Origin of the sequence: Vibrio sp. SBT000027 (assembly GCF_963894355.1) — a bacterium.
In the GTDB taxonomy this organism is placed as follows: domain Bacteria; phylum Pseudomonadota; class Gammaproteobacteria; order Enterobacterales; family Vibrionaceae; genus Vibrio; species Vibrio splendidus.
This window is the reverse complement of the sequence record NZ_CAWQGD010000004.1, coordinates 2,883,450-3,114,135: the sequence shown is the minus strand read 5'-3', so window position 1 is coordinate 3,114,135 and position 230,686 is coordinate 2,883,450. Positions and strand designations below refer to the sequence as shown.

The following is a 230,686-nucleotide window of genomic DNA, read 5'->3' as shown; positions in this document are numbered from 1 at the left end:
AAACTTTTTGGGTGTATTGCAGAATAAACGCCTAATGGAATCGACAGACAAACAATAATCAGAGAAGCACCGAACACAAGTTCAAGCGTCGCGACCAATTTGTCTAAAATTACGTCCACAGCAGGGCGTTTAAAGAAATATGAAGTACCAAGATCACCTTGTAGGGCTGCGCCTATAAAGCGAGTATATTTTGTAACGAAGGGATCATTTAAGCCGAGTTCATCGCGTAGCGCTTGACGCTCCGCCTCTGAAACAGATTGACCGACTAACTCACGTAACGGGTCGCCCAGGTTATCCTGAATGGCAAACGCCACCAAACTGATCACAAACATCACTATCAGTGCCTGAAACAGGCGCTTGACCAGAAACGTAACCATTCCTTGCCCCTTATCTATCCATGACTGTCTAATCGAAATCCGCGACTAGACAACAAAAAATTCAGTCTTAAAAAAGGTATTTAGCCAGACTGAAGGAAGACCAAATACCGAAACTTAAATCTATATCTTAATAATATTGAGAGCCTGAAAGCTTCAGGCTCTCGATTCTAGCAAGCTAGATTATTTTACAACTAGGTCGCCGAAGTAAGGCATAACCATTGGGTTTACTACGTCTGCTGCACCTACGTTAGATTTCGCGCCCCACGCTTCACTTTGCCAGTGTAGAGGTACGAATACTGCGTCGTTGTAAAGTGTTGCTTCAACGCCTTTCAGCATCTTAGAACGCTTAACAGGGTCAGTTTCAGTGTTAGAAGCTTCTACAATCGCATCCATTTCTGGGTTTGAGTAACCAGAACAGTTGTATTGACCACGGCCAGTCTCTTCGTTACGAGTCATTGTTAGGAACTCGTTGAAGTTAGCTGAATCTTCTGTATCTGAGTGCCAGCCGATCATCATCATGTCTGCTGAACATAGGTCAAACTCAGGCCAGTACTGTGCTTTAGGCATCGTCTTAAGATCAACTTTGATACCAATCTTAGACAGCATTGCCGCAGACGCTTGCGCTACTTTTGCATCGTTCACGTAACGGTTGTTAGGCGCTGCCATAGTTAGTGTAAAGCCATCTTCGTAGCCCGCTTCTTTCATCAGCTCTTTCGCTTTTTTCAGATCGTAACGAGGAACTAGATCTTCGTTGTGACCCGCGTAGCCTGTTGGGCTTTGCTGACCAGCAGCTGTCGCGAAACCTTTCATGATTTTCTTAACAATACCTTCATTGTTAATCGCATGAACGATTGCTTGACGAACGCGCACATCTTTCAATGCTTCGTTGCTGTTTTGGTTCATTTGGAACGTAATGATACGAGTACCAGGTAGCGTTACTAGATCGATGTTCTTAGCGTTTTTAACACGCTTGTGATCGTTTGGTGCTACAGGGTGAATCATGTCCACGTCACCAGAAAGAAGTGCTGCTACACGCGTTGCATCTTCTTTGATTGGCACAAGAGTTAGCTTGTCTACGTTGCCTTCAGTTTCTGTGTCCCAGTAATCGTTGAAACGCTCGAACGTTACTTTAACGCCTTGCTCACGTTGAGTTACGATGAATGGGCCAGTACCTGAAACGTTAGTCGAAGCGAACGAGTTACCGTGCTTAACTAGCTCAGATTTATCATTACCTTCCGCTGTTTGACCAGAGTAGAACTTGCTGTCCATTGGGAAGATGTAAGTTGCTGTTTGTAGTACTAGTGGGTAAGCCGCTTTTGATATTAGCTCAACTGTGTAGTCATCCACTTTTACCATTTTTTCGTATGGCGTGAAGATAGACTTAAAGTCTGGAGAAGCTTGTAGACGTTCAAAAGTCCACACAACATCATCAGCAGTCAGTTCGTTACCAGAGTGGAATTTCACACCTTTACGTAGATTAAAACGGAAAGTCGTATCATCAACACGCTCCCAGCTAGATGCTAGGCGGCCTTCAAAATCCATCTCTTGAGTGAAACGTACTAGAGGGTCAAACACCATGTGAGACATTTGCAGTGTGCCACCAGACAGCTGCTCGTGCGGGTCAAGTGATACCGGGTCAGCTGCGTAGCCAACGGTAATATCTGCTGCTGCTGCACTAAAGCTTAGGCCAGCTGCCATTAAAGCTACTGCTAATTTGCTTTTCATGGTTTTCATTGCATAACTCCTTCATGCGGGAATCCAGATCCCTAGTTGTTGTATTTGCGTCTGTTTATTGTTTTTAGCAAGCCAAACTCCAGCCTGCTGATTTTTATATCGCGGCTTTTGCCACTGCTTTTTCTTCTCTTAAACCCGTAAATTCAGGCATTAAAGAAATTAGGTGTTTGCTGTATTCATGCTGAGGCGATTGGAACAGCTGCTCGGTTGGCGCTACTTCCAATAGTTCTCCCATTTGCATCACACCAACACGATCACACATTTGACGAATAACCGGTAAATCGTGACTGATGAACAGCATGGTTAGGTTGAGCTCGTCTTGTAAGTCTTTTAATAGATTAAGAATCTGAGCCTGTACCGACACATCCAAAGCCGACGTAGGTTCATCACAAATCAGAAGACGTGGGCGAGTTGCCAAGGCGCGAGCGATAGAAATACGCTGACGTTGGCCACCTGAGAATTCGTGTGGGTATTTAACTCCAGCCATCTTGCCTAAACCAACGTGCTCTAGCAGGTCGTGCACGATCTGACGAGTTTCATTCTCGTTGCGCGTAAGCTTATGGAATCGGATAGGTTCAGCAATGATGTCGAAGATCTTCATTCGGGGGTTCATTGATGTGTATGGGTTTTGGAACACCATCTGCATTTGGCGACGCATTGGGCGACGCTCTTTCTCAGACTTAAGCCCAGTAAGGTCAATACCTTCAAAGGTCACTTTGCCTGAGTTGGGTGCGTACAAGCCAGCAATCACACGAGCAATCGTTGATTTACCCGAACCAGATTCACCCACAAGACCAAAAGTTTCACCTTCGTGTACTTCAAAGCTCACATTGTTTGACGCCTGAACGTACTCACGACGACTCTCAAAGAAAGAATCCTTAGTGGTAAAGCGTAAGTTGACGTTTTCAACATTCAACAACGGGCCAGTGTAATCACGATGATCTTGGCTTTGACCTAACCAGTGGTTTTTCACATCAAGTGGTTCCATCTCGTGCGCTTCTTCGATGTAGCTCACAAGAGGGAAACGATCGAGTTTACGATCTGAACGCGGAACCGCTGAGATAAGACTGTGCGTGTAAGGGTGTTCAGGAGTACCAAGGACTTTCGCCGTCGGGCCAAACTCAACTAAATCACCACGGTACATAACCGCTACGCGATCGGTAACGTTAGATACCACACCCATGTCGTGGGTTACCAACATACAACCTACGTTCTTCTTAATACATAGATCGCGAATTAAACCCAAAATCTGGTCTTGGATAGACACATCCAGTGCGGTTGTTGGTTCATCTGCGATGATTAAGTCAGGTTCACCTGCCAATGCGATCGCGATAACAACACGCTGACGCATACCGCCAGAGAATTGGTGTGGGTACTGCTTTAAACGGTTTTCTGGTTGCGGAATACCAACTTGGTTCATCAAGTCTAATGAGCGTTGGTAAGCTTCTTGATCCGAAACCTTCATGTTGGCATGAATCGTTTCTTTTAACTGCTGCTCTACTGTGAATAGAGGGTTAAGAGAAGTCATTGGGTCTTGAAAGATAAAACCAATCTTTGAGCCTCGAACAGAACGCATCTGTTCAGGAGATAGGCCAGAGACTTTTTCGCCATCCAAAAATACCTCACCGCTAGCAATGCGACCAGGAGGGCTCAGTAGATCGATCACAGCATTGCCTACTGTTGATTTACCTGCACCAGACTCCCCTACAACGCCAACAATCTCACCACGTTCAATGTTGAACGAAAGCGATTTTACTGCTGCGTGAACTCCATGACGAGATGGGTATTCGATACGAAGATTTTTTACTTCTAAAAGTGACATTACCAGACCTCTACTGCTTTGGCAGCTCTCTGCCCTGTCTGCAAAATTGAATCCATTCTTACCAGAATATTGTTCTGATATTTTATACGGTTGACAATTTGGCAAATAATTCACAGAAAAGCAACAAAAATAGGATAAAAAGTCGACATTAAACGCTTAACAAGCAAAAGCACCACATAACTATTCACCCAGAGAGCATATAGTAATAAAAATCAACATTCTATTGTCGATAATAAATACTCACAAATCCCTTACTACCACTTACTTGTAGAGTTAAAACTATGGTTAAAAGCAGATCTCACTACCAGTCACTAAAAACAAATAATTATTCCAAAAAACAATTAACACTATAGAAACAAACGCTAACTTTTGTCATTTAAGCAAACAAAACAACCAGATAGAAGCATATTAACCATATATATTACCCCCAACATCATTTCAACGAATACCAACCAGTGAAACGAAAGACTTACTAAAATGGAGACGATTTTGAGCGACTTGATGTAAAGAAAACTGTCAAATACAGGCCTTAGAGAACATATTTAGCGTCAAATTTCACTTTTCATAGAAATCTTTAGACCAAACCTATTAATTTGTCGAATGATTGGCGGTGAATTTTATATAAAATTAGATATCGATCAGCTCATTTAATAAAACCGACACCTCTAGAAAGGCGCGATAATCTAGAAAAAAGGTAAGAGTTCTCCTGATACAAAGGATGGATTTTAAGAAGGCCACATCAAGCAAGACATTGAAATATTTAGGGTATCAGTATTAAAAATCAAGAATAACTTCAACGACAGATGTCAAAAATCTCAACCTTTCGACTGAAGCCTCTATTGTGGTAAATAAAGAGAGATTCGGCACGGAAGCGCTTCCTGTGGCCTGACGAACCACCGGGCTGGCGATTCAAGTCGCAGCTCTCTGAACCCAAACCACCTAAACTCCAAACGTAAAAAGCCCCAGTCCTTTCGACTGAGGCTTCGGCTTCTTAATATAGTCGGTTAAGAGAGGCGCGGCAGGGCTCCCTGCGGACTGGCGATCCAGTCCACGAGCTTCTGGCCCCAACTATCTAAAATTCCAGATGTAAAAAAGCTCCGTCATTTCTGACGCGGACGGCTAGTTGAGGCATCTTAAGTGATCGGTGAAGAGGGATTTGATGCGACTGGGCTTCCAGCCCCCGAATACACCATTATCTTTTCTCCAGATAGAAAAAAAGCTCATCATTTCTGATGAGCTTTCTTAAGGTGGTCGGTGAAGAGGGATTCGAACCCCCGACCCTCTGGTCCCAAACCAGATGCGCTACCAAGCTGCGCTATTCACCGAGACGTTTTGTTTGATTGCTCAAACTGGGAACTTCAAAGAAGCTACCAAAATTAATGGGGTGGCTAACGAGATTCGAACTCGCGACCACCGGAATCACAATCCAGGGCTCTACCAACTGAGCTATAGCCACCACTAATTTTTTATATAACCGCTTAAAAGCGATTATTGAAATAGTGGTCGGTGAAGAGGGATTCGAACCCCCGACCCTCTGGTCCCAAACCAGATGCGCTACCAAGCTGCGCTATTCACCGACTAATTTTGTATCGACTCTTGGGAATAATGAATCAACACTGGAAGCCGAAGCTACCGATATTTTGTAAAGAAAGAATGGGGTGGCTAACGAGATTCGAACTCGCGACCACCGGAATCACAATCCAGGGCTCTACCAACTGAGCTATAGCCACCATTATTTCTTTTTTGCCAATTTCTCACTTACCGAAGTAAGAGACCGGATGGCGCGCCTGAAAGGATTCGAACCTTCGGCCTTTGGCTCCGGAGGCCAACGCTCTATCCAGCTGAGCTACAGGCGCATGCCCTGTCGGCGGAGTGGAATAATACGTATATCACCCAATGCCGTCTAGTACTTTTTTAACTTTTTTTTCTGTTTGGTCTCTTTTTCGACAGTTAATATGTGATAAACCCCTTATTTGAGTACTACAACCCGCCACAGCTTATAAGTTGTTGTTTATTGCAACAACTTATCGGGATATAATCACCCATTATTTACATTGGTTTAACAGTTGCTCTTTGCTGGTGAAGCCAAAACACCCTCCAACACTATAAATTGGTAAGCACGTACTTACCTTGGGAATGTAAAGTGAGTTTAATGGATATGTCTCGTCGAATTTTAAGCGTTGTCATCGCAGTTTTAACCTTTTCAACTGGCGCAATGGCTTCAGGCCTTAGCGAAGCAGAGCAAGATGCAATTGCTGAACGCATCAAACCAGTTGGTCAAGTTTACCTAGTCGGCAGCGAACCAGTAGTCGCAGAACCAACAGGCCCTCGTGATGGCGCAACAGTTTACGGTACCTTTTGTATCGCTTGTCACGCATCTGGCGTAAGTGGCGCACCTAAAACAGGTGATGCTGGTGATTGGGGGCCTCGTATAGCTCAAGGTCGCGATATCCTAGCTAACCACGCAATCAACGGCTTTAATGCAATGCCAGCGAAAGGTTCATGTATGGACTGTTCAGACGACGAAATCAAAGATGCTATCGAGCACATGATTGCTGGTCTGTAATTTACCGATCTGTAATTAAAAATGCCAGATTCAAAAAAGGTGACCCTATGGTCACCTTTTTATTTGTCTCTATTTAATACTTTCAGAACCAGACGCTACTTTTTGTTGAACATCGCACGAATATTAGCAATGTGTGCCTGTCCTTTTTCCATTCTTTCTTCAGCGGATTGTGGTTTCTTAACGCTTTCCCACTCCACATCATCATGCGGCAACTCGTCAAGGAAGCGGCTTTGTGTTGGCTTAATCAATTCACCATACTGACGACGTTCACGACACTTAGTAAAAGTCAGCTCTTTCTGCGCTCGCGTAATCCCTACATACATAAGACGACGCTCTTCTTCTACATTACCTTCATCAACACTGGTTTGGTGTGGCAAGATGCCCTCTTCGGCCCCCATCAAGAATACATACGGAAACTCTAAGCCTTTCGAAGCGTGCAATGTCATTAGTTGAACTTGGTCTGCATCGTCATTATCTTCCCCGCGCTCCATCATGTCGCGTAAAGTTAAACGTTGAACAACCTCTCGTAGCGTCTTCTCTTCTTTATCATAGTTGTCACCTTCGAGGTCGGCCACAATCCAGCTATAGAGATCAGACACGTTTTTCATTCGCATTTCAGCGGCTTTCGGGCTTGGAGAGGTTTCGTAGAGCCAATCTTCGTAATTAATGTCACGAACCAAAGAGCGAACCGCCTCAACTGTATTACCACGCTCTGCATTATCCGAGATACGAACAATCCAATCGCTGAAACGACGCAGGTTTTCCAAACCACGGCCCGTCAGCGTTTGCTCTAAGCCCATTTCGAAGCTGGCTTCAAACAGGCTTTTACCGCGCATGTTGGCGTAGCTGCCTAATTTTTCAAGCGTAACTGGGCCGATCTCACGACGTGGTGTGTTTACAATACGCAGGAAGGCGTTGTCATCATCAGGGTTCACCAACACACGTAGGTAAGCCATGATGTCTTTAATTTCTGCTCTGGCGAAAAAGGATGTACCGCCTGAGATTTTGTAAGGCACACGGTTCTGCATCAAAGCTTTTTCAATCAAGCGAGATTGGTGGTTACCGCGGTAAAGCACTGCGTAATCTTTGTATTCTGTGCGATTCAAAAATTTGTGGGCGATGATCTCACCGGTAATACGCTCTGCTTCATGCTCTTCATTCTTAGCATTTAATACCTTGAGCTTTTCACCATCCGGGATCTCAGAGAACAGTGACTTCTCATAGACGTGCGGATTGTTGGCGATCAAGATGTTCGCTGCTCGCAAAATTCGACTGGTCGAGCGGTAGTTTTGCTCTAGTTTGATCAAACGTAGGTTCGGGTAATCCTCACCTAGCAGAACCAAGTTTTGTGGTTTTGCGCCACGCCATGAGTAAATAGATTGGTCATCATCACCTACGACCGTCAAACGACCACGTTCCCCTACCAGTAAACGAACCAACTCATATTGGCTAGTGTTGGTATCTTGATATTCATCGACCAGCAAATAACGAATACGAGACTGCCAGCGTTCACGCACTTCTTGATTGGTTTTCAGTAGCAATACTGGCATTGCAATCAGATCATCAAAATCGAGTGCGTTATAGGCCTTCATCTGTTTCTGATACATCTCAAAACAGAATGCAAACAACTGCTCTTGTTCACCTTGAGCTCTTGCTTTCGCCTGATCTGGCGTCAGCATGTCATTCTTCCAATTTGAGATGGTACTCATCAAAGAACGCAGCAGATCCTTATCACCATCGATCTGTGTTTCGGTTAGTTCTTTAAGTAGAGCTAACTGGTCTTGGTCATCAAATAACGAGAAGCCCGCTTTCAAACCCAGCGCTTTGTATTCTCGGCGAATGATAGTTAAACCCATGGTATGGAACGTTGAAACGATCAGACCTTTAGATTCACCTTTACCCAGAGTTTGTCCTACACGCTCTTTCATCTCACGTGCCGCTTTATTGGTAAAGGTTACCGCTGCAATATTACGAGCCTTGTAGCCACACTCTTGAACCAAGTAAGCAATCTTGTTGGTGATAACACGTGTTTTACCCGATCCAGCGCCCGCTAATACTAAGCAGGGACCAGAAACATACTTCACGGCTTCATCTTGTCTTGGGTTCAGTCTCATTTGGTTCTCAATTTGGTCTAGAGGGGCGAATTCAATTGCGCGCCTATAATAATGCTGCAACACCACGAATGCTACGTTCTCTTATACAAGATTTTTACGCGACTTGTGTAAAACTTTGTTGCACATGTGTATGGTTCTTGGGCTATAATGAATGAACGTTCATTCACTGGTGATGGAATAATGACAACTCATGCACCTCAGGATAAACGCCAACAAATACTTTCTGCCGCTGAAAAGCTCATTGCGGAGGTCGGCTTTCAAGGCCTTTCAATGCAAAAATTAGCCAAAGAGGCGGGAGTTGCTGCAGGCACTATCTACCGCTACTTCGATGATAAAGACCACTTGATAGATGATGTTCGAGTGCTCGTGACTCAACGAGTAGCAGATGCTGTTCAAGAAGGGGTTGATGATTCGGATCCAATTAAGCAACGCTACCGTACTATGTGGTTGAACATATGGAACTTAGCGGGAACGAACTTAGCCGCGATAAAAAATCGGGTTCAATATGACTCACTGCCCATCACAAATAGCCTAAACTTCAGGGAACTAGAACGTAAAATGTTTGCCCAAGTTGAGCTGCTATTTAATGAGGGTAAAGAGCAAGGACTGTTTAAACCACTTGATAATGAAGTATTAAGCGGCTTGAGCTTAGCGGCTAGTGTATCTCTAGCGCGAAAGCATTCTTTAGGATTTTACCAACTCGACGAGGCAGAACTAGAATCTGCAATAGAAGCCAGTTGGGATGCAATAATTAAACACTAGATCGGAGTTTTGACCATAATGAAAAAGTGGACTTTCTTCATGTTACTCATCGCTGTACTTCTTTTCGGCAGCGTTATTGGGTTCAACATGTTCAAACAACAAAAAATTGCTGAGTATATGGCCAACCGCCCTGAACCAGAGTTTCCAGTAACGGTTACTGAAGTTCAGCCGATCGACTGGGTTCCAGTAATTGAAGCTATCGGCTTCATCGAACCTAACCAAGGTGTCACGCTAGCGAATGAAACCAGCGGTGTTATTGACCAAATCTCTTTTGGTTCTGGTACTGATGTTAAAAATGACCAACTTCTTGTTCGTCTTGATTCTGGCGTAGAAAAGGCAAATCTAAAGAGTTCTGAAGCTCGCCTGCCTGCGGCAAAAGCAAAATACAAACGCTACCAAGGCCTGTATAAAAAAGGTTCTATTTCAAAAGAAGCATACGATGAAGCAGAAGCAAACTACTACTCTCTATCTGCTGATATTGAAAGCCTAAAAGCATCTATCGAACGCCGTGAAATTCGTGCTCCTTTCGATGGCAAAGTGGGTATTCGTAACGTGTACCTTGGTCAATACCTGCAATCAGGTACAGATATCGTTCGTTTAGAAGATACCAGCGTGATGCGCCTACGCTTTACGGTATCTCAAACAGATATCTCTCGTATCAATGTTGGTCAGGCTATCGACATCTTTGTTGATGCTTACCCAGAGAAACCGTTTGAAGGCTCTATCAGTGCCATTGAACCCGCAGTAAGTATCCAAAGTGGTCTTATTCAAGTTCAAGCAGACATTCCAAACAATGATGGCAAGCTTCGTAGCGGCATGTTTGCGCGTGCTAACATCATTCTGCCTAAGCTAGAGAACCAAGTAACGTTGCCTCAAACAGCGATTACTTTCACTCTATATGGTGACAATGTTTACATCCTGACGGAAGAAGACGGCGTTCAACGTGTTGCTCAACATGTTGTAAAAGTAGGTGAGCGTACCGCTGAGATTGCACACATCCTTGAAGGCGTTAAAGCCGGCGATACGGTTGTAACTTCTGGCCAAGTACGTCTAAGTAACGGTGCCAAAGTTAAGGTTGTTGAAAGTGATGCAATCACTCCACCATCTGAAACACCTAAGCTGTAACTGGAGGCACAATGCGCTTTACTGATGTTTTTATTAAACGTCCAGTTCTAGCGGTATCCATCAGCTTTTTGATTGCTCTGCTTGGCTTACAAGCAATCTTCAAAATGCAGGTGCGTGAATACCCTGAAATGACGAATACCGTAGTAACCGTGACCACGAGTTACTACGGTGCAAGTGCCGATCTTATCCAAGGCTTTATCACCCAGCCCCTCGAACAAGCTGTGGCTCAAGCGGATAATATCGACTATATGACTTCTTCTTCTGTACTTGGTAGTTCTACGATTACCGTAAACATGAAGTTGAACACCGACCCGAATGCGGCGTTGTCAGACATACTGGCCAAGACAAACTCGGTACGGTCTCAGCTCCCTAAAGAAGCCGAAGATCCAACCGTAACCATGTCGACCGGTTCAACGACCGCGGTACTTTATATTGGTTTTACCAGTGATGAACTCGTATCAAGCCAAATTACCGATTATCTAGAGCGTGTAATCAACCCGCAGCTATTTACGGTAAATGGTGTATCTAAAGTCGACCTATATGGTGGTATGAAATACGCACTGCGCGTATGGCTAGATCCGTCAAAAATGGCAGCTGTTAACCTCACCGCTACTGATGTTATGTCGGTATTGGATGCCAACAACTACCAATCAGCGACAGGTCAAGCTACTGGCGAATTCGTTCTTTATAACGGCAGTGCCGATACGCAAGTATCAAACACTGAAGAGCTAGAGAACTTAGTCGTTAAAAGTGGTGAGGGTGAAATTATTCGCCTGTCTGACATCGCTAAGGTTTCTTTAGAAAAAAGCCACGATATTTACCGAGCGAGTGCAAACGGTAAGGAAGCGGTTGTTGCAGCAATTAACGCGGCACCAAGTGCGAACCCTATCAACATTGCCGCTGATGTCCTTGAGCTTCTACCTCAATTAGAGAAGAACCTTCCAAGTAACATCTCGATGAATATCATGTATGACTCGACTATTGCGATTAATGAATCCATTCAAGAGGTTATTAAAACCATTCTTGAAGCGGCATTAATTGTACTCGTCGTAATTACTTTGTTCTTAGGTTCATTCCGTGCGGTTCTTATCCCGATCGTTACTATCCCACTGTCTCTAATTGGTGTGGCTATGGTAATGCAAGCGATGGGCTTCTCTTGGAACCTAATGACGCTACTGGCAATGGTATTGGCTATCGGCTTAGTAGTTGATGATGCCATCGTTGTATTGGAAAACGTCGACCGGCATATAAAATTAGGGGAGTCTCCTTTCCGAGCTGCCATCATCGGTACTCGTGAAATTGCAGTACCCGTTATCGCAATGACATTAACGCTAGGTGCAGTATATGCTCCTATCGCAATGATGGGTGGTATCACAGGCTCGTTGTTTAAAGAGTTTGCACTAACCCTTGCTGGTGCTGTTTTTGTATCGGGTATTGTGGCGTTAACGTTATCGCCAATGATGTGTTCAAAAATGCTCAAAGCTCACGCCGAGCCAAGCAAGTTTGAGCAGAAAGTACATAGCGTACTAGACGGCATGACCAATCGCTACGAGCGTATGCTTGGCGCGGTAATGCAGCATCGTCCAGTCTTCATTGGCTTCGCTATCATCGTATTTGCAAGTTTGCCACTGTTATTCAAGTTCATCCCTAGTGAGTTAGCGCCTTCAGAAGATAAAGGTGTAATCATGCTTATGGGTACAGCACCTTCGAATGCGAACTTGGACTACATGCAAAACACCATGAATGACGTAAACAGCCTTCTGTCTGATCAGCCAGAAGTAGCGTATGCGCAGGTGTTTACAGGTGTTCCTAATGCAAACCAAGCTTTTGGTATCGCATCAATGGTTCCATGGAGTGAGCGTGAAGCAAGCCAGTCTGAAGTAGCAAACCGTGTTGGTAACTTGGTGAAAGATGTTCCTGGTATGGCCGTAACAGCCTTCCAAATGCCAGAACTTCCAGGTGCAGGTTCAGGCCTTCCTGTTCAGTTTGTTATTACAACACCGAACAGCTTCGAGAGCCTATTCCAAATTACGACAGAGATCTTAGCCGAAGTATCGACAAACCCGCTGTTCGTTTATTCAGATCTTGATTTGAATTACGACTCAGCAACGATGAAGATCCATATCGACAAAGACAAAGCGGGTGCTTACGGCGTGACGATGCAAGATATCGGTATCACTCTAGGTACTATGATGTCTGATGGTTACGTAAACCGTATCGACTTGAATGGTCGTTCTTACGAGGTTATCCCTCAAGTTGAACGTAAGTTCCGTCTAAACCCTGAATCGATGAACAACTACTATGTTCGTGGCGCAGATGGTAAAGCAATTCCTCTAGGCAGTTTAATCACGATTGATGTTGTGGCTGAGCCTCGCTCTCTTCCTCACTTCAACCAATTGAACTCGGCTACGATTGGTGCGGTACCGGCTCCAGGCGCTGCAATGGGTGATGCAATTGCGTGGTTTGAAGACACAGCTGCCAATAAGCTTCCAAGTGGCTATAACCATGACTACATGGGTGAAGCACGCCAATACGTAACAGAAGGTAGCGCACTTTACGCGACCTTTGGTTTAGCGTTGGCTATCATCTTCTTGGTATTGGCGATTCAGTTTGAATCTCTAAAAGATCCACTGGTTATCATGGTATCTGTACCACTGGCGATTTGTGGTGCCCTAATAGCTCTGGCTTGGGGTGCGGCAACGATGAACATCTACTCGCAAGTTGGTTTGATCACCTTGGTCGGCCTGATTACCAAGCACGGTATCTTGATCTGTGAGGTAGCGAAAGAAGAACAGCTACACAATCACAAGACTCGTATTGAAGCGGTAATGGAAGCGGCGAAGGTTCGTCTTCGTCCAATCCTGATGACAACGGCTGCGATGATCGCGGGTCTAATCCCACTGATGTACGCAAGTGGTGCGGGTGCGGCTCAGCGTTTCAGTATTGGTATCGTAATCGTTGCAGGTCTAGCGATTGGTACTATCTTCACACTATTTGTACTGCCAGTGATTTACAGCTACTTGGCTGAAAAACACAAACCTCTACCTGTATTTGTTGAAGACAAAGACCTAGAAAAGCTAGCTCGCGTCGATGAAGCAAAAGCAGCGCACAGAGAATTAGCTGATAATAAGTAATCACTAAGTCGTAATAACAATAAAAAGGCTACTTCGGTGGCCTTTTTTTGTACGCCATAGGCGACATCTCAAGTGTGATTAAATAGAATAGTGATAAATATTCAGGAGTTTTAATTGATATGTTTGATCCAAAAAAACTAGAGCAGATTGCTAAGCAGATCCACGATTCTATGCCTCAACCAGTAAAAGAGCTTGGTTCAGACGTAGATCAAAAAGTTCGTCAGGTTATCCAAGGCCAACTAAACAAGCTAGACGTTGTAAGCCGTGAAGAATTTGATGTTCAAACACAAGTACTACTGCGCACTCGCCAAAAGCTGACTGAAATGGAACAAAAGCTAACGGACTTAGAAGCAAAGATTGCCGACAAGTAAGCGTAAAGCAAGAAAACTGAAAGTCGACGAAGACTGATCAAACAATGTTCATTTGATTGATTTTTAAGACTTTGTTACTAAAAGCAAAAAGGCTTGGTCAACGGCGACCAAGCCTTTTCATTAGATGTTGTGTTGCTTATTTATAACTCCAACCTGTAAGGAGTTAGTGATACTGCTTCGCTTTTTCTGCAAATTTATCAGTATCTAAGCGACTAATTAACCGCCTACAGCGATACGCTTCATGTCGCTCATGTAGCTACGTAGCTCTTCACCAATGTACTCTACAGGGTGGTTACGGATAGCTTCGTTTACTTCAATTAGCTTAGCGTTATCAACTTGGTTAGATGTTTCACCTAGACCGCGGCCGATTACGTCAGTTGCTACTGAAGGCATGAACTTCTCACGTAGTAGCGGTGTGGCTACGTTAGCGAATAGGTAGTTACCGTACTCAGCAGTATCTGAGATTACAACGTTCATTTCGTAAAGACGCTTACGAGCAACTGTGTTTGCGATTAGTGGAAGCTCATGTAGAGATTCGTAGTAAGCAGACTCATCGATGATACCAGATGCAGTCATAGCTTCGAATGCTAGCTCAACACCGGCACGAACCATAGCAACCATTAGGATACCGTTATCGAAGTACTCTTGCTCTGAGATTTCTACGTCAGAAGTTGGGTAGTTTTCGAATGCAGTTGCACCTGTCTCTTCACGCCAGCCTAGTAGGTTCACGTCATCGTTCGCCCAGTCAGCCATCATAGTGCTAGAGAAGTGACCAGAGATGATGTCATCCATGTGCTTGTTGTAAAGCGGACGCATTAGGTCTTTAAGCTCTTCAGAAAGCTCAAACGCTTTAACTTTAGCTGGGTTAGATAGACGGTCCATCATGTGAGTTACGCCACCGAACTTAAGTGCTTCAGTAATCGTTTCCCAACCGTATTGTAGAAGTTTACCTGCGTAGCCAGGTTCGATGCCATCAGCAATCATCTTCTCGTAAGATACGATAGAGCCGGCTTGTAGCATGCCACATAGAATTGTTTGCTCACCCATAAGGTCAGATTTAACTTCCGCTACGAATGAAGACTCTAGGCAACCTGCACGGTGACCACCAGTACCTGCAGCCCAAGCTTTAGCGATATCCCAGCCTTCGCCTTTAGGGTCATTTTCTGGGTGAACAGCGATCAGTGTTGGAACACCGAAGCCACGCTTGTACTCTTCGCGAACTTCAGAACCTGGACACTTAGGTGCAACCATTACTACAGTAAGGTCAGCACGTAATTGCATGCCTTCTTCAACAACGTTAAAGCCGTGAGAGTAACCAAGAGCAGCGCCTTGCTTCATTAGAGGCATTACTGTTTCAACAACGTTTGTATGTTGCTTGTCTGGAGTAAGGTTGATAACTAGATCTGCTTGAGGGATTAGCGTTTCGTAGCTACCCACAACAAAGCCGTTTTCATCAGCGTTTTTGAATGATTGACGCTTTTCATCAATTGCCGCTTGGCGTAGAGCGTAAGATACGTCTAAGCCAGAATCACGCATGTTCAGACCTTGGTTTAGGCCTTGAGCACCACAACCAACAATTACGATTTTCTTACCTTCAAGATATTCAGCTTCTGTCGTGAATTCTTCACGATCCATGAAACGGCAACGACCTAATTGGTCTAGTTGTTCACGAAGGTTTAATGTATTGAAATAGTTAGCCATTCTAGGGCACTCCTTTAAAAATAAGTCCGTAAGGTCGATATCTCTCTATCGAATGACTTCATACTAAAACAGACACTCCGTTGCTGAAAGTGATATATTCACAATTAGTTATTGCAATAAATGCAACATGGAAACGATCGCAAAACATGAACATAAAATCTCTACAATTATTTATACATTTATGTGACAGCAAGAGTTTCAGCAAAACCGCTGCTGCTATGCACGTCAGTCCTTCAGCACTTAGTCGTCAAGTACAAAAGCTTGAAGAAGAAACGGGGCAAGAATTGCTTATCAGAGATAACCGCAGTGTTGATCTCACTCCAGCAGGAAAGCACCTATTGCCAGTAGCATTAAGCATCGTTGGAGAGTGGCAGCAATACAATCTTCACCTGAAAGGTGGTGAGCAAGAACTTAAAGGTGAAATTCGCATATTTTGCTCGGTAACGGCTAGTTACAGCCACCTACCTGAGCTCATAACCGAATTCAGAGCTATTCATCCGTACATTGAATTTAAGCTCTCTACAGGCGATCCGGCTCAATCCATCGACAAGATTTTAAATGATGAAGCAGATATTGCTATCTCAGCGAAGCCAGACATTCTTCCCTCAAGATTAGAGTTCGAAACCATCAGCGATATACCACTGTCAGTCATCATCCCATCCGGTGTGAGTAGTTTTAGCCAGCAGCTGCAATCAGATAAACCAAACTGGAACGAAGTACCTTTTATCATCCCAGAAGCAGGTACTGCACGAGAACGTGCGAACGCATGGTTCAAAAAGATGAAGATAAAACCCAATATTTACGCTCAGGTATCTGGTCATGAAGCGATCGTAAGTATGGTTGCTCTTGGTTGTGGGGTTGGTATCGCGCCAGACGTTGTAATCAACAACAGTCCTGTGAGAGATAAAGTCGACCGCTTAAAAATAGAGCCAATCAAGCCGTTTGAATTGGGAGTGTGCTGTAAGCGATCGCAGTTAGAAAATCCATTAATTAGAGCATTTTGGCAGGTAGCTGAAGGTAAATACCTCCAAGACTAGTTATCTATAAGTGATAACAAGCCGGTGTGGAGTCACAGATAAAGAGCACGTTAGTGCTCTTTTTTGTTTTTCTACACAGATATGAAAAAAGCCCGCTGATTTCTCAGCGGGCTTTTCAATGGTGGTGGAGGGATAGGGATTTGAACCCTAGAACCGCTATTAACGGTTGCCGGTTTTCAAGACCGGTGCTTTCGACCACTCAGCCATCCCTCCAACAAATTGTCATCAACAGATTAGTACACTGTAGATGTTGTTACATGTATACACAGGTAACGATATTTAAAGCCTGGCGATGTCCTACTCTCACATGGGGAAACCCCACACTACCATCGGCGCTATTGTGTTTCACTTCTGAGTTCGGCATGGAATCAGGTGGGTCCACAATGCTATGGTCGCCAAGCAAATTTTAAAATTCGGAAAGCTTATCTAAAAGTTATTTCTCTTCAAACTCATTCAAGCGTTTGGTATTTCTATTGAGTCCACAAAACCCCTTGGGTGTTGTATGGTTAAGCCTCACGGGCAATTAGTACAGGTTAGCTCAATGCCTCGCAGCACTTACACACCCTGCCTATCAACGTCGTAGTCTACGACAACCCTTTAGGACACTTATAGTGCCAGGGAAAACTCATCTCAAGGCTCGCTTCCCGCTTAGATGCTTTCAGCGGTTATCGATTCCGAACTTAGCTACCGGGCAATGCCATTGGCATGACAACCCGAACACCAGAGGTTCGTCCACTCCGGTCCTCTCGTACTAGGAGCAGCCCCTTTCAATTTTCCAACGCCCACGGCAGATAGGGACCGAACTGTCTCACGACGTTCTAAACCCAGCTCGCGTACCACTTTAAATGGCGAACAGCCATACCCTTGGGACCGACTTCAGCCCCAGGATGTGATGAGCCGACATCGAGGTGCCAAACACCGCCGTCGATATGAACTCTTGGGCGGTATCAGCCTGTTATCCCCGGAGTACCTTTTATCCGTTGAGCGATGGCCCTTCCATTCAGAACCACCGGATCACTATGACCTGCTTTCGCACCTGCTCGAATTGTCATTCTCGCAGTCAAGCGGGCTTATGCCATTGCACTAACCACACGATGTCCAACCGTGTTTAGCCCACCTTCGTGCTCCTCCGTTACTCTTTGGGAGGAGACCGCCCCAGTCAAACTACCCACCAGGCACTGTCCGTAATCCCGATTCAGGGACCGACGTTAGAACATCAAAACTACAAGGGTGGTATTTCAAGGACGACTCCATCACATCTAGCGACGCGGTTTCATAGTCTCCCACCTATCCTACACATGTAGGTTCAATGTTCAGTGCCAAGCTGTAGTAAAGGTTCACGGGGTCTTTCCGTCTAGCCGCGGGTACACTGCATCTTCACAGCGATTTCAATTTCACTGAGTCTCGGGTGGAGACAGCGTGGCCATCATTACGCCATTCGTGCAGGTCGGAACTTACCCGACAAGGAATTTCGCTACCTTAGGACCGTTATAGTTACGGCCGCCGTTTACCGGGGCTTCGATCAAGAGCTTCGTCCGAAGACTAACCCCATCAATTAACCTTCCGGCACCGGGCAGGCGTCACACCGTATACGTCATCTTACGATTTTGCACAGTGCTGTGTTTTTAATAAACAGTTGCAGCCACCTGGTATCTGCGACTCTCGTCTGCTCCATCCGCAAGGGACTTCACTGATAAGAGCGTACCTTCTCCCGAAGTTACGGTACCATTTTGCCTAGTTCCTTCACCCGAGTTCTCTCAAGCGCCTTGGTATTCTCTACCCGACCACCTGTGTCGGTTTGGGGTACGATTCCTTACAATCTGAAGCTTAGAGGCTTTTCCTGGAAGCATGGCATCAATGACTTCACTACCGTAGTAGCTCGACATCGTATCTCAGCGTTAATGAAAGTCCGGATTTACCTAAACTTTCCGCCTACGTACTTGAACCTGGACAACCGTCGCCAGGCCCACCTAGCCTTCTCCGTCCCCCCATCGCAATTGTAAGAAGTACGGGAATATTAACCCGTTTCCCATCGACTACGCCTTTCGGCCTCGCCTTAGGAGTCGACTTACCCTGCCCCGATTAACGTTGGACAGGAACCCTTGGTCTTCCGGCGAGGGAGTTTTTCACTCCCTTTATCGTTACTCATGTCAGCATTCGCACTTCTGATACCTCCAGCAGCCCTTACAGACCACCTTCAACGGCTTACAGAACGCTCCCCTACCCCACATACCCTAAGGTACGTAGCCGCAGCTTCGGTGTATAGCTTAGCCCCGTTACATCTTCCGCGCAGGCCGACTCGACCAGTGAGCTATTACGCTTTCTTTAAATGATGGCTGCTTCTAAGCCAACATCCTGGCTGTCTGAGCCTTCCCACATCGTTTCCCACTTAGCTATACTTTGGGACCTTAGCTGGCGGTCTGGGTTGTTTCCCTCTCCACGACGGACGTTAGCACCCGCCGTGTGTCTCCCGGATAGTACTTACTGGTATTCGGAGTTTGCAAAGGGTTGGTAAGTCGGGATGACCCCCTAGCCTTAACAGTGCTCTACCCCCAGTAGTATTCGTCCGAGGCGCTACCTAAATAGCTTTCGGGGAGAACCAGCTATCTCCAGGTTTGATTGGCCTTTCACCCCTAGCCACAAGTCATCCGCTAATTTTTCAACATTAGTCGGTTCGGTCCTCCAGTTGATGTTACTCAACCTTCAACCTGCCCATGGCTAGATCACCTGGTTTCGGGTCTAATCCTAGCAACTGTACGCCCAGTTAAGACTCGGTTTCCCTACGGCTCCCCTAAACGGTTAACCTTGCTACTAAAATTAAGTCGCTGACCCATTATACAAAAGGTACGCAGTCACACCACGAAGGTGCTCCTACTGCTTGTACGTACACGGTTTCAGGTTCTATTTCACTCCCCTCACAGGGGTTCTTTTCGCCTTTCCCTCACGGTACTGGTTCACTATCGGTCAGTCAGTAGTATTTAGCCTTGGAGGATGGTCCCCCCATATTCAGACAGGATATCACGTGTCCCGCCCTACTCGTTTTCACTGATTATGAGATGTCGATTACGGGGCTATCACCCTTTATTGCGGCACTTTCCAGAGCCTTCATCTGTCTCATTAAAAGCTTAAGGGCTAATCCAATTTCGCTCGCCGCTACTTTCGGAATCTCGGTTGATTTCTCTTCCTCGGGGTACTTAGATGTTTCAGTTCCCCCGGTTTGCCTCCTGTTGCTATGTATTCACAACAGGATACTTGCTTATGCAAGTGGGTTTCCCCATTCAGGAATCCCAGACTCAAAAGGTTATTACTACCTAATCTGGGCTTATCGCAAGTTATTACGCCTTTCATCGCCTCTGACTGCCAAGGCATCCACCGTGTACGCTTAGTCACTTAACCATACAACCCGAAAGGGTCTTAGCGTATGGCAACTAACCAAGGTTTTTGGTTGTCATCAAGAAGGGTTAATTCTTGATGACTGTTTGCCGGACTCAATTGTGAATCAATGTAAACATTGATTCGAATACAAGACACTTGAATGTGTTTGTTGTGTTTATCTAATGAAAGATAAACATTGAGAACTTTTAAATTTGATTGAATTACTCGTAAGTAAATCAATCAGTCAGCTTTCCAAATTGTTAAAGAGCAAGAGTTTTTCAAGTTTTAAACTTTCAAAACCATTTTTAAATACTCTCTTACGAGAATGCTTAAAGATGGTGGGCGATACCGGGCTCGAACCAGTGACCCCCTGCTTGTAAGGCAGGTGCTCTCCCAACTGAGCTAATCGCCCATGATAGTTTTAATTCCTTCATGGAGAAAGAATGGTGGAGCTATGCGGGATCGAACCGCAGACCTCCTGCGTGCAAGGCAGGCGCTCTCCCAGCTGAGCTATAGCCCCATATTTTTATTTCCTTGGGAGGAAATGGTGGGTCGTGCAGGATTCGAACCTGCGACCAATTGATTAAAAGTCAACTGCTCTACCAACTGAGCTAACGACCCAATGGTATCCCGTAGGGGAGTCGAACCCCTGTTACCGCCGTGAAAGGGCGGTGTCCTAGGCCTCTAGACGAACGGGACACTGCTAATTCATCTCCACTTTAAAAAGTAGAAACAAACTTCGAAGAACGTGGGAGTTCTTCATCTCTTTGCTTTTCTAAACCTAATCAATCTGTGTGGACACTCATCGTGACTATCTTCGTATAAGGAGGTGATCCAGCCCCAGGTTCCCCTAGGGCTACCTTGTTACGACTTCACCCCAGTCATGAACCACAAAGTGGTGAGCGTCCTCCCCGAAAGGTTAAACTACCCACTTCTTTTGCAGCCCACTCCCATGGTGTGACGGGCGGTGTGTACAAGGCCCGGGAACGTATTCACCGTGACATTCTGATTCACGATTACTAGCGATTCCGACTTCATGGAGTCGAGTTGCAGACTCCAATCCGGACTACGACGCACTTTTTGGGATTCGCTCACTATCGCTAGCTTGCTGCCCTCTGTATGCGCCATTGTAGCACGTGTGTAGCCCTACTCGTAAGGGCCATGATGACTTGACGTCGTCCCCACCTTCCTCCGGTTTATCACCGGCAGTCTCCCTGGAGTTCCCGACATTACTCGCTGGCAAACAAGGATAAGGGTTGCGCTCGTTGCGGGACTTAACCCAACATTTCACAACACGAGCTGACGACAGCCATGCAGCACCTGTCTCAGAGTTCCCGAAGGCACACCTGCGTCTCCGCTGGCTTCTCTGGATGTCAAGAGTAGGTAAGGTTCTTCGCGTTGCATCGAATTAAACCACATGCTCCACCGCTTGTGCGGGCCCCCGTCAATTCATTTGAGTTTTAATCTTGCGACCGTACTCCCCAGGCGGTCTACTTAACGCGTTAGCTCCGAAAGCCACGGCTCAAGGCCACAACCTCCAAGTAGACATCGTTTACGGCGTGGACTACCAGGGTATCTAATCCTGTTTGCTCCCCACGCTTTCGCATCTGAGTGTCAGTGTCTGTCCAGGGGGCCGCCTTCGCCACTGGTATTCCTTCAGATCTCTACGCATTTCACCGCTACACCTGAAATTCTACCCCCCTCTACAGCACTCTAGTTCACCAGTTTCAAATGCAGTTCCGAGGTTGAGCCCCGGGCTTTCACATCTGACTTAATGAACCACCTGCATGCGCTTTACGCCCAGTAATTCCGATTAACGCTCGCACCCTCCGTATTACCGCGGCTGCTGGCACGGAGTTAGCCGGTGCTTCTTCTGTTGCTAACGTCAAGAGATAACGCTATTAACGTTACCCCCTTCCTCACAACTGAAAGTACTTTACAACCCGAAGGCCTTCTTCATACACGCGGCATGGCTGCATCAGGCTTTCGCCCATTGTGCAATATTCCCCACTGCTGCCTCCCGTAGGAGTCTGGACCGTGTCTCAGTTCCAGTGTGGCTGATCATCCTCTCAGACCAGCTAGGGATCGTCGCCTTGGTGAGCCATTACCTCACCAACTAGCTAATCCCACCTAGGCATATCTTGACGCGAGAGGTCCGAAGATCCCCCTCTTTGGCCCGTAGGCATTATGCGGTATTAGCCATCGTTTCCAATGGTTATCCCCCACATCAAGGCAATTTCCTAGGCATTACTCACCCGTCCGCCGCTCGACGCCCATTAACGCACCCGAAGGATTGTTAGTGTCGTTTCCGCTCGACTTGCATGTGTTAGGCCTGCCGCCAGCGTTCAATCTGAGCCATGATCAAACTCTTCAATTTAAGATTTTGTGACTCAACGAATACTGACTTCAAAACTATTCTTTATAAATAAAGAGTGTAATTTTAAAGCTATTACCATTCCAACAGAATGGTAATGAATTGACTGTGCAAAATTAAGTAAACTTAATTTTGTATTGGTCACTCAGTTCATTGAAATCAAGTTTGTTACCGAAGTAACTGCCATTCCTAAGAATGACGTTTTGATATTCATCAACGAGTGCCCACACAGATTGATAGGTTTAAATTGTTAAAGAGCTTTTCCTTTTTGATCTTCGCTCAAATCGGACGGCCATTTTAGCGATTTAAGTTTTAGTGTCAACCACTATTTTCAAAACTTTTTTCAAGCGCTTAGCTTGGCTAATTTGACCTGCTGATTCGTTTTGGTTTCTTACGAAGCCTTCCCGTTTCAACGAGGTCGCATTATAGAGATTTCGATCACACTGGCAAGCCCTTTTTGAAGTTTTTCTCGTTTTTTTATTCGTTCGATTAAAAAGAGCACAAAACGCCTCAAAAGTAGGCTTTTCTCTTACATCTCTTGCAATTTCTTAGAGAATAAAGAGACTTTTTCCCAGTTCGTATACTCAACTTCCTTGGTTGTGTCCGTTTCTCCGCCTGTCATATTCATAATGAAGCGAATCATGGTTTTATCGAACCAGTTATAACGAGGGTAATAGAGAGCACCCGCGAATACACCGATTAGAGTCGGCTGCCATGGTGACTTAAGAAGAAACTTCTTAATATAGGCACTACCTTCAGGGGTGTCTTTACCTTGGTCTTCTTTACGAGCCGTTAAGTTAACGCAGAAGAAGGCAACCTTATTGGATTGCAACTGAGTAAGGTTGGCATCAATGAACTTATATAGCTTCTTATTAAGGTGGCCGTAACGAATAGATGCACCAATCAACACTCTGTCGTATTGAGCAAAGTCGACATTACTAATAGTGTGCAGATCTTGAAGCTCACATTCGAACTCATTCATTTCTTCTTTTATATAGTTCAAGATCTTCTTGGTTTGCCCTTCACGGCTTGAATACAAAAATAGAGCTTTTGCCACAATGTTGTCCTTAGCTACGCCAAAACGTAGGGGTCAATAAAATTAATAAGGTGAATATCTCTAAACGACCAAACAGCATAGATACGATCAACACCCATTTGGCCTTATCATTCACATCGCCGAAGTGCATTGCCACTTCACCTAAGCCCGGGCCAAGGTTGTTCAATGTTGCCGCTACGGCAGAGAAAGCACTCAGCTCATCCATCCCAGTAGCAATAAGAGCCAACATACAAACCACAAAAACCAATGCGTATGCAGAGAAGAAGCCCCAAACCGCATCAACAACACGTTGTGGTAACGCAGAGCCGCCAACCTTGATGGTATAGACAGCACGCGGATGGACAAGGCGCTTCATTTCACGAGCACCTTGCAAAGTAAGCAATAAGATTCGAATGACTTTCATACCACCGCCCGTTGAACCTGCACAGCCACCTATAAAAGAAGAGAACAGAAGCAGCACAGGTAAGAATAACGGCCACTCAGAAAAACCAGTGGTAGTGAAGCCTGCGGTCGTCGATATAGATACCGTTTGGAACAAGGCTTGATCAAAGGCATCGTAATACGAGTCATAAGAGTGGTGATTAAGCAGTAATAAGAAACAAACTAAGAACAAAACCGCTTGAATAAAGATAAAGGCGCGGAATTCAGGATCTTTCCAATAATACTTAGGATGCACCCCCCCCGAAGCAAATGCAGCAAAGTGAAGCGAATAGTTACACGCAGAGATAAGAAGGAACACGACCGTAATCATGTTGATAGCCGGACTGTTGAAATAGCCCATACTCGCATCGTGAGTCGAGAAGCCACCAATCGCAATAGTAGAGAAGCTATGACTGATAGCATCAAAGAAGCTCATGCCTGCAAGCCAAAACGCCACCGCACAAGCAATCGTTAGACTCAGATAGATGTACCAAAGCGCTTTTGCCGTTTCAGCAATACGCGGAGTCATCTTACTGTCTTTTACTGGACCCGGGATTTCTGCACGATATAGCTGCATACCACCTATGCCCAGAACAGGAAGGATGGCTACCGCTAATACGATGATACCCATACCACCAAACCATTGCAGGAATTGGCGATAAAACAGAATCGCCTTAGGCAGATCATCGAGGCCGACAATAACGGTCGCGCCCGTGGTTGTTAATGCAGAGAAGGATTCGAAGAAAGCATCGGTTACCGACACATTGGGGTTATCGGCGATCAAAAACGGCAGCGCACCAGCACTACCGATTACCGTCCAGAATAAAACAACAATCAAGAAGCCATCACGCGCTTTCAATTCATGCTTATAACGTCGGTTTGGAAACCAGCAGGTCGCTCCACAGAATAAGAGAACAAAAAAGGTCGTCACAAATGGCACACCCGCACCATCTCGATAGATCAGAGCGACGAGCGCAGGTGCGAGCATTGATACACTAAAAAGTGCTAATAATAATCCGACGATTCGAATAATTGAGCGAAATTGCATGAGCTATTGAACGAAGCGAAATGCTTCACACTTCCTAGTTGTCTTTGACTTTCGTTACCAGTGCCTTAGCACCGCTTTTATTGATCATGGTTTGGGTAAACGAATCTACCTGAAGGAGCTCTATTTCAATAATAAGCTCAACTTGAACACCATAATCCGCTTGGACTTCAACAGCCTGATGCTGAGCCATGATGGATTGTGCAATCGGCACAAAGCCATAGTCTAACTCTAGCCGTAATTTTGTGGTTATTTTTTTCTCGATAGTTTGAAGCAGCTTGAGAGCTTGTTGTACTCCACCACCATAAGCCTTAACTAAACCACCAGTACCGAGCTTGATTCCGCCTGAATATCGAGTGACTACAGCCGTTAACTCGCCAACACCTGAACCAGACAGTTGCGCCAAGATAGGCTTTCCAGCAGTACCCGAGGGTTCGCCATCATCACTAAAGCCCCACTTCATCGAGTCTTCAGGTCGCCCTGCAGCAAAGCCCCAACAGTTATGTCGCGCTGAAGAATGCTCTTTTTTTACCTGTTCAACGAACTGCTTAGCAGCTTCTACACTTGGAGTATGAGCAAGATGAGTAATAAAAACGCTCTTTTTTATCTCTTCTTCAAATAAAGCCGACGCTGACGGTATTAAATAGGGCTGTTCATTCATATCGTTAACTTAATTATTAAGAGCGGCGAAGTGTATCACGCGTGAATAATAAGGGTTAGAGGATCTGTGCTGTCGCACAATGTTAAACAATTGTTTAAAAAATGTATTGAAATTAATCAAGCAGAGGTACAGACTAGAATAACTGGTCTTACCAGGTGCTCTACAATAATAGAAAGATAACAAGATTCTCTCAAACAATCGTGGATTGTATGTCATGGAGATAGACAATGATTTACCAAGCTAACACCCTACAGGTAAAGGAATTACAAGATGGTATTGCGGAATTAAACTTCTGTGCACCGGCATCTGTAAACAAACTCGACCTTGCAACTTTAGAATCACTAGATAAAGCGTTAGATGCCCTTAATGCTCACGCAGGATTACGTGGTTTAATCTTAACTTCAAACAAAGACGCGTTCATTGTGGGCGCAGACATCACTGAATTTCTTGGCCTATTTGCTAAGCCAGAAGCAGAACTTGATGAATGGTTAAGATTCGCTAATTCAATCTTCAGCAAGCTCGAAGACCTTCCTGTCCCAACTCTTTCAATGATGCGTGGCCATGCCCTTGGCGGCGGCTGTGAATGTGTACTCGCTACCGATTTCCGTATCGGTGACAAGACCACCAGCATAGGTCTACCAGAAACCAAACTTGGCATCATGCCTGGTTTTGGTGGTTGTGTGCGCCTACCTCGTGTTATCGGTGCTGACAGCGCGATGGAAATTATCACTCAAGGCAAAGCATGCCGTGCAGATGAAGCGCTTAAAGTTGGCTTGTTAGATGCGATTGTTGAAACAGACCAACTACTAGAATCAGCGATCAACACGGTTTCTTTGGCAGCCAATGAGAAACTTGATTGGCAGCTACGCCGCAAACAAAAAACGTCAGCGCTTTCACTAAGCAAACTAGAAGCGATGATGAGCTTTACCATGGCTAAGGGCTTAGTGGCTCAAAAAGCAGGGCCTCACTACCCAGCTCCGATTACTTCTGTGATTGCAATTGAAGAAGCAGCGCGCAGCGATCGCAATGCGGCGTTAGACATCGAACGCAAACACTTCGTTAAGCTAGCAAAATCTGAAGAAGCAAAAGCCCTTGTCGGTTTATTCTTGAATGACCAATACATTAAAGGCTTAGCAAAACAAGCTGGTAAGTCTGCGAATAAAGCAACTGAACGCGCAGCAGTACTTGGCGCTGGCATCATGGGTGGCGGAATTGCTTACCAGTCAGCGTTAAAGGGCGTGCCAGTGATGATGAAAGACATCGCACAAGCGTCTCTTGATCTTGGTATGAACGAGGCTTCTAAGCTGTTGAATAAACGCTTATCACGCGGTCGCCTAGATGGATTCAAGATGGCAGGAATTCTGTCTTCTATTACTCCAAGTCTACACTATGCAGGTGTTGAGCAATCAGATGTGATTGTGGAAGCAGTTGTAGAGAATCCTAAAGTAAAAGCAGCGGTACTGAGCGAAGTGGAAGGTTTGGTTGGTGAAGACACGGTTCTAACATCAAACACCTCAACGATTCCAATCAACCTGTTAGCGAAATCTTTGAAGCGCCCAGAAAACTTCTGTGGCATGCACTTCTTTAACCCAGTGCACCGCATGCCTTTGGTTGAGATCATCCGTGGCGAGCATACTTCAGAAGAAACCATTAATCGCGTGGTTGCTTACGCAGCGAAGATGGGTAAATCACCTATCGTTGTTAACGACTGCCCAGGCTTCTTCGTTAACCGTGTACTTTTCCCTTACTTTGGCGGTTTCAGCATGTTGCTACGTGACGGTGCTGACTTCACGAAGATCGATAAAGTGATGGAACGTAAATTCGGTTGGCCAATGGGCCCAGCATACTTGCTAGACGTTGTGGGCCTAGATACAGCACACCACGCACAAGCAGTAATGGCGCAAGGTTTCCCTGAGCGTATGGGTAAAGAAGAGCGTGATGCGATTGACGCGCTTTATGTCGCTGAAAAATACGGCCAGAAGAACGGCAGCGGTTTCTACACGTACAGCGTAGACAAACGCGGTCGTCCGAAGAAAACTTTCTCTGAAGACATTCTTCCTATCTTGGCTGACGTATGCCAACAGCCACAAGACTTTGATGACCAGACAATTATCCAACGTGTGATGATTCCTATGATCAACGAAGTGGTGCTTTGTTTAGAAGAAGGCATCATCGCGACACCGCAAGAAGCGGATATGGCACTGGTTTATGGTTTAGGCTTCCCTCCATTCAGAGGCGGCGTATTCCGCTACTTAGACAGTGTGGGTATTGGTAACTTCGTTGAAATGGCGAAGAGCTACCAAGACTTAGGTGCAATGTACCAAGTTCCTCAACTATTGCTTGATATGGCAGCGAAGGGCGAAAGCTTTTACGACGGTCAACAAGCCAGTTCTCTGTAACCCACATTTGGAAAAGGAATAGCAAAATGAAAAATGTAGTTGTTGTTGATTGCCTTCGTACCCCAATGGGACGTTCCAAAGGTGGAGCTTTCCGTCACACTCGTGCTGAAGATCTGTCTGCACATTTGATGAAAGGCATTTTAGAGCGCAACCCAGAAGTAAACCCTGTCGAGATTGAAGACATTTACTGGGGTTGTGTACAACAAACGCTAGAGCAAGGCTTCAACGTTGCACGTAACGCTGCTTTGCTTGCTGGTCTACCGATTGAGATTGGTGCGGTGACGGTCAACCGTTTATGTGGTTCATCTATGCAAGCTCTGCATGATGCAACCCGCTCTATCATGGTTGGCGATGCTGAAATCTGCCTGATAGGTGGTGTCGAACACATGGGCCACGTACCAATGAACCATGGTGTTGATTTTCACCCTGGCATGTCAAAACACGTAGCGAAAGCGGCCGGTATGATGGGCCTAACCGCTGAGATGCTAGGTAAAATGCACGGTATTAGCCGTGAAGACCAAGATGCATTCGCAGCACGCTCACACGCTCGAGCTCAAGCAGCAACAGTTGAAGGTCGTTTCAAAAACGAAATCCTGCCAACAGAAGCTCACGCAGCAGACGGTTCACTGTTCACTCTGGATTACGATGAAGTCATTCGCCCAGAAACTACGGTTGAAGGCTTATCTCAGCTTCGCCCGGTATTTGACCCAGCAAACGGTACGGTAACAGCAGGTACTTCATCAGCACTGTCTGATGGTGCCTCTGCAATGCTGATCATGAGCGAAGAGAAAGCCAACGCACTTGGCCTGAAGATTCGCGCTCGCGTGAAGTCGATGGCTATCGCTGGCTGCGATCCTTCAATCATGGGTTACGGCCCAGTACCAGCGACGAAAAAAGCACTTAAACGTGCAGGCCTAACCATCGAAGATATGGGTGTGATTGAGCTAAACGAAGCGTTTGCTGCTCAATCTCTTCCATGTGCGAAAGACCTAGGTCTACTGGATGTAGTTGACGAGAAAGTAAACCTTAACGGCGGTGCGATTGCTCTTGGCCACCCACTAGGCTGTTCTGGTTCTCGTATCTCGACGACGCTAATCAACCTAATGGAAGCACAAGACGTGAAATACGGCTTGGCGACCATGTGTATTGGTTTAGGCCAAGGTATTGCAACGGTATTTGAACGCCCATAGCGATCACTGGTTGTAATACTTGTAGGGTAATCTTTTGTGCAGCTATATTTATATAGCTGCACTTTTTATTACTTGGCATCCAACAATGCATCGATTGCGTTCAGCGAACTTAGCGAGAGAAAAAGCACCACTCACATCTATGCACAAAACGCATAGATTCAATGTTGATGTTTCATTATTTTTTCTTCGATGATTCAACTAAAGTTACTTCAGTTTCCTAATATTCCTCCCACGGAGCAGATCATGTTTAAAGCACTTGTACTAAACCAAGAAGACAAAAAAACTATCGCATCAGTTTCTCAAATTGATGAGTCTCAATTACCAGAAGGTAACGTGAAAGTTGATGTGAGCTACTCTTCTTTGAACTACAAAGATGGTTTGGCGATAACAGGTAAAGGGCGCATTGTTCGTAACTTCCCTATGGTTCCTGGTATCGACCTTTCAGGTGTGGTTTCACAATCTGATGACCCGCGCTACAAAGCAGGCGACGAAGTTGTTCTAACTGGTTGGGGTGTGGGTGAAGGTCACTGGGGTGGCATGGCTGAGAAAGCGAGCCTAAACGGTGATTGGTTAGTGCCAATGCCAGCGGGTCTAGACGCTAAGAAAGTCATGGCGATCGGTACAGCAGGTTTCACAGCAATGCTTTGTGTGCAAGCTATCGTAGATGCAGGCATCAAACCAGAAGACGGTGAAATCTTAGTCACTGGCGCAAGTGGCGGTGTAGGCAGCGTGTCTATTACGCTACTTAACCAACTGGGTTACAAAGTGGCTGCGGTTACTGGTCGTGCTTCTGCAAACGGTGAACTACTTAAATCACTAGGTGCGACACGCATTGTAGAGCGTGCTGAACTTGAAGAACCAGCTAAGCCACTAGAAAAACAACTGTGGGCTGGTGCTATCGATACGGTAGGCAGCAAAGTACTTGCGAAAGTATTGGCACAAATTGATTACAACGGCGCGGTTGCAATGTGTGGTCTAGCAGGCGGTTTTGACTTACCAACCACAGTAATGCCATTCATTCTGCGTAACGTTCGCCTACAAGGTGTGGACTCGGTAATGTGCCCTCGTGAAAAACGTATTAAAGCGTGGGAACAACTTGCTGAGCTGCTACCTGAGTCTTTCTACGGCCAAGCGACTAAAGAAGTGTCTTTAGATGGCGCTATTCAAGCAGCAGAAGACATCACTAACGGTCAAATCACTGGTCGCGTAGTTATAAAGCTTTAGTAATCAACTAAAGCTCAAATATCTCAGAACAACAAAGGGCTGATTACTATCAGCCCTTTTGCATTTTTGTCATTAGAATCAAGTGAACCAAAGCTAAGACCTCAGTTAACCCAAACCTACATCCGCAATCCGTTTTTGAATCAGCTCACCACACTCTTCTTTTACCACTCTTCTTAACCATTGTTGCGAGGCAGAAGAATCGCAGCGCGAGTGCCAGATCAGTGAGTAATCAAACGGCATAAACTCAAATGGTAATGGCTTAACAACCAAGTCATAGCGCTCTGCCACCAAATAAGCCAAATCAGCAGGCACAGTAATCACCAACGGCATTCTATCGACAATCGCCAATGCGGCTTCAAGGTGATAAGCACGCAACACCATTTTTCGAGGCTGTTGATTGGCTAACGCGTTGTCTAATAAAGCCTTAACACCATCACTGATCGCAATCATCGCGTGCGGGAGTGATACATAGTCTTCAAGGCTTAAAGGCTGATCCGCCAATGGGTGGTTTTTAGATAACAGACACGACACACCGACCGGCCCCAATACCTCTTGATGAAGTGGTGCAACGCTGCCGCTCGGGCGACAGATCGCCATATCAACACGTTCGGTACTGAGCTGTTTAAACAAATGCTCATGCTGCAGCGGTGCAAACTCCAAAGAGATGTTCGGCGCTTGCTCATAAATCTTAGGCAATGCATAAGGCAAGATGGTTTGCATCGCATAGTCAGTAGTCGCAATCAGAAAGCGTTCACTGCAATAGTAAGGATCGAAATCACTCGGGCTCAGCAGTTGGCGGAATGACTCTAAAGGCTGATCAATACGCTGACTGATTTCGAGTGCTTTTTTGGTGGGAATAAGGTGCTGACCTTGGCGTGTAAACAGCGGATCGTTAAGTAGTTCTCTTAAGCGCCCTAACACGCGACTGGTTGCCGATTGACTTAAGTTAAGACGAAGCGCAGCCTGGCTAACACTGCCCTCTTCAATCAATACTTTTAAGGCGACCAATAAATTTAGGTCTCTACGATAGATGTCTTCTAATTCCACGCCACTTACCTAGTTGTATAGAACTGTCATTAGTTACTAAGTTGTTTATAGCATGCTTTAGATAAAAAAAATCCCGCAATTATGCGGGGAAGCCCAAGAAAATCTGGGGATAGTGTCGGAATGTTGTCGTATCGGAATTTGCTTGTTGTATTCGGGTTAGTGCTCTTGCTCTTCGGCTATACCTTGCCAACGGCGCATCTCTACCCAAATACCAATAATCGTTGCTACTATGCCAAAGATAGGCATCAGTGAGGTCTCTGTAGATGAGCGTAAAACTAACGCACAGAAAGAAATAAAACAGAGAACTGAATAAATTGTTAATCTATCTAATCCTGTCAACATCGCCACTCCTTAGCTAGTTGCCTTTGTTTCAAGTTGTTATCAACTTGTTAACTAAGTTATAGGAAATGATTCTGTTTGCCAAGCACTTATTGCATATTTTTTCTGCAGACGTATTATTCACTCGTTAGATAGAAATAGAGATAGAGATAGAGATACAAACCATGACATTCAAACCTGAACTGGCAACCCATACTTTAGAAGCTGAAGGCCTACGTTGCCCGGAACCAGTAATGATGGTCAGGAAGACAATTAGAAACATGCAGGATGGCGATGTGTTACTGGTAAAAGCTGACGATCCTTCGACAACTCGAGATATCCCGAGCTTTTGTCGATTCATGGATCACCAGTTGGTAGGTCAAGCGACAGAAACGTTGCCTTACCAGTATTTGATCAGAAAAGGATTGGAGGCATAACGCCCCACCGAGCATCAAGCATCAAAAAAGCCGCTCGTACCTTATGTTCTTCAACAGAACTCAGAGTACGAGCGGCTTTTTGTTTATTCGTTTCTAGATTTATTTTGCAGATGCTCAAGCTGATGCTGAATTTCTCGGATATCTTTGCGCATAGGAATAATATGCGCCACTCGAATCCAGGCCTCTACCGCAAGCCCAGTCATGATCATCGAACCAGCCACCATTGGTAGCCACATGTCCGTCAACACCATGCCTAATAGTGTAAGTGCAAGACCAAAGGTAAATAGATAACTTTGGCTTTGTGGAGTAATACCCATATAACGCGTCAACATAATCATGCCCTCGTGTTCTTAACTCACAAGATTAAAATATCATGACAAGTATGACAGTTATATGTCCATTCGCTCGATAAACCCGACAATACTGTAAGAGTATGACCTACAACACATTACTCCACTGGTTGAGTATAATAAGACTCAATACCACCGCTTAATAGAAAGCCGCTGCGATAGCCAAACCCACGAATAACAAGGCGGTGATCTTGCGAATCAGATCAAGAGGCATCTTATCTGCCGATAACTTACCAATGATCACCACTGGCACATTCGCCAGCAACATACCGATGGTAGTACCCAGAATCACCCACGTTAATGCATCAGAATATTGAGCCCCTAGAATGGAGGTCGCAATCTGAGTCTTATCGCCAATCTCAGCAATAAAGAAAGCGATAAAACTGGCAACAAATGGGCCTCGATTCGAGATCTGCTCATCGTCATCCAACTTATCCGGAATCAGAATCCAGCCCGCCATCGCAATGAAACTGACCACCAGCACCCATTTTAAGATTTCAGGAGATAAGTAATCTGCGATAACGACACCGAGCCATGCAGCAAGAGCATGATTGGCAATGGTGGCAAAGAAGATAGCCGCGATGATAGGTATCGGCTTGCGATATCGACTGGCTAATAAAAGGGATAGCAACTGAGTCTTATCACCGATCTCGGCTAAGGCGACAGTTGTAATTGAAATTGCTAAAACGCTCACGACATGCTCATTTGGGACGGAGATTATTATATTTAACCAAAGACAAACCTCGCGCCCCATCCCGGTTCACGATGCTTGTCTAAGGTCTTGCTAAGCGCCACCAAGGTGGTGGTTGCCTCGAACGCCATGATGATTTTGCATCAATTATGTTGACGGACGAACTCATTCAATAGGATATGAATAAGTAAGCTACTCCCCAAAGACCGCGAGATTTTAATCACCCACGCTTTCAAACACAAGTGTCAAAGTTATCAAAATATCCACTTGTGCCGAAAAACAAACATTAAAGGCAAAAAAATCCACTAAACGACATTTTAGACCACTAATTAAACAAGATTACCCCTACTCGCTTTACCAATATCTCGGTATACTCAGAGGTTATTTTTCTCATTCATTTAAAAGAATCGCGCGAACCTGACTATGCAAAAATACGATATCAAAACCTTCCAGGGAATGATCCTCGCGCTGCAGGATTACTGGGCACAAAACGGTTGTACCATTGTTCAACCACTAGATATGGAAGTAGGTGCTGGCACCTCTCACCCAATGACATGTCTACGTGCACTTGGCCCAGAGCCAATGTCTACGGCATACGTTCAACCTTCTCGTCGTCCGACCGATGGTCGTTACGGTGAAAACCCGAACCGCCTGCAGCACTACTATCAATTCCAAGTAGCTCTAAAACCTTCTCCAGATAACATCCAGGAGTTGTACTTAGGCTCGCTTGAAGTTCTTGGTGTCGACCCGCTTGTTCACGATATTCGCTTCGTAGAAGACAACTGGGAAAACCCAACGCTAGGCGCATGGGGTCTTGGTTGGGAAGTATGGCTAAACGGTATGGAAGTGACTCAATTTACTTACTTCCAACAAGTTGGCGGCCTTGAGTGTAAGCCTGTAACGGGTGAGATCACTTACGGTATCGAGCGTCTAGCAATGTACATCCAGGAAGTAGACTCTGTTTACGACCTTGTATGGAACGTAGCACCAGACGGTTCTAACGTAACGTACGGTGACATCTTCCACCAAAACGAAGTTGAGCAATCTACATACAACTTCGAGCACGCAGACGTAGATTTCCTATTCACTTTCTTCGACCAGTGCGAAAAAGAGTGTAAAGAGCTACTTGAGCTTGAGAAGCCACTGCCGCTTCCAGCTTACGAGCGCATTCTAAAAGCAGGTCACGCATTCAACATCCTTGATGCGCGTAAAGCTATCTCTGTAACAGAGCGTCAACGTTACATCCTTCGTATCCGCAACCTGACTAAAGCTGTTGCAGAGGCGTACTACGCGTCACGTGAAGCGCTTGGCTTCCCAATGTGTAAGAAGGATAAATAATCATGGCGAAGAATTTTCTAATTGAACTGGGTACGGAAGAGCTTCCACCAACGGCACTTCGTTCTCTAGCAGAAGCCTTTGCTTCTAACTTTGAAGCGGGCCTTAAAGCGGCTGAGCTTTCTCACGAAGGCATTAAGTGGTACGCAGCACCTCGTCGTCTAGCACTTAAAGTGACGGCACTGGCTGAAGGCCAAGCAGACAAAGTCGTTGAGAAGCGTGGTCCTGCAATTTCTGTCGCATTCGATGCTGAAGGCAACGCGACTAAAGCTGCACAAGGTTGGGCTCGTGGTAACGGTATTACCGTTGAGCAAGCTGACCGTCTGAAAACAGACAAAGGTGAGTGGCTTCTTTTCAAACAAGAAGTGGCTGGCAAACCAGTTCAAGAATTGGTAATGGACATCGCTGCGAAAGCACTGGCTGGCCTACCAATTCCTAAAGCAATGCGCTGGGGTAACTCAGACATTCAATTTATCCGTCCAGTGAAAACACTGACAGTACTACTAGGTGATGAGCTTGTTGAAGGCAAAATCCTAGGCGTAGCTTCTGCTCGTACTATCCGTGGCCACCGTTTCATGGGCGAACAAGAGTTCACAATCGACTCTGCTGACCAATACCCTGCGATCTTAGAAGAGCGCGGTAAAGTAATGGCAGATTACGATGCGCGTAAAGCGATCATCCTTGCTGATGCTAAAAAAGCAGCAGACGCGGTTGGCGGTATTGCTGACCTAGAAGATGACCTTGTTGAAGAAGTTGCCTCTTTGGTTGAATGGCCAGTGGTGCTTACTGCTAAGTTTGAGCAAGAGTTCCTAAAAGTGCCTTCTGAAGCTTTGGTTTACACCATGAAAGGCGACCAGAAGTACTTCCCTGTTTATTCGCATGAGATTGGTGACGCTGAAAGAAGCCTTCTACCAAACTTCATCTTCGTATCGAACATCGAGTCTAAAGAGCCTCGTCACGTTATCGAAGGTAACGAGAAGGTTGTACGTCCACGTCTTGCTGATGCTGAGTTCTTCTTCAACACTGACCGTAAGCGTCCGCTTATCGACCGTCTTGCTGAACTAGACCAAGCTATCTTCCAGAAGCAATTAGGTACTATCAAAGACAAAACAGACCGCATCACAGAACTTGCTGGCTACATTGCTGAGCAAATCGATGCTGACGTTGAAAAGTCTAAGCGCGCAGGCCTACTGGCTAAGTGTGACCTAATGACATCTATGGTATTCGAATTTACGGATACTCAAGGTGTGATGGGCATGCACTACGCGACTCACGATGGTGAAGACGAGCAAGTAGCACTGGCACTTTACGAGCAATACATGCCTCGTTTCGCGGGTGACACACTGCCAAGCACTGGTATTTCATCAGCAGTAGCAATGGCAGACAAGCTAGACACTATCGTAGGTATCTTCGGTATTGGCCAAGCTCCAAAAGGTTCTGACCCATTCGCTCTACGTCGTGCATCACTAGGTGTGCTACGTATCATCGTTGAAAACGGCTACAACCTAGACCTAACTGACCTTATCGGTAAAGCGAAAGAGCTACTAGGCGACAAGCTAACTAACGAAAACGTAGAAGCTGACGTTATCGACTTCATGCTAGGTCGTTTCCGCGCATGGTACCAAGATGCTGGTTTCAGTGTTGATATCATCCAAGCGGTACTAGCACGTCGTCCAACCAAGCCAGCTGACTTTGACCAACGTGTTAAAGCGGTTTCTCACTTCCGTGAACTGGAAGCAGCAGAAGCACTAGCAGCAGCGAACAAGCGTGTAGGCAACATCCTTGCGAAATTCGATGGCGAGCTACCTGCTGAAATCGATCTAGCGCTTCTTCAAGAAGACGCAGAGAAAGCGCTAGCTGAAAACGTTGAAGTAATGACAGAAGCACTGGAACCAGCATTCGCGACAGGCAACTACCAAGAAGCCCTAAGCAAACTTGCTGACCTACGTGAACCAGTAGATGCATTCTTCGATAACGTGATGGTTATGGCTGATGACGAAGCGCTTAAGAAAAACCGTCTAACGCTACTGAACAACCTACGTAACCTGTTCCTACAGATTGCTGACATCTCTCTACTGCAAAAATAAGCACGAGTGAGACAGTTGCTCTAAGTCATACTCTGAGTAACTAACGGTAAACACCCAAAGGGAAGCGAAAGCTTCCCTTTTTGTTTTTGTGAACCAAGCATTTGTTTGTAGGCGTATTATTGATTAACTGAATGAAACAGCACTCAGACTGTAGAGGGCATTGTTTGCTATAAATAACCTGTTTATTCAGGGGAAGGGAACAATGAAAAAAACAGTACTCGCGCTTTCAATGCTCGCACTCAGCGCATGCAGCCAAACCAGTGACAATAACCTATTACTGACAATTGATAACGACACTGTCGTATTTGAATCATCAGGTAAAGGCACCGTAATTGCAGAACAGGAACTCGCCAAAGGTAGCTATACCTTCTCTATCAGCGACGCTCAAAAGACCTGTGGTACTAACTATGCTTTGGCTGAAGAGAGTCGCATCAAATTCAATAAACCCCTTCGTCTAGACGACTGTGCCGAGAATTCTGAAATCGCCATCAAGGTCTTTCGCGCTAACACCTACCAGTTTACGCTCAACCCACAGACCAATGAACTCACGGTTCAGGTAAAGCCAAAGCAGCAACAAGTTCAAAGCTTTGCATGCCCAGTACCTAGTGACCAGCCAACCACCATCAACGTTGCTCAAACCTTTGATGATGGCACCTTGGTAAGAGACGCCCTTTCAGGAAAACAAGTCACAGTTACCAACGGCAGCGTCACCATGCAGCCAGCAGAAAATAGCCAAGGCGTTCTGCTACTCGAGAAAGTAGAACCAGAAACCAAAGCCGATTTTAGTTGGGACAACGCCACGGTTTACTTCGTGATGACAGACCGCTTCCACAATGGCAACCCTGATAACGACAACAGTTACAATCGTAGCCAAGATGGACAAGATGAAATAGCCACCTTCCACGGTGGTGACTTAGCCGGGTTAACCGAAAAACTCGACTACATAGAATCACTCGGTGCCAATGCCATCTGGATTACCTCTCCACTAGAGCAGATCCATGGCTGGGTTGGCGGCGGTGATCGCGGTGACTTCAAACACTACGGCTACCACGGTTACTACCATCAAGATTGGACCAAGCTCGATGACAACATGGGTACCGAAGACGAGCTGAAAACCTTCATCGATACCGCGCACAGCAAAGGCATTCGTGTTGTTTGGGACGTGGTGATGAACCACACTGGCTATGCGACACTTGCCGACATGCAAGAGTTCGACTTCGGCAAACTCAACCTTACTGATGAACAAGCTAAACAAACCCTCGGCGAAAACTGGACAGATTGGCAACCAGAAGCAGGCCAGAACTGGCACTACTTCAATAACTACATATCTTACAGTGACAAAGAAGCGTGGGAAAAGTGGTGGGGTAAAGCTTGGTTACGCAGCGACATTGGTGCTTATGACTCTCCGGGTTACAACAACCTCAACATGTCTTTGGCGCATCTACCCGATTTCAAAACAGAATCGACAGAGACAACTGGGCTACCGAACTTCTATCGCAACAAGTCCACCAGCGCTACAGATGAACTCCAAACTCCTCGTGAACACCTCATAACTTGGTTGTCTGACTGGGTACGTGAATATGGCGTTGATGGTTTTAGGGTCGATACCGCCAAGCACGTTGAGTTAGATGCGTGGGCAGAGCTTAAAGAGAGCACTAACCAAGCGCTTGCAGAATGGAAGCAAAACAACCCAGACAAAGCGTTGGATGACCTACCATTCTGGATGACGGGTGAAGTATGGGCACACAGCGTGGTGAAATCAGACTATTTCGCTAACGGGTTTGATTCGATCATCAACTTTGAATTCCAGAGTGATATCGCACCCAAAGCACTTAAGTGTCTATCCGATCTCGATGCTGACTACCTTCGCTACGCAGACAAGATCAACAGTGACACCGAATTCAACGTATTGAGTTACCTATCGTCTCACGACACCTCGCTATTCTGGACACAACACGGCAGTGACTTTGCAAAACAAACCAAAGCTGCAAACGCGTTGATGCTGGCTCCCGGTGCAGTACAGATCTATTACGGTGATGAAATCGCGCGTGATTTCGGCCCAACAGGCTCCGACCCAATGCAAGGCACTCGCTCTGACATGCCTTGGGATCAAATCACAGGTGAACGAGCAGAGTTGCTGGATCACTGGCGAGCGCTTGGCCAATTCCGCCAACGCCATCCAGCGGTAGCCCAAGGTAAGCACATCATCCGTAACAGCAAGGGCTACTATGCGTTCGAACGCCAATACCAAGATGACAAGGTATTAGTCGTTTATACCGGCTCGAAGTAAACGCTGATTGAAATAACCCGCACAAATTAAAAGGAGAAGCTTAGGCTTCTCCTTTTTTGATCACGAAACACTCGTTCAATAAGAAAGCAGACACTCATTAGTTAAACTTTATAGAAGTTTTTTTCACGTTAGAGCATTTGGCGCTATGCGTCGCAAAAACATTGCGGTATGTTCAAGGAACACACTGATGGTAGACATAAGGTCTGCCTTAATGACACATAACAAGCAATCACAATGAATTAGGTAAAATAAGTAATGCAGTTCTCTAAGTTTGGTGAAAAATTTAATCGATACTCTGGAATCACTCGTTTAATGGATGATTTGAATGATGGCCTGCGCACTCCTGGTGCAATCATGCTCGGAGGTGGCAACCCAGCCGCTATCCCAGCCATGCTCGATTACTTTAACCAAGCCAGTGCCGACATGCTCGCCAGTGGAGAACTCATCGCCGCCCTCGCCAACTACGATGGTCCGCAAGGCAAAGACAGCTTCATTAAGTCGTTAGCGGCGATGCTGAAAGAAACTTATGGTTGGGACATTAGCGAGAAGAACATCAGCCTGACCAACGGCAGTCAAAGTGGCTTCTTTTACCTATTTAATCTTTTAGCAGGCCAACAGCCAGACGGATCACACAAGAAAATCTTGTTGCCGATCGCTCCGGAATACATCGGCTACGGCGATGCTGGCATTGATGACGATATTTTTATCTCTTACCACCCAGAGATCGAACTGCTAGAAAACCGCCAGTTTAAATACCACGTTGATTTTGAACAGCTCAAGGTTGATGACTCGGTTGCCGCTATCTGTGCTTCTCGCCCAACCAACCCAACAGGTAACGTACTGACCGACGAAGAAGTACGTAAGCTGGATAAACTGGCGCGTGAAAACAACATCCCGCTGCTGATCGACAATGCTTACGGCCTGCCGTTTCCAAACATCATCTTTGAAGATGTCGAGCCGTTCTGGAATGAAAATACCATTCTGTGCATGAGCTTATCTAAGCTTGGTTTACCTGGGGTACGTTGCGGTATCGTAATTGCGAGCGAAGAAGTAACACAAGCGCTAACCAACATGAATGGCATTATCAGCCTAGCACCCAATAGTGTTGGTCCTGCGATTGCTAACCACATGATTGAAAAAGGCGATTTACTGCGCTTAAGCAGCGAGGTAATCAAACCTTTCTATAAAGATAAATCTCTACGTGCAGTTGAGCTTTTACAAGAAGCGATCGATGACCCTCGCTTCCGTATCCACAAGCCTGAAGGCGCGATTTTCTTATGGCTATGGTTTGATGAACTGCCGATTACCACCATGGAGCTGTACGACCGCCTCAAAGCTCGTGGCGTATTGATTGTTCCGGGTGAATACTTCTTTATCGGCCAAGAAGACGAGTGGGATCATGCCCATCAATGTCTACGCATGAACTACGTGCAAGATGATGAGGCGATGCAGAAAGGCATTTCAATCATTGCTGAAGAAGTAAAAAAGGCTTACTCAGAACAGTAATAAAACCTTTTAGGTTACTGTAACCCAAATACAAAAAGAGCACCGACCTTCTTCAAGGTACTGGTGCTCTTTCACTTCAACTTCCCGATAATGTTTGTCACTTGAATACCCTAAATAATTGGGGGTTCAGCTAGGCGACTAGAAAATTCAGCCCTATGAGCATAGGGAACCTATGTAATTAGGGGGAATTTACGACGTCAACAACGCTGTAGCTTCAAGTATGACGGGTATTAGCCTTCTAGTAGGCTATTACCGTTGATAGCAATCTTACGCGGTTGCATCGCTTCTGGGATTTCGCGTTCTAGGTCGATGTGAAGAAGACCATTTTCCATGCTTGCGCCCACCACTTTTACGTAGTCAGCCAGTTGGAATTTACGTTCGAAATCGCGCTCTGCAATACCTTGATATACGAAGGTTTTCTCGGCTTCTGCTTTACGCTCACCTTTCACAATTAGCATGTTCTCTTTTTGAGTAAGATCTAATTGGTCATCTGCAAAACCAGCGACTGCCATAGTAATACGGTAGTTATTCTCGTCTTTTTGCTCGATGTTATACGGAGGGTAACCGCCAGAAGCATTTTTTGATGTGTTCGCTTCCATCATATTGAATAGACGATCGAAGCCGATTGCGTTGCGGTAAAGTGGAGTGAAATCTACAGTTCTCATAATGCTATCCTTTTAGTAAGCAATAGTCTTAGCTGTGATTTTTACTGAGATCGAACCTGTGAGTGATTCAGTAAACAGCTAAGGGATTCAGTTCGCATTCCTCGGGTTTCACCTCGTTTGGCGACAACGCTGGGACATGACAATGAATCAATTTTTAAATTGTGTGCTGCCAAAGTTATCCTCTATTGAGCGATACTCTAGCAACGATTATGAAGGTTCTGTTTCTTCTCTTGTAGAGCAAGACAGTCATCCTCTTCACAACTAGATATGTGGATTGAGCAAAATAGTTTCAAGGGATTATTTTCAATTATTTTTCCAATCCAATATTTTTCAATCACTTAAAAACAAAAAAGACCGTCATTTCTGACAGTCTTTTCAATAAGATATTGAGTTTTTTGAGACGAAGCTATTTCGTTTTAGTTCAAGGAAGAGGCGCGGAGCATACGAATGTATGTGAGCACCTCTGACACAGAAATTAAGCGAAAGAGCGAAGTATCAAAGATACTAAACGTCTAGGTTAGCTACTTTAAGTGCGTTCTCTTCGATGAAGTTACGACGAGGTTCAACTTGGTCACCCATTAACGTCGTAAACAACAGATCAGCACCAACAGCATCTTCAATCGTCACTTGCATCATACGACGAGTTTCAGGATCCATTGTTGTTTCCCAAAGCTGATCAGGGTTCATCTCACCTAGACCTTTGTATCGTTGTAGGCTCAGGCCACGACGAGACTCTTTCACTAACCAGTTCAGAGCTTCAACAAAGCTAGAAACCGCTTGAGTACGCTCACCACGCTTGATGTAAGCGCCTTCTTCAATCAAGCCGTCAAGCGCTTCAGAAAGGTCTGCTAGCTTACCAAACTCTTTCGAGTTGATAAGGTCAATGCTGAGTACATGTTCGTGAGTAACACCGTGTGTACGCACTACAATCTTAGGAACGCTTAAACCTAGCTCTTCGTGTTTTTCAACTTCAAGAGAATATTGGCTCGCACCCGCTTCTTTGCCGTTTAGCTGCTCTACAAGCTGCTTACCCCAAGCTTCAACTGCCGCTTCATCATGACACTGCTCAGCGGTTAGGCGAGGTACATAAATCAGTTCGTGAATCAGTGCTCGTGGGTAACGACGGCTCATACGATCAACCAGCTTAATACCCGCATTGTATTGATGAACAAGCTTCTCTAAGCCTTCACCAGTAAACGCAGGTGCTTCAGGGTTTACGTGCAATTCTGCATTATCTAAAGCCAAAGATACTTGATACTGGTTCATCGCATCTTCATCTTTGATGTACTGCTCTTGCTTACCCTTCTTCACTTTGTAAAGCGGTGGCTGAGCAATGTAGATGTAACCACGTTCAATCAGTTCAGGCATTTGACGGTAGAAGAACGTCAGTAGCAGAGTACGGATGTGAGAACCATCGACATCGGCATCGGTCATGATGATGATGTTGTGGTAGCGCAGTTTATCTGGGTTGTATTCGTCACGACCAATACCACAACCAAGTGCTGTGATGAGCGTTGCGACTTCTTGAGAAGACAGCATTTTATCGAAACGTGCTTTCTCTACGTTAAGGATTTTACCTTTAAGCGGTAGGATTGCTTGGTTCTTACGGTTACGCCCCTGCTTAGCTGATCCGCCAGCAGAGTCTCCTTCCACAATATATAGTTCAGACAGTGCAGGATCTTTTTCCTGACAGTCAGCTAGTTTACCTGGAAGACCCGCTAAATCTAATGCGCCTTTACGACGTGTCATCTCACGAGCTTTACGCGCCGCATCACGAGCACGTGCTGCATCGATAATTTTAGAACAAACGATTTTCGCTTCACCTGGGTTCTCAATTAGGAACTCAGACAGTTTCTCACCCATCGTAGACTCAACGGCAGACTTCACTTCTGAAGAAACCAGCTTGTCTTTAGTTTGGCTTGAGAATTTAGGATCTGGCACTTTCACCGAAACAATCGCTGTCAAACCTTCACGAGCATCATCACCTGATGTTGAAGTCTTCGCTTTCTTCGAGAAGCCTTCTTTGTCCATGAAGCTGTTCAATGTACGTGTTAGTGCACCACGGAAACCCGCTAAGTGAGCACCACCATCACGTTGAGGGATGTTGTTGGTGAAGCAATAAATATTTTCTTGGTAACCATCATTCCATTGCATCGCAACTTCAACGGTAATACCGTCTTCACGCTCATGATCGAAATGGAATATTTTCTGGATAATTGGTGTTTTATTGGTGTTTAAGTGCTCAACAAACGCTTGGATACCGCCTTCGTATTCGAAGTGATCCATTTTGTCTTCTTCGCGCTTATCAATTAGCTTAATTGATACACCTGAGTTCAAGAATGATAGCTCGCGTAGACGCTTAGCTAAAATATCGTAATGGAACTCGATGTTATTGAAGGTTTCTTCACTCGGCCAGAAACGAATCTCTGTACCTGTTTTGTCCGTGTCACCCACAACCGCTAGTGGCGCTTGAGGCTCACCGTGACAGTATGTTTGAGTGTGGATTTTGCCACCGCGATGGATAGTAAGAGTAACTTGCTTAGAAAGTGCGTTAACTACTGAAACACCAACACCGTGCAGACCACCAGATACTTTGTACGAGTTATCATCGAACTTACCACCAGCGTGAAGAACCGTCATGATTACTTCTGCTGCTGATACTTTTTCTTCTGGGTGCAATTCAGTTGGAATACCACGGCCGTCATCGCTTACTGACACAGAACTATCTTCATGGATAGTTACGATGATGTCATTACAGTGACCAGCGAGTGCTTCATCAATAGAGTTATCTACCACCTCAAAAACCATGTGGTGCAGACCGGTACCATCATCCGTGTCGCCAATGTACATTCCAGGACGCTTACGTACCGCATCCAGACCCTTCAGTACTTTAATACTCGATGAATCGTAATTATCTGACATAGTTACTCTCTGACTAATTATCCTTGCTCTATTTTGCCATGTTCCACATGAAACATCCTGCTATTTTCGTCATGCATATCTGCAATCTGATCAGCGGTAATAGAGCTTACAAAAACTTGAGCCTGGGTCGCCTTTAAACACTCGGCAAGACGTGCTCGGCGTTGGCTATCTAATTCGGAAGCAAAGTCATCTATCAAGTAGATGCACTGCTTACCTGTCATTTGAGTGAGATGTTGCCCTTGTGCTACTCGTAGCGCGCACACCATCAACTTCAATTGACCTCGTGACAAGACATCCTCCACTGGAGTGCCGTTCACTTTTATCTTTAGATCCGCTTTGTTTGGCCCACTAAAGGTGTAACCAAGCTGCTGATCCCTTTCAAAATTCTTTTCTAATATCTCAGCGTATGGGGTGTCTTTATCCCAGCCTCGATAGTAGTTAATCTTTATCTCAAACTCAGGTAAGAAGGTTGCGCAGATTTCTTCGGCGACTTCTTTAAGCTGTTCAACGTAAGTGGCACGCCACTGGCTGATGCTTTCAGCTAAACGGGCCAATTCTTGATCCCAATAGCTCAGTTCTCGATAGTTCGTCGCCGTTTTCAATAATGCATTACGCTGTTTATTGAGGCGCTTTACCCTGCCCCAAGCATCATAAAAACCCGACTCACTATGGAAGACTCCCCAATCAATGAATGCGCGACGATGCTTAGGTCCATCGGTTAGTAAATCAAACCCTTCGGGGTGAATCAACTGCAAAGGTAAGACTTGAGCTAACTGAGCCAATTTTTGCCCAGTTTGACCGCTTATTTTAACCTCTGTGGTGCCATCGCGCTGCTTATTAATGCCAATTGGCAGCTCAAATTGATCCGAGGTCAAAAAACGGCCATGGACAAACAGTTCGCTACACTCATTTTGAATGATACGACCGGTTAAGGAGCTTTTGAACGAGCGACCATGTCCGAGCAGATACACCGCTTCAAGGACACTGGTTTTGCCGCTTCCGTTAGCCCCTATAAGAAAGTTAAAGCCTGATGACGGTTGAATGTCACAGGCTTCAATATTTCTAAACTGCTTTACGATTAAGCGCGATAAAGGCATAACGTCTTCATATTAATCTTCAATCACGGCTCGATAGACAAACGTTGTTGATAAGCAAACATAATGTATAAATAAACACAGTTACAAACGAATCGGCATGACAACGTACATCGCGCTGTCATCTTGTGCGTTTTCAATCAAGGCACTCGCATTCGCGTCTGACATTGAGATTCGAACCTGCTCACAACGCAGTGTGTTCAATACATCCAATACGTAGCTTACGTTGAAGCCAATCTCTAGCGCGTCACCGTCGAAGGTGACGTCTAGTACTTCTTCCGCTTCTTCTTGTTCTGGGTTGTTCGCTGTAATACGCATCTCGGTATCGACAAGATTAACGCGAACACCACGGAATTTTTCATTCGACAGAATCGCAGCACGAGAAAACGCTGAACGTAACTCATCGCAGCCAGCTTCTAATGTCTTAGTGGTATTTTGTGGCATTACGCGGCGATAATCCGGGAAACGACCATCAACAAGCTTAGAAGTGAAGACATAGTTGTTCACTTCAGCACGCACGTTAGAGTTACCAATCTGCAGCGTTACTGGCTGTTCAGGAGCATCCAGTAGCTTGACCAACTCTTGCACACCTTTACGAGGAACAATGATCTGCTTCTGAGCAAAATCAGCACCCAGTTGCGCTTGAGATACCGCCATACGGTGACCATCAGTTGCAACACTACGTAAGATAGAACCTTCAATCTCAAACAACATACCGTTGAGGTAGTAACGAACGTCTTGGTTCGCCATTGAGAATTGTGTTTTCTCGATAAGACCGCGCAATTCAGCTTGTGTCACTGACACTTCAACTTCACTGCTCCAATCTTCAATATTTGGAAAATCTGCCGCAGGTAATGTTGCCAATGAGAAACGGCTACGACCAGAACGAACCTGAACACGGTCACCATCCAATACCACAGTGATCACTGAGCTATCTGGCAAACCGCGACAGATATCTAGGAACTTACGTGAAGGTACGGTAATACTGCCCGCTTCGAAATCACCTTCAAGCGTTACACGGCTGATCAATTCAACTTCTAGATCCGTCGCTGTCATCGACAACACGTTATCTTCTACTTTAATCAGTAGGTTTCCTAGAATTGGAAGCGTTGGCCTGCCACCGAGTGCGCCAGATACTTGTTGTAATGGCTTTATCAGGTGACTACGTTCAATGGTAAATTTCATATCTTGCTCTTACGGTCTAAATGGCACTGCGTAATAGTACGTGGCCAAGATTCTGCTTATTAAGGTTAAGAATACTGTGTATTAAGAAGAAAGGGTACGAATCAAGTTCGAATAATCTTCTTTAATGTCGTGGCTCTCTTCACGCAGCTGAGCAATCTTACGACAAGCGTGCAGCACGGTCGTGTGGTCACGGCCACCGAATGCATCACCAATCTCAGGCAAGCTGTGGTTAGTCAGCTCTTTAGCCAATGCCATCGCCAGTTGGCGTGGACGAGCAACAGAACGAGAACGACGTTTAGATAATAGATCAGCAACTTTGATTTTGTAGTATTCAGCGACTGTCTTTTGAATGTTATCAATGGTGACCAGTTTTTCTTGCAGGGCAAGTAGGTCACGCAGTGCTTCACGCACAAAATCGATCGTAATCGGACGGCCAGTGAAGTTTGCATTCGCAATAACACGGTTCAATGCGCCTTCAAGCTCACGAACGTTAGAGCGTAAACGCTTAGCAATAAAGAATGCCACTTCATCCGCAAGATGAATTTGGTGGTCTTCTGCTTTCTTCATCAAGATCGCCACACGAGTCTCAAGCTCAGGTGGCTCAATCGCAACCGTCAAACCCCAACCGAAGCGGGATTTAAGACGATCCTCTACCCCGTTGATCTCTTTTGGATAACGGTCAGACGTTAGGATGATCTGTTGATTGCCTTCAAGCAGTGCATTAAAGGTATGGAAGAACTCTTCTTGAGAGCGCTCTTTATTAGCAAAGAATTGGATATCATCGATAAGCAATGCATCAACACTACGGTAGTAGCGCTTAAATTCTTCAATCGCATTGTTTTGGAGCGCTTTCACCATGTCTTGAACAAAGCGCTCTGAGTGCATGTAAACCACTTTAGCATTCGGCTTATTATCAACAATGGCGTTGCCCACTGCATGCAACAAGTGCGTTTTACCTAAACCAGTACCACCATACAAAAACAACGGGTTATAAGCGGTTCCTGGGTTATCAGAAACCTGACGTGCCGCAGCCAAACCCAGTTGGTTCGACTTACCTTCAACAAAGTTATTGAACTTATGTTTTGGGTTCACGTTTGAACGGTGATTAAGATCAACCGCTACAGGTTCTTCATCACGCCAGATATTGTGTACTGGTTTACGTGCTTGTAGCTGCGCAGGTGCAGACGACTCAGCGGCTACATCAGCAGCGGTACGTGTACGAGCAGGGGCGATAGCCTCAGACCTTGGAGCAATGACTCGTTTACTTCCAATCTCAAAATGAAGATGTGGGATATCATTACCACAATATTCTTGTAGCAAACGGTTAATGCTATTTAGGTACTTATCGCGCACCCAATCGAGTACAAATCGGTTTGGTGCAAATAGAGTTAGAGTATTACCATTGAGCTCCGCTTGTAACGGACGTACCCACATACTGAATTCTGTAGCTGGTAACTCTTCTTGAAGCTGTTGCAAGCATTGCAACCAAAGCGAAGATGACACGGTGCCCCACTCTATTTAAGTTATATGAAATGACCGCTAATTTTACCTGTTGATAAGTCAGATCACCAGCAATTGATCACAGATCCAGTGAATAAGATCCAAGTTATTCACAATAAATAGTGCAAAACTGGCTGGATCCACACATCTTGCCCCTACTTTACTCACACAACGATCCACTTATGCCCGGATCCTTGCTAGTTATCCCCAAATCGAGAATACGATCTGGTTATGGTTAATAACATCTGGTTATTTATTCTATTGAGCAATTTCCCAGTAACATCCAACCCTATAAATATAAGGAGTTACCAAATGAATAACTGGATTAAGGCTGCAATTGCGGCTATCGCACTCTCTGCTGCTACTGTTCAAGCCGCGACTGAAGTTAAAGTCGGCATGTCTGGTCGCTACTTCCCATTTACGTTCGTTAAACAAGACCAACTACAAGGTTTTGAAGTGGATTTATGGGATGAGATCGGTAAACGTAACGATTACAAGGTTGAATACGTAACGGCAAACTTCTCTGGTCTGTTTGGTCTTCTTGAAACGGGTCGAATCGATACCATTTCAAACCAAATTACAATAACGGATGCACGTAAAGCGAAATACCTATTCGCAGACCCTTACGTAGTAGACGGCGCACAAATTACCGTTCGTAAAGGTAATGACAGCATTAAAGGCATCGAAGACCTAGATGGTAAGACGGTTGCAGTAAACCTTGGCTCAAACTTTGAGCAACTGCTGCGCAGCTACGACAAAGATGGCAAAATCAATGTCAAAACCTACGATACCGGTATTGAACATGATGTCGCTCTTGGTCGTGCCGACGCATTCGTAATGGATCGCCTATCAGCACTAGAGCTTATCAAGAAGACTGGTCTACCATTACAGCTAGCAGGACAACCATTCGAGACAATCGAAAATGCTTGGCCTTTCGTTAACAACGACAACGGTCAAAAACTGCAAGCAGAAGTAAACGAAGCATTAGCAGCAATGCGCGCAGATGGTACGCTAGAAAGTATCTCTCAGAAGTGGTTTGGTGCGGACATTACTCAGAAGTAACGACTCACTTTCCCATTTGAGGCCCACTGCTTTACACAGCGGTGGGCTTTTTGCTTTTGTGCACTGATTAAAAAGCCTGATATAACAGTATTTCCAAACAATACTTCCAATAAAAATATGAGATAGATTATGGGATTTGACTTTAATTACATGCTAGGTCTGTTGCCAATACTGCTGAAGTATTTAGGCACCACTATGGAGATGGCAATCTGGGGCTTATTTTTCGCCCTAATTCTATCTTTGATACTGGCGAACATTCGTGTATTCAAAATCCCAGTACTCGACCAGCTTAGCCAGCTGTATATTAGCTTCTTCCGAGGCACGCCACTGCTGGTGCAACTGTTCCTTCTATACTATGGCCTACCACAAGTGTTTCCGTGGATGGTTGGACTTGATGCGTTTGGCGCCGCGGTTATCGGCTTAACCTTACACTTTGCTGCTTACATGGCTGAAAGTATTCGTGCCGCGATTATCGGTATCGATCGTAGCCAAATGGAAGCAAGCCTGTCAGTCGGTATGACAACCAGCCAAGCCATGCGTCGAGTGATCTTGCCGCAAGCGACACGTGTAGCACTGCCTTCTTTGATGAACTATTTCATCGACATGATTAAGTCGACTTCACTTGCATTCACCCTAGGTGTAGCCGAAATCATGGCTAAAGCTCAGATGGAAGCTTCTTCAAGTTTCCGCTTCTTCGAGGCTTTCTTAGCAGTCGCGCTGATTTACTGGGGCGTGGTGGTTATCCTCACTCGTATTCAAATTTGGGCCGAAGTGAAACTGAATAAGGCGTATGTACGATGATCAAATTACAAAATATCCACAAGCAGTTTGGTGACACCGAAGTATTGAAAGGGATCGACCTCGAAATCAAGCAAGGTGAGATAATTGTCATCATAGGTTCAAGTGGTACGGGTAAGTCTACCCTGCTGCGTTGTGTGAATTTTCTAGAGCAAGCCGATCAAGGTACGATTTCGATTGATGATATCAAGGTTGATACTCAGAAACACACTAAAGCAGAGGTGCTTGCACTGCGCCGTAAGACCGGTTTTGTGTTCCAAAACTATGCACTGTTCGCTCACCAAACGGCAAGGCAGAATATTGCGGAAGGTTTGATTACCGTTCGTGGTTGGAAAAAGCAGCAAGCTCATGAAAAAGCACAACAAATACTCGATGATATTGGCCTAGGAGAGAAAACAGATAGCTATCCAGCAGCGCTCTCTGGTGGCCAGCAGCAACGTGTTGGTATTGGCCGTGCGATGGCTCTACAACCAGAGCTTTTATTGTTTGATGAGCCTACTTCAGCGCTCGATCCTGAGTGGGTTGGCGAAGTGCTTAACTTAATGAAAAAACTGGCAAATCAGCATCAAACCATGCTGGTGGTTACGCACGAAATGCAGTTCGCTAAAGAGGTCGCAGACCGAGTGATCTTCATGGCTGATGGTCACATTGTCGAACAGGGATCTCCACAGGATATTTTTGGTAATCCACAGGATCCTAAATTAAAGAAATTCTTAAATAAGGTCGGGATCGAATAAGGATCCTTGTGATTTTAGTTATTCTACGTATAATCCCCCGACCGGAATTTTAGTTAACCCAATCATTGACACTTTTTGTGACAGTGATTACAATTCCGCCTCTTTGTTGAGAGGCGTCGGTTTTCCTTTCTTATATAAAGAAGAGAAAAAATGCCCACGCCGGGTTTAACAAAAACCTAAAACTACTGATCAGTAAGGTAATTACAATGAAACGCACTTTTCAACCTACAGTTCTAAAGCGTAAGCGTACTCACGGTTTCCGTGCTCGCATGGCTACTAAGAACGGTCGCGCAACAATCAATGCACGTCGTGCAAAAGGCCGTAAGCGTCTTTCTAAGTAATCTTTGATTATTTTGAATAAGCTAGCCTTCGGTCGGGAGTTACGCTTGTTAACTCCCGAACATTATCAGAATGTCTTCAAGCAAGCTCATCGAGCAGGCTCCCCTCATTTCACCATCATTGCCCGAAATAACTCTCTTTCAAATCCTCGCCTTGGATTAGCTGTTCCGAAAAAGCAGATTAAAACCGCCGTGGGTCGTAACCGATTCAAGCGTCTTACTCGTGAAAGCTTTCGTAACACTCAACACAAACTTCCTAACAAAGATTTTGTTGTAATCGCTAAGAAGAGCGCGCAAGATTTAAGCAATGAAGAAATGTTCAAGCTACTCGACAAATTATGGCTTCGCCTGTCTCGCCCTTCGCGTGGATAGCGCTAATACCCATCTATTTTTATAGATGGTTTATTAGTCCACTCATCGGCCCACGCTGCCGATTTACTCCAACCTGCTCTTTATATGCGATAGAAGCGTTGAAAGCTCACGGTTTTGTAAAAGGGTGTTGGTTATCAGGCAAACGTCTATTAAAATGCCATCCTTTGAACGAAGGGGGCTTTGACCCCGTTCCACCAGTCCAAAAACAAGACAGAGATAAATAACGATGGATTCTCAACGTAATATCCTGTTAATCGCATTGGCTTTGGTTTCTTTCCTACTGTTCCAACAATGGAACGTAGCTCAGAACCCAGCTCCACAAGCGATTGAGCAGGCACAATCTGGCAGCACCCTACCAGCGCCATCTTATGCAGATGACTTAGACCCAGCTCCGGGCCAACAAGTCGCTTCTGCAAAAACTATCACAGTAACAACTGATGTACTGACTCTGTCAATTGATACGGTTGGTGGTGATGTCGTTCAAGCAAACCTAAATGATTACTCTGCTGAGTTTGATTCTGAAGATACATTTGTTCTTCTTAAGAACGAACCTGGTCACCAATTTATCGCACAAAGCGGTCTAGTTGGCCCTCAAGGTATCGATTTAAGCAGCACTAACCGCCCTAGCTACACGGTTTCAGCAGACAGCTTCACGCTTGCTGATGGTCAGGATGAACTACGCATCCCGATGACTTACCAAGCGAACGGCCTTGATTACACGAAAACATTCGTCCTTAAGCGTGGCAGCTACGCAATGGATGTTGAATACGATGTAGTCAACAACTCTGGTACTAACGCGACATTCGGCATGTACGCTCACCTACGTCAAAACGTTATGGATGACGGCGGTAGCTTAACAATGCCAACTTACCGTGGTGGTGCTTACTCTACGGAAGATACGCGTTACAAAAAATACAGCTTCGACGACATGCAAGATCGCAACCTGTCTCTTAACCTAGCCAATGGTCAAGGTTGGGCAGCGATGATTCAGCACTACTTTGCAAGTGCTTGGATCCCACGCGACGAAGCAGGCAGCAACCTTTACACTCGTGTCATTGGTAACCTTGGCGACATCGGTGTTCGCATGCCGAACAAAACCATCGCTACTGGCGATGAAGCAAGCTTTAAAGCAACGCTTTGGGTTGGTCCTAAACTTCAAGACCAAATGGCTGCTGTAGCACCAAACCTAGACCTAGTAGTTGACTACGGTTGGTTATGGTTCATTGCTAAACCACTTCATACTCTGCTTTCGTTCATTCAAGGCATCGTTGTGAACTGGGGTCTAGCAATCATCTGTCTAACGTTTATCGTTCGTGGTGCTATGTACCCACTAACGAAAGCTCAGTACACGTCTATGGCGAAAATGCGTATGCTTCAGCCTAAGCTGACTGCAATGCGTGAGCGTATTGGCGACGACCGTCAACGCATGAGCCAAGAAATGATGGAGCTGTACAAGAAAGAGAAAGTAAACCCACTTGGTGGCTGTTTACCTATCATCTTGCAAATGCCTATCTTCATTTCGCTATACTGGGCACTAATGGAGTCTGTTGAACTGCGTCACTCACCGTTCTTCGGTTGGATTACTGACCTTTCAGCACAAGACCCATACTACATCTTGCCACTTCTGATGGGTGCTTCAATGTTCCTAATCCAGAAGATGAGCCCGACAACTGTAACGGATCCAATGCAGCAGAAGATCATGACCTTTATGCCGGTTATGTTTACATTCTTCTTCCTGTTCTTCCCTTCAGGTCTGGTTCTTTACTGGCTAGTATCGAACATCGTAACTCTGATTCAGCAAACGCTTATCTACCGCGCGCTGGAAAAGAAAGGCTTACATTCTAAGTAAGTTCGATAATAGAAAGAGATAAAGAAAGGCGACCAAAAGGTCGCCTTTTTGTTTTTAGCTGATTACAATTCAGCTAATTGATTAATCGTGAACGCCCCTTTTTGGCTCTCACATGCTAGCAGGCACAACTATGACTACAGATACGATTGTTGCTCAAGCGACCGCGCCCGGCCGTGGTGGCGTCGGTATTATCCGCGTTTCCGGCCCATTGGCGACTCAGGTTGCCCTAGAAGTAACAGGAAAAACACTCAAGCCTCGCTACGCTGAGTACCTACCGTTTAAATCTGACGATGGCATCGAACTCGACCAAGGCATCGCGCTTTACTTCCCTAACCCGCACTCGTTTACCGGCGAAGACGTATTAGAGTTGCAAGGCCACGGCGGCCCAGTGGTTATGGACATGTTAATCAAACGCATCCTAGCCATTTCAGGCGTGCGTGCAGCGCGTCCAGGTGAGTTTTCAGAACGTGCCTTCTTGAACGATAAGATGGATTTAACTCAAGCCGAAGCGATTGCTGACCTCATTGATGCCAGCTCAGAAGAAGCGGCTAAATCGGCGCTTCAATCGCTACAAGGCGAATTCTCTAAACGCATTAATACGCTTGTAGATTCTCTGATTTACTTAAGAATATACGTTGAAGCAGCGATCGATTTCCCAGAAGAAGAAATTGATTTTCTTGCTGACGGTAAAGTCAGTACTGACTTACAGGCTATCATCGATAACCTCGAAGCTGTACGCCAAGAAGCGAATCAAGGTGCCATCATGCGTGAAGGCATGAAGGTCGTGATTGCAGGTCGCCCAAATGCCGGTAAATCGAGCCTATTGAATGCGCTGTCTGGCAAAGAATCTGCGATTGTGACCGATATTGCCGGCACCACACGTGATGTATTGCGTGAACATATCCATATTGACGGTATGCCACTGCACATTATCGATACCGCAGGCCTGCGTGATGCCTCTGATGAAGTAGAAAAAATCGGTATTGAACGCGCTTGGGAAGAAATTGCTCAGGCAGACCGAGTTTTATTTATGGTTGATGGCACGACAACAGACGCAACAGACCCGAAAGATATCTGGCCAGATTTCGTTGATCGTTTACCAGACAACATCGGAATGACGGTAATTCGTAATAAAGCGGATCAAACCAGTGAAGAGTTAGGCATTTGTCATGTTAACGATCCAACCCTGATTCGCTTATCAGCCAAAACAGGCCAAGGTGTCGACGCTCTGCGTAGCCACCTCAAGGATTGCATGGGCTTTGCTGGTGGTCATGAAGGTGGCTTTATGGCGCGCCGCCGCCACTTGGATGCACTAGAACGCGCATCGGAACACCTTGATATTGGGCAACAGCAGCTTGAAGGCTACATGGCCGGAGAGATATTAGCGGAAGAGCTTCGTATCACCCAACAGCACCTCAATGAGATCACAGGCGAGTTCAGTTCCGATGATCTTTTAGGTCGAATCTTCTCTTCATTCTGTATCGGTAAATAACCATAAAGGCTGGCTTACGCTGGCCTTTTCTTTTGTAAGGACAGCTTAATGATCCACATTATTACAGGCAGCACCTTAGGTGGCGCTGAATACGTTGGCGATCACCTTAACGATCTTCTAGAGGCTCAAGGGCACGAGATAGAACTTCATAATCAGCCTGAATACAATAATATTCCTCAGCAAGGTACTTGGTTAGTGGTGACATCAACACATGGTGCGGGTGATTTTCCCGATAATATACAACCGTTGATCAACGCATTGACCCAAGAGTCTCCAGATTTAAGTGCTCTTCGTTATGCTGTTATCGCACTTGGTGATTCAAGTTACGATACCTTCTGTTCTGCGGGAAAATCAGTCCACAGCCAACTGAAAAAACTCGGTGCACAGCCTATTTCAGACTGCTTTACCATCGATGTATTGGAAACTCCGGTACCTGAGGATGCAGCTGAAGAGTGGTTTAACGATCATAGTGACCAGTTCTAGTCCCTCAATTTCCCCAAAAAGCGGCTTATGCCGCTTTTTTTGTCTCTGAATATCGTGATTGTGAATAACTTTTTTGAAAAAAATTCGAAAATTAAAGCAAAAACCTCAATTTTCTCTGTGGATAAGATCATACATATACGGTGATTAACCTATAGTTATCCAAATAACAACTTTCTAGCCAATTCTCCCCTGTGAATAAGTAGCCATTTTGATCCCAGCTAATCCTCATCATGATCAAAGTTAGATCACATACTTTGATCCAAAAAAGATCCATGATCTTGTTGATCATTTTTGACTTATCCACAGACACCCTCGATCCTAATAATAGATATAATAAAAGATCTCTATAAAGATCTTATCTATATTAATTAAAAACAGCTTTATCGAAAAATCCCAAAAACGTTTTCTCAAGCTATGAAAACAGGTAGAATATCGCTCCTTTTTATCAATCTAGAAAACGTTTGAATACCCGAGGTCGGTTCATGCTTTATCACGAAAAATTTGACGTCATCGTTGTTGGTGGTGGCCATGCAGGAACGGAAGCCGCACTCGCATCTGCACGTACTGGTCAAAGTACGTTACTACTCACTCATAATATCGATACGTTGGGACAAATGTCTTGCAACCCTGCTATTGGCGGGATCGGTAAGGGCCACTTGGTAAAAGAGGTCGATGCAATGGGTGGATTAATGGCGCAAGCTATTGATCATGCAGGTATTCAGTTCAGAACGTTAAACGCATCAAAAGGTCCTGCGGTACGTGCAACTCGTGCACAAGCTGACCGCGCGCTTTACAAAGCCTTTGTTCGAAATGTTCTTGAAAACACGCCAAACCTAACTCTGTTTCAACAATCGGTTGATGACTTGATCGTTGAACAGGATCAAGTGGTGGGTGTTGTTACACAGATGGGCCTTAAGTTCCGCGCTAACGCTGTGGTACTGACGGTCGGTACATTTCTAGGTGGAAAGATCCATATTGGTATGGAAAGTTCTTCAGGTGGTCGTGCTGGTGATCCACCATCGATCGCACTGGCTGACCGTCTTCGTGATCTTCCATTCCGAGTTGATCGCCTGAAAACGGGTACACCTCCTCGTATCGATGCACGTAGCGTTGATTTTTCTGAGTTAGAGGTTCAGCACGGTGATAACCCAACACCTGTATTCTCGTTCATGGGTAACCGAGCTCAACAGCCTCGCCAAATTCCATGCTACATCACGCACACTAACGAAAATACGCATGACGTTATTCGTGCCAATCTCGATCGCAGCCCAATGTACGCGGGCGTGATTGAAGGTATTGGCCCGCGTTACTGTCCATCGATTGAAGACAAAGTGATGCGTTTTGCTGACAAGAACAGTCACCAGATTTTCATTGAACCTGAAGGTCTAACGACACATGAGCTATACCCTAATGGTATCTCGACAAGTCTGCCATTTGATGTTCAGGTAAAAATCGTTCACTCAATGAAAGGTTTTGAAAATGCTCATATCGTCCGCCCAGGCTATGCGATCGAGTATGATTTCTTTGATCCTCGTGACCTTAAGCTGACTTACGAAACTAAGTTTATTAAGGGTCTATTCTTTGCCGGTCAAATCAACGGTACCACTGGCTACGAAGAAGCGGCAGCACAAGGCTTGATGGCCGGTCTGAATGCAAGTTTGTTCACACAAGGCAAAGAAGGCTGGAGCCCGCGTCGTGACCAAGCTTACATGGGCGTTCTTATTGATGATCTATCGACGATGGGTACCAAAGAACCTTACCGTATGTTCACGTCTCGTGCGGAATACCGTTTGTTACTTCGTGAAGACAACGCTGATATCCGCTTGACTGAGAAGTCGCGTGAACTTGGCTTGGTGGATGATGCTCGTTGGGCTCGATTCAACGAGAAAGTCGAAAACATGGAGAAGGAACGTCAACGTCTAAAAGAAACGTGGATTAATCCAAAATCTGAAGATGTTGATCAACTGAACCAAATTCTTAAAACACCTATGTCTCGTGAAGCAAGCGGTGAAGATCTTCTTCGTCGCCCTGAAATGACTTATTCACAGCTAACGGCATTGGATCGTTTTGGCCCGGCATTAGAAGATCAACAAGCATCTGAGCAAGTTGAGATCCAAGTGAAGTACGATGGTTATATCCAGCGTCAACAAGACGAAATTGAAAAATCACTGCGTCATGAAAATACCAAACTGCCTGCTGATATCGATTACAGCAAGGTGAAAGGACTTTCTAACGAAGTGGTTCTTAAACTAACGACTGCTAAGCCTGACTCAATTGGTATTGCTTCTCGAATTTCAGGTATTACGCCTGCAGCAATCTCAATTCTGTTGGTTTATTTGAAAAAACACGGCCTGCTGAAAAAAGGTGAGGAAGCATAATGAGCGCATTACGCGAAAAACTGGATCACCTGATTGGCCAGACTGAACTTGAAGTATCTGAAAAGCAACGTGGCCAATTGGTTGGCTACGTTGAGTTACTGAACAAATGGAACAAGGCTTACAACCTAACGTCAGTTCGTGACCCGCAAGAAATGATGGTGAAACATATCTTAGATAGCATCATTGTTAGCACTCACTTACAAGGCAAGCGCTTTATTGATGTAGGAACAGGCCCTGGTCTTCCTGGGATTCCGCTCTCAATCATGAACCCTGACTGCGAGTTTTACTTGCTCGATAGCCTAGGTAAGCGTATTCGTTTTATTAAACAAGTGATTCATGAATTAGGCATCGACAACGTGGTACCAGTTCAAAGTCGTGTTGAAGAATTTCAACCCGAAGAAAAGTTTGATGCCGTGCTCAGTCGCGCATTTGCGTCAATGACAGACATGGTAGAGTGGTGTCACCATTTACCTAAAGAGCAATCCGGTGTATTTTTGGCTCTTAAGGGACAACATCCTAGAGACGAAATCGACCTGTTACCTGAATGGTGTTCAGTGACAGACATTAAAGCTTTGCAAGTGCCAGAGCTTGATGGAGAGCGTCATCTAGTTACTTTATCGCGTCAGGGATAATCAGCGAGGCCATAGTGGGTAAAATCGTAGCAATTGCCAACCAGAAGGGCGGCGTAGGAAAAACAACAACTTGCATTAATTTGGCAGCATCAATGGCGGCAACAAAACGCAAGATATTGGTTGTTGACCTCGATCCTCAAGGTAATGCCACTATGGCGAGCGGTGTCGACAAGTATCAAGTTGAAGCAACTGCTTACGATTTGCTGGTTGAAGACACCCCATTTGATGAGGTAGTTTGCCGAAGTACATCTGGCAACTATGACCTCATCGCCGCAAACGGTGATGTGACTGCGGCAGAAATCAAGTTAATGGAAGTATTTGCTCGTGAAGTTCGTTTAAAAAACGCACTCGAATCCATTCGCGACAACTATGATTTCATCTTTATTGATTGCCCACCTTCATTAAACCTTCTTACAATCAACGCGATGGCTGCGGCCGATTCCGTATTGGTTCCTATGCAATGTGAATATTTTGCTTTGGAAGGTTTGACTGCGTTGATGGATACCATCAGTAAGCTGGCTGCGGTAGTAAACGAGAACCTGAAGATCGAAGGTCTTCTTCGTACAATGTATGATCCTCGTAACCGCTTATCGAATGAAGTCTCTGATCAACTCAAAAAACACTTCGGTAGCAAAGTTTACCGAACTGTGATCCCTCGAAATGTACGTTTGGCAGAAGCGCCGAGTCATGGCAAGCCAGCAATGTACTACGACAAATATTCCGCAGGTGCTAAGGCATATCTTGCTCTTGCAGGCGAAATGTTGCGTCGTGAAGAAGTCCCAGTATAGGTCTAACCAAAGGAATTCGCTCAATGTCTAAGCGTGGTTTAGGAAAAGGGTTAGATGCATTGCTTGCAACTAGCTCATTGGCTCGTGAAAAACAACAAGTTGCTTCTCATAGTCAGGCTTTGTCTGCAGAAGGCGAGTTCACAGAGATTGCTATTGGTAGCTTGAAGCCAGGTGTATATCAACCGCGTAAGGATATGGCGCCAGAAGCGCTAGAAGAGCTGGCCGCATCTATTCAATCTCAAGGTATTATTCAACCTATTGTCGTGCGTCCTTTAGCGTATGGTCAATATGAGATTATCGCTGGTGAGCGCCGTTGGAGAGCTGCGCGTCAAGCTGGCTTAAAACAGGTGCCGTGCTTGGTCAAGAAGGTTGAAGACAAAGCTGCGATTGCGATGGCATTGATTGAAAACATTCAGCGTGAAGACTTGAATGTTATCGAAGAAGCACAAGCGCTAGAGCGCTTACAGAACGAATTCGAGCTGACACATCAACAAGTCGCTGAAGTGATCGGTAAATCGAGAGCAACGGTTAGTAACTTATTACGTCTAAATCAGCTAGAAAATGAAGTAAAAGGTTTAGTTTCCAATAAACAACTGGAAATGGGTCATGCTCGAGCATTGCTTGCGCTTGAAGGCGATACCCAGATTGAAGCAGCAAACACTGCGGCAACCAAAAAAATGACCGTGCGTCAAACTGAGCAGCTTGTCAAAAAGTGCTTAAAACCAGACGTTGAACCAGGATCGAAGCCTGAAGACACAGAAGCTATCGAACTTTCACGAAGACTCACGGAAAAATTGCAAGCAAACGTTTCAGTTACTCGTTCTGTTAGCGGTAAGTCAAAAGTGACAATTACTCTTGATGAGCCTCACAAATTAGAGCAACTTATTGCTAAACTAGAGTACTAAATGAGATAATTGATTTAGGTCAATTATGTAATAAACAAGTAATTTCGTACAAAAGTTGTCGGTTTGTATGCAAAAATGTAAATGATTGCTGCATTGTGATTGCAATCAATTTGGCTGAACGTATAATTTTCGCCAATTTCTCAGCACGCTTTGAAGCGAGTGGTAAAGTGGGCTTAAAGAGGAACGAATACATGGTAGCGGCGTTAGCAAGACCAGGACGAGTGCTTGCAAAGCAAATGTTATTGATCGAGCTTAGCGCGGTTATATTAGTGGCGATAGGGTTAGGTTTAGCTGTTAATCCTGATTGGGGTTTTGCTGCATTAATCGGTGGCGGTATTTTTGTCATCGCGAATGTAGTTTTTTGTGTGTGTGCTTTCCTATTTTGTGGAGCTCGCGCAACTAAGTTAGTTGCGGCGTCGTTCTATGCTGGTGAAGTGCTCAAAATCTTAATCACAGTTTTACTATTCTCTATTGTCTACATGTATATGCAGGTGGAATTAATTCCCCTCAAACTGACCTATTTACTGGTTCTAGGTATTAATATCTTTGCGCCAGTGCTTTTCATTAACAATAAAAAATAGGATGAGTTATGGCTGCGCCAACAGCATCCGGATACATTGAACACCATTTACAAAACCTTTCTTTAGCTAAGTTTGGTCTTGTAGAGGAGACAAGTTTCTGGAACGTACATATAGACAGTCTGTTTTTTTCTGTGCTGACAGGGGTGTTATTCCTTTGGGTTTTTCGCTCAGTCGCTAAGAAAGCAACAGTAGGTGTACCTGGTAAGCTTCAGTGTTTTGTTGAAATGGTAGTGGAATTCGTTGGCGACAACGTTAAAGAAACTTTCCATGGCCGCAATCCTCTGGTAGCTCCATTAGCACTGACTATATTCTGCTGGATTATCATTATGAACTTGATGGACTTAGTGCCTATCGATTTCTTACCATATCCTGCAGAGCATTGGCTAGGTATCCCTTACTTGAAAGTGGTTCCTACAGCTGATGTAAATATAACAATGGCAATGGCTTTAGGTGTTTTTGCTCTGATGATCTACTACAGCATCAAAGTGAAAGGCTTGGGCGGATTTGCTAAAGAATTGGCACTGCATCCATTTAATCACCCAATCATGATTCCATTTAACTTGGTGCTTGAGGTAATTTCGTTATTAGCGAAGCCACTATCTCTAGGTATGCGTTTATTTGGTAATATGTTTGCGGGTGAGGTGGTGTTTATTCTTATCGCGGCAATGCTACCGTGGTACTTACAATGGGTAGGTGCACTACCTTGGGCTATCTTCCATATCTTGGTTATTTTGATTCAAGCGTTTGTTTTCATGATGTTGACAATCGTTTACCTATCAATGGCCCATGAAGATAGTGATCACTAAAAAAATTTTTAAGCTTTATTCTAACTATTAATGTTAATCGGAGAACGTAAATGGAAACTGTACTAAGTTTTTCAGCAATCGCTGTTGCTATCATTGTTGGTCTTTGTGCCGTAGGTACTGCAATTGGTTTTGCTATTCTTGGTGGTAAATTCCTAGAAGGCGCTGCGCGTCAACCTGAAATGGCTCCAATGCTACAAGTTAAGATGTTCATCATCGCTGGTCTACTGGATGCTGTTCCAATGATCGGTATCGTAATCGCACTACTATTCACGTTTGCTAACCCATTTGTAAGTCAGCTAGCAGGCTAATTAACTCTCAATAGTTAATTAAATTTTTGTAGTTGATTCTTAACGAGGAGTAGCTGTTGTGAATATGAACGCAACTCTGTTAGGTCAAGCAATTGCTTTTTCGCTGTTTGTTTGGTTCTGCATGAAATATGTATGGCCACCAATTATGCAAGCAATTGAAGAACGTCAGAAAAAAATTGCTGACGGTCTTGTAGCCGCTGAACGCGCTGCTAAAGACTTGAACCTGGCACAAGCCAACGCTTCTGAGCAAATGAAGGAAGCGAAGCGCACTGCAACTGAGGTTATTGATCAGGCAAACAAACGTAAAGCTCAGATTATTGATCAAGCGCGCGAAGAGGCTCAGGCAGAACGCCAGAAGATCTTAACGCAAGCTGAAGCTGAAATTGAAGCTGAACGCACACGTGCCCGTGATGACCTGCGCAAACAAGTCGCAACTCTGGCTATAGCTGGTGCTGAGAAAATCCTTGAGCGTACTATCGATAAAGATGTACACAATGATCTTCTTAACAACATTACTGCAAAACTTTAAAGCAAGGGGCTGTATATGTCTGATTTGACTACAATCGCACGCCCCTATGCTAAAGCAGCGTTTGACTTTGCGGTAGATAAAGGTGAGCTAGACCAATGGGGTCAAATGCTTACTTTTGCTGCCGAAGTGGCACAAAATGATGATGTTCATAATTTATTAAGCAGTTCTATGACTGCTGAAAAGTTAGCTGAAGTATTCATTGTAATTTGTGGCGAACAATTTGATGAATTCGGTCAGAACTTAATTAAAGTGATGGCAGAGAATGGTCGTTTAATGGCCTTTCCTGATGTTTGCAAACAGTTCTTATTGCTTAAAAAAGAGCATGAGAAAGAAATCGACGTTGAAGTAACTTCAGCCGTTGAGCTTTCTGAAGAACAACGTTCAAGCATCATCAGCAAATTGGAACTGCGCCTAGCGCGCAAAGTTCAGCTGAATTGCAGTATAGATGAGACTCTACTTAGTGGAGTTATTATTCGAGCCGGAGACCTAGTCATCGATAACTCAGCGCGCAGTCGTTTAGACCGCCTGAGCGATGCATTGCAGTCTTAATGGGGATTGGAGCATGCAACTTAATTCCACTGAAATTAGCGATCTAATTAAACAACGTATTGAATCTTTCGACGTTGTTAGTGAAGCTCGCAATGAAGGTACTATCGTTTCTGTAAGCGATGGCATCCTTAGCATCCACGGCCTAGCGGACGTGATGCAAGGTGAAATGATCGAACTACCGGGTGGCCGTTACGCGCTAGCACTAAACTTGAACCGTGATTCGGTTGGTGCAGTTGTAATGGGCCCGTATGCTGACCTACAGGAAGGCATGAAAGTTACAGGTACTGGTCGTATTCTTGAAGTACCAGTAGGTCCTGAAATGCTTGGTCGTGTTGTAAACACGCTAGGTGAGCCAATTGATGGTAAAGGTCCTATCGAAGCGAAACTAACTTCGCCTGTAGAAATTATCGCACCAGGCGTAATCGACCGTAAATCGGTAGATCAACCTGTTCAAACTGGTTACAAGTCAGTTGACTCAATGATCCCTATCGGTCGTGGTCAACGTGAACTAGTAATCGGTGACCGTCAGACTGGTAAAACAGCAATGGCGATCGATGCGATTATCAACCAGAAAGACTCTGGTATTTTCTCTATCTACGTAGCTATCGGCCAAAAAGCGTCGACTATTGCTAACGTAGTTCGCAAACTAGAAGAGCACGGCGCACTGGCTAACACTGTTGTTGTTGTTGCATCGGCTTCTGAATCTGCAGCGCTGCAATACCTTGCACCGTATGCTGGTTGTGCGATGGGTGAATACTTCCGTGATCGCGGCGAAGATGCACTGATTGTTTATGATGATCTATCTAAGCAAGCGGTGGCTTACCGTCAAATTTCACTACTACTTAAGCGTCCACCTGGCCGTGAAGCGTTCCCTGGTGATGTTTTCTACCTTCACTCTCGTCTACTAGAGCGTGCTGCTCGTGTAAGCGAAGCATACGTAGAAAAGTTCACTAACGGTGAAGTGACAGGCAAGACTGGTTCTTTAACTGCTCTACCTATCATCGAAACGCAAGCTGGTGACGTATCTGCATTCGTACCAACGAACGTAATCTCGATTACTGATGGTCAGATCTTCCTACAAACTGAACTATTCAACGCGGGCGTACGTCCAGCTGTTGACCCTGGTATCTCAGTTTCTCGTGTAGGTGGTTCGGCGCAGACTAAAATCATCAAGAAGCTATCTGGCGGTATCCGTACTGCTCTAGCTCAATACCGTGAACTTGCAGCATTTGCACAGTTCTCATCGGATCTTGATGAAGCGACCAAAAAGCAACTAGACCACGGTCAAAAAGTTACAGAACTGATGAAGCAGAAACAATATGCTCCTATGTCTGTATTTGACCAAGCTCTAGTAATCTTCGCTGCAGAGCGTGGATATCTTCAAGACGTAGAGCTGTCTAAAGTTCTAGATTTTGAAGCTGCTTTACTGTCGTTTGCTCGCGGTCAATACGCTGATCTAGCAACACAGATCGACGCAACGGGTGCTTTCAACAAAGAAATCGAAGCTGAGCTGAAGAAGCTTGTTGACGATTTCAAGGCAACCCAGACCTGGTAATTGGTAGGTGGTCTTAGGGCCACCTCATACCATTAACGGAGAGTAACGATGGCCGGCGCAAAAGAGATACGTAATAAAATCGGTAGTGTTAAAAGCACACAGAAGATTACGAAAGCAATGGAAATGGTAGCAGCTTCGAAAATGCGTCGTTCTCAAGACGCAATGGAAGCTACTCGTCCATATGCAGAAACAATGCGTAAAGTGATCGGTCATTTGGCTAATGGTAGCCTCGAGTATAAGCATCCTTATCTTGAGGAACGTGAAGCCAAACGTGTTGGTTACATCATCGTTTCTACAGACCGTGGTCTTTGTGGTGGTTTGAACATTAACTTGTTCAAAAAAGCTATGAACGACATGAAAGATTGGTCTGAGAAAGGTGCTGATGTAGAGCTTGCAATTGTAGGTTCTAAAGCAACAGCATTTTTCAATAACAGCGGCGCGAAAGTAGCAGCTCAAGTTTCTGGTCTGGGTGATCGCCCAAGCCTTGAAGACTTGATTGGCTCTGTAAGCGTTATGCTGAAGAAATATGATGAAGGTGAATTGGATCGCCTGTTCGTAGTGTTTAACAGATTTGAAAACACTATGGTTCAAGAACCAACGATCGATCAATTACTTCCTTTGCCTAAATCAGACAGCGAAGAAATGAAACGCAGTCATTCTTGGGACTACATTTATGAGCCCGAGCCAAAACCACTACTAGATGCACTATTAGTTCGCTATGTCGAATCTCAAGTGTATCAAGGTGTGGTCGAGAATCTTGCTTGTGAGCAAGCAGCTCGAATGATTGCAATGAAATCAGCAACAGATAACGCTGGTGACATTATTGATGACTTAGAACTTGTGTATAACAAAGCCCGTCAATCGGCGATTACACAAGAACTTTCTGAGATCGTTTCAGGCGCAGCTGCGGTTTAAGCTTAGGTAAAACTAAATAGTTAGAGGATTAACGATGGCTACAGGTAAGATCGTACAGATCATTGGTGCGGTAGTCGACGTAGAGTTCCCACAGGGCGAAGTACCTCGTGTATACGATGCTCTGAATGTTAATGAAGTGAAAGAGCGTCTAGTTCTTGAAGTTCAGCAACAACTTGGCGGTGGCGTAGTACGCGCAATCGTAATGGGTAGCTCTGATGGTTTACGTCGTGGTTTGACAGTTGAAAATACTGGCGCTCCAATCTCGGTACCAGTAGGTACTAAGACACTTGGTCGTATCATGAACGTCCTAGGTGACGCAATTGATGAGTGTGGTGAAATCGGTGCTGAAGAGCATTACGCAATTCACCGTGAAGCTCCAAGCTACGAAGAGCAGTCTAATGAGACTTCTCTTCTAGAAACTGGTGTTAAAGTAATCGACTTGATTTGTCCATTCGCTAAGGGTGGTAAAATCGGTCTATTCGGTGGTGCTGGTGTAGGTAAGACCGTTAACATGATGGAACTTATCAACAACATCGCACTTCAACACTCAGGCCTATCTGTATTTGCAGGTGTAGGTGAGCGTACTCGTGAAGGTAACGATTTCTACTTTGAGATGCAGGAAGCAGGTGTTGTAAACATCGAAAACCCTGAAGAATCAAAAGTAGCGATGGTTTACGGTCAGATGAACGAGCCACCAGGTAACCGTCTACGTGTTGCACTGACTGGTCTAACAATGGCTGAGCGCTTCCGTGACGAAGGTCGTGACGTTCTACTGTTTGTTGATAACATCTACCGTTACACACTAGCAGGTACTGAAGTATCAGCACTTCTAGGTCGTATGCCTTCTGCGGTAGGTTACCAACCTACACTAGCTGAAGAAATGGGTGTTCTGCAAGAGCGTATCACGTCAACTAAAGCTGGTTCTATCACGTCTGTACAGGCGGTATATGTACCTGCGGATGACTTGACTGACCCGTCTCCAGCAACAACGTTCGCTCACTTAGATGCAACGGTAGTACTTAACCGTAATATCGCATCTATGGGTCTATACCCAGCGATCGACCCGCTAGATTCTACTTCACGTCAACTGGATCCATTGGTAGTTGGACAAGAGCACTACGACATCGCTCGTGGCGTTCAGTCTACTCTTCAGCGCTATAAAGAGCTGAAAGATATCATTGCTATCCTAGGTATGGACGAGCTATCTGAAGAAGATAAGCAAGTTGTATCTCGTGCTCGTAAGATTGAGAAGTTCCTAACTCAGCCTTACCACGTAGCGGAAGTATTTACAGGTGACCCAGGCGTTTACGTTCCTCTTAAAGAGACTCTACGTGGCTTCCAAGGTCTTCTATCTGGTGAATACGATGACATTCCAGAGCAAGCGTTCATGTACTGTGGTGCAATTGACGAAGCTATTGAGAATGCTAAGAAGCTATAAGGCTAACTAGGAGGCGATATGGCAGCAATAACCTTTCACCTAGACGTTGTAAGTGCAGAGAAACAAATTTTCTCAGGCCTTGTTGAGACGTTTCAGGTGACCGGTAGTGAGGGTGAGCTTGGTATTTTCCATGGTCACACTCCACTGCTGACCGCTATCAAGCCTGGTATGGTGCGTATTGTTAAGCAGCACGGCCACGAAGAAATTATTTATGTTTCTGGTGGTATGGTAGAAGTTCAACCTGGTACAGCGACTGTACTGGCTGATACGGCTATCCGTGGTGAAGAACTAGACGCAGCAAAGGCGGAAGAAGCTAAACGCAAGGCTGTGGAGAATATCCAAAATCAGCATGGCGATATAGACTTCGCACAAGCGGCCGGTGAACTGGCTAAAGCCATTGCTCAGTTACGAGTTATCGAACTGACAAAACAGCGTCGTTAATCTTTTATAAGATTACTGACTCTGAGATAAAGGCGACCTAAGGGTCGCCTTTTTGCATTTTTGGATTCTCAAAAATGCTTTTTTTACGTATAACTACTGGTTAAATGGTTATTGCGATTTAATTTTTTTGCCAAAAACGGTTACAATATCGGCTTAATAAAAATAATGTTGGATAGGTTTACAATGAAGTTTAGCGCGGTAATTCTCGCAGCGGGTAAAGGCACTCGCATGTATTCAAACACACCAAAGGTTCTGCACACGCTTGCGGGTAAGCCGATGGTTAAACATGTTATTGATACTTGTAACGGCTTAGGCGCTCAAAACATCAACTTGGTTTACGGTCACGGTGGTGATCAGATGAAGGCTACTTTAGCTGAAGAATCGGTAAACTGGGCACTGCAAGCTGAGCAGTTGGGTACTGGCCACGCTGTGGATCAGGCATCTGCACATTTCGCTGATGATGAAAAAGTACTGGTGCTATACGGTGATGTTCCATTGATTTCACCTCAAACCATTGAAAACCTATTAGACGCTCAACCAAACGGTGGCATCGCGCTACTTACGGTCGTGTTAGACAACCCAATGGGCTACGGTCGTATTATTCGTCGTAATGGCCCTGTTGTGGCTATCGTTGAGCAGAAAGATGCAACGGATGAGCAGAAGCTTATCAAAGAGATCAACACTGGCGTTATGGTTGCGACTGGTGGCGATCTGAAGCGTTGGTTGTCTGGCTTAAGCAACGATAACGCACAAGGTGAATACTACCTGACTGACGTTATTGCAGCGGCTCACGATGAAGGTCGTGCTGTAGAAGCTGTACACCCAGTAAGCCCTATTGAAGTTGAAGGCGTGAACGACCGCTCTCAACTGGCTCGTTTAGAACGCGCTTATCAAGCTGAGCAAGCCGACAAACTATTGAAGCAAGGCGTTATGCTACGTGACCCAAGCCGCTTTGATCTACGCGGTGAATTGCAGTGCGGTATGGATGTTGAGATTGATACTAACGTTATCATCGAAGGCAGCGTAAGCATTGGCGACAACGTGGTTATCGGTACCGGTTGTGTATTGAAAGACTGTGAGATCGATGACAACACCATCGTGCGTCCATACAGTGTAATTGAAGGTGCAACGGTCGGTGAAGACTGTACGGTTGGTCCTTTCACTCGTCTACGTCCTGGTGCTGACATGCGTAATAACTCGCACGTTGGTAACTTCGTTGAAGTGAAGAACACTCGCCTTGGTGAGGGCTCTAAAGCGAATCACCTAACGTACTTAGGCGATGCTGAAATTGGTCAGCGCGTAAACGTGGGTGCAGGTGCTATCACTTGTAACTATGATGGCGCAAACAAGTTTAAGACCATCATCGGCGATGACGTATTCGTTGGCTCAGATAGTCAATTAATTGCTCCAGTTACTATTGGTAATGGCGCTACCGTTGGTGCTGGCTCTACAGTAACTCGTGATGTTGCTGAAAATGAGTTAGTTATCAGTCGTGCTAAAGAACGTAAGATTGCTGATTGGAAACGTCCAACTAAGAAGTAAGTACTAACGTCCAAAAGATATTCTGATACAAGCCAGTAGCAATGCTACTCGCTGCTTTCTAAATAACTTTAGATATAAAAAAAGAGCGAGATTACTCGCTCTTTTTTTGTTTTCGTTAAACGAGAAACTAGTCTTGCTTATCGTCAGCAACCACTCGAGAGTTATCCGGTGTTGCGAAGTGTTCAGAAAGCTCTTTGTTCGAAATAATATAGCCAACCCACAATGCACCTAAACAAATCACTACCGCTATTCCTGTTGCGCTTAGTGCTTGGCTTGCCATTGCTGCAACCAATGCACTTGCTAGGCCACTAATACTGATTTGCAGGCTGTTTTGTAAGCCAGCCGCTGTCGCAGGGCTCTGTTTCGCGCTTGATAGAGCACGGTTTACTACGATTGGGTAAAGTGCGCCATTCGCTACGGCAATTAGACAGAAAGGTGCGAGTAGAGGCCAGATTGAAGTCAGTTCCCATTGTGATGCAATGAAAATCAGTAATGCGGCAACACTAAACAAACCAATAAGATTTCTTAGTACGACACCATCGCCATACTTCTTCACTGCCTGCTTACCGAAGTAACCACCCGCCATGAATGCAATTGTCTGTGGAATAAAGCTCAAGCCGATGTCTTTTGCTTCATAACCCAGTTGAGCCATGATCTCTGGCATACCGGTTAGGTAAGCGAAGAACGCTGCTGACGCTGAAGCAAACATCAACACATTACCCATGTAAGGCTTTGAATGAAGCAGTGCTTTGATATCGGTTTTGATCGACGTTTGTTTTACTTCTGGCGCTTCTTTTGGTTGAGCCATGGTCGTTGCGATCAACAATGCGCCCATTAGCGTCAGTGTGACAAAGATACTGTGCCAACCAAAGCTGTCTGCTAGCAACACACCCAGTTGCGGTGCTAATGCTGGAGATAACGCTACTAGAGGCATGATAGTAGCAAAAATTTGCTGGCTGCTGCTTTGAGAGTAACGCTTAATAACCATTGCTTGCCAGATTACCGCAGGCGCACACACACCGATCGCTTGAATGAAGCGCAGCGTTAGTAGGTGCCATACTTCGGTACTGAATGCTAAGCCGAATGAAGCTGCAGTAAAGATAACAAGACCAACCGCTAGTGTATTACGGTGACCATACTTGTCACTCGCCAGACCCCAAAGAAGCTGACCCATTGCCATACCACCAAGGAATACCGTTAGAGACAGAGCAATTTGCTCAGGGCCGGTTGCAAAATCGACTTCCATTGCCTTAAATGCAGGAAGGTACATATCGGTCGCAATAAAGCCAAGCATGGAAAGAACTGCAAGGTAGACCAATTGAAATTTAGAAATATTCATAATATGCCATTAAACTAAAGGTAGTGATGTTTTTATCATCAAAAAAATTGTTAGATACTTAGGAGTAGAAGCCCCTGTTTATTTATGCTGACATTCTATTTTTCATAGCTGATAGAATAAAACGCTAAAATATGTAGTTATCAATCAAAAAATTTGAAGGCTTATGTTCTCTAAATCCTCGTTAGAAATGCTTGATACCGTTGCTCGCTTGGGCAGCTTTACTGCGGCTGCAGAGCAATTGCACAAAGTACCATCGGCGATCAGCTATGGGGTTAGGCAGGTAGAGCAAGAGCTTGATGTTCTACTTTTCAGACGCTTACCAAGAAAAGTAGAGCTGACGCCTGCTGGGGAGTTGTTTATTGAAGAGGCTCGTCAACTGCTGAGACAGATGGAAGAACTCAGTGCGCAAACTCGCCGAGCTGCGCGTGGTTGGAAGAAAACCTTACGTCTAACCCTTGATAACGTGGTTAAGCTCGACAAGATGAAGCCGATGATTGAAGAGTTTTATCAAACCTTTGAGTTCGCTGAGCTGCAGATCAACATGGAAGTGTTTAATGGTTCTTGGGAAGCTATTGCACAGGGCAGGGCCGATGTCGTCATTGGCGCCACTTCAGCGATTCCGGTTGGCGGTGATTTTGAAGTAAAGGATATGGGGCGGTTAGATTGGGCATTCGTCATGTCACCCAGTCATCCTTGTGTGCGAGAACAAAACCTCAATGAAGCCTTTGTCAGTCAATATCCAGCGATCTGTTTGGATGATACTTCTAGCGTATTGCCTAAGCGCCATACTGGGCACTATGCGAGTCAGAGACGTCTTCTATTACCGAATTGGTACAGTGCGATAGAGTGCCTCAAGAATGGTGTTGGGGTGGGTTACATGCCAAGGCATATTGCCGCGCCTATTATCGAACAAGGCTTGCTGGTGGAAAAAATATTACCAGAGCCTAGCCCACAGAGTCACTGTTGTTTGGTTTGGAGAAAAGATGACAACCATAAATTGATCGAATGGATGGTCAAATATCTAGGATCAAGTGAACAGCTGCACCAAGATTGGTTGGATCATCGTAAAGCACTTTAATGATCTATTTAAAATAGGATCGTGTGAGGTTTTACCTGAAAGCGTTCAAATAAAAAGAGCGAGTAAATACTCGCTCTTTTGGTTCGATAGCTTAACTCTTAAGACAAGAAAAACTTGTAGGAAGGGTTATCGGTTTCATCTTTACATTGGTAGCCAAGTTCTTCTAAGTGTGTAGAGAACTGAGCTAAATCATCATCACCGAGTTCGAAGCCACACAGCACTCGACCGTAATCGGCACCATGGTTACGATAGTTGAACAGGCTGATATTCCAGTGAGTCCCTAAGGTATCAAGGAATTTAATCAATGCACCTGGGTATTCAGGAAACTCAAAGCTGTAAAGACGTTCTTTCAATGGCTTCGATGGTTTACCGCCAATCATGTAACGAATGTGCAGCTTTGCCATCTCGTCATCAGACAAGTCGACAACCGCGTAGTCACCCTCACGTAAGTCATTGATGATGTGTTCGAGTTCTTCTTGTCCACCTTGTAGACGTACACCAACGAAGATATTCGCCAGGCTTTCGTCGTTGTGGCGGTAGTTAAACTCAGTTACCGCTCGACCACCAATAATGTTACAGAACTCTAGGAACGCGCCTTGTCGCTCTGGAATAGTCACCGCAAGTAGACCTTCTCGTTTCTCACCCAATTCACAACGCTCAGAGACATAACGCAGACCGTGGAAGTTGGTGTTCGCACCAGAAAGTACCGTTGCTAGTTGCTTATTTTGCAGTTGGTTTTGTTCTGCAAACTTCTTAAGGCCAGCCAGAGCAAGCGCTCCTGAAGGCTCAGCAATCGCACGGGTGTCTTCAAAGATGTCCTTTACCGCAGAGCAGATTTCATCGCTAGAGACGGTAATATGACCATCAATGTACTGTTGGCAAAGACGGAAGGTTTCTTCACCAATGCGTTTAACCGCAACACCATCAGCAAACATGCTGACCTGATCCAGTACCACTGGTTCACCCGCATCCAGTGCTGCTTTCAAGCAAGCCGAGTCTTCAGGCTCTACCGCAATCACTTTAATCTCTGGCATCAGTTGTTTGATAAGCACTGCAACACCAGCGGCTAAGCCACCACCACCTACCGGCACAAAGATATAATCCATGTGGCCGTTTTGCTGCAGCATCTCCATACCCATAGTGCCTTGCCCAGCAATCACGAGTGGGTGATCGAAAGGAGGAACAAAGGTGAAGCCATGTTCAGCCGACAGACGTTCCGCTTCCGCTTTCGCTTCATCGAAATTACTGCCGTGCAGAACCACTTTTCCACCAAATCCGCGTACTGCATCGACCTTGATATCCGGTGTCGTTTTCGGCATCACGATTGTCGTTTGAATACCTAACTTAGAGCCAGATAACGCCATACCTTGTGCGTGATTCCCTGCGGATGCTGCGATAACACCGGCTGCTTTCTGTTGTTCAGAAAGGCTTGAAACCATGTTGTAAGCACCGCGCAGCTTAAACGAGTGTACCGGCTGACGGTCTTCTCGTTTTAGCTGAACCTGATTACCGATACGAGCGCTTAAGCGTGGCATATCTTGCAGAGGTGTCACGATTGCCGCTTCGTAAACCGGTGCTCTCAGGATCTGGCGCAGATAATCTGCGCCACTTTGTTTTTTGGGACTGGAGGTGTCATCACTCATAGTTAGCCCTCAAGCTTAGACTTATCACGCACAGCGCCTTTGTCGGCACTGGTCGCCATGCTTGCGTAAGCTTTCAGTGCGAAAGACACTTCACGTTGACGGTTTTCTGGTTTCCAGCCTAGAGCATCTTGCTTAACACGACGCGCTTCTAGTTCTGCTTCAGGAACATCAAGCGTGATTGAGCGGCTAGGGATATCGATAGTGATGATATCGCCTGTGTTCACTAGACCAATTACGCCGCCGCTTGCTGCTTCTGGAGAAGCGTGACCGATAGAAAGACCTGATGTACCACCAGAGAAACGACCATCGGTTAGAAGAGCACAAGACTTGCCTAGACCCATCGATTTTAGGTAAGTCGTTGGGTAGAGCATTTCTTGCATACCCGGGCCGCCTTTAGGACCTTCGTAACGAATGACAACCACTTCGCCTGCTTTTACTTTACCCGCTAAGATGCCTTCTACTGCCGTATCTTGGCTTTCGAATACGATTGCAGGGCCTTGGAATTTAAGGTTTTCTTCATCAACACCCGCAGTCTTAACGATACAACCATCAACGGCGATATTACCTGAAAGTACCGCTAGGCCACCTTCTTGGCTGAACGCGTTTTCTTTGGTACGAATACAACCTTCTTTGCGGTCGTCATCTAGACGATCCCAACGGCAATCTTGTGAGAAAGCTTTGGTGGTACGGATGCCCGCAGGACCTGCACGGAAGAACTTAAGCACGGCTTCGTCTTCTGTTTGCATGATGTCGTATTGAGCGAGCTGCTCTTGCATGCTTAGGCCAAGTACGGTGCGAGTTTGATTATTCAGTAGGCCAGCACGATCAAGCTCACCTAGGATAGCCATTACGCCACCAGCACGGTGAACATCTTCCATGTGGTATTTCGGTGTTGAAGGAGCAACCTTACATAGGTGTGGAACACGGCGAGACATCTCATCGATATCATCCATATCAAAATCAATGTCACCTTCTTGAGCTGCGGCTAAAAGGTGAAGTACTGTGTTACTTGAGCCACCCATTGCGATATCAAGCGCCATCGCATTATCAAAGGCTGCGCGATTTGCGATGTTGCGAGGCAGTGCTGACTCGTCATCTTGCTCGTAGTAACGCTTAGTTAGATCAACGATGCGTTTACCGGCGTTGATGAATAGCTCTTCACGGTCTGCGTGCGTCGCCAACATTGAACCGTTACCCGGCTGAGATAGGCCAAGTGCTTCTGTTAGACAGTTCATTGAGTTTGCTGTGAACATACCTGAACATGAACCACAGGTTGGACATGCAGAACGTTCTACTTGCTCACTTTGCTCGTCTGAAATCGTTGGATCGGCGCCTTGAATCATCGCATCAACAAGGTCGAGCTTGATTATTTGATCTGAAAGCTTGGTTTTACCTGCTTCCATTGGACCGCCAGATACGAAGATCACTGGGATGTTGAGGCGCATTGCTGCCATCATCATTCCCGGAGTGATTTTGTCACAGTTTGAGATACACACCATTGCATCCGCACAGTGTGCATTGACCATGTATTCTACTGAGTCTGCGATAAGCTCACGTGATGGCAGTGAGTACAGCATGCCGCCGTGACCCATTGCGATACCATCATCGACCGCGATGGTGTTGAATTCTTTTGCGATACCACCCGCTTTCTCGATTTCACCCGCAACCAGCTGACCCATATCTTTAAGGTGAACGTGGCCTGGAACAAATTGAGTGAAAGAGTTTACAACCGCGATGATCGGCTTACCGAAGTCATCATCTTTAACGCCAGTTGCACGCCATAAAGCGCGCGCACCAGCCATGTTGCGTCCGTGGGTTGTCGTTGCTGAACGATAGATTGGCATTGTTTAAATCCTTATAAAATATTTGGCTGTTGCTTACTTATTTGTTTGTGTTTGGCTTTCTGACGCATGGTTTGCTGGATAAACGTAGTCTAACCAGCCCCATTTATCTTCAGTGGTTCCATTGAATAAACCAAAGTAAGCTGCTTGAACTTTTTCAGTGATAGGACCGCGTTTGCCTTCACCTACTGTAATTTTGTCTACACTGCGAACCGGAACGATCTCTGCAGCTGTGCCTGTCATGAATACTTCATCGGCAAGGTATAGCGCTTCACGAGCAATGTTCTCTTCACGGATTTCGTAACCCATGTCTTTTGCTAGTGTCATGATTGAATCACGGGTGATGCCCGGTAGAATCGCGCTGGTTGCTGGTGGCGTTGATAACACACCATTACGAATCACAAAGATGTTCTCGCCAGCACCTTCTGAAAGGTAACCATCGACGCTCAGTGCGATACCTTCATCGTAACCATGACGACGAGCTTCACCACCAACCAGTAATGAAGATAGGTAGTTACCACCGGCTTTCGCAGCGGTAGGGATAGTATTTGGCGCGGCACGATTCCAGCTTGAAATCATCGCATCTACACCATTCTCTAGCGCTTCTTCACCTAGGTAAGAACCCCAAGGGAACGCAGCGATGATCAGATCCATCTCAGTATTTTCTGGCGGACACACACCCAAACCAACATTACCGACAAAGCCCAGTGGGCGTATGTACGCAGACTGTAGCTTATTTTGGCGTAGCGTTTCGCGAGTCGCTTCCATAATTTCTTCCTCAGTAAAAGGAATAGGGAAGCGGTAGATTTTCGCTGAGTCTTTTAGGCGTCTTGCATGCTCTGGGTGACGGAAGATTACCGGCCCTTTTGGCGTGTTGTAACAACGAACGCCTTCAAACACAGAAGTACCGTAGTGCATTGCGTGAGTCAGGACGTGAACGTTCGCCTCTGCCCAAGGAACCATTTCACCGTTAAACCAAATATAGTCTGCTGTTTTAGCTGTCATGTTTGCGGTTCCTTATGCGTTTATCTTTTGCTGTAAGTTGTTGTTTGGCAATTCATTACGACTGATAGAGATAACGTCAACGGAACGTACATCCCACAGCTTTTCGATTTGATTCACCAAAAAAGAGATCGGACGGTCACTGTCGACAATGATCTCTACACTCGCCACTTTGCTTTCGTGGTTTTGAGTGCCCGCAACTTGCTTAACAATGAAGCCACGGTGACGGATAACACGAAGAACACGCTCTAGTAGTACTGGCTTATCATCGGCTTTGATGTCTAATAGGTATCTTTTCATGTTATGTGTTCTCCAACATCTCACTGTTTGAAGCACCTGGCGGTACTAGTGGCCATACGTTTTCTTCTTCATCGATAAGGACGTGAAGTAGGTAAGCAGTTTTGCTTTCTAGCATCTCTTTCAATGCTGGCTCTACTTCTTCTTTACGCGTGATGGTTTTGCCCGGGATATCAAATGCTTTCGCGAGCATGACGAAGTCAGGATTGTCATCCAAGATGGTTTCACTGTGTCGGCCATCAAAGAACAGAGATTGCCATTGGCGAACCATGCCCAAGCGAGAGTTATTCAGAAGCACCATCTTCACTGGGATCTGACGACGCTTTAGCGTGCCAAGCTCTTGTATGTTCATCATGAATGAACCATCACCAGAGATAAGAATCGATTGGTCATCAGGACGGCCAACCGATGCACCCATAGCGGCTGGTAAACCAAAGCCCATAGTGCCTAAACCGGCTGAGGTGATGAAGTTTTGTGGATCGCGAGGCTGAATGTGCTGAGCGGCCCACATCTGATGTTGGCCAACATCCGTCGAAATGATAGAGCTTGCTGGCATCATGTCTGATAGCTGCTTTAGCAGTAGTGGAGCAAAGATCAGATCACCTGGGTGGTCATAGCGCCACTTGAATGAGCTACGAAGGCCTTCTGAGTGGTGAACCCAAGATGAGATGTCTTGGCTCAGTTCTAGTTGAGGCAGGATCTTGTTGATGTCACCGCGAATTGGCGCATCAGCAAGGCGCAGTTTACTGAACTCTGCCGCATCGATATCGATATGGATAACTTTTGCGTGAGGAGCAAAAGTATCAAGCTTGCCTGTTACTCGGTCATCAAAACGAGCACCGACAACAATCAATAGGTCACTTTCTTGAACCACTAGGTTAGCGGCTTTAGTGCCGTGCATACCAAGCATGCCAAGGTAGTGCGGGTCGTCACGTTCGATAGTGCCTAAGCCTTTCAGTGTGCTTACGGCCGGCATTGGGTTAAGGCGTAAAAACTCGCGAACTGCATCGGTTGCTTTCGCCAGTTGAACGCCACCACCTACGTATAAAACAGGACGAGTCGCTTGAGACAAGAAGTACTGAGCTTGTTCAATAGCATCCGTTGTCACAACAGGAATGGCTGGTGGTGTAAATTCAGGAAGAATTTTTACAGGGGATTCGGCTAGTTGAACATCTTTAGCGATATCGACAATAACCGGACCAGGACGCCCTGCTTTTGCAACGATAAATGCTTCAGCCAATGTTGGCGCAAGATCTTCAATATCGGTAACGAGGTAGCTGTGTTTAGTACATGACAGAGACATACCAATCACATCCATTTCTTGGAATGCATCGGTACCAATGTGGGAGCTAGCAACTTGACCTGTGATAGCGACGAGTGGGATGGAGTCCATAAAGGCATCAGCAAGACCTGTTACTAGGTTAGTCGCGCCTGGGCCCGAGGTTGCCATACAAACAGCCACGTCTTGTGTTGCACGCGCCATACCAATGGCAGCCATTGCAGCACCTTGTTCATGGCGACAAAGGATGTGTTCAACACCGCCATCATAAAGTGCATCATAGATTGGCATGATGGCACCACCTGGGTAACCAAATACGGTCTCAATGCCTTGTTGCTTGAGTGCGGATACGACTAGTTCTGCGCCTTTCATCGTAATCCCTCCGTATTACCTTTATTTTGGTCATTGTTTCCGTTGTCTTTGCACATCTTGTGCTCCCATTCTTCCTGTAAATCGGCAAGGCCGAAAATAATAAAAATTATAAAAATCGAATCGCTAAATTAGAAAAAACCCCCGGACTTTTCAGTGCGGGGGTTTTTTCTAATTCGTGGTTACTTTCTTCCCACTCGCCCCCGCGCAGTCTTAATAATGACTACGATAATCAGGTTAATCAGTGCGTAAATGCGAGCGTTAAAAATCATAATATTCGAGTTTTCTCGTTTATTGTCTTCAGTAAAAGTCTACATCTCTAGTGTTATCACACAAATCTGCAGTATGACAAGGAAAATGTCATTCTTTTTTCACATTAAAACACCATTCCACCAAGCTATATAACAACCTTATCGCTTTGGTGAGCAACGAATACCCAGAGTGAATACTTTTAAATCAAAGACAAAGGAAAGTTATGGGACTCGCGATAATTCACAGCCGGGCTAGTGTGGGAGTAGAGGCACCAGAAGTGACCGTTGAAGTGCATATAAGCAACGGTATGCCTGGGTTTACATTGGTGGGGCTACCTGAAACGACGGTCAAGGAATCTAAAGATCGAGTCAGGAGTGCCATCATCAATTCTCGCTTTGAATTTCCATCAAAAAGGATCACGGTTAACCTCGCGCCTGCTGATTTACCCAAGGAGGGAGGCCGTTTTGATCTGCCAATCGCGCTTGGAATCTTGGTGGCGTCAGATCAGCTTCCGACATCAAAAATAGCTCAACATGAATTTATCGGTGAGTTGGCATTGTCAGGAGAGTTGCGCTCGGTAAAGGGCGTTCTGCCTGCGACGTTAGCCGCCGATAGTGTCGAGCGATGCTTAGTGGTTCCACACCACAATGGTGATCAGGCAGCCTTAGTCGGCAAAGGGGCTCATAAATCAGCGCAAACCTTGCTAGAGGTTTGTGCGGATATGTGTGGCCAGGCTCAGCTTGGTTTATATCGAACCGAGCATCATCATGTCGATGTGTCTGATAATCGTGACTTACAAGATATTATTGGCCAGCAGCAAGGTAAGCGAGCATTGGAGATCGCTGCAGCGGGCAACCATAACCTGCTTTTTCTCGGCCCGCCCGGAACTGGAAAAACCATGTTGGCTTCTCGATTGCGCGATTTGTTACCTGAGATGAGTGACGACGAGGCGATGGAAACTGCTTCGGTGGCTTCTTTAACGCAACAAGAGATTAATCAATACAACTGGAAACAACGACCTTTCCGTTCCCCACACCATTCGAGTTCGATGGCAGCATTGGTCGGTGGTGGCTCGATACCTCGCCCCGGTGAGATATCTTTGGCGCATAATGGCTTATTGTTTCTTGACGAGATGCCAGAGTTTGAGCGTAAGGTGCTTGATTCATTGCGAGAGCCGCTAGAGTCGGGTGAAATCATTATCTCCCGTGTCGCGGGTAAGACTCGCTTTCCTGCTCGCTTTCAATTAGTCGGTGCACTTAACCCAAGCCCAACAGGTTATTACGAGGGCAATCAAGCTCGAGCGAACCCGCAAATTATCCTGCGTTACCTCAACCGCTTATCTGGGCCATTGTTAGATAGATTCGATATGTCATTGGAGATCCCTCTATTGCCTAAAGGGATGTTAGCCGAAGGCGGTGATCGTGGAGAAACCACTCAAGTCGTGAAGCAACGAGTTAAACAAGCGCGTCAGTTGATGTTATCTCGAAACCATAAGTCGAATGCACTGTTAGGTAGCCGAGAAATTGAAAAGTATTGCCCATTGCGACGCGAAGATGCGGAGTTTCTCGAGACCGCACTGCATCGATTAGGTCTGTCGATTCGTGCTTATCATCGAATCATTAAGGTGGCACGAACCATTGCCGACTTAGAGGGTAACGAGCAGATTGAAAAGAAGCACTTATCAGAGGCACTTGGCTACCGAGCGATGGATCGACTGTTGAAACAACTCACGGCTCAAGCGGTGTAGTCATGCCAATCGTAGTAAACAACGGGTCATTTATTTACTACGATTGGTATAAAAACAAGAAAGCCTGCTTGTTACGCAGGCTTTCGTTGTTATGAACCAATTGTTATGAACTAATGGTTATGAGCGAGTAGTGATGCCTAACTAGAACTTGTAGTTCAGACCTACTGAGACGATGTATTGAGACTCATCGTAGAAGGTAATGTTTGAATCGCTGGTGCCGTAGCCCGCCAGTGAAACAAACGACCAGTTGTCCCAGTTCATGAATTGCTCATATTCATACGCGGCAAACAGGTTGATGTTGTCATCACTGCGTTTCTTATCGTAGATGGAGTTACTTGCATCGTAAGAGCGTTGGTTGTAACCCGCTGTTAGTGCGTACTGGTGACGGCCTATGCCACCAAACAAACTCACTTCACCACCAAACTGGTCGTAAGACTCAGCGTTACCGTCGGCATCTCTGGTTTGATAAATGATCGATGGGATAAGCATCATGGTGCGGCTCAATGGAACGCGGTATTGGCCTTTCAGGTAGAGAGTATTCGCATCTCGTTTGAGTTCTTGTTCTTGAATCTCATCATTGTCGACATCTTTAGTAGCGTAAGCCATATCTAGAGAGAATGCAGAACCTGCGATGCTACTTAATTTCAAACGAAAGGCGTTGCCGGTTTCATCGGTTTTGCTTCGAGCAATACCTTCTGCGTATGGATTCGCCCAAGTCTCACCTGACATGATGGTTGGCAGCAATGACGCGTCGATGGTCATGCCTGACTCTAGTTGGTATTTATAGCCAACCTCCAGTACAACAGTACCGGTTGCCACATCATCACGAGCGGTACCTGTGTACACCTGATGATTTAGCTTTTCACCAAAGGTGTAAGCGACACTGCCTAAAGGTGCGACAAGAAATGAGCTCTCAGATGAGGCTTTCTGTGTATTGGACGAAATGGTGCTATCAGCATCGGTATTAAAGTTTGAGGTGGAAGAGGCAACCCCGGTATTGATAGATATTTCACCACTGAAACCTTGTTCGTCTGCAAGCTTGGCAAAAGCGGGAGAGGCTGCAACGCTCAATGCGAGAAGAGTTATTTTTATTTTCATTCAAGGGCTCCTTGCCCACCGGTTCTTAGGACGGGTTATTAATAGCAGTAAAGCTTTAAATTTCCAGGTTAATTATTTATCAATGATGATTTTTGAACAAGCAAAAAAAAGGAAGCCGAAGCTTCCTTTAATCATTCTCTTATTTCTTTAATAAGAAGTTAACCAGCTCGAAGTACTCATCAAGAGAGTTAATGCCTTGAGCGTCAATCAGGTAGCGGTTGTTAACCACAACCGCTGGTACACCTGACAAGCCGCTATCTTTGAATGCTTTGTCGAAACGACGAACCATAGAATCTACTGCAAAGCCGTTGTATGCCGCATCGAATTTCTTAGCATCAACGCCTTCATCTAGGAAGATTTGACGCAGTTCTGCTTCATCGCGTGGTGGCTTGTTCATGGTGTGGATGCGGTTAAACATCACTGGCACCATTTTATCTTCAACTTTCAGTGCAATCATGGTCGCGTAAGCTTTGCTCATTGGCAGACCCATGTTGCCACCCATGAATGAAACATGGTTCTTCTGTAGCTTAGCGTCTTTAGGTAGCTGTTGTTTTAGCTGCTGGATGATTGGCTCAAAGCTATTACAGTGTGGGCAGTAAAAAGAGAAGAACTCTGTCACCATTGGTTTTTTTGATGCTTCTAGATCGAGAACTTTGTAGTGTTCACCTTCGTTAAATTTCGCAGCGTGAGCTGAAAGGCTCAACATGATCAATGAGAAAAATGCGAATAGCTTTTTCATTTATCCAATCTCCATTATGTTTGAATTTTTATCTAGTTGTATGTTGCGATTGCTGTTACCACTGAGGCATTAACGAAAGTGGTGGCTCTTGCAGGGTAGCAATTTGCTCTTTACAAGCAAGTACTTGTTGCTCCCAATATTTCGGGTCATTAAACCATGGGAAGGCCAAAGGAAACGCCGGATCGTGCCATCGTTTCGCTAACCACGCCATGTAATGCACCATACGTAGACCGCGCAGAGGTTCGATTAGTTTCAGTTGCGCGGTATTAAAATCGCAAAACTCTTGATAACTCTCTAGCAGAATATCCAGTTGCATCATTTTATCTTGGCGTTCGCCGTTAAGCAGCATCCACAGATCTTGAACAGCAGGACCATTACGCGCGTCATCAAGATCGACGAACATTGGCCCGTCGCGCCACAATATATTGCCCGGGTGGCAGTCGCCATGGAGACGAATGTTGTCAATGTTACTTGGCCACTGGCTCTCTAGCTCTTTGATCAGAAGGTCGACGTCATTGAAGAACGCGTTCTCTAGGTGAGTTGGGATAAACTGAGAGTTCTCTAGAATCTTACGTGGCTGATAAAGGTATTCATCTAAGCTGATGGTCGGGCGATGCTGAAATGTTCTTCCAGCACTGGCTTTATGAATACGACCAAGGAAGCGTCCAACGCCTTCCAATTGATCTAGATTGTCGACTTCATATTGTCTGCCACCGACGCTTTCAAACAGTGCAAATAGATAGCCTTGATATTCATGCAAGGTTGCGCCGTTGATTCGCATAGGTGGAGCAACCGGTAACTCTTGTTCGATCAGCTCTAACGCGAAGTCGTGCTCTTCTTGGATCTGTGCGGTGTTCCAACGCTGCGGACGATAAAACTTAACGACGTAGCGTTTACGGTCTTCATCGGTGAATTGATACACCCGGTTTTCGTAGCTGTTGAGAGCGAGAAGCCCGGATTCAGCACGAACTCCAATGCTCTCCAGTGCGTACCACATGAAGTCAGGAGTCAGGTTATCAAAGTTAAAGGCTTGCATCGTCATAGAATAAAAAAGGCTCATTACTGAGCCTTTTTCCATTTATTGGGGTGTTATACCAAGCACTAAGGTGGCTGGTATCAGAGCTTCTTGATAAAGCGGCTTTCGACTTCCATCGTAAACTCTTCATTATCCGAGAGTATAAACTGAATTGTCGAAACTGGTGAGCTCAGTTTTTCTGGATCGACGCCTAAGCTGATAGGAAGGTTTAAAACCTCACCTGGGTCTACGGTAATCGTTTGTTTACCGTACCAGATAGAATCGGGTAGCCCGCTGACATCAAGCTTGTACTCTTGCTCTTGCTGAGTTTTGTTGATTACTTTCAAGTTGTAAGTATTTTCGACAAGCCCTTGGCTATTGATTCTAAATAGCTGGTTTCTATCTCGCAGAACACTTAAGCCTGCAGGATCAACACTCGCTATCTGTGCGAAGAACAAACCCAGCATGACGATCAATATAGCGCCATAACCGAGCAGCTTCGGACGCATCACCTTGGTTGTGTGACCATCGAGCCTGTGTTCGGTGGTGTAGTTGACTAGGCCTTTGTCATAACCCATACGTTCCATGGTGTTGTCGCAGGCATCAATACACGCGCCACAGTTAATACACTCGTATTGTAGGCCGTCACGGATATCGATACCCGTTGGGCACACTTGAACACATAAATTACAGTCAATACAGTCGCCTAGACCAAGTTCTTTTGGATCGGCTTTACGAGAGCGAGGGCCGCGGCTTTCACCTCGTTCAGTGTCGTAACCCACGATGAAGGTATCTTTATCGAACATTGCAGATTGGAAACGCGCGTAAGGACACATGTGCAGACAAACAATAGAACGCATCCATCCCGCATTCGCATAAGTACACCCAGCAAAGAACAATACCCAAAACACCGGCCAGAAAGTCGAGTTAAAGGTAAAGAAGCCAACCACCAGCTCTTTGATTGGGATGAAGTAACCGACAAAGGTTAAGCCCGTCGCAATCGCAATCGCCCACCACACGATGTGCTTGATGGTTTTTCTGAGAATTAAATTGCTTGTCAGTTTGCCCGAGTCTTGTTTTCTTCGCTTGTTGGCAGCACCTTCCAGTTTCTCTTCGAACCAGATGTACATGAAGGTCCAGACGGTTTGTGGGCATAAATAACCACACCAGACTCGCCCTAAGAAGGTGGTTATGAAGAATAAGCCAAACGCAGCAATCATAAATAGGATGGCAAGTAGGGTCAGATCTTGTGGGTATAGCGTGGTGCCAAAGAAGTTGAACTGCTGGCTACCGATATCGAGCAAGATCGCTTGTCGTTCACCAAATGGAATCCATGGGATAAGCGCAAAAAGTAAAAGTAAGAACCAACCGCCGTAACGACGAAGTTGTTGGAATTTACCTTTGCTTTCTCGAACATAGATTCGGTTACTTGGGTTAAATCGATCTCCATTACCTTTATGTGTTTTTGGGTTAAAGGTTTTAGGAGTCACATCTTTGATGTCGATTTTATCCTGACTCATGGACTATCCTTTTTGTGGCTTGTTTGCCCGGTTAAGTCGGGCATGACGACATTACTTGAAAGTATGGTTTAGAGAACCTGTAGAAATTGAGCTTGGTGCATTTGTTGGTATCGCACTCACTCTTATTATTTTAGAAGATTCTTATGGATGGCGATTATAACGACAATCTTGTTCTCATTTCTTTAACGCTATCAACCTTTAACAACAAAAGTCATAACAGTTGTGACGAAAAAATAGCGAACAGAAACAAAAAAGCGACCGAGTGGTCGCTTTTCGAAATTGATTGTTTTATCTATACGGCAATTGAGTTCTAACCAAATAGGCGATTAAAGAAGGCCACGCGCTTTTAGAATTGCCGTTTTGAAATCATCTTCTTGGTCTTTTTTAAGACCTGGGATCATTTCATCTTTTTCGCTGTTACGCATTTTTAGATGGTAGATAAGAACATCGTCAGTCAGCTCTTCTAGCTTGCCTTGGTAGCCTGCTTCGTTTGATAGCTTAATGATGAACTCTAATAGGTTAAGCTCTTGATCTTTCTGCCACTCTGGCTCCATCAGTTCAAGCAGTTCCTCAATGCGGTGACACTTCATACTTTACTTCTCCACAAATTTTATAATGATTTGTGGTTAAGGTATCAAATCGGGTAGGGAATACCAATGTGTAAAGGCATTTCAAGATGGGACCGGGCAAGAAAAAAGCGCAGTAAAAACTGCGCTTTTCGTTAAGCGGCTTTAATTACTTTTGTTGCAGTCGGTGCTAATAAAGCAGTCTTCTGAACGAGAGTCATTGTAGGAGCCAATTTCTTAGCCGTTGGAGCAGCAACAAAGCCACTACGACGACGCATCGCACTACGGTTGGTGTGCGAGAACCTGACAGCTGTTGGGCGCATTAATTTACCTAACGGTCAGGCATATCCATTGCCAATCTAATGGCCTGACTTATCATGAGCTTCGCTTCAATTACTTGAAGAGTCACTCGTCTGGCTTTCGCCAATCCGAAAAATAAATCAGGATAATGATATGCATGCATATCAAGGCTTAGATTATCACTATCTAAGTTATCGATCGACGCCTGAGTGATAATTAAACGATATTAGAGCTAAAATAGTGTGAGCAGTATATTTGAGTTTGAACCTCTTTCAGGCTTAAGATGATGCTTTAAAGGAGGTGCATATGTCGTTCTTAAAGAAAACGTTAGCTAGTTTTGGTATTGGATCTGCCAAAGTGGATTCTGTATTGCAACAGGAAGTGCTTTACCCAGGCAAGAAGGCGAGCATTATTGTGCATGTCTATGGTGGCGCTCAGCCACAAGAAATTGACAACATCGATCTCAACTTGTGCTGTCGTTACGTCAAAGAAGTCACCATGAACTCGCAAAGGCAAGAGGGCGGTCATAAACGCCGAATGCACCAGACGTACTCGTTGGCTAAATGGAGCCTGCCGTATGCCTTTGTGATTCAGCCGGGAGAAACCCGTGACTTTGAATGTGAGTTTGATGTACCGCTGAATACACCAGTCACGATTGGTGATTCAAAGGTGTGGCTGGAAACCGGGTTGGATATTGCGATGGCGATTGACCCATCGGATAAAGACACCTTAACGGTTCGTCCTGATGCACTCCTCGACGGCATCTTTAACGAGCTTGAAGCTCAAGGACTGCGGATACGCCAAGTGGAATGTGAAGCGGTGGATGGCTTTGAACTGCCGTTTGTCCAAGAGTTTGAGTTTGTGCCGACTACTGGCCCTTATCATGGTCGCTGGCGTGAGCTTGAGGTTGTTGCTCATCGTGGTGAGACCGAACTTAAGTTGTGGTTTGAGATAGACCGCAATCGCGATGGTGCCAAAGGTATGTTGGCGAGTTTGCTGGGAATTGGTCAGCTACAGCGCCAATTGAGTGTCCCGCTTGATACCTCACCAGAAGACGCCGGTAAGATGGTGGTCGAGTATTTAGAAAACGCGTCTTAGCTGAATCACACATTTTATAAGTCATTTTGTCATAAAAATTTAAGCTTACACGTGTAAGCTTAATGTGTAATACTGGGTCAATCGAACATTTACTCTAGTAGGATACCCATGTCTGCATCATCAGCCAGCGAATACAGTGACATCGAAGAGCGCGCTAATGCGATAACCCATGGTTTGGGCGTCGTACTTGGCGTAGTGGGCCTGATCCTGTTACTGATTCGTGCGTTTGATTACCAAGCCGACATGCTTACTGTTGCCAGTATGGCGGTGTATGGCAGCAGTATTATTCTGCTCTTTCTTGCGTCCACGTTGTACCACTCGATCACCACTGAGAAAACCAAGCGCTTACTCAAAACGCTCGATCACTGTGCGATTTATTTGCTGATCGCGGGCAGTTACACGCCGTTTCTTTTGGTGGGCTTAAGAACCCCATTAGCGATGGGCTTGATGGCGGTGATCTGGGGGATTGCGCTGGTGGGCATCATCATGAAGATTGCCTTTGTTTACCGATTCAAGCGCTTATCGCTGTTCATTTACTTAGCGATGGGTTGGCTATCTTTGATTGTTGTTTATCAATTAGCGATGAACATCGATATAGGTGGTTTGGTGTTACTGGCGGTTGGCGGGGTGATTTACTCGCTGGGTGTGATTTTCTATGTGGCAAAACGCATCCCTTATAACCATGCCATCTGGCACTTGTTTGTGTTGGCGGGCTGCGCTTGCCATTTCTTCGCTATCTACCTGTTCGTGACACCGGTTTAGCGGGCAACGACTTCGATAATCTCGGCTTTAATCTGATATTCAGGGTGCTCTGCTAGGTCGAGTTCTATCAACTTACCTTCTTCAGCTGTCTTTGGTCGCAGGTAAGTGTCGGCCATTCGTTTGATTGATTTCCAGACTGCGACTTCTTGTTGTGCCAGTAACTCACCTTCTGCGGTAAATACGCTGATGTTAAGTGATACCAAAATGACAGCTTGAGTGCCTTGGTTGGTGATGGCTGTCGGAATGATAAGCTCACCACCTTCATAGCGGCTCGCGCCTAATACGACATCCACTCCTGATTGAGACAGTTGCAAGCTTGGCTTTTTACTATTAACCACAATCGTAGTACCACGCGTACTCGTTGCAACTGGGACAGCGACTACGGGTACTGCTGCGACTGACGCCGTCGCTACCGCTGAAGTTATCTCTGTCGTTGTTGTTTCTTCTGTTTTCTTTTCTGCCATATACTGCCAAGTAAAATCGTCTTTTAGTAACACTTGCTTGCCATCAGGCAATGTGACCATTTGATCAGCAAAGGCAGAACTTACGAATACTGAGTTTGCGAGCAATACGCCAGCGAGAAGTACGTATGATTTCATCTGTGTTTCCTTGATTTTTTTGCTTGGTTAGCGTCGCCAAAAGGCTGGGAAAAATAGAACAATGAGCGTCAGTATCTCGAGTCGTCCCATTAGCATTCCTAAACTTAGCAACCATTTAGCGGCGTCTGGCAGTGGAGCAAAGTTCCCGGTTGGACCGATCACACTACCCATGCCTGGGCCCACGTTGGCAACGGCTGTGATAGCGCCAGATATACTGGTTACAGGATCAAGCCCCATCGCGCTCAAGCCGCCTGCAATTAAGATAATCGTGATAAAGAACATCAAACCAAATGCCACGAGTGAACGCACAATATCGTCATTCACAGGTCGCTGATTGTAACGTTGAACAAACACGCCTGATGGGTGAATTAGCTTCATCATTTGTTTGTGGAGCATGGTCATCGCAATCTGGAAACGGAAGATTTTAATACCGCCAGAGGTTGAACCCGAGCAAGCGCCCGCCATCATTAGGAATGCAAACAAGGTGGTTGGCAGTGCACCCCAGGCGGTGAAGTCTTCTAAGCCAAAACCAGTTGTGGTGACGACTGACACAATGTTGAACATCGAAACACGCATCGCATCCATAACAGTGTAGCCATCTCTAACCACCAACCATGTTGATATTACGGCGCTGGTGAACAAGAACAGGTACGTGAAACCTCTTACTTGCGCGTCTTTGTAGAGGATCGAGAGTTTTCGGCCTCGCAGTGCGCTAACAAACAGTAAGAACGGCAGTCCACCAAGGAACATGAACAGTGTTCCCACCCAGTGAGCACTGTTAGAGAAGTGGTTCATCGAGCCATCTGAGGTTGAGTAACCCCCCGTCGACAGTGTTGTGAACGCATGATTGATCGCGTCAAAGATGCCCATGCCTGCAAGCAAATAGCTAATGATGCATAAACCAGTCAGAACCAGATAAACCGCTACGATGTTCTTCGCGACGGTTTTTGCTCGTGGGCTGCTTTTATCTGACCAATCGGATGATTCGGTTTGGAACAGGCGCATACCACCAACGTTGAGCATTGGTAGAACTGCTACCGCCATAACGATAAAGCCGATGCCGCCTAACCATTGCAGTATAGAACGCCACAACAGAATGCTTGGTGCCATGCTGTCTAAGCCGCTTAATACGGTTGAGCCTGTCGTGGTGATACCTGACATGGTTTCGAAGTAGGCGTCCGTAAAGCTGATGTGGTTAATGAAGACAAAGGGCAGGGCGGCAAAGGCGCTGGCAATTGTCCAAACCAAAGAGGTGATAAGGAACATGTCCCGCACCCCAAGTCGGAACTTAGCGGAGCGGCCCAAGCTCAAGCAGATGAACGCCACAATGTGCGTGATCACTACCGATTGACCAAACTCGAGGAAGCCACCGGTGCCAGTAAAAAAGGCAACCAATGTGGGGATGTACATGAAAAGGGCGAGTTTTGATAACACTAACCCTATCACTAATAATATCGGACGAAAGTTGACCATAGCTTAATAGACCATAGCTTTAATTGATTACAGCTTTGTGCCGGAGCGCCGTTCTCACAAAAGAAAGTTGCGAGAAGAAGCTCACGAGAACAAGGCTATAAGAAGAACGGGCTCGGTTGGAATAGAGACTCAACATCCGGTACGTATTTCTTGTCCACTAGGAACATCACTACGTGGTCATCCTGTTCGATTACGGTTCTATCGTGCGCGATAAGCACCTCTTCTCCGCGAACAATCGCACCAATAGTGGTGCCCGGTGGCAGTTTGATGTCGCCAATAGCTCGGCCAACGACTTTAGATGTGGTCTCGTCACCGTGAGCAATGGCTTCAATCGCCTCAGCAGCACCGCGACGTAGAGAGGATACGTTAACAATATCAGCACGACGAACGTGAGTAAGCAGCGCAGAAATCGTCGCTTGCTGTGGAGATATCGCAATATCAATCACGCCACCCTGAACAAGGTCGACATAAGCGCCACGCTGAATCAGCACCATTACTTTCTTGGCACCCATTCGCTTCGCCAGCATCGCTGACATGATGTTGGTTTCATCTTCATTGGTTAGAGCGATGAACACATCCACCTGATCGATATTCTCTTCGGTCAGCAGTTCTTGGTCGGCTGCGTCACCACAGAATACGATGGTGTTTTCTAATTCTTCAGATAGCTTCTCGGCGCGAGTGTAGCTGCGCTCGATAAGTTTAATGCTATAGCTTTGCTCAAGGCGTTTTGCCAAGCTTGCACCAATGTTACCACCGCCAACAATCATGATGCGACGATACGGCTTCTCTAAGCGCTGAAGCTCACTCATCACTGAGCGGATATGGTTACTCGCAGCCACAAAGAAAACCTCATCATCGGCTTCAATGATGGTAGTGCCTTGTGGGCGAATAGGGCGACCTTGACGGAAGATAGCGGCAACACGAGTATCAATGTGCGGCATGTGCTCACGCAAAGCAGACAGTGCGTTACCGACCAGTGGGCCACCGTAGTAGGCTTTTACCGCGACTAGGCTAACCTTCTGTTCAGCAAAGCTCACAACCTGCAATGCACCAGGGTATTGAATCAGGCGCTCGATGTAGCTGGTGACGAGTTCTTCTGGGGCAATTAAATGATCAACCGGAATCGCCCCTGATTTGAAGAGTGCTTCTTTCTCTTCTAGGTATTGAGGAGAACGAATACGAGCAATACGGTTTGGCGTGTTAAACAGAGAGAAGGCAACCTGACATGCGGCCATGTTGGTTTCATCCATGTTGGTTACGGCAACCAACATGTCGGCATCTTGCGCGCCCGCTTCACGTAGTGTGTTCGGGTGGCTGGCATAACCGTTTACAACCCTAAGGTCGTATTTGTCCTGAAGTTCACGAAGTCGGTCGGCATTACGGTCGACGATCGTGATGTCATTGTTTTCACCTACTAGGTTTTCAGCAAGGGTACCGCCAACTTGTCCAGCACCTAGAATAATGATCTTCATAGCCTTTCTCTTATTTTTGCCGTTGTAATTCTAGTGATCTCATTTTGCTTTGATAATGCACTAGAAAGAAACAGCGGCTAAGAAATAAATTCTTAGCCGCTGTTAGTTGTTATGCCTGTTTTACTAGAACTGCGTAGTAGAAGCCATCCATATCTTCTTCACCAGGCAGTATTTGACGACCCGGTTTTTCGATATCAGACCCAACCAGCGTTGCGTTCTCGGTACGCTCTAAGAAGGCTTTCACTTGCAGCACGTTTTCTTGCGGCGTGATAGAACATGTCGCATAAACCATGGTGCCGCCTTCTTTTAGCTGGCGCCACATTGCATCCAAGATCTCACTTTGCAGCTCTGCTAGTGCATCAATATCAGATGCACGGCGTAGCCACTTAATGTCAGGGTGACGGCGGATTACACCCGTCGCTGAACATGGAGCATCAAGTAGGATGCGGTCAAACTGACTGCCCGTCCACCACTCTTCAGGGTAGCGAGCATCACCACAGATTACGTCGGCACGTAGTTGTAGGCGTTCAAGGTTATCGTAAACGCGGTCTAGGCGTTTAATATCACTGTCGATTGCAACCACTTCAGTGTCTTGAGTATGTTCAAGAATGTGTGCAGTTTTACCACCAGGTGCTGCGCAGCAATCTAGAATTAGCTCACCATCTTTTGGTGTTAGGAAATCAACGGAAAGCTGAGCTGCAGCATCTTGCACCGATACCCAGCCTCTGTCGAAGCCAGGAAGCAAAGTAACGTCACAAGGTGAGGCTAATTTTATGGCATCAGCTGCTTCAGGGTGCAGTGTGTATTCAATGTTTTCGTTTTTAAGCAGTTCAACATACTCGTCACGAGTGTGGTGTTGGCGGTTTACGCGCAGCCACATTGGTGCCTTGTTATTGTTTGCTTCAACCAATTGCTCCCACTGATCTGGGTAGCTCTCTTGAAGCATTTTTAGAATCCAGCTTGGATGGCTGTATTTGCCAGCATTGTGGCTAACGGCTTTCTCGTCTAGTTCTTCTTGATCGCGCAGATAGCTGCGAAGTACGGCATTGATCAAACCACTGAGGCTTGGGCCACGCAGTGTTTTGGTTGCTTCAACTGTTTCAGCAACGGCGGCATGCGAAGGAATTCGCATAAAGCCCAACTGATAAATGCCTACTAGGATCAGGTGATGGAAGACGCGCTTTTTACCTTTAAGCGAGTTTTCCATCAGTTCGTTAGCGATTGACTCTAAGCGAGGCAGGTAACGAAGTGCGCCGTAGCAAATCTCTTGCAGTAGAGCATGGTCTCGCGGACGGATCGTTTTTTGAGCCGCAGGGAGAGCGTGTGAAAGAGAGTGGCCTTTATCGACAACTTGGAATAGGACATTTGCAGCAGCAGCGCGAACATTCATGAGGGGTACCGAATATTTATTTGAATACATGAGGGCATCTCTGCCCTCGTAAAGGTTTTCTAAACTGTGTTTTTACAAGCTACACATTTTTAAGTGCATATTGAGTAGCTTTAAAGCGGTTAAGAAAGTTGAGTACCAACTTCAAACCAGCTTGCACGTGAGTTCAAGATGTCTTGAACTGACATGGCTTTTTTACCTGGAACTTGCAGTTGTTCCAAAACCAGTACTTTGTCGCCAGTCGCAACATAAATACCCGTTTTATCTGCTTTGATGATTGAACCAGCTGGCGCAGACGTTGATTCTTGATCAACACGTGTCTGCCAAACTTTAATGCTTTTTTCATCATTCGAGCTGCTATCAACAACCGCAAAGTGGCTCATTGGCCATGGGTTGAAAGCGCGCACACAACGTTCGATGTGTTCTGCACTGTCATTCCAGTCAATCTTCGCTTCGTCTTTGCTCAGCTTCTTCGCGTAGTTAGCAAGTTCGTCGTCTTGCTTCTCAGCAACGGCTTTACCAGAAGCGATGTCAGCTAAACACTCAACAAGCGCATCAGGACCAAGGCCTGCCAACTTCTCGTACATTGACGCGCTGGTGTCTGTTGCTTCGATTGGTAGCGTCGCGATACTTAACATATCACCGGTATCTAGGCCGATATCCATCTGCATGATCGTTACGCCAGTCTCTTTATCGCCCGCCCAGATAGAGCGTTGGATCGGAGCAGCACCACGCCAGCGTGGCAGGATTGAACCATGCACGTTGATACAACCCAAGCGAGGCGTATCTAATACAGCTTGTGGAAGAAGCAAGCCGTAAGCGACAACAACCATGATGTCAGCATTCAAATCTGCTAGCTCTTGCTTAGCTTCATCTGACTTGAAGTTTTCTGGTTGGTAAACCGGAATATTGTTTTCAAGTGCGATGTTTTTTACTGGGCTCGCAGTCAGTTTTTTACCGCGGCCTGCTGGACGATCTGGCTGTGTGTAAACAGCAATAACTTCATGCTCCGAAGACAACAACGCCGCCAAATGACGGGCGGCGAAATCCGGAGTACCTGCGAAGACAATTCTTAAAGATTGACTCAAGGTAGACTTCCTTCTTAATTTAGTAATAGCAGCGGTTATTAACCTTGTTTCTCGTTGAAACGTTTAATCTTCGCTAGCTTATCTTGAATACGTTTGCGCTTTAGTGGCGATAGGTAATCAACAAACAACTTGCCTTCTAGGTGGTCAAGTTCGTGCTGAACACAGATAGCCAGAAGGTCGTCAGCGTCGAATGTGAATTCGTTGCCTTCACGGTCTAATGCTTTAACCGTTACTTCTGCAGCGCGAGGGACTAGAGCTCGAGCGCCTGGTACAGATAGACAGCCTTCTTCGATACCATCTTCGCCACGTTTGTCGGTAATTTCAGGGTTGATCAGAACCATAGGCTCGTCACGTGTTTCTGAAATGTCGATAACAACGATGCGCTGGTGGAAATCTACTTGCGTTGCCGCAAGGCCGATACCTTCTTCGTCGTACATGGTTTCAATCATGTCATCAACGAACTTTTGAATCTCTGGGGTAACTTCTTTTACCGGTTTCGCCACGGTACGTAGACGATCATCTGGTAATGTTAATACTTGTAATACAGACATATACACTCGAAATATTGAACTGTGCCGAAACAGCTTAAACCTTGTTGGCTCAATTCTAGACATTTTAGAGGTCAAATGACAGCATCCTGAAGTTAATTCTCTAATCAGATGTCATATATTCAGACCAAGGAACCTAGGTCATGCGTCATTTTTCTCCCACTTTTTCTCTTATTTGTGCCTCGCTTTCGTTCGCCGTTATGGCTGAAAATAGTGAGCAACCTTTAACCATTAAACAAGGCGCACCCGAGGCGTATGTGGTGGTTAAGGGGGATACCTTATGGGATATTTCCGCGATGTATCTCGATAGCCCTTGGTTGTGGCCAAGGCTATGGCAGGTAAACCCTGAAATAGAAAACCCTCACCTTATTTACCCTGGAGATAAATTGTCTCTAGTTTGGATTAATGGCGAGCCTGTGTTGAGCCTCAAACCCGTAATAAAGCTAAGCCCTAAGATTCGTGTATCAGAGAAGAAAGCAGTACCTACCGTGAATGAGGGGCTTGTTCTACCGTATCTACAATCTGACCGCTTGGTTGAGCAGCAAGATATCCAGTCAGCGCAACGAGTGTTAGGGACCAGTGATGGCAAACGCTTCTTATCGGGTGAAGACCGATTGTTTATTTCGGGAAACCAGCAGCATCAAAAATGGGGTATCTACCGTGCCGTCGAGACTTATCAAAGGCAACAACCTCAAGCGAGTATTACCTCTTTGCGTTTGGTCGCCACGGCGCGCTTGAAAGAGGTGGATGCTGAGTTCAGTAGTTTACAGATAGAGACTCAACTGCAAGAGGTGTTACTTAATGACCTCGTGTTACCTGAACTTGGCGTTGATCAGGTGAAGCTCTCAACCACATTTTATCCAGCGCCTAGTGCTGCGGGGCAGTTTGCTAATATCTTGGGTTCATTAGATGGCAGCCAATACAGTGCAAAGAATCAAGTGATCGTTATTAATAAAGGCTCACAGGACAATCTTCGCCAAGGCTCTATGTTTACGCTCAGTGAAAGCGGCGCTGTGGTGTTTGGTAAGCAAGGTGAATACAGCTACAAAGAGTCTGCGGCGAGCGATAAGGTGCAGCTGCCAAGTACCTCACTTGGTAGTTTGATGGTCATTCGTCCTTATGAGTATTTTAGCTTGGCCTTGATCACTCAGAGCTCTAAGCCTGTAAGTAATGACATTTTGGCGGTATCGCCTTTGGACCTTGCTTTGACGGAAGAGCTTAAGGGCACCGAGTGAATGAGCAACAACTGAGCGCTTGGCTAACTCTAAGTTTTGTACCGCAATTGGGTGGCAAGCGACTTTCTCGACTGCTGAGCATTGATTCTCCTTTTAATATTGTTGGCTACTCAAGCCAGCAACTGCAAGCGATTGGCTTGTCAGCTAAGCAAATCTCCTATTTAAGAGAGCAAGCCCCAAGAGAAGTGGAGGCTTGCCTAGAGTGGCAAGCAAGACAACCCAACCATCACATCATTACCCCGAATTGCTCGCATTATCCCAAACTGCTGAATGAGACCGCCTCCGCGCCAAGCGTGCTTTTCGTTAAAGGTCACGTTGAAAAACTGATTGAGCCTCAAATCGCTATGGTCGGCAGTCGTAATGCCAGTCTCGAAGGGTTGCAAACCGCGAAGTCCTTCGCCAAAGAGTTCGTCCAAAACGGTTTGATTGTCACCAGTGGCTTAGCGCTCGGTATCGATGGCTATGCTCATGATGGTGCTCTAGATAAAGGAGGGGAAACTTTTGCTGTATTGGGTTCTGGATTGGATTCCATTTATCCTGCGCGACACAGAAATTTAGCCGATAGGATCTGTGAAAATGGTGCGTTGATTTCAGAGTTTCGCCCAAGTGCCAAACCACGACCTGAACATTTCCCTCGCCGTAACCGTATTATAAGTGGGTTATCGCTCGGAACCTTGGTGGTTGAAGCGGCTGAGAAGAGTGGTTCTTTGATTACAGCTCGCTATGCCATGGAGCAAGGCCGAGAGGTGTTTGCGCTTCCTGGCTCTATTCATAACCCAACCAGTCGAGGAGGTAATAGCTTAATCAAAGCTGGAGCATGCTTGGTACAGAGTGCACAAGATGTTCTGATTGAAATAAAGAGTCTGTTAGACTGGTCTATCGATCAGCAACCCAGCTTGTTCGAACCTACGCCCAGTATGGGGGAAAATGAACAATTGCCATTTCCACAGCTGTTAGCTAACGTAGGGTTAGAGGCGACACCCGTTGATATTTTGGCACAGAGAACCCATATACCTGTGCATGAGGTCATGATGCAGCTTTTAGAGCTTGAGCTCTCAGGGCATGTTGTTGCAGTTTCCGGTGGCTATATTCGAAAGGGGAGAGGCTAAGCTATGATGATGGACATACTGATGTACTTGTTTGAAACCTACATCCATAGCGATTCTGAATTGCAGGTGGATCAAGATGAGCTGGAAGATGAGCTTCTTCGAGCAGGGTTTCACCAAGATGATATTTATAAGGCCCTCCATTGGTTAGAAGATCTTGCGGCATTGCAAGATACTGAGAATCAAGCGGCGATTACTATGTGTTCCAATACCTCGATGCGTATTTATACCAGTCGAGAGATTTCACGTATTAATATGGAGTGCCGAGGTTTCTTATTGTTCCTTGAACAGATCAATGTACTCACGACAGAGATTCGTGAAATGGTGATTGATCGTGTGATGGGGCTTGAGACGAGCGAATTTGAATTGGATGATCTGAAATGGATTATCTTAATGGTGCTATTTAATGTGCCGGGTAATGAAAGTGCTTACACGCAAATGGAAGAGCTGTTGTACACCAAAGAGCAAGGTATCTTGCATTAATACAGGCTTGTCATGAGTAGTAAGATTGATAATCAGCTTTTTTCAGCACATGAACATGCATTAGAGCATGAACCATGTCCACAGTGTGGTGGAGAGCTTCAGCTTCGCCATGGTAAGCACGGCCCATTTTTAGGCTGTAAGCAGTATCCTAGCTGTGATTACATCAAGCCTCTGCATCAGAACGATGGCCACGTAGTGAAAGAGCTGGGTGTACCGTGCCCTAAATGCCAAAACGAATTGGTATTAAGGCAAGGTCGCTTTGGTATGTTCATTGGTTGTAGCAGCTACCCAACGTGTAATCACATCGAATCTTTGGACCAACCAAAAGAACAACCTGAAGAGCAGCCACTTGTTGCTTGTCCTGAGTGTGGCAGAGGCCATTTGGTTGAGCGTAAATCTCGCTATGGCAAAACCTTCTATGCGTGTGATAACTACCCTAAGTGTAAGTTCGCCGTTAATCAGCCACCTGTTATAGGTCGTTGTGAACAGTGCCAATTCCCGCTGCTACTGGAGAAGAAAACGGCCAGTGGTACTAAGAAGCAATGTGCTGATCGCAAGTGTCATCACATTCAATCTCAATAACCTGATGTTATAGACAAAAAAACGGCGCCCAATGAGCGCCGTTTCTATATCCAATAAACTTTTTATATCAATAAACCAATGTAGGCTTACTTCATCTGCTCAGCAAACTCATGCACAGCAGGGTAGGCTTGCTTATCAAGAATATCAGCCAATGAGCACAACGCTCTTTGCAGCTCTGCGTTGTAGTCAGCGCTCACGTTAATGTGACCCATCTTACGACCTGCACGCTTCTCTTTGCCATACCAATGAACATGACAGCCACCTTGAGCCAGAATAGCCTCAGGTAGGGTATCTTCACCAAGAATATTGATCATTGCGGTTGGGCGAATCAGTTTAGTACTGCCTAGTGGCATACCGCACACAGCACGTAGGTGGTTCTCAAACTGACAAGTTTCAGCGCCTTGCTGTGTCCAGTGGCCAGAGTTATGAACACGTGGTGCAATTTCGTTAACCAGCAGTGAACCTTTAACATCAAAGAACTCTAACGCTAGCACGCCAACGTAATCCAAACGTTCTGCAACAGCGGTGAACATGGTTTTCGCTTGCTCTTGCAGTTCAATGTCATCAATCGCTGTCGATAAGCTCAACACGCCGTCGGTGTGAACATTTTCAGCCAGTGGGTACACTTGAATCTCGCCATTAGCGCCACGAGCACCAACCAGTGATACTTCGCGATCAAACGGAACGAACTCTTCAGCCACAATGGCTTGGTTGTCTGTTGCGGCGATGCACTCGGCCATTTCTGCCCAAGTCGCGTCAACATTGTCTAATGTTTTTAAGCGCCATTGACCTTTGCCATCGTAGCCGCCAAGTGTGCTCTTCAATACCATTGGTAAGCCAACGTGAGCGATCGCAGCGTCAAAGTCTTCGCGAGAGTTAATCTCGTAGTACTTAGCATTTTTCACGCTTGCTTCGTCTAACAGGGCTTTTTCAAGGCGACGGTCACCGCCAGCTTTGATTGCTTCTGTTGTCGGTAAGAACTTACCGCTGCGCTCACATACCTCAAGAACATCGTGAGGGATATGTTCGAATTCAGCAGTAATGACGTCCGCACGCTCAATCGCATTGTCTAAGCCGTTGCCTAGAATCGCTTGCGTTAATGGGTGAACAATATTTTTGCTGCCAACATCAAAAGCAGAAATTTCAATATTCAGCGGCGCCCCAGCTAGGGACATCATGCGAGCAAGTTGGCCCGCGCCTAACACAAGAACATGCATGGGAATTAGTCCTCAGCAGGGTTTGGATTTGCCAGAACCGTTTCTGTTTGCTCAGAGCGGAACGCTTCTACTTTTGCCATCACTTCTTCATTGTGAGTACCAATGATTTGGGCTGCTAGGATACCAGCATTGGCAGCGCCAGCTTCACCGATAGCCAAAGTACCTACCGCAATGCCTTTTGGCATCTGTACGATAGAAAGCAGAGAATCCATGCCCTTGAGTGCTTTAGACTGAACAGGAACACCTAAAACAGGTACGCTTGTGAAAGCTGCAGCCATGCCCGGAAGATGCGCTGCACCGCCAGCACCAGCAATAATCACTTTAATACCGCGCTCTTTCGCACTGGTTGCGTAATCTGCAAGCAACTGAGGTGTGCGGTGAGCAGAAACCACTTTTGTTTCGTACGCCACGCCAAACTGATCCAACATTTCTGCAGCTAGCTTCATTGTTGGCCAATCAGATTTAGAACCCATGATAATACCGACAGTCATCTCAAACTCCTTCAGGTACGATTTAATTAGTGATTAGATATTTTGCGCGCATTATACGGGTAAAATTGCTTAAGGAAAACGTTTGCGTCAGTCTAAGTTGTTAATTGATACATTTTATAAACAAATAGCTTTAGTCACAGTGAATGATAATTTGTACACTTAGCGAGTTCGATAACAGAATTAATGAGGCAACCCTTGGATAACTTTCAACATACTTTGCAGGCATTACAACAAGGTGAAGTCATTGCTTACCCGACTGAAGGCGTTTTTGGGGTCGGTTGTGATCCCGATAATCCACAAGCCATTAAGAAATTGCTCGATTTAAAACAGCGGCCGATGGATAAAGGGTTGATCCTAATTGCCGCGAGTTACGAGCAGTTGCTGCCCTATATTGATGAAAGCCAGTTGACGGAAGCGCAGTTAGCGACCGTAAAAGCAACATGGCCAGGACCTGTGACTTGGATAATGCCAACCAGCAGTAAAGTAACGGACTGGGTCAGTGGCCAATTTGAATCCATCGCGGTGCGAGTGACTGATCACCCTTTAGTTCAAAGAATGTGTAATGAATTCGGTAAGCCGTTAACCTCGACCAGTGCTAACCTGACAGGTGAACCGCCTTGTATGACGACTGAAGAAGTTCAACAGCAACTGGGTCAACATTTGGTGGCTATTTTAGAAGGTCAAACGGGTGGCCGTGAGAAGCCAAGCGAAATTAGAGATGCAAAAACGTCGAAAATATTAAGACAGGGTTAAACCCTGCAGAGGAAGAAAGATGTCAGCAATTGATAAAGAAGCAGTAAAACAGTTTTTACTGAGCCTACAAGATTCGATTTGCCAACAGCTTGAGCAAGCTGATGGTGCAGCATTGTTTGAAGAAGATGCATGGCAGCGTGAGCCTGGCGAACGCCTCGGTGGCGGTGGCCGCACTCGCGTGATGACCAATGGTGCTCTATTTGAACAAGGTGGAGTTAACTTCTCTCATGTAGCGGGTAAAGCTATGCCTGCCTCTGCAACCGCTCATCGTCCTGAATTAGCCGGACGTAAGTTTGAAGCGATGGGCGTTTCATTAGTGATCCACCCTAAAAACCCATATATCCCAACCTCACACGCCAACGTTCGATTCTTTATTGCGGAAAAAGAGGGGGAAGATCCTATCTGGTGGTTCGGTGGTGGTTTTGATTTAACGCCATTTTATCCTTTCGATGAAGACTGCCAATCTTGGCATCAAACTGCTAAAGATCTTTGTGCGCCGTTTGGTGATGATGTTTATCAAGAACATAAAGAGTGGTGTGATAAATACTTCTACCTGCCTCACCGAGACGAAACACGCGGTGTGGGTGGTCTGTTCTTTGATGATCTTAATGAGTGGGGTTTCGATAAGAGCTTTGCTTATATGCAGGCTGTCGGTGAAGGCTTTGCAGCCGCCTATCTACCCATTGTAGAACGACGTAAAGAGACGTCTTACGGCGAGCGCGAGCGTGACTTCCAACTTTATCGTCGTGGTCGCTATGTTGAATTTAACCTAGTTTACGACCGTGGCACCTTATTTGGTCTGCAAAGCGGTGGGCGCACAGAGTCTATATTGATGTCGATGCCGCCATTGGCTCGCTGGGAATATCGCTACGAACCACAAGCGGGTTCACCAGAAGCTCTGCTTTATAGCGACTACCTAAAGCCTCGAGTTTGGTAGTTCTTCCTTCCTTATAGGGATAGTGATAGGGTCATCTATATAGATGACCCTTTTTTATTTCTGTTAGGTAAGGATATGACACAGCAAGTAGATCGTTATGCCGTTTTCGGTAACCCTATTGGGCAAAGCAAATCGCCATTCATTCATACATTATTTGCTCGCCAAACCAGCCAACAACTTACCTATACAGCACTCCAGCCAGAACAAGGTGAATTCATCACTGCTGCCAAAGCTTTTTTTAGTGAAGGTGGTAGAGGGTGTAATGTCACAGCGCCATTTAAAGAAGATGCTTATCAGTTCGCTAATCGCCTGACTGAAAGAGCTGAACTAGCAGGTGCCGTAAACACACTTAAGAAGCTCGATGATGGAGAAATCATTGGTGATAACACCGATGGCGAGGGTTTAGTTCAAGACCTGCTTCAACATCAAGTTGCGTTAAAAGGAGCTCGCGTTCTTCTTCTTGGCGCTGGTGGTGCTGCGAGAGGAGTGATTCAACCTCTTCTCGACCAAAACCCACAACAGCTGGTGGTCGCTAATCGAACCAGCTCCAAGGCTGAACTTCTGGCTGAGATGTTTTCTTCACATGGAAACATCAAAGGAATGGGGCTAAGTGATGTTAATGAAGGCTTTGATGTCATTATTAACTCTACTTCGTCTGGTCTAAGCGGGCAGCTTCCTGAAGTGTCTGATGCTATTTTCAATTCTAATAGCGCCGTTTATGACATGGTTTACGGATCTGGAACGACAGTATTTAATCAATGGGCGTTAGATAATGGTGTTCACGCTGCTTATGATGGTTTAGGCATGCTGGTGGGTCAGGCTGCAGAGAGCTTTATGCTATGGCGTGGTCTTCGTCCGGGAACTAAGCAGATCTTAAGAGAATTGCGTAGAAATCTAGAGATGTAACAAGGTATTTATAAAAAATGAATCAATCGATCCTATTTCCGGATATCCAAGATTGGGATGAAGAGAGTCAATCTATCACTTTCCCAGCACAGCAGTCGGGTGCATTGCTTGAATGTGTCATGTCTATTGAAGAATTATCCCGATTGGCAGGCAAAGAGATAGAAGAAGGCGATCAAGCTTTAGTTATCTTTTCAGAGTTACGTTTTGATATTGAAGAGCTAGCGGAAGAGTTAATAGAAGAAGAGGAGTATGACTCCTCTAATCGGATTCAGATCAAAGCGCTTTAAACTGGAAGCACAGAGTCTAGATAGTCGTTTTTATTCTGAACATAGTTGTCAGCTGACTTCTGTAAAAAGGCACGCTCCTTATCATTTAATGGGCGTGCTTGTTTTACCGGGCTTCCTACATATAGATAACCGCTCTCAAGTACCTTATTAGGCGGCACTAAGCTACCAGCACCAATCATCACATCTTCTTTAATAACCACGCCATCCAACACGATAGCTCCCATACCAACAAGTACACGATCTTCAATCGTGCAGCCATGCAGCATTACTTTATGGCCGATAGTGACATCATTACCTATTAATAGCGGGTAACCCTCAGGGTTTTCTGCATTCTTATGGGTGACGTGCAAAACGCTGCCGTCTTGGATATTCGTTCTATCTCCAATATGAATGTGGTTCACATCTCCTCGAGCTGCAACCAAAGGCCACACGCTAGAGTCGTCACCGATTTTGATATCCCCAACCAGTACCGAACTTGTATCTATATAGACACCTTGTCCAATCTGAGGGGATATTCCTTTATAACTGCGCATTGAACTCATAAATCCTCCTTTATATAGGCACCTTAAGCCCTTAATTAAGGGGAATACTAGTGAAAACGGAGTGTTTTGAACAAAAAACGCTCGAACAATCAAAAAAGTAAGAAAAACTTAAAAAAGGGCTTGCCAGTGTGATCGAAATCTCTATAATGCGACCTCGTTGAAACGGGAAGGCTTCATAAGAAACCAAAACGAATCAGCAGGTCAAATTAGCCAAGCTAAGCGCTTGAAAAAAGTTTTGAAAATAGTGGTTGACACTAAAACTTAAATCGCTAAAATGGCCGTCCGATTTGAGCGAAGCTCAAAAAGGAAAAGCTCTTTAACAATTTAAACCTATCAATCTGTGTGGGCACTCGTTGATGAATATCAAAACGTTATTACTTAGGTAGTAACAGTTACTTCGGTAACAAACTTGATTTCAATGAACTGAGTGACCAATACAAAATTAAGTTTACTTAATTTTGGCACAGTCAATTCATTACCATTCTGTTGGAATGGTAATAGCTTTAAAATTACACTCTTTATTTATAAAGAATAGTTTTGAAGTCAGTATTCGTTGAGTCACAAAATCTTAAATTGAAGAGTTTGATCATGGCTCAGATTGAACGCTGGCGGCAGGCCTAACACATGCAAGTCGAGCGGAAACGACACTAACAATCCTTCGGGTGCGTTAATGGGCGTCGAGCGGCGGACGGGTGAGTAATGCCTAGGAAATTGCCTTGATGTGGGGGATAACCATTGGAAACGATGGCTAATACCGCATAATGTCTACGGGCCAAAGAGGGGGATCTTCGGACCTCTCGCGTCAAGATATGCCTAGGTGGGATTAGCTAGTTGGTGAGGTAATGGCTCACCAAGGCGACGATCCCTAGCTGGTCTGAGAGGATGATCAGCCACACTGGAACTGAGACACGGTCCAGACTCCTACGGGAGGCAGCAGTGGGGAATATTGCACAATGGGCGAAAGCCTGATGCAGCCATGCCGCGTGTATGAAGAAGGCCTTCGGGTTGTAAAGTACTTTCAGTTGTGAGGAAGGGTGTGTAGTTAATAGCTGCACATCTTGACGTTAGCAACAGAAGAAGCACCGGCTAACTCCGTGCCAGCAGCCGCGGTAATACGGAGGGTGCGAGCGTTAATCGGAATTACTGGGCGTAAAGCGCATGCAGGTGGTTCATTAAGTCAGATGTGAAAGCCCGGGGCTCAACCTCGGAACTGCATTTGAAACTGGTGAACTAGAGTGCTGTAGAGGGGGGTAGAATTTCAGGTGTAGCGGTGAAATGCGTAGAGATCTGAAGGAATACCAGTGGCGAAGGCGGCCCCCTGGACAGACACTGACACTCAGATGCGAAAGCGTGGGGAGCAAACAGGATTAGATACCCTGGTAGTCCACGCCGTAAACGATGTCTACTTGGAGGTTGTGGCCTTGAGCCGTGGCTTTCGGAGCTAACGCGTTAAGTAGACCGCCTGGGGAGTACGGTCGCAAGATTAAAACTCAAATGAATTGACGGGGGCCCGCACAAGCGGTGGAGCATGTGGTTTAATTCGATGCAACGCGAAGAACCTTACCTACTCTTGACATCCAGAGAAGCCAGCGGAGACGCAGGTGTACCTTCGGGAACTCTGAGACAGGTGCTGCATGGCTGTCGTCAGCTCGTGTTGTGAAATGTTGGGTTAAGTCCCGCAACGAGCGCAACCCTTATCCTTGTTTGCCAGCGAGTAATGTCGGGAACTCCAGGGAGACTGCCGGTGATAAACCGGAGGAAGGTGGGGACGACGTCAAGTCATCATGGCCCTTACGAGTAGGGCTACACACGTGCTACAATGGCGCATACAGAGGGCAGCAAGCTAGCGATAGTGAGCGAATCCCAAAAAGTGCGTCGTAGTCCGGATTGGAGTCTGCAACTCGACTCCATGAAGTCGGAATCGCTAGTAATCGTGAATCAGAATGTCACGGTGAATACGTTCCCGGGCCTTGTACACACCGCCCGTCACACCATGGGAGTGGGCTGCAAAAGAAGTGGGTAGTTTAACCTTTCGAGGAGGACGCTCACCACTTTGTGGTTCATGACTGGGGTGAAGTCGTAACAAGGTAGCCCTAGGGGAACCTGGGGCTGGATCACCTCCTTATACGAAGATACCACGATGAGTGTCCACACAGATTGATTAGGTTTAGAAAAGCAAAGAGATGAAGAACTCCCAAGTTCTTCGAAGTTTGTTTCTACTTTTTAAAGTGGAGATAAATTGCAGTGTCCCGTTCGTCTAGAGGCCTAGGACACCGCCCTTTCACGGCGGTAACAGGGGTTCGACTCCCCTACGGGATACCATTGGGTCGTTAGCTCAGTTGGTAGAGCAGTTGACTTTTAATCAATTGGTCGCAGGTTCGAATCCTGCACGACCCACCATTCTTTCTCCGCGAAGGAATTAAAACTATCGTGGGCGATTAGCTCAGTTGGGAGAGCACCTGCCTTACAAGCAGGGGGTCACTGGTTCGAGCCCGGTATCGCCCACCATTCTCTAAAAATTCTTGGTTATCTTCATATCCAAACCACTTCTTTTGTCGTTGGTTGGTATGTTTGACCCTGAGAGTCTTTAGAAAATGTGAATTTTAGAACGCTGGTTCTTAAAGTCTCATGCTCTTTAACAATTTGGAAAGCTGACTGATTGATTACTTACGAGTAATTCAATCAAATTTAAAAGTTCTCAATGTTTATCTTTCATTAGATGAACACAACAAACACATTCAAGTGTCTTGTATTCGAATCAAACTTTAGTTTGATTCACAATTGAGTCCGGCAAACAGTCATCAAGAATTAACCCTTCTTGATGACAACCAAAAACCTTGGTTAGTTGCCATACGCTTATTTGTCTTCACTTTTTAAAGTGAAAGCAAATAGAAACCCTTTCGGGTTGTATGGTTAAGTGACTAAGCGTACACGGTGGATGCCTTGGCAGTCAGAGGCGATGAAAGGCGTAATAACTTGCGATAAGCCCAGATTAGGTAGTAATAACCTTTTGAGTCTGGGATTCCTGAATGGGGAAACCCACTTGCATAAGCAAGTATCCTGTTGTGAATACATAGCAACAGGAGGCAAACCGGGGGAACTGAAACATCTAAGTACCCCGAGGAAGAGAAATCAACCGAGATTCCGAAAGTAGCGGCGAGCGAAATTGGATTAGCCCTTAAGCTTTTAATGAGACAGACGAAGGCTCTGGAAAGTGCCGCAGTAAAGGGTGATAGCCCCGTAGTCGACATCTCATAATCAGTGAAAACGAGTAGGGCGGGACACGTGATATCCTGTCTGAATATGGGGGGACCATCCTCCAAGGCTAAATACTACTGACTGACCGATAGTGAACCAGTACCGTGAGGGAAAGGCGAAAAGAACCCCTGTGAGGGGAGTGAAATAGAACCTGAAACCGTGTACGTACAAGCAGTAGGAGCACCTTCGTGGTGTGACTGCGTACCTTTTGTATAATGGGTCAGCGACTTAATTTTAGTAGCAAGGTTAACCGTTTAGGGGAGCCGTAGGGAAACCGAGTCTTAACTGGGCGTACAGTTGCTAGGATTAGACCCGAAACCAGGTGATCTAGCCATGGGCAGGTTGAAGGTTGAGTAACATCAACTGGAGGACCGAACCGACTAATGTTGAAAAATTAGCGGATGACTTGTGGCTAGGGGTGAAAGGCCAATCAAACCTGGAGATAGCTGGTTCTCCCCGAAAGCTATTTAGGTAGCGCCTCGGACGAATACTACTGGGGGTAGAGCACTGTTAAGGCTAGGGGGTCATCCCGACTTACCAACCCTTTGCAAACTCCGAATACCAGTAAGTACTATCCGGGAGACACACGGCGGGTGCTAACGTCCGTCGTGGAGAGGGAAACAACCCAGACCGCCAGCTAAGGTCCCAAAGTATAGCTAAGTGGGAAACGATGTGGGAAGGCTCAGACAGCCAGGATGTTGGCTTAGAAGCAGCCATCATTTAAAGAAAGCGTAATAGCTCACTGGTCGAGTCGGCCTGCGCGGAAGATGTAACGGGGCTAAGCTATACACCGAAGCTGCGGCTACGTACCTTAGGGTATGTGGGGTAGGGGAGCGTTCTGTAAGCCGTTGAAGGTGGTCTGTAAGGGCTGCTGGAGGTATCAGAAGTGCGAATGCTGACATGAGTAACGATAAAGGGAGTGAAAAACTCCCTCGCCGGAAGACCAAGGGTTCCTGTCCAACGTTAATCGGGGCAGGGTAAGTCGACTCCTAAGGCGAGGCCGAAAGGCGTAGTCGATGGGAAACGGGTTAATATTCCCGTACTTCTTACAATTGCGATGGGGGGACGGAGAAGGCTAGGTGGGCCTGGCGACGGTTGTCCAGGTTCAAGTACGTAGGCGGAAAGTTTAGGTAAATCCGGACTTTCTTAACGCTGAGATACGATGTCGAGCTACTACGGTAGTGAAGTCATTGATGCCATGCTTCCAGGAAAAGCCTCTAAGCTTCAGATTGTAAGGAATCGTACCCCAAACCGACACAGGTGGTCGGGTAGAGAATACCAAGGCGCTTGAGAGAACTCGGGTGAAGGAACTAGGCAAAATGGTACCGTAACTTCGGGAGAAGGTACGCTCTTATCAGTGAAGTCCCTTGCGGATGGAGCAGACGAGAGTCGCAGATACCAGGTGGCTGCAACTGTTTATTAAAAACACAGCACTGTGCAAAATCGTAAGATGACGTATACGGTGTGACGCCTGCCCGGTGCCGGAAGGTTAATTGATGGGGTTAGACTTCGGTCGAAGCTCTTGATCGAAGCCCCGGTAAACGGCGGCCGTAACTATAACGGTCCTAAGGTAGCGAAATTCCTTGTCGGGTAAGTTCCGACCTGCACGAATGGCGTAATGATGGCCACGCTGTCTCCACCCGAGACTCAGTGAAATTGAAATCGCTGTGAAGATGCAGTGTACCCGCGGCTAGACGGAAAGACCCCGTGAACCTTTACTACAGCTTGGCACTGAACATTGAACCTACATGTGTAGGATAGGTGGGAGACTATGAAATTGCGTCGCTAGATGTGATGGAGTCGTCCTTGAAATACCACCCTTGTAGTTTTGATGTTCTAACGTTGGTCCCTGAATCGGGATTACGGACAGTGCCTGGTGGGTAGTTTGACTGGGGCGGTCTCCTCCCAAAGAGTAACGGAGGAGCACGAAGGTGGGCTAAACACGGTTGGACATCGTGTGGTTAGTGCAATGGCATAAGCCCGCTTGACTGCGAGAATGACAATTCGAGCAGGTGCGAAAGCAGGTCATAGTGATCCGGTGGTTCTGAATGGAAGGGCCATCGCTCAACGGATAAAAGGTACTCCGGGGATAACAGGCTGATACCGCCCAAGAGTTCATATCGACGGCGGTGTTTGGCACCTCGATGTCGGCTCATCACATCCTGGGGCTGAAGTCGGTCCCAAGGGTATGGCTGTTCGCCATTTAAAGTGGTACGCGAGCTGGGTTTAGAACGTCGTGAGACAGTTCGGTCCCTATCTGCCGTGGGCGTTGGAAAATTGAAAGGGGCTGCTCCTAGTACGAGAGGACCGGAGTGGACGAACCTCTGGTGTTCGGGTTGTCATGCCAATGGCATTGCCCGGTAGCTAAGTTCGGAATCGATAACCGCTGAAAGCATCTAAGCGGGAAGCGAGCCTTGAGATGAGTTTTCCCTGGCACTATAAGTGTCCTAAAGGGTTGTCGTAGACTACGACGTTGATAGGCAGGGTGTGTAAGTGCTGCGAGGCATTGAGCTAACCTGTACTAATTGCCCGTGAGGCTTAACCATACAACACCCAAGGGGTTTTGTGGACTCAATAGAAATACCAAACGCTTGAATGAGTTTGAAGAGAAATAACTTTTAGATAAGCTTTCCGAATTTTAAAATTTGCTTGGCGACCATAGCATTGTGGACCCACCTGATTCCATGCCGAACTCAGAAGTGAAACACAATAGCGCCGATGGTAGTGTGGGGTTTCCCCATGTGAGAGTAGGACATCGCCAGGCTTTAAATTAAATCTTTGGGTTGACCGACCTGGAGATATGGACGCTCACTTAGTGAGTTGACCACTGCGGAGTGGTAGTTCAGTTGGTTAGAATACCGGCCTGTCACGCCGGGGGTCGCGGGTTCGAGTCCCGTCCACTCCGCCACTTATTCGATAACCTCGCCTAGTGCGAGGTTTTTTCGAATCTGAAGTAATAAAAAGTTTTAGGGGTGTAGCTCCAATTGGCAGAGCAGCGGATTCCAAATCCGCGTGTTGGGAGTTCGAATCTCTCCACCCCTGCCATATTTAAGGCTCTAGCAGAAATGCTAGAGCCTTTTTGCTTTCTGAATCTAATATACGCCATTAGCAAAGCAGCGGACTCTCCGACTTACCAAAATAGCGCGTGTTGGGAGTCGAAACCTCCACCCTGCCATATCAATGCCTCAGCAGAAGTTCTGTTTTTTTACTTTATATTTGTTCGATTTTTAGTCGATAATTCCTGCTTTTAATAAAACCTAGCCTTAAAAGTGTAAGTGCTTACTTATCCCAGCCTCTTTTATAAACAATCAACAGCACAATCCACACTTCTTTATGAGAATTGTTCTCAATAATTTGTTACATTTTGGTCGTTATTACTAAAAGGCAACAAATATGGATATCTCCCGTCGTAAGTTTATTCAATCATCTCTCGCTATATCAGCACTCACTGTTCTACCCGCTTGCTCAATTAACCGGTCAGTTGATGAGCAAGGAAAGTATGTTTATGACTTAACGGCAGAACCTTCAACAGCTGAGTTGGTGGCGGGATTTAATACCAATGTTTTAGCCTTTAATGGGCAGATCCCTGCTCCGACGATTCGATGTCGGCAGGGTGAAAAGGTCACGATCCGCTTTACGAATAAGCTATCAGAGCCGACGACTATCCATTGGCATGGCTTAAGAATTCCTATCGAAATGGACGGTGTTCCCTTCTTAAGTCAGCCACCGATCATGCCAGGTGAAACATTCATTTATGAGTTTACGCCGCCAGATGCTGGCACATTTTGGTATCACCCACATATGAATAGCGTTAAACAACTTGGTATGGGTTTGGTTGGGCTAATTATCGTAGAAGAAAGCACTCCCGTGCAGTTTGATGAAGAGCATGCACTGATGCTTAAGCATTGGCACATCGATAAACAGGGTCAATGGAAAGACTTAATGATTCCACGACTAAGTGCTCGTATGGGTACTCCAGGAGAGTGGAGTAGCGTCAATGGTGTTCATGAACCTGTATACCAATTAAAGCAGCACGCAACGACTCGACTGCGTATCGCGAATGTCGATAATACGATCACTTATCCTATTGCTGTCGAAGGGGCTGAGGCATGGGTGATTGCCATTGATGGTAATCCTGTAAAGACGCCATATAAACTGACTCAACATAAAATCGGCCCAGGGATGCGCGTGGATATTGGACTGATAGCGCCCAAAGTAGGCGAGCGAGTTAATGTTCTTCAAATGAAGGGCCGCTTTCCTTTCTCTTTATGTGAGTTCGAGGTAGTCGATTCCCCCCTTACTCAAGGGCGTTTATTGCCATTGTTGCCTCTTAACCCTGTACCTAATCTAGATCTTGCTAATGCTGAAGAGATCGATTTTGTGTTCGAGTGGGAAGGTGCGGTATCACCAGTTTCTAAAGATGGGAAGTCGATGCCTAAGTTTTGGCTTACTAATAAAAGAGCATGGGAAGGAATGAGCAAAGACAATATTCCTGAACCGTTGACGACTTTAGAGTTAGGTAAGACTTACATATTCGATCTAAAGAACGTCACCCAATACCATCACCCGATCCATATTCACGGTCATACATTCACTGTATTGGAACTTGATGGGAAGAAAGTTGAAGAGCCTTTCCATACCGATACAGTGTTACTTGGAAAAAACGGCCGAGCTAAAGCTGCATTTGTTGCAGATAACCCTGGCCGCTGGATGTACCACTGTCATGTTATAGAACACATGAAAACGGGTTTAATGGGATACATTGAAGTTAAGTGACACCTGTAACGTTTAATATTTGCGCATGCATTCTTAGTTCTACCCTCGCTTTTATCGGCGTTAAAGCTAGAATATAGGGATTATTGTTTGGGAGGATTCATGGGTCAGTTATCTATTCTAGGTTTTATCGCCATCGGTGGCGCGTTTGGTGCTTGTTCACGTTACTTGATTTCAGAGTTATGCGTTGTGATGTTAGGACGTGGTTTTCCTTACGGTACGTTGACCGTTAACGTGATTGGCTCTTTGATTATGGGATTGCTCATCGCCGCGTTTGAAAACGAGATGGTCGCGACGGAACCGTGGAGACAAATTATCGGTCTTGGTTTCCTAGGAGCACTGACTACATTTTCTACGTTTTCTATGGATAACGTACTTCTTATGCAGCAGGGCGCTTTCTTTAAGATGGGACTCAATGTGCTACTCAACGTGGTACTCAGTATTTCAGCCGCATGGATCGGCTTCCAACTTTTGATAAAGTCTTAAAACTTTCTTACGATTTGTTAACAACTCGGCTTGGTTTATCCAAGCCGTTTTTATATACTCGATCGAACTTGTCGGAGTGCCATATGGCTGAGACCGTTAACTCGGGATCCGTTGAACCTGATCAGGCTAATACCTGCGAAGGGAACAAGAGTAGATATCTAACTAGAATCCTTCTAGAGATCTATCTCCAGATCACAACTGTATTTCTTACCGTGATCCCTCTTGTAGCATCTAATCCGTCAAGCATTTTTATCCCTATAAATAATGGCTAAAAGCCAAGGAAAAATGCTATGTCGACTCGTAAACAAGCAAGACTGGAAGCGAAGAATTTCATTGATTCTTTATCCGTACAACCCTATCCAAACTCAAAGAAAGCTTACATCCAAGGATCTCGAGAGGACATTCAAGTCCCTGTCCGAGAAATATCACTCGCTGATAGCCTTGTTGGTGGTAGCAAAAAAGAGCCTGTATTCGAACCTAATGTACCCATTCAAGTTTACGATACCTCAGGTGTTTACACAGACCCTACACATCAAATAGACCTGTATAGCGGTCTTCCTAAGTTGCGAGAGCAATGGATTGAAGAGCGTGGTGATACGGAACTGTTAGACGACGTAAGCTCTGTTTACACCAAAGAACGTTTAGAAGATGAAACTCTAGACGACCTTCGCTACGGCAACCTGCCTAGAATTCGTCGCGCGACAGACAACCAATGTGTTACTCAGCTGCACTATGCTCGTCAGGGTATTATCACACCTGAAATGGAGTACATTGCCATACGTGAGAACATGGGACGTCAGAAGTTCGCTGATGAGCAGCTTAACCATCAACACCCTGGGCATAACTTTGGTGCAAACCTGCCGAAAGAAATTACTCCTGAGTTCGTGCGTAAAGAGGTTGCTGAAGGTCGAGCTATTATCCCTTCAAACATTAACCACCCAGAATCAGAACCGATGATTATTGGTCGAAACTTCTTAGTGAAAGTGAACGCTAATATCGGTAACTCTTCAGTAAGCTCTTCGATTGAAGAAGAAGTTGAAAAGCTAGTATGGTCGACTCGCTGGGGTGGCGATACCGTGATGGACCTTTCTACTGGTCGTAATATTCACGAGACTCGCGAATGGATCCTACGTAATAGCCCAGTACCAATTGGTACGGTTCCTATGTATCAAGCGCTTGAAAAAGTGAATGGCGTTGCCGAAGACCTTAACTGGGAAGTGATGCGCGATACCTTGATTGAACAAGCTGAGCAGGGTGTTGATTACTTCACTATTCATGCTGGCTTGTTGCTTCGCTACGTTCCGATGACGGCTAAGCGTGTGACTGGCATTGTTTCTCGTGGTGGTTCTATTATCGCGAAATGGTGTCTTGCTCATCATCAAGAAAGCTTCCTTTATACCCACTTCCGTGAGATCTGTGAGATCTGTGCGAAGTACGATGTTGCTCTGTCATTAGGTGACGGTTTACGCCCGGGCTCAATTGCGGATGCCAATGATGAGGCTCAATTCTCGGAGTTACGTACTCTAGGTGAATTGACTAAAGTGGCTTGGGAATACGACGTTCAGGTGATCATTGAAGGCCCTGGACATGTGCCAATGCACCTGATTAAAGAGAATATGGACGAGCAGTTAGAACACTGCCATGAAGCGCCGTTCTATACTTTAGGCCCATTGACGACAGATATTGCCCCTGGTTACGACCATATTACCTCTGGTATTGGCGCGGCCATGATTGGTTGGTACGGCTGTGCGATGCTGTGTTATGTAACCCCTAAAGAGCACCTAGGCTTACCAAATAAAGAAGATGTGAAGACTGGCTTGATTACTTACAAGCTAGCAGCGCACGCAGCGGACCTCGCTAAAGGACATCCGGGCGCACAAATCCGAGATAATGCATTATCAAAGGCACGTTTTGAATTCCGTTGGGAAGACCAATTCAATCTAGCTTTAGACCCTGAAACAGCGCGTTCTTTCCATGATGAAACTCTGCCACAAGAGTCGGGCAAGGTTGCTCACTTCTGCTCAATGTGTGGACCTAAATTCTGCTCGATGAAGATTTCTCAAGAAGTTCGAGAGTATGCGAAAGACACCGAACAAGTAGCCGCGGATCAGGCTATCGAGATTAAGATGCTAGATAACCCGTTGGAAGGGATGCGTCAAAAATCACAAGAGTTCCGTGATACTGGCTCTGAACTTTACCACCCTGCAGTCGGCGCAAAAGAAGCTCAACTAGAGGAATAATGACAGTGAAGATTCTCATCCCATCTCAAAATATTGAGTTAACGGGAGAGGTGCAGAACTGTCTATTGGTTGCTAAGCGACAAGGCTTAGCTACTGATGCGGTTGAGTTGGGTGTAAGCCCAACTCAATACTTCTCTATCGTTGATTCTCAGCAGGCGTTATCTATTGGCTTCGCTCATGATGTTGATTCATTGGCAGAGTGTAAGTTAGCGGAACTGAACCATGTTGTTGATTACAGTAATTCAGTCGCGTTAACTGATGTTTGTGATGCCTTTACAGAAACTCCGAATATCATCTATATCGGTGTCTTAGATGACTCAGCTGCATTGGATATCTGGTCACAGCTAGATTCTAATCGTGCTATCAAGAGTGAAACCCCAGCTCATCAGGAGTTAGATAGTCGTGGCCACTTTGCTTGGTTACTTACTTTGTTGGCGTTGGAGTTCCCATTAGAAGATGCACTGGTTTTAGCTCGCGCAGCATCTAATGTTTCACGTGGAACATGGCCAGCAAGCTACCAAAACTTTCCTATTCCCATTCTGGAAGATGAACGACTGGATATTAGTGTTGGTTGGGCGCACCAAGGAACCTCACTTTCGTTCCCTGAACTGAGTAAGAGTAGCCTAGGACTATACCCAGTGGTTGATGATGTTGAGTGGATCGAAAGATTGCTCAAGCTTGGAATCAACACTGTCCAACTACGTATTAAGAACCCACAGCAAACGGACTTAGAACTACAAGTCGCACGATCTATCGAACTTGGTCGTGAGTATAACGCTCAAGTTTTTATCAATGATTACTGGCAGCTTGCACTCAAGCATGATGCTTTTGGTGTTCATTTGGGGCAAGAGGATATTGAAGAATCTAACCTCTCAAAGTTGAGCTTTGCGGGTATAAAGATTGGGTTATCGACTCATGGCTATTACGAGTTGCTACGCATTGTTCAAATCAACCCAAGCTATATTGCGCTCGGCCACATCTTCCCAACAACAACTAAACAGATGCCATCAAAGCCTCAGGGTCTAGTTCGTTTATCTCTGTATCAACAGCTGATTGATACTATCCCATACACAGAACAACTCATCGGTTATCCGACGGTTGCTATTGGTGGTATTGACCAATCGACAGCTGAGCAGGTGTGGGATTGTGGGGTGTCGAGTTTGGCGGTTGTTCGTGCCATTACATTAGCGGAAGATCCCAAAAAGGTGATCGAGTTTTTTGAAAAACTGATGACGCCTAAACCTTCAAATATTGGTGAAGAGGTTGCGCAGGAGCCTAGCTATGCTGAGTGATTTTGAGTTTATTCGTTACCAACGACAAATTGCATTACCTGAAGTCGGTGAGCAAGGGCAACGAAACCTATTAAACAGCCATGTGCTAGTGATTGGTTGTGGTGGCTTAGGCAATGCTGCCGCTCTTTACCTTGTGGCTTCGGGTGTCGGAAAGCTCGTGTTGGTGGATGATGACTGTGTGGATTCGTCTAACCTGCAACGACAGGTCGCGTTCAAAGAAAATCAGTTAGGTTCGCCTAAAGTCGAAGCTCTGAAGCAACAACTGAACGAGCTCAATAGTCGCAGCCAAGTTAGAACCATCAATCAGCGAATGAGTGGCAGTCAGCTTGAACTTGAAGTGATGCTCGCTGATTTGGTGTTGGATTGTACTGACAACTTTGAGTCACGCCAGCAGGTTAACCAAGCGTGTTTCGGCAGCAATACACCTTTGATTTCTGGATCTGCAATCGGTTGGAAAGGCCAGTTTATTGTATTTGATTATCAGAATCAGAAAGGGTGCTATCACTGTTTGTTCCCGTTCAGTCATCATCCACAAACGACTCGTTGTAGTGATAGCGGCATCACAGGCCCGGTTGTTGGCACCATAGGTAACCTTCAAGCTTTGGCTGCTATTCAACGCTTAACTCGTGGTGAGTTTCAGGTCGCAACACACCAGCTCAAACTGTTCGATGGCCAAACGATGAATTGGCAAAACCTTATGGTCACTCAAGATAGTGAATGTCCCGTGTGCAGTGCGTCTGCAGTTAAGCATTTAGAAGAAGAAATCCAATGAGTCATATAACGATCTCTATAAACGAGCAACCAGAACAGGTCGCGCACTTGTCGTCTCTAGCGGACATTATCCACGCTTTATCACTACCTGATCTGGGTTGTGTATTTGCTATCAATAATGCGGTTGTCCCGCGTAGCCAGTGGCAACAAACTGTCGTCAATGAAGGCGATGCTATTTCCCTTTTCCAAGCTATTGCAGGAGGCTAACCATGTTAACTATCGCTGATAAAACGTTTCAATCACGACTCTTCACTGGAACCGGGAAGTTCGCAAACAAGCATTTGATGGCGAGTGCTATTGAAGCTTCAGGTTCGCAACTGGCAACCATGGCGTTGAAGAGAGTCGATATTCGCTCTGAGCAAGACGACATTTTACAACCCATCATTGATGCTGGCGTGAACTTGCTACCGAATACCTCTGGGGCGAAGAATGCAAAAGATGCCGTCTTTGCTGCGCATTTGGCTCGTGAAGCACTAGGTACAAACTGGCTTAAACTGGAAATTCATCCAGATCCAAAGTACTTAATGCCGGACCCAATTGAGACGCTTAAAGCTGCTGAGCAACTGGTTAAAGATGGTTTTGTTGTGTTGCCTTACTGCCATGCCGATCCAGTATTGTGTAAACGCTTGGAAGAGGTGGGTTGTGCTGCAGTTATGCCGCTGGGCGCACCTATTGGTTCAAATAAGGGTATTGCGTCTGCAGACTTCTTAGAGATTATTATCGACCAAGCGAATGTCCCTGTGATTGTTGATGCGGGCATAGGCGCGCCATCACATGCTGCTCGTGCAATGGAAATGGGCGCAGACGCTGTGTTAGTGAATACGGCGATTGCGGCTTCTCAACAACCCGTTGATATGGCGATTGCCTTTAAGCTGGCAGTTGAAGCGGGTCGTATGGCTTACCTTGCTGGGCTTGCAGGAAAAGTATCTCACGCGGTTGCTTCGAGCCCGTTAACTTCATTTCTAGACGAGTAGTGTCCCTATGACGTTTGTTGATCGATTTAAACAGCTCAACTGGGATGACATTGGTATGTCTATCTTCAGTAAAACGGCAGCGGATGTTGAACGTGCTCTGAGTAAACCCAAACGTGACTTAGAAGACTTTAAGGCTCTGATCTCTCCGGCGGCAGAACCTTACTTAGAGCAGATGGCACAACAGTCGTTGGCGCTAACTCGTAAGCGATTTGGCAATACAATGTCGCTTTACATTCCTTTGTACCTCTCGAATCTATGCGCTAATGCGTGCACGTATTGTGGCTTCTCAATGGAGAACCGTATCAAACGTCGCACGCTTACTTTGGATGAAATTGATGCCGAAAGTGCGGCTATCAAAAAGATGAAGTTCGATAGCGTTTTGTTAGTCACCGGTGAACATGAAACTAAGGTCGGGATGAATTACTTTCGACAGGTGTTGCCGAATATCAAAAAGCAATTCAACTACCTTGCGATGGAAGTGCAGCCGCTTGAACAACATGATTACGCAGAGCTTAAAACTCTCGGCCTAGATGCTGTTATGGTTTACCAAGAGACTTATCAGCCAAGAACTTACGCTGAGCATCATCTACGTGGCAATAAAATGGATTTTGAATACCGTCTTGAAACCCCAGATCGCTTGGCAAAAGCGGGGATCGATAAGATAGGTATTGGTGCCTTGATTGGTTTGGAAGATTGGCGAACCGACTGCTTTTTTGTTGCTGCCCACTTAGATTACTTAGAGCGTACTTATTGGCAAACACGTTACTCGATTTCATTCCCACGTCTTCGTCCGTGTGAGGGTGGAGACTCTAGTGGAGGATTACAGCCTAAATCAGTCATGAACGATAAACAATTGGTTCAGCTTATCTGTGCATATCGACTCTTGAATTCTGAGGTCGAGTTATCCCTTTCTACTCGTGAATCGGCAACCTTCCGCGATAACGTGTTGCCTTTGGGTATCACCAGTATGTCGGCTGCGTCAAAAACGCAACCCGGTGGCTATGCTTCTGGTGAAGAAGAGCTCGAACAATTTGAGATAAGCGACGAGAGAAGTGCTGCTGATGTTGAGTCAATGATTCGTCAGCGAGGTTTCGATCCAGTGTGGCGAGACTGGCACAGTGCCTATTCTGGCTAATCAACATATTGGTTGATGTTCCACGTGAAACATCGATGTAATGATACAGGCAAATAAAAACGGCTACCTTTGGGTAGCCGTTTTTCTATTTGCTATTTAACTTATTAACCTAGCAAGCTCGTTTTGGTTCAGTTATCTGTCGAGCAAGGCATTAAGCGTGAGCAAGTGGTGTTGTTGATTGGCGTAGCCATTCCAGCGTATCACCTTCAACTAATGGGCTAACGTCGTTCCATACCTTCTGATGGTAGTCGTTCAGCCACGCCAGTTCAGGTCGTGTTAGCAAATCAACATTGATGTTGCGCTTATCGATAGGGCAACGTGTTAGCGACTCAAAGGTTAGTACTGAGAAATCACCTTGAGTTGGCAGTTCAACCACGAGCTCTAGGTTTTCGATTCGGATACCAAATTCATCAGCACGGTAGTAACCCGGCTCGTTCGATAACACCATACCTTCAACTAGAGGTACGTCGATCAGCTTCTTAGAGATGCTTTGTGGGCCTTCATGAACACTTAGGAAATGACCAACACCGTGACCAGTACCGTGGTCGTAGTCGAAGCCTTCAGCCCATAAGTGTTGGCGAGCTAGGATATCAAGTTGGAAACCACGAGTACCCTGTGGGAAACGTGCACGCGCGATACCGATATGACCTTTAAGTGCTAGCGTGAACTGCTGGATCATTTCGTCGCTTGGCTGACCAATTGCGATAGTGCGAGTGATGTCCGTTGTGCCGTCTAGATACTGGCCACCTGAATCGACTAGGTACAGAGTATTCATCTCCAACTGACCTGGTTCAGGTTGGTTCTCGTGGTTGTAGTGACACATTGCTGCGTTGCCGCCTGCTGCTGAAATCGTGTCAAAACTTAGGTCCATCAGCGTTGGGTCTTGCTCGCGGAATGATTGTACTTTGTCTGCTAGCACAGCTTCGTTGTGCAGATTACCTTGCGCGACTTCTGCATCAATCCAAGATAGGAACTTCGCCATCGCAACACCATCACGAATGTGACACGTTTTCATGCCGGCAATTTCAGTTTCATTCTTTGCTGCCTTTGGCATTAGGCATGGATCTGCTGCTTCAATGATATGAGCACCAGAGTTTTGTAGCACCAGCGTGTACCAAGCATTGCTCGTGCCTGAATCGACAGATACATTTTTGCCTTCCAAAGATTGAAGGCGTGCTTCTAGCTCTGATGGGTGAGATACACGAATACCATTGCCAACGTGTGCTTCAAAGCCAGTAGGAATACGAGCAGGGTCTAGGAAGAAATCTACGCTTTCATCTGCGTGAATGATCGCGTTGGATAACACAACAGGTAGGCGAGATACGTCCAAACCACGAATGTTAAGCAACCAACATATTGAGTCAAGCTCGGTCAGGATAGCGGCGTCTGCACCTTTTGCTTTTAGTAAGCCAGCAATCTCAGCGCGCTTACTCTCGCTTGACTGACCAACGGCGTCTGTTGCCATTAAGCGCACATCAGATACCACAGGCTCAGGGCGATCAGACCAAAGCTCATCAATTGGGTTTGCTGAGAGCGTTGTTAGCTCAACTTTCTCTGCTAGTTTTGCTTGTGCGCCTTTCAACCACGCCGCGGTGTGCATGCGTGGGTCGAATGCAACCTTACTACCTTGTGACAATGAATTGATGATCCAATCTAAAGCCGGTTCTTCAATAAGGTGGCGATACTCAAATAACTCTGCTGGTACTTGCTTACGAACCTGAACGGTGTAGCGACCATCAACAAAAATAGCAGCAGTTTCACGAGTGATAACAGCGGCACCTGCAGAGCCAGTGAAACCTGTTAACCAGTGAAGTCGCTCGTTATGAGCGGGAACGTATTCACCTAGATATTCGTCTTCGTGTGGAATGATAACGGCATCTAGGTTGTTTGTTTCAAGCCAAGCTCGAACCGCAGCAACGCGTTCAGCAGTGATATTGTGCATCTGTGTTTATCCTTATTGTTAGGGTCCTTGTTAACACTCACAGTCGATATACATGCGAGGGGACTTATTAGGTCAATAAGCTAGCGCTTTTGTTCGTTTGCTGCAAACGCTGTACGCCATTTTTATCTAAGGTGCAGAGTTTTTTCTTTGATGATATCTCGTAGCCAAGTTAACGCTGGGTCATTTTCTCTGTCACGATGCCAAAACAAAGTGTATGCCATCGGCGGGAATTCCATTGGTAAAGGAACAACCACTAAGTCGAGTTGTTTAGCGACGAGGTAAGTAAAGTGGCTTGGTGCGGTAAACACAAAGTCGGTGTAAGTACACAGGCTTGCAGCGCTATTGAAGTCTGGTACAGAAATAGCGATATCACGTTGGTGACCAAGGTCGGCAAGTTTGTAGTCGAGTAGCCATCGATCGTTCCCATCACATCTTACTTGTACATGACGCTGCGCAAGGTAGGTTCCCAAATCCCATTTACCACTTAGAGCAGGGTGGTTACGCCTTAACACACACATCTGTGCATCACGGTAGATCTCTTGTTCGCAGATATCGTCTGGCGGCAGCATAGTTAAGCGCGCGTCGTTGATGTCGATGTCTTTGCCTGTGAGTCCGATATCTAACTCACCAAGCTGTAGCTTCTTAAAGGTTTGTTCGGTCCACGCGTGGGTGTTGATATTGACCTTAGGGGCTTGTCGAAATATCGCCGGTAAGAAGTGAGGAAGAATCAGCGGGTAAACACTCTCAACGGCAGCAATGTGAAAGCTGTGGTCGCTATTGTTGGGAATGAATGTCTCAGGCTGAGTGAGAACATCAAGTTGGTTGATCAACGTTTCTAACCGAGGCTTAAGGAAAACAGCTTTCGGTGTTGGACGTAGGCCATGAGCACTTCGTGTGAAAAGGGGGTCATTAAATTGTTCACGAAGCTTGGCTAGCGACTTACTCACCGCTGACTGGCTCAAGCATAATCGATGTGCGGTGCGAGTGACACTCAGCTCTTCCATCAGCACCTGCAAGCAAACCAATAGATTGAGGTCGAGGCGTGATAGTTTCTCGATATTCATGTGAGTTTCCTATTTGGAATAATGCTAATGAGTATATGCCATTTTTGTTCATATCTTTAGTTGGTTATTATGCACCTAAATTAACTCATTCGGAGAATCTTGTGCCTTCTAACGCGCTTCCAACCCCTAGTAAACTGCAGGTTGCTTTATTGGCAATGCTGGTTCTATTTAGCCCTTTGGCTATAGATATTTATCTTCCAGCTCTGCCACAAATTTCAACAGCGTTTCACGTGGAACACGCACTAGCACAAGATACGATTACTTGGTTTTTATTCGCCATGGGTGTCGGGCAATTATTTGCAGGCCCTTTGGCTGATAAGTTAGGACGTCGAACCGTTGCATTGGGAGGTGTTAGTATCTATGCATTGAGTGCTTGCTTGGCGTGGGCAGCTCAATCGATTGATATGATGCTAATAGCTCGGCTGCTACAAGGCTTAGGAGCTTGTGCGACTTCTGTAGCAGCCTTTGCGACGGTTCGCGATCTATTTGGCCCTGAGAAGAGTGGCCGTATGATCAGTTACCTCAATGGTGCCATTTGCTTTATTCCTGCACTAGCACCGATTCTGGGTGCTTGGTTAACTCAACAGTTTGGCTGGCGCTCGAACTTTAGCTTTATGGCTGTGTTCGCTGTCGTGGTTGGCACCATTCTGTTTTTCCAAATGAAAGAGTCTAACCCAGCGACAGAAAAGGTCGCGGTGTTCAAACTTGAGCGTTACTGGTCGGTATTGAAAACACCATCATTCATCTTCCATGCGACATTGTGCTTGATGGCGATGGCGGTCATTCTTGCTTACGTTACTTCTGCGCCTGTTGTGTTGATGGAAAACCTAGGTTTGACGATGAACGAATTTACCTTCTGGTTTGGTATTAACGCGGTTATCAACATCACGGCTGCATTCACGGCACCGAAGTTCATGGACCGTTTTGGCACCTACAAAGCATTGGTTGTCGGTATTTCAACGCTTGGCTTAGCGGGTGTGGTTATGTTGGTGCTTGCTGAGCATGCTAGCGCGATCGCATTCATGCTGCCGATTTTCCTATCTTCAGTTGGCTTCGCTTGGATTCTTGGTGCCGCAGCCGGTAAGGCACTTGAACCTTTTGGTGACCGTGCGGGTACCGCAGCTGCGTTGCTTGGCTTGTTCCAAATGAGCGGTTCTGGACTGCTTGTTGGTACGATGCAACGTCTTGATTTAACGTCTCAAGTGATGATTGCGCTGCAAATGTTCCTTATTGTTCCTGCATTGTTGGTGCTTGCGAGCAAAGCGGGTAAGTCATGGCACACGACGTTTGCTAAGGCATAAGTCTCAAGGGTGACAAAATATACAAATGGCGGTTTGCGAAACGTTAAAACATGGTATATTTGTCACTCATTGAAACGTTAGTCCCCAACGGAAAATACTGTAATGTCATTAACAACCTACGAAATGGCGCGCATCTTAGAACAAATGGAAGATGCACCTGAAAAGGTCATGTTTGGTAAATTGCTTAAAGAGCTAGGAAACCAAAGTGAAGAGCGTATTCGCAGTGCGGCAAAACAAGTTCCAATTGATACTTTGCGAGATATCATTTACCAATTTCAACGCGTGGTTGAATCTCGTAAAGGTGAACAAGTTCAGCTACTAGCAAAAGAGCTAGCCGAGCAAGGTATCTCTGCTGAAGAGCTACAAGCTTTTCTAAACAAGTAGTTTATTCCAGATAAAAAGAAACCACTCAATTGAGTGGTTTTTTGCGTTTTGGACCTATGTAAATTTAGAGACCATGGAAAAGAGGTTTAGTTTTTGAACTGCGCTTTTAAGATTCTATCAAGTGAAAATGGTCCAGCTCCCCATACCACGACGATAAGAATCATTAATCCCCAAAGCTGATGATCATAGAAGCCTTGTGCCCACAATACAGGGTATGACACGACGGCCATGATATTGAAAACGAACAGCACTGCAGCCATTGGTCGGGTTAACAAGCCAAGCGCTAAGAATACCGGCAGAATCAATTCAGCTGCGGTACCCATGTAAGCGGCCAACTCCCAAGGCAAAAGAGGCACTTGGTATTCCAATTCAAACAAGTAAAGGGTGCTATCCCAAGTGGCTATTTTGGTGAGTCCTGAATTAAAGAAGACCCATGCCACCCATAGGCGACAAAACAGAAGTAGTACGGGAACAAAAAGTGCCTGTGATTTCTCAATCAAACTGTCGTATTGAGCCATCATGTTCGTGACTGTGTTGTTATCCATATTATGTCTCCAATTCGGCATTGATTGAAAAGCCTGAGATGACGTTCAGTGCCATGACAGTATTCAGATGTTGTAGTAGTAAAGGGTCTATCGCTGAGAGCGTTTGACCCGATTGAAATTCGGTTAATAGTTGGTGGCTTTCTTGCGTCAAACGATGGCTCTCAATCTGTGAATTTTCCGCCCGGATTAACACCCCAAATTCAGGTTGGTTGATGTCTAACCCATCGAGTTGTTGCTGATAGATAGCCTGCTCAAGCGCGATAATCGTATAGCTAGAATTAATTAGCGTTATTGAATCTTTGAGATGAAAGACTAAAGCGCCTTGTTGTTCTTGCGGTACATCAGCTAAACGAGAAAGAGGACGTTGGTCGACATGTGATTCTGAAACGCATCTCACCAAGCTATCTTTTTGCCATTCATACAAAGCCACTTCAGCGAGATAAGGTGCAGCCTCGATAACCGCAGGAAAGGCTTGGATAGTTTGTTCAAAGTGTTCACCGTAACCACTGACATCACCAGAGGTTGATGGATAACTTAAGACATGTTGACGAGCCATTTGTTGGAAGCACTCTTCACCAACCAGCATTTCAGTGAGTGGGTAGGTTGCTGCCAGTACTTCGCTCAAGCTAATCACAAAGTTGTTGCGGTAAATCTGGATGCGTTGCTCATCAGTAAAATGGTCGCTCACTATGTCGCAGTGCTCACCATTGTTTTGATAGCGTAGGGCGTTAGCAAACTCCGATTGCACATTAGTTAAAGAGTGGCTCATGATGCGCGACTCCTCTGGTTGAACTTGTCGTGTTGATACAAGATATCGCTGGCTTTGGTTGCTTCAGTCAATAAAATTTGTGGCTCTGGGATATCTAAATCCCACTCAATCAAGGTATGGCGCAACCCATGTTGTGCTATCCAGTCAGTGTAGAGTTTCCACACTTCGTCACAGACAGGTTTACTGTGGGTGTCTATCCAGATCTCACCTTGTTCGAGTTTCTTTTTGGTAAAACCTGCCAAGTGAATCTCTTCCACTTTGTCTGCAGGAATTCCGCTTAAGTACTTTTCACAGCTGAAACCATGATTAAAAGATGAGACAAAAATATTATTGAAATCGAGTAAGAGGCGACATTCGGTGCGCTTCTGTACCTCGGCCAAAAATTCCCACTCTGGGATGGTTGAATGCTTGAAGGCAAGGTAACTCGATGGGTTCTCAATCAGCATAGGGCGTTGCAGGCCGTCTTGAACCTCGATGACATTGCGGCAGAAGACTTCTAACGCCTCTTCGGTATAAGGCAGCGGTAACAAGTCATTGAAGTAATGACCGCCGGTCTGACTCCAGCTTAGATGATCAGAAACCAAGAAGGGCTCGATATCATCAATCAGGTCTTTTAACTGCATCAGATGATGTTGATTGATGCGCTCAACAGAACCTAGCGACAATCCAACGCCGTGACAACTTATGTTGTGTGCGTGGCGAATCTCTCTCAGTTGTTGACGTTGCGGTGATTGAGCTAAAAAGTAGTTCTCGCTGTGCACCTCTAACCAACTCACTAAAGCTGGGTTTTGGCTAAAGAAGTCCAAGTGCGGTGTTCTAAGGCCAACCCCTGCGTTGGGATGAAGAGTTTGAGTCACAACGATTCTCCTAATAGGAAGTGGAGGTGAGCTGAATGTCAGCTCACCATACTAAGCAGCTCAATTATGATGATTGAGTGTTACCACCTGATAATTTGCCACACAGTCCTTTAGGAACGACCACGAATGCATCGGATTGGTTGTCTTCTTTGGCTGTACCCGCACATGAACTTGTTTTGGTTGCACAATCATTTTGGCCAGCTTTTGCAACGCCGTAGCATTTCTCTTTTGCTGCTGCTTCCGCAGGTGCTGATGTAAGAACTGCACCGCCGAACGCTAGTACACTTGTGATTGCAGCTGTAACAGCAAGATTAGAATTTTTCATAGTCATTCCCTCTAGGACTTAATAGTATTTTTATATCGCAGGTTAATAAGTTGTTAACTTGCTTACTAAAAAGGATAGGAAGAACTCGGAAATAATTTCACTGCATTATAAAAAATATCAATATTAATGATGTATTAGCTATTAAGTTGCTGATTATATGATGTTATTTTTTGATTGTTTTTTCTTCTTATTATCCTAAACGCAGCCTAGTGTTTAGGTTATAATCAGCTTTTATGTATAAATACCCAGTAGTGAGCATATCCAATGATAGATCCTTCGCTTTTACTCGATGGCCTAAACGATAAACAACGTGAGGCGGTCGCAGCACCTTTAGAAAACCTACTTATTCTGGCAGGTGCTGGCAGTGGTAAAACGCGAGTGTTGGTGCATCGCATCGCTTGGCTGCAAAGCGTAGAGCAAGCATCGCCGTTCTCTATCATGTCGGTTACCTTCACCAACAAAGCGGCAGCAGAGATGCGTGGTCGTATTGAAGAGTTGATGATGGGTAGCTCGTCGGGTATGTGGAACGGTACCTTCCACGGTATTTGTCACCGCATCCTTCGTGCTCACTACCTAGATGCAAAACTGCCAGAAGATTTCCAGATCATTGATTCAGATGATCAGATTCGTTTGCTACGTCGTTTAATCAAGGCGCAAAACCTTGATGAAAAGCAGTGGCCTGCAAAACAAGCTTCTTGGTGGATCAATGGCAAGAAAGACGAGGGATTACGCCCAAATCACATCGACGCCTACCATGATCCAATAACTCAAACGTGGTTAAAGATCTATTCTGCTTACCAAGAAGCATGTGACCGTGCTGGCTTGGTCGACTTTGCGGAAATCTTGTTGAGATCGCATGAACTATTGCGCGATAAGAAACACATCCGAGAGCACTACCAAGCTCGCTTCAAGCATATCCTTGTCGACGAATTTCAAGATACCAACAACATCCAATACGCTTGGTTACGTATGATGGCGGGCCCGGATTGTCGCGTGATGATCGTGGGTGATGATGACCAATCTATCTATGGCTGGCGTGGTGCCAAGATTGAAAATATTCAGAAGTTCTTGGATGAATTCCCAGGAGCTTCAACGGTTCGACTCGAACAAAACTACCGTTCAACCAAAACCATTCTGCAGGCGTCGAACGAGCTTATCTCGAACAACACTGAGCGTATGGGTAAAGAGCTGTGGACCGATGGCAACGATGGCGAGCCAATCTCAGTTTACTCGGCTTATAACGAGTTAGATGAAGCGCGTTTCACGGTCAGCAAAATCAAAGAGTGGCAAGAGAAAGGCGGTGCGCTAGAAGATACCGCGATGCTTTATCGTAACAATGCCCAATCTCGTGTGCTTGAAGAAGCTTTGATTCAAGGTGGTCTACCTTACCGAATCTATGGCGGCATGCGATTCTTCGAGCGTCAAGAAATCAGAGATGCCTTGAGCTACCTGCGCTTAATGAGTAACCGCAGCAATGATGCGGCATTCGAACGTGTCGTCAATACGCCAACGCGTGGTTTGGGTGATAAAACGTTAGAAACGATTCGTCTTGCGGCGCGTGACCGTGGTGCAACCATGTGGCAAGCCAGTATTGCTCTGATAGAAGAGCAAGTGCTTCCAGGCCGTGCTGCGGGTGCATTGAGCCGCTTTATCGAGCTTATCAATGCGCTTGAAGATGACACCATAGAACTGAGGCTTCATGAGCAAACCGACCACGTGATCAAATCGTCGGGCTTGTTTGCGATGTACGAGCAAGAGAAGGGCGAGAAGTCGAAGGCACGTATTGAGAACTTGGAAGAATTAGTAACGGCAACGCGTCAGTTTGAAAAACCAGAAGAAGCGGATGAAATGAGCATGCTAACAGCATTCTTAACTCATGCGGCTTTGGAAGCGGGTGAAGGCCAAGCTGATGAGTTTGATGATGCGGTTCAGTTAATGACTTTGCACAGCGCCAAAGGCCTAGAGTTCCCAATGGTATTCATGGTTGGCGTTGAAGAAGGTATGTTCCCAAGTCAGATGTCTGCCGAAGAAGCGGGGCGTTTAGAAGAAGAGCGTCGTCTGTGTTACGTAGGCATGACTCGTGCGATGGAGAAGCTTTACATCACTTACGCTGAGATGCGTCGTTTGTACGGTCAGGACAAGTACCACAAACCGTCACGCTTTATTCGTGAACTACCAGAGACCTGTCTGGATGAGGTTCGTATGAAAGCGCAAGTGAGCCGTCCTGCAAGCAGTGGCCGCTTTAGCCAAACCGCCGTGAAAGAGAACTTTAACGAAACAGGTTTTAGTTTGGGTTCTCGCGTTAAGCACCCTAAGTTTGGTGAAGGCACTATCATCAACTTCGAGGGAAGTGGCCCGCAGAGTCGAGTTCAAGTCGCGTTTAACGGTGAAGGCATCAAGTGGTTAGTAACGGCTTATGCTCGTTTAGAACAGTTGTAATCTGCTACTTCAGCATGTAGAAAACAGTTCGATATCTGAAACTATTCAGCATTGAAAAGTAATCCGTATAAAAAACAGAAAGAGCAGCCAATGGCTGCTCTTTTTTTATTGCTCGATACCGACCTAAATTAGGTTAATACGAGCTGAAGACATTGTTGCCTCAAAGTGAGACTTACAGTGCTGCAAGTGCCGCTTCGTAGTTTGGTTCTTCAGTGATCTCTGCAACTAACTCGCTGTGTGTTACCACACCTTTTTCATCAACAACGACAACTGCACGTGTTGTTAGGCTTGCTAGTGGGCCTTCAGCAATCGCCACGCCGTAGTCTGATGCGAATGCAGGAGAACGGAAAGTTGAAGCGTGTTGAACGCCTTCAATGCCTTCTAGTTCGCAGAAACGGCCAGCGGCAAACGGTAGGTCAGCCGAAATACAAACAACAACCGTGTTCTCAAGTTCTGCTGCTTTTGCGTTGAACGTACGTACGCTCGTTGCACAAGTTGCTGTGTCGATGCTTGGGAAGATGTTTAGAACCACTTTCTTGCCTTCAAGAGAAGCAAGAGTCAGTTCAGAAAGGTCGCCTGCAGTCAGTGCAAAGCTTGGTGCTTGTTCGCCAGTTTGTGGGAATGTGCCTGTTAGTGGTACAGCAGCGCCTTTGAAGGTAACGTGTGACATGAATTTGTCCTTAGTTTAATTATGGTTATGAAACTAGTTGAGCCTAGTAAGACTTACGTTACTCGGAAGTGGTTAAGAAGTGAATGCTTTAAATGTCAGAATTGTAATTAAAGGTCTTTGATTTATTTGTTTGAGAGAAGAATAAGTGAAACGACAGATAAAGAAAAACCCCGAGAGCTTGCGCTCATCGGGGTCTATAGTCTTACTCGCAGCAATCCGGCTACTAAGTGTGCTCCATGCATCAAATCCATGATAGTGTGCTGTTATCCTTCAGCGTATTCCTTTCGTCGCCTTCCTAGCGGTGTCCTTGATCTTATCCTGATCTGCCAACAATCCTCGTTAGCGCGCGTCACTTGTTCCTTGAGCGGTGTCCTTTCATCATCCTGATGTTCAGTCCTTTCCTCGTCCAGAGGTGTCCATTGTCTTTCCTTAGTAGCAACCATCCTAGTTACTATTGCGTCCATTCAATGTCCATTTCGCTATCCATGCCGATTATTCATCCTGAGTAATCGAATCTTCATCCTGAAGATAACCAAGTCCTTGGCGTTTCCTGTTCCGTGTCAGCATCCTTCCGACTCCATTCATATTACCGATTCCTTATTTATCAGCAATGGTGCATAAGCGAATTTCTATATAATTATTTGAATGATAAATATACATATCGTTTTATTTCAATTGGTTAGGGAATCTAGGTGACCAATTTCGTCATCAAATATCGATATTTACTCACTGCCTTGTGAGAGATCTCGCACAAGGCAGCGAGTAAAAAGGGAGGATTATTCCCTACTGACCAATGGCTGCACCTTCACGACGAGGGTCTGCAGCGCCTTCTAAACCATCTTTTGTGATGCGAATCGCGTGTAAACCAGAGTTAAGATCGCGAACGTTGACCTCAAATCCCATCTTTTCTAGCTCAGGTTTGAAGTTTTCCGCTGATGTTCCTTTTTCCAAATCTAAGGTACCGAAGCGGTTTAGGAAGTGCGGTTGATTGATGGCTTGCTGAATATCCATGTCCCATTGGGTATGGGCAATAATGGCTTGTGCCACATAACCTATGATACGGCTGCCTCCCGGAGAGCCAATTGCCATGTAAGGTTTATCGTCTTGCATGATGATGGTCGGTGCCATTGAAGAGCGCGGACGCTTACCCGGTTCAAGTCGGTTGGCGATAGGCTTACCATCGTTATGGGTCTTGAATGAGAAATCCGTCAGTTCGTTGTTGAGTAGGAAGCCTCTTACCATCAAGCGTGAGCCAAAGGCATTCTCAATGGTGGCGGTCATCGACACGACATTGCCATCGCTATCGACAATATTGAAGTGGCTGGTGGACGGTAATTCAATAGAAACATCTTGGCTTCTCTGCATGGCGTGATCCCACGGCGGTGTGCCTGAAGATGCGCTTGCCAATGCCTTACCTGCGGTAATTAACTGAGCACGTTCCTGCAAATAGTCAGTATTCACTAACCCTTGGGTAGGCATTGGCACATAATCTTGATCCGCCATGTACATACCACGGTCTGCAAAGGCTAGGCGAGAAGCATCTGCTAACACTTGCCAAGATTTAGCGTCGTTTGGTCCCCATGATTTAAGATCAAACTGCTCGGTCATCGCTAAGATCTGCCCAACCGTTAATGCACCTGAACTTGGTGGACCCATTCCGCACACTTGGTAGCTTTCATAAGCAGAACAAACCGGCTCGCGCTGCTTAATCGAATAAGCGTCGAAGTCTTTCTGTGCTAATACGCCCGGGTTACCTTTCGCTGTTTGCACGGTATTGATGATGTCGGTAGAAATCTCACCTTGGTAAAAGGCCTTAGCACCGTTCTTAGAAATAGCGTTTAACGTTGCCGCGTACTCTGGGTTCTTAAGTTGCGTGCCAGCTGTTTTCGGGCTGCCATCGGCATTGAAGAAGTAGGCTTTGGTAGTGGCAAAGCGGCTTAGTCGCTGTTGGTCATTTTCAATCAAGGTGGCTAAACGTGGACTAATAGTAAAACCTTCTTCAGCCAGCTGAGCAATAGGCTTAATCAGTGATGCCCATTCGAGCTTGCCGTACTTCTGGTGAGTGTCCCACAGTAATTGCACCGTGCCTGGCGTGCCAACAGAACGACCGCCAACCACGGCATCATAGAATTTAAGCGGTTGGCCGTTTTCGTCTTGGAATAGACGTGGTGTGGCATCAAGTGGTGCAGTTTCACGGCCATCGTAGGTTTTGAGTTGCTTGTCCTTGCCATCAAAATAAACAAGGAACGCGCCGCCACCAATACCTGAAGACTGAGGTTCCACTAAGCCAAGCATAAGCTGCACAGCAACCATGGCGTCAATCGCGTTACCACCACGAGCAAGTACATCAGCACCGGCTTGTGTGGCAAGAGGGTTGGCCGCGGTGACCATCCAATCGTTGGCTTTAATGAGCTGTTTGGTTTCTAAACCACTACTTTGTTCGGGTGCGACGGAATCGGCAGCTTGATTTGCCCAACTGACGTGAGAGGCAAAAAGTAGGGTAGAAGTGGCGAGGGTTGTTAGTTTTATTTTCCACTGCATGATCTTCTCCTTTTAATATGCAGAGCTAGATTGGCAGTGGAAAGATGAGATAGCCAGAGTGTTGTTAACGAATTGTAATCTTGATTCGAATTTAAGCGATTAAACCGGACAGCGACTGCCAAAGAATACTCACGCCAATAAGGCTGAATACCACGCCACATAAGCCATCGATGTATACCGTTGCTTCGCTGAGTTTCTTTTGCAATGCTTTAGTCGAAAGCATCCAAGCCAGTAGTGAGAACCAAAACAGAGACAGACCAAATAGGATGATAAGCGCAAAGCCTTTACCTGACAGAGACATGTCGGCAGGCACTAGGCTCGACATTAAACTAATAAAGAACACCAAAGCCTTTGGGTTGAGAATATTGGTCGCAAACCCTTTCGAAAATGCCTGACGCTTATTGGTCAGAATCAGATCGTTGGAATTGACGGTATCGTCGTCATCGTCGTGGTTCTGAATGATTTGCCAGGTTGCTTTAAGTGCTCCGTAACCTAAGTACAGTAAGTAGCTACCGCCGGCTAGTTGGATAATGGCAAACAATGTGGGTTGCTGGTGGACTAGGTAACTGATTCCCGTCAGGCTCAGTAATGAGTGCAGTAAGATCCCGCAAGATAAACCAAGCGCAATGTACAAGCCTGTCTGGCGTCCGTGACGCGTCGCATTTTGCACGACTAACGCAAAATCAGGGCCGGGGCTCATCAAAGCGATGAAGTGGATAGAGGCTAGGGTGATCAGTATGGTGACTTCGTTCATCGTCAGTTCTCAATAACGTTGCCGCTATTTTTAAATAAGTAATCGTATTGAGCGTAGCTTACCGTGATTTGAAATCGAGCAATTGTAAATTATCAACACTTAGTTGATTTGTGAGGGTGGTACACCGAACGTGGTTTTGAAAGCCTTAGAGAAGTGTGCTTGGTCATAGAAGCCTACTTGGTGCGCGACCTTGGTACCACATATCCCAGACTTAATCAGACGCATGCTCTGTTCCATACGTAAACGGCTCAGCCATGCATAAGGCGTAATGCCCATTCTGTTTTTAAAATGGCGTTGGAATTGAGTCGTGGTTAAACCACACAACTCAGACAATTGTTCTAATCGCACTGGTTGATCCAAGTTCGCCATCAAGTAGTCTTTTAGCGTATCAATCGATTGATTACCCAGTTTGATGTCACTCTTCGATCCAAATTTCGCATAACGATCGACAATCGTCGAGAACCCTTCGAAAGGTAAACAATCTTGAGCGAGCTGGCTGATGTTTTGATGGATTAATAGGCCGTGTAAGTTGCGTAATTGTGAAAATGCAGCTTGATCGGAGAGGATCAACTCAGAAAAGCCTAATGTGTGACCATTCTTCTTGGGATCGGCAAGATCTTGAAACCATTGGGGAGAAACTGCAAACACACTGACTTGATAACCCGAATCGAGTTTGGAGTGCCCATCATGCAGCTCATCGGGTGGCATGATAACAACTTGGCCAGCACCAACATTATGGCTCGTCCCTTTATAGACGAATTTCTGTTGTCCTTGGGTAATTAAACCAATGTGAAAGTCCAAATGATAGTGGCGCTGGAAAGCAAACTCTTGGTATTGAGCTTGGATCAGGCTGATATCTTCTGTTGGGGTAGAGTAATAGTGGACTTTATCCATGGTACAAAAAAGCTTGGTCAAATAGTCATCAATTCAACCAAGCTTATCTTCGTATTAAGGTATTGTCTTGTAAAAAACGATCAGTGTTACTGCTTAGCGCGTTTGTTCTTTCTGTTGTTACGCAGACCGTCAAAGCTGAATATCACCAACGCTCCCCAAATAAAGGCGAAGGTAATCGCTTTGTCACTGGTAAACGCTTCGCCATAAATCAGCACCGCTAGCAAGAACATTAAGCTTGGTCCAATGTACTGGAAGAAGCCGAGGGTCGATAGCTTCAAGCGTGTTGCAGCGCCAGTAAAGCACAGCAGTGGAATGGTGGTAATAACACCAGCCGCAACCAATAATAGATTGAGTTGCATCGGGTTCATTGAGAAGTCCGAGGTTGGGCTATCAGCAATAAACAGTAGGTACGTTGCTGCGAGAGGCAACATAACCAGAGTCTCAATGAACAAACCTGTTTGCGCTTCTAAGCTCACCTTTTTACGCAGTAAGCCATAAAAACCGAAGCTAAAGGCTAGGGCAATGGCGACGATCGGCACTGAACCGAAGGCAATTAATTGGATTAATACGCCAATCGCAGCAAGAGCCACTGCAAACCATTGCAGCTTACGTAAGCGTTCGCCGAGGAAGAGCATCCCGAGCAACACGTTAATCAGTGGGTTGATGTAATACCCCAAGCTGGCATCAAGCATGTGATTGGAATTCACCGCCCAAATAAAAATAAGCCAGTTAGCGCCCACCAAAATAGACGTCGCCACCAAATAGAGCATTTTTGGTTTCGAGGTCAGGATGTCGCGGACTTTACGCCAGCTGCGGCCAATGTGCAGTAAGAAAGCGAGTAGGAAAAAGGACCATACTACACGGTGGCTAAGGATCTCTAACGGGGATACGTCACTTAAAGATTTGAAATATATAGGGGCGATCCCCCACATGGTGTAGGCGCCGACGGCAAGCAAAACTCCCTGGCGCGTACGTTGTTGTTCTTCCTGTGTCATGCATCTTTCTCTAGCACTGAGTGCTTATTAATAAGATTTATAAGAGAGTTGGTCAGTATAGGAGCGATAACCCTTTTCACCTAACAATTTGCGGTTTAATTCGCCAGCGTTCCCCTCTACAATGTGCGACTTGCTTGCCGAAGATGCTTGCTGATTTCATACCTCGATTAGGAACCATAATGACCGCCACTCTGATTGCTGAGCAAATACCAACTCCCGCGAATGATGCGCAAACCATCTTGCAAGATGTGTTCGGCTATCAAAGCTTTCGCGATGGTCAGCAAGAGGTCATTGATTTGGCCGTTGAGGGCAAAGACAGCTTGGTGATTATGCCAACCGGTGGCGGTAAATCTCTGTGTTACCAAATCCCGGCTTTGGTTCGTGAAGGGCTGACTCTGGTTATCTCACCGCTGATTTCGTTGATGAAAGACCAGGTTGATCAGTTGAAAGCCAACGGTGTCGCGGCAGAGTGCATTAACTCGTCGATGCCGCGAGAGAACCTGATTTCGGTCTTTAATCGTATGAACTCAGGTCAGTTGAAAATGGTGTATGTCTCGCCAGAGCGCGTGTTGATGCGTGACTTTATCGAGCGTCTACAAGGCTTACCGCTTTCGATGATTGCGGTCGATGAAGCGCACTGTATCTCTCAGTGGGGACACGATTTCCGCCCTGAATATGCATCATTAGGCCAGCTTAAACAGTATTTTCCGGATGTGCCTTATATGGCGCTAACGGCAACCGCTGATGATGCAACGCGCAAAGATATTATCTCGCGTTTGCAGTTGGTGGATCCGCATACGCATTTAGGTAGCTTCGATCGCCCTAATATTCGTTACAACTTGGTTGAGAAGCATAAGCCCGTGTCACAGGTGGTTCGCTACCTAGAAACACAGAAAGGCAATTGCGGCATCATCTACTGTGGTAGTCGCAAGAAAGTGGAGATGGTGACCGAGAAGCTGTGCAATAACGGTATTCGCGCTGCGGGTTACCATGCTGGCATGGATACCGACGAACGTGCTTACGTTCAAGAAGCTTTCCAACGTGATGATATTCAGATCGTGGTAGCGACTGTGGCCTTCGGTATGGGTATCAATAAACCCAACGTGCGCTTTGTGGTGCACTTTGATATTCCACGCAATATCGAATCTTACTATCAAGAGACTGGCCGTGCGGGTCGTGATGGCTTGCCTGCTGAAGCAATGATGCTGTTTGACCCGGCTGATATGGGTTGGCTGCGTCGCATGCTGGATGAGAAAGAAGAAGGCCCACAGAAACAAGTCGAGATGCACAAGCTGAACGCGATGAGTGCCTTTGCCGAAGCGCAAACCTGTCGTCGTCAGGTTCTATTGAACTATTTTGGCGAATATCGCGAGAAGCAATGTGGCAACTGCGATATCTGCCTCGATCCACCTAAGCATTTTGATGCGACTAAAGAAGCGCAGAAGGCATTGTCTTGTGTGTACCGTGTCAATCAGTCGTTTGGTATGGGCTACGTGGTCGAAGTTATGCGTGGCATGCAGAACATCCGTGTCCGTGATAATGGCCACGATAAATTGTCTACTTACGGTATTGGCCGCGACCATAGTCATGATTACTGGATCAGTATCTTCCGTCAGTTGATTCACAAAGGCTTGCTGTTCCAGAACATTACTCGTAACTCGACATTACAGTTAACAGAAGAAGCCCGCCCGTTACTGCGTGGTGAGATGTCTTTGGAGTTGGCTGTTCCTCGTTTAGATACCGCGGTGCGTAATGCGAAGTCCGACAAGCTGAGCAGTAAGAACTACGATAAGAAGCTGTTTGCGAAACTGCGTAAGCTGCGTAAGTCGATTGCTGATGAAGATGGCTTACCACCTTATGTGGTATTCAGTGATGCGACGCTGATTGATATGGCTGAAATCCTACCCACATCTTATGGTGAGATGCTGGCAGTGAATGGTGTCGGTCAACGCAAACTCGATAAGTACGCTGATCCATTCTTAGATTTGATTCAAGAACACATCACCACACACGGCTAATTGGCTGATTGCTAGTTTTCAGAAGCGTTTAGCTTATAAGAACGGTTAGTTTATAGAAAAAGAATAAGGTTAATAGGGACATGACAACACAAACAGAATTTGGCTTAAGAGAGTATTTGGCTGAGGAAGGGCGTTTATTGATTACGTCTCCGAGTTTTGATTTTGATTCTTACGAAGTGTTAGGTGAAAAGCTAGTGGCGTTACTGTCAGCGTCTATAGTTGAAAAACAATGGGACGCCGATATGCACTCTTGGTTGATTGATTTTGAAGATTGTCGAATGTTTTTAAAGTCTGAGCATTACAGCGAATCAATTTGGTTTGAGTCGCTAAACGCGGAAGAAAGCCGAGAAGAGTTTGATTATCTCGCGACGCTTTTCAAGCGCGGTTTCTAACTTTTGGCATGGTTTCTAACTTCAAGCGTGGTTTCTAACGTTTAGCATCGCTTCTAAAAACATAGCTTTAAAAAACAGAGCTTCTAGCGTCGTTCACCAATAAAAGTGAGGATAAACGTTTGCGTTTGTTCTCACCATTGCAGCCAAAATTGATTAATGTATAATCGCCCGCCGCTCAGCAGAGCAATTTATAGAAACATTTTTAATTCACATTATTGGTAAGAGCTTTCTTAGTTTATTCGAAGAAATGACTCGATTTGGGTTCCCTCACCCCCAAACCAAACTAAAAAGGTACAGCATGAGTAACTTTACCCCTGCGCAACAGCGCAAAGCCCTAGCACTATTAGTTTTGTTCCATTTGGTGATTATTGCGTCAAGCAACTATTTGGTTCAGCTACCTTTTACCGTCTTCGGTATGCACACCACTTGGGGTGCTTTCACTTTCCCGTTTATCTTCCTAGCGACCGATCTCACAGTACGCATTTTTGGCGCGCAGCTTGCTCGTAAAATTATTTTCTTAGTGATGTTGCCTGCACTGGCCGTTTCTTATTTATTGTCTGTGGTGTTCTTTGAAGGTTCATTCCAAGGCTTTAGCCAACTAGGCGAGTTCAACCTGTTTGTTGCACGCATCGCAGCGGCAAGCTTCATGGCTTATTTGCTCGGTCAGATCTTGGATGTGCATGTGTTCAACCGCTTACGCCAAATGAAGCAATGGTGGGTTGCGCCAACGTGTTCGACACTTTTTGGTAATGCCATTGATACCATCGCGTTCTTTGCGATTGCCTTCTACCAAAGCCCAGATCCATTCATGGCTGAGCACTGGACTGAGATTGCGTTGGTTGATTACGGATTCAAACTCATCATTAGCTTAGGTTTGTTCGTGCCGATGTACGGTGTGCTTCTTAATTACGTGGTTAAGAAGTTAACCGCAGTGAACCCTGATTTTAAAGCGACAGGTGTTAACGCTTAAGTTTGAGATTTGTAACACAAAGCATTAATGCAGCGATAAGAAAAAGCCCAAGTTAGGCTACTAACTTGGGCTTTTTTAATTTCTAGCGTCAGATACTAATATCAGAGGCATTCAATATTCAATGGCCAGCCAATATCGGTTTGTCTATTCGACTCGATCTCTAGCTCAGCAGCGGTCAGCGGGTTGTCTGCTAGCCATTGCTTAGAAAGCGTTAAGGTCAGGTTGTTACCATCGGTTGCAAGCTTAAACTCAGGCTCTAGCGCTGGATTGCGACGGTGGGTCAGCAAAATAGCTAAACGCAGAATTCGTAAAATACGCTTGCTGCTGGTGCCTGAGATTGCATGTTGCTCTGGCAATGAGGTTAACTGTTCACGGTAGCGACGTGTTAACTCACCCAAGTAGTGCTTTTGCGCTCGAGTAAAGCCTGGCAGGTCTAAGTTCTGCAGTAGGTAAGCGCTGTGCTCGCCGCCTTTTTTGAAATCGATGGTTAAACCAATCTCATGAAGCTTAGCTGCGGTTTGCAATAGCACGCCAGCTTGAGGTTCTGAAACCCACTCTTCGGCGCCCGCTTGCTCTAACAGAGTTTGTGCGACGACAGCAACTTGTTCACCGTAGCTTACGTCCATTTGGTAGCGTGATTGCACGCTCTTGACGGTACGCGCACGAATATCTTCTTGGCGAAGTTCATCCACCATCTCGTAGGCTAGGCCTTCACGGAGTGCACCGCCTGCGAGTGTCATTGAATCAATTTCAAGTAGCTCAAAAATAGCGATAAGAATAGAAAGGCCACTTGGGAACACTAATGCACGCTCTAGGGTCAATCCTTCTATTTCTAGCTCTTCCAAGCGCTCGGTAATCATAGCTTGTTTCTGTAGACGCTTAAGTTTGGCATGAGTAATGACTTCATCCATGCCTTGCGCCAACATGATTTCTTGCAGTGCTTGAACGGTACCACTGGCACCAACACACACATCCCATCCGATATCAGTGTAGCTATCTAGAATAGGAGCCAACGTAGACTTAGCCGCTTCAATGGCATTGTTAAAGTTGGTTGCGGTTAATTGGCGATCTTTAAAGTGACGCTCAAGCCAGGTAACACAGCCCATCTTCAGGCTAGTTAGTGCTTTCGCTGAGAAGCCTTCACCTATGATCATTTCGGTGCTTGCGCCACCAATATCAACCACTAGTCGGCGGCCACTGCCACCAGAAGTGTGTGCTACGCCTTTGTAAATAGTCGCAGCTTCTTCTTCACCAGAGATAACATTGATGTCGTAACCAAGAATCTGGTTCGCTTTCTCTAGAAATATATCCACATTGATAGCGGTACGTAGGGTCGCTGTACCCACAATGCGGATATTTTCTTTCGGAATATCTTGCAGTCGCTCTGCAAAGAGACTCAAACAGTCCCAACCGCGCTGCATAGCTTCTGTACTAAGCGCATTATTTTCATTTAAGCCTGCTGCTAAACGCACTTTACGCTTAATCTTAGCCATGGTTTGTACGCTGCCATCGATGTGACGCACAACGAGCATATGAAAACTGTTCGACCCGAGGTCGATTGCAGCATAAAGCGGGGGTGACACTGTTTGACTCATAAGCGACTAAGCTTCCTTGTTATGACGCGGTTGGCGTGGGCGACGGTTCTGGTTTGGTTTACGGTTACCGTTGCGTGGGCCATTGTTGTTTGAGCGGCGTTGTTGCGGGTTACGTGTACGTAAGCGCATCGGTGCTGGCAGATCTTCTAGTAGTGCAGAAGCATCGTAGTCAGACATTGGGATAGCATGCTCAATGTATTCTTCGATTGGTGGCAAGTTGATTGCGTAATCTTCACAAGCAAAGCTGATCGAGTGACCGCTTTCACCAGCACGACCTGTACGACCGATACGGTGAACGTAATCTTCGCAATCATCAGGTAGGTCGAAGTTGAATACGTGTGTTACTTGAGGAATGTGTAGGCCACGAGCTGCAACATCAGTTGCGACAAGAAGGTCAACATCACCTTTGGTGAACTGCTCAAGAATTTTTTCACGTTTCTTCTGAGGAACATCGCCAGTTAGCAGGCCTACACGGTGACCATCGGCAGCCAAGTGGCCCCAAACTGATTCACATTTGTGCTTCGTATTAGCGAAGATGATTGCGCGATCTGGCCATTCTTCTTCGATTAACGTTTGCAGAAGAGCCATCTTATGTTCGTTAGAAGGGTAGAACAGCTCTTCTTGAATGCGGTGACCTGTTTTACGCTCAGGCTCAACAACCACGTGCTCTGGGTTGTGCATGTGCTCGAACGCTAGCTCTTGTACGCGGTAAGAAAGCGTCGCAGAGAACAGCATGTTCAGGCGATCTTTTGGCTCAGGCATACGGCGGAACAAGAAGCGGATGTCTTTGATGAAACCAAGATCGAACATGCGATCAGCTTCGTCAAGAACAACAGCTTGAATGTGGTTAAGGTTAAATACCTTCTGCTTGTAGAAATCGATGATACGGCCAGTAGTACCAATTAAGATATCTGCGCCTTCTTCGATTTTACCTAGCTGCTTGTCGTAGCTTTCGCCACCGTAAGCGAGTGCTGCTTTGATACCCGTGCTTTCAACCAGAGAGTCAGCATCGTTGTAGATCTGAATCGCGAGTTCACGCGTTGGTGCCATAATAATTGCACGTGGCTGGTTAGGCTTACGCCCTTCATGCTCAGGTGTTTTTAGCAGGTGGTTAAAAGTAGCAGTTAGAAACGCAAGCGTTTTACCAGTACCCGTTTGGGCCTGGCCTGCAATGTCTTGGCCGGTGAGCAGTACCGGGAGCGCCAAGGCTTGGATAGGGGTACAATAATCGAACCCTTTTTTCTCCAATCCTTCAATGACTTGAGGAAGTAAATCCAAGTCGGCGAACTTTTGCTCTGTGATATGCGTCTTTTTCATTGCTATAGAATATCAGCTTAAGCTTGCAATACGAAAGTAAATACATTCCAATAGGGCATCTATTTACTGGTTATCATCCAACCAGTTCTAAAAAATACATTGGAGTGGAAGATGAGTGATAAGATTTTGCAGCTAACTGATGACGGTTTTGATAACGATGTAATCAATGCTGCAGGCCCTGTTCTTGTTGATTTTTGGGCAGAATGGTGTGGTCCATGTAAAATGATTGCGCCGATTCTTGATGAAATCGCAAACGAGTACGAAGGCAAGCTCACAATCGGTAAATTAAATATCGACCAAAATGCTGGAACTCCACCAAAATTTGGTATTCGTGGCATTCCAACGCTGCTTCTTTTCAAAGATGGCGGCGTAGCAGCAACTAAAGTTGGTGCATTGTCTAAAACTCAACTTAAAGAGTTCCTAGACGCTAACCTTTAACTAGGTGAGCCTTTGAAAAGAAACCGCGCAGTTAACAAATGCGCGGTTTTGTTTTTTCTAAGCTATGGACTAGTCTTAGTTTTAGTGCTAATTTATCGCACGTTAATTGAACGAATTTCTCTTCTTGGTCGATCCTGTGACCAACTCCTTCTTAACTTAAGAAAACAGATCCTATTTTGACTAAACAAACTTCCACCACTATGAATCTTACTGAACTGAAGAACAGACCTGTGTCTGAACTTGTTAAACTTAGCGAAAGCCTAGGTCTTGAAAATCAAGCTCGCCTAAGAAAACAAGACATTATCTTCTCCATCCTTAAAGCGCATGCAAAAAGTGGTGAAGACATCTTTGGTGATGGTGTTCTAGAAATTCTTCAAGACGGTTTTGGTTTCCTGCGTAGCGGCGACAGTTCGTACCTTGCTGGGCCAGATGATATTTACGTATCACCAAGCCAGATTCGTCGTTTTAACCTTCGCACCGGTGACTCGATTGGCGGTAAAATCCGTCCACCTAAAGATGGCGAACGTTACTTTGCACTGCTTAAAGTAAACACGGTTAACTACGACAAGCCAGACAACGCTCGTAACAAAATCCTTTTTGAAAACCTGACTCCTCTTCACGCCAACGAACGTATGGTGATGGAAGCGGGTAATGGTGCGACTGAAGATATCACAGCTCGAATTCTTGACCTTGCTTCACCTATAGGTAAAGGCCAGCGTGGTCTGATTGTTGCTCCGCCTAAAGCAGGTAAAACAATGCTTCTGCAAAATATTGCACAAAGCATTGCACGCAACCATCCTGAGTGTGAACTAATGGTTCTACTTATCGATGAGCGTCCAGAAGAAGTAACAGAAATGCAGCGCCTAGTTAAAGGCGAAGTAATCGCATCGACTTTCGATGAGCCAGCATCTCGCCACGTACAAGTAGCAGAAATGGTAATCGAGAAGGCGAAGCGTCTTGTTGAACACAAAAAAGACGTGGTTATCCTACTGGACTCAATCACTCGTCTAGCTCGTGCTTACAACACTGTGATTCCTTCATCAGGTAAAGTTCTTACTGGTGGTGTTGATGCGAATGCTCTACATCGTCCAAAGCGTTTCTTCGGTGCGGCACGTAACGTAGAAGAAGGTGGTAGCTTAACTATCATCGCAACAGCACTGGTTGATACTGGTTCTAAGATGGATGAAGTAATCTACGAAGAATTTAAAGGTACAGGTAACATGGAACTGCACCTTAACCGTAAGATTGCTGAAAAACGTGTATTCCCAGCGATTGATTTCAACCGCTCTGGTACTCGTCGTGAAGAGCTTCTTACTAAGAGCGATGAATTACAGAAGATGTGGATCCTGCGTAAGATTGTTCACCCTATGGGCGAAACTGATGCAATGGAATTCCTTATCGACAAGTTAGCAATGACTAAAACGAACGATGAGTTCTTTGACGCAATGCGTCGTCAGTAGTCTTGATTAGCTGATAGTTATTAAAAAGCGCTGCCTTCGGGTGGCGCTTTTTATTTGCATTTTATAGCGACAGCTTGCAGAATGAGCAAAAGTGTTAAAAGGAAGTTAAAATGCAACATGGACTGTTGTCATCATTACTCCTGTCTACTTCACTGTTACTTTCCCCGGTCGGTATGAGCTATGCCACCGAGATGTCTCCAATTACAGTAGAGTCTTGGCTTGAGAATGATCAAGTAAAACTGAAAACTGCTGAATTACTCGAATTTGTCGTACGTGACGAAGTCAATTCTCTGCGCTTCGCGCTTGAGCGTCTGACATTTCCCCAACAAGAAGTGGCTCGTTACCAACTCTTGAAGAAGCTCGAACAGCAAAAAATTGTCCTCACCCCCAAGATGTCTATCTTCATTGAGCAGCAACTCGCTATCACGCCAACTTACCAAGTTTTAGAGCGTGGAGATGGTTATGAGTTTACGGTACCTGCCTTTAATTACCCTTCGATTGCCAACCGGCTCATCAAACAGTGGCGCCAAGACCAGAAGACGCTGGTGTTTGTGTTAGATGCAGAGAAACAAGAACTCGACCTAAAAGAGTGGTTATCTGGATCTGAGCATCAAGTTCAAACACGAGAAGCATTGTTAATCAGAGAGCTAGACAGTTTGTCTCCTGAAGCGGTTGATTATCTGACTAAGCAACTCACGGCCTCCTCGATTGTTAGCTGGCTACCTTCTACTGAGGTGGTGGTTCGATTAGCGCAAGTGAGCGAAGACCCAGAGGTCTACAAGATTCTATGGCGAATGAAGGCCGATTATCATAGCCAAGCTGAGCTAGTCCGCCTTGCTGAAACCAAACAAGCGTTCGCACTTGAACAAGTAATGGCTGCGACTAAGAACCCTCGTTTGAAAGATGAAGCGATTACTTTGCTTACCAAGGTTAACCCGCTATCAGAAGAGGTGAAGGAGTTTCTTGTCTCTAGGATGGCGATTGCCGATGAAGCGCCATTAGTCGCCCGTGAATTAGCCAAACAAGGTCATACGCGATGGTTGCAAGATCTTGTAAATGATAACCCTCAGGTGAAGAGCTCTTTGATCGAGCAAGCATTACCGTAAAGTGGATTTTGCCTCTCAATAACCACACTAAAAAGGGGGATCTCAGCGTCACCCTTTTTGATATACTGAGCGCAGAATAATCAGCATGTAGAAGTCCTATGAGTTTTAAAGATTTACGTGATTTTATCGACCATCTTGAAAGTATTGGTCAGTTGAAACGCATTTCTCACCCAGTCGATCCAGACTATGAAATGACCGAGATTAGCGACCGTACTCTACGTGCTGGTGGCCCGGCTCTTTTGTTTGAAAATCCAATAGGTTATGACATGCCTGTTTTAACCAATCTATTTGGTACACCTAATCGTGTGGCTATTGGTATGGGTCGTCAGGAAGTGAAAGAACTGCGTGAAGTGGGTAAGTTGTTAGCTTACCTAAAGGAACCTGAGCCACCTAAAGGCTTTAAAGACGCTCTCGATAAACTGCCGGTGTTTAAGCAAGTCTTAAATATGCCAGCTAAACGTCTTCGTAAAGCGGCATGCCAACAAGTGATATGGCAGGGTGATGACGTCGACCTAGATAAAATCCCCGTGATGAGCTGTTGGGCCGACGATGTCGCGCCATTGCTAACATGGGGATTAACGGTTACTCGCGGTCCTAATAAGAAACGCCAAAACTTAGGCATCTATCGCCAGCAAAAGATCGGCAAGAATAAAGTCATTATGCGTTGGTTAGCCCACCGTGGTGGAGCGCTTGATCTGCGTGATTGGATGGAAACAAACCCAGGCAAACCATTCCCAGTCTCTGTAGCGTTTGGAGCAGATCCTGCCACCATTCTTGGTGCGGTTACGCCAGTGCCGGATACTTTATCGGAATACGCATTTGCAGGTTTACTACGCGGTAGTAAAACTGAGGTTGTTAAATCAATCAGCAATGATTTAGACGTTCCTGCAAGTGCGGAAATCGTGATGGAAGGTTACATCGACCCGAATGAGTTCGCGGACGAAGGGCCTTACGGAGATCATACTGGTTACTACAACGAGAAAGAAAAGCACCATGTGTTCACTATTACTCATGTAACCATGCGCGAAAACCCTATCTATCACAGCACCTATACTGGCCGTCCACCTGATGAGCCTGCGGTATTGGGTGTTGCGTTAAATGAAGTGTTTGTTCCTATTCTTCAAAAGCAGTTCCCAGAGATTGAAGATTTCTATCTACCGCCTGAAGGTTGTTCATACCGAATGGCAGTAGTAACCATGAAGAAGCAATACCCAGGTCACGCTAAGCGAGTGATGATGGGTGTATGGTCTTTCTTACGCCAATTCATGTACACCAAGTTTGTATTGGTGTGCGATGAAGATGTGAATGCACGAGACTGGTCTCAAGTGACCGCTGCTATGTGTGAACATATGGATCCGTCACGCGATAGCTTGATGATAGAGCACACGCCGATCGATTCATTGGATTTTGCATCACCTGTGGTTGGGTTAGGTTCTAAGATGGGCCTAGACATCACTAAGAAGTGGGATGCCGAGTTAACACTATCGCCAGATGTCGAATCAGCACCTGTAAATAGTGAACATATAGAGGGCAGCTTAGCTGAGTTAACCAAGACTCAACCTGAAATTATTGATATTCACCTGCAAAACGATAATGCCAACATGGTTGTGGTGTCTATTGATAAGCAAGCTGCAGGTAATGGTAAGAAAATCATGGAAGCGGTTTGGTCTCAATTTGATGAGAACAAGTTTGTTATCGTGTGTGACGGCGATGTCAACGTGAGTGATTGGAATGACATTATTTGGGCGGTGACCACAAGAATGGATCCGGCCAGAGATACGTTGTTCCTACAGAATGAAACAGGACACTCAAAAATGGGTCTAGATGCGACCAATAAGTGGGAAGGCGAATGCCTGCGTGAGTGGGGTGTTCCAATCACAAAAGATCCTGATGTTGTTAAAAAGATTGATAGCATCTGGGAACAGCTAGGAATTTCATGAGCTACCAAGTAGTCTTATACCCAGAAAACATCAGTTTTATTGTAGAAAAAGGGCAAACGGTCTTGGATGCTGCGCTCAACAGCGATATCTATTTCCCAAACCGTTGCCAAGTTGGTGCATGCGCGATGTGCATGTGCAAAAAATTAGAAGGGCAAGTGAGTTACCACCTTGAACCCATGCTCACAGAGAAAGAGCAGCTACAAGGTTGGATTTTTGCTTGCCAAGCATTTGCAGAAAGTAATTTAGTTCTAACCTTTGCCGATTAAGGGTTAGTAAGAGGAAGAACATGACTATTAAATGTAAAGTGAAGTCTATCGAGCCTTTGGCTTGTAATACTTACCAAATCCTACTTCACCCAGAAACACCGGTCGCTTTTAAAGCGGGCCAATATCTGATGGTTGAAATGGGCGAGAAAGATAAGCGTCCATTTTCGATTGCAAGCAGCCCTTGTCGCCATGAAGGCGAGCTTGAGTTACACATTGGTGCAGCTGAGCACAATGCTTACGCTTCAGAAGTCGTTGAGGCAATGAAGAAAGCGCAAGCTGAAGATGGCGATATAGCTATTGATGCTCCGCACGGTGATGCGTGGGTTAAAGAAGAAAGCGATCGTCCTCTGTTACTAATTGCTGGTGGTACTGGCTTTAGCTACGTGCGCTCTATTCTCGATCACTGCATCGCGCAGAACAGTAAAAAAGAGATTCATCTATACTGGGGTGCAAAAGATGAGTGTCAGCTGTATGCGAAAGAAGAGCTTGTCGACATTGCAGCAAAACACAGCAATGTGCATTTTGTACCAGTAGTAGAAGAAGCACCTGAAGTTTGGAACGGCCAAACGGGTAATGTATTAGAAGCAATCACGCAAAGTTTCGAATCATTAGCTGATTTCGATATCTACATTGCGGGTCGTTTCGAAATGGCAGGCGCTGCAAGAGACATGTTTACTCAGAATAAAGAAGCAAAGCGTGACCATATGTACGCAGATGCTTACGCATTTATCTAAGAATTCTTTTGGGTTTTGAGCGAAAAGAGAGCAGAAATGTTCTCTTTTTTCTGTTTAGGTGAACTATTAGGCAGTTAACCCCTATTTATTCATTTTTTATGAAAAAGTAGTTGCTAAGCTGAGTGGGTTCCCTATAATGCGACACCACTGAGACGGCAGACGCCACAAGGCTTCAGCAACAATCAGTTAGACGGAAAGCGACAAAAAATTAATTTTCAAAAAGTGTTTGACACTGAATGTTAATTCGCTAGAATGGCCGTCCACTTAGAGAGGCTCCTTACTTAAAAGGAACGCTCAACAAGTGAAGCTCTTTAACAATTTAAACCTATCAATCTGTGTGGGCACTCGTTGATGAATATCAAAACGTTATTGGTTCTTTTTCGAAAGAGCGTAATAACAGTTACTTCGGTAACAAATTGATTTCAATGAACTGAGTGACCAATACGAATAATTACTTTCTTTATAGAGAGGGGTTATTTGGCACAGTCAATTCATTACCATTCTGTTGGAATGGTAATAGCTTTAGAATTACATGTTTCTGTTCTTTTTCGAAAGGGCGGTAAATATTAGTTTTGAAGTCAGTATTCGTTGAGTCACAAAATCTTAAATTGAAGAGTTTGATCATGGCTCAGATTGAACGCTGGCGGCAGGCCTAACACATGCAAGTCGAGCGGAAACGACACTAACAATCCTTCGGGTGCGTTAATGGGCGTCGAGCGGCGGACGGGTGAGTAATGCCTAGGAAATTGCCTTGATGTGGGGGATAACCATTGGAAACGATGGCTAATACCGCATAATGCCTACGGGCCAAAGAGGGGGACCTTCGGGCCTCTCGCGTCAAGATATGCCTAGGTGGGATTAGCTAGTTGGTGAGGTAATGGCTCACCAAGGCGACGATCCCTAGCTGGTCTGAGAGGATGATCAGCCACACTGGAACTGAGACACGGTCCAGACTCCTACGGGAGGCAGCAGTGGGGAATATTGCACAATGGGCGAAAGCCTGATGCAGCCATGCCGCGTGTATGAAGAAGGCCTTCGGGTTGTAAAGTACTTTCAGTTGTGAGGAAGGGGGTAACGTTAATAGCGTTATCTCTTGACGTTAGCAACAGAAGAAGCACCGGCTAACTCCGTGCCAGCAGCCGCGGTAATACGGAGGGTGCGAGCGTTAATCGGAATTACTGGGCGTAAAGCGCATGCAGGTGGTTCATTAAGTCAGATGTGAAAGCCCGGGGCTCAACCTCGGAACTGCATTTGAAACTGGTGAACTAGAGTGCTGTAGAGGGGGGTAGAATTTCAGGTGTAGCGGTGAAATGCGTAGAGATCTGAAGGAATACCAGTGGCGAAGGCGGCCCCCTGGACAGACACTGACACTCAGATGCGAAAGCGTGGGGAGCAAACAGGATTAGATACCCTGGTAGTCCACGCCGTAAACGATGTCTACTTGGAGGTTGTGGCCTTGAGCCGTGGCTTTCGGAGCTAACGCGTTAAGTAGACCGCCTGGGGAGTACGGTCGCAAGATTAAAACTCAAATGAATTGACGGGGGCCCGCACAAGCGGTGGAGCATGTGGTTTAATTCGATGCAACGCGAAGAACCTTACCTACTCTTGACATCCAGAGAAGCCAGTGGAGACACAGGTGTGCCTTCGGGAACTCTGAGACAGGTGCTGCATGGCTGTCGTCAGCTCGTGTTGTGAAATGTTGGGTTAAGTCCCGCAACGAGCGCAACCCTTATCCTTGTTTGCCAGCGAGTAATGTCGGGAACTCCAGGGAGACTGCCGGTGATAAACCGGAGGAAGGTGGGGACGACGTCAAGTCATCATGGCCCTTACGAGTAGGGCTACACACGTGCTACAATGGCGCATACAGAGGGCAGCAAGCTAGCGATAGTGAGCGAATCCCAAAAAGTGCGTCGTAGTCCGGATTGGAGTCTGCAACTCGACTCCATGAAGTCGGAATCGCTAGTAATCGTGAATCAGAATGTCACGGTGAATACGTTCCCGGGCCTTGTACACACCGCCCGTCACACCATGGGAGTGGGCTGCAAAAGAAGTGGGTAGTTTAACCTTTCGGGGAGGACGCTCACCACTTTGTGGTTCATGACTGGGGTGAAGTCGTAACAAGGTAGCCCTAGGGGAACCTGGGGCTGGATCACCTCCTTATACGAAGATACTTACGATGAGTGTCCACACAGATTGATGGTTTAGATTTAGTTAAAGCCAGAGCTTTAATTAATAACGTAAGTTATTGATTAAAGCTTTTTGCTTTATGCTCTTTAACAATTTGGAAAGCTGACTGATTGATTACTTACGAGTAATTCAATCAAATTTAAAAGTTCTCAATGTTTATCTTTCATTAGATAAACACAACAAACACATTCAAGTGTCTTGTATTCGAATCAAAGTTTAGTTTGATTCACAATTGAGTCCGGCAAACAGTCATCAAGAATTAACCCTTCTTGATGACAACCAAAAACCTTGGTTAGTTGCCATACGCTAAGACCCTTTCGGGTTGTATGGTTAAGTGACTAAGCGTACACGGTGGATGCCTTGGCAGTCAGAGGCGATGAAAGGCGTAATAACTTGCGATAAGCCCAGATTAGGTAGTAATAACCTTTTGAGTCTGGGATTCCTGAATGGGGAAACCCACTTGCATAAGCAAGTATCCTGTTGTGAATACATAGCAACAGGAGGCAAACCGGGGGAACTGAAACATCTAAGTACCCCGAGGAAGAGAAATCAACCGAGATTCCGAAAGTAGCGGCGAGCGAAATTGGATTAGCCCTTAAGCTTTTAATGATGCAGGTGAAGAGTCTGGAAAGTCTCGCAATAAAGGGTGATAGCCCCGTAACCGACACATCATAATCAGTGAAAACGAGTAGGGCGGGACACGTGATATCCTGTCTGAATATGGGGGGACCATCCTCCAAGGCTAAATACTACTGACTGACCGATAGTGAACCAGTACCGTGAGGGAAAGGCGAAAAGAACCCCTGTGAGGGGAGTGAAATAGAACCTGAAACCGTGTACGTACAAGCAGTAGGAGCACCTTCGTGGTGTGACTGCGTACCTTTTGTATAATGGGTCAGCGACTTAATTTTAGTAGCAAGGTTAACCGTTTAGGGGAGCCGTAGGGAAACCGAGTCTTAACTGGGCGTACAGTTGCTAGGATTAGACCCGAAACCAGGTGATCTAGCCATGGGCAGGTTGAAGGTTGAGTAACATCAACTGGAGGACCGAACCGACTAATGTTGAAAAATTAGCGGATGACTTGTGGCTAGGGGTGAAAGGCCAATCAAACCTGGAGATAGCTGGTTCTCCCCGAAAGCTATTTAGGTAGCGCCTCGGACGAATACTACTGGGGGTAGAGCACTGTTAAGGCTAGGGGGTCATCCCGACTTACCAACCCTTTGCAAACTCCGAATACCAGTAAGTACTATCCGGGAGACACACGGCGGGTGCTAACGTCCGTCGTGGAGAGGGAAACAACCCAGACCGCCAGCTAAGGTCCCAAAGTATAGCTAAGTGGGAAACGATGTGGGAAGGCTCAGACAGCCAGGATGTTGGCTTAGAAGCAGCCATCATTTAAAGAAAGCGTAATAGCTCACTGGTCGAGTCGGCCTGCGCGGAAGATGTAACGGGGCTAAGCTATACACCGAAGCTGCGGCTACGTACCTTAGGGTATGTGGGGTAGGGGAGCGTTCTGTAAGCCGTTGAAGGTGGTCTGTAAGGGCTGCTGGAGGTATCAGAAGTGCGAATGCTGACATGAGTAACGATAAAGGGAGTGAAAAACTCCCTCGCCGGAAGACCAAGGGTTCCTGTCCAACGTTAATCGGGGCAGGGTAAGTCGACTCCTAAGGCGAGGCCGAAAGGCGTAGTCGATGGGAAACGGGTTAATATTCCCGTACTTCTTACAATTGCGATGGGGGGACGGAGAAGGCTAGGTGGGCCTGGCGACGGTTGTCCAGGTTCAAGTACGTAGGCGGAAAGTTTAGGTAAATCCGGACTTTCTTAACGCTGAGATACGATGTCGAGCTACTACGGTAGTGAAGTCATTGATGCCATGCTTCCAGGAAAAGCCTCTAAGCTTCAGATTGTAAGGAATCGTACCCCAAACCGACACAGGTGGTCGGGTAGAGAATACCAAGGCGCTTGAGAGAACTCGGGTGAAGGAACTAGGCAAAATGGTACCGTAACTTCGGGAGAAGGTACGCTCTTATCAGTGAAGTCCCTTGCGGATGGAGCAGACGAGAGTCGCAGATACCAGGTGGCTGCAACTGTTTATTAAAAACACAGCACTGTGCAAAATCGTAAGATGACGTATACGGTGTGACGCCTGCCCGGTGCCGGAAGGTTAATTGATGGGGTTAGACTTCGGTCGAAGCTCTTGATCGAAGCCCCGGTAAACGGCGGCCGTAACTATAACGGTCCTAAGGTAGCGAAATTCCTTGTCGGGTAAGTTCCGACCTGCACGAATGGCGTAATGATGGCCACGCTGTCTCCACCCGAGACTCAGTGAAATTGAAATCGCTGTGAAGATGCAGTGTACCCGCGGCTAGACGGAAAGACCCCGTGAACCTTTACTACAGCTTGGCACTGAACATTGAACCTACATGTGTAGGATAGGTGGGAGACTATGAAATTGCGTCGCTAGATGTGATGGAGTCGTCCTTGAAATACCACCCTTGTAGTTTTGATGTTCTAACGTTGGTCCCTGAATCGGGATTACGGACAGTGCCTGGTGGGTAGTTTGACTGGGGCGGTCTCCTCCCAAAGAGTAACGGAGGAGCACGAAGGTGGGCTAAACACGGTTGGACATCGTGTGGTTAGTGCAATGGCATAAGCCCGCTTGACTGCGAGAATGACAATTCGAGCAGGTGCGAAAGCAGGTCATAGTGATCCGGTGGTTCTGAATGGAAGGGCCATCGCTCAACGGATAAAAGGTACTCCGGGGATAACAGGCTGATACCGCCCAAGAGTTCATATCGACGGCGGTGTTTGGCACCTCGATGTCGGCTCATCACATCCTGGGGCTGAAGTCGGTCCCAAGGGTATGGCTGTTCGCCATTTAAAGTGGTACGCGAGCTGGGTTTAGAACGTCGTGAGACAGTTCGGTCCCTATCTGCCGTGGGCGTTGGAAAATTGAAAGGGGCTGCTCCTAGTACGAGAGGACCGGAGTGGACGAACCTCTGGTGTTCGGGTTGTCATGCCAATGGCATTGCCCGGTAGCTAAGTTCGGAATCGATAACCGCTGAAAGCATCTAAGCGGGAAGCGAGCCTTGAGATGAGTTTTCCCTGGCACTATAAGTGTCCTAAAGGGTTGTCGTAGACTACGACGTTGATAGGCAGGGTGTGTAAGTGCTGCGAGGCATTGAGCTAACCTGTACTAATTGCCCGTGAGGCTTAACCATACAACACCCAAGGGGTTTTGTGGACTCAGATGTACCAGACCTTGAATGAGTTTGAAGAGAAATAACTTTTAAATCAGTTTTCCGAATTTTAAAATTTGCTTGGCGACCATAGCATTGTGGACCCACCTGATTCCATGCCGAACTCAGAAGTGAAACACAATAGCGCCGATGGTAGTGTGGGGTTTCCCCATGTGAGAGTAGGACATCGCCAGGCTTTAATTTCGACTTTGTCTATTTAATAGACAAGTCACCATAGAGTTCTAAGTTTTCTTAGAGTTTTATGTTGACTTTCAAAGTGGAAAGCGTATTATACGCGTCCTGCTTAAGTGCTAAGGCACTGAAAGCGTTCTCTTTTTAGAGAACACGCTCTTTAACAATTTAAACCTATCAATCTGTGTGGGCACTCGTTGATGAATATCAAAACGTTTTATCGTTAGATAAAACAGATTCTTCGGAATCAAAATTGATTTCAATGAACTGAGTGACCAATACAAAATTAAGTTTACTTAATTTTGGCACAGTCAATTCATTACCATTCTGTTGGAATGGTAATAGCTTTAGAATTACATGTTCATGTTTACATGAATATTAGTTTTGAAGTCAGTATTCGTTGAGTCACAAAATCTTAAATTGAAGAGTTTGATCATGGCTCAGATTGAACGCTGGCGGCAGGCCTAACACATGCAAGTCGAGCGGAAACGACACTAACAATCCTTCGGGTACGTTAATGGGCGTCGAGCGGCGGACGGGTGAGTAATGCCTAGGAAATTGCCTTGATGTGGGGGATAACCATTGGAAACGATGGCTAATACCGCATAATGCCTACGGGCCAAAGAGGGGGATCTTCGGACCTCTCGCGTCAAGATATGCCTAGGTGGGATTAGCTAGTTGGTGAGGTAATGGCTCACCAAGGCGACGATCCCTAGCTGGTCTGAGAGGATGATCAGCCACACTGGAACTGAGACACGGTCCAGACTCCTACGGGAGGCAGCAGTGGGGAATATTGCACAATGGGCGAAAGCCTGATGCAGCCATGCCGCGTGTATGAAGAAGGCCTTCGGGTTGTAAAGTACTTTCAGTTGTGAGGAAGGGGGTAACGTTAATAGCGTTATCTCTTGACGTTAGCAACAGAAGAAGCACCGGCTAACTCCGTGCCAGCAGCCGCGGTAATACGGAGGGTGCGAGCGTTAATCGGAATTACTGGGCGTAAAGCGCATGCAGGTGGTTCATTAAGTCAGATGTGAAAGCCCGGGGCTCAACCTCGGAACTGCATTTGAAACTGGTGAACTAGAGTGCTGTAGAGGGGGGTAGAATTTCAGGTGTAGCGGTGAAATGCGTAGAGATCTGAAGGAATACCAGTGGCGAAGGCGGCCCCCTGGACAGACACTGACACTCAGATGCGAAAGCGTGGGGAGCAAACAGGATTAGATACCCTGGTAGTCCACGCCGTAAACGATGTCTACTTGGAGGTTGTGGCCTTGAGCCGTGGCTTTCGGAGCTAACGCGTTAAGTAGACCGCCTGGGGAGTACGGTCGCAAGATTAAAACTCAAATGAATTGACGGGGGCCCGCACAAGCGGTGGAGCATGTGGTTTAATTCGATGCAACGCGAAGAACCTTACCTACTCTTGACATCCAGAGAAGCCAGCGGAGACGCAGGTGTGCCTTCGGGAACTCTGAGACAGGTGCTGCATGGCTGTCGTCAGCTCGTGTTGTGAAATGTTGGGTTAAGTCCCGCAACGAGCGCAACCCTTATCCTTGTTTGCCAGCGAGTAATGTCGGGAACTCCAGGGAGACTGCCGGTGATAAACCGGAGGAAGGTGGGGACGACGTCAAGTCATCATGGCCCTTACGAGTAGGGCTACACACGTGCTACAATGGCGCATACAGAGGGCAGCAAGCTAGCGATAGTGAGCGAATCCCAAAAAGTGCGTCGTAGTCCGGATTGGAGTCTGCAACTCGACTCCATGAAGTCGGAATCGCTAGTAATCGTGAATCAGAATGTCACGGTGAATACGTTCCCGGGCCTTGTACACACCGCCCGTCACACCATGGGAGTGGGCTGCAAAAGAAGTGGGTAGTTTAACCTTTCGGGGAGGACGCTCACCACTTTGTGGTTCATGACTGGGGTGAAGTCGTAACAAGGTAGCCCTAGGGGAACCTGGGGCTGGATCACCTCCTTATACGAAGATATCACGATGAGTGTCCACACAGATTGATTAGGTTTAGAAAGTAAAAGAGACGATATTGGGTCTGTAGCTCAGCTGGTTAGAGCGCTCGCCTGATAAGCGGGAGGTCGGTGGTTCGAGTCCACTCAGACCCACCAATATCGACTAGATACAAAGATGGGGCTATAGCTCAGCTGGGAGAGCGCCTGCCTTGCACGCAGGAGGTCTGCGGTTCGATCCCGCATAGCTCCACCATCTTTAAGTGTTTTTATCTGAAAATATTTAAAAATGGTTCATTAGTTTGAATCAAGCTCTTTAACAATTTGGAAAGCTGACTGATTGATTACTTACGAGTAATTCAATCAAATTTAAAAGTTCTCAATGTTTATCTTTCATTAGATAAACACAACAAACACATTCAAGTGTCTTGTATTCGAATCAAACTTTAGTTTGATTCACAATTGAGTCCGGCAAACAGTCATCAAGAATTAACCCTTCTTGATGACAACCAAAAACCTTGGTTAGTTGCCATACGCTAAGACCCTTTCGGGTTGTATGGTTAAGTGACTAAGCGTACACGGTGGATGCCTTGGCAGTCAGAGGCGATGAAAGGCGTAATAACTTGCGATAAGCCCAGATTAGGTAGTAATAACCTTTTGAGTCTGGGATTCCTGAATGGGGAAACCCACTTGCATAAGCAAGTATCCTGTTGTGAATACATAGCAACAGGAGGCAAACCGGGGGAACTGAAACATCTAAGTACCCCGAGGAAGAGAAATCAACCGAGATTCCGAAAGTAGCGGCGAGCGAAATTGGATTAGCCCTTAAGCTTTTAATGAGACAGATGAAGGCTCTGGAAAGTGCCGCAATAAAGGGTGATAGCCCCGTAATCGACATCTCATAATCAGTGAAAACGAGTAGGGCGGGACACGTGATATCCTGTCTGAATATGGGGGGACCATCCTCCAAGGCTAAATACTACTGACTGACCGATAGTGAACCAGTACCGTGAGGGAAAGGCGAAAAGAACCCCTGTGAGGGGAGTGAAATAGAACCTGAAACCGTGTACGTACAAGCAGTAGGAGCACCTTCGTGGTGTGACTGCGTACCTTTTGTATAATGGGTCAGCGACTTAATTTTAGTAGCAAGGTTAACCGTTTAGGGGAGCCGTAGGGAAACCGAGTCTTAACTGGGCGTACAGTTGCTAGGATTAGACCCGAAACCAGGTGATCTAGCCATGGGCAGGTTGAAGGTTGAGTAACATCAACTGGAGGACCGAACCGACTAATGTTGAAAAATTAGCGGATGACTTGTGGCTAGGGGTGAAAGGCCAATCAAACCTGGAGATAGCTGGTTCTCCCCGAAAGCTATTTAGGTAGCGCCTCGGACGAATACTACTGGGGGTAGAGCACTGTTAAGGCTAGGGGGTCATCCCGACTTACCAACCCTTTGCAAACTCCGAATACCAGTAAGTACTATCCGGGAGACACACGGCGGGTGCTAACGTCCGTCGTGGAGAGGGAAACAACCCAGACCGCCAGCTAAGGTCCCAAAGTATAGCTAAGTGGGAAACGATGTGGGAAGGCTCAGACAGCCAGGATGTTGGCTTAGAAGCAGCCATCATTTAAAGAAAGCGTAATAGCTCACTGGTCGAGTCGGCCTGCGCGGAAGATGTAACGGGGCTAAGCTATACACCGAAGCTGCGGCTACGTACCTTAGGGTATGTGGGGTAGGGGAGCGTTCTGTAAGCCGTTGAAGGTGGTCTGTAAGGGCTGCTGGAGGTATCAGAAGTGCGAATGCTGACATGAGTAACGATAAAGGGAGTGAAAAACTCCCTCGCCGGAAGACCAAGGGTTCCTGTCCAACGTTAATCGGGGCAGGGTAAGTCGACTCCTAAGGCGAGGCCGAAAGGCGTAGTCGATGGGAAACGGGTTAATATTCCCGTACTTCTTACAATTGCGATGGGGGGACGGAGAAGGCTAGGTGGGCCTGGCGACGGTTGTCCAGGTTCAAGTATGTAGGCGGAAAGTTTAGGTAAATCCGGACTTTCCTAACGCTGAGATACGATGTCGAGCTACTACGGTAGTGAAGTCATTGATGCCATGCTTCCAGGAAAAGCCTCTAAGCTTCAGATTGTAAGGAATCGTACCCCAAACCGACACAGGTGGTCGGGTAGAGAATACCAAGGCGCTTGAGAGAACTCGGGTGAAGGAACTAGGCAAAATGGTACCGTAACTTCGGGAGAAGGTACGCTCTTATCAGTGAAGTCCCTTGCGGATGGAGCAGACGAGAGTCGCAGATACCAGGTGGCTGCAACTGTTTATTAAAAACACAGCACTGTGCAAAATCGTAAGATGACGTATACGGTGTGACGCCTGCCCGGTGCCGGAAGGTTAATTGATGGGGTTAGTCTTCGGACGAAGCTCTTGATCGAAGCCCCGGTAAACGGCGGCCGTAACTATAACGGTCCTAAGGTAGCGAAATTCCTTGTCGGGTAAGTTCCGACCTGCACGAATGGCGTAATGATGGCCACGCTGTCTCCACCCGAGACTCAGTGAAATTGAAATCGCTGTGAAGATGCAGTGTACCCGCGGCTAGACGGAAAGACCCCGTGAACCTTTACTACAGCTTGGCACTGAACATTGAACCTACATGTGTAGGATAGGTGGGAGACTATGAAATTGCGTCGCTAGATGTGATGGAGTCGTCCTTGAAATACCACCCTTGTAGTTTTGATGTTCTAACGTTGGTCCCTGAATCGGGATTACGGACAGTGCCTGGTGGGTAGTTTGACTGGGGCGGTCTCCTCCCAAAGAGTAACGGAGGAGCACGAAGGTGGGCTAAACACGGTTGGACATCGTGTGGTTAGTGCAATGGCATAAGCCCGCTTGACTGCGAGAATGACAATTCGAGCAGGTGCGAAAGCAGGTCATAGTGATCCGGTGGTTCTGAATGGAAGGGCCATCGCTCAACGGATAAAAGGTACTCCGGGGATAACAGGCTGATACCGCCCAAGAGTTCATATCGACGGCGGTGTTTGGCACCTCGATGTCGGCTCATCACATCCTGGGGCTGAAGTCGGTCCCAAGGGTATGGCTGTTCGCCATTTAAAGTGGTACGCGAGCTGGGTTTAGAACGTCGTGAGACAGTTCGGTCCCTATCTGCCGTGGGCGTTGGAAAATTGAAAGGGGCTGCTCCTAGTACGAGAGGACCGGAGTGGACGAACCTCTGGTGTTCGGGTTGTCATGCCAATGGCATTGCCCGGTAGCTAAGTTCGGAATCGATAACCGCTGAAAGCATCTAAGCGGGAAGCGAGCCTTGAGATGAGTTTTCCCTGGCACTATAAGTGTCCTAAAGGGTTGTCGTAGACTACGACGTTGATAGGCAGGGTGTGTAAGTGCTGCGAGGCATTGAGCTAACCTGTACTAATTGCCCGTGAGGCTTAACCATACAACACCCAAGGGGTTTTGTGGACTCAGATGTACCAGACCTTGAATGCGTTTGAAGAGAAATACTTTTAAAGTTCTATTAAATAGAGAAGCAGCTTTCCGAATTTTAAAATTTGCTTGGCGACCATAGCATTGTGGACCCACCTGATTCCATGCCGAACTCAGAAGTGAAACACAATAGCGCCGATGGTAGTGTGGGGCTTCCCCATGTGAGAGTAGGACATCGCCAGGCTTTAAATTAAATCTTTAGGTTGACCAACCTGGAGATATGGACGCTCACTTAGTGAGTTGACCACTGCGGAGTGGTAGTTCAGTTGGTTAGAATACCGGCCTGTCACGCCGGGGGTCGCGGGTTCGAGTCCCGTCCACTCCGCCATTTATTCGATAACCTCGCCTAGTGCGAGGTTTTTTCGAATCTGAAGTATTAAAAAGTTTTAGGGGTGTAGCTCCAATTGGCAGAGCAGCGGATTCCAAATCCGCGTGTTGGGAGTTCGAATCTCTCCACCCCTGCCATATTTAAGGCTCTAGCAGAAATGCTAGGGCCTTTTTACTTTCTGAATCATACGCCATTAGTAAAGCTGCGGATTCCCCCTACTTACCAAAACAGCGCGTGCTGGGATTTCGAATCTCTCCACCCCTGCAATATCAAAGCCTCAGCAGGAATGCTGGGGCTTTTTTACGTCTATTGCTCTTTCAAATCGAGTGTTGGGAGTTTTGTCAAAGCCCGGTCGAATCACAGGAGTGCCGGCGCAGTGTATCCCTACCATATTCAAGGCTCTAGACAGCGTGCGCCAGAAAAAATGCTAGAAGTATCAGGTTACTCCTATCCACTAGAACCTCTTGAATATTTACTTGCTTCAACCTTGCTGTATTTAAAAACTTAGTTGGAAACTAAAGCTTTCTGTTCAACACTTGTCTAGCTCCGGAGCTCTTTGCTAATAACTAAAGCTATGATTGTTAGACCTGAATCTCAGTATTGTTGTTTCCAGATAAAAGGCTGCGCTTTTTGATTCAATTTATACAATTGAGGAGCGATATTGTGACTAGACTCGTTAGTGTTATAGAAGAATGAGATCTTTATATGGTGCCAGTTCCGGAGAGAGTGCTGGTTTAGATCGCTGTTCATCAAATGTCGAGATACGATCGATGTGTTACATATACCTTTCAGCTAGATTTTCAGTGAGGAAATCGGCGAATCTGATTTTCATCAGGTATAAAAAAGGCCACCTAAATTAGGCAGCCTAGTTTGATATTTTGAGATGTTAATCCAATTCTTTCTCAGCTTGTTTCGCTTTCTCTATCATTGGAGTAATTGTTGAACCTTGGACTAAGATTGAGAACACAACAACAGCGTATGTCATGACAAGGATAATCTCTTTAACATCTATTGCCTTGTCTTCAATAACCCAGATACCTGAAGGAATTGAAAGTGCCATGGCTAGAGCTAGTCCACCACGCAAACCACCCCAAGTTAAGATCTTGATTGACCAAGGGTTGTAAGTTCTAAAGCGTTTGAATCCGATATAAGACAAGAAAACACTTAGGTAGCGTGCGCTTAGCACTAGAGGTACTGCGAACGCCATTAAGATCCAGTCTTCTTGGTGGAATTTGAATAACAACATCGACATACCGATCAATAAGAACAATACGCCATTTAAGAATTCATCTATCAATTCCCAGAAGTGGTCTAGGTGATCCTCACTCTCTTTCGAGAATCCAATAAAGCGCGTCCAGTTACCAATCATGATACCTGATACCACCATTGCTAACGGTCCTGATACATGTAGGACTTCAGCAAAGGCATAACCAGCTGTAGGAATACCTATGGTTAATAGCAACTCCATCGAGTGGTCATCGGTGTTGCTGATTAGGTAATGGAATATTAAACCTAGAACAAAGCCATACACGATACCACCGATAGCCTCTTGGACGAATAACATGGTCACGCTACCTACAGTCGGTGCTTCTGTACCGAACGCAATGGTAAATAGGGTAACGAAGATCACTAGGCCAAAACCATCGTTGAATAGAGACTCTCCCTCGATTTGAGTAGAGATTCGTCTGGGAGCATCGAGCTTCTTCACTATTGCTAATACAGCGATTGGATCGGTTGGAGAGATTAGAGAACCAAAAAGCAAGCAATAAATTAGGTCAAATTGAATACCGATAAACTGACAGAACCCATACAGCACAAAACCAATAAAGAATGTCGAAAACAGTGTAGCGCCAAGAGCGAGTACTGTTATTTCCCATTTCTGATCTTTTAGATTAGGTAACTTAATCCCCAAACCACCTGCAAAGAGTAAGAATCCCAGTATTCCTTTCAGGAGGAAATCTTCAAAGTTGATACTGGCAACGGTTTCTGAGGCGATGTCAGCCAATTGGAACCAATTGTTTTGTCCCGCAATGATAATTAATAGAGATAACATCATTGAGCCAGCTGTAATGGCGATGGTTGTCTGCATTTTACCAATTTTGGTATTCACGAAAGCAATAAGCATGGCAGCTGCGGACAAGAAGCATAAGGTGTAATAGACCGACATTGGTATCCCAACATGTAACAAAGTATGAATATGAATTTTCGTTGTCTCATGCTCAAATAGCAAACATTTTTTTGTCATGACTTGGTAATCAATTTCATCTTTTAGACGTCTAGACTCCTTTTTAATGTGTGGTAGGATGGAGAGATAATTAAAGGAATGAGGTTGTACCGTGGGAAGTAATGTAAGGCAAAAGATTGACGCTCTGTTGAAGCAACGAATTTTACTGATTGATGGTGGCATGGGTACCATGATTCAGGATTATAAATTGGAAGAGCAAGACTATCGTGGTGAGCGCTTTGCTGATTGGCATAGTGATTTAAAAGGTAACAACGACCTTTTGGTTCTTACACAACCTAAGCTTATCAAAGATATCCATATGGAGTATTTGGAAGCCGGTGCTGATATCCTCGAGACCAATACCTTTAACTCTACAACCATCGCTATGGCCGACTACGATATGGAAAGCCTTAGCGAAGAAATTAACTTTACAGCTGCAAAATTAGCTCGTGAAGCGGCAGACGAATGGACGGCAAAGACCCCAGACAAACCCCGTTTCGTGGCGGGTGTGTTAGGTCCAACTAACCGAACTTGTTCTATCTCTCCAGACGTTAATGATCCGGGCTATCGTAATGTTAGCTTTGATGAGCTTGTTCAAGCTTACTCCGAATCGACACGAGCACTTATCAAAGGCGGCTCAGATCTTATTCTTATCGAAACTATCTTCGATACGTTAAATGCAAAAGCATGTTCTTTTGCGGTTGAATCTGTTTTTGAAGAAGTGGGTATTACTCTTCCAGTTATGATCTCCGGTACCATTACTGATGCATCAGGTCGTACGCTTTCAGGGCAAACAACAGAAGCCTTCTACAATGCCCTTCGTCATGTTAAACCTATCTCATTTGGATTGAACTGTGCATTAGGCCCTGACGAACTGCGAGAGTACGTTGGTGAGATGTCTCGTATCTCAGAATGTAACGTTTCTGCTCACCCTAACGCGGGTTTACCTAATGCATTCGGTGAGTATGACCTTTCTCCTGAAGATATGGCTGAACACGTTAAGGAATGGGCCGAGAGTGGCTTCTTGAACCTAATTGGTGGTTGTTGTGGTACAACCCCAGAACATATACGTCACATGGCTGAGGCCGTTGAAGGCGTAACTCCACGTCAATTACCTGATTTGCCTGTGTCTTGCCGTTTATCTGGCTTAGAACCATTAACGATTGCCAAAGAGTCTCTATTTGTAAACGTCGGTGAGCGTACTAACGTTACCGGCTCTGCTCGATTTAAGCGATTGATTAAAGAAGAGCTTTACGACGAAGCCTTGAGTGTTGCTCGAGAGCAAGTTGAGAACGGCGCTCAGATCATCGATATCAACATGGATGAAGGGATGCTAGACGCTGAGGCGTGTATGGTTAAATTCCTTAATCTATGTGCGTCTGAGCCAGAGATCTCGAAAGTACCAGTCATGGTCGACTCTTCAAAATGGGAAGTTATCGAAGCGGGCCTGAAATGTATTCAGGGTAAAGGCATCGTTAACTCTATCTCATTGAAGGAAGGGAAAGAAAAGTTTGTCGAGCAAGCTAAACTGGTTCGTCGTTATGGCGCAGCTGTCATTGTGATGGCGTTCGATGAACTAGGACAGGCTGATACTCGAGAGCGTAAAGTCGAGATTTGTACTAATGCCTACAATATTCTTGTTGATGAAGTCGGTTTCCCGCCAGAAGATATTATTTTTGACCCAAACATTTTCGCAGTGGCTACTGGTATTGATGAGCATAACAACTATGCGGTCGATTTCATTGAAGCAGTAGGGGACATCAAACGCGATCTTCCGCATGCGATGATCTCGGGTGGTGTGTCGAATGTTTCATTCTCGTTCCGCGGTAATAACTACGTTCGTGAGGCTATCCACGCAGTATTCCTATATCACTGTTTTAAAAACGGTATGGATATGGGTATCGTAAATGCAGGGCAATTAGAGATTTACGATAATGTGCCTGAGGATTTACGTGAAGCCGTTGAAGATGTGGTTCTAAACCGCCGAGACGACTCAACAGAGCGATTACTCGATATCGCGACTGAGTATCTAGAGCGTGCAGTGGGGAAAGTTGAAGATAAATCGGCTTTAGAGTGGCGTACCTGGCCAGTAGAAAAGCGCTTAGAACACTCTTTAGTGAAAGGTATTACCGACTTTATTGTTGAAGATACCGAAGAAGCTCGTGTTAATGCCTCTCGCCCTATCGAGGTGATTGAAGGTCCATTAATGGATGGCATGAACGTGGTTGGTGATCTCTTCGGTGAAGGTAAGATGTTCCTTCCTCAAGTGGTGAAATCTGCCCGTGTTATGAAGCAAGCGGTAGCCCATCTAGAACCATTTATTAATGCAACCAAAGACGTTGGTGCAACTAACGGAAAAATCTTACTGGCGACCGTAAAAGGCGATGTTCACGATATTGGTAAAAACATTGTTGGCGTTGTCTTGCAGTGTAATAACTACGAAATTATCGATCTGGGCGTGATGGTTTCATGTGAAAAAATCCTTAAGGTCGCTAAAGAAGAGAACGTCGATATCATTGGTCTTTCGGGTTTGATCACTCCTTCATTGGATGAGATGGTTCATGTGGCTAAAGAGATGGAGAGACAAGGCTTTAAACTGCCTCTTCTGATTGGCGGAGCAACCACATCTAAAGCGCATACAGCCGTTAAGATTGAGCAGAACTACTCTGAACCTGTGGTCTACGTAAACAATGCCTCACGTGCTGTTGGTGTGTGTACTTCTCTACTCTCTAACGAACTGAAGCCTGCATTTGTTGAGAAGTTGGATATTGATTACGATCGCGTTCGCGATCAACACAACCGCAAAAAGCCGCGCACTAAGCCAGTCTCGCTAGAGAGAGCGCGTGCCAATAAAGTTGCTATCGATTGGAATGCGTATACTCCCCCTGCACCCGCTAAACCGGGAGTACACATCTTCAAGGACTTTGATGTGGCTACTTTACGTCAGTACATCGACTGGACTCCGTTCTTTATGACGTGGTCTTTGGTTGGTAAGTACCCGGCAATTTTTGATCATGAAGAAGTAGGCGAAGAGGCGAAGCGCTTATTTAAAGACGCCAATGATTTATTAGATCGAGTAGAAAGAGAGAAATTGCTTGAAGCTCGTGGTATGTGCGCTATGTTCCCAGCGAACAGTGTTGGTGATGATATTGAAGTGTATACCGATGAATCTCGTACCGAGGTACTAAAGGTTCTGCACAACCTTCGTCAGCAAACCGAAAAGCCAAAAGGATTTAACTACTGTTTGTCAGATTACATTGCGCCAAAAGACAGCGGTAAAGCGGATTGGATTGGTGGTTTTGCAGTAACGGGTGGTATTGGTGAGCGAGAGCTAGCTGATGATTACAAAGCGAAAGGCGACGACTATAACGCGATCATGATTCAGGCGGTTGCAGACCGATTGGCTGAAGCGTTCGCTGAATACTTGCATAAAGAAGTGAGAAAGGACATTTGGGGCTACTCACCTGATGAGAATTTGTCTAACGACGATTTGATTCGAGAGAAGTACCAAGGTATTCGTCCAGCCCCGGGTTACCCTGCTTGCCCAGAGCATACAGAGAAAGGCACGTTGTGGGAGTTGATGGACGTTGAAAAAGCAATCGACATGTCGCTAACCACGAGTTACGCAATGTGGCCAGGTGCCTCAGTGTCTGGTATGTATTTCTCACATCCTGATGCTCGATACTTTGCTATTGCACAGATTCAACAGGATCAAGTGGATAGCTATGCCGACCGTAAAGGTTGGGACATGTTGGAAGCCGAGAAGTGGTTAGGTCCAAACATTAACTAGTTTGGGTCTATGAAGAGCTTGGATTCGTAAAGTAAAAAAGAGAAAGGGTTGCTTAATAGCAACCCTTTTTGTATCTGTCGTTTGGTGATTTTAAACTAATTGAGCAACCATCGTTTATTCAAACAGCTCTTGATGCAGCTTTTGAATCGCCAACTTAGACACAGATTCATCTAGCAAGAAGCATAGGTTGTGTGGGCTTGCTCCGTAACAAATCATACGTAGGTTGAAATCTTCTAGAGTGCCGAAGACCTGCTTTGCATAGCCTTTGCTTTCACTCATGTTGTTACCAATAAGAGCAACAAGGCACAGGTCGTGTTCAATATCCACAGAACACAGCTCTTCAAGCTCAATTCGAGCGGCTTCTGGTAGCTGAGGTGCACCACCCGATGTATCTGTTTGATCGAGAGTGAGTGAGACACTGATCTCTGAGGTAGTGATAAGATCGACAGAGATCTTATGCTTAGCGAGGATCTCGAACACTTTTGCGAGGAAGCCATAAGCATGGAACATATTGGCGCTGCGTAGCGTAACCATGGTTTGATTGCAGCGTAGGGCAAGCGCTCTGAACAGAGGGGAGCTTTCAACTTGTTGACGAATCCATGTGCCACCGAGCTCTGGTGCTTTTGATGAGCCGACAAATACCGGAATTTGATGGCGTAGTGCCGGGACTAGAGTCGATGGGTGTAAGATCTTCGCGCCAAAGTTTGCCATTTCCGATGCTTCGCTGAAGCTGATCTCTGGGATAGGAGATGCTTTCGATGCGATACGTGGATCCGTGGTGTAGATGCCCGGAACATCAGTCCAGATTTCTAAACCAATCGCTTGTACAGATTCTGCAATCAGTGCCGCTGAGTAATCACTACCACCACGACCTAACGTTGTGGTGTTACCTTCGCTATCGGCGCCGATAAAGCCTTGGGTAACGACAACTTGCTGCTGGCAGAGTGGAATCAATTTCTGTTGTGCTAAAGTTGCAATATCTTTTAACTGTGGTTCTGCTTTGCCGAAGTCACCATTGGTGCGCATCACTTCTCTGATATCAAAACGGACAGCGGGTGTGCCACGCTCGCGAATGATTTGAGCGAGGATATGTGTCGACATCAGTTCGCCACATGCCACTAGGTGATCGGTGAGTTTAGTACTGGCTTGGAATGATGCCGCTTCGGCTGCACTCGCAATGTCATCGAGAATACAGTGCACATCTTTTTCAATGCTAATTGGGTCAGCTAGCTGATCAAGAATCGCGTTATGAATGTCAGTCAATTGCGTCAATAATTCCTGACGACGAGTTTTGTCTTGGACACCATTCGCTAGTTCAACCAGCAAGTTGGTGACGCCTGAGCACGCGCTGCTCACAACCAGTTTCGTATTCGAGTTATTTTCAATAATGGCAGCACAACGGCTCATTGCTTCAAAGTTGGCAACACTTGTTCCACCAAACTTAGCGACATTAAAAGAACCAGCTACATTAGATGCACTCACGATATATCTCCCACGACTTCCTAAAATAAAATTACGGTTGGGTAATCCAACGTCCGATGTTTTTCGAAGAGAGTATTTAGAGCAAAAAGAGAGGAATTATTAGAATAGTAACCTCAGAAGCTCTTCACCATATAGAAATGGCGACAGTTGCCGGGATTCAGCCCGCTCAACCGATAATAAAGGTCCTGCATCCTTTTATTATCTCGGCACTGCTCCCCCTTGATGCTTTGTATTGGAAATGCGGTTCCACAAAACATCTGCCTGGGCAGTGCTCCTCTTCTGCTAGATAGCCATTTCATTGAACGTGTTTGCGGTAACAATGTCAATCCGTAACTGGAGATATTTAAAAAATAATTTTAACAATTATGTGACACTGGTGTGACCTCAATACTTTTAGCTAATTGATGACGGTATCGATTTGCTTTAGGGTGGATTGTTCACAACATTAACGTAAGGGATGTACATGTCTAATTTAACACTCACTACTGCTATCGAGAGCTTTTATCCGCCACACCGAACGTTAATGGGGCCGGGGCCTTCAGACATTTCTCCTCAAGTTTTACAGGCCTTGAGCCGTCCAACTATTGGTCACCTCGACCCGTTATTTATCGCGATGATGGATGAACTGAAACAACTTCTTAAGTATGCATTCCAAACTGAAAATGAGTTTACGATTGCTGTTTCTGCGCCTGGCAGTGCAGGTATGGAAACCTGTTTTGTTAACTTGATTGAGCCCGGTGAGAAGGTAATTGTTTGTCGCAATGGCGTTTTTGGTGAGCGTATGCGAGAGAATGTTGTGCGCTGTGGTGGTGAAGCGATCCTTGTAGATGATGAGTGGGGCAAGCCCGTTTCCGTTGAAAAGGTCGAAAAGGCATTGGCAGAAAACCCTGATGCAGTTGCTGTCGCATTTGTGCATGCAGAGACGTCTACTGGAGCGTTGTCGGATGCTCAAGCGATTTCAGCAGTCGCTCGTCAGTTTGATGCGTTGTCGATTGTGGATGCGGTGACGTCATTAGGTGGTGTGCCATTGTTGGTTGATGAATGGCAACTCGATGCGGTGTATTCAGGTAGTCAAAAGTGTCTATCTTGCGTTCCTGGCCTGTCTCCAGTGACTTTCTCTCAACGTGCGGTTGAGAAGATGAAGGCGCGTCAAACTCCGGTACAAAGCTGGTTCCTAGATCAAAGCTTAGTACTGGGTTACTGGAGTGGAGAAGGCAAGCGTAGCTACCACCATACGGCACCCGTGAATAGCCTGTATGCTCTGCATGAGTCGTTGGTTTTATTGAAAAATGAAGGCCTGGATAATGCGTGGTCACGTCACCATGCGATGCACCAAGAGCTTAAAGAAGGCGTAGAAGCACTAGGATTAAAGTTTGTGGTTGATGAAGAGAGTCGTCTTCCGCAGCTCAATGCGCTTTATTTCCCTGAAGGAATCGATGAAGCCAAAATCAGAACACAACTTCTAGAAGAATATAACCTTGAAATTGGCGCGGGACTTGGTTCTTTGGCGGGCAAGGCTTGGCGTATTGGTTTAATGGGTTATGGCGCTCGAAAAGAGAATGTCGCTTTGTGCTTAAAAGCGTTGCAAGACGTTTTAAAATAGCGGTAATAAACTCAAGTTCAAAAGAAAAGCGCACGAGAGATCGTGCGCTTTTTTGTGTCTAGACTAAACGTCAATATGGTGAATTAACTCTAGATTCCGTGGCGTCATTTAGCAGAAGAAATGTTGTTTTCAGCTTCCGATATTTTCTTATATTGAACCTTGGAAAAGTCTCTATTTGGGAACAAGAAGCTCGCTTCACTACGAATTTGTTCGGCTTTACTGTGATCGCCTAATCCTTGATACGCTAGAATCAGGTTGCTGTAGAAAGCAGGCCTTGGCTTACGTTTTATGATCTCTAACGACCAATCTATATAAGGTTGGATCAAGCTAGGATCAGCTTTGTAGAGGCCGATATTTAGATAGGTGCTGTATACGTCCCAATCATAGCGATCTTTCCAGACTACAGGGTTCGTTACCTGCTTAAGAATATCCGGGTTTTTGGGTTTAGAAAGTTCAAATTGAGTCAGGACATAATTGGTATGCAGCGCGCTCAACATATAGAAACTCACCAAGATCGGAACCACCAAGCTAGACACTCTAAACAGGGTTTTACTAACGATACTAAACGGCTGTTGATAGTGACGAGAAGCTCGTTGATCGACCCAGTAAATCAAGATGATGAATGTTATCCAGTGAATCGCTGAGTGGTAAAAAGGGTACTCGAGCTGAGAATGTAAGAGTATCGGTATAAATAGCGCGAGTAGTGCTAGACGTGTTCCCTTCGCTGAGCTTGTTATGCGTGACATCACCAACACTGCAGCAAGCAAGATACCGATGATTGGTACTATTCCACCTTCAACCCCCCAAAACAGGAACTCATTGTGTGGGTGATCCATTGAAGGAAGGCCGGGATGATAATTTGGGTTGAGTTGATGTTGGCGAGCTGTGTATAGCGTGTACTCGGATTCGAACTTCCCGTAGCCATACCCTGTAAATGGCTTTTCGATCACCATATCGAGCGCTTGTGGAAAAGTATAAGCTCGTGGGCTTTCTAAGTTAGCCCTTTTACTTGCGAGGCTATCAGTTGTACTGAGGCTGATTACCGAAAAAGCGACCACGATACCGACGAGCACTGATGCGCACCATCCGTAGAAGCGTTTCTTGGTCGAGAACTTGTATAGATAAGGCAGAATGCAGACAAACCCAATGACGGCAGCCAACCATCCGGTACGTGATGCAATGATGATCAGCAAAGGTACGGTTAAGGTCGGGGTTAGGTATAGTAAGAATGACTCGCTAATTTTGTGATTATATTTAGCGGGCTGTCTCGCTAAAAGATACGCTGAAAGCACAAAACCAGTAGCTAAAAAGCTAGCCATTACATTAGGTTGTTGGAATATCCCATAAGGTCGATTAGCCGCAGTGTTGTAACCAAATAGATTGCCGGGTTCCAGTAAGAAATATTGCACGTAACCAAAGAGTGCTTGTATAACCACAGCAAGCACAATGAACCACAACATGCGTTGCTTGTGTTTATTGCTGAACTTAAATTGCTGAAGTACGACGAATAAAGCGAAGCCCGCCCACAATCCCAGTAGTCGACCAGATGCGGCTTGAGGAAAGGCGTTACTGTAGAGCGTGGGTAGCGTAAGTATCACGCAACTGATCAGCAAGCCAACGGTTAACTTGGAATATTTAAGTACTCGGTTAGTCGCGAGTTGGTAGAAGCCAATTGCTAACGTAAAGCTAAGAGCTAACCAGGTGGTTGGGTTAAACGATAACGCAAGGCCTGAGCCTCCAGGATTCGGCATGAAAAAATGCATGGCTAACAAGAATACAACAGCTAAAGAAGCCAGAAATGCTTTATTGAGTGGTAGCTGAGTTACCTGATTTTCTAGTTGGGTACCGCTAGTGTGTATTGTTGCCATAAATCCCTAACCTTATAAAAACAGAGCTTGTTCCTTCTGAAACAAGCTCTGTTACTTTAACATTTTTCTGTCTGCTCGCAGGGCGCTATTTTACACCTACTTCAAATTTAACATAGGCTTAAGGAAGCGAGCAGTGTGCGAACCTTCGACTAACGCCACATCTTCAGGTGTACCTTCTGCAACAATCTCACCACCCCCTTGACCACCTTCTGGACCAAGGTCTAAGATCCAGTCTGCTGTTTTGACGACATCGAGGTTGTGCTCAATCACGACAACCGTATTACCGTGATCACGCAGCCTATGTAATACCGTCAATAGCTGCTGGATATCGTGGAAATGAAGACCTGTTGTTGGTTCATCAAGAATGTATAAGGTTTTTCCCGTGTCTCGTTTAGACAATTCACGCGCTAATTTGACGCGTTGCGCTTCACCACCAGATAAGGTCGTCGCTGCTTGTCCGAGGCGAATGTAGGAAAGGCCAACATCCATCAATGTTTGCAGCTTACGAGCGATAACAGGAACAGGGTTGAAGTATTCTCGAGCATCTTCCACTGTCATCTCTAGAACTTCGTCAATGGTTTTGCCTTTGTAGCGAACTTCTAAAGTTTCACGGTTATAACGCTTACCTTTACACACATCACACGGCACATACACATCTGGCAAGAAGTGCATCTCTACTTTGATGACACCGTCTCCCTGACACGCTTCACAGCGACCACCACGAACGTTAAAACTGAATCGACCTGGCTTGTAGCCACGAGATCGTGATTCTTGGGTACCGGCAAATAACTCTCGAATTGGCGTGAAAATACCAGTGTAGGTTGCAGGGTTTGATCTTGGTGTGCGACCGATAGGGCTTTGGTCAATATCGATCACTTTGTCGAAATGCTCTAAGCCTTTTATCTTTTTGTGCTTTGCCGGAACGGCAGTTGTTGCACCGTTTAATTGAGTGTGGGCAACTTTAAAGAAGGTGTCATTGATTAGTGTAGATTTACCTGACCCCGATACCCCCGTAATACAGCTGAACAAGCCTACAGGGATCGTCGCAGTGACATTCTTTAGGTTGTTCCCCATTGCGCCAACGATCTCGACGACCTTTTTCTTGTCGATAGGCGTTCTTTGTTTTGGTATCGCAATTTCTTTGGCGCCGCTCAGGTATTGCCCGGTTAAAGAATTCGGGTTTTCGATGATGTCTTGCATGGTACCTTCTGCGACCACGTGTCCACCATGCACACCCGCACCTGGGCCGATATCGATAACATGGTCAGCACAACGGATTGCGTCTTCATCATGTTCAACAACAAGCACGGTATTTCCTAGATCTCTGAGGTGAACCAAAGTTTGCAGTAGACGTTCATTATCGCGCTGGTGGAGGCCAATTGATGGCTCATCGAGTACATACATAACACCCACTAAACCAGCACCAATTTGACTTGCTAGACGAATCCTTTGCGCTTCACCACCAGACAGCGTTTCTGCACTGCGTGATAGGTTCAGGTAATTCAAACCAACGTTCACCAAGAAATGCAGACGATCATTGATCTCTTTCATTACTTTATCAGCGATCTGACCACGCTGACCATTGAGCGATAAGTTTTGGAAAAACTCTAGTGCATCAGCAATGCTGAGCTGAACGATTTCTGGCAGTGTGGTATCGCCAATGAAGACATTTCGAGCTTCTAATCTTAAGCGCGTACCATCACAGCTAGAACATGATTTCGTTGATATGTACTTGGCAAGATCTTCACGCACCGCGCTAGACTCAGTGTCGCGGTAACGGCGTTCCAGCGTATTTAAAATACCTTCAAATGGGTGACGCTTGACTCGGATATCACCACGATCATTGATGTATTTGAATTCAACTTCAGTACGCCCTGAGCCTTTAAGAATGATCTCTTGAGTCTTTTTAGGCAGAGAGTTGAATGGCACATACAGATCAAAGCCATAATGGTCTGATAGCGACGTTAGCATCTGAAAATAGTAATAATTCTTCTGATCCCAGCCTTTTATTGCACCTTCTGCAATGCTTAGGTTCTCATCTAAAATCACTCGACTTGGATCAAAATATTGTTGAACACCAAGTCCATCACACGTACCACATGCACCTGCAGGATTGTTGAATGAGAATAGGCGCGGCTCAAGCTCTTGCATGCTGTAGCCACACTTTGGACAAGCAAAGTTAGCTGAGAACACGATCTCTTCTTGTTCTTTATCATCCATCCAACCGACAACAGCGATACCACCAGATAGCTCTAATGTGGTCTCGAACGATTCGGCTAAACGTTGTTGAAGATCAGGACGAACCTTGAATCTGTCTACCACAACTTCAATGGTGTGCTTCTTGTGCAGTTCCAATGTGGGTGGATCGGACAAATCACAAGTCTCGCCATCAATACGAGCTCGGATAAAGCCTTGTGCGGCTAGGTTTTCCAGTGTCTTTACATGCTCACCTTTACGTTCTTTGACGATCGGTGCCATCAGCATCATCTTTGAGCCTTCAGGCAGTTCTAATACCTTGTCGACCATTTGGCTGATGGTTTGCGCCGCGAGGGGGATATTGTGATCAGGGCAGCGTGGCTCGCCGACTCGCGCGTAAAGTAGTCTTAGGTAATCATAGACTTCAGTGATGGTACCGACGGTTGAACGAGGGTTATGAGAGGTCGATTTTTGTTCTATCGAGATGGCTGGAGATAAACCTTCGATGTGGTCGACATCGGGTTTTTCCATAAGAGATAGAAATTGACGGGCGTAGGCCGACAAAGACTCAACATAACGACGTTGACCTTCCGCATAGAGAGTATCAAACGCAAGTGACGACTTTCCTGAACCTGATAAACCAGTGATAACCGTCAGCTTATCACGGGGTATGGTTAGGTTAATGTCTTTGAGGTTATGCGTACGAGCGCCTCTAATTTCTATTTTATCCATCTCAATAGACCATGTAATTTTAAGTGGCTAAAGTATTACATAGAGTGAGATTTGTGCAAAGTTTTACTGGATAAAAAAACAGTAAACAAAAAAGGGCGACTCTTTTGAGTCACCCTTGGAATCATTTAATGTGCTGTTAACTAACCGCTAATTGCTGTTAACTCAATAGCTAAATAGCTAAATAGCTCAATAGTTAAGCCGATCAATAGCTAAATAGCGAGTAAGCCAAAATTAGCGATTAAGCTTCTTTTGTTGTTGAGTGCTTACCTAGCTCGATTTGTTGCTGGTCTTTTTTGTATAGGTTTTCAAAGCAGTAATTTGTTGCTTCGATGTAGCCTTCAACACTACCGCAGTCAAAACGTTGACCTTTAAATTTGTAAGCCAATACACAACCTGCTTTTGCTTGTTTTAGCAATGCATCAGTGATTTGGATTTCGCCGCCTTTGCCTGGTTCAGTCTGCTCGATAAGCTCAAAGATATCTGGAGTCAGAATGTAACGGCCAATGATTGCTAGGTTGCTTGGCGCAGTGCCTGGTTCTGGCTTTTCTACCATGTCATCAACACGGAAAAGATCATCTTTAATCATTTCGCCAGAGATAACACCGTATTTGTGAGTCTCTTCCTCTGGAACTTCTTGGACTGCCACAATTGAACAACGGAACTGTTTGTATAGTGCAACCATTTGAGCCAGTACGCCTTGCTGTTCATTAACACAAAGGTCATCAGCAAGCACAACGGCAAAAGGTTCATCACCCACAAGCTCGCGACCCGTCAAGATAGCGTGGCCAAGGCCTTTCATTTCACGTTGACGAATGTACGTGAAGTTTGCTGCTTCAATCGTCTCACGGATATTGATCAGCAAATCTTCTTTATTGGTGCCGCTGATCTGGTGCTCAAGCTCGTAGTTCTTATCAAAGTGGTCCATCAATGAGTGCTTACCACGGCCAGTCACGATGCACATGCCGTCCATACCGGCTTCGATCGCCTCTTCAACGCCGTATTCAATCAGAGGTTTGTTGACGACAGGCATCATTTCTTTCGGCATTGACTTAGTTGCAGGTAAAAAACGTGTACCGTAGCCAGCTGCCGGGAAAAGGCACTTTTTGATCATGGTAAGACCCTTTATCTATAATAATTATGGATTCAACCTGAATGGTTGATATTTCTGAGGGCAACTCTAGCATAAGTTATGTCGAAAATTCAGCAACAATCCGTATGGTTCACTAGAGTTTTCCTCAAAATTATCGTCAGTTTAAGAGGCTGATCAATTATGCAAGCAAGTTCTGGTTTGCCCATGCAATAGCTTGGACTCTATTCTTAACAGCTAACTTACGAAATATTTGATAAAGATGAGATTTGACCGTGAATTCGCTAATAAACAAGTCATCGGCTATTTGCGTGTTTGATGAGCCTGATTGAAGGCAGCGAATCACTTGCAGCTCTCTAATGGTTAAGTCGACATTAGTAGGGGTGGTATTGGTGCTCACGATATTTCGATAGTAGAACAACAATTGGCTTGCCACTTTTCTAGGTAGCCAGTTGTCTCCATTAATGACCTCTTCAAGTCCTTTCGCTATTTTGGCTTTCTCTTCTGAGTTGTAAAAGAGACCTTTTAATACGCCAAACGTAATCAACTCTGATGTGGGAAGAGCTTTTGGGACGTTGAATAGAATGATCTCATGATTTTTCCACATCACAGGTAGATTTGGATGAAGGTTGATTAATCGAGGCACCTCTTTGTAATCAACCAGTAAAATTCGGTTGCTCTGCTTTCGATCAAATAACATCAAATCGTCCGGTGTCATTTTGTAGAGAATAATAGATAAGTGCTTTTCTATCTCTTTTACATGTAGATAGGTGTCGTTTGGGTCGATGCACAGAAAATGCAAAGTGCGAGCGTATCGAGATTTTCTCATTGAAATTCCTTGTTGAACTGGGATGAGATTTCACGTTGTCATGCATGCTTTCGCTTCTCTAGCGCCTTAATGGTGACTTGCGTTGAATATCAATTATCAAAGTAAATGAGTGGTTTGTAAGTGGAGAAAAAAGCAACATCGCTCTGAATATCATGATTTGTTACGTTTTTATTCTTTGTAGTGAGGTGAGAATAGGAATGCGATTTATCACTGCAGAAAAGCATGCTATTCTTGTGCGCTAAAATTTTCTGAGACTATGAATTTAGACGGAGCAAATCATGGCTAGCCGTGGAGTTAACAAAGTTATATTAGTGGGTAACCTAGGTAATGACCCTGAAATTCGTTACATGCCCAATGGCGGTGCAGTAGCGAACATTACCATTGCAACGTCAGAGTCATGGCGTGATAAAGCAACTGGCGAACAGCGTGAAAAAACAGAATGGCACCGTGTTGCTCTGTTTGGCAAGCTGGCGGAAGTTGCTGGTGAGTACCTACGTAAAGGTTCTCAAGTTTACATTGAAGGTCAACTTCAAACGCGTAAATGGCAAGATCAAAGCGGTCAAGATCGCTACACAACAGAAGTCGTTGTTCAAGGCTTCAACGGTGTAATGCAAATGCTTGGCGGTCGTGCTCAAGGCGGTGCTCCTGCTCAAGGTGGTATGGGTAACAACCAACAGCAAGGTAGTTGGGGTCAGCCACAGCAGCCACAACAGCAGCAACAAGCACAACAACAATACAGTGCCCCAGCTCAACAGCAGCCGAAAGCACCTCAACAAGCTCCTCAGCAGGCTCAACCTCAATATAATGAGCCGCCAATGGATTTTGATGATGACATCCCATTTTAAGCCCTGTTTTTAATATATTATAAAGACAGTATTAAATTGGAAAAAGCCGCGTTTATCGCGGCTTTTTGTTACCTAGAATTCTTAACGCTTTATTTACAACGTCAATTTATAGTATAAGTAGCAATACGGTATAATGTGAGTTGAAAAGGATTTCGTTATTCATGAGATATACCCCGACACTAAAATTGAGCACTCGATTGGTCGCATTTGTCACTGTGATAGTGATCAGTGCGATGTTCATTCTTTTTATTGGTGGCACACTTTCCTTTAAGCGTATCGGACAGGAATATTTAGACCATTATTTGGTTGGTATTGTCGACGTTGTAGATAAAGAGATGGAAGATCCTGACGCCGCGTATTCGATGCAACGTTGGATGCCTAAGATGTTGCAGGCGAGCAATATTGTTGAGATGAAACTCTCAAACCAGACTGGCATCGTTTATCGTTTCAAAGATACCTCCCCACAAATTGATCCCAACCGTCTTTATGAAAGAAGCTTCATTTTAGAGCGCAATGAAGGTTATCGAATCGAGTTTAAAGCATTGCCTCCTTATATTGGTTATAGCTACTCAATGGAAGCAATGTGGTCAATTACTTTGGCAGTTGCATTGATCCTTTTCTGTCTGGCTCGTGGTGTTCGTTGGTTGAAGGAACAGTTGATGGGTTCTGAGATCTTGGAAGAGCGAGGAAGAATGATCCTCGCTGGGCAAGTTGAGGCTCATGCAAAGGGAGATGAACTTGAATGGCCATACACGGCAAGTGAAGCCTTGGATGTCTTGATCGAAGAGCTGCAAGATGCTCGTCAAGAAAGAAGCCGCTTCGATACCTTTATTCGTACCCATACCTTCCTAGACAAACTTACAGGCACGGCAAATCGAGTCTTATTCGATAACAAGCTTGAATCGGCTTTGCATGAAAGCGGTGCTCGAGGTGGTGTGTTATTGATACGTATCGACGAATGGGAGCAAGTTCGTGATGTTAATGACAAGCAAATCACTGACGGCTTTATTATCGAAGTTGGCGAAGTATTGTCGAATATTGTTCAACGCTATCCTGATGTCATTTTTTCTCGTTATTACGATGCTGATTTTGCCGTATTTATTCCGCATCAGGGGGCTAAAGATATTGCTACCTTGGCGGCTCAGTGTTTAAGGCAGTTAGACAAGCTAACCCCGCCGGAACCTTTAGATTCTGATAATTGGTGCCATATTGGCGTAACCATGTATACCGAAGGTGAGCGTCACAGTCAGATCATGGATGAAACGGAAACAGCATTAAAGAGTGCCCAGCTGGAGCGTATTAATAACTGGAGCCGTTACCCTAAGCAGAATACAAATGAGTTGGATAGAGGCAGTGTTCGTTGGAGAACATTATTGGATAAAGCGCTGCTTCCTGAAAATTTAGTAATCTTTGCTCAGCGATGTTATCTTATGCCGGAATCTGGTCAAGCTAATGAATTACATAGAGAAATATTCACTAGAATTCAGGATCCTGATAAAGGTTTATTGAAATCGTCTCGATTTATGCCTGCGGTAGAGCAAGTGGGTTATCAAGCTCAAATGGACCAATCGGTTCTAAAGGTGTTGCTGAAATCGCTGAAAGAGTCAACTCAGCCTCTCAACTATTCGGTGAATCTGAATGTTACTCCATTTGCGAATAAACAGCATTTTAAGTGGTTTAGAAGTGAGTTGTTACAGCTCTCTGCTCAGCACCGCTCTCAGCTTGCGTTTGAGTTTCCAGAAGGGCACTTGATTGCCCATCTTGATTATATGAGACCGGTGGCAAAGATGCTGCGAGGTTTAGGGTGTAAAGTGGTGGTTGGCCAAGCTGGACGAACCATTGTTAGCACTCACTATATAAAAGACTTAAAGGTCAATTACATTAAGCTTCATCGAAGCTTAATAAAGAAAATCGATCAAAGGCATGAGAACCAACTGTTTGTCCGAAGCTTAATTGGGGCATGCGGTGACTCCCCAACTCAAGTTATTGCCGTTGGAGTCGAGACAAAACAAGAAAAGAACACCTTGATAGAGTTAGGCATTAACGGCTATCAAGGGAGATATTTCGACGAAGAACAACAAATTATCCCTTTGCCTAATCAAGCTGAAAAGGTCGCGAAAGCGGAATCTGTTGTGAAAGTTGGACGAAGAAATCGATGGCGTAAGAGTAGTAGTTAACAATGAATTTTAAAGCGATTTTAGACAAGATAAAGCCAACGAATAATAAAGACAGCTCTCAAGTTGTCATGTTAGGCAACGATGCCATTTATATTTCATCGACAGAACAAGAACCTCAAGTAACCAGCATTCCCGTGGTTAATGGGGACTGGGAGAGTGCGCTAAAAAAATCGCTTAGCAGTGAGGCGTTTACCAGTAATAGCCTCCAGCTGATTGTCTGTGCTAACTACTACCAAACCTACCAAATTGATAAACCGGACATTCCAGAGAGTGAATGGTCGGTTGCCTTGCCTTTTTTACTCAAAGATCTTGTTTCTGAAAGAGTGACTGAAATTATCGCGAGTGCGGTCGCGTTACCGACGTCGAATAAGCTGCAAGTGTATGTTCTGCCTAAGAAACTGTTAGACAAGCTTTTGAATATTGCTAATTCGGTTCAGGTTGAATTAATAGGCGTTGCTCCTGAAGATGAAATCTGGGGTTACAGTGCTGGCGAACTGTCTAATTTCATCCTTTTGCAGCGCAGTGCCAATTCACACTTTAAGCTGGGTGCGTTTGTTGAAAATACCGTTTGCTTTCAAAGAACCATCCGTAGTGTTGTTCCACCTTTAACGGGTGTTGCATCAAGCGCTCTGCAGTTAGATGGTCTTGCTCTAGAACTCCAACGCTCGATTGATTACCTTTCTTCTCAAATCAAAGGTACTCAACTTCATCAGTTGAAAATCTGCTGTGATGAGGAAGATGAGTCTGAGTTACAAGGCGCGTTAAATAACACATTGAGTTCGACAGTTTCTCTACTCGTTGAAGGTGAGCGTGATAATTCAGAGGGCTTGTTGGTTAAGCTCGCGGCTGAAAAAGAGGCTTTTAATGTCAATCTTTACCCTGAACATCTCAAGCCTAAGAAAGAATATTTTACGCTGACCAATGTTATTGCGAGTTGGGGGCTCGTTTGTGTACTGCTACTTGGTGGTTACTTTGTAATGCAGTATCAAGCTTCTAATCTAGATAAAGCCCTAACAGCTTTGCAACATGACTCGAACCAGCTTAACAAACAAGTTAACCAATTGAATAGTAAGTTAACTCAGCATAAACCGTCTCCAGAGAAAGTAGCGGCAGTTGCGCGTCTCAAACGTGAGACTCAGGCTAAAAAAGAGGCTTTGAAGGCGGTAGGACAATACGACGAATCACAACAAGTCGGGTATTCTGGCGTCATGAATTCCTTAGCTAAATTAGGCCGAAATGACATCTCTCTTTCGCACATCTACATGACTCACGATACTTTAGATCTTAGTGGCTTTGCTCGTAACGCAAATGTGGTTCCTAACTGGATTGGTCAGTTTAAAAGTGAGCTTAATTTAGTTGGACGTGCTTTTGAAAAACTAAAAATTGGTCGCAATGATCAGGATGTGGTGACGTTTGAGCTAAGTACTCGCAGGGAGAGTAAATAATGCAGCAGTGGAACCAGCTCAGCGATAAGTTTCTTGCATTAAGTCAGAGAGAAAAATGGCTACTTTTCGTGTGTGGTTTTGTTGGCCTATTCATGTTGTTGTTCACTTTGTTGGTTGAGCCTGCGTATCTCGATTTACAGGCTAAAAATGCAAAGACGATGAATCTGACTCAGGCAAACCAGAGACAGCAAGGTGAGTTGCTCGTTCTTCAAGCTAAGTTAAACAAAGACCCAGACAAAGACATTAATCGAGAGTACAAAAAACTGCTGGTGGAGAGCCAAGATCTGTCACTTCAGCTTTCCCAGATTGTCGATGGACTGATCACGCCTTCTCAAATGTCTCAGCTATTGGAGAGTGTTCTTAATGCCGGAAATGGACTTAAGCTCGAATCGCTAGAGTCGTTAAAACCGGAAGCGATTTCGAATAATCAAGAGACCAGTGAATATTCAGGCTACTTTCTTCACCCTGTAAGAATGGAATTAACGGGCAGTTACTTTGATATTTCCGCTTATCTTCAAGCGCTTGAGTCTCTTCCTGTCAGTTATTACTGGCGCACATTTCAGTATTCGGTCGAAGAATATCCTAAAGCTCGACTGGTGTTTGAGGTTTACACACTAGGTACTAGACAGGAGTTTATCGGTGGTTAGAACTCTTTTGTTGTCATTACTTTTTAGTAGCCAAATGGCTTGGGCCGAACAGGATCCTACGGCGCCATTAGGTTGGTTGACGCCACAACAAAAAACAACGTCAGCTAAAAAGGCGCCAACTCGTTATCGCTTACCTTCTCTAGAAAGTATTGTGTGCAAAGGCGATACACCTTGCTATGCCATTATGAATGGTCAGATTCTCGGTCAAGGAGAAACGATCAGAGGGTACCGAGTTAAGAACATAGATCCAGAATACGTCACTCTGCAGAGAAGCTCTAAGCAGTGGAAATTAGAGATGTTCTCTTTAGATGTTAAGAATAATTAAGGTTAGAGTGAAGACATGCGTAAACTTGTAGTAGCAATCCTAGTGTCATCTTTAGTCGGCTGTTCGATGGGGCATCGAGATCCCGTTGAGATCAAAGAGTCTTTAAACGAATCGATTAATGAAGCGAATAGCAAAGCGCTTCGTGATCTTCCTTCGTCGGTACAAGATGACCTGATGCCTCAGCTTAATTCTGATGCCATGTCTCCGGGTATGGAAACCGTTAAGCGTTTTCGTATTCAAGCTAAAGGTGTTGAAGCGAGAACCTTTTTTGCTAGCTTGGTAAAAGGCACTGAATACAGCGCGGCTATTCACCCTGGAGTGTCTGGAAACCTTACTCTTAACTTAACTGACGTGACGTTAGATGAAGTGTTGGCTGTTGCTCAGGATATGTATGGCTACGATATAGAAAAACGTGGCAAAGTTATTCAGATTTACCCTGCTGGTCTGCGCACGGTGACGATCCCGGTTGATTACTTACAAGTGAAGCGTTCAGGTCGCTCATTGACGACCATCACCACAGGTACAATATCTAACTCAGATTCGAATTCATCGAGCTCTTCAAGTTCGAACTCAAACTCGTCAAATTCATCCAACTCTTCTAACTCATCGAATTCGACATCGAATGGCGGAACAGAGATTGAAACGACCTCTGAAAGTGATTTCTGGCCACAGCTTGAAGCGGCAGTTGCTCACCTCATTGGTTCTGGTGATGGGCAAAGCGTAGTGGTAACCCCGCAAGCCAGTGTGATTACGGTTCGTGCTTACCCTGACGAAATTCGTGAGGTTCGAGAGTTCTTAGGTATTTCTCAGAAGCGTTTGCAACGTCAAGTTATCTTAGAAGCCAAGATCATGGAAGTCACTTTGAGTGATGGTTACCAACAGGGAATTAGCTGGTCGAATTTGTCTAAGTCGATTGGCAGCGGTGGCGTTGTAATTGATCGTCCGGCAAGTACTTTACCGCCGTTAGATGCAATCAGCTCTTTGTTAGGCGGACAAACTAACGTAACGATTTCAGATGGCAGCTTTGAAGCAGTTTTGAGCTTTATGGACACTCAAGGTGACCTTAATGTTCTATCGAGCCCGCGAGTCACGGCGGCAAATAACCAGAAAGCGGTTATTAAAGTGGGTACCGACGAATACTACGTAACAGATTTATCAAGTTCGGTCGGTAGTGGTGATGACGCGAATGTCGCACCTGAGGTTGAATTAACTCCGTTCTTCTCTGGTATCTCTTTAGATGTGACCCCTCAGATAGACGATAAAGGTAGCGTGTTCTTACATGTTCACCCAGCCGTTATTGAAGTAGAGGAAGAAGTGAAAGAGCTCAACCTAGGTTCCACGACGGGCTTGGTGCAACTTCCTTTGGCGAAAAGCTCTATTCGTGAGTCTGATTCAGTGATTCGAGCCAAAGATGGAGATGTTGTGGTGATTGGTGGGTTAATGAAATCAAATACCAGTGATGTGACCTCTAAAGTCCCATTCCTTGGTGATATCCCTGCACTCGGTCACTTGTTCCGCAACACCAGTCAATTAACTCAAAAAACTGAGCTTGTGATTTTATTGAAACCGACCATTGTAGGCGTCAATACTTGGCAATCTGAGTTGGAGCGTTCTCGAGACCTTTTACAAGAATGGTTCCCTGATGAAGAGTAGCGACTCATCTTCTCCATGTAGATTGGCAGTATCTAACTAAGCTAGGTCACTTATGTATCAAGCTCACTTTGGTTTTGAACAACTGCCATTTACTTTAACGCCGAATACCGATTTATTTTATGGTTTAGCGCCTCATTTCGAAGCGATTCAGACGGTGATCTCGGCGTTAGAAATGGGCGAGGGCGTGATTAAGGTCACCGGAGAGGTTGGTACGGGAAAAACCATGGTTTGTCGGATGTTAGTCAATCACCTAAATGATTGTACTGCTCTTATTTACCTGCCAAACCCTGTGCTCTCTGGTGCTGATTTACGCCAAGCCGTTGCGAAAGAACTGGGTTTGACTATCGATAATGAAGCAACCTTAGTTGATAACATTCAGCATAAGCTCATTGAGTTACACAACTCAGGTTTAAGAGTGGTAGCGATTCTTGATGAGGCTCAAGCTCTATCGGATGAAGCTCTCGAAACATTAAGGTTGTTCGGTAACCTTGAAACTGAAGATAAAAAACTGCTGCAAATTGTTTTATTAGGGCAGCCTGAATTGGATGTTCGATTAGAGGCTTATCACCTTAGGCAGTTTCGTCAAAGAATCACGTTTAGTTCAACACTGAGGCCGCTGACTCTCGATGAAACGGTGGCGTATATTGATAATCGGATCGCTAAATCTGGTGGCAATTCTGAATTGTTCAGTTTGAATCAAAAAAAGGCGATTTGTCGCTCATCGTTAGGTATTCCAAGATTGATAAATCAACTATGCCATAAGGCTCTTTTGCTCTCGTTCAGTGAAGATAAGAAAAGTATCGACAACCAGCACCTGTTTTCAGCCATGCATGAAACTTACGATGTATGTAAGCCTAAATTTAAAACGCCAATACTGTGGGGTTGGAATTAATTATGAGCGTCATAAATAACGCCTTGTCTGAATTGGCAAAGAAAAAGTCAGCGACTTCGATTGAAGCAGCAGTGGTGCCTAAAGTGAAAACACGCTCCCCATTGGTTTGGTTAGTGGCAGGTTTCACTCTGAGCTTAGCGATGGGCGGTTGGGCGATATCACAAGGCCCTACCGTTGAACATTCAATCTCAACTCGAGATGCACAAGTTCAGGTCTCTGTCATAGAGAGTTCTGGAGAAATGCAGAATGTTGTTACTCAAACACTCCCATCGCCAACCCAGAAATTAGTGACGCTAGATTTAACGCCCCGTTCAACAGAAAACACAGTAGCGGCAAATAAGGTTCAAGATAAGCCAACGACAACGTCGAGTACTTCTAAAGCGAGAACCCCCGACGTTACGCCTAAACCGTTAAGCACGGCTAAAGCGAGTAACACTGACATTCCAAAGCCGATTTACGTTGCTAGCGTGGCAAAAAAAGATCCGGCTCCTATCTCTAATGAGAAAGAATCCTCTGACAGTTCAGCAAATAGCGAAATGTTGATTGAGCAGGTAGAGTTAACGCCTGAGCAGTTATCAGTGAATGCACAAGGGCGAGCTCAGAAAGCACTTGATGCGAATGATCTTACTGGTGCTTTGAAAGGTTACACCGAAGCCTTGCGTTATACGCCTCGCAATGAAGAGGTTCGTCAGAAACTCGCGATTCTCTATTTTGGCAAGGGCGATACTCGCAAAGCCTACGAGCTGTTTCAATCTGGCATCAAACTTAATATCAATAGCGAAAAGCTACGGTTGGGTTTATCTAAACTGCTGGTTAAAGCTAACCAAGCAGAAGCGGCTTTAAGCCCGTTGATCCACCTGCCACCAAGTCCTACTCAAGATTATTTGGCAATGCGTGCGGCATTGAGTCAAAAATCTCAGCAAGAAGACATCGCGCTCGAGAGTTACCAAAAGTTAGTCGAGGTTGATTCAGATAATGCTCGCTGGTGGCTTGGTCTTGCGATTCAACAAGAGCGTCAACTTGATTTTTCTGCAGCAAAAGAGTCATACCAAGGTGCCTTAACCAGAATTGGAATCTCATCTCAATCGCAAAACTTTGTGCGTGACCGCTTAAAAATAATCAAAGCTTTAGAGGAGAGTGGCGATGCAAATTAGATTAAGAAAAAGGTTAGGCGATTTGCTTGTCGAAGAGGGAATCATCACTGAGGCCCAAGTTGAACAAGCTCTTGCTGCTCAAAAAAGCACCGGTCGTAAGCTAGGTGATGCGCTGATTGAACTTGGTTTCTTATCAGAACAACAGATGTTGAGTTTCTTGTCTCAGCAACTCGCTATTCCTCTCATTGATTTAAGTCGAGCCGTTGTTGATGTTGAAGCGGTGCAGCTTTTACCTGAAGTACATGCTCGTCGCCTTCGTGCATTAGTGATTGGACGCCAAGGCGATACGTTACGTGTCGCCATGAGTGACCCTGCGGATCTGTTTGCTCAGGAATCTTTGCTTGGCCAACTAGGTGACTACGCGCTTGAATTCGTTGTCGCTCAAGAAAGACAATTAGTGGATGGCTTTGATCGCTATTACCGCCGAACCAAAGAAATAGCGTCTTTCGCTGAGCAGCTTCATGCCGAACACCAAGTCAATGACACCTTTGATTTTGATATTGCTGGTGAAGACAGTGACGAAGTTACGGTCGTTAAGCTGATCAACTCGCTATTTGAAGATGCAATCCAAGTCGGTGCATCTGATATTCATATTGAGCCAGATTCAAACGTATTGCGTCTTCGTCAGCGTATTGATGGCGTGCTGCATGAAACACTGCTGAATGAAGTCAATATTGCTTCTGCACTCGTACTGCGCTTGAAGTTAATGGCAAACCTCGATATCTCAGAGAAGCGTCTTCCTCAAGATGGTCGTTTTAACATTCGAGCCAAAGGTCAGTCTGTTGATATTCGTATGTCGACTATGCCCGTGCAACATGGTGAGTCTGTGGTTATGCGTCTTCTCAACCAATCAGCCGGCCTTCGTAAGTTAGAGGCGTCAGGTATACCAAGTGATCTGTTGGTTCGACTTCGTCAACAGTTACGCCGCCCACATGGCATGATTTTGGTCACTGGCCCGACGGGTTCAGGTAAAACAACCACCCTTTATGGTGCGCTAAGCGAATTAAACGAGCCGGGCAAAAAGATCATTACCGCGGAAGATCCGGTGGAATACCGCCTTCCTCGTGTGAACCAAGTTCAGGTAAACCCTAAGATCAATCTCGATTTCTCTACTATCCTCAGAACTTTCCTTCGTCAGGATCCCGATATCATCCTTATTGGTGAGATGCGCGACCACGAAACCGTTGAGATTGGCTTGAGAGCCGCACTGACTGGCCACTTAGTGTTAAGTACGCTGCATACCAACGATGCAGTAGACAGTGCGCTGCGTATGATGGACATGGGTGCTCCCGGTTATCTTGTGGCAAGTGCCGTGAGAGCGGTAGTGGCACAGCGATTAGTTCGTAAAGTGTGTACTGATTGTAAGGTTGAGGATGAATTGGATGAACCTCGTAAGCAGTGGTTGAGCGTACGTTTCCCTAATCAAGTGGCTGTGCTATTCATGAAAGGTCGTGGTTGCCAGAACTGTAACCTAACCGGTTATCGAGGGCGTATTGGTGTATTTGAAATGTTGGAGCTAGAGCAAGACATGATGGATGCACTCAGAGCGAATGATGCGGTTGGCTTTGCTCAAACGGCAAGGCGGTCTAAAAACTACAAACCGTTGTTGGCTTCTGCGATGGAGTTAGCTTTGCAAGGTGTCGTGAGCCTCGATGAGATCATGCACCTTGGCGAAGGCGATGCTTCCGGTGCCACTGACCCAATTTATCTGTAGGGGTAGAGTGATATGCCAACGTATCGTTATGTAGGTCGCAGTTCTGATGGCAGCCAAGTGACTGGCCAGTTAGATGCGAATAACGAAGATCTTGCCGCAGAAAGTTTGATGAGTAAGGGGATTATTCCCACCTCTATTAAACTGGGTAAAAGTGGTGGTTCAGTACTGGATATGGATGTATCGAGTCTGTTCTCGCCGAATGTTCCGCTTGAAGTCTTAGTTCTGTTTTGTCGACAGTTATACAGCCTAACCAAGGCGGGTGTACCACTATTAAGGTCGATGAAAGGCCTGACCCAAAACTGTGAAAATAAGCAGTTGAAAGCGGCCTTAGAAGACGTGGTTGCTGAGCTAACCAATGGTCGTGGATTATCAGCATCGATGCAGATGCATCCCAAGGTGTTCAGCCCGCTGTTTGTCTCTATGATAGGGGTTGGTGAAAATACCGGTCGTCTAGATCAGGCTTTGCTGCAATTGGCTGGATACTATGAGCAAGAAGTAGAGACTCGTAAGAGAATCAAGACTGCGATGCGGTATCCCACCTTTGTGATCAGCTTTATTTTGGTCGCGATGTTCATTCTCAATATTAAGGTTATTCCACAGTTCTCTAGTATGTTTGCGCGCTTTGGTGTCGACCTGCCGCTCCCAACTCGTATCTTAATTGGTATGTCGGAGTTCTTTGTAAATTATTGGGGCTTAATGCTCGCCGTTATCTTTGGTCTTATCTTTGCTTTTAAAGCATGGGTTAAGACAGACAAAGGATTGGAAAAGTGGGACAGGTTACGCTTAAAAATACCCGTGATTGGTGGGGTAGTGAATCGAGCGCTACTTTCGCGATTTTCTCGTACTTTTGCCTTGATGCTAAAAGCCGGTGTACCACTGAATCAATCACTGTCGTTGTCTGCGGAAGCGTTGGATAATCGATTTCTTGAGTTGAGAGTTCAGGCTATGAAAGCCGCAATAGAAGCCGGTAGTACGGTTTCTTCAACAGCGATCAATAGCGAAATTTTCACCCCACTGGTGATACAAATGATTTCGGTTGGTGAAGAAACCGGCCGTATTGATGAGCTGCTACTTGAGGTATCCGATTTTTATGATCGAGAAGTCGATTATGACTTAAAGACCTTAACCGCAAGGATCGAACCTATTTTATTGGTGGTTGTGGCTGGTATGGTGCTGATCTTAGCTCTGGGTATTTTCCTACCGATGTGGGGAATGCTGGATGCAATCAAAGGCTAGGGAATGCTAAATAACCTACAACGCTCACGTTTTGTTATTTGGAGTGTCGTTATTCTTTTTCTTATTGTGGGGGTGCTCTCTGCCTTTAAAACGGTAGAAGAAGAAGCAACTAACACGGCATTGATCGTCGCGAGCAAGCGGATTTTAGAGCAAGCAAATTTGTTCAAACAACAGTATTTGTTATCGAGTGCTGAGCAAAACAATAGCTCGGAACATCCTAAAAGTTATAGCCGAACAGGCTGGATAATGCCGATTCAAGGAGATGAGCGAGACTGTCATTATTGGCTTGAGGAATTATACCCTCAAGAGAGCATTTTAGGGCTCAGTTCACCGAGTATTGAAGATAAAAGTGATAACATACAGTTTCACTGTCGTTATCATTATAGTGATAAGTATCAGATAGATATATTACTCAAGAAAGAAAGGTTTAGTGTGAAAGCCAATATTTTGGCTTTGTGAAAATATTGACAGTTTTTGTATGGTTTTATACGTGCGCGAATGTATAATGCGCGTTAATAATTAGATGAGTAGGTAGAAAATGCTTAAGAATCAAAAGGGTTTCTCCCTTGTCGAATTAGTCATAGTGATCGTGGTCGTTGGTTTATTGGCGGTAGCTGCTTTACCCCGCTTCCTCGACGTGACAGATGAGGCTAAAAAATCAAGTATTGAAGGTGTCGCTGGTGGTTTTGCAACCGCCGTTTTGTCGGCAAGAGCACAATGGGAAGCTGAAGCTAGACCATCTGAGAAGATTGGTGTTGAAACATATAATACTGTAAATTATGATGGTGTTGATTTTTGGTTAACAAGATCAAAGAACAGTAACAATATCGATACCGATTTTAGAGATGGCTATCCATGGACTCTGAACAACGATTCGAGCACTGCACCACAAGATATTTCAGATAAAACCTGTTCTGAGTTGATGGAAAATTTACTGCAGAACCCACCTAAAGTTGGTGCGGTTTCAGATGTTGCTAGCGACTCAAATTACAAATATTCAGCGCAAGCGAATTCAGGTGATGCAACGTGTACTTACATTCAATTAGAAGGTAACACCGAGCACCAATTTGTTTACGAAATTAAAACTGGTCGTGTGACCGTAACTTTGCAGTAAGTCTGCGTAAAATTAAACATAGAGAGAGCTTAACTATGAAAAGACAAGGCGGTTTCACCCTAATCGAACTAGTGGTTGTAATTGTTATTCTGGGTATTCTTGCTGTAACTGCGGCACCACGTTTCCTAAACCTGCAAGATGATGCTCGTACGTCTTCTTTGGAAGGCTTAAAAGGTGCAATGGCTGGTGCGGCAGGTATTGTATATGGCAAAGCTGCAATTGATGGCTTAGAGGCTGTTTCTTCAGGCCGAGCAGTCTCTGGCGCTAACGGAAATGATATTAATGTAGTGTTTGGTTACCCTGAAGCTACATCTGCTGGTATTGGCAATGCAGTATCAGGTTTAGCTGAAGATTGGACGGTAATTTCGTCTGCAACTGGTGCTATTGCATACGGCTTTGACAACAACACTACGTGTTTTGTAACTTACGCGATCGATGCTACAGCAACAACAGCTCAAGAGCCGAGAATTACAGTTACTTCTTGTACTGAGTAATTGATAGATACGATATTTAAGGCCAGCTCCTGCTGGCCTTTTTTCTATCCAAAGCACACAAAGATCAAAGCTATTCATATACATAATATCGTAAGTTTCGTTATCTTGTATAATCAGTATTCGCTAGGCAGTTAGAGGCTCATTATGGATAACAGCCCCATCTCCAAAGGCTTTACTCTGGTAGAGCTGATCATCGTTATCATTATCCTCGGTATTGTTTCCACCTTTGCCGCAAGTCGCTTCGCTGGAACCTCTAGTTTTTCTACCTTTGCTGCGCAAGAGCAGGTCATCTCTGTTATCCGTCAAATTCAAGTGAACCGAATGCAATCAAACGTTTCTGCTGCTAATGACAGTTTTCGTCTTGCAATTAATAGTAATTGTCTAGGCTCAGTAACTGCTTGTAGTTTGAATCTATCGAATAGCGCTCAAAAAGCACAATCCGATACCCGTAGTGATTATGTGAGAGAATCCGACATCTCATTTTCTCCTGCGAATACCATTATCGACTTTGATCTATTGGGTAACCCTTCGGTGAGCGCTGGGGTTAATATTACTATTAATTCAAATACCTCCAGTAATAACGCTCAGGTGTGTATTAATTCTCAAGGCTATGTACATGAAGGTACGTGCCTATGATTCGCTCACGTGGCTTTACTCTGATTGAAAGCATTGTTGCGATTATCGTATTGGGCATTGCGATGGTCACTATTACCAGCTTTTTGGCACCACAAGTTGCAAGCTCGGCCGACCCACATTATCAAAACCGTTCAGTGGCGTTAGGGCAGAGTTTGATGAATCAAATTTTGGCGCGTGGCTTTGACGAACATAGTGATTTTGATGGTGGTCTGGTGCGCTGTGGGGATGCAGGTGCGACCGCTTGTTCTGCTCCCAATGAACTCGGAGTGGATGGTTCAGAGGCAACCCCCGCAGCTTTCAATGATGTTGATGATTATATCGGTTGTTGGTACACCGATACTACGGAGTCAGCGTGTGTCTCATCAACGAAGTACCCGCTTGCTAATATCCTAGACGAAAACATTGAAGACAGTTATGCCAATTTTCGTGTTGAGGTTTCGGTGGTGTATGATCAAAACATGGACGGAACTGACGATAATACTATTGGTACGATGAAGCGCGTTGAAGTACAGATCTTTGGTGGTAATAACCGCTACAGCGTGATTGCCTATAAGGGGAACTACTAATGAAGCAACGTGGTTTTACTCTAATAGAAATGATCGTAACCATTGTTGTGGTTGCCGTCATCGGTCTCGCTATCGCAGGTTTTGTTGAATATGGCATGAAAGGGTATGTTGAGACTATTGACCGGCAAAAGGTGCAAGTGAAAGGGCAATTTGTTGTTGAGAAAATGTCGCGAGAAATCAGTCACGCGGTTCCCAACAGTTTTGATTCGAGTATTACCCCTACTTCGGCCTTTGCTCAAAAATGTCTCACCTTTTACGCTATTAAATACTCAGGCTTTTATCACCTTGACGAATCGACGGATGAGCTTGATTTTATTATCGGGCAAGACTCGCCCACGTTAGATGCTGGCGATTACCTCATTATTAATCCCACCACTTATTCTGAATTTGGATCTGGTTCGACTAAACGGATTTCAGTCTCAGGTTTAGTTTCCACGAGTAATGTGTTTACCGCTAACTCTGTTAGCCTTAGCAGCCAGTCTATTGCTCAACGCCATTATATTTATGATGAGAGTGCTTCGGTGAGTTACTGTTTAGTGAATGATACCGTTCAGAACCAAGGCCTAATTCAGCGCAATGGAATCACCGTTGCGGATAGCATCAATTATGCTCAAAGTAACTTCCGCTACGAAGAGCCAAGCTTGCAGCGAGGAGGCGTGATTCACATCGATCTTGTGCTTGAGCAAAACAGTGAAGTAAGCGTTTACCAACAAGATGTGCAGGTACTCAATGCGCCATAGAAAATCATCTCAACAAGGCAGTGTTTTGGTCGTCGCGATATTTGTTATTGTGGTGATGGGCTTCCTTGCGACTTCTTTAGTACAAGTTCAGTGGTCAAATCACGATACATTGACACGTAAGCAGCTTGGAACTCAGGCTTGGTTGCTTGCCCACTCCGCGAATGAGTGGGCACTTACTCAAGTTTACCCTTTGACGGTATCACCTGCAGTTTCAACAAGTGTGAGCACTGTGTGTAGCAACTTAAACTCAAATCAAGTGAGTAGTGGTATGTCGACTATCTGTACCGTCGATGAGTTAACTTGCAGTCAGATCGGAGTGTTAGATGGTGTTGGCTTTTTCAAAATAGAATCTACTGCCATTTGCGGTTCAGGTATTAACCAAGTGCAACGAATTCAAGAAGTTTGGGTGAGGGAGTGAGTGAGTATGAAATTTTTGGTTGGCCTTTTCAGAACACTTAAAAATTATGTTCATTGTGATGTTAACTTTTTGAAGCTAAGTGTAATCATGATTGTTTTATGTGGAGCTTCTTTTTTTTCGATAGCTGATGAATTTTCACCTCAACAATGTGATGACCTCAAAAGACAGGATGGTTTTTCTGTTGCTTTCACTGTGCCAAACCCAAAGACAGTTACAGTAGTACTTGAGTCAAATAAACCAGATGTTGTCTTATGGTCGAGTGTAGCTAGTAGTGCTGCCAAGATAACTGATGAGAGTGTGAGCCCTGGAGAAAGAGTCCTGCTAGTTTACAAACCTATATCTAATAATGGTAAGTATGGACGCTTAATTTACAAGCTTGATACCGGTGCGGGGTATATACAAAAACAGTCATCTCTGATTTGGATTAATGGAGGGAATGGTACTTTACAAGTTTCGGGAGATACTGTTGTCGTGGAGTGTGCCGATGGAGAAGAAGAACCTGACCCGATTCCTAAGTTAGAAGACGTATCTTATGAATTTGGCTCTATTGAAGGGATGGATTGTACTCATGGTTGTAACTTGTTATTCCAGAATCAATATGAGAATCCGATCGTTTTCTTAATGTCGACCATTAATCCTGATGACATTATCAATAGCGTGCCAACAAAGGCCAGTGTTGCAACGATTTGGAACTCAAAGAAAGGAGCGACTATTGAGAGTGAGTCGATGCCGGGCACTTCAAAATCAGACCGAATGTCACCTATCTACTATTTTGTTACCGAGCCTGGAAAATTAAAGTTCTATGATTCTAGTGGCACTGCCGTTTATGGCGAAGCTGGTATCAAAACAACAGACCTAGCTCAATGTACAAGTGGATGTGATAGAGCTGATGATTGGGAGAATATTGACTATCAGCTGGGAAGCATTACCGCACCAGTTATCATGGCTCAAGTCCAAGGAAAAGACTCTAAGTGGGCAACTACCGCTATCCAAAGTGTCAATTCAACAGGCTTTGACTTGTCTCTTGAACGTGGTCGTCAAGGGCCTCTCAGTTCTGGCTCTAAAGATATCGCTTATCTAGTTGTCCCTGAGTTTCATGGCAAAGATGAAGGTTTGCAGTCAAATATCGAGTTTTACCAAGGTTCTAGGGATTATGCCCAATCAAACGAATTACCCAAAACAAAGTCTATTGGCTGGTCATGCGAAAACAATAAAGTGAATTTACATCAGAACTTCTCTAAGTTCGGTGTGATTGTGAATAAGCAAAGTCGAGTAGGCAGTCATGGTGGATGGCTTCGTTATTGTAAGCAATTTGAGGAAGGTGGGAAGCCAGCTTTTACTTTCGCGTTTGACGAAGATATAGAGTCTCTTGTTGACCGTAAGCACGGCAGAGCAGAGTCTATCGGGTATTTTGCGTTTGAAATTCCTGAGGTTGAGATCCCTGTCAACGTATGTAACCTGTTCCCTGAGCCAATTCAAAGTTGGACTGGGGTGAATAGTGAGTTAACCGTAACCAATAATTCGGTTCGTTTTTTAGGTTGGTCAGATGATTATATATCTCGATATCTAAATACTAAGTCTGATGACTACCAATTCTATGACGACTCCGCGAGTTTGCGCCATGCAATGCAGCAATATTTAATGCTAGGTTTCGATCATGCAAACTATGACACATTAGATAAAATATATAATAACCCTATTTGTGAGGGACAATATGGTTGCGATCTTGGTAACAATGATTCATTAAATAGCTTGCGTAAAGTTGATGGTGCAAATGTGGTGTCGGTTCCAACACAAACACCTAGCGATTCACTTATTTTAAACGCCGGTAATGACAATATCGCCCTTTCATGTGGTGCGGGTTCATCTCTATGCTCATATCAAGAAAGTGGACGAAATGTTGAAGTCACTATAGAGAAAGACCTTGCTAGTTTGACGCTTAATAAGTGGGGGGCTGACTATAATGTAGTTCGAGTAAAGCTTAAGGACGGCATTTATATTTCAAACTTAGATATATCAAACGGTAATGATGTTGAGTTGGTTGTTCCTAAGCTAGCTTCAGTAACATTTGGCTCGTTTAAATACAGCTCAGGATCGACTCAATTTATTTTTGAGTCAGGAAGTCAACTCAATGTCATTGATGAAATTCGTTTCTCAAATAGAGTTGAAATATCTTCGGAAGATGCCTATCCAATAATCTACGCACCAGATGCTAAAGTGATCTTTGAAGGAAGTAACTCGATATTTAAAGGATTTATTCTTGCGGATTACCTTGAATTAAACCAATCCTCAGTCGAAGGTGCAGTAACGGCACGAACGACCCAATTTAATTCTAACGTAACTATTAATAAGCCTGACTATAGTTGTCCGCTTCCTCCGCTCCCAACAGGTTCTCTTGTCGTTATCCCCAAATATTCGCATGTTCTAACCTGTGAGGTCGCTGAGGTTGAGTTTAAAGTCGTAGATGATGATGGCAACGTGATTAGTACCGTTCAAGATAATTTCACTGCATCACATACACCAAGTTCTACTGGGAAGTGGTGTGAAGATGAGAATGGAAACAGTTGCTCTACATCTTCGGGGGATTACCAAAGTCATTTTGTGAATGGGCAAAAAACTTTGTACTTATCTTCTTCTAAATTAGATAGCTATGATGTCAGTGGTACTTGGAATGGCGACTTAGAAACGGCCACATCAAAAATTAACGTTGTACCTTATAAGTTTGATGTTGATGAGCAGTTTGTTGTGGCTGGCGAGGGGTACGAAGTGACGGCAAAAGTATCGTCTTGTAATACGCAAGATTCTTCTTTGGCACAAGATTATGTAGGCACGCCCAAAGTTAGTCTAGGTATCGTCCAACCTGCGACCGGAAATGGTGCGATAACCTTATTAGATTACACGCCTGATTTTGAGTTAAGTGATCAAGGTGAAACAACCGACACACTTTCGATTCAAGAGTCAGGTCAATTCAAAGTAACGTTGACCGACAATAGCTTTGACTGTAGTGAGATATCGGGATGTCCTGAAAGCGGTGTCGATAAACTTTCAGGTAGCTTCTTGATTAACTCTCGCCCTTGGCAATTTGCAATCTGCACGAATAGCAGCTCTGACGGTAACAGTAGTGGTAAGAGTGCGTTTGTTGCTGCGGGGGAAGAGTTTGATGTGTTTGCCAAACCAATTAAGTTCACGAATGACTCTAGTCAGCTGTGCAACAATAGCTTAGTAACACACAACTATTTGCTGTCCTCTGGTGCTGTCGTTGCAACTCATACTCTGGATACACCTAGCAATAATGGTGCAGTGCTTGGTACCTTAGAGCCTGGCAGCCAATTGACTCAGTCTAGTTCTAATATTGATCTTGCTGATAATGGTTATAAGTTCAATAATTTAAAATACTCAGAAGTTGGCAGTATTAACTTTAAGGTAACTGAAAAGCCAGACAGTTTTTACGGCCAGATTCTTGGAGGCTTTTCTGGTAACAAGAATATAGGGCGTTTTTACCCTGATCACTTAACACTTATTAGTAACAGTTGGAACTATTCTAGCGGTCACGATAATTTTGCTTATATGGCACAGGATGTTTCTTTCAATTTTATCGTTGAAGCCCGGAATCAATCTGACGAACCAGTGAATAACTACAGTCTATTTACGAAGACATTAAAGGCATCGATCAAGCACGTAGCGATAGACGAAGATGGTTCAGTTTTAAATACAAGGATTTGGTTATCAGGGAAACCAGGTACGGACATTACTAGTTGGGGAGGAGACGATTGGTCTTCGGCTCGTTTGACTATTGATCATGTTGATTATGAATTCTTAAGATTAGTGAGTGAAGATGGCCCATACGATGGTACTAATAGTGAATTTGGATTGTGGGTCAGTGATAAAGTTGATGGTGTAGATTTGCAAATTCGAGATTTAGAAAATACTAATGCAGGTTATACCAATGGCACGAAGTTTAGTGCTCAACCGGATTTTAGATATGGAAGGATGTCTCTCAAAGATGTAGGAGGCAATCAAGGTAGTAGTATCCAAGTTCCATTAGAAGTTCAGTATTGGTCTGGAAGTAAATTTGAGATTAATTCTGATGACAGTGGAAGCCAGTTTAATGGTAGTGATTACTGTGTAACTAAAATTTGGGATGATTCAGAGGTTACAGATGCCAAGTTAACTAGCGATACAGATGATAATGGAAGTGATGATATAGCCTCAGTATTGAAGGGGATATCAAGTAACCTTATTGCTAAGCAAGATACTAGTCGTCGTGAGCAAGTAAGGTTGTTTTTAAGGCAGGGGAGTTCACCAAGTGGAGCTACTTGTTTTGGAAGTGAGGGAACTCAACCTTGGCTACAGTATAACTGGAGAGGCTTAGGTGACGAAGATCCCTCTACCGTCGTAACATTTGGTATCTACCGCGGTAACGATCGTGTGATCTACCGAGGTGAAAGTGGTTTAACAGGTCAGTAAAAATATAATTTTTGCCCCTTAAGTTAGGAATCTGTAAGAAATTGCGGGTTTCAGTCCATGTTTATACTTCAATGCCTTGCCGTGACAGCAAGGCATTGGTACATTTAGTGCAATTTTTGTCTTCTAATTCTTGCAGGATGAGCGAAGAATATGTTTAAAAAACTTCGTGGCATGTTTTCAAACGACCTATCGATTGATTTAGGTACAGCCAATACCCTTATATATGTAAAAGGCCAAGGCATTGTTCTTGATGAGCCTTCCGTTGTCGCTATTCGCCAAGATCGTACGGGGTCTGCAAAGAGTGTAGCTGCTGTTGGTCACGCTGCTAAGCAAATGCTTGGTCGTACGCCTGGTAACATTTCAGCGATCCGTCCAATGAAAGACGGTGTAATTGCTGACTTTTACGTAACCGAAAAAATGCTTCAGCACTTTATTAAGCAAGTGCATGACAACAGTGTGCTTAAACCAAGCCCTCGTGTTTTGGTTTGTGTACCTTGTGGTTCAACTCAGGTTGAGCGTCGTGCTATCCGTGAATCAGCGCTAGGGGCTGGTGCTCGTGAGGTTTACCTAATCGATGAGCCTATGGCTGCTGCGATTGGTGCTGGCCTACGTGTCTCTGAGCCAACGGGTTCAATGGTTGTTGATATCGGTGGTGGTACGACTGAAGTTGCGGTTATCTCACTTAACGGTGTGGTTTACTCGTCTTCTGTACGTATCGGTGGTGACCGTTTTGATGAAGCGATCATCAACTACGTTCGTCGTAACTACGGTAGCTTGATCGGTGAAGCGACAGCAGAGAAGATCAAACACGAAATCGGTTCAGCTTACCCTGGCGATGAAGTCGATGAGATCGAAGTACGTGGTCGTAACCTTGCTGAAGGTGTACCTCGTAGCTTTAGCCTGAACTCAAACGAAATTCTTGAAGCACTTCAAGAGCCGCTATCTGGCATCGTATCTGCAGTGATGGTTGCACTAGAACAGTGTCCGCCAGAGCTTGCTTCTGATATTTCAGAAAACGGTATGGTACTGACCGGTGGTGGTGCACTGCTTAAAGATATTGATCGTCTGCTAACAGAAGAAACGGGTATCCCTGTTGTTGTGGCAGAAGAGCCATTAACGTGTGTTGCTCTAGGTGGCGGTAAAGCCCTAGAGATGATCGACATGCACGGCGGCGATCTGTTCAGCGAAGAATAATATCTAGTGTTAGGCTCTTTTCTTATCTAGTTTTATGTAAAGAGCCTAGGACCTTGTCTATAGGATCAAATGTAGCTCTAGGACCAAATATAGAATGAAGCCAATTTTTGGTAGAGGTCCCTCTCTACAATTGCGCCTGTTTTTTGCTGTAATTTTATCAGCCAGCCTTATGCTGGCTGATAGTCGTTTAGATGCTTTCTCAAATGTCCGCTATCTATTGAACAGCATGGTTGCACCTATTCAATATGCAGCCAACTTACCTCGTACTATGTTCGATGGTGTCTACGATCGTTTTAGTACTCGTAAAGGCCTTATCGAATCCAACCATAATATTAAACGAGAAGTCTTGCGCCTGAAGAGCGAGCTGATTCTGCTTGAGCAATATCAAGAAGAAAACAAGCGCCTCCGTAAGTTGTTAGGATCTCCGTTTATCCGTGATGAGAAGAAAGTCGTCACAGAAGTTATGGCGGTAGACACTTCACCATATCGTCATCAAGTTGTGATCGACAAAGGTCAGATTGATGGGGTGTATGAAGGTCAACCGGTGATCAACGAAAAAGGCATTGTCGGCCAAGTGACTTTTGTTGCTGCTCATAATAGTCGTGTCCTGTTACTGACTGACGCAAACAATGCGATTCCCGTACAAGTTATTCGCAACGATATTCGAGTGATCGCTTCGGGCAATGGCATGATTGATGAGATCCAGCTAGAGCACATTCCAACCAGTACCGATATACAAGAAGAAGATCTATTGGTGACATCTGGACTCGGTGGAGTATATCCAGAAGGTTATCCAGTCGCCTACGTTACTGCCGTTGATTACGACCCAAAACGTGAATTTGCCGTTATCAAAGCGGAGCCTGTGGTTGAGTTCGATAAGCTCAGATACTTGCTGCTAGTATGGCCTGATGAAAACAAACAGATGCAAGCGGATCAATCCAGCATAGAACAAGCATTGTTAGAGGGCGAAGATGGCCAATAGCGTTTTAAGAAGCAAGGTAGTCATTGGTTGCTCATTTTTAGTAGCCCTTATTCTGCAAACGATTCCTTGGCCTGGTAGTTTGGATCTATTTAGACCATCTTGGCTGCTACTGGTTACCTGTTACTGGGTTTTGGCCCTACCTCACCGTGTTAACGTGGGTAGCGCTTTGATTCTGGGCTTATTGTGGGATCTATTGATAGGCTCGACGTTAGGTATTCGAGGCATGATGATGGCAATCGTTATGTACATTATTGCGATGAATTTCCTAGTTATTCGTAATATGGCGCTATGGCAACAAGCGATGATTATTGCTGCGTTAACGGTATTGTTTGAGGTGTTGATCTTCTTTGGTGAATATTTGATCCAAGATGTCGTTTTCAATCCATTATCGTTATGGAGCGCATTGATAAACTGTATACTTTGGCCTTGGATGTTTCTATTAATGAGACGCGTACGTCGTCATTGGCATGTAAGGTAGAGTGACAATGGAAAAGAAGCATTTAGTTTTGGCATCCGGTTCACCACGCCGCAAAGAACTGCTATCTCAACTTGGTTATGAGTTTTCTGTCCTTGTAACTGATGTTGAAGAGTGTAAACACGCCCAAGAAACCGCCGAAGAGTACGTTAAGCGACTATCTTTAGATAAAGCTTTAGCTGCGTTGTCTTTATTGAAAGATAACCCTTCTGAAAAGCAGCATGTCGTTCCTAGTTCTGATAATGTAGTTTCTAGTGTTGATAATGTAGCTGTTGGCTCTGGCATCGTAGCTCTTGACTCTGATGCTATTTCTCTTGATTCTGAAACAGTCGTTCTTGGTTCTGACACAGTCGTCGTAAGCCAAGGGCAAGTGCTCGAGAAACCCACCGATTTTGCCGACTCTAAGCGCATGCTTACTCAGTTAGCAAACGAGCGTCACCAAGTGATGACGGCGGTTTCTGTGGTTTCAGAAGAAAAACAAAGAACAGAAATCATTATTACCGACGTATGGTTTAAACCCCTCAGTGAACAAGAAATAGAACAATACTGGCAAACAGGGGAGCCATGCGATAAAGCCGGTAGCTATGGGATCCAAGGTTTGGGTGGGCGCTTTGTTACCCGAATCGAAGGTAGTTATTACGCCGTTGTCGGCTTGCCTTTATATGAAACGGACCAGCTACTGCAAGAATTCTTATAATTACTAATCTGAGGTGCACCATGAGTGCTGAATTGTTGCTGAACGTGACCCCGAGTGAAACTCGCGTGGCCATGATTGAAGGGGGGGCTCTTCAAGAGATCCATGTCGAACGAGATGCTCGACGCGGTATCGTAGGAAATATCTATAAAGGACGTGTAAGCCGTGTTCTTCCGGGAATGCAGGCGGCTTTTGTGGATATAGGCCTTGAGAAAGCAGCTTTTCTACACGCCTCTGATATTGTTCCACACACTGAATGTGTCGCTGAAAACGAAAAGAAGCAATTTCAGGTTCGTGACATCTCTGAGCTTGTTCGCCAAGGACAAGACATTGTGGTTCAAGTCGTCAAAGATCCTCTTGGTACCAAAGGTGCCCGCTTAACGACTGATATTACTTTACCGTCTCGTTATTTGGTCTTTATGCCGGGCGCAAGCCATGTCGGCGTTTCTCAACGTATCGACAGTGAGTCTGAACGTAACCGCCTTAAAAAAGTGGTGTCTCGTTACTGTGACGAACACGGTGGCTTTATTATCCGTACTGCAGCTGAAGGCGCAGACTCGAATGAGTTGGCACAAGATGCGGCATTCTTGAAGCGATTATGGCTAAAAGTGTTAGAGCGTCGTGGTAAACACAAAGCTCGTACTCGTCTATACGGTGAACTTTGCCTAAGCCAACGTATCTTACGTGACTTTGTGGGTACTGAGTTGAGCCGAATCCAGGTCGATTCGCGTTTAGAATATGAAAACCTAAAAGAATTTACTTCTGAGTACGTGCCAGAGCTGACTGAAAAGCTTGAGTTGTATGAAGGCGACAAGCCTATCTTTGATATGTACGATACCGAGAACGAAGTTCAACGCTCTTTGGATCGTAAAGTCGAATTGAAGTCTGGTGGGTATCTGATTATCGACCAAACGGAAGCGATGACGACCGTCGACATCAACACCGGTGCCTTTGTCGGTCGTCGTAATCTAGAAGAGACGATTTTCAACACCAACGTAGAAGCGACGCAAGCCATTGCTCGTCAGCTGCGTTTGCGTAACTTAGGTGGCATCATCATTATCGACTTTATCGATATGCTGTCTGAGGAACATCGTAAGCGAGTACTAACTTCTTTAGAGGCGGCGCTAGACAAAGATCGTGTGAAAACCAATATCAATGGCTTTACACAGCTTGGCTTGGTTGAGATGACGCGTAAACGTACTCGTGAAAGTATTGAGCATATTCTGTGTTCGAGTTGTCCTGCCTGTGAAGGGCGTGGCAGTGTGAAAACAGTTGAAACCGTTTGTTATGAAATCCTTCGAGAGATCACACGAGTGAATCGTGCGTATGACGCTGATAAGTTTGTGGTCTATGCGGCAGCTGCCGTTGCCGAAGCACTAGAGGGCGATGAGTCACATGCGCTTGCGGAGCTTGAAGTGTTTATTGGTAAACAAGTTAAAATCCAAGCTGAGCCTCTGTACATACAAGAGCAGTTTGATGTTGTTATGATGTAATGGATATTTTGTGAGTTCAAGCGTTACTCTGATTCTTCGTGCATGTCTATGGTTAGTGGTTACTCTCTTAGTAACGCTAGCCATTGCTGTTACTACACTGCGTGTAGCCTTACCCAATTTAAATAAGTATCAATCTGAAATTGAGCTTTGGGTAAACCAACATTCCGGTTTTGAGTTTTCTATTCAAGATGTGGGCGGTTTTTGGCGTAACACTCACCCTTCTATTGCTCTACAAGGCGTTAAAGCCAGCCTCCCAAATGCAGAAGATGTGACCTTCTCTGTTGAGCGTGTTGAAGTCGAGTTTGACTTGGTTCAATCGCTCGTTCAGATGCGTCCAGTTGTGGCCGATCTGGTCATGAATCAAATGTATCTTGATATTCGCTCAATTGATCTGTTTGCTGGAAACGGTACAGACGAACCTAAAGACCCCGGTTCTTCGAAGCGTGTGATGAAAGAGCTGGATAATTTACTATTGAAAACTTTGGTGGATGTGACCGCTAAAGATTCTTCACTTCTCTATCGCTCAGTTTCGGGCGAAGATCGTCAGCTCGATATCGACATTTTAAAATGGCAAAACACAGATAAACATCACCTTGCTGAAGGGGTTGTTAGCATTAAAGACGCCAATCTTAACTCGTTGTCAGTAAGTGCTAACTTTATCGATGGTGGCTCATTAACCGATGTAACCGGTGAGTTCTATGTGAGTGCAGATAACATCTCGGTTAAACCATGGCTAACCCGTTACATGCAGGCTGAGTCTGGTGTTGAAACCGGTACAGTGAGTTTGAATAGCTGGCTGACCTTGAGAAACAGCAAACCAGTGAGTGCGTATGTTGAGGTGTTACCTTCTGAATTGACTTGGAACGAAGATGGCCAACATGATCTGATGCTTGAGTCAGGGGTCTTTAAGTTGTCTCCAATTGATGATGGATGGCAAGTGAATGGTCACTCACTTAATCTTAGAACGGATGATAGGCCTTGGCCTGAGTTAGATGTTGCCTTCAAGTGGAATAGCGGCCCTTGGGAGCTCAATGTTTCTGAACTCGATATCGAAACACTGACGCCGTTGATTAAGTTGCTGCCTGATTCTGCGCAATCAACCAAAATGATCAATTCGTTGAAGCCTGGAGGCTCCGTTTCTGATATTCGGGTCTCAATGGATTCTGGCATCGAAAGCTTACGTTATTCAGCGAGTTTTAGTGATCTTGCCATTGAGCAATGGGAGTTGGTTCCGGGCTTCAGCCAAGTTTCAGGCAGTGTGTTTGGCTCTGCATCTGAAGCGAAAGCCAGTCTGCATGTGATTGATGATGTGTTTCCTTATGGTGATGTATTCCAAGCGCCTTTGAATATCAAACAAGGTCAGGTTGACATTGTTTGGCAGCAAGATGAAAGCGGTTGGAAGCTTTGGTCCGATAAAATCACAGCAGCCACGCCAGATTTACAAGTACTAGGCGCATTTCGCTTGGACTTCCCAAAGGATGCTAGCCCATTCTTATCCTTCTACGGCGAAGCGGACGCTTACAATGTCGGAGAAACATGGCGTTATTTACCTACATTGGCACTTGGACAAGATCTTACCGACTACCTTTCTACTGCGATTCAAGCGGGTAAAGCCGACACTGTTAAGTTACTTTGGCATGGTGAATTAGCCCAGTACCCCTACACCAATCACGATGGTATTTTCCAAGTTTGGGTTGGGTTAGAGAACGCGAAATTTAGTTTTGATACCGGTTGGCCACTGATTACTGATCTACAACTTGATCTGTTGTTTGAAAATGATGCGATGCATCTTGATTCTCGTTCCGCTCAATTGATGGATGTGACGGCAGACCGAATCACAGGACGCATTCCTTATTTAGGGGAAGGCGGCCATATTGAAATTGAAGCTAAAGCGACGGCGTCAGGTAATGCGGTTCGTGATTACATGACGGCTTCACCATTGGTTGATTCTGTGGGTGCCGCCCTAACGGCGCTGCAAGTGAGTGGTGATGTATCGTCTGAATTCCAACTTAATATTCCTTTTGATTCCGAAAAAGAGCCAAGAGCGTGGGGTTATGCTGATCTCAAAGATAACCATGTAGAGATTGAAGCGCCGCCAATGGTGCTTGAAAACACCACTGGGCGTATTGAATTTGATAATGATGTGATTACGGCCAACGGTCTCGCTGCCGATTTATTAAAGCAAGGTATTTCTGTCGATTTTAAGGGCTTAAATGATGGCCCAGGTTATGCCGTTGATATTGATGTGTTAGGCGATTGGGACGTTAAGCCTCTAGAGCCTTATGTAGGTGAACAGTGGTTGAGCCGCTTGTCAGGTCATGCGCAATGGCAAAGCCAGATTGATATTCAACTTAATGACATCGGGTTTACTTACCAATTAGATTTACAGTCAGATCTTAAATACTTGGCGAGTGATTACCCGTATCCATTGGCGAAAAAATCACTAGAAAGTGGTTCTGCAAGGCTTCAAGCCTCGGGCAACCAAGAGTCGATTACCGCGCGTCTGCAACTGCCGAATACTAAATACCAAGCTGAAATTGATATTACTGGCGATGTTCCTGAGTTAACGGCGACCAACTTAGTGCTGGGTCGTGGTGGCTATAAAATTAGCCCTGTCGTTGGGCATCATGCGTTGATTCGTACGGATAAATTTAATGCTGATGATTGGTTATCAGTGGTGATGGAGCCAGTGCAACCGTCAGATGCAATACTTAGCCAAATGAACACGCCAACCATTCCAGCGCCAAGCCGTATTACCTTTGAGAGTAAAGAGCTGATCTTAGGTGGTATTTCTTGGAATGATGTCGACTTTAGCGCCCGCAAGAACAAACAAGCGTGGCAAATGGAAGTGTCTAGCCAAGAGATCGAAGGAGATATTAATTATCTGCCTCCTTACGACTTAACCGTTTCTCTGGATCGCCTGCATCTGTTTGTTCCTGAATGGAGTGATAAGAAAAACCAAGAACAACTACTTCAACGTAAAGAACAAGAAGCACCATTGATCTCTAAGCTAGATAGAGAGATCTATGCTGCGATGCCTAACCTGAAGTTAACGCTGAACGATTTTTGGTTACAAGGCTATAAGGTCGGTACCGTCGATGTTGAGTTAACTAGACAAGACGATCGGCTTGAGTGGAACAAGATTCAAGTTCGTAGCGGGAGCAATAAAGCCGATGTGAGTGGCTGGTGGGCACTGAATGGTGACAAGAGTCATTCATCGCTAACCGTTGACATTGAAGGTGAAAACAATAGCGAGCTCATGGAGCGTTTCGGCATTACATCCGGAATTCAAAAAGCGCCATTCGAGTTAGAAGGCCAACTGAACTGGGATGGTTCGCCATGGGGGATCAAAATGGATACCCTTGATGGCAACGTTAAAACCAAGTTTGGTAAAGGTATCATCTCGGATGTCAGTGGCGCGGCTCGATTGCTGGGGTTGTTTAGCCTAGATTCGATTATCCGTAAGATGCAGCTCGATTTCTCGGATGTGTTTGATAAAGGCATGGCATTCAATAGCATCACAGGAACGGGCAAGATTCAAAATGGTATCTTCCTGACGAACGATCTGAATATGGATGCGGTCGCGGGTGAGATGAAGATCAAAGGAATCGCTAACCTCAACACGCGCTTGGTCGATGCTGAGGTGAACTTTACTCCTGATATTACCTCGGGTATTCCAGTATTAACGGCCTTTGCGGTAACGCCTCAAACGGCGCTGTATGTATTGGCCGTGACTACGGTTATATCGCCGGTGGTTGAAGTCTTTACTCAAGTGAATTACTCGGTAAAAGGCCCATTGGATTCACCTACGGTAAGTGAGCTTTCTCGTAGTTCTGGCGAGTTCCAGCTACCCGAAAAATTGAGAAAATTAGCTGAGTAGTTGATAACAAGCCAGTCGGTTAATATACGGTCAAATGCCGATTTCTGAATCATAATGAATAGAGGAGCGAGACACATGGATAGTGTTGGGTTGATTCAAATGACATCTGGCCCTAGCCCTGAATTGAACCTTGCTTACCTTGCCCAAGAAGTAGCAAAGTGCAAAGCGTTGGGGGCTAAGTGGGTTGTGTGTCCTGAAAACGCGTTAGTTTTTGGCAGTAAAGCCGACTATCACCAGTATGCAGAGCCCCTAAATGATGGCCCACTACAAAAGAAATTATTTGAGTTAGCTAAGCTTCACCGAATGTGGATCGTTGTCGGTAGTATGCCGATAAGCACAACTGAAGGTGTGACCACTACAACCCTAGTGATTGATGACTTTGGGTGCCTAGTGACTCATTACGATAAGCTACACATGTTTGATGTGGATGTCGCCGATGCGCACAAGTGCTATCGAGAGTCGGATATTTTCACGCCGGGTGAACGAGTTGTGACGACGGAAACGCCTTTTGGTCGCTTAGGTTTGAGTATTTGTTATGATGTGCGCTTTCCTCACTTGTATTCTGAGTTACGCAAGCAAGGTGCACAAATCATAGTGGTACCAGCAGCGTTTACGGCAGTAACAGGTCAAGCGCATTGGGAAGCATTATTAAGATGCCGCGCGATCGAAACACAATCGTGGATTGTCGCGGTGGGGCAAGGGGGGAAACATCCTTGTCAAAGAGAAACATGGGGACACTCAATGGTGGTTGATCCATGGGGACGAGTGGTCGCACAGTTAGACCAAGATCCTAAAAGTATGGTGGTTGAGATAGACACATCCAGTTGCGAATCAATCAGGCAAAATATGCCAATCGCGCAACACTCTCGATTTACCAATCAATTTTAATTACAAACAAGAGCCATTTATGAGCATTAATCAAATTGAAGAAGCGCTACTTAACCCAACAGGGCTGACGGAGCAAAATATCGCAGATACATTGGCGAGCATTGCTACCCGCCAAATTGATTATGCTGATATCTACTTTCAGTCAAGCTGGCACGAGTCATTAGTGCTAGAAGACAGCATTATTAAAGACGGCTCTTTCAATATCGATTGTGGTCTTGGTGTACGAGCGGTCTCTGGTGAAAAAACCGGTTTTGCTTACTCTGACCAAATTCAATTGGATGGCCTTAAACAGAGTGCAATCGCGGCTCGCGGTATCGCTAAGCAAGGCCAAAACGGCAAGGTACAAGCTTTCAAGCGCAACTCTAACCAAGCTTACTATGACGCGGTAAACCCGCTAGCAAGCTGGGAAAAACAACAGAAAACAGAATTACTAAAAGCGCTTGATGCTTACATTCGTACTAAAGAGCCGATGGTAACTGAAGTATCGGTAAGCTTAAGTGGGGTACATGAGCAGATGCTGGTTGCGGCAACTGATGGTACTTTCGCTGGTGATATTCGCCCGCTGGTTCGCTTGTCTATTAGCGTACTTGCTCAGAAAGGCGATCGTCGTGAACGTGGCAGTGCTGGTGGCGGTGGTCGTTTTGGTTACGACTTCTTCTTAAGTGATGCTAATGGTTCTCAGGTTGCTTATCAATTTGCTGATGAAGCAATCCGCCAAGCGTTAGTTAACCTTGAAGCGGTTGCTGCACCTGCTGGTGCAATGCCTGTCGTTCTTGGTTCGGGTTGGCCGGGCGTTCTTCTGCATGAAGCGGTAGGCCACGGGTTAGAAGGTGACTTCAACCGTAAAGAGTCTTCAGTATTTTCTGGCAAAGTGGGCGAGCAAGTTACATCAAGCCTATGTACGATTGTTGATGACGGTACATTAACGGATCTACGTGGTTCATTGAACGTCGATGATGAAGGCGTTAATGGTCAGTACAACACGCTAATCGAAAACGGCATCCTAAAAGGTTACATGCAAGATAAGCTTAATGCTCGTCTAATGGGTGTAGCGCCTACAGGTAATGGTCGTCGTGAATCTTATGCACACCTTCCTATGCCGCGCATGACCAACACTTACATGCTGCCAGGTGAGCATACTCCTGAAGAGATTATCTCGACGGTTGAAAGAGGCATCTACGCGCCGAACTTTGGTGGCGGTCAGGTGGATATTACTTCTGGTAAGTTTGTGTTCTCCGCTTCTGAAGCGTACATGATTGAAAACGGTAAGATCACTCACCCAGTGAAAGGTGCAACGCTAATCGGTTCGGGTATCGAAGCGATGCAGCAAGTGTCTATGGTGGGTAACGACCTAAGCCTTGACCGTGGTGTTGGTGTGTGTGGTAAAGCTGGCCAAAGCGTACCAGTCGGTGTTGGTCAACCAACATTGAAACTAGATTCGTTAACGGTTGGTGGTACTGAGTAATTCAGACCAACTTCAGCAAATTTGTTATAGCAAGCTAGTTGAAATTACAGTTTCAGTTGCAGTTAAAGCTAAAAGCGCCTCCAATGTGAGGCGCTTTTTTGTTTCTGGGCTTTCTGTCTCTGGGCTTTTCTGTTTCTGGATCGCTATTTACTAAACCGAACCGTTACATGTTCTCTTCAGCAAACTCGGCCAGTCGACTTCGTACCACACCATTGAGGTGAATATTGGCACTGCCTTCGAAGTCTTTAAAACGCTCGACCATGTAGGTTAAGCCTGAAGTTACAGGGGTTAAGTAGGATGAATCTATCTGAGCTAGGTTTCCTGAACAGACGATCTTGGTGCCTTCACCACAACGGGTGATGATGGTTTTGATTTGTGAAGCGGTAAGGTTTTGACACTCATCCAAAAGAACAAAGGCATTTTGGATTGAGCGACCACGCATGAAGTTAATCGATTTGAACTGGATATTGGCTTTGTCACAGATGTACTTCATCGATCCTTCGGTGCAGTGATCGTTCTTGTGCAGAGCTTCCAGTGTATCGGTCACTGCCGCTAACCAAGGCAGCATTTTTTCTTCCTCGGTGCCGGGAAGGAACCCAATCGACTCACCGATATCGGGCGTGTTTCGGGTTACGATGATCTTATCGAATTGTTTACGCTCTATGGTTTGTTCAAGTGCGGCAGCCATGGCTAACAGTGTTTTACCACTACCTGCAGCGCCGGTGAGAATCACCAGATCGATGTCAGGGTCGAGCAGTGCATCAATCGCCATCCCTTGATAGACATTCTTAGGTGTAATATCCCATGTCTTGCGGTTCATTAACCTTTCTCGACTGAGATCTCTGAGCGTAATGCGTTCGGCCTCAATCTCTTCTACACGACCAGCAAAGTCACTTTCTTCGTCAATCACGTATTGGTTGAGGAAGGTTGGATCGAAAGGTGCTCTCGCTAGGGTGTGCAGCGTTTTTCCGCCTAAACTTCTACTCTCGACGTTATCGACGCCATCCCAGAATGAGCCTTCGAGTTGTTGAAAGCCTTTAGTGAGGTATTGGATGTCATCAATCAATTGGTCGGTTTGATAGTCTTCAACAAAGCGGACCCCAGCGCCTTTGGCTCGTAAGCGCATGTTGATGTCTTTCGTGATAAGAACTACTTCGCGTGGCGCGCGTTTGTTTTGAAGGTAGAGGACTGCGTTGAGGATTCGGTTATCGCCTGCCTTATCATCGGCGAAGGCTTTGATGCTTTCTTGAAGTTCGTAATCAGCGAGTATGGAAATACTGCCAGATGCGTTTATGTCTTTAGAAAAAGGAATGCCTTCCGATATTTGGTCTGGTGTGGCTTCCCTGAACAAATCTTCGAGCGTTCGAATCGCAATTCTCGCATCTCGAGCAACGTCTCTTTTACTGTCTTTGATTCTGTCGAGTTCTTCTAGCACGGTCATGGGGATAACGACATCGTGCTCTTGGAAAGAAAATATAGCGAAGGGTTCGTGAAGTAGGATATTAGTGTCTAAAACAAATAGCTTCCGGTTGGTCTCGCCCATAGCATCTCCTTGCCGACGTGCGGCTTGCCTTGCATTCATTGAACGTAGATAAAGCTCATATAAAGATTAGTATCTCATTCCGGTGATAGTCAACTACTCACCTAAACTTCATCTAGAGAAATATCGCCATATCGTTGTGAATGAATATGGTGTATTCGTTTGAGAGCAGCAATCTGCTACCTATAGATTACCCATGATTTTTTGACAGTTTGATTGCACTGGCGAAAACAGAAAAAAAGTATGAAATCATCTCCTTTAGGCGTGACCTAAATCACAGCATCGAGTAAGATTAGCGACCTTTTTCTGCACCATTTTCTCGATATATTTATTATTAAGAGCGCACTTAAAAAGTGGCTGCAAACTAGGCATCTTTAGCTATATTTTTAGTTCAAGCGCGATAAGGCTCTTGTTTAAAACTGCAGTTAACATGACCAAATTCCAACTATAAGATTGAGGTAGTCGATTCATGACATTTGCTTTGGGGCAACGCTGGATAAGCGATACGGAGAGCGATTTAGGTTTAGGTACCGTTGTAGCAATGGATGCTCGAACAGTGACAGTAATGTTTGCAGCATCAGAAGAGAATCGTGTCTATGCACGCACTGATGCTCCCGTAACCCGAGTAACGTTTAATGTAGGCGATGTCATCGAATGCCAAGAAGGTTGGTCTCTATCTGTCGAAGAAGTTATCGAAGATAAAGGGCTACTGACTTATTTGGGCACTCGTGAAGACACTCAAGAGACAGAGGTGACTCTGCGTGAAATATTCTTAAGCAACCAGATCCGTTTTAACAAACCACAAGATAAGTTGTACGCAGGTCAAATCGACCGTATGGATAACTTCGTGCTGCGTTACCGCGCGCTAAGCAATCAATACCAACAACATAAGAGCCCGATGCGTGGCTTGTGTGGTATGCGCGCTGGTTTGATTCCTCATCAGTTGTACATTGCTCATGAAGTAGGTCGTCGTCACGCTCCGCGCGTTTTACTGGCTGATGAAGTGGGTCTAGGTAAAACCATTGAAGCAGGTATGATTATTCACCAACAGGTGTTGTCTGGCCGTGCTGAACGCATTCTGATTGTGGTACCTGAAACTCTGCAACACCAATGGTTAGTAGAGATGATGCGCCGTTTCAACCTGCACTTCTCTATCTTTGACGAAGAGCGTTGTATTGAAGCCTTCGCTGAGTCAGATAACCCATTTGATACTCAGCAATACGTTCTGTGTTCACTGGACTTCCTACGTAAGAGCCGTAAGCGCTACGAGCAAGCACTTGAAGGTGAGTGGGATTTGTTGGTTGTCGATGAAGCGCACCACCTTGAGTGGAGCCAAGACAAACCGAGCCGCGAATACCAAGTGGTTGAAGGATTAGCGGAAAATACTTCTGGCGTACTGCTACTGACAGCAACCCCTGAACAGCTGGGTCGTGAGAGTCACTTTGCACGTCTGCGTCTGCTTGATCCTGATCGCTTCTACGATTACGAAGCATTCGTGGAAGAAGAAGACCAATACGCCCCTGTTGCTGATGCAGTAACGGCATTGTTCTCTGGCGTGAAGCTTGAAAACAGCGCGAAGAATCAGATCACTGAGCTTCTATCTGAACAAGATGTTGAGCCTCTATTCCGCGTTATCGAGGGCGATAGCAGCGAAGAAGAGCAAGCGTTAGCTCGCCAAGAACTGATTGATAATCTTATGGATCGCCATGGTACAGGTCGTGTTCTTTTCAGAAACACACGTGCTGCAATCAAAGGCTTCCCTAAGCGCAATGTAAACTTACTGCCGATGGATATTCCAACGCAGTACACAACCTCGATGCGTGTATCAGGCATGATCGGTGGCAAAATGGCTCCCGAAGCTCGTGCGATGAAGATGCTGTACCCAGAAGAGATCTTCCAAGAGTTTGAAGGTGAAGATTCAAGCTGGTGGCAGTTCGATTCACGTGTTAACTGGTTGATTGAAAAGATCCAAGATAAGCGCAGCGAAAAGATCCTAGTGATCGCCTCTCGTGCGAGTACTGCTCTTCAATTAGAGCAAGCACTGCGTGAGCGTGAAGGTGTACGTGCAACCGTATTCCACGAAGGCATGTCGATTTTAGAGCGTGATAAAGCGGCGGCTTACTTTGCTCAAGAAGAGGGTGGCGCTCAGGTTCTTATCTGTAGCGAAATCGGCTCTGAAGGTCGTAACTTCCAGTTTGCTAACCAGTTAGTGATGTTCGATTTGCCATTCAACCCAGACTTGCTTGAGCAACGTATTGGTCGTTTGGACCGTATCGGTCAGCTGCGTGATATCGACATTCACGTTCCTTACCTAAAAGGCACATCGCAAGCGATTCTAGCGCGTTGGTTCGATGAAGGTTTGAACGCATTTGCAGAGACGTGCCCTACAGGTCGCACAGTTTACGACAAGTACTCTGATGTTCTTATTGAGATGTTGGCTTCTGGTAACACCGAACAACTTGATGAAGTGATTGAAGAGTCAGCGAAGCTAAACCAAAGCCTGAAATCGGATCTAGAAAAAGGCCGAGATCGCCTACTAGAAATGCACTCAAATGGCGGCGAAAAAGCGCATGAGATTGCAGAAAAGATCGCGTCGACTGACGGTGATACTAATCTAGTGTCTTTTGCACTGAGTCTGTTCGATACCATTGGTTTGAACCAAGACGATAAGGGTGAAAATGCGCTAGTTGTAACGCCATCTGAGCACATGATGGTTCCAAGCTACCCAGGCCTACCTTATGAAGGTGCAACCATCACGTTTGATCGTGAAACGGCGCTGTCTCGTGAAGACATGAACTTCATTAGCTGGGAACACCCAATGATTCAGGGCGGTATTGATCTGCTCTTGAGCGAAGGTGTCGGTGCATCAGCAGTTTCGCTACTGAAAAACAAAGCGCTGCCAGTCGGTACGATTCTACTTGAGTTGGTTTACCTTGTTGATGCACAAGCGCCAAAGCGCAGCGGTATCAGCCAGTTCTTACCTAAGACGCCAATTCGTTTGATGATGGATGGCCGTGGTAACGATTTATCTGCTCAGGTTGAATTCGATAGCTTTAACCGTCAACTGAGCCCGGTAAACCGCCACCTGGCAAGCAAGTTGGTGAATTCAGTACAGGGTGAAATTCACAAGCTAATTGAAGCCGGTGAGACGCATGTGCTGCCGAAGGTTGAAGAAGTTCGTCAGCAAGCCCAGAAAGATATGCAAACCAACTTGAACGGTGAGCTAGAACGTCTACAAGCGCTTAAAGCGGTGAACCCTAACATTCGTGATGAAGAGCTAGAAGTTATCGAAGCTCAAATCAATGAACTGACCGGTTACATCAGCAAGGCTCAGGTTCAGCTGGATTCGTTACGCTTGATTGTGGTTTCTCACAACTAAGCCAAGAACTCGAATATCGCTAGCTTTACGCTTTAACGAAATAAGGCCTTCATCACGAAGGCCTTATTTGTATCTGTATCTTGGTTAACAGTTTAGTTCTGAGTTCGGTTAGCAGTTTGGCTAATAATTTGGAGAGCTGATTACATCAACCATTTCCACCAAACGAACAGAGCTAAGAAGCCAAATAGGTAAACCAGACCTGCTACAGACAACCATTTTAGCTTAGTGCCAATCGCAAGCGCTTTAGGTAGCTCTGCTTTGCTCACCAAAATGAAATTCAGTAATGCGAAGAAGGGGGTTGTGATAAAGGCGAGTATCATCGCGAAATCGAGCATTGGCATCAAGGCTGCACTAAAGAACATTACGATTGCTAGCGCAGCGATAGATACGATGATTATCCACCCTTGTAGCATTCTTGGGCTGCTCTCTTTTTTAAGCAGTAGACGCTGTGATTCAGCAAGTACGCGTGAGTAGCCATCGATAACGGTAATGGTACTGCCAAAAATACAGAAGAAGGCGACGATTGCGATCAGTGGACGAGACCATTCACCAATGGTAGAGGCGTAAATACCGACCAACTGATGAGTGAAGCCAACGCCAGAGCGAGACAATTCAACTCCCGAGCCGTGAAGTACCAGAGCACCTAAAGCAACGAATACCAATGCAAGCAATGCCGTACCAATGTAGCCTACATTGAAATCGAACAGTGCTGATTGAGCGGTCACGTCTTGTTTCTCTTTTTGGCTTTTTAGCCACATAGAAGTGATGCTTGAGATCTCGATAGGCGCAGGCATCCAACCCATAGTCACCACGATAAATCCGATAGCTGCCAATGACCAAGGTGATGGTGGCACAAAAGCGGCATCAGGTTCGACTGGAGAGCCAATAGCAATCGCAACAGCAGCTAAGGTTGTGATGGTCAGGATCGCCATGATCGCTTTAGAGAGAGTGTCGAGCGCGCGGTAATGGCCCGCAAAAAGAATGATCAAACAGGTCGCTAAAACGATCATGCACAAGGTGCTGGTGGCTAAATCGAAAGGAATAAAGTAACTGAGTAGGCTCGCACTGAATAACAGCAAGGCTGCGGTATTCACGACTGCGGAAATAGCACTCAGTATCGAAAAGATCACAAGGTATGGGCGGCCTAGGTTAGAGTAACCTTCCACCAAGCTTTGACCCGTTCCTAGTGTGTATTGGATACCAGCTTTGAAGAACGGGTACTTAAATATGTTTACGAGGATAATAAGCGCGGCTAGCTGCCAACCATAAATCGCACCAGCCTTGGTTGAGGCTACTAAGTGAGAGCCACCTACAGCTGCTGCGGCCATCATAATGCCTGGTCCAAGAGACTTAATTAAACTTGATAGGGGAGCTGAGGTTGGTGTTTTTGTGCTGGTAGTTTTAACCGTACTTTCCATCATTTTTCCTTTGATGCTGACTTCTTATTATCCGTTACCCTATCAATACCATGTTTTGTAAGGTCGTCAACTTTTATGTACAAAAATGTTGAAAATTGTATTTATTAATAAACGAATCAACCGTGAATTATTTGTTCACTAGTAATTAAGAGGCTTTAATGGCGTTAGAACAGTACACACCACCACGTGAACCGTGGATTGATATTGTTTATCAAGATGACGATATTCTAGTGGTGAACAAACCTGCTGGCCTACTTTCAGTTCCGGGGAGATTGCCTGAGCACTACGACAGTATGTGGAGTCGGTTGGTTGTCGAATTTGCGGAGATTCAGGTTGTGCATCGACTGGACATGTCGACATCGGGGTTGATGCTGCTCGCTAAACACAAACAAGCTGAGCGTCATTTGAAGAAGCAATTTCAATATCGACTGACACACAAACTCTATTACGCCCGAGTATGGGGTTCAGTAGAAGAAGCAGAAGGTTTGATTGATCTGCCACTCATTTGTGATTGGCCAAATCGACCAAGACAAAAGGTGTGCTTCGAGGATGGTAAGCCATCACAGACTCGCTATGTGGTGGAGCGACAAGAGGCTCAAACGGCATTGTTGAAGTTGCTGCCGATCACTGGCCGCTCTCATCAGTTACGTGTTCACTGCATGGAACTAGGGAATCCAATCGTTGGCGACGAGTTTTATGCAACGCCAGAGGCGTTTAACTATAGTGACAGGTTAGTTCTGCACGCGTGTGAACTGAGTTTTTATCATCCGGCTAATAATCAGCTTTTCAAAGCCTTTGTTCCGTGTGAGTTTTACCCTCAAGCATCACCGCAAATTGAACAGCACTTTGAAATTGCGCCAGAGCTTCCAGACTACAGCAAGCTAAAAGCTTAGAATGGTTAAATCAATACCAATGCAAGGACGTACAATGCCGAAGTTGAAAGTGGTCTTTCTCGACCGAGCCACCATCCCATCTCAAATTCATTTAAAACCTCTCCGCTTTGAACATCAGTGGGTTGAATATGATTTCACTTCGCCGGAGCAAGTGTCTGAACGAATTGAAGGCGCTGATGTGGTTATTACCAATAAGGTGGTGCTCAACGAATCGAATTTAGCTCAAGCAGAACAACTTAAGCTAATAGCCGTTTCAGCAACGGGTGTGAATAATGTCGATGTTGGCTACTGTAAGAGTAACAATATCGCAGTGACAAACGTGCAAGGTTACGCGACTCAATCGGTACCTGAGCATGTTATCGCGATGCTATTTGCGTTAAAGCGTAATCTCGTTGGTTACCATCAAGACATCGAAACCGGCGAGTGGCAAAAGGATCAACAATTCTGCTTCTTTACTCATCCGATTCAAGATGTTGCAGGCAGTACATTAGGCTTAATCGGTAGTGGTGGCTTAGGACAAGCAACAGCAATATTGGCTAAAGCAATTGGTATGAATGTCATCTTTGCTGAGCGTAAAGGGGCTGACTCTTGTCGAGAAGGGTATCTACCTTTTGATACGGTGTTACAACAAGCAGATGCAATCAGCTTACATTGTCCATTGACCGAAGCGACTCGAGACCTGATTTCAGAGCGAGAGCTAGCAATGATGAAACCAAATGCGGTGTTAGTTAATGCTGGCCGCGGTGGACTCGTGGATGAACAAGCCTTAGTTGAAGCTTTGAAAAATCAAGAGATTGCGGGCGCGGGTATGGATGTGTTCACACAAGAACCGGCTGACAACTCAAATCCATTACTGGCTAATAGTCATTTACCAAATTTACTATTAACGCCACATGTAGCGTGGGGCAGTGATAGCTCAATTCAAAAGCTGTCTGATATCTTAATCGATAACATTGATGCCTTTGTTTCTGGTAAGCCGCAGAATCTCGTCAGTTAATTCACAGTAAGAGCGGTTATACGCTCAGCTTCAGACATAAAAAAGGTTGGCTTTGAGCCAACCTTTTTAGATGTTTTGTCTTTAGTTCGACTTAGCTTATCTGCCAGAAGCCAGAAGCCAGAAGCCAGAAGCCAGAAGCCAGAAGCCAGAAGCCAGAAGCGATTAGCCTTGAGGTTTGATGACCAATACATTGATTGGTGAATTCTGTACGACTTTACTCGCCACTGAACCCAGTACCACTTTGTCGATTTTCGAGCGCTTATGACTAGGCATCACAATCAGGTCTGCCCCAAGCTTTTCTGCGTAATCTAGAATCGTTGTGTAGGTTTTACCTTCGGCAACGTGAACCTTATAAACCACTTCATCGTCGATGTACTTGTCTGCAAACTCTTTCAGCTGATTTTTCACATCGAGCTTCATTTGGTTTGCTGCATCTTTCGGGAAGTAAGACGCCACCATCGACATGTGAATGCCCGGCAATACGTTCAAGATATGGATTTCAGCGTTACTGTGCTTTGCGTGCCATACCGCTAATTCAACAGCTTTGTCAGAAAAGCCTTTGTCGTTAAGATCAACAGGAACAAGGATTTGTTTATACATGTGTTTTTCTCTTTTTTATCAGCGCTTAGTATTGACCAAGCGCTGTGATTATCCTTTCCATGTAATAAAGCCAAATAGAGTTGAGCGCTACTTGGCTCTATCCATTACGCGCTAATCTCATCCTTACGAGCACGCCTTCTTTGGTTCATCGCTAAGCCAATCAAAATGAGTAGGGATGGTAAGAATACCCACTCTTTCATTGGTCTTTCTGCGTCTTGGATAACTGATTTAATTTCCCAATCAAAGTCAATGCCAGCCGCTTCTGCTGGGCTACCGAACTCAACCATGTCGACAATCATTTTGCCTTCAGATTTCGTCAGCATTAAGCCCATTGAAGCAATGCGGTCTTCACTTGTTGTCGCAGAATCTTCAAATGGAAGGCGAACCGTCTTCTCAGAATAGTCACCTTCTAAGTTTTCGCCACCCACTCTTAACTCAAGAGATTGTCCCACAGATAGACCTTCTGTGATTTGAGCGATCTCAACTCCAGGTGAAAGAACTTTCTCTGGATAAATCATGTCCCACCAGAAGCCAGGGCGGAAGAAAGAGAAAGTTAGAACCAATAATAGGATCGTTTCCCACCATTTGTTCTTGGTAAACCACCAACCTTGCGTTGCAGCGGCAAAGATAAGTACTGCCGTTACAGAAGAGAAAATAGTGAGGAATAGATGCCACCAAGAATCAATGCCCATCAATAGTAGTTGAGTATTGAAAATGAACATGAATGGTAATATCGCGGTTCGGATATCGTAGGTAAAGCCTTGAATACCAGTACGGATCGGGTCTGATTTTGCAATCGCGGCGGCCGCAAAGGCTGCCAAACCAACCGGAGGTGTATCATCGGCTAAGATACCGAAGTAGAACACGAACAAGTGAACTGCAATCAGAGGGATGATTAGGCCATGCGCCGCGCCTAAGGTAACAATTACCGGAGCCATCAGCGTTGATACAACGATGTAGTTTGCTGTTGTTGGTAAGCCCATACCTAAGATTAAGCTGATTACCGCAGTGAATAGCAGCATAAGAATGATGCTACCGCCTGAGATAAACTCAACGAAGTCCGTCATTACCAAGCCGATACCCGTCAGAGTCACCACGCCGACAACCGTACCTGCTGCAGCTGTTGCTACACCGATACCGATCATGTTTCTCGCGCCTGAAACCAAGCTCTCTAATAGGTCAACGAAACCTGCTTTAGTTTGTTCTGCAAGATCGTCCGATTTGTTCATCAGAGTCATCAAAGGACGCTGTGTGATCAAAATGAAGATCATGAATACCGTTGCCCAGAAGGCAGAAAGACCTGGAGAGAATCGCTCTACAGTCAGACACCAAACAAGAACCACGATAGGCAGCAGGAAGTGCAGGCCAGATTTAATGGTTGGGCCTGGATCGGGTACTTCTGTTAGCTCGGCATCGATGTCCATGCCACCTTCAGCGGCATATTTTGCTGATACTCGAACCAAGGCTACATAAGAGATCAATAGAGCAACGGTAACAATAGGTGTCGCCGCATCGCCAAAGACATCTTTCGTCCAGCCGACACCGTAGTAAACCGCAGCACTGATGACACATAGCCCAAGAATGGTACCAGTGAAAGACAGTAGGCTTTGTACGATAGTTGGTGTGTGGCGACGAGGTAGGCCAGTCATACCAGCTTTACATGCTTCTAAGTGAACAATGTAAATTAGGGCGATGTAAGAGATAAGAGCAGGCAATAGCGCCGCTTTAATCACTTCTACATACGAGATACCCACATATTCAACCATCAAGAATGCAGCAGCACCCATGATTGGTGGAGTTAATTGACCATTGGTTGAAGCGGCAACTTCTACAGCACCGGCTTTTTCACCTGAGAATCCGACTCTTTTCATTAGAGGGATCGTGAAAGTACCCGTGGTTACCACGTTAGCGATAGATGAACCAGACACAAGACCGGATAGGCCAGAAGCAACAACGGCTGCTTTCGCTGGGCCACCTTTCATGTGGCCAAGTAAAGAGAACGCTACCTTGATGAAGTAAGCACCTGCGCCTGCGCGTTCTAGCATTGCACCAAACAGTACAAACAAGAATACGAATGACGTAGAGACGCCAAGAGCAACACCGAATACACCTTCAGTTGTTAGCCACAGATGCGACATTGCCTTGTTCAGGCTTGCACCTTTATGGGCGATAACGTCCGGCATGTGAGGGCCGCCAAAGGTATAAAGTAGGAATACTGCAGCCACAACCATAAGAGGTGGACCTAAAGCGCGTCGTGTTGCTTCAAGCAGTAGAACCATACCAAATACAGCAGCAACAATATCGAATGTTGTTGGCGCGCCTGAACGTTCAGCGAGTTGAGTATAGAAAATATAGATATACGAAGCTGAAAAGCTACCAACCAGCGCTAATATCCAGTCGACCGCAGGAATTCTATCCCGAGGTGAATTTTTCATGGCTGGATAAGCGGTAAAGGCTAGGAAGATGGCAAACGTAAGATGAATTGCTCGAGCTTCAGTGTCGTTTAAAATTGCGAAGTTAAAAATGAACGGCAGCGGAGATGCATACCAAAGTTGGAACAGTGACCAACATAGAGGCACAAACCATAAAATACGGCCTTGGATACCGCGAGGGCTACGCGCACCAGTGTCTGATTGTGCCACCATTTCTTGCACATCTGGAGACGGTGATGTTGTCTGCGTCATGTACTTTATCCTTATTATTGATGGTCTGCCTTTCTTACGAACAACGAGACGTTATTTATTTCCTATCTAGTGTAGCGAATGGATAGGGAAATGCGTTTTTTGTTCGTCTTTGTCTTAGGCTTGATACGAAGGTAAGTTCGCCAAATTGGAGAAACTTAAAGGTTTGTCTCTTTTCACTTGGGTTATTTTTATAAAACGTGAAAAGCCAATAAGGAGGACATGCCTCCTTATTGGTAGAGCAGGCTTAAAGTAGAATTACTTTAGAAGGCCTACTTCTTTGTAGTATTTTACTGCGCCAGGGTGAAGAGGGATTGAGATACCCGCTTTAACCATGTCTTCTTTCTTCAGGTTCGCAAATGCTGGGTGCAGGCGTTTGAATGTAGCGAAGTTTTCAAATACCGCTTTAGCAACGTTGTATGCGACTTCATCAGAAACGTCAGACGTTGTAACCATAGTTGCAGCAACACCGAAGCTGTTTACGTCAGCATCTGTACCACGGTACATGCCAGCTGGAACTGTGCTGTATGCGTAGTATGGGTTTTCAGCTACGATCTTGTCGATTTGTGGACCAGTTGCAGAAACCAGTTTTGCATCACAAGAAGTCGTTGCTTCTTTGATTGATCCGTTCGGGTGACCAACCATGTAGATGAATGCATCAATCTTGTTGTCACAAAGAGCTTGTGAACGCTCAGAACCTTTAAGTTCAGAAGCAAGCTTGAAGCTATCGTTAGTCCAACCCATAGCGTCCATTACAACACCCATCGTTGCACGGTCACCAGAGCCTGGGTTCCCAATGTTTACACGCTTACCTGCTAGGTCAGACACATTGTTGATACCAGCATCGGTACGAGCGATGATGTTGAACGGTTCTGTATGTAGAGAGAACATAGCGCGAAGTTTTTTGTATTCGCCCTGATCTTTGAATTTACTTGTACCGTTGTAGCCGTGGTATTGCCAGTCCGATTGAACAACACCGAAATCTAGTTCACCAGCACGGATGGTGTTAACGTTGTAGATCGAACCACCAGTAGATTCTACAGAACAACGAATGTTGTGGTCTTTGCGGCCTTTGTTCACAAGCTTACAAATAGCACCACCAGTTGGGTAGTAAACACCCGTTACTGAACCTGTACCAATTGTGATGAACTCTTGAGCGTTAACTGCGCCAGCGCCCATTACAGCAGCTGCAATAGCCCCAACTTTAATAAGTTTGGTAAATGCCATGAATTTCCCTTCCTTTATTCATTATTAACCCTGAAACAAGTGTAGTCGTTTCTGGAGTTTCCTATTTGGAAACGGCACCTTTTTCAATCCATGTGATGAAAAAGTGGCTGAATAATATCAAAAATTGGCAGAAAATTACTCAAATGTTAAAAGATATAGCTAAAAAATCTAACAAATGACGGTTAGATCTTGTGTTTGATTTGCTACTGAGTTTTTTAAAATCAATGGTTTAGTGGTGTTTGAGGAGGGGGAGATAGATATTCTAGGATGTGATTTGGATCACGAAGCGAATCGGTGTTCGTGATCCATTAATCAGGTTTATGGTTATGAAACTGTGACCAATTATCCTGCGTATTCAAACAGTTCGCACACAGAATCAAACAATTGCTTCGTGGTAACGGACAGGGTTGGAGTGATGAAGATAGTATCATCGCCTGCAACGACACCTAGTATACCTTCCGACTTACCTAATGAGTCCAATAAACGAGCAATAAGCTGCGCCGCACCTGGGCCGGTGTGTATCACCACCAATGCATTGTTGTGGTCGATATCTAATACTAATTCTCTTAGAGAGCTAGAAACTGTCGGAACACCAAGTTCAGCAGGAAGACAGTAAACCATCTCCATTTTTGCATTACGAGTTCGAACTGCACCAAATTTAGTTAACATACGCGAAACTTTAGATTGGTTGATACTTTCAAAACCTTCATGTTTGAGGGCATCGACAATCTCGCCTTGCGAACCAAAACGTTCTTCTTTTAGTAATGATTTAAAAGCACGAACTAAGTTGTCTTGTTTTTCTGTATTGCGCATATGTCATTCTTATTCATTAACAAAGATGTTTGCATATTCTCGCATACATATTCAATTTTAGCTAAAATATCACGGCAATTTGTTAGTCATATCACTGTAAAAATTTAATAGAATAATGTGTTATTAGTGGCGACTTATTTTGTGATTTCAGTCGATTATCGCCATAATGCGAACTTGCTGTGTAGCACGGTTTTATTGACTTGCGCGAAGTCGCAAAGCTGGCGTTAATTGATTGTAATCACTTTGTGATTAATATATTTTTTTAACCATAATTTAGCTCAAGAACTACCCTACCAAGAATTTATAAGAGAAATCTCTCAAGGAGAATAACAATGAAAGTAGCTGTTATTGGTGCCGCTGGTGGCATCGGTCAAGCCCTAGCCTTACTACTAAAGAACCGCCTACCTGCTGGTTCAGATCTTGCACTTTACGACATCGCTCCGGTAACACCGGGTGTCGCTGCCGATCTTAGCCATATCCCAACACCTGTTTCGATCAAAGGTTACGCGGGTGAAGATCCAACACCAGCACTAGAAGGTGCAGATGTTGTGCTTATTTCTGCGGGTGTTGCTCGTAAGCCTGGTATGGATCGTGCGGATCTTTTCAATGTGAACGCTGGCATTGTTAAGTCTCTTGCAGAGAAAATCGCAGTTACTTGTCCTACTGCTTGTGTTGGTATCATCACTAACCCAGTAAACACAACAGTACCAATCGCTGCTGAAGTACTTAAGAAAGCGGGCGTTTACGACAAGCGTCGTTTATTCGGTATTACTACTCTTGATGTTATTCGTTCTGAAACGTTTGTTGCTGAGCTGAAAGATAAAGATCCAAGCGACATCCGTGTTCCTGTTATCGGCGGTCACTCAGGTGTAACGATCCTTCCTCTACTTTCTCAAGTTGAAGGCGTAGAGTTTACTGATGAAGAAATCGCAGCGCTAACAACTCGTATCCAAAATGCGGGTACTGAAGTAGTAGAAGCTAAAGCTGGCGGCGGCAGTGCAACACTATCTATGGGTCAAGCGGCTTGTCGCTTCGGTCTTGCTCTAGTGAAAGCGCTTCAAGGCGAAGAGAACGTAATTGAATGTGCGTACGTTGAAGGTGAAGGCGAGCACGCACCATTCTTCGCACAACCAGTTAAACTTGGCAAAGAGGGCGCAGAAGCGATCCTTAGCTACGGTGAACTGAGCGACTTCGAACGCAACGCATTAGACAGCATGCTAGAAACGCTAAATGGCGATATTGAGATTGGTGTTGAATTCGCTAAATAAGCGGGACACCATTTAACTCAGCTAAAAGATAGTTAATAAGAGCCGATCATTATGATCGGCTTTTTTGATCCTTGCATTCACCCCGCTCGTAAAACTTCTCTAACCACGAAGAATTAGGGTATAGAACGATGACTAGAGTACAAAAAGGAATGAATGTTAACTATCTAGGTCGCTTAGGCAAGATATTGGTTATCGATGAGCAAGAGCAGTTCGCTTTATTTGAGTCTTACAATAGTCATAAGCAATATGCGGTTCCATTGGAAGAACTTGAAGAGATCGAAGCGCAATTACCTTTATCATTAGAATCGAGTCGATATTGAAACCCGGAGTTATATCTAACAGGATAAAAAAAAGAGCCAACCGGCTCTTTTTTAATATATAGCTGTCTACTTAGCTTCTATTTACTTACTACGTTTTACTGCAAGGTGAGCTAGCGTGGTTAAAGCTTGCTTATATTCTGAATCAGGAAGTACAGAAAGCTCAGCAATGGCTTTATCTGCTTCTTCATAGGCTTTAATTGTTGTGTACTCTAACGAGCCTGTCTCTTTCATAACAGCCATAATGTCGTCGAGACGCTCCATACCATTGGCTTTTTCAATCGCTTCTCGAATCATGCTGGTTTGTTCAGGAGAACCATTGTGCATTGCGTAAAGTAGAGGCAGTGTTGGTTTGCCTTCGGCTAGATCGTCACCAACGTTCTTACCCATCTCTTTACCATCAGCAGTGTAATCCATCACATCATCAATCAATTGGAATGCAGTGCCTAGGTATTTACCGTAGTTTTGCATAGCCGTTTCGATTTCAGGTGATGATTCGCTAAGAATTGCACCTATTTGCGTTGCAGCTTCAAACAAGCGAGCGGTCTTCGAGTAGATGACCTGCATGTAACTTTCTTCTGTGGTGTCCGGGTTATTACAGTTCATTAATTGTTGAACTTCACCCTCGGCAATCACGTTAACTGCTTCACTCATTAACTCAAGGATCTTTAAGGATCCTAGCGTTGTCATCATCTGGAACGAGCGAGTGTAGATAAAGTCACCCACCAAAACGCTAGCGGCATTACCAAAAGCTGCGTTGGCTGTCGCTTTACCGCGTCTCATGTCCGACTCGTCGACGACATCATCATGGAGAAGGGTAGCTGTGTGAATAAACTCGATAAAAGCTGCAGAGGTGATATGAGCTTCACCTTGATAACCAAGTGCACGAGCAGATAAAAGAGCAAGCAAAGGACGTAGGCGTTTGCCACCACCGCTAACGATATAAAAACCAAGCTGGTTGATTAAACTTACGTCAGAATTAAGTTGGGCTTGAATTGTTTCATTCACTTTTGCCATATCATTGGCAGTAAGCGTTTGGATAGCTTTAAAATCCATTGTTCATCCGGCTGAAGTTAGACCCTGTAAGGCTTATACGTTGTATTTAATTGTTGAATAATACACTAAAAAACGTTGATTAATACATCACTTAAAGGCATCATTGCCGCACTTTTCTTTGGCGAACATGTTTTCGCCAATATTTTAAAAATATGGCTTGTCATAGCGGCATGATTCCCGTAGAATCTGCGCCCTATTGATTAGTTTAGCGCACACCCGAGTTGTAGAATTAACAACCATAGGCTGTGCGGAAAAAGCGGAGTAAAATATGTACGCTGTTTTCCAATCTGGTGGCAAACAACACCGAGTAAGCGAAGGTCAAACACTTCGTTTAGAGAAATTAGACGTTGAAACTGGTGCAACTGTAGAATTTGATAAAGTTCTTCTTGTTGCTAACGGCGAAGAAATCGCTGTTGGTGCACCTCTTGTTGAAGGTGGCAAAGTTACTGCAGAAGTAGTACAACACGGTCGTGGCGATAAAGTAAAAATCGTTAAGTTCCGTCGTCGTAAGCACTCGCGTAAGCAAGCTGGTCACCGTCAGTGGTTCACAGAAGTGAAAATCACTGGCATTAACGCTTAAGTATTAGGAGAGTTTAACAATGGCACATAAAAAAGCTGGCGGTTCTACTAATAACGGCCGCGATTCAGAAAGCAAACGTCTTGGTGTTAAGCGTTTTGGTGGTGAATCTGTTCTTGCAGGTAACATCATCGTTCGTCAACGTGGTACTAAGTTCCACGCTGGCACAAACGTTGGCATCGGTAAAGACCATACTCTTTTCGCTCTTACTGAAGGTAAAGTGAAATTTGCAGTAAAAGGTCCTAAAAACCGTAAGTTTGTAAGCATCGAAGCTGAGTAATTTAATCTTTTATTAGATTATTTATACTAGCTTTCAAGCTGAATTCAAAAGCCCTGCCGATTCGGCAGGGTTTTTTATTTATAGCGAGAATAAAAAAGTAGACGCTCTTGTTTTGGTTTTGAGAAGCCGTTTTATTTTTGAGAAACAGTTTGGTTTTATTAAGAAGCCGTTTGTTTTTTAGGATACAGAAAGCAAAGAACCTCTCCTTATTTGTTCCTTGGTTGCAGATCGATCTAGATCTTAGATGATCGATCTAAACACGGATCTGCTAGAATTTATATCACTCCTTGATGAGTGGTAACGCAACGTAAGTGCGGAGTTAAAAAATGAAATTCGTTGATGAAGCATCAGTAAAAATAGAAGCCGGTGATGGCGGTAATGGTACAGTAAGCTTTTGGCGCGAAAAATTCGTCGCTAAAGGTGGTCCTGACGGCGGTGATGGCGGTGATGGTGGTGATGTTTACATTCAAGCGGATGAAAACTTAAACACACTGATCGATTACCGTTTCCAACGTTTTTACAATGCTGAGCGTGGCGAAAATGGCCGCGGTGGTAACTGTACTGGTAAGCGTGGTAAAGATATGACAATGAAAGTACCAGTAGGTACTCGCGCTGTTGATATCCACACTAATGAAATCGTTGCTGAAGTTGCTGAGCATGGCAAGAAAGTCATGGTTGGTAAAGGTGGTTGGCACGGTCTTGGTAACACGCGTTTTAAGTCGTCTGTTAACCGTGCTCCTCGTCAAAAGACAATGGGTACTAAAGGTGAAGTTCGCGAACTACGTTTAGAGCTTCTTCTGCTTGCGGATGTTGGTATGCTTGGCTTGCCAAACGCTGGTAAATCTACGTTTATTCGCTCAGTATCTGCTGCAAAACCAAAAGTGGCTGATTACCCGTTTACGACGCTAATCCCTAGCTTAGGTGTGGTAAGTGTTGTCCCTGAGAAGAGTTTCGTCGTTGCCGATATCCCTGGCTTGATCGAAGGCGCAGCTGATGGCGCTGGCCTTGGGATTCGTTTCTTGAAGCACCTTGAGCGTTGTCGCGTTCTTCTGCATATGATCGATATTTTGCCGATCGATGGTTCTGATCCTATTCAGAATGCACTGACGATCATCGATGAGCTTGAGCAATACAGTGAGAAAGTTGCACAGAAACCTCGTTGGTTAGTGTTCAATAAAGTTGACCTAATGCCTGAAGAAGAAGCTGACGAAAAGATTCAAGAAATCGTCGAAGCTTTGGGTTGGGAAGGCGAGTACTTCAAGATCTCTGCTGTAAACAAGATCGGTACCAAAGATCTTTGCTTTAAACTGGGTGAGTTCATGGAGAACCTACCTCGTGAAGTTGAAGCAATTGAAGAAGAAGAAAAAGTTAACTTTATGTGGGATGACTACCATAAAGATGCGATGGCCGGTAAGAATGTCGTTACTGAAGATGACGACGACTGGGATGATTGGGATGACGAAGAAGATGACGGTCATGTTATCTATGTTCGTGATTAATAATCCTCGTAGTTTCTTATAAGCACTTTGGTCGCTTTTTCTAAGATACGCTGATAGTTTTATTAAACCGCAATGAAAATTGCGGTTTTTTTGTATCTAAATCATGACGTCTTGCTGTTTTTTATGCAAAATTTATCTTTAGATAATTAACGCCTATGGGAAGGAAATCATGGCATCAAAACAAAGAGCGATCTCAAGGTTAGTCGCTCAATCAGGACAAATGTTATTAGCTCATGGCGCCGAGAGCACATTGGTCGGTGACATAATGCGCCGTATCGGTATTGCTTGTGGGGTGAATGAGGTTGAAGTTGCACTGTCAGCCAATGCATTGGTTGTGACAACAGTAATGGATGATCATTGCATAACGACGACTCGAAGTTGCGCTGATCGTGGCATTAATATGCAGGTGATAACCGAGATTCAACGTGTGTGTATCATGATGGAGAAAGGGATTCTTGATTATGATTTAGCTTATAAGAAGATCCAAGGGATCAGTCCTGAACGCTACAACCGTTGGTTAGTTGTCGTAATGATAGGGCTATCGTGTGCTTCTTTTAGCCGTCTTGCTGGCGGAGATTGGCATGTCTTTATGATGACGTTTATAGCTTCGGCTTGCGGTATGATCGTGAGACAAGAGATCGGTCATCGCCATTTCAATCCGTTATTAAATTTCGCTATTACCGCTTTTGTCACCACCACCATTTCAGCTCAGGCAGTGCTCTACAATATTGGTGGTCAACCCACTATCGTGATGGCTTCGTCAGTATTGATGCTAGTGCCCGGTTTTCCTTTGATTAACTCCGTAGCAGATATGCTTAAAGGCCACATTAATATGGGTCTCGCACGCTTCACCATGGCCAGTTTATTAACGTTGGCTACAAGCTTAGGTATTGTCGCAGCTATGAGCCTATCTGACGTATGGGGGTGGGTGAACTAATGACTATTTTTGAACTTTTTGTTGGGTTACTCAACGACATGTTTTTTGCTGCGATTCCTGCGGTTGGTTTTGCATTGGTGTTTAACGTCCCGCAACGAGCATTAATTTATTGTGCTCTCGGAGGATCCATTGGCCACGGTAGCCGTTACTTAATGATGCATTTCGGCATTCCCATTGAATGGGCGACGTTCTTTGCTGCTACATTGGTAGGTATGATAGGGGTGCATTGGTCGCATAAATTGTTAGCGCACCCGAAAGTATTTACGGTTGCAGCCTTGATTCCGATGGTCCCTGGCGTGTTTGCCTTTAAGGCGATGATTGCCATGGTTGAGATTAACCGAGCAGGATACAACCCAGAACTATTGGCATTGTTGATGGAGAACTTTTTGAAATCGATGTTCATTATCGCAGGGCTTGCGGTTGGCTTAGCAGTGCCTGGGCTGTTATTCTACCGTCGTAGACCTATCGTCTAGCTTCAACTTCATTTTCAAGTAAGGACAGGACTTTCGATTTATGATCATCAGCATGATAGCGGCAATGGCGAACAACCGTGTAATTGGTAAAGACAATCAGATGCCTTGGCATTTACCTGCAGATTTCGCATGGTTTAAACGCTCAACTATGGGCAAACCTGTCGTGATGGGGCGTAAGACTTACGATTCAATTGGTCGCCCTTTGCCGGGGAGGCTGAACGTTGTAATCAGCCGCGACGAGAGTTTAGAAATCGAAGGCGTAACGACGGTAACTTCGATTGAAAAAGCACTAGAGCTGGTAAGTGATGTTGATGAAGTGATGATCATCGGTGGTGGTTCAATCTATGAAACCTGCTTACCAAAAGCGAACAAGTTATACCTGACTTATATCGATTTTGATGTGGATGGTGATACTCAATTCCCAGACTGGGGAGAAGGTTGGAAGCAGAGCTTTAATGATACTTATCAAGCGGATGAGAAAAACAAGCACGATATGGAGTTTGTGGTTCTCGAGCGTTAACGGTGGTTATTAAGAGTTAGGCTCTGAAAATGCTTGCGTTACTGTGCCCAGCTAGCGCAAGCTTCTCGTATCTCGTATCTCGTATCTCGTATCTCGTATCTCGTATCTCGTATCTCGTATCTCGTATCTCGTATCTCGTATCTCGTATCTCGTGTTTCTATAGCGCTTTTTGAGTGAAAAACTGTTTGTCTTCCCAGCGAAGTATCGTCAAGTCTCCCCCCCACACACACCCAGTATCAAGTCCAATCACCTCTTTTCCTGAGTAACCTTCTAGCGCAGCCCAGTGTCCAAAAATAACTGTTTTATCCAGCTTTATACGTTGTGGTAGGTCAAACCAAGGCACTAGCGGCTCAGTTGTAATTTCGTTTGGTGGAAGTTTACAGGCCATATCGAGACGACCATCAGTAAAACAGAATCGCATTCTAGTAAGGCTGTTGATCGCATAGCGATAGCGCTCAATCCCTTCTAAATTTTGACGCCATAAGTCAGGCGTGTTGCTGTACATATTCTCGATAAGCCATTGCCACTGATCGGATTTTAATAAATCAGCTATTTCCAGATTTTCAATCCGTGCTCGCTCTAGATCCCATTGAGGTGAGATACCAGCATGAGACATCACGAACTCTGTATGCTCCTGAATTAAAGGCTGTTGTCTTAACCATTCGAGCAACTGTTCACGGTCTTCCGCATCAAGAATAGGTTGAGTCTTATCTTTTGCTTTAGCTGGAAAGAGCCCTAAGGAAACCGCAAGTAGATGCAAGTCATGGTTACCTAATACAACCTTAGCTGCGTCACCTAGGCTACGAATAAAGCGTAGTGTTTCCAATGATTTAGGACCTCGAGCGACCAAGTCACCAGCGACCCATAAGGTATCTTGTTGTTTGTCAAAGTTGACGGTTTCAAGCAGTAATTGAAGTTCGTCGAAGCACCCTTGGATGTCTCCGACAATATAATTCGACACAATAATTTCCTGTAGATACAGATGTACGGCTAATTAAGAATATTAGGGATCGCGAGTCTAAATGGATCCACTTCAGTTATGAAGTCGATGCCTTTGTTATCAGTCATCACATAATGACCTTGCATAACACCCACAGGAGTTTCGATGACGGTACCACTGGTGTAAGTGTATTCGTCGTTGGCTTCAATCACGGGTTGTTGCCCAACCACGCCATCACCTTCTATGGTGAGTTGTTTGCCGTTGGAGTCGGTAATCAGCCAGCGGCGAGACATAAGTTGAACCGTTGTTTTGCTGAGGTTTTTGATGGTAATAATGTAGGCGAAGACGTAGCGGTTCTTCGTTGGTTCAGATTGTTCCTCTATGTATTTAGAGTGAACCTGACATTTGATACAAGGCGTAGATATATCCATATTCGCACCTTTTGTTGTTGGTATACTTTAAAGTATTACATAAAAAACAGGCTCCTCACCGAAGTGTAGGAGCCTTTTAGAATTATTTGTCGGCGCTGTGAGTGTCGTACAACCAGTTTGCCATGTCGACAAACTGCTCGAGCGTTAAATTCTCAGGACGCATGCCTGGGTTAACACCCAACTCTTCAAGTACTTCCTTGTCGATTAGGCTCTTGTAGCAGTTACGAACCGTTTTACGACGCTGGTTAAAGCCTTCACGACATACACGATCTAGCCATTTCAGATCTTTTGCCGGGTAAGGTAGCACTTCGTATGGCTGTAGGCGTACTACTGCAGAATCTACTTTCGGTGGCGGAACGAAGGCCGTTGGTGGCACTTCTAGCACAGGCGTCACTTTACAGTAGTATTGAGCCATTACCGTAAGACGACCATAAGCTTTAGTACCTGGGCCGGCCGCTAATCGGTTAACCACTTCTTTTTGAAGCATAAAGTGCATGTCTTGCACGTCTTTATGGAACTCAAAAAGGTGGAACATCAATGGTGTTGAGATGTTGTATGGCAAGTTACCGAAGATACGTAGTTTGTTGTTTGGCTTAACAAGTTGTTCGAAGTCGAACTTCATTGCATCGCCTTCATAGATCGTTAACTTTTCAGCAAGATCAGGGTGATTACGTAGACGTTCAGCAAGATCTCTATCCAGTTCAATTACTGTGAACTTGTCGACAAGCTTGCCAACAGGCTCTGTAATCGCACCAAGACCTGGGCCGATTTCTACTAAGTTCTGGCCTGGTAGCGGGTTAATACTCGATACGATTCCATCAATAATGTATGGATCGTTAAGGAAGTTTTGACCAAAACGTTTACGCGCTTTGTGCCCTAAGTGGACATCATTTCTCATTGCTTTTTCTCTACTAATTCAATGGCGTGCGTGAGCGCTGTTCTAAAGCTCCCTGTATCGGCTTGGCCTTTCCCGGCCAAGTCTAAGGCGGTACCGTGATCGACTGATGTGCGAATAAACGGTAAGCCAAGCGTGATGTTCACTGAGCGACCAAACCCTTTGTATTTCAATACTGGGAGTACTTGGTCGTGATACATACCTAAAACAGCATCTGCATCTTGCAAATATTTTTCATTAAAGATGGTGTCTGCTGGCAATGGGCCAACTAAATTAATACCATCTTTCTGGCGAATTTTTTCTAGTGTAGGAGTGATAGTTTCTATCTCTTCACGACCCAAACAACCATCTTCACCCGCATGTGGGTTCAATCCACACACGTAAATAGTTGGTTTCTCTATAGCAAACTTTTCGACCAAATCTTTATGCAGAATAGCAATGATTTGCTCTAATCTGTCTTCGGTCACTGCTTGAGATACATAAGCTAGCGGGATGTGCGTTGTTACTAGAGCAACACGCAGCCCTTCTGTTGCCAACATCATCACGACAAGTGGAGTATTGGACTTCTCTGCAAAGAACTCGGTATGGCCACTAAAAGCAACGCCAGCTCGGTTAATTACACCCTTGTGAACAGGGCCGGTGACAATAGCATCAAATTCATCATTCATACAGCCAATTGCTGCGGTTTCTAATGTATTTAATACGTAGTGGCCGTTCGCTTCATTAAGTTGACCCGCGACGGCGACTTCAGCGAGTGGAACATGTTTCACAACCAGTGTTCCAGAGCGTTGAGGTTGCTTAGGCGCTGTTGAGTCGTAGTCCAACAGCTCAACCTCAATCCCTAACATTTCAGCTCGCTCTGCTAGTAGGGTTTTATCGGCACAAACTACGAGCTGATGTGGCCAGCTTTCCTGGGATAAGGCGAGAGTCAAATCTGGCCCAATTCCCGCTGGTTCACCTGCCGTAATGACAAGGCGTTTAGTTGTCATCTTGGGCATCCTCAACCATTTCAACAAAGGCACTTGCTCTTACTTCTTGCAGCCAAGCACCAGCTTCTTCGTTGAACTTACGGTTAAATAGAATTTGGTAAGCTTTGTTTTTCAAAGCTGAATCGGTACGGTCTACTTCTCGACGGTCTAGTACTTCAACAATGTGCCAGCCATGCACGGTTTTAAATGGTGCGCTGATCTTACCTTCAGGTAGCGTTTCTACTTGGTGCTTAAATTCAGGTACATACAAATCCGGTGTTTGGTAGCCTAGTTCACCATCTTGCACTGCAGAGCCTGGATCTTGGCTGTATTGCTGCGCAAGTTCACCAAAGCTCGCTTCACCCGCGTTTACACGACGCGTGATTTCTTCAAGTTGCTCCTTGGCACCGTCGTCACTTAAGATTACGGTCGGTTTAATTAGGATATGACGAGCATTAACTTCCGTCACCGCTACCGTTTCCAAGCCTTTTACATCTTCAATTTTCAGAATATGGAAACCAACGCCGCTTCGGAAAGGACCGATGATGCTGCCTTTATTCTGCATTTTGATTTGGTCTGCAAAAATGGTAGGCATCTCTTCTTTACGCATCCAACCCCAGTCACCACCTTGTAGCGCTTTAGGGCCTTTTGAATAAGTATAAGCCATGGTGCTGAAATCTTTGCCTGAGTTAAGTTCCTCAACCACTTCTTTAGCTTGAGCTTCTAGCTCTTCTTTGGTTTGGTCATCATTAAAGCGAAGTTGGATGTGTCCGATTTTGTATTGAACGGTCGCGTTAGTCTCTTGCGCCAAGATATCCGCAAGGTTATCGACTTCAGCTGGAAGAATGTTGATACGACGACGCACTAAGGCGTTACGCGCTTCACTTGCCGCAATCTCTTTTCTTACTTGTTCGCGAAATGCATTGTAACTAAGGCCTTCTTCAGCAACCGATGCTGTCAATTGTTCTACAGTCTGGTTGTTGTCTTTCGCGATGCCTTCGATTGCTTGATCAAGTCGAGCATCATCAATACGAACGCCAATACGCTCTGCTTCTTGCGTTTGAATGGTATCGATGATCAGCTTTTCAAGCACTTGCTCATTGAGCACGTCTTGCGATGGTAGTGTTTGGCCGCTTTTCTTAGCATTTGCGCGCAGCGTCTTCATTGAAGCATCGATGTCACTTTGTAAGATCACGCCTTCGTTAACGATAACTTTTACGCTGTCTAGTTCTACCGGCGCTGCAAAGCTTACTGATACAGTACAAGCCGCTGCGATGGCAATTAATGTGCGTTTCCACAATGTCATGTGTAATCCTTTAAATTTACTGACGTTTTATCAGTAAAGAAAATTAGTTGTTTAAGAAGAATGGGCGGCCGTAGCTCAGAGAGTTATCAGAACTACTATCCCCAACAGCGCCAGAGTCAGAGCCGATATTAGTGCCAAAGCCGACAATACCGAAGTTCACACTGAAGTTATTTTCATATTCAGGCGTAGTGTTTGGGTCACTAATGTTATTTGTCAAACGGTTACTATAGGTAAAGCCGATGTACCAACAATCCGATCTGTAGTTTAAACGAGCTAGCCACTCTAGATCTTCTTGTGTAGTTAAGTCATAGAAATATTGAGCACTTGTGCTCCATTTCGGTGAAATTTGGTAGGCACCAAGTAGACCTGCTTGTGAGATACCCTCTCTTGTAATTGATGATACGTCAAAATCTACAGTTTCATTTATGTATTCTTCTGTTACATAACGGTAGTTAGTTTGTACGTAACCACCATTGAAGCGGTATTCTAACGTACTGTTTGCAAGCTGCATCGCAGTAGTATCAATGTCGTATTGCACGCCACCATGGTAGAACAGGTAGTCATCGTAGTTAAAGTCGACCTCTACTGCCCAAGATGAGTAGTTTGAGTTCTTATCAGCCTCATCGCTGTTTAAATTCTGTTTGGTGTCTTTATCAATATAGAAGATTTGACCAAAGGATATATTAAGTCGCTCTTTATATTCATCATCAAAGAAACGAGACGATGCACCATAGCTGACTTGGTTTGCCGCAGCAATTCGATCTACGCCACTATATTTACGACTTCTGAATAAGCCATAGTAATCAGTCTGCAGTAGTGTTGTATCGTAAAGACCAATTTCGCTTTGATCCTCTTCGGGTACGTAAAGATACTGCACCTGAGGCTCTAACGTCTGTGTATAGTTACCTACAATAGTGGTATCTCGCTCCAAAACGATGCCAGCGTGGCTTCTAAATTCAGGAATAACCCGACTGGTGGATTCTTCTAATCCTTCATAGTCAGAGCCACTACCTGTATCAACGCCATCAAGATCTTGCTGATAATAAGTACCAAGTAATCTTGCTTCTGTCGTCCATGTTCCCCAAGTGTTCCCTACAGGAATAGTAATGCCAGGTTCAACGTGAACACGCGTCGCAGATGGTTTGTTTGACGCATCAGTATCGAATACTGAAACATGGCTGATCATATCGAAGTCTAAGTTCTTTATCACTTCAGGAGCATAGTAGTTATACTCTAGCTGTGGCATTAGACGATAAGGTTGGTTGTTTGGAGTTAAAACCTGAAAATCTCGGACAAGCACCGATGCATCCCAGTTTTGAGAACGGTATGTAGCTTGGCCTTCTTGTAATAATTGGCCATCTTCACGGTTACCTATACTGCTTGAGCTCACATCAGTGAAGTAATCGATATCACTCACTTTTGAGTAATCAATCTCAAATAACCACGACTCTTGGAAGATACCAGAGTGTTCTAGTTGAGTCCCCCAACGGTCACCTTTCTCTTGGAACTTTTTATCGTCGGGTAGGTACTCAGATTTAATGCTACCTGAACCGAAATCGCTCAAGTATCTGAATTTGCTGTTGAGTTGTGTACCGCGTTCTTGCATGTATTTGAAGGTAGTTTCCAAGTCATAGTTTGGCGCTAAGTTCCAGTAAATAGGTACCTCAGCTTCAAAGCCATCACTTGAACCATATGAAACAGTTGGGTACAAGAAACCGGTTTTACGAGTATCACCGACAGGTACCGTTAAGTAGGGTAGGTAAAAGACGGGAATACTTTGGATTTCAAAACGTGGATTATAAAAGGTGGCTTGTTCTTCGTCTTGGTCGACACTGATGCTTGATGCTCTTAGGCGCCAAGCGTTGTCGCCAATAGGGCAAGAGGTAATTGAACCATCTTCAATCTCATAAACCGCTTTACCTGTCTTAGATACATATACAGCATTCCCTCGACCGGGCTCGCAAAGGAATTCGTAATCGGTGTTCTCAAGCGTCATTTCATCGGTAGTCAGATTGTTGGTTGCTCTGTCTGACACTGATTTTATTTGACCATCACTAAAGTTTACGTTGCCTTCAGCTACAACGATATTTTCTTGTTGGTGTAGGGTCACATTATCGGCAAGGATGGTCTTGTTCCCTTGCGTAACTCTTACGTCACCCGAATATATTGCCTTGTCACCATTGATAGCTTCTAAGCGATCTGACTCAACATGAGCGGGTAGCTGTGTCTCGTTTTCTGCAGCGGGCTCGATCAAGCATTGATCTATAGAGGGCATTTCCTGCACACTACTATCGGTGATTGTTTCAGCTTGAGTTGTCGACACGTATAATGCCGTACTTATAGACGCGGCTAACAAGGTGCGGGAAAAAGATTGCATGAAGTTGAACTATCCTGTGTCACTAGATGAAGGGTTGATCTAGTATCAATCCAATTAATAAAGCATTTTCCTTATGATAAAGGAAATATTAGCATTCAGCATCATCAGACAGCGTTACTCAGATAAAATTCATAGATAGAGAACACATAATGCAAATATTTGGCAAAATTTTGGGCGCTTTTTTTGGCTTTTTATTTGGGCACATCCCCGGTTTATTTTTTGGCCTGTTTTTGGGGCATCAATTTGATAAGGCTCGACGTTTAAACCAATCGGGGTTCAACAGTTCTGGTTTTGGCCGTGGACCAAGCCAAGCAGAAAGGCAAAACGAGTTCTTTAAAGCGGCTTTTGCGGTTATGGGACATGTTGCTAAAGCCAAAGGC

179 protein-coding genes, 19 tRNA genes, 12 rRNA genes and 3 riboswitches (2 of these 213 only partly in view) are annotated in these 230,686 nt (G+C 45.4%); of the genes, 127 read left to right on the top strand and 83 right to left on the bottom strand.

Features of this window, described 5'->3' with window-relative positions; translation table 11 throughout:
- The 8 genes from AACU28_RS23710 to AACU28_RS23675 all read right to left on the bottom strand — a co-directional run.
- Nucleotides 1-377: the beginning of an ABC transporter permease gene (locus AACU28_RS23710; RefSeq protein ID WP_004735540.1), read on the bottom strand. 601 nt of this gene lie to the left of the window's left edge; the window shows 377 of its 978 coding nt (coding positions 1-377); its start codon is at nt 375-377; its stop codon lies off the left edge, out of view.
- A gap of 180 nt (nt 378-557) precedes the next feature.
- Nucleotides 558-2,111, bottom strand: a complete 1,554-nt coding sequence (locus AACU28_RS23705; RefSeq protein WP_004735538.1) for an ABC transporter substrate-binding protein — start codon at nt 2,109-2,111, stop codon at nt 558-560.
- 94 nt (nt 2,112-2,205) lie between these two features.
- Entirely contained in the window at nt 2,206-3,933 is a 1,728-nt protein-coding gene (locus tag AACU28_RS23700) for a dipeptide ABC transporter ATP-binding protein (RefSeq protein ID WP_004735537.1), read from the bottom strand.
- Between the two features lie 1,248 nt (nt 3,934-5,181).
- Nucleotides 5,182-5,258 (bottom strand) — tRNA-Pro (locus tag AACU28_RS23695).
- Nucleotides 5,259-5,313: 55 nt separating this feature from the next.
- A tRNA-His gene (locus AACU28_RS23690) sits at nt 5,314-5,389 on the bottom strand.
- Between the two features lie 44 nt (nt 5,390-5,433).
- A tRNA-Pro gene (locus tag AACU28_RS23685) sits at nt 5,434-5,510 on the bottom strand.
- A 77-nt stretch (nt 5,511-5,587) separates the two neighbouring features.
- Nucleotides 5,588-5,663: transfer RNA gene (locus AACU28_RS23680), tRNA-His, on the bottom strand.
- 49 nt (nt 5,664-5,712) lie between these two features.
- Nucleotides 5,713-5,789: transfer RNA gene (locus tag AACU28_RS23675), tRNA-Arg, on the bottom strand.
- A gap of 296 nt (nt 5,790-6,085) precedes the next feature.
- On the opposite strand from AACU28_RS23675, the gene AACU28_RS23670 reads away from it, so the two are divergent.
- The gene (locus tag AACU28_RS23670; RefSeq protein WP_004735792.1) at nt 6,086-6,499 is read left to right on the top strand and encodes a c-type cytochrome; all 414 of its coding nucleotides are present in this window, start codon (nt 6,086-6,088) and stop codon (nt 6,497-6,499) included.
- Nucleotides 6,500-6,594: 95 nt separating this feature from the next.
- Here AACU28_RS23670 and rep read toward each other — a convergent pair whose 3' ends face one another.
- On the bottom strand, nt 6,595-8,613 hold the full coding sequence (gene rep / locus AACU28_RS23665; protein WP_004735791.1) for a DNA helicase Rep: 2,019 nt from the start codon (nt 8,611-8,613) through the stop codon (nt 6,595-6,597).
- A 180-nt stretch (nt 8,614-8,793) separates the two neighbouring features.
- On the opposite strand from rep, the gene AACU28_RS23660 reads away from it, so the two are divergent.
- The 4 genes from AACU28_RS23660 to ubiK all read left to right on the top strand — a co-directional run bounded on the left by AACU28_RS23660 (nt 8,794) and on the right by ubiK (nt 14,005).
- Complete coding sequence (locus tag AACU28_RS23660) at nt 8,794-9,375, top strand: TetR/AcrR family transcriptional regulator (RefSeq protein ID WP_198137852.1); 582 nt, start codon at nt 8,794-8,796, stop codon at nt 9,373-9,375.
- A gap of 18 nt (nt 9,376-9,393) precedes the next feature.
- Nucleotides 9,394-10,500, top strand: coding sequence for an efflux RND transporter periplasmic adaptor subunit (locus AACU28_RS23655; RefSeq protein WP_004735789.1), 1,107 nt, complete (start codon nt 9,394-9,396; stop codon nt 10,498-10,500).
- An 11-nt stretch (nt 10,501-10,511) separates the two neighbouring features.
- Nucleotides 10,512-13,634 carry a multidrug efflux RND transporter permease subunit gene (locus AACU28_RS23650; RefSeq protein WP_004735788.1) on the top strand — a complete coding sequence of 1,041 codons (3,123 nt, stop codon included), beginning with the start codon at nt 10,512-10,514 and terminating at the stop codon, nt 13,632-13,634.
- Nucleotides 13,635-13,753: 119 nt separating this feature from the next.
- Entirely contained in the window at nt 13,754-14,005 is a 252-nt protein-coding gene (gene ubiK / locus AACU28_RS23645) for a ubiquinone biosynthesis accessory factor UbiK (RefSeq protein WP_004735787.1), read from the top strand.
- A 216-nt stretch (nt 14,006-14,221) separates the two neighbouring features.
- On the opposite strand, the gene ilvC is transcribed toward ubiK, so the two are convergent.
- Nucleotides 14,222-15,706, bottom strand: a complete 1,485-nt coding sequence (gene ilvC, locus AACU28_RS23640; RefSeq protein WP_004735786.1) for a ketol-acid reductoisomerase — start codon at nt 15,704-15,706, stop codon at nt 14,222-14,224.
- 146 nt (nt 15,707-15,852) lie between these two features.
- Here ilvC and ilvY point away from each other — a divergent pair, with 146 nt between their 5' ends.
- Nucleotides 15,853-16,743: an HTH-type transcriptional activator IlvY gene (ilvY, locus tag AACU28_RS23635; RefSeq protein WP_054548024.1), complete on the top strand. Its 891-nt coding sequence runs from the start codon at nt 15,853-15,855 to the stop codon at nt 16,741-16,743.
- Between the two features lie 122 nt (nt 16,744-16,865).
- Here the strand turns inward: ilvY and AACU28_RS23630 are convergent.
- From AACU28_RS23630 to AACU28_RS23580, 11 genes are all read right to left on the bottom strand, one after another.
- Nucleotides 16,866-16,956 (bottom strand) — tRNA-Ser (locus AACU28_RS23630).
- 71 nt (nt 16,957-17,027) lie between these two features.
- Nucleotides 17,028-17,143 (bottom strand): 5S ribosomal RNA (gene rrf / locus AACU28_RS23625).
- A 102-nt stretch (nt 17,144-17,245) separates the two neighbouring features.
- Nucleotides 17,246-20,139: ribosomal RNA gene (locus AACU28_RS23620) — 23S ribosomal RNA — on the bottom strand.
- Between the two features lie 315 nt (nt 20,140-20,454).
- A tRNA-Val gene (locus AACU28_RS23615) sits at nt 20,455-20,530 on the bottom strand.
- Nucleotides 20,531-20,562: 32 nt separating this feature from the next.
- Nucleotides 20,563-20,638, bottom strand: a tRNA-Ala gene (locus AACU28_RS23610).
- Between the two features lie 25 nt (nt 20,639-20,663).
- Nucleotides 20,664-20,739 (bottom strand) — tRNA-Lys (locus AACU28_RS23605).
- Nucleotides 20,740-20,741: 2 nt separating this feature from the next.
- Nucleotides 20,742-20,817, bottom strand: a tRNA-Glu gene (locus AACU28_RS23600).
- A gap of 123 nt (nt 20,818-20,940) precedes the next feature.
- Nucleotides 20,941-22,495: ribosomal RNA gene (locus AACU28_RS23595) — 16S ribosomal RNA — on the bottom strand.
- Nucleotides 22,496-23,021: 526 nt separating this feature from the next.
- Nucleotides 23,022-23,549, bottom strand: coding sequence for a menaquinone-dependent protoporphyrinogen IX dehydrogenase (gene hemG, locus AACU28_RS23590; RefSeq protein ID WP_017077284.1), 528 nt, complete (start codon nt 23,547-23,549; stop codon nt 23,022-23,024).
- A gap of 10 nt (nt 23,550-23,559) precedes the next feature.
- Entirely contained in the window at nt 23,560-25,017 is a 1,458-nt protein-coding gene (locus AACU28_RS23585; protein WP_017077285.1) for a TrkH family potassium uptake protein, read from the bottom strand.
- Nucleotides 25,018-25,051: 34 nt separating this feature from the next.
- Complete coding sequence (locus AACU28_RS23580; RefSeq protein WP_004736669.1) at nt 25,052-25,675, bottom strand: YigZ family protein; 624 nt, start codon at nt 25,673-25,675, stop codon at nt 25,052-25,054.
- Between the two features lie 227 nt (nt 25,676-25,902).
- On the opposite strand from AACU28_RS23580, the gene fadB reads away from it, so the two are divergent.
- The 3 genes from fadB to acuI all read left to right on the top strand — a co-directional run bounded on the left by fadB (nt 25,903) and on the right by acuI (nt 30,488).
- Nucleotides 25,903-28,074 carry a fatty acid oxidation complex subunit alpha FadB gene (fadB, locus tag AACU28_RS23575; RefSeq protein ID WP_121603654.1) on the top strand — a complete coding sequence of 724 codons (2,172 nt, stop codon included), beginning with the start codon at nt 25,903-25,905 and terminating at the stop codon, nt 28,072-28,074.
- 26 nt (nt 28,075-28,100) lie between these two features.
- Nucleotides 28,101-29,264: an acetyl-CoA C-acyltransferase FadA gene (gene fadA, locus AACU28_RS23570; RefSeq protein ID WP_004736671.1), complete on the top strand. Its 1,164-nt coding sequence runs from the start codon at nt 28,101-28,103 to the stop codon at nt 29,262-29,264.
- A 243-nt stretch (nt 29,265-29,507) separates the two neighbouring features.
- Entirely contained in the window at nt 29,508-30,488 is a 981-nt protein-coding gene (gene acuI, locus AACU28_RS23565; protein ID WP_017094369.1) for an acrylyl-CoA reductase (NADPH), read from the top strand.
- Between the two features lie 105 nt (nt 30,489-30,593).
- Here acuI and AACU28_RS23560 read toward each other — a convergent pair whose 3' ends face one another.
- Both AACU28_RS23560 and AACU28_RS23555 read right to left on the bottom strand, forming a co-directional pair.
- The gene (locus tag AACU28_RS23560) at nt 30,594-31,535 is read right to left on the bottom strand and encodes a LysR family transcriptional regulator (protein WP_017094370.1); all 942 of its coding nucleotides are present in this window, start codon (nt 31,533-31,535) and stop codon (nt 30,594-30,596) included.
- A gap of 156 nt (nt 31,536-31,691) precedes the next feature.
- Complete coding sequence (locus AACU28_RS23555; protein ID WP_004736674.1) at nt 31,692-31,877, bottom strand: hypothetical protein; 186 nt, start codon at nt 31,875-31,877, stop codon at nt 31,692-31,694.
- A 161-nt stretch (nt 31,878-32,038) separates the two neighbouring features.
- Here AACU28_RS23555 and tusA point away from each other — a divergent pair, with 161 nt between their 5' ends.
- Nucleotides 32,039-32,290, top strand: a complete 252-nt coding sequence (tusA, locus tag AACU28_RS23550; protein ID WP_004736675.1) for a sulfurtransferase TusA — start codon at nt 32,039-32,041, stop codon at nt 32,288-32,290.
- A gap of 83 nt (nt 32,291-32,373) precedes the next feature.
- Here tusA and AACU28_RS23545 read toward each other — a convergent pair whose 3' ends face one another.
- Together AACU28_RS23545 and AACU28_RS23540 are read right to left on the bottom strand one after the other, a co-directional pair.
- On the bottom strand, nt 32,374-32,628 hold the full coding sequence (locus AACU28_RS23545) for a hypothetical protein (RefSeq protein ID WP_004736676.1): 255 nt from the start codon (nt 32,626-32,628) through the stop codon (nt 32,374-32,376).
- A 151-nt stretch (nt 32,629-32,779) separates the two neighbouring features.
- Nucleotides 32,780-33,334, bottom strand: a complete 555-nt coding sequence (locus AACU28_RS23540; RefSeq protein ID WP_017077289.1) for a TMEM165/GDT1 family protein — start codon at nt 33,332-33,334, stop codon at nt 32,780-32,782.
- A gap of 34 nt (nt 33,335-33,368) precedes the next feature.
- Nucleotides 33,369-33,544: riboswitch (yybP-ykoY riboswitch) on the bottom strand.
- A gap of 210 nt (nt 33,545-33,754) precedes the next feature.
- Here AACU28_RS23540 and glyQ point away from each other — a divergent pair.
- The 4 genes from glyQ (at nt 33,755) to AACU28_RS23520 (ending at nt 40,549) form a co-directional block, all read left to right on the top strand.
- Complete coding sequence (glyQ, locus tag AACU28_RS23535; protein WP_009848159.1) at nt 33,755-34,669, top strand: glycine--tRNA ligase subunit alpha; 915 nt, start codon at nt 33,755-33,757, stop codon at nt 34,667-34,669.
- Nucleotides 34,670-34,671: 2 nt separating this feature from the next.
- Complete coding sequence (glyS, locus tag AACU28_RS23530; protein WP_121603653.1) at nt 34,672-36,753, top strand: glycine--tRNA ligase subunit beta; 2,082 nt, start codon at nt 34,672-34,674, stop codon at nt 36,751-36,753.
- A gap of 202 nt (nt 36,754-36,955) precedes the next feature.
- Nucleotides 36,956-39,043, top strand: coding sequence for an alpha-amylase (locus tag AACU28_RS23525; protein WP_121603652.1), 2,088 nt, complete (start codon nt 36,956-36,958; stop codon nt 39,041-39,043).
- 255 nt (nt 39,044-39,298) lie between these two features.
- On the top strand, nt 39,299-40,549 hold the full coding sequence (locus AACU28_RS23520) for a valine--pyruvate transaminase (protein ID WP_017092348.1): 1,251 nt from the start codon (nt 39,299-39,301) through the stop codon (nt 40,547-40,549).
- A gap of 230 nt (nt 40,550-40,779) precedes the next feature.
- On the opposite strand, the gene AACU28_RS23515 is transcribed toward AACU28_RS23520, so the two are convergent.
- The 5 genes from AACU28_RS23515 to dnaA form a co-directional block, all read right to left on the bottom strand.
- Nucleotides 40,780-41,214: an Hsp20 family protein gene (locus AACU28_RS23515; RefSeq protein WP_004736683.1), complete on the bottom strand. Its 435-nt coding sequence runs from the start codon at nt 41,212-41,214 to the stop codon at nt 40,780-40,782.
- Between the two features lie 504 nt (nt 41,215-41,718).
- The gene (gyrB, locus tag AACU28_RS23510) at nt 41,719-44,136 is read right to left on the bottom strand and encodes a DNA topoisomerase (ATP-hydrolyzing) subunit B (RefSeq protein WP_004736684.1); all 2,418 of its coding nucleotides are present in this window, start codon (nt 44,134-44,136) and stop codon (nt 41,719-41,721) included.
- Between the two features lie 17 nt (nt 44,137-44,153).
- Nucleotides 44,154-45,233 (bottom strand): DNA replication/repair protein RecF, encoded by a 1,080-nt coding sequence (gene recF / locus AACU28_RS23505; RefSeq protein ID WP_004736685.1) that lies wholly within the window; start codon nt 45,231-45,233, stop codon nt 44,154-44,156.
- Between the two features lie 81 nt (nt 45,234-45,314).
- Nucleotides 45,315-46,415: a DNA polymerase III subunit beta gene (dnaN, locus tag AACU28_RS23500; protein ID WP_017073815.1), complete on the bottom strand. Its 1,101-nt coding sequence runs from the start codon at nt 46,413-46,415 to the stop codon at nt 45,315-45,317.
- 81 nt (nt 46,416-46,496) lie between these two features.
- Complete coding sequence (dnaA, locus tag AACU28_RS23495; protein ID WP_017081729.1) at nt 46,497-47,918, bottom strand: chromosomal replication initiator protein DnaA; 1,422 nt, start codon at nt 47,916-47,918, stop codon at nt 46,497-46,499.
- A gap of 309 nt (nt 47,919-48,227) precedes the next feature.
- Here dnaA and AACU28_RS23490 point away from each other — a divergent pair, with 309 nt between their 5' ends.
- The 23 genes from AACU28_RS23490 (at nt 48,228) to glmU (ending at nt 68,413) form a co-directional block, all read left to right on the top strand.
- Complete coding sequence (locus AACU28_RS23490; protein WP_026012349.1) at nt 48,228-48,977, top strand: amino acid ABC transporter substrate-binding protein; 750 nt, start codon at nt 48,228-48,230, stop codon at nt 48,975-48,977.
- 129 nt (nt 48,978-49,106) lie between these two features.
- A complete protein-coding gene (locus AACU28_RS23485) occupies nt 49,107-49,778 on the top strand; it encodes an amino acid ABC transporter permease (RefSeq protein WP_004735796.1) in 672 nt (223 codons plus the stop codon).
- Nucleotides 49,775-50,512: an amino acid ABC transporter ATP-binding protein gene (locus AACU28_RS23480; RefSeq protein ID WP_017081730.1), complete on the top strand. Its 738-nt coding sequence runs from the start codon at nt 49,775-49,777 to the stop codon at nt 50,510-50,512. The genes AACU28_RS23485 and AACU28_RS23480 overlap by 4 nt, the downstream gene beginning before the upstream one ends.
- Before the next feature lie 206 nt (nt 50,513-50,718).
- Nucleotides 50,719-50,853 (top strand): 50S ribosomal protein L34, encoded by a 135-nt coding sequence (gene rpmH / locus AACU28_RS23475; RefSeq protein ID WP_004735800.1) that lies wholly within the window; start codon nt 50,719-50,721, stop codon nt 50,851-50,853.
- Nucleotides 50,854-50,898: 45 nt separating this feature from the next.
- Complete coding sequence (rnpA, locus tag AACU28_RS23470) at nt 50,899-51,222, top strand: ribonuclease P protein component (RefSeq protein ID WP_017055478.1); 324 nt, start codon at nt 50,899-50,901, stop codon at nt 51,220-51,222.
- Nucleotides 51,189-51,446, top strand: coding sequence for a membrane protein insertion efficiency factor YidD (gene yidD / locus AACU28_RS23465; RefSeq protein WP_004735802.1), 258 nt, complete (start codon nt 51,189-51,191; stop codon nt 51,444-51,446). The genes rnpA and yidD overlap by 34 nt, the downstream gene beginning before the upstream one ends.
- Before the next feature lie 2 nt (nt 51,447-51,448).
- Nucleotides 51,449-53,071 carry a membrane protein insertase YidC gene (gene yidC, locus AACU28_RS23460; RefSeq protein WP_004735803.1) on the top strand — a complete coding sequence of 541 codons (1,623 nt, stop codon included), beginning with the start codon at nt 51,449-51,451 and terminating at the stop codon, nt 53,069-53,071.
- 130 nt (nt 53,072-53,201) lie between these two features.
- Nucleotides 53,202-54,563 carry a tRNA uridine-5-carboxymethylaminomethyl(34) synthesis GTPase MnmE gene (gene mnmE / locus AACU28_RS23455; RefSeq protein ID WP_004735804.1) on the top strand — a complete coding sequence of 454 codons (1,362 nt, stop codon included), beginning with the start codon at nt 53,202-53,204 and terminating at the stop codon, nt 54,561-54,563.
- Between the two features lie 48 nt (nt 54,564-54,611).
- A complete protein-coding gene (gene mioC, locus AACU28_RS23450) occupies nt 54,612-55,046 on the top strand; it encodes an FMN-binding protein MioC (RefSeq protein ID WP_017077298.1) in 435 nt (144 codons plus the stop codon).
- A 482-nt stretch (nt 55,047-55,528) separates the two neighbouring features.
- On the top strand, nt 55,529-57,424 hold the full coding sequence (gene mnmG / locus AACU28_RS23445; RefSeq protein WP_017077300.1) for a tRNA uridine-5-carboxymethylaminomethyl(34) synthesis enzyme MnmG: 1,896 nt from the start codon (nt 55,529-55,531) through the stop codon (nt 57,422-57,424).
- Complete coding sequence (gene rsmG / locus AACU28_RS23440) at nt 57,424-58,056, top strand: 16S rRNA (guanine(527)-N(7))-methyltransferase RsmG (RefSeq protein ID WP_017058801.1); 633 nt, start codon at nt 57,424-57,426, stop codon at nt 58,054-58,056. The genes mnmG and rsmG overlap by 1 nt, the downstream gene beginning before the upstream one ends.
- 14 nt (nt 58,057-58,070) lie before the next feature.
- Entirely contained in the window at nt 58,071-58,844 is a 774-nt protein-coding gene (locus AACU28_RS23435; RefSeq protein WP_017077301.1) for a ParA family protein, read from the top strand.
- 23 nt (nt 58,845-58,867) lie between these two features.
- Nucleotides 58,868-59,749, top strand: a complete 882-nt coding sequence (locus AACU28_RS23430) for a ParB/RepB/Spo0J family partition protein (RefSeq protein WP_121603651.1) — start codon at nt 58,868-58,870, stop codon at nt 59,747-59,749.
- Between the two features lie 191 nt (nt 59,750-59,940).
- Complete coding sequence (locus AACU28_RS23425; RefSeq protein WP_004735732.1) at nt 59,941-60,330, top strand: F0F1 ATP synthase subunit I; 390 nt, start codon at nt 59,941-59,943, stop codon at nt 60,328-60,330.
- An 8-nt stretch (nt 60,331-60,338) separates the two neighbouring features.
- Complete coding sequence (gene atpB, locus AACU28_RS23420; RefSeq protein ID WP_004735733.1) at nt 60,339-61,136, top strand: F0F1 ATP synthase subunit A; 798 nt, start codon at nt 60,339-60,341, stop codon at nt 61,134-61,136.
- Between the two features lie 50 nt (nt 61,137-61,186).
- The gene (gene atpE / locus AACU28_RS23415) at nt 61,187-61,444 is read left to right on the top strand and encodes a F0F1 ATP synthase subunit C (RefSeq protein ID WP_004735734.1); all 258 of its coding nucleotides are present in this window, start codon (nt 61,187-61,189) and stop codon (nt 61,442-61,444) included.
- Nucleotides 61,445-61,502: 58 nt separating this feature from the next.
- The gene (gene atpF / locus AACU28_RS23410) at nt 61,503-61,973 is read left to right on the top strand and encodes a F0F1 ATP synthase subunit B (RefSeq protein ID WP_121603650.1); all 471 of its coding nucleotides are present in this window, start codon (nt 61,503-61,505) and stop codon (nt 61,971-61,973) included.
- A 15-nt stretch (nt 61,974-61,988) separates the two neighbouring features.
- Entirely contained in the window at nt 61,989-62,522 is a 534-nt protein-coding gene (atpH, locus tag AACU28_RS23405) for a F0F1 ATP synthase subunit delta (RefSeq protein WP_017081733.1), read from the top strand.
- Nucleotides 62,523-62,535: 13 nt separating this feature from the next.
- Complete coding sequence (atpA, locus tag AACU28_RS23400) at nt 62,536-64,077, top strand: F0F1 ATP synthase subunit alpha (protein WP_004735737.1); 1,542 nt, start codon at nt 62,536-62,538, stop codon at nt 64,075-64,077.
- Between the two features lie 48 nt (nt 64,078-64,125).
- Nucleotides 64,126-64,992: a F0F1 ATP synthase subunit gamma gene (atpG, locus tag AACU28_RS23395; protein WP_004735739.1), complete on the top strand. Its 867-nt coding sequence runs from the start codon at nt 64,126-64,128 to the stop codon at nt 64,990-64,992.
- 34 nt (nt 64,993-65,026) lie between these two features.
- Nucleotides 65,027-66,430 carry a F0F1 ATP synthase subunit beta gene (atpD, locus tag AACU28_RS23390; RefSeq protein WP_004735741.1) on the top strand — a complete coding sequence of 468 codons (1,404 nt, stop codon included), beginning with the start codon at nt 65,027-65,029 and terminating at the stop codon, nt 66,428-66,430.
- 18 nt (nt 66,431-66,448) lie between these two features.
- On the top strand, nt 66,449-66,871 hold the full coding sequence (locus AACU28_RS23385) for a F0F1 ATP synthase subunit epsilon (RefSeq protein ID WP_004735742.1): 423 nt from the start codon (nt 66,449-66,451) through the stop codon (nt 66,869-66,871).
- Nucleotides 66,872-67,054: 183 nt separating this feature from the next.
- Entirely contained in the window at nt 67,055-68,413 is a 1,359-nt protein-coding gene (gene glmU, locus AACU28_RS23380; protein WP_065608163.1) for a bifunctional UDP-N-acetylglucosamine diphosphorylase/glucosamine-1-phosphate N-acetyltransferase GlmU, read from the top strand.
- 127 nt (nt 68,414-68,540) lie between these two features.
- Here the strand turns inward: glmU and punC are convergent, their stop codons facing one another.
- Nucleotides 68,541-69,752, bottom strand: a complete 1,212-nt coding sequence (punC, locus tag AACU28_RS23375; RefSeq protein WP_004735745.1) for a purine nucleoside transporter PunC — start codon at nt 69,750-69,752, stop codon at nt 68,541-68,543.
- A 163-nt stretch (nt 69,753-69,915) separates the two neighbouring features.
- Here punC and punR point away from each other — a divergent pair, with 163 nt between their 5' ends.
- Nucleotides 69,916-70,830 (top strand): DNA-binding transcriptional activator PunR, encoded by a 915-nt coding sequence (gene punR / locus AACU28_RS23370; protein ID WP_004735746.1) that lies wholly within the window; start codon nt 69,916-69,918, stop codon nt 70,828-70,830.
- A 98-nt stretch (nt 70,831-70,928) separates the two neighbouring features.
- On the opposite strand, the gene ilvA is transcribed toward punR, so the two are convergent.
- Genes ilvA through ilvG form a run of 5 tightly spaced genes read right to left on the bottom strand, consistent with a single transcriptional unit; the run spans nt 70,929 to nt 77,264 of the window.
- The gene (ilvA, locus tag AACU28_RS23365) at nt 70,929-72,473 is read right to left on the bottom strand and encodes a threonine ammonia-lyase, biosynthetic (RefSeq protein WP_017087280.1); all 1,545 of its coding nucleotides are present in this window, start codon (nt 72,471-72,473) and stop codon (nt 70,929-70,931) included.
- A gap of 2 nt (nt 72,474-72,475) precedes the next feature.
- Nucleotides 72,476-74,317 (bottom strand): dihydroxy-acid dehydratase, encoded by a 1,842-nt coding sequence (gene ilvD / locus AACU28_RS23360; protein WP_102445144.1) that lies wholly within the window; start codon nt 74,315-74,317, stop codon nt 72,476-72,478.
- A gap of 33 nt (nt 74,318-74,350) precedes the next feature.
- Nucleotides 74,351-75,319: a branched-chain amino acid transaminase gene (locus AACU28_RS23355; protein ID WP_102534647.1), complete on the bottom strand. Its 969-nt coding sequence runs from the start codon at nt 75,317-75,319 to the stop codon at nt 74,351-74,353.
- 12 nt (nt 75,320-75,331) lie between these two features.
- Complete coding sequence (ilvM, locus tag AACU28_RS23350; protein ID WP_017077311.1) at nt 75,332-75,616, bottom strand: acetolactate synthase 2 small subunit; 285 nt, start codon at nt 75,614-75,616, stop codon at nt 75,332-75,334.
- A gap of 1 nt (nt 75,617) precedes the next feature.
- Nucleotides 75,618-77,264 carry an acetolactate synthase 2 catalytic subunit gene (gene ilvG / locus AACU28_RS23345; protein ID WP_004735752.1) on the bottom strand — a complete coding sequence of 549 codons (1,647 nt, stop codon included), beginning with the start codon at nt 77,262-77,264 and terminating at the stop codon, nt 75,618-75,620.
- A 472-nt stretch (nt 77,265-77,736) separates the two neighbouring features.
- On the opposite strand from ilvG, the gene AACU28_RS23340 reads away from it, so the two are divergent.
- On the top strand, nt 77,737-79,260 hold the full coding sequence (locus AACU28_RS23340; RefSeq protein WP_017087278.1) for a YifB family Mg chelatase-like AAA ATPase: 1,524 nt from the start codon (nt 77,737-77,739) through the stop codon (nt 79,258-79,260).
- A 141-nt stretch (nt 79,261-79,401) separates the two neighbouring features.
- Here AACU28_RS23340 and AACU28_RS23335 read toward each other — a convergent pair whose 3' ends face one another.
- From AACU28_RS23335 to AACU28_RS23310, 6 genes are all read right to left on the bottom strand, one after another.
- Nucleotides 79,402-80,358 carry a DUF2860 domain-containing protein gene (locus tag AACU28_RS23335; RefSeq protein WP_102445143.1) on the bottom strand — a complete coding sequence of 319 codons (957 nt, stop codon included), beginning with the start codon at nt 80,356-80,358 and terminating at the stop codon, nt 79,402-79,404.
- A 139-nt stretch (nt 80,359-80,497) separates the two neighbouring features.
- On the bottom strand, nt 80,498-81,097 hold the full coding sequence (locus AACU28_RS23330; RefSeq protein WP_004735755.1) for a thiol:disulfide interchange protein DsbA/DsbL: 600 nt from the start codon (nt 81,095-81,097) through the stop codon (nt 80,498-80,500).
- 55 nt (nt 81,098-81,152) lie between these two features.
- The gene (locus AACU28_RS23325; protein ID WP_004735756.1) at nt 81,153-82,139 is read right to left on the bottom strand and encodes a serine/threonine protein kinase; all 987 of its coding nucleotides are present in this window, start codon (nt 82,137-82,139) and stop codon (nt 81,153-81,155) included.
- A 74-nt stretch (nt 82,140-82,213) separates the two neighbouring features.
- A complete protein-coding gene (gene ccoG, locus AACU28_RS23320; protein WP_121603649.1) occupies nt 82,214-83,632 on the bottom strand; it encodes a cytochrome c oxidase accessory protein CcoG in 1,419 nt (472 codons plus the stop codon).
- A gap of 326 nt (nt 83,633-83,958) precedes the next feature.
- Nucleotides 83,959-84,222, bottom strand: a complete 264-nt coding sequence (locus tag AACU28_RS23315; protein WP_004735759.1) for a YihD family protein — start codon at nt 84,220-84,222, stop codon at nt 83,959-83,961.
- Nucleotides 84,223-84,353: 131 nt separating this feature from the next.
- Nucleotides 84,354-84,521, bottom strand: a complete 168-nt coding sequence (locus AACU28_RS23310; protein ID WP_004735761.1) for a hypothetical protein — start codon at nt 84,519-84,521, stop codon at nt 84,354-84,356.
- Between the two features lie 283 nt (nt 84,522-84,804).
- Here AACU28_RS23310 and AACU28_RS23305 point away from each other — a divergent pair, with 283 nt between their 5' ends.
- A complete protein-coding gene (locus AACU28_RS23305) occupies nt 84,805-85,596 on the top strand; it encodes a sporulation protein (protein WP_029222403.1) in 792 nt (263 codons plus the stop codon).
- 108 nt (nt 85,597-85,704) lie between these two features.
- The gene (gene trhA / locus AACU28_RS23300) at nt 85,705-86,358 is read left to right on the top strand and encodes a PAQR family membrane homeostasis protein TrhA (protein ID WP_004735763.1); all 654 of its coding nucleotides are present in this window, start codon (nt 85,705-85,707) and stop codon (nt 86,356-86,358) included.
- Here the strand turns inward: trhA and AACU28_RS23295 are convergent.
- The 6 genes from AACU28_RS23295 to def form a co-directional block, all read right to left on the bottom strand.
- Nucleotides 86,355-86,957, bottom strand: a complete 603-nt coding sequence (locus AACU28_RS23295) for a DUF3157 family protein (protein ID WP_004735764.1) — start codon at nt 86,955-86,957, stop codon at nt 86,355-86,357. The genes trhA and AACU28_RS23295 overlap by 4 nt on opposite strands.
- A gap of 27 nt (nt 86,958-86,984) precedes the next feature.
- Nucleotides 86,985-88,430, bottom strand: coding sequence for a TrkH family potassium uptake protein (locus AACU28_RS23290; RefSeq protein ID WP_004735765.1), 1,446 nt, complete (start codon nt 88,428-88,430; stop codon nt 86,985-86,987).
- Between the two features lie 95 nt (nt 88,431-88,525).
- Nucleotides 88,526-89,902 carry a Trk system potassium transporter TrkA gene (gene trkA / locus AACU28_RS23285; protein ID WP_004735766.1) on the bottom strand — a complete coding sequence of 459 codons (1,377 nt, stop codon included), beginning with the start codon at nt 89,900-89,902 and terminating at the stop codon, nt 88,526-88,528.
- Nucleotides 89,903-90,011: 109 nt separating this feature from the next.
- Nucleotides 90,012-91,292: a 16S rRNA (cytosine(967)-C(5))-methyltransferase RsmB gene (gene rsmB, locus AACU28_RS23280; RefSeq protein ID WP_017077320.1), complete on the bottom strand. Its 1,281-nt coding sequence runs from the start codon at nt 91,290-91,292 to the stop codon at nt 90,012-90,014.
- 119 nt (nt 91,293-91,411) lie between these two features.
- Nucleotides 91,412-92,377 carry a methionyl-tRNA formyltransferase gene (gene fmt, locus AACU28_RS23275; RefSeq protein WP_121603648.1) on the bottom strand — a complete coding sequence of 322 codons (966 nt, stop codon included), beginning with the start codon at nt 92,375-92,377 and terminating at the stop codon, nt 91,412-91,414.
- A 38-nt stretch (nt 92,378-92,415) separates the two neighbouring features.
- Nucleotides 92,416-92,928: a peptide deformylase gene (gene def, locus AACU28_RS23270; RefSeq protein WP_004735769.1), complete on the bottom strand. Its 513-nt coding sequence runs from the start codon at nt 92,926-92,928 to the stop codon at nt 92,416-92,418.
- Between the two features lie 140 nt (nt 92,929-93,068).
- Here def and AACU28_RS23265 point away from each other — a divergent pair, with 140 nt between their 5' ends.
- Genes AACU28_RS23265 through AACU28_RS23250 form a run of 4 tightly spaced genes read left to right on the top strand, consistent with a single transcriptional unit; the run spans nt 93,069 to nt 96,331 of the window.
- The gene (locus AACU28_RS23265) at nt 93,069-94,160 is read left to right on the top strand and encodes a LysM peptidoglycan-binding domain-containing protein (RefSeq protein ID WP_121603647.1); all 1,092 of its coding nucleotides are present in this window, start codon (nt 93,069-93,071) and stop codon (nt 94,158-94,160) included.
- Complete coding sequence (dprA, locus tag AACU28_RS23260; protein ID WP_121603646.1) at nt 94,157-95,269, top strand: DNA-processing protein DprA; 1,113 nt, start codon at nt 94,157-94,159, stop codon at nt 95,267-95,269. The genes AACU28_RS23265 and dprA overlap by 4 nt, the downstream gene beginning before the upstream one ends.
- A 3-nt stretch (nt 95,270-95,272) precedes the next feature.
- A complete protein-coding gene (locus tag AACU28_RS23255) occupies nt 95,273-95,749 on the top strand; it encodes a DUF494 family protein (RefSeq protein ID WP_004735774.1) in 477 nt (158 codons plus the stop codon).
- 12 nt (nt 95,750-95,761) lie between these two features.
- Entirely contained in the window at nt 95,762-96,331 is a 570-nt protein-coding gene (locus AACU28_RS23250) for a DNA topoisomerase family protein (protein ID WP_017080840.1), read from the top strand.
- A gap of 86 nt (nt 96,332-96,417) precedes the next feature.
- Here the strand turns inward: AACU28_RS23250 and AACU28_RS23245 are convergent, their stop codons facing one another.
- Complete coding sequence (locus AACU28_RS23245) at nt 96,418-97,548, bottom strand: 5-(carboxyamino)imidazole ribonucleotide synthase (RefSeq protein WP_102453154.1); 1,131 nt, start codon at nt 97,546-97,548, stop codon at nt 96,418-96,420.
- 5 nt (nt 97,549-97,553) lie between these two features.
- Entirely contained in the window at nt 97,554-98,039 is a 486-nt protein-coding gene (gene purE, locus AACU28_RS23240; RefSeq protein ID WP_004735777.1) for a 5-(carboxyamino)imidazole ribonucleotide mutase, read from the bottom strand.
- A gap of 195 nt (nt 98,040-98,234) precedes the next feature.
- Between purE and AACU28_RS23235 the strand changes: the two genes are divergently transcribed.
- From AACU28_RS23235 to AACU28_RS23220, 4 genes are all read left to right on the top strand, one after another.
- Nucleotides 98,235-98,792, top strand: a complete 558-nt coding sequence (locus AACU28_RS23235; RefSeq protein ID WP_102353500.1) for an L-threonylcarbamoyladenylate synthase — start codon at nt 98,235-98,237, stop codon at nt 98,790-98,792.
- Between the two features lie 19 nt (nt 98,793-98,811).
- On the top strand, nt 98,812-99,729 hold the full coding sequence (gene hemF / locus AACU28_RS23230; protein ID WP_017081752.1) for an oxygen-dependent coproporphyrinogen oxidase: 918 nt from the start codon (nt 98,812-98,814) through the stop codon (nt 99,727-99,729).
- A gap of 75 nt (nt 99,730-99,804) precedes the next feature.
- Complete coding sequence (aroE, locus tag AACU28_RS23225; RefSeq protein WP_121603645.1) at nt 99,805-100,635, top strand: shikimate dehydrogenase; 831 nt, start codon at nt 99,805-99,807, stop codon at nt 100,633-100,635.
- Between the two features lie 17 nt (nt 100,636-100,652).
- Complete coding sequence (locus tag AACU28_RS23220; RefSeq protein ID WP_060468887.1) at nt 100,653-100,922, top strand: DUF1488 family protein; 270 nt, start codon at nt 100,653-100,655, stop codon at nt 100,920-100,922.
- Here AACU28_RS23220 and AACU28_RS23215 read toward each other — a convergent pair.
- Nucleotides 100,919-101,464 (bottom strand): gamma carbonic anhydrase family protein, encoded by a 546-nt coding sequence (locus AACU28_RS23215; protein WP_017081755.1) that lies wholly within the window; start codon nt 101,462-101,464, stop codon nt 100,919-100,921. The genes AACU28_RS23220 and AACU28_RS23215 overlap by 4 nt on opposite strands.
- 570 nt (nt 101,465-102,034) lie before the next feature.
- Here AACU28_RS23215 and AACU28_RS23210 point away from each other — a divergent pair.
- The 16 genes from AACU28_RS23210 (at nt 102,035) to thiH (ending at nt 116,393) form a co-directional block, all read left to right on the top strand.
- Nucleotides 102,035-103,589 (top strand): 16S ribosomal RNA (locus AACU28_RS23210).
- Nucleotides 103,590-103,710: 121 nt separating this feature from the next.
- A tRNA-Glu gene (locus AACU28_RS23205) sits at nt 103,711-103,786 on the top strand.
- Between the two features lie 2 nt (nt 103,787-103,788).
- A tRNA-Lys gene (locus tag AACU28_RS23200) sits at nt 103,789-103,864 on the top strand.
- 32 nt (nt 103,865-103,896) lie between these two features.
- Nucleotides 103,897-103,972: transfer RNA gene (locus tag AACU28_RS23195), tRNA-Val, on the top strand.
- A gap of 403 nt (nt 103,973-104,375) precedes the next feature.
- Nucleotides 104,376-107,268, top strand: a 23S ribosomal RNA gene (locus AACU28_RS23190).
- Between the two features lie 102 nt (nt 107,269-107,370).
- A 5S ribosomal RNA gene (gene rrf, locus AACU28_RS23185) occupies nt 107,371-107,486 on the top strand.
- 67 nt (nt 107,487-107,553) lie between these two features.
- A tRNA-Asp gene (locus AACU28_RS23180) sits at nt 107,554-107,630 on the top strand.
- A gap of 60 nt (nt 107,631-107,690) precedes the next feature.
- Nucleotides 107,691-107,767 (top strand) — tRNA-Trp (locus tag AACU28_RS23175).
- A gap of 348 nt (nt 107,768-108,115) precedes the next feature.
- Complete coding sequence (locus AACU28_RS23170) at nt 108,116-109,498, top strand: multicopper oxidase family protein (RefSeq protein ID WP_121603644.1); 1,383 nt, start codon at nt 108,116-108,118, stop codon at nt 109,496-109,498.
- Between the two features lie 99 nt (nt 109,499-109,597).
- On the top strand, nt 109,598-109,981 hold the full coding sequence (gene crcB / locus AACU28_RS23165; protein WP_004736665.1) for a fluoride efflux transporter CrcB: 384 nt from the start codon (nt 109,598-109,600) through the stop codon (nt 109,979-109,981).
- A gap of 62 nt (nt 109,982-110,043) precedes the next feature.
- A riboswitch (TPP riboswitch) is annotated at nt 110,044-110,142 on the top strand.
- Between the two features lie 129 nt (nt 110,143-110,271).
- Entirely contained in the window at nt 110,272-112,221 is a 1,950-nt protein-coding gene (thiC, locus tag AACU28_RS23160; protein ID WP_017085667.1) for a phosphomethylpyrimidine synthase ThiC, read from the top strand.
- On the top strand, nt 112,221-113,513 hold the full coding sequence (locus AACU28_RS23155) for a thiamine phosphate synthase (RefSeq protein WP_121603643.1): 1,293 nt from the start codon (nt 112,221-112,223) through the stop codon (nt 113,511-113,513). Before thiC ends, AACU28_RS23155 begins: the two co-directional genes overlap by 1 nt.
- Entirely contained in the window at nt 113,503-114,285 is a 783-nt protein-coding gene (locus tag AACU28_RS23150; protein ID WP_121603642.1) for a HesA/MoeB/ThiF family protein, read from the top strand. Before AACU28_RS23155 ends, AACU28_RS23150 begins: the two co-directional genes overlap by 11 nt.
- Nucleotides 114,282-114,491 carry a sulfur carrier protein ThiS gene (thiS, locus tag AACU28_RS23145; RefSeq protein ID WP_004736660.1) on the top strand — a complete coding sequence of 70 codons (210 nt, stop codon included), beginning with the start codon at nt 114,282-114,284 and terminating at the stop codon, nt 114,489-114,491. The genes AACU28_RS23150 and thiS overlap by 4 nt, the downstream gene beginning before the upstream one ends.
- A 2-nt stretch (nt 114,492-114,493) precedes the next feature.
- Nucleotides 114,494-115,258, top strand: coding sequence for a thiazole synthase (locus tag AACU28_RS23140; protein ID WP_017069601.1), 765 nt, complete (start codon nt 114,494-114,496; stop codon nt 115,256-115,258).
- Between the two features lie 7 nt (nt 115,259-115,265).
- Nucleotides 115,266-116,393 carry a 2-iminoacetate synthase ThiH gene (thiH, locus tag AACU28_RS23135; RefSeq protein WP_121603641.1) on the top strand — a complete coding sequence of 376 codons (1,128 nt, stop codon included), beginning with the start codon at nt 115,266-115,268 and terminating at the stop codon, nt 116,391-116,393.
- A 151-nt stretch (nt 116,394-116,544) separates the two neighbouring features.
- Here the strand turns inward: thiH and AACU28_RS23130 are convergent, their stop codons facing one another.
- Both AACU28_RS23130 and AACU28_RS23125 read right to left on the bottom strand, forming a co-directional pair.
- Nucleotides 116,545-118,335, bottom strand: a complete 1,791-nt coding sequence (locus AACU28_RS23130) for an aminopeptidase P family protein (RefSeq protein ID WP_108112074.1) — start codon at nt 118,333-118,335, stop codon at nt 116,545-116,547.
- A gap of 122 nt (nt 118,336-118,457) precedes the next feature.
- A complete protein-coding gene (locus tag AACU28_RS23125) occupies nt 118,458-119,399 on the bottom strand; it encodes a LysR substrate-binding domain-containing protein (RefSeq protein ID WP_004736656.1) in 942 nt (313 codons plus the stop codon).
- 101 nt (nt 119,400-119,500) lie between these two features.
- On the opposite strand from AACU28_RS23125, the gene AACU28_RS23120 reads away from it, so the two are divergent.
- Nucleotides 119,501-120,700 (top strand): multidrug effflux MFS transporter, encoded by a 1,200-nt coding sequence (locus AACU28_RS23120; RefSeq protein ID WP_029222012.1) that lies wholly within the window; start codon nt 119,501-119,503, stop codon nt 120,698-120,700.
- A 102-nt stretch (nt 120,701-120,802) separates the two neighbouring features.
- Nucleotides 120,803-121,084, top strand: coding sequence for an H-NS-like global regulator TsrA (gene tsrA / locus AACU28_RS23115; protein WP_004736654.1), 282 nt, complete (start codon nt 120,803-120,805; stop codon nt 121,082-121,084).
- 86 nt (nt 121,085-121,170) lie between these two features.
- Here the strand turns inward: tsrA and AACU28_RS23110 are convergent, their stop codons facing one another.
- From AACU28_RS23110 to AACU28_RS23095, 4 genes are all read right to left on the bottom strand, one after another.
- Nucleotides 121,171-121,629: a DoxX family protein gene (locus tag AACU28_RS23110; protein WP_004736653.1), complete on the bottom strand. Its 459-nt coding sequence runs from the start codon at nt 121,627-121,629 to the stop codon at nt 121,171-121,173.
- A 1-nt stretch (nt 121,630) separates the two neighbouring features.
- The gene (locus AACU28_RS23105) at nt 121,631-122,398 is read right to left on the bottom strand and encodes an HvfC/BufC N-terminal domain-containing protein (RefSeq protein WP_061025853.1); all 768 of its coding nucleotides are present in this window, start codon (nt 122,396-122,398) and stop codon (nt 121,631-121,633) included.
- A complete protein-coding gene (gene bufB / locus AACU28_RS23100; protein WP_061025851.1) occupies nt 122,395-123,255 on the bottom strand; it encodes an MNIO family bufferin maturase in 861 nt (286 codons plus the stop codon). Before bufB ends, AACU28_RS23105 begins: the two co-directional genes overlap by 4 nt.
- Nucleotides 123,256-123,319: 64 nt before the next feature.
- Nucleotides 123,320-123,580: a BufA1 family periplasmic bufferin-type metallophore gene (locus AACU28_RS23095; RefSeq protein ID WP_004736650.1), complete on the bottom strand. Its 261-nt coding sequence runs from the start codon at nt 123,578-123,580 to the stop codon at nt 123,320-123,322.
- Nucleotides 123,581-123,844: 264 nt separating this feature from the next.
- Here AACU28_RS23095 and uvrD point away from each other — a divergent pair, with 264 nt between their 5' ends.
- Nucleotides 123,845-126,019: a DNA helicase II gene (gene uvrD / locus AACU28_RS23090; protein WP_017077758.1), complete on the top strand. Its 2,175-nt coding sequence runs from the start codon at nt 123,845-123,847 to the stop codon at nt 126,017-126,019.
- Nucleotides 126,020-126,191: 172 nt separating this feature from the next.
- Here the strand turns inward: uvrD and tpx are convergent, their stop codons facing one another.
- The 5 genes from tpx to rarD form a co-directional block, all read right to left on the bottom strand.
- Nucleotides 126,192-126,689, bottom strand: coding sequence for a thiol peroxidase (gene tpx / locus AACU28_RS23085; RefSeq protein WP_004736648.1), 498 nt, complete (start codon nt 126,687-126,689; stop codon nt 126,192-126,194).
- 783 nt (nt 126,690-127,472) lie between these two features.
- Entirely contained in the window at nt 127,473-129,230 is a 1,758-nt protein-coding gene (gene ggt / locus AACU28_RS23080) for a gamma-glutamyltransferase (protein WP_121603640.1), read from the bottom strand.
- Between the two features lie 91 nt (nt 129,231-129,321).
- Nucleotides 129,322-129,984 carry a LysE family translocator gene (locus AACU28_RS23075; protein WP_017085657.1) on the bottom strand — a complete coding sequence of 221 codons (663 nt, stop codon included), beginning with the start codon at nt 129,982-129,984 and terminating at the stop codon, nt 129,322-129,324.
- Between the two features lie 99 nt (nt 129,985-130,083).
- Entirely contained in the window at nt 130,084-130,878 is a 795-nt protein-coding gene (locus tag AACU28_RS23070) for a helix-turn-helix transcriptional regulator (RefSeq protein ID WP_017077762.1), read from the bottom strand.
- Between the two features lie 86 nt (nt 130,879-130,964).
- Entirely contained in the window at nt 130,965-131,873 is a 909-nt protein-coding gene (gene rarD / locus AACU28_RS23065; protein WP_102576333.1) for an EamA family transporter RarD, read from the bottom strand.
- A 179-nt stretch (nt 131,874-132,052) separates the two neighbouring features.
- Here rarD and recQ point away from each other — a divergent pair, with 179 nt between their 5' ends.
- The 3 genes from recQ to AACU28_RS23050 all read left to right on the top strand — a co-directional run bounded on the left by recQ (nt 132,053) and on the right by AACU28_RS23050 (nt 135,253).
- Nucleotides 132,053-133,891: an ATP-dependent DNA helicase RecQ gene (recQ, locus tag AACU28_RS23060; protein WP_121603639.1), complete on the top strand. Its 1,839-nt coding sequence runs from the start codon at nt 132,053-132,055 to the stop codon at nt 133,889-133,891.
- Nucleotides 133,892-133,971: 80 nt separating this feature from the next.
- On the top strand, nt 133,972-134,283 hold the full coding sequence (locus AACU28_RS23055; protein ID WP_059022278.1) for a DUF3630 family protein: 312 nt from the start codon (nt 133,972-133,974) through the stop codon (nt 134,281-134,283).
- Between the two features lie 298 nt (nt 134,284-134,581).
- Nucleotides 134,582-135,253, top strand: coding sequence for a 7-cyano-7-deazaguanine/7-aminomethyl-7-deazaguanine transporter (locus AACU28_RS23050; RefSeq protein WP_004736638.1), 672 nt, complete (start codon nt 134,582-134,584; stop codon nt 135,251-135,253).
- Nucleotides 135,254-135,354: 101 nt separating this feature from the next.
- On the opposite strand, the gene gppA is transcribed toward AACU28_RS23050, so the two are convergent.
- Together gppA and rhlB are read right to left on the bottom strand one after the other, a co-directional pair.
- Nucleotides 135,355-136,848: a guanosine-5'-triphosphate,3'-diphosphate diphosphatase gene (gene gppA / locus AACU28_RS23045; RefSeq protein ID WP_017095448.1), complete on the bottom strand. Its 1,494-nt coding sequence runs from the start codon at nt 136,846-136,848 to the stop codon at nt 135,355-135,357.
- A 6-nt stretch (nt 136,849-136,854) separates the two neighbouring features.
- The gene (gene rhlB / locus AACU28_RS23040) at nt 136,855-138,165 is read right to left on the bottom strand and encodes an ATP-dependent RNA helicase RhlB (RefSeq protein WP_004736636.1); all 1,311 of its coding nucleotides are present in this window, start codon (nt 138,163-138,165) and stop codon (nt 136,855-136,857) included.
- Between the two features lie 111 nt (nt 138,166-138,276).
- Between rhlB and trxA the strand changes: the two genes are divergently transcribed.
- The 16 genes from trxA (at nt 138,277) to AACU28_RS22960 (ending at nt 155,646) form a co-directional block, all read left to right on the top strand.
- Nucleotides 138,277-138,603 carry a thioredoxin TrxA gene (gene trxA / locus AACU28_RS23035; RefSeq protein ID WP_004736635.1) on the top strand — a complete coding sequence of 109 codons (327 nt, stop codon included), beginning with the start codon at nt 138,277-138,279 and terminating at the stop codon, nt 138,601-138,603.
- Between the two features lie 200 nt (nt 138,604-138,803).
- Nucleotides 138,804-140,063 (top strand): transcription termination factor Rho, encoded by a 1,260-nt coding sequence (gene rho / locus AACU28_RS23030; protein WP_029222011.1) that lies wholly within the window; start codon nt 138,804-138,806, stop codon nt 140,061-140,063.
- Between the two features lie 110 nt (nt 140,064-140,173).
- The gene (locus tag AACU28_RS23025) at nt 140,174-141,169 is read left to right on the top strand and encodes a hypothetical protein (RefSeq protein WP_004736631.1); all 996 of its coding nucleotides are present in this window, start codon (nt 140,174-140,176) and stop codon (nt 141,167-141,169) included.
- Nucleotides 141,170-141,267: 98 nt separating this feature from the next.
- Complete coding sequence (gene ubiD / locus AACU28_RS23020; protein WP_121603638.1) at nt 141,268-143,109, top strand: 4-hydroxy-3-polyprenylbenzoate decarboxylase; 1,842 nt, start codon at nt 141,268-141,270, stop codon at nt 143,107-143,109.
- Entirely contained in the window at nt 143,106-143,375 is a 270-nt protein-coding gene (locus AACU28_RS23015; protein WP_004736629.1) for a 2Fe-2S iron-sulfur cluster-binding protein, read from the top strand. The genes ubiD and AACU28_RS23015 overlap by 4 nt, the downstream gene beginning before the upstream one ends.
- Before the next feature lie 20 nt (nt 143,376-143,395).
- The gene (gene fre / locus AACU28_RS23010) at nt 143,396-144,109 is read left to right on the top strand and encodes an NAD(P)H-flavin reductase (RefSeq protein WP_004736628.1); all 714 of its coding nucleotides are present in this window, start codon (nt 143,396-143,398) and stop codon (nt 144,107-144,109) included.
- A 605-nt stretch (nt 144,110-144,714) separates the two neighbouring features.
- A 16S ribosomal RNA gene (locus tag AACU28_RS23005) occupies nt 144,715-146,269 on the top strand.
- Nucleotides 146,270-146,624: 355 nt separating this feature from the next.
- Nucleotides 146,625-149,517, top strand: a 23S ribosomal RNA gene (locus AACU28_RS23000).
- Between the two features lie 98 nt (nt 149,518-149,615).
- Nucleotides 149,616-149,731: ribosomal RNA gene (rrf, locus tag AACU28_RS22995) — 5S ribosomal RNA — on the top strand.
- 413 nt (nt 149,732-150,144) lie between these two features.
- A 16S ribosomal RNA gene (locus tag AACU28_RS22990) occupies nt 150,145-151,699 on the top strand.
- 66 nt (nt 151,700-151,765) lie between these two features.
- A tRNA-Ile gene (locus AACU28_RS22985) sits at nt 151,766-151,842 on the top strand.
- A 21-nt stretch (nt 151,843-151,863) separates the two neighbouring features.
- Nucleotides 151,864-151,939 (top strand) — tRNA-Ala (locus tag AACU28_RS22980).
- Nucleotides 151,940-152,241: 302 nt separating this feature from the next.
- A 23S ribosomal RNA gene (locus tag AACU28_RS22975) occupies nt 152,242-155,134 on the top strand.
- A gap of 115 nt (nt 155,135-155,249) precedes the next feature.
- Nucleotides 155,250-155,365 (top strand): 5S ribosomal RNA (gene rrf, locus AACU28_RS22970).
- Nucleotides 155,366-155,432: 67 nt separating this feature from the next.
- A tRNA-Asp gene (locus AACU28_RS22965) sits at nt 155,433-155,509 on the top strand.
- Nucleotides 155,510-155,569: 60 nt separating this feature from the next.
- Nucleotides 155,570-155,646, top strand: a tRNA-Trp gene (locus tag AACU28_RS22960).
- 749 nt (nt 155,647-156,395) lie between these two features.
- Here AACU28_RS22960 and AACU28_RS22955 read toward each other — a convergent pair.
- Nucleotides 156,396-157,676: a cation:proton antiporter gene (locus AACU28_RS22955; protein WP_017078851.1), complete on the bottom strand. Its 1,281-nt coding sequence runs from the start codon at nt 157,674-157,676 to the stop codon at nt 156,396-156,398.
- A 169-nt stretch (nt 157,677-157,845) separates the two neighbouring features.
- Here AACU28_RS22955 and metH point away from each other — a divergent pair, with 169 nt between their 5' ends.
- Nucleotides 157,846-161,523, top strand: a complete 3,678-nt coding sequence (gene metH / locus AACU28_RS22950; RefSeq protein ID WP_121603637.1) for a methionine synthase — start codon at nt 157,846-157,848, stop codon at nt 161,521-161,523.
- A gap of 114 nt (nt 161,524-161,637) precedes the next feature.
- Here the strand turns inward: metH and lysC are convergent, their stop codons facing one another.
- Nucleotides 161,638-163,005, bottom strand: a complete 1,368-nt coding sequence (gene lysC, locus AACU28_RS22945; RefSeq protein ID WP_121603636.1) for a lysine-sensitive aspartokinase 3 — start codon at nt 163,003-163,005, stop codon at nt 161,638-161,640.
- A 109-nt stretch (nt 163,006-163,114) separates the two neighbouring features.
- Nucleotides 163,115-163,292, bottom strand: a riboswitch (Lysine riboswitch).
- Nucleotides 163,293-163,468: 176 nt separating this feature from the next.
- Here lysC and AACU28_RS22940 point away from each other — a divergent pair.
- Nucleotides 163,469-164,608, top strand: a complete 1,140-nt coding sequence (locus AACU28_RS22940) for a pyridoxal-phosphate-dependent aminotransferase family protein (protein ID WP_004735978.1) — start codon at nt 163,469-163,471, stop codon at nt 164,606-164,608.
- A gap of 104 nt (nt 164,609-164,712) precedes the next feature.
- On the opposite strand, the gene AACU28_RS22935 is transcribed toward AACU28_RS22940, so the two are convergent.
- The 4 genes from AACU28_RS22935 to AACU28_RS22920 form a co-directional block, all read right to left on the bottom strand.
- Nucleotides 164,713-166,476: a PglL family O-oligosaccharyltransferase gene (locus tag AACU28_RS22935; RefSeq protein ID WP_121603635.1), complete on the bottom strand. Its 1,764-nt coding sequence runs from the start codon at nt 166,474-166,476 to the stop codon at nt 164,713-164,715.
- 96 nt (nt 166,477-166,572) lie between these two features.
- The gene (gene uvrA / locus AACU28_RS22930) at nt 166,573-169,404 is read right to left on the bottom strand and encodes an excinuclease ABC subunit UvrA (RefSeq protein ID WP_121603634.1); all 2,832 of its coding nucleotides are present in this window, start codon (nt 169,402-169,404) and stop codon (nt 166,573-166,575) included.
- Between the two features lie 238 nt (nt 169,405-169,642).
- Nucleotides 169,643-170,515, bottom strand: a complete 873-nt coding sequence (galU, locus tag AACU28_RS22925; protein ID WP_065606690.1) for a UTP--glucose-1-phosphate uridylyltransferase GalU — start codon at nt 170,513-170,515, stop codon at nt 169,643-169,645.
- Nucleotides 170,516-170,672: 157 nt separating this feature from the next.
- Nucleotides 170,673-171,320: a LuxR C-terminal-related transcriptional regulator gene (locus AACU28_RS22920; RefSeq protein ID WP_017084684.1), complete on the bottom strand. Its 648-nt coding sequence runs from the start codon at nt 171,318-171,320 to the stop codon at nt 170,673-170,675.
- Nucleotides 171,321-171,598: 278 nt separating this feature from the next.
- Between AACU28_RS22920 and AACU28_RS22915 the strand changes: the two genes are divergently transcribed.
- The 26 genes from AACU28_RS22915 (at nt 171,599) to tldD (ending at nt 202,914) form a co-directional block, all read left to right on the top strand.
- Entirely contained in the window at nt 171,599-172,165 is a 567-nt protein-coding gene (locus AACU28_RS22915; protein WP_017078845.1) for a single-stranded DNA-binding protein, read from the top strand.
- Nucleotides 172,166-172,326: 161 nt separating this feature from the next.
- Complete coding sequence (csrD, locus tag AACU28_RS22910; RefSeq protein WP_004735952.1) at nt 172,327-174,342, top strand: RNase E specificity factor CsrD; 2,016 nt, start codon at nt 172,327-172,329, stop codon at nt 174,340-174,342.
- A gap of 2 nt (nt 174,343-174,344) precedes the next feature.
- On the top strand, nt 174,345-175,787 hold the full coding sequence (locus AACU28_RS22905) for an MSHA biogenesis protein MshI (protein ID WP_121603633.1): 1,443 nt from the start codon (nt 174,345-174,347) through the stop codon (nt 175,785-175,787).
- Nucleotides 175,787-176,434 (top strand): type 4a pilus biogenesis protein PilO, encoded by a 648-nt coding sequence (gene pilO, locus AACU28_RS22900; protein WP_017092364.1) that lies wholly within the window; start codon nt 175,787-175,789, stop codon nt 176,432-176,434. Before AACU28_RS22905 ends, pilO begins: the two co-directional genes overlap by 1 nt.
- Nucleotides 176,427-176,759, top strand: a complete 333-nt coding sequence (locus AACU28_RS22895) for a hypothetical protein (RefSeq protein ID WP_004735948.1) — start codon at nt 176,427-176,429, stop codon at nt 176,757-176,759. Before pilO ends, AACU28_RS22895 begins: the two co-directional genes overlap by 8 nt.
- 15 nt (nt 176,760-176,774) lie before the next feature.
- Entirely contained in the window at nt 176,775-178,412 is a 1,638-nt protein-coding gene (gene mshL / locus AACU28_RS22890) for a pilus (MSHA type) biogenesis protein MshL (RefSeq protein WP_017078840.1), read from the top strand.
- A gap of 52 nt (nt 178,413-178,464) precedes the next feature.
- Nucleotides 178,465-179,304 (top strand): ExeA family protein, encoded by an 840-nt coding sequence (locus AACU28_RS22885; RefSeq protein WP_121603632.1) that lies wholly within the window; start codon nt 178,465-178,467, stop codon nt 179,302-179,304.
- A gap of 2 nt (nt 179,305-179,306) precedes the next feature.
- Nucleotides 179,307-180,458, top strand: a complete 1,152-nt coding sequence (locus AACU28_RS22880; RefSeq protein WP_121603631.1) for an MSHA biogenesis protein MshN — start codon at nt 179,307-179,309, stop codon at nt 180,456-180,458.
- Entirely contained in the window at nt 180,448-182,172 is a 1,725-nt protein-coding gene (locus tag AACU28_RS22875) for a GspE/PulE family protein (protein WP_121603630.1), read from the top strand. The genes AACU28_RS22880 and AACU28_RS22875 overlap by 11 nt, the downstream gene beginning before the upstream one ends.
- A gap of 12 nt (nt 182,173-182,184) precedes the next feature.
- Entirely contained in the window at nt 182,185-183,408 is a 1,224-nt protein-coding gene (locus AACU28_RS22870; RefSeq protein WP_004735942.1) for a type II secretion system F family protein, read from the top strand.
- A gap of 3 nt (nt 183,409-183,411) precedes the next feature.
- Entirely contained in the window at nt 183,412-183,867 is a 456-nt protein-coding gene (locus AACU28_RS22865) for a hypothetical protein (RefSeq protein ID WP_061025064.1), read from the top strand.
- 79 nt (nt 183,868-183,946) lie between these two features.
- Nucleotides 183,947-184,522: a prepilin-type N-terminal cleavage/methylation domain-containing protein gene (locus AACU28_RS22860; RefSeq protein ID WP_102482207.1), complete on the top strand. Its 576-nt coding sequence runs from the start codon at nt 183,947-183,949 to the stop codon at nt 184,520-184,522.
- 35 nt (nt 184,523-184,557) lie between these two features.
- On the top strand, nt 184,558-185,016 hold the full coding sequence (locus AACU28_RS22855; protein ID WP_121603629.1) for a prepilin-type N-terminal cleavage/methylation domain-containing protein: 459 nt from the start codon (nt 184,558-184,560) through the stop codon (nt 185,014-185,016).
- Between the two features lie 144 nt (nt 185,017-185,160).
- On the top strand, nt 185,161-185,652 hold the full coding sequence (locus AACU28_RS22850; protein ID WP_121603628.1) for a prepilin-type N-terminal cleavage/methylation domain-containing protein: 492 nt from the start codon (nt 185,161-185,163) through the stop codon (nt 185,650-185,652).
- Nucleotides 185,649-186,218 carry a type IV pilus modification PilV family protein gene (locus tag AACU28_RS22845; protein WP_121603627.1) on the top strand — a complete coding sequence of 190 codons (570 nt, stop codon included), beginning with the start codon at nt 185,649-185,651 and terminating at the stop codon, nt 186,216-186,218. The genes AACU28_RS22850 and AACU28_RS22845 overlap by 4 nt, the downstream gene beginning before the upstream one ends.
- On the top strand, nt 186,218-186,958 hold the full coding sequence (locus AACU28_RS22840; RefSeq protein WP_017086990.1) for a prepilin-type N-terminal cleavage/methylation domain-containing protein: 741 nt from the start codon (nt 186,218-186,220) through the stop codon (nt 186,956-186,958). Before AACU28_RS22845 ends, AACU28_RS22840 begins: the two co-directional genes overlap by 1 nt.
- Nucleotides 186,948-187,376, top strand: coding sequence for a hypothetical protein (locus tag AACU28_RS22835; protein ID WP_017080863.1), 429 nt, complete (start codon nt 186,948-186,950; stop codon nt 187,374-187,376). Before AACU28_RS22840 ends, AACU28_RS22835 begins: the two co-directional genes overlap by 11 nt.
- Before the next feature lie 6 nt (nt 187,377-187,382).
- Complete coding sequence (locus AACU28_RS22830) at nt 187,383-191,843, top strand: DUF6701 domain-containing protein (protein WP_121603626.1); 4,461 nt, start codon at nt 187,383-187,385, stop codon at nt 191,841-191,843.
- A 150-nt stretch (nt 191,844-191,993) separates the two neighbouring features.
- Complete coding sequence (locus tag AACU28_RS22825) at nt 191,994-193,037, top strand: rod shape-determining protein (protein ID WP_017080865.1); 1,044 nt, start codon at nt 191,994-191,996, stop codon at nt 193,035-193,037.
- Nucleotides 193,038-193,131: 94 nt separating this feature from the next.
- Nucleotides 193,132-194,019: a rod shape-determining protein MreC gene (gene mreC / locus AACU28_RS22820; protein ID WP_004735927.1), complete on the top strand. Its 888-nt coding sequence runs from the start codon at nt 193,132-193,134 to the stop codon at nt 194,017-194,019.
- Entirely contained in the window at nt 194,009-194,497 is a 489-nt protein-coding gene (gene mreD / locus AACU28_RS22815; RefSeq protein ID WP_004735926.1) for a rod shape-determining protein MreD, read from the top strand. The genes mreC and mreD overlap by 11 nt, the downstream gene beginning before the upstream one ends.
- A gap of 7 nt (nt 194,498-194,504) precedes the next feature.
- Nucleotides 194,505-195,191 (top strand): Maf family protein, encoded by a 687-nt coding sequence (locus tag AACU28_RS22810; RefSeq protein WP_017090476.1) that lies wholly within the window; start codon nt 194,505-194,507, stop codon nt 195,189-195,191.
- A gap of 20 nt (nt 195,192-195,211) precedes the next feature.
- The gene (gene rng / locus AACU28_RS22805; protein WP_004735923.1) at nt 195,212-196,681 is read left to right on the top strand and encodes a ribonuclease G; all 1,470 of its coding nucleotides are present in this window, start codon (nt 195,212-195,214) and stop codon (nt 196,679-196,681) included.
- A 10-nt stretch (nt 196,682-196,691) separates the two neighbouring features.
- Complete coding sequence (locus AACU28_RS22800) at nt 196,692-200,561, top strand: YhdP family protein (protein ID WP_121603625.1); 3,870 nt, start codon at nt 196,692-196,694, stop codon at nt 200,559-200,561.
- Between the two features lie 75 nt (nt 200,562-200,636).
- Complete coding sequence (locus AACU28_RS22795) at nt 200,637-201,449, top strand: carbon-nitrogen hydrolase family protein (RefSeq protein WP_102501129.1); 813 nt, start codon at nt 200,637-200,639, stop codon at nt 201,447-201,449.
- Between the two features lie 19 nt (nt 201,450-201,468).
- Nucleotides 201,469-202,914 (top strand): metalloprotease TldD, encoded by a 1,446-nt coding sequence (gene tldD / locus AACU28_RS22790; RefSeq protein WP_004735920.1) that lies wholly within the window; start codon nt 201,469-201,471, stop codon nt 202,912-202,914.
- A 163-nt stretch (nt 202,915-203,077) separates the two neighbouring features.
- Here tldD and AACU28_RS22785 read toward each other — a convergent pair whose 3' ends face one another.
- Nucleotides 203,078-204,457, bottom strand: a complete 1,380-nt coding sequence (locus AACU28_RS22785) for a PhoH family protein (protein WP_004735919.1) — start codon at nt 204,455-204,457, stop codon at nt 203,078-203,080.
- 466 nt (nt 204,458-204,923) lie between these two features.
- On the opposite strand from AACU28_RS22785, the gene rapA reads away from it, so the two are divergent.
- On the top strand, nt 204,924-207,833 hold the full coding sequence (gene rapA, locus AACU28_RS22780) for an RNA polymerase-associated protein RapA (protein WP_017086997.1): 2,910 nt from the start codon (nt 204,924-204,926) through the stop codon (nt 207,831-207,833).
- Between the two features lie 140 nt (nt 207,834-207,973).
- Here rapA and AACU28_RS22775 read toward each other — a convergent pair whose 3' ends face one another.
- Nucleotides 207,974-209,251, bottom strand: a complete 1,278-nt coding sequence (locus AACU28_RS22775) for an NRAMP family divalent metal transporter (RefSeq protein ID WP_054541394.1) — start codon at nt 209,249-209,251, stop codon at nt 207,974-207,976.
- A gap of 158 nt (nt 209,252-209,409) precedes the next feature.
- Here AACU28_RS22775 and rluA point away from each other — a divergent pair, with 158 nt between their 5' ends.
- Nucleotides 209,410-210,144, top strand: coding sequence for a bifunctional tRNA pseudouridine(32) synthase/23S rRNA pseudouridine(746) synthase RluA (gene rluA, locus AACU28_RS22770; RefSeq protein ID WP_017086999.1), 735 nt, complete (start codon nt 209,410-209,412; stop codon nt 210,142-210,144).
- A 34-nt stretch (nt 210,145-210,178) separates the two neighbouring features.
- Nucleotides 210,179-211,141 carry a D-2-hydroxyacid dehydrogenase gene (locus AACU28_RS22765; protein ID WP_121603624.1) on the top strand — a complete coding sequence of 321 codons (963 nt, stop codon included), beginning with the start codon at nt 210,179-210,181 and terminating at the stop codon, nt 211,139-211,141.
- A gap of 162 nt (nt 211,142-211,303) precedes the next feature.
- Here the strand turns inward: AACU28_RS22765 and AACU28_RS22760 are convergent, their stop codons facing one another.
- The 4 genes from AACU28_RS22760 to argR all read right to left on the bottom strand — a co-directional run bounded on the left by AACU28_RS22760 (nt 211,304) and on the right by argR (nt 216,462).
- Nucleotides 211,304-211,741 (bottom strand): universal stress protein, encoded by a 438-nt coding sequence (locus AACU28_RS22760; RefSeq protein ID WP_004735912.1) that lies wholly within the window; start codon nt 211,739-211,741, stop codon nt 211,304-211,306.
- 104 nt (nt 211,742-211,845) lie between these two features.
- Nucleotides 211,846-214,425, bottom strand: coding sequence for a TRAP transporter permease (locus AACU28_RS22755; RefSeq protein WP_017078820.1), 2,580 nt, complete (start codon nt 214,423-214,425; stop codon nt 211,846-211,848).
- A 255-nt stretch (nt 214,426-214,680) separates the two neighbouring features.
- Complete coding sequence (locus tag AACU28_RS22750) at nt 214,681-215,649, bottom strand: TAXI family TRAP transporter solute-binding subunit (RefSeq protein WP_017078819.1); 969 nt, start codon at nt 215,647-215,649, stop codon at nt 214,681-214,683.
- Nucleotides 215,650-215,991: 342 nt separating this feature from the next.
- Nucleotides 215,992-216,462, bottom strand: coding sequence for a transcriptional regulator ArgR (gene argR, locus AACU28_RS22745; protein ID WP_004735909.1), 471 nt, complete (start codon nt 216,460-216,462; stop codon nt 215,992-215,994).
- 332 nt (nt 216,463-216,794) lie between these two features.
- Between argR and mdh the strand changes: the two genes are divergently transcribed.
- Together mdh and AACU28_RS22735 are read left to right on the top strand one after the other, a co-directional pair.
- Complete coding sequence (gene mdh, locus AACU28_RS22740; RefSeq protein WP_004735908.1) at nt 216,795-217,730, top strand: malate dehydrogenase; 936 nt, start codon at nt 216,795-216,797, stop codon at nt 217,728-217,730.
- Nucleotides 217,731-217,858: 128 nt separating this feature from the next.
- Nucleotides 217,859-218,050 (top strand): hypothetical protein, encoded by a 192-nt coding sequence (locus AACU28_RS22735; RefSeq protein WP_009847833.1) that lies wholly within the window; start codon nt 217,859-217,861, stop codon nt 218,048-218,050.
- A gap of 81 nt (nt 218,051-218,131) precedes the next feature.
- Here AACU28_RS22735 and ispB read toward each other — a convergent pair whose 3' ends face one another.
- Nucleotides 218,132-219,103: an octaprenyl diphosphate synthase gene (ispB, locus tag AACU28_RS22730; protein ID WP_121603622.1), complete on the bottom strand. Its 972-nt coding sequence runs from the start codon at nt 219,101-219,103 to the stop codon at nt 218,132-218,134.
- A 268-nt stretch (nt 219,104-219,371) separates the two neighbouring features.
- Between ispB and rplU the strand changes: the two genes are divergently transcribed.
- The 6 genes from rplU (at nt 219,372) to folA (ending at nt 223,389) form a co-directional block, all read left to right on the top strand.
- Nucleotides 219,372-219,683: a 50S ribosomal protein L21 gene (gene rplU / locus AACU28_RS22725; protein WP_004740823.1), complete on the top strand. Its 312-nt coding sequence runs from the start codon at nt 219,372-219,374 to the stop codon at nt 219,681-219,683.
- 19 nt (nt 219,684-219,702) lie between these two features.
- Nucleotides 219,703-219,960 (top strand): 50S ribosomal protein L27, encoded by a 258-nt coding sequence (gene rpmA, locus AACU28_RS22720; RefSeq protein WP_004735905.1) that lies wholly within the window; start codon nt 219,703-219,705, stop codon nt 219,958-219,960.
- Between the two features lie 326 nt (nt 219,961-220,286).
- Nucleotides 220,287-221,459 carry an Obg family GTPase CgtA gene (gene cgtA / locus AACU28_RS22715; RefSeq protein WP_009847831.1) on the top strand — a complete coding sequence of 391 codons (1,173 nt, stop codon included), beginning with the start codon at nt 220,287-220,289 and terminating at the stop codon, nt 221,457-221,459.
- 169 nt (nt 221,460-221,628) lie between these two features.
- Nucleotides 221,629-222,396: a threonine/serine exporter family protein gene (locus tag AACU28_RS22710; protein ID WP_004735903.1), complete on the top strand. Its 768-nt coding sequence runs from the start codon at nt 221,629-221,631 to the stop codon at nt 222,394-222,396.
- Nucleotides 222,396-222,869: a threonine/serine exporter family protein gene (locus tag AACU28_RS22705; RefSeq protein ID WP_009847830.1), complete on the top strand. Its 474-nt coding sequence runs from the start codon at nt 222,396-222,398 to the stop codon at nt 222,867-222,869. Before AACU28_RS22710 ends, AACU28_RS22705 begins: the two co-directional genes overlap by 1 nt.
- Before the next feature lie 40 nt (nt 222,870-222,909).
- Nucleotides 222,910-223,389, top strand: coding sequence for a type 3 dihydrofolate reductase (folA, locus tag AACU28_RS22700; RefSeq protein WP_017087003.1), 480 nt, complete (start codon nt 222,910-222,912; stop codon nt 223,387-223,389).
- A gap of 157 nt (nt 223,390-223,546) precedes the next feature.
- Here the strand turns inward: folA and apaH are convergent, their stop codons facing one another.
- The 6 genes from apaH to lptD form a co-directional block, all read right to left on the bottom strand.
- Nucleotides 223,547-224,350 carry a bis(5'-nucleosyl)-tetraphosphatase (symmetrical) ApaH gene (apaH, locus tag AACU28_RS22695; protein WP_102487779.1) on the bottom strand — a complete coding sequence of 268 codons (804 nt, stop codon included), beginning with the start codon at nt 224,348-224,350 and terminating at the stop codon, nt 223,547-223,549.
- 29 nt (nt 224,351-224,379) lie between these two features.
- Nucleotides 224,380-224,760, bottom strand: coding sequence for a Co2+/Mg2+ efflux protein ApaG (gene apaG, locus AACU28_RS22690; RefSeq protein ID WP_004735899.1), 381 nt, complete (start codon nt 224,758-224,760; stop codon nt 224,380-224,382).
- An 82-nt stretch (nt 224,761-224,842) separates the two neighbouring features.
- Nucleotides 224,843-225,658, bottom strand: coding sequence for a 16S rRNA (adenine(1518)-N(6)/adenine(1519)-N(6))-dimethyltransferase RsmA (rsmA, locus tag AACU28_RS22685; protein ID WP_065207183.1), 816 nt, complete (start codon nt 225,656-225,658; stop codon nt 224,843-224,845).
- A complete protein-coding gene (gene pdxA / locus AACU28_RS22680) occupies nt 225,655-226,644 on the bottom strand; it encodes a 4-hydroxythreonine-4-phosphate dehydrogenase PdxA (protein ID WP_032500205.1) in 990 nt (329 codons plus the stop codon). The genes rsmA and pdxA overlap by 4 nt, the downstream gene beginning before the upstream one ends.
- Nucleotides 226,634-227,929 (bottom strand): peptidylprolyl isomerase SurA, encoded by a 1,296-nt coding sequence (gene surA / locus AACU28_RS22675; RefSeq protein ID WP_121603621.1) that lies wholly within the window; start codon nt 227,927-227,929, stop codon nt 226,634-226,636. Before surA ends, pdxA begins: the two co-directional genes overlap by 11 nt.
- 43 nt (nt 227,930-227,972) lie before the next feature.
- Complete coding sequence (gene lptD / locus AACU28_RS22670) at nt 227,973-230,306, bottom strand: LPS assembly protein LptD (protein WP_121603620.1); 2,334 nt, start codon at nt 230,304-230,306, stop codon at nt 227,973-227,975.
- A 149-nt stretch (nt 230,307-230,455) separates the two neighbouring features.
- Between lptD and djlA the strand changes: the two genes are divergently transcribed.
- Nucleotides 230,456-230,686 carry the 5' end (the start) of a co-chaperone DjlA gene (gene djlA, locus AACU28_RS22665; protein ID WP_102495647.1) on the top strand. Its footprint extends 624 nt past the window's final position, so only the first 231 of its 855 coding nucleotides appear in the window; it begins with the start codon at nt 230,456-230,458; the stop codon falls past the right edge of the window.

Excerpts from the sequence above, each read along its gene's own strand:
- AACU28_RS23705 (WP_004735538.1), bottom strand. The coding sequence starts at position 2,111 with ATGAAAACCATGAAAAGCAAATTAGCAGTAGCTTTAATGGCAGCTGGC.
- AACU28_RS23700 (WP_004735537.1), bottom strand. The coding sequence starts at position 3,933 with ATGTCACTTTTAGAAGTAAAAAATCTTCGTATCGAATACCCATCTCGT.
- AACU28_RS23670 (WP_004735792.1), top strand. The coding sequence starts at position 6,086 with ATGGATATGTCTCGTCGAATTTTAAGCGTTGTCATCGCAGTTTTAACC.
- rep (WP_004735791.1), bottom strand. The coding sequence starts at position 8,613 with ATGAGACTGAACCCAAGACAAGATGAAGCCGTGAAGTATGTTTCTGGT.
- AACU28_RS23660 (WP_198137852.1), top strand. The coding sequence starts at position 8,794 with ATGACAACTCATGCACCTCAGGATAAACGCCAACAAATACTTTCTGCC.
- AACU28_RS23655 (WP_004735789.1), top strand. The coding sequence starts at position 9,394 with ATGAAAAAGTGGACTTTCTTCATGTTACTCATCGCTGTACTTCTTTTC.
- AACU28_RS23650 (WP_004735788.1), top strand. The coding sequence starts at position 10,512 with ATGCGCTTTACTGATGTTTTTATTAAACGTCCAGTTCTAGCGGTATCC.
- ubiK (WP_004735787.1), top strand. The coding sequence starts at position 13,754 with ATGTTTGATCCAAAAAAACTAGAGCAGATTGCTAAGCAGATCCACGAT.
- ilvC (WP_004735786.1), bottom strand. The coding sequence starts at position 15,706 with ATGGCTAACTATTTCAATACATTAAACCTTCGTGAACAACTAGACCAA.
- ilvY (WP_054548024.1), top strand. The coding sequence starts at position 15,853 with ATGAACATAAAATCTCTACAATTATTTATACATTTATGTGACAGCAAG.
- AACU28_RS23585 (WP_017077285.1), bottom strand. The coding sequence starts at position 25,017 with ATGCAATTTCGCTCAATTATTCGAATCGTCGGATTATTATTAGCACTT.
- AACU28_RS23580 (WP_004736669.1), bottom strand. The coding sequence starts at position 25,675 with ATGAATGAACAGCCCTATTTAATACCGTCAGCGTCGGCTTTATTTGAA.
- fadB (WP_121603654.1), top strand. The coding sequence starts at position 25,903 with ATGATTTACCAAGCTAACACCCTACAGGTAAAGGAATTACAAGATGGT.
- fadA (WP_004736671.1), top strand. The coding sequence starts at position 28,101 with ATGAAAAATGTAGTTGTTGTTGATTGCCTTCGTACCCCAATGGGACGT.
- acuI (WP_017094369.1), top strand. The coding sequence starts at position 29,508 with ATGTTTAAAGCACTTGTACTAAACCAAGAAGACAAAAAAACTATCGCA.
- AACU28_RS23555 (WP_004736674.1), bottom strand. The coding sequence starts at position 31,877 with ATGTTGACAGGATTAGATAGATTAACAATTTATTCAGTTCTCTGTTTT.
- tusA (WP_004736675.1), top strand. The coding sequence starts at position 32,039 with ATGACATTCAAACCTGAACTGGCAACCCATACTTTAGAAGCTGAAGGC.
- AACU28_RS23545 (WP_004736676.1), bottom strand. The coding sequence starts at position 32,628 with ATGATTATGTTGACGCGTTATATGGGTATTACTCCACAAAGCCAAAGT.
- glyQ (WP_009848159.1), top strand. The coding sequence starts at position 33,755 with ATGCAAAAATACGATATCAAAACCTTCCAGGGAATGATCCTCGCGCTG.
- glyS (WP_121603653.1), top strand. The coding sequence starts at position 34,672 with ATGGCGAAGAATTTTCTAATTGAACTGGGTACGGAAGAGCTTCCACCA.
- AACU28_RS23525 (WP_121603652.1), top strand. The coding sequence starts at position 36,956 with ATGAAAAAAACAGTACTCGCGCTTTCAATGCTCGCACTCAGCGCATGC.
- AACU28_RS23520 (WP_017092348.1), top strand. The coding sequence starts at position 39,299 with ATGCAGTTCTCTAAGTTTGGTGAAAAATTTAATCGATACTCTGGAATC.
- AACU28_RS23515 (WP_004736683.1), bottom strand. The coding sequence starts at position 41,214 with ATGAGAACTGTAGATTTCACTCCACTTTACCGCAACGCAATCGGCTTC.
- gyrB (WP_004736684.1), bottom strand. The coding sequence starts at position 44,136 with ATGTCAGATAATTACGATTCATCGAGTATTAAAGTACTGAAGGGTCTG.
- recF (WP_004736685.1), bottom strand. The coding sequence starts at position 45,233 with ATGCCTTTATCGCGCTTAATCGTAAAGCAGTTTAGAAATATTGAAGCC.
- dnaN (WP_017073815.1), bottom strand. The coding sequence starts at position 46,415 with ATGAAATTTACCATTGAACGTAGTCACCTGATAAAGCCATTACAACAA.
- AACU28_RS23490 (WP_026012349.1), top strand. The coding sequence starts at position 48,228 with ATGAATAACTGGATTAAGGCTGCAATTGCGGCTATCGCACTCTCTGCT.
- AACU28_RS23485 (WP_004735796.1), top strand. The coding sequence starts at position 49,107 with ATGGGATTTGACTTTAATTACATGCTAGGTCTGTTGCCAATACTGCTG.
- AACU28_RS23480 (WP_017081730.1), top strand. The coding sequence starts at position 49,775 with ATGATCAAATTACAAAATATCCACAAGCAGTTTGGTGACACCGAAGTA.
- rpmH (WP_004735800.1), top strand. The coding sequence starts at position 50,719 with ATGAAACGCACTTTTCAACCTACAGTTCTAAAGCGTAAGCGTACTCAC.
- yidD (WP_004735802.1), top strand. The coding sequence starts at position 51,189 with ATGGCTTCGCCTGTCTCGCCCTTCGCGTGGATAGCGCTAATACCCATC.
- yidC (WP_004735803.1), top strand. The coding sequence starts at position 51,449 with ATGGATTCTCAACGTAATATCCTGTTAATCGCATTGGCTTTGGTTTCT.
- mnmE (WP_004735804.1), top strand. The coding sequence starts at position 53,202 with ATGACTACAGATACGATTGTTGCTCAAGCGACCGCGCCCGGCCGTGGT.
- mioC (WP_017077298.1), top strand. The coding sequence starts at position 54,612 with ATGATCCACATTATTACAGGCAGCACCTTAGGTGGCGCTGAATACGTT.
- mnmG (WP_017077300.1), top strand. The coding sequence starts at position 55,529 with ATGCTTTATCACGAAAAATTTGACGTCATCGTTGTTGGTGGTGGCCAT.
- rsmG (WP_017058801.1), top strand. The coding sequence starts at position 57,424 with ATGAGCGCATTACGCGAAAAACTGGATCACCTGATTGGCCAGACTGAA.
- AACU28_RS23430 (WP_121603651.1), top strand. The coding sequence starts at position 58,868 with ATGTCTAAGCGTGGTTTAGGAAAAGGGTTAGATGCATTGCTTGCAACT.
- AACU28_RS23425 (WP_004735732.1), top strand. The coding sequence starts at position 59,941 with ATGGTAGCGGCGTTAGCAAGACCAGGACGAGTGCTTGCAAAGCAAATG.
- atpB (WP_004735733.1), top strand. The coding sequence starts at position 60,339 with ATGGCTGCGCCAACAGCATCCGGATACATTGAACACCATTTACAAAAC.
- atpE (WP_004735734.1), top strand. The coding sequence starts at position 61,187 with ATGGAAACTGTACTAAGTTTTTCAGCAATCGCTGTTGCTATCATTGTT.
- atpH (WP_017081733.1), top strand. The coding sequence starts at position 61,989 with ATGTCTGATTTGACTACAATCGCACGCCCCTATGCTAAAGCAGCGTTT.
- atpA (WP_004735737.1), top strand. The coding sequence starts at position 62,536 with ATGCAACTTAATTCCACTGAAATTAGCGATCTAATTAAACAACGTATT.
- atpG (WP_004735739.1), top strand. The coding sequence starts at position 64,126 with ATGGCCGGCGCAAAAGAGATACGTAATAAAATCGGTAGTGTTAAAAGC.
- atpD (WP_004735741.1), top strand. The coding sequence starts at position 65,027 with ATGGCTACAGGTAAGATCGTACAGATCATTGGTGCGGTAGTCGACGTA.
- AACU28_RS23385 (WP_004735742.1), top strand. The coding sequence starts at position 66,449 with ATGGCAGCAATAACCTTTCACCTAGACGTTGTAAGTGCAGAGAAACAA.
- glmU (WP_065608163.1), top strand. The coding sequence starts at position 67,055 with ATGAAGTTTAGCGCGGTAATTCTCGCAGCGGGTAAAGGCACTCGCATG.
- punC (WP_004735745.1), bottom strand. The coding sequence starts at position 69,752 with ATGAATATTTCTAAATTTCAATTGGTCTACCTTGCAGTTCTTTCCATG.
- punR (WP_004735746.1), top strand. The coding sequence starts at position 69,916 with ATGTTCTCTAAATCCTCGTTAGAAATGCTTGATACCGTTGCTCGCTTG.
- ilvA (WP_017087280.1), bottom strand. The coding sequence starts at position 72,473 with ATGAGTGATGACACCTCCAGTCCCAAAAAACAAAGTGGCGCAGATTAT.
- ilvD (WP_102445144.1), bottom strand. The coding sequence starts at position 74,317 with ATGCCAATCTATCGTTCAGCAACGACAACCCACGGACGCAACATGGCT.
- AACU28_RS23355 (WP_102534647.1), bottom strand. The coding sequence starts at position 75,319 with ATGACAGCTAAAACAGCAGACTATATTTGGTTTAACGGTGAAATGGTT.
- ilvM (WP_017077311.1), bottom strand. The coding sequence starts at position 75,616 with ATGAAAAGATACCTATTAGACATCAAAGCCGATGATAAGCCAGTACTA.
- ilvG (WP_004735752.1), bottom strand. The coding sequence starts at position 77,264 with ATGAAAGGCGCAGAACTAGTCGTATCCGCACTCAAGCAACAAGGCATT.
- AACU28_RS23340 (WP_017087278.1), top strand. The coding sequence starts at position 77,737 with ATGGGACTCGCGATAATTCACAGCCGGGCTAGTGTGGGAGTAGAGGCA.
- AACU28_RS23335 (WP_102445143.1), bottom strand. The coding sequence starts at position 80,358 with ATGAAAATAAAAATAACTCTTCTCGCATTGAGCGTTGCAGCCTCTCCC.
- AACU28_RS23330 (WP_004735755.1), bottom strand. The coding sequence starts at position 81,097 with ATGAAAAAGCTATTCGCATTTTTCTCATTGATCATGTTGAGCCTTTCA.
- AACU28_RS23325 (WP_004735756.1), bottom strand. The coding sequence starts at position 82,139 with ATGACGATGCAAGCCTTTAACTTTGATAACCTGACTCCTGACTTCATG.
- ccoG (WP_121603649.1), bottom strand. The coding sequence starts at position 83,632 with ATGAGTCAGGATAAAATCGACATCAAAGATGTGACTCCTAAAACCTTT.
- AACU28_RS23315 (WP_004735759.1), bottom strand. The coding sequence starts at position 84,222 with ATGAAGTGTCACCGCATTGAGGAACTGCTTGAACTGATGGAGCCAGAG.
- AACU28_RS23310 (WP_004735761.1), bottom strand. The coding sequence starts at position 84,521 with ATGCGCCCAACAGCTGTCAGGTTCTCGCACACCAACCGTAGTGCGATG.
- AACU28_RS23305 (WP_029222403.1), top strand. The coding sequence starts at position 84,805 with ATGTCGTTCTTAAAGAAAACGTTAGCTAGTTTTGGTATTGGATCTGCC.
- trhA (WP_004735763.1), top strand. The coding sequence starts at position 85,705 with ATGTCTGCATCATCAGCCAGCGAATACAGTGACATCGAAGAGCGCGCT.
- AACU28_RS23295 (WP_004735764.1), bottom strand. The coding sequence starts at position 86,957 with ATGAAATCATACGTACTTCTCGCTGGCGTATTGCTCGCAAACTCAGTA.
- AACU28_RS23290 (WP_004735765.1), bottom strand. The coding sequence starts at position 88,430 with ATGGTCAACTTTCGTCCGATATTATTAGTGATAGGGTTAGTGTTATCA.
- trkA (WP_004735766.1), bottom strand. The coding sequence starts at position 89,902 with ATGAAGATCATTATTCTAGGTGCTGGACAAGTTGGCGGTACCCTTGCT.
- rsmB (WP_017077320.1), bottom strand. The coding sequence starts at position 91,292 with ATGAATGTTCGCGCTGCTGCTGCAAATGTCCTATTCCAAGTTGTCGAT.
- def (WP_004735769.1), bottom strand. The coding sequence starts at position 92,928 with ATGTCTGTATTACAAGTATTAACATTACCAGATGATCGTCTACGTACC.
- AACU28_RS23265 (WP_121603647.1), top strand. The coding sequence starts at position 93,069 with ATGCGTCATTTTTCTCCCACTTTTTCTCTTATTTGTGCCTCGCTTTCG.
- AACU28_RS23255 (WP_004735774.1), top strand. The coding sequence starts at position 95,273 with ATGATGATGGACATACTGATGTACTTGTTTGAAACCTACATCCATAGC.
- AACU28_RS23250 (WP_017080840.1), top strand. The coding sequence starts at position 95,762 with ATGAGTAGTAAGATTGATAATCAGCTTTTTTCAGCACATGAACATGCA.
- AACU28_RS23245 (WP_102453154.1), bottom strand. The coding sequence starts at position 97,548 with ATGCATGTTCTTGTGTTAGGCGCGGGCCAACTTGCTCGCATGATGTCC.
- purE (WP_004735777.1), bottom strand. The coding sequence starts at position 98,039 with ATGACTGTCGGTATTATCATGGGTTCTAAATCTGATTGGCCAACAATG.
- hemF (WP_017081752.1), top strand. The coding sequence starts at position 98,812 with ATGTCAGCAATTGATAAAGAAGCAGTAAAACAGTTTTTACTGAGCCTA.
- aroE (WP_121603645.1), top strand. The coding sequence starts at position 99,805 with ATGACACAGCAAGTAGATCGTTATGCCGTTTTCGGTAACCCTATTGGG.
- AACU28_RS23220 (WP_060468887.1), top strand. The coding sequence starts at position 100,653 with ATGAATCAATCGATCCTATTTCCGGATATCCAAGATTGGGATGAAGAG.
- AACU28_RS23215 (WP_017081755.1), bottom strand. The coding sequence starts at position 101,464 with ATGAGTTCAATGCGCAGTTATAAAGGAATATCCCCTCAGATTGGACAA.
- AACU28_RS23170 (WP_121603644.1), top strand. The coding sequence starts at position 108,116 with ATGGATATCTCCCGTCGTAAGTTTATTCAATCATCTCTCGCTATATCA.
- crcB (WP_004736665.1), top strand. The coding sequence starts at position 109,598 with ATGGGTCAGTTATCTATTCTAGGTTTTATCGCCATCGGTGGCGCGTTT.
- thiC (WP_017085667.1), top strand. The coding sequence starts at position 110,272 with ATGTCGACTCGTAAACAAGCAAGACTGGAAGCGAAGAATTTCATTGAT.
- AACU28_RS23155 (WP_121603643.1), top strand. The coding sequence starts at position 112,221 with ATGACAGTGAAGATTCTCATCCCATCTCAAAATATTGAGTTAACGGGA.
- AACU28_RS23150 (WP_121603642.1), top strand. The coding sequence starts at position 113,503 with ATGCTGAGTGATTTTGAGTTTATTCGTTACCAACGACAAATTGCATTA.
- thiS (WP_004736660.1), top strand. The coding sequence starts at position 114,282 with ATGAGTCATATAACGATCTCTATAAACGAGCAACCAGAACAGGTCGCG.
- AACU28_RS23140 (WP_017069601.1), top strand. The coding sequence starts at position 114,494 with ATGTTAACTATCGCTGATAAAACGTTTCAATCACGACTCTTCACTGGA.
- thiH (WP_121603641.1), top strand. The coding sequence starts at position 115,266 with ATGACGTTTGTTGATCGATTTAAACAGCTCAACTGGGATGACATTGGT.
- AACU28_RS23130 (WP_108112074.1), bottom strand. The coding sequence starts at position 118,335 with ATGCACAATATCACTGCTGAACGCGTTGCTGCGGTTCGAGCTTGGCTT.
- AACU28_RS23125 (WP_004736656.1), bottom strand. The coding sequence starts at position 119,399 with ATGAATATCGAGAAACTATCACGCCTCGACCTCAATCTATTGGTTTGC.
- tsrA (WP_004736654.1), top strand. The coding sequence starts at position 120,803 with ATGTCATTAACAACCTACGAAATGGCGCGCATCTTAGAACAAATGGAA.
- AACU28_RS23110 (WP_004736653.1), bottom strand. The coding sequence starts at position 121,629 with ATGGATAACAACACAGTCACGAACATGATGGCTCAATACGACAGTTTG.
- AACU28_RS23105 (WP_061025853.1), bottom strand. The coding sequence starts at position 122,398 with ATGAGCCACTCTTTAACTAATGTGCAATCGGAGTTTGCTAACGCCCTA.
- AACU28_RS23095 (WP_004736650.1), bottom strand. The coding sequence starts at position 123,580 with ATGAAAAATTCTAATCTTGCTGTTACAGCTGCAATCACAAGTGTACTA.
- uvrD (WP_017077758.1), top strand. The coding sequence starts at position 123,845 with ATGATAGATCCTTCGCTTTTACTCGATGGCCTAAACGATAAACAACGT.
- tpx (WP_004736648.1), bottom strand. The coding sequence starts at position 126,689 with ATGTCACACGTTACCTTCAAAGGCGCTGCTGTACCACTAACAGGCACA.
- ggt (WP_121603640.1), bottom strand. The coding sequence starts at position 129,230 with ATGCAGTGGAAAATAAAACTAACAACCCTCGCCACTTCTACCCTACTT.
- AACU28_RS23075 (WP_017085657.1), bottom strand. The coding sequence starts at position 129,984 with ATGAACGAAGTCACCATACTGATCACCCTAGCCTCTATCCACTTCATC.
- AACU28_RS23070 (WP_017077762.1), bottom strand. The coding sequence starts at position 130,878 with ATGGATAAAGTCCACTATTACTCTACCCCAACAGAAGATATCAGCCTG.
- rarD (WP_102576333.1), bottom strand. The coding sequence starts at position 131,873 with ATGACACAGGAAGAACAACAACGTACGCGCCAGGGAGTTTTGCTTGCC.
- recQ (WP_121603639.1), top strand. The coding sequence starts at position 132,053 with ATGACCGCCACTCTGATTGCTGAGCAAATACCAACTCCCGCGAATGAT.
- AACU28_RS23055 (WP_059022278.1), top strand. The coding sequence starts at position 133,972 with ATGACAACACAAACAGAATTTGGCTTAAGAGAGTATTTGGCTGAGGAA.
- AACU28_RS23050 (WP_004736638.1), top strand. The coding sequence starts at position 134,582 with ATGAGTAACTTTACCCCTGCGCAACAGCGCAAAGCCCTAGCACTATTA.
- gppA (WP_017095448.1), bottom strand. The coding sequence starts at position 136,848 with ATGAGTCAAACAGTGTCACCCCCGCTTTATGCTGCAATCGACCTCGGG.
- rhlB (WP_004736636.1), bottom strand. The coding sequence starts at position 138,165 with ATGAAAAAGACGCATATCACAGAGCAAAAGTTCGCCGACTTGGATTTA.
- trxA (WP_004736635.1), top strand. The coding sequence starts at position 138,277 with ATGAGTGATAAGATTTTGCAGCTAACTGATGACGGTTTTGATAACGAT.
- rho (WP_029222011.1), top strand. The coding sequence starts at position 138,804 with ATGAATCTTACTGAACTGAAGAACAGACCTGTGTCTGAACTTGTTAAA.
- AACU28_RS23025 (WP_004736631.1), top strand. The coding sequence starts at position 140,174 with ATGCAACATGGACTGTTGTCATCATTACTCCTGTCTACTTCACTGTTA.
- ubiD (WP_121603638.1), top strand. The coding sequence starts at position 141,268 with ATGAGTTTTAAAGATTTACGTGATTTTATCGACCATCTTGAAAGTATT.
- AACU28_RS23015 (WP_004736629.1), top strand. The coding sequence starts at position 143,106 with ATGAGCTACCAAGTAGTCTTATACCCAGAAAACATCAGTTTTATTGTA.
- fre (WP_004736628.1), top strand. The coding sequence starts at position 143,396 with ATGACTATTAAATGTAAAGTGAAGTCTATCGAGCCTTTGGCTTGTAAT.
- AACU28_RS22955 (WP_017078851.1), bottom strand. The coding sequence starts at position 157,676 with ATGTCGGTCTATTACACCTTATGCTTCTTGTCCGCAGCTGCCATGCTT.
- AACU28_RS22940 (WP_004735978.1), top strand. The coding sequence starts at position 163,469 with ATGTCTAATTTAACACTCACTACTGCTATCGAGAGCTTTTATCCGCCA.
- AACU28_RS22935 (WP_121603635.1), bottom strand. The coding sequence starts at position 166,476 with ATGGCAACAATACACACTAGCGGTACCCAACTAGAAAATCAGGTAACT.
- uvrA (WP_121603634.1), bottom strand. The coding sequence starts at position 169,404 with ATGGATAAAATAGAAATTAGAGGCGCTCGTACGCATAACCTCAAAGAC.
- galU (WP_065606690.1), bottom strand. The coding sequence starts at position 170,515 with ATGATCAAAAAGTGCCTTTTCCCGGCAGCTGGCTACGGTACACGTTTT.
- AACU28_RS22920 (WP_017084684.1), bottom strand. The coding sequence starts at position 171,320 with ATGAGAAAATCTCGATACGCTCGCACTTTGCATTTTCTGTGCATCGAC.
- AACU28_RS22915 (WP_017078845.1), top strand. The coding sequence starts at position 171,599 with ATGGCTAGCCGTGGAGTTAACAAAGTTATATTAGTGGGTAACCTAGGT.
- csrD (WP_004735952.1), top strand. The coding sequence starts at position 172,327 with ATGAGATATACCCCGACACTAAAATTGAGCACTCGATTGGTCGCATTT.
- AACU28_RS22905 (WP_121603633.1), top strand. The coding sequence starts at position 174,345 with ATGAATTTTAAAGCGATTTTAGACAAGATAAAGCCAACGAATAATAAA.
- pilO (WP_017092364.1), top strand. The coding sequence starts at position 175,787 with ATGCAGCAGTGGAACCAGCTCAGCGATAAGTTTCTTGCATTAAGTCAG.
- mshL (WP_017078840.1), top strand. The coding sequence starts at position 176,775 with ATGCGTAAACTTGTAGTAGCAATCCTAGTGTCATCTTTAGTCGGCTGT.
- AACU28_RS22885 (WP_121603632.1), top strand. The coding sequence starts at position 178,465 with ATGTATCAAGCTCACTTTGGTTTTGAACAACTGCCATTTACTTTAACG.
- AACU28_RS22880 (WP_121603631.1), top strand. The coding sequence starts at position 179,307 with ATGAGCGTCATAAATAACGCCTTGTCTGAATTGGCAAAGAAAAAGTCA.
- AACU28_RS22875 (WP_121603630.1), top strand. The coding sequence starts at position 180,448 with ATGCAAATTAGATTAAGAAAAAGGTTAGGCGATTTGCTTGTCGAAGAG.
- AACU28_RS22870 (WP_004735942.1), top strand. The coding sequence starts at position 182,185 with ATGCCAACGTATCGTTATGTAGGTCGCAGTTCTGATGGCAGCCAAGTG.
- AACU28_RS22865 (WP_061025064.1), top strand. The coding sequence starts at position 183,412 with ATGCTAAATAACCTACAACGCTCACGTTTTGTTATTTGGAGTGTCGTT.
- AACU28_RS22860 (WP_102482207.1), top strand. The coding sequence starts at position 183,947 with ATGCTTAAGAATCAAAAGGGTTTCTCCCTTGTCGAATTAGTCATAGTG.
- AACU28_RS22855 (WP_121603629.1), top strand. The coding sequence starts at position 184,558 with ATGAAAAGACAAGGCGGTTTCACCCTAATCGAACTAGTGGTTGTAATT.
- AACU28_RS22850 (WP_121603628.1), top strand. The coding sequence starts at position 185,161 with ATGGATAACAGCCCCATCTCCAAAGGCTTTACTCTGGTAGAGCTGATC.
- AACU28_RS22845 (WP_121603627.1), top strand. The coding sequence starts at position 185,649 with ATGATTCGCTCACGTGGCTTTACTCTGATTGAAAGCATTGTTGCGATT.
- AACU28_RS22840 (WP_017086990.1), top strand. The coding sequence starts at position 186,218 with ATGAAGCAACGTGGTTTTACTCTAATAGAAATGATCGTAACCATTGTT.
- AACU28_RS22835 (WP_017080863.1), top strand. The coding sequence starts at position 186,948 with ATGCGCCATAGAAAATCATCTCAACAAGGCAGTGTTTTGGTCGTCGCG.
- AACU28_RS22830 (WP_121603626.1), top strand. The coding sequence starts at position 187,383 with ATGAAATTTTTGGTTGGCCTTTTCAGAACACTTAAAAATTATGTTCAT.
- AACU28_RS22825 (WP_017080865.1), top strand. The coding sequence starts at position 191,994 with ATGTTTAAAAAACTTCGTGGCATGTTTTCAAACGACCTATCGATTGAT.
- mreC (WP_004735927.1), top strand. The coding sequence starts at position 193,132 with ATGAAGCCAATTTTTGGTAGAGGTCCCTCTCTACAATTGCGCCTGTTT.
- mreD (WP_004735926.1), top strand. The coding sequence starts at position 194,009 with ATGGCCAATAGCGTTTTAAGAAGCAAGGTAGTCATTGGTTGCTCATTT.
- AACU28_RS22810 (WP_017090476.1), top strand. The coding sequence starts at position 194,505 with ATGGAAAAGAAGCATTTAGTTTTGGCATCCGGTTCACCACGCCGCAAA.
- rng (WP_004735923.1), top strand. The coding sequence starts at position 195,212 with ATGAGTGCTGAATTGTTGCTGAACGTGACCCCGAGTGAAACTCGCGTG.
- AACU28_RS22795 (WP_102501129.1), top strand. The coding sequence starts at position 200,637 with ATGGATAGTGTTGGGTTGATTCAAATGACATCTGGCCCTAGCCCTGAA.
- tldD (WP_004735920.1), top strand. The coding sequence starts at position 201,469 with ATGAGCATTAATCAAATTGAAGAAGCGCTACTTAACCCAACAGGGCTG.
- AACU28_RS22785 (WP_004735919.1), bottom strand. The coding sequence starts at position 204,457 with ATGGGCGAGACCAACCGGAAGCTATTTGTTTTAGACACTAATATCCTA.
- rapA (WP_017086997.1), top strand. The coding sequence starts at position 204,924 with ATGACATTTGCTTTGGGGCAACGCTGGATAAGCGATACGGAGAGCGAT.
- AACU28_RS22775 (WP_054541394.1), bottom strand. The coding sequence starts at position 209,251 with ATGGAAAGTACGGTTAAAACTACCAGCACAAAAACACCAACCTCAGCT.
- rluA (WP_017086999.1), top strand. The coding sequence starts at position 209,410 with ATGGCGTTAGAACAGTACACACCACCACGTGAACCGTGGATTGATATT.
- AACU28_RS22765 (WP_121603624.1), top strand. The coding sequence starts at position 210,179 with ATGCCGAAGTTGAAAGTGGTCTTTCTCGACCGAGCCACCATCCCATCT.
- AACU28_RS22760 (WP_004735912.1), bottom strand. The coding sequence starts at position 211,741 with ATGTATAAACAAATCCTTGTTCCTGTTGATCTTAACGACAAAGGCTTT.
- AACU28_RS22755 (WP_017078820.1), bottom strand. The coding sequence starts at position 214,425 with ATGACGCAGACAACATCACCGTCTCCAGATGTGCAAGAAATGGTGGCA.
- AACU28_RS22750 (WP_017078819.1), bottom strand. The coding sequence starts at position 215,649 with ATGGCATTTACCAAACTTATTAAAGTTGGGGCTATTGCAGCTGCTGTA.
- argR (WP_004735909.1), bottom strand. The coding sequence starts at position 216,462 with ATGCGCAATACAGAAAAACAAGACAACTTAGTTCGTGCTTTTAAATCA.
- mdh (WP_004735908.1), top strand. The coding sequence starts at position 216,795 with ATGAAAGTAGCTGTTATTGGTGCCGCTGGTGGCATCGGTCAAGCCCTA.
- AACU28_RS22735 (WP_009847833.1), top strand. The coding sequence starts at position 217,859 with ATGACTAGAGTACAAAAAGGAATGAATGTTAACTATCTAGGTCGCTTA.
- ispB (WP_121603622.1), bottom strand. The coding sequence starts at position 219,103 with ATGGATTTTAAAGCTATCCAAACGCTTACTGCCAATGATATGGCAAAA.
- rplU (WP_004740823.1), top strand. The coding sequence starts at position 219,372 with ATGTACGCTGTTTTCCAATCTGGTGGCAAACAACACCGAGTAAGCGAA.
- rpmA (WP_004735905.1), top strand. The coding sequence starts at position 219,703 with ATGGCACATAAAAAAGCTGGCGGTTCTACTAATAACGGCCGCGATTCA.
- cgtA (WP_009847831.1), top strand. The coding sequence starts at position 220,287 with ATGAAATTCGTTGATGAAGCATCAGTAAAAATAGAAGCCGGTGATGGC.
- AACU28_RS22710 (WP_004735903.1), top strand. The coding sequence starts at position 221,629 with ATGGCATCAAAACAAAGAGCGATCTCAAGGTTAGTCGCTCAATCAGGA.
- AACU28_RS22705 (WP_009847830.1), top strand. The coding sequence starts at position 222,396 with ATGACTATTTTTGAACTTTTTGTTGGGTTACTCAACGACATGTTTTTT.
- folA (WP_017087003.1), top strand. The coding sequence starts at position 222,910 with ATGATCATCAGCATGATAGCGGCAATGGCGAACAACCGTGTAATTGGT.
- apaG (WP_004735899.1), bottom strand. The coding sequence starts at position 224,760 with ATGGATATATCTACGCCTTGTATCAAATGTCAGGTTCACTCTAAATAC.
- rsmA (WP_065207183.1), bottom strand. The coding sequence starts at position 225,658 with ATGAGAAATGATGTCCACTTAGGGCACAAAGCGCGTAAACGTTTTGGT.
- pdxA (WP_032500205.1), bottom strand. The coding sequence starts at position 226,644 with ATGACAACTAAACGCCTTGTCATTACGGCAGGTGAACCAGCGGGAATT.
- surA (WP_121603621.1), bottom strand. The coding sequence starts at position 227,929 with ATGACATTGTGGAAACGCACATTAATTGCCATCGCAGCGGCTTGTACT.
- lptD (WP_121603620.1), bottom strand. The coding sequence starts at position 230,306 with ATGCAATCTTTTTCCCGCACCTTGTTAGCCGCGTCTATAAGTACGGCA.